Source organism: Achromobacter sp. (assembly GCF_050285585.1).
Taxonomy (GTDB): Bacteria; Pseudomonadota; Gammaproteobacteria; order Burkholderiales; family Burkholderiaceae_B; genus Achromobacter.
Map to the genome: position 1 here is coordinate 1 of NZ_JBLZXF010000001.1, position 222433 is coordinate 222433.

216 protein-coding genes (1 of these 216 cut by a window edge) are annotated in these 222433 nt (G+C 67.3%); 105 read left to right on the plus strand and 111 right to left on the minus strand.

Going from position 1 to position 222433, the window contains the following annotated elements:
- Positions 1 to 81: 81 nt before the first annotated feature.
- The 9 genes from ACN6PJ_RS00005 to ACN6PJ_RS00045 form a co-directional block, all read right to left on the minus strand.
- Positions 82 to 1251: a CMD domain protein gene (locus ACN6PJ_RS00005; RefSeq protein ID WP_427993839.1), complete on the minus strand. Its 1170-nt coding sequence runs from the start codon at positions 1249 to 1251 to the stop codon at positions 82 to 84.
- Positions 1252 to 1271: 20 nt separating this feature from the next.
- Positions 1272 to 2570: an acyl-CoA thioesterase/bile acid-CoA:amino acid N-acyltransferase family protein gene (locus tag ACN6PJ_RS00010; RefSeq protein WP_427993840.1), complete on the minus strand. Its 1299-nt coding sequence runs from the start codon at positions 2568 to 2570 to the stop codon at positions 1272 to 1274.
- Positions 2571 to 2573: 3 nt separating this feature from the next.
- Positions 2574 to 4145: an ABC transporter substrate-binding protein gene (locus ACN6PJ_RS00015; protein WP_427993841.1), complete on the minus strand. Its 1572-nt coding sequence runs from the start codon at positions 4143 to 4145 to the stop codon at positions 2574 to 2576.
- Between the two features lie 77 nt (positions 4146 to 4222).
- A complete protein-coding gene (locus ACN6PJ_RS00020; protein ID WP_427993842.1) occupies positions 4223 to 5242 on the minus strand; it encodes an ABC transporter ATP-binding protein in 1020 nt (339 codons plus the stop codon).
- Positions 5239 to 6249: an ABC transporter ATP-binding protein gene (locus ACN6PJ_RS00025; RefSeq protein ID WP_427993843.1), complete on the minus strand. Its 1011-nt coding sequence runs from the start codon at positions 6247 to 6249 to the stop codon at positions 5239 to 5241. Before ACN6PJ_RS00025 ends, ACN6PJ_RS00020 begins: the two co-directional genes overlap by 4 nt.
- The gene (locus tag ACN6PJ_RS00030; protein ID WP_427993844.1) at positions 6246 to 7163 is read right to left on the minus strand and encodes an ABC transporter permease; all 918 of its coding nucleotides are present in this window, start codon (positions 7161 to 7163) and stop codon (positions 6246 to 6248) included. The genes ACN6PJ_RS00025 and ACN6PJ_RS00030 overlap by 4 nt, the downstream gene beginning before the upstream one ends.
- Positions 7160 to 8134 (minus strand): ABC transporter permease, encoded by a 975-nt coding sequence (locus ACN6PJ_RS00035; RefSeq protein ID WP_427993845.1) that lies wholly within the window; start codon positions 8132 to 8134, stop codon positions 7160 to 7162. The genes ACN6PJ_RS00030 and ACN6PJ_RS00035 overlap by 4 nt, the downstream gene beginning before the upstream one ends.
- Positions 8131 to 9606, minus strand: coding sequence for a SidA/IucD/PvdA family monooxygenase (locus ACN6PJ_RS00040; protein WP_427993846.1), 1476 nt, complete (start codon positions 9604 to 9606; stop codon positions 8131 to 8133). The genes ACN6PJ_RS00035 and ACN6PJ_RS00040 overlap by 4 nt, the downstream gene beginning before the upstream one ends.
- Positions 9603 to 10580, minus strand: coding sequence for a LysR family transcriptional regulator (locus ACN6PJ_RS00045; protein ID WP_427993847.1), 978 nt, complete (start codon positions 10578 to 10580; stop codon positions 9603 to 9605). The genes ACN6PJ_RS00040 and ACN6PJ_RS00045 overlap by 4 nt, the downstream gene beginning before the upstream one ends.
- Before the next feature lie 221 nt (positions 10581 to 10801).
- Between ACN6PJ_RS00045 and ACN6PJ_RS00050 the strand changes: the two genes are divergently transcribed.
- Positions 10802 to 11152 carry a hypothetical protein gene (locus ACN6PJ_RS00050; RefSeq protein ID WP_427993848.1) on the plus strand — a complete coding sequence of 117 codons (351 nt, stop codon included), beginning with the start codon at positions 10802 to 10804 and terminating at the stop codon, positions 11150 to 11152.
- 89 nt (positions 11153 to 11241) lie between these two features.
- Here the strand turns inward: ACN6PJ_RS00050 and ACN6PJ_RS00055 are convergent, their stop codons facing one another.
- The 6 genes from ACN6PJ_RS00055 to ACN6PJ_RS00080 all read right to left on the minus strand — a co-directional run bounded on the left by ACN6PJ_RS00055 (position 11242) and on the right by ACN6PJ_RS00080 (position 14072).
- Positions 11242 to 11472, minus strand: a complete 231-nt coding sequence (locus ACN6PJ_RS00055; protein WP_427993849.1) for a hypothetical protein — start codon at positions 11470 to 11472, stop codon at positions 11242 to 11244.
- 294 nt (positions 11473 to 11766) lie between these two features.
- A complete protein-coding gene (locus tag ACN6PJ_RS00060) occupies positions 11767 to 12126 on the minus strand; it encodes a hypothetical protein (RefSeq protein WP_427993850.1) in 360 nt (119 codons plus the stop codon).
- A 15-nt stretch (positions 12127 to 12141) separates the two neighbouring features.
- Positions 12142 to 12600 carry a hypothetical protein gene (locus tag ACN6PJ_RS00065; RefSeq protein ID WP_427993851.1) on the minus strand — a complete coding sequence of 153 codons (459 nt, stop codon included), beginning with the start codon at positions 12598 to 12600 and terminating at the stop codon, positions 12142 to 12144.
- Positions 12601 to 12703: 103 nt separating this feature from the next.
- Positions 12704 to 12913 (minus strand): DUF7661 family protein, encoded by a 210-nt coding sequence (locus ACN6PJ_RS00070; RefSeq protein ID WP_427993852.1) that lies wholly within the window; start codon positions 12911 to 12913, stop codon positions 12704 to 12706.
- Between the two features lie 68 nt (positions 12914 to 12981).
- Positions 12982 to 13584: an OmpA family protein gene (locus tag ACN6PJ_RS00075; RefSeq protein WP_427993853.1), complete on the minus strand. Its 603-nt coding sequence runs from the start codon at positions 13582 to 13584 to the stop codon at positions 12982 to 12984.
- A gap of 2 nt (positions 13585 to 13586) precedes the next feature.
- Positions 13587 to 14072 (minus strand): hypothetical protein, encoded by a 486-nt coding sequence (locus ACN6PJ_RS00080; protein WP_427993854.1) that lies wholly within the window; start codon positions 14070 to 14072, stop codon positions 13587 to 13589.
- Between the two features lie 234 nt (positions 14073 to 14306).
- Between ACN6PJ_RS00080 and ACN6PJ_RS00085 the strand changes: the two genes are divergently transcribed.
- Positions 14307 to 14558, plus strand: a complete 252-nt coding sequence (locus tag ACN6PJ_RS00085) for a hypothetical protein (RefSeq protein ID WP_427993855.1) — start codon at positions 14307 to 14309, stop codon at positions 14556 to 14558.
- A gap of 21 nt (positions 14559 to 14579) precedes the next feature.
- Here the strand turns inward: ACN6PJ_RS00085 and ACN6PJ_RS00090 are convergent, their stop codons facing one another.
- Together ACN6PJ_RS00090 and ACN6PJ_RS00095 are read right to left on the minus strand one after the other, a co-directional pair.
- A complete protein-coding gene (locus ACN6PJ_RS00090) occupies positions 14580 to 14960 on the minus strand; it encodes a DCC1-like thiol-disulfide oxidoreductase family protein (protein ID WP_427993856.1) in 381 nt (126 codons plus the stop codon).
- Between the two features lie 105 nt (positions 14961 to 15065).
- Positions 15066 to 15692, minus strand: coding sequence for a DUF2239 family protein (locus tag ACN6PJ_RS00095; RefSeq protein WP_427993857.1), 627 nt, complete (start codon positions 15690 to 15692; stop codon positions 15066 to 15068).
- A gap of 192 nt (positions 15693 to 15884) precedes the next feature.
- On the opposite strand from ACN6PJ_RS00095, the gene guaB reads away from it, so the two are divergent.
- The 3 genes from guaB to ACN6PJ_RS00110 all read left to right on the plus strand — a co-directional run bounded on the left by guaB (position 15885) and on the right by ACN6PJ_RS00110 (position 20572).
- Complete coding sequence (guaB, locus tag ACN6PJ_RS00100; RefSeq protein WP_427993858.1) at positions 15885 to 17345, plus strand: IMP dehydrogenase; 1461 nt, start codon at positions 15885 to 15887, stop codon at positions 17343 to 17345.
- Positions 17346 to 17462: 117 nt separating this feature from the next.
- Positions 17463 to 19055 carry a glutamine-hydrolyzing GMP synthase gene (guaA, locus tag ACN6PJ_RS00105; protein ID WP_427993859.1) on the plus strand — a complete coding sequence of 531 codons (1593 nt, stop codon included), beginning with the start codon at positions 17463 to 17465 and terminating at the stop codon, positions 19053 to 19055.
- 308 nt (positions 19056 to 19363) lie between these two features.
- Positions 19364 to 20572, plus strand: a complete 1209-nt coding sequence (locus ACN6PJ_RS00110; protein WP_427993860.1) for a tyrosine-type recombinase/integrase — start codon at positions 19364 to 19366, stop codon at positions 20570 to 20572.
- A gap of 398 nt (positions 20573 to 20970) precedes the next feature.
- Here ACN6PJ_RS00110 and ACN6PJ_RS00115 read toward each other — a convergent pair whose 3' ends face one another.
- The gene (locus ACN6PJ_RS00115) at positions 20971 to 21972 is read right to left on the minus strand and encodes a LuxR family transcriptional regulator (protein WP_427993861.1); all 1002 of its coding nucleotides are present in this window, start codon (positions 21970 to 21972) and stop codon (positions 20971 to 20973) included.
- Between the two features lie 85 nt (positions 21973 to 22057).
- Here ACN6PJ_RS00115 and ACN6PJ_RS00120 point away from each other — a divergent pair, with 85 nt between their 5' ends.
- The 8 genes from ACN6PJ_RS00120 (at position 22058) to ACN6PJ_RS00155 (ending at position 28262) form a co-directional block, all read left to right on the plus strand.
- Positions 22058 to 22282: a helix-turn-helix transcriptional regulator gene (locus ACN6PJ_RS00120; protein WP_009363662.1), complete on the plus strand. Its 225-nt coding sequence runs from the start codon at positions 22058 to 22060 to the stop codon at positions 22280 to 22282.
- 2 nt (positions 22283 to 22284) lie between these two features.
- Positions 22285 to 23163: a helicase RepA family protein gene (locus ACN6PJ_RS00125; protein ID WP_427993862.1), complete on the plus strand. Its 879-nt coding sequence runs from the start codon at positions 22285 to 22287 to the stop codon at positions 23161 to 23163.
- Between the two features lie 40 nt (positions 23164 to 23203).
- Positions 23204 to 23896, plus strand: a complete 693-nt coding sequence (locus ACN6PJ_RS00130) for a hypothetical protein (protein ID WP_427993863.1) — start codon at positions 23204 to 23206, stop codon at positions 23894 to 23896.
- A gap of 1173 nt (positions 23897 to 25069) precedes the next feature.
- Positions 25070 to 25882, plus strand: coding sequence for a P-type conjugative transfer protein TrbJ (gene trbJ, locus ACN6PJ_RS00135; RefSeq protein ID WP_427993864.1), 813 nt, complete (start codon positions 25070 to 25072; stop codon positions 25880 to 25882).
- Positions 25883 to 25914: 32 nt separating this feature from the next.
- On the plus strand, positions 25915 to 26127 hold the full coding sequence (gene trbK / locus ACN6PJ_RS00140; RefSeq protein WP_427994452.1) for an entry exclusion lipoprotein TrbK: 213 nt from the start codon (positions 25915 to 25917) through the stop codon (positions 26125 to 26127).
- A gap of 18 nt (positions 26128 to 26145) precedes the next feature.
- Entirely contained in the window at positions 26146 to 27717 is a 1572-nt protein-coding gene (gene trbL, locus ACN6PJ_RS00145; protein ID WP_427993865.1) for a P-type conjugative transfer protein TrbL, read from the plus strand.
- A gap of 65 nt (positions 27718 to 27782) precedes the next feature.
- Positions 27783 to 28028, plus strand: a complete 246-nt coding sequence (locus tag ACN6PJ_RS00150; protein ID WP_237173136.1) for a type I toxin-antitoxin system ptaRNA1 family toxin — start codon at positions 27783 to 27785, stop codon at positions 28026 to 28028.
- A 12-nt stretch (positions 28029 to 28040) separates the two neighbouring features.
- A complete protein-coding gene (locus ACN6PJ_RS00155; RefSeq protein ID WP_427993866.1) occupies positions 28041 to 28262 on the plus strand; it encodes a hypothetical protein in 222 nt (73 codons plus the stop codon).
- 109 nt (positions 28263 to 28371) lie between these two features.
- Here the strand turns inward: ACN6PJ_RS00155 and ACN6PJ_RS00160 are convergent, their stop codons facing one another.
- Genes ACN6PJ_RS00160 through ACN6PJ_RS00175 form a run of 4 tightly spaced genes read right to left on the minus strand, consistent with a single transcriptional unit; the run spans position 28372 to position 30084 of the window.
- Positions 28372 to 28704: a hypothetical protein gene (locus ACN6PJ_RS00160; protein WP_427993867.1), complete on the minus strand. Its 333-nt coding sequence runs from the start codon at positions 28702 to 28704 to the stop codon at positions 28372 to 28374.
- Between the two features lie 29 nt (positions 28705 to 28733).
- Positions 28734 to 28982, minus strand: coding sequence for a hypothetical protein (locus ACN6PJ_RS00165; RefSeq protein WP_427993868.1), 249 nt, complete (start codon positions 28980 to 28982; stop codon positions 28734 to 28736).
- Entirely contained in the window at positions 28979 to 29836 is an 858-nt protein-coding gene (locus tag ACN6PJ_RS00170) for a recombinase family protein (RefSeq protein WP_427993869.1), read from the minus strand. Before ACN6PJ_RS00170 ends, ACN6PJ_RS00165 begins: the two co-directional genes overlap by 4 nt.
- Positions 29833 to 30084 carry a hypothetical protein gene (locus tag ACN6PJ_RS00175; RefSeq protein WP_427993870.1) on the minus strand — a complete coding sequence of 84 codons (252 nt, stop codon included), beginning with the start codon at positions 30082 to 30084 and terminating at the stop codon, positions 29833 to 29835. The genes ACN6PJ_RS00170 and ACN6PJ_RS00175 overlap by 4 nt, the downstream gene beginning before the upstream one ends.
- Positions 30085 to 30289: 205 nt before the next feature.
- On the opposite strand from ACN6PJ_RS00175, the gene ACN6PJ_RS00180 reads away from it, so the two are divergent.
- From ACN6PJ_RS00180 to ACN6PJ_RS00210, 7 genes are all read left to right on the plus strand, one after another.
- Positions 30290 to 30568, plus strand: coding sequence for a CopG family ribbon-helix-helix protein (locus ACN6PJ_RS00180; RefSeq protein WP_350320750.1), 279 nt, complete (start codon positions 30290 to 30292; stop codon positions 30566 to 30568).
- On the plus strand, positions 30556 to 30846 hold the full coding sequence (locus ACN6PJ_RS00185) for a type II toxin-antitoxin system RelE/ParE family toxin (RefSeq protein ID WP_427993871.1): 291 nt from the start codon (positions 30556 to 30558) through the stop codon (positions 30844 to 30846). Before ACN6PJ_RS00180 ends, ACN6PJ_RS00185 begins: the two co-directional genes overlap by 13 nt.
- A complete protein-coding gene (locus ACN6PJ_RS00190) occupies positions 30847 to 31107 on the plus strand; it encodes a hypothetical protein (protein WP_350320749.1) in 261 nt (86 codons plus the stop codon).
- An 11-nt stretch (positions 31108 to 31118) separates the two neighbouring features.
- Positions 31119 to 31577: an XRE family transcriptional regulator gene (locus ACN6PJ_RS00195; RefSeq protein ID WP_427993872.1), complete on the plus strand. Its 459-nt coding sequence runs from the start codon at positions 31119 to 31121 to the stop codon at positions 31575 to 31577.
- 225 nt (positions 31578 to 31802) lie between these two features.
- Positions 31803 to 32585 carry a HamA C-terminal domain-containing protein gene (locus ACN6PJ_RS00200; protein WP_032957538.1) on the plus strand — a complete coding sequence of 261 codons (783 nt, stop codon included), beginning with the start codon at positions 31803 to 31805 and terminating at the stop codon, positions 32583 to 32585.
- The gene (locus ACN6PJ_RS00205) at positions 32572 to 36075 is read left to right on the plus strand and encodes a DEAD/DEAH box helicase (RefSeq protein WP_427993873.1); all 3504 of its coding nucleotides are present in this window, start codon (positions 32572 to 32574) and stop codon (positions 36073 to 36075) included. Before ACN6PJ_RS00200 ends, ACN6PJ_RS00205 begins: the two co-directional genes overlap by 14 nt.
- Positions 36076 to 36215: 140 nt before the next feature.
- Positions 36216 to 37964 (plus strand): ATP-dependent nuclease, encoded by a 1749-nt coding sequence (locus tag ACN6PJ_RS00210; RefSeq protein ID WP_427993874.1) that lies wholly within the window; start codon positions 36216 to 36218, stop codon positions 37962 to 37964.
- A 683-nt stretch (positions 37965 to 38647) separates the two neighbouring features.
- On the opposite strand, the gene ACN6PJ_RS00215 is transcribed toward ACN6PJ_RS00210, so the two are convergent.
- Positions 38648 to 39547 carry a LysR family transcriptional regulator gene (locus tag ACN6PJ_RS00215; RefSeq protein WP_427993875.1) on the minus strand — a complete coding sequence of 300 codons (900 nt, stop codon included), beginning with the start codon at positions 39545 to 39547 and terminating at the stop codon, positions 38648 to 38650.
- A gap of 306 nt (positions 39548 to 39853) precedes the next feature.
- Between ACN6PJ_RS00215 and ACN6PJ_RS00220 the strand changes: the two genes are divergently transcribed.
- The 7 genes from ACN6PJ_RS00220 to ACN6PJ_RS00250 all read left to right on the plus strand — a co-directional run bounded on the left by ACN6PJ_RS00220 (position 39854) and on the right by ACN6PJ_RS00250 (position 48918).
- Positions 39854 to 41494 carry a GMC family oxidoreductase gene (locus ACN6PJ_RS00220; protein ID WP_427993876.1) on the plus strand — a complete coding sequence of 547 codons (1641 nt, stop codon included), beginning with the start codon at positions 39854 to 39856 and terminating at the stop codon, positions 41492 to 41494.
- A 31-nt stretch (positions 41495 to 41525) separates the two neighbouring features.
- Positions 41526 to 42965: an aldehyde dehydrogenase family protein gene (locus ACN6PJ_RS00225; protein ID WP_427993877.1), complete on the plus strand. Its 1440-nt coding sequence runs from the start codon at positions 41526 to 41528 to the stop codon at positions 42963 to 42965.
- Positions 42966 to 42981: 16 nt separating this feature from the next.
- A complete protein-coding gene (locus tag ACN6PJ_RS00230) occupies positions 42982 to 44247 on the plus strand; it encodes a methylaspartate ammonia-lyase (RefSeq protein WP_427993878.1) in 1266 nt (421 codons plus the stop codon).
- 64 nt (positions 44248 to 44311) lie between these two features.
- Positions 44312 to 45115 carry an inositol monophosphatase family protein gene (locus ACN6PJ_RS00235; RefSeq protein ID WP_427993879.1) on the plus strand — a complete coding sequence of 268 codons (804 nt, stop codon included), beginning with the start codon at positions 44312 to 44314 and terminating at the stop codon, positions 45113 to 45115.
- A 29-nt stretch (positions 45116 to 45144) separates the two neighbouring features.
- Positions 45145 to 46197, plus strand: coding sequence for an ABC transporter ATP-binding protein (locus ACN6PJ_RS00240; protein ID WP_427993880.1), 1053 nt, complete (start codon positions 45145 to 45147; stop codon positions 46195 to 46197).
- A complete protein-coding gene (locus ACN6PJ_RS00245) occupies positions 46194 to 47843 on the plus strand; it encodes an ABC transporter permease (RefSeq protein ID WP_427993881.1) in 1650 nt (549 codons plus the stop codon). The genes ACN6PJ_RS00240 and ACN6PJ_RS00245 overlap by 4 nt, the downstream gene beginning before the upstream one ends.
- Positions 47844 to 47892: 49 nt before the next feature.
- On the plus strand, positions 47893 to 48918 hold the full coding sequence (locus ACN6PJ_RS00250) for an extracellular solute-binding protein (protein WP_427993882.1): 1026 nt from the start codon (positions 47893 to 47895) through the stop codon (positions 48916 to 48918).
- Between the two features lie 84 nt (positions 48919 to 49002).
- Here ACN6PJ_RS00250 and soxR read toward each other — a convergent pair whose 3' ends face one another.
- Complete coding sequence (gene soxR / locus ACN6PJ_RS00255; RefSeq protein WP_427993883.1) at positions 49003 to 49464, minus strand: redox-sensitive transcriptional activator SoxR; 462 nt, start codon at positions 49462 to 49464, stop codon at positions 49003 to 49005.
- A gap of 137 nt (positions 49465 to 49601) precedes the next feature.
- Between soxR and ACN6PJ_RS00260 the strand changes: the two genes are divergently transcribed.
- From ACN6PJ_RS00260 to ACN6PJ_RS00270, 3 genes are all read left to right on the plus strand, one after another.
- The gene (locus ACN6PJ_RS00260; protein WP_427993884.1) at positions 49602 to 50015 is read left to right on the plus strand and encodes a DoxX family protein; all 414 of its coding nucleotides are present in this window, start codon (positions 49602 to 49604) and stop codon (positions 50013 to 50015) included.
- Positions 50016 to 50427: 412 nt separating this feature from the next.
- On the plus strand, positions 50428 to 51633 hold the full coding sequence (locus tag ACN6PJ_RS00265) for a hypothetical protein (protein ID WP_427993885.1): 1206 nt from the start codon (positions 50428 to 50430) through the stop codon (positions 51631 to 51633).
- 116 nt (positions 51634 to 51749) lie between these two features.
- Entirely contained in the window at positions 51750 to 54467 is a 2718-nt protein-coding gene (locus ACN6PJ_RS00270; RefSeq protein ID WP_427993886.1) for a cation-transporting P-type ATPase, read from the plus strand.
- Here the strand turns inward: ACN6PJ_RS00270 and ACN6PJ_RS00275 are convergent.
- Positions 54454 to 55554, minus strand: coding sequence for an NAD(P)-dependent alcohol dehydrogenase (locus ACN6PJ_RS00275; RefSeq protein WP_427993887.1), 1101 nt, complete (start codon positions 55552 to 55554; stop codon positions 54454 to 54456). The genes ACN6PJ_RS00270 and ACN6PJ_RS00275 overlap by 14 nt on opposite strands.
- Before the next feature lie 249 nt (positions 55555 to 55803).
- Between ACN6PJ_RS00275 and ACN6PJ_RS00280 the strand changes: the two genes are divergently transcribed.
- Positions 55804 to 58551 (plus strand): AAA domain-containing protein, encoded by a 2748-nt coding sequence (locus tag ACN6PJ_RS00280; RefSeq protein ID WP_427993888.1) that lies wholly within the window; start codon positions 55804 to 55806, stop codon positions 58549 to 58551.
- A gap of 45 nt (positions 58552 to 58596) precedes the next feature.
- Here the strand turns inward: ACN6PJ_RS00280 and ACN6PJ_RS00285 are convergent, their stop codons facing one another.
- A complete protein-coding gene (locus ACN6PJ_RS00285; protein ID WP_427993889.1) occupies positions 58597 to 59412 on the minus strand; it encodes a hypothetical protein in 816 nt (271 codons plus the stop codon).
- A 187-nt stretch (positions 59413 to 59599) separates the two neighbouring features.
- Here ACN6PJ_RS00285 and ACN6PJ_RS00290 point away from each other — a divergent pair, with 187 nt between their 5' ends.
- A complete protein-coding gene (locus ACN6PJ_RS00290; protein ID WP_427993890.1) occupies positions 59600 to 60181 on the plus strand; it encodes a TetR/AcrR family transcriptional regulator in 582 nt (193 codons plus the stop codon).
- A gap of 42 nt (positions 60182 to 60223) precedes the next feature.
- Here ACN6PJ_RS00290 and ACN6PJ_RS00295 read toward each other — a convergent pair whose 3' ends face one another.
- The 3 genes from ACN6PJ_RS00295 to ACN6PJ_RS00305 are packed head-to-tail and all read right to left on the minus strand — an operon-like array spanning position 60224 to position 64367.
- On the minus strand, positions 60224 to 61987 hold the full coding sequence (locus tag ACN6PJ_RS00295; RefSeq protein WP_427993891.1) for a gamma-glutamyltransferase family protein: 1764 nt from the start codon (positions 61985 to 61987) through the stop codon (positions 60224 to 60226).
- A 49-nt stretch (positions 61988 to 62036) separates the two neighbouring features.
- Positions 62037 to 63053: a Bug family tripartite tricarboxylate transporter substrate binding protein gene (locus ACN6PJ_RS00300; RefSeq protein WP_427993892.1), complete on the minus strand. Its 1017-nt coding sequence runs from the start codon at positions 63051 to 63053 to the stop codon at positions 62037 to 62039.
- A gap of 12 nt (positions 63054 to 63065) precedes the next feature.
- On the minus strand, positions 63066 to 64367 hold the full coding sequence (locus ACN6PJ_RS00305; protein WP_427993893.1) for an NAD(P)/FAD-dependent oxidoreductase: 1302 nt from the start codon (positions 64365 to 64367) through the stop codon (positions 63066 to 63068).
- Positions 64368 to 64517: 150 nt separating this feature from the next.
- Here ACN6PJ_RS00305 and ACN6PJ_RS00310 point away from each other — a divergent pair, with 150 nt between their 5' ends.
- The 3 genes from ACN6PJ_RS00310 (at position 64518) to ACN6PJ_RS00320 (ending at position 66669) form a co-directional block, all read left to right on the plus strand.
- A complete protein-coding gene (locus ACN6PJ_RS00310) occupies positions 64518 to 65282 on the plus strand; it encodes an IclR family transcriptional regulator (RefSeq protein ID WP_427993894.1) in 765 nt (254 codons plus the stop codon).
- Between the two features lie 115 nt (positions 65283 to 65397).
- Positions 65398 to 66441 (plus strand): hypothetical protein, encoded by a 1044-nt coding sequence (locus tag ACN6PJ_RS00315; protein ID WP_427993895.1) that lies wholly within the window; start codon positions 65398 to 65400, stop codon positions 66439 to 66441.
- Between the two features lie 36 nt (positions 66442 to 66477).
- A complete protein-coding gene (locus ACN6PJ_RS00320; RefSeq protein WP_427993896.1) occupies positions 66478 to 66669 on the plus strand; it encodes a hypothetical protein in 192 nt (63 codons plus the stop codon).
- A 6-nt stretch (positions 66670 to 66675) separates the two neighbouring features.
- On the opposite strand, the gene ACN6PJ_RS00325 is transcribed toward ACN6PJ_RS00320, so the two are convergent.
- The 11 genes from ACN6PJ_RS00325 to ACN6PJ_RS00375 form a co-directional block, all read right to left on the minus strand.
- On the minus strand, positions 66676 to 67254 hold the full coding sequence (locus tag ACN6PJ_RS00325; RefSeq protein ID WP_427993897.1) for a hypothetical protein: 579 nt from the start codon (positions 67252 to 67254) through the stop codon (positions 66676 to 66678).
- Positions 67251 to 67832 carry a hypothetical protein gene (locus ACN6PJ_RS00330; RefSeq protein ID WP_427993898.1) on the minus strand — a complete coding sequence of 194 codons (582 nt, stop codon included), beginning with the start codon at positions 67830 to 67832 and terminating at the stop codon, positions 67251 to 67253. Before ACN6PJ_RS00330 ends, ACN6PJ_RS00325 begins: the two co-directional genes overlap by 4 nt.
- Positions 67829 to 68422, minus strand: coding sequence for a hypothetical protein (locus ACN6PJ_RS00335; protein WP_427993899.1), 594 nt, complete (start codon positions 68420 to 68422; stop codon positions 67829 to 67831). The genes ACN6PJ_RS00330 and ACN6PJ_RS00335 overlap by 4 nt, the downstream gene beginning before the upstream one ends.
- Positions 68423 to 68562: 140 nt before the next feature.
- On the minus strand, positions 68563 to 70113 hold the full coding sequence (locus ACN6PJ_RS00340) for an ABC transporter substrate-binding protein (RefSeq protein ID WP_427993900.1): 1551 nt from the start codon (positions 70111 to 70113) through the stop codon (positions 68563 to 68565).
- Between the two features lie 26 nt (positions 70114 to 70139).
- On the minus strand, positions 70140 to 71264 hold the full coding sequence (locus ACN6PJ_RS00345) for a C45 family autoproteolytic acyltransferase/hydolase (protein ID WP_427993901.1): 1125 nt from the start codon (positions 71262 to 71264) through the stop codon (positions 70140 to 70142).
- 26 nt (positions 71265 to 71290) lie between these two features.
- Positions 71291 to 72328, minus strand: a complete 1038-nt coding sequence (locus ACN6PJ_RS00350; protein WP_427993902.1) for a CapA family protein — start codon at positions 72326 to 72328, stop codon at positions 71291 to 71293.
- Positions 72329 to 72338: 10 nt separating this feature from the next.
- On the minus strand, positions 72339 to 73892 hold the full coding sequence (locus ACN6PJ_RS00355; RefSeq protein ID WP_427993903.1) for an ABC transporter substrate-binding protein: 1554 nt from the start codon (positions 73890 to 73892) through the stop codon (positions 72339 to 72341).
- A gap of 40 nt (positions 73893 to 73932) precedes the next feature.
- Positions 73933 to 75063: a C45 family autoproteolytic acyltransferase/hydolase gene (locus ACN6PJ_RS00360; protein ID WP_427993904.1), complete on the minus strand. Its 1131-nt coding sequence runs from the start codon at positions 75061 to 75063 to the stop codon at positions 73933 to 73935.
- Positions 75064 to 75094: 31 nt separating this feature from the next.
- Positions 75095 to 76750, minus strand: coding sequence for an ABC transporter ATP-binding protein (locus ACN6PJ_RS00365; RefSeq protein WP_427993905.1), 1656 nt, complete (start codon positions 76748 to 76750; stop codon positions 75095 to 75097).
- A 1-nt stretch (position 76751) separates the two neighbouring features.
- Positions 76752 to 77606 (minus strand): ABC transporter permease, encoded by an 855-nt coding sequence (locus ACN6PJ_RS00370; protein ID WP_427993906.1) that lies wholly within the window; start codon positions 77604 to 77606, stop codon positions 76752 to 76754.
- Positions 77607 to 77612: 6 nt separating this feature from the next.
- The gene (locus ACN6PJ_RS00375) at positions 77613 to 78557 is read right to left on the minus strand and encodes an ABC transporter permease (protein WP_427993907.1); all 945 of its coding nucleotides are present in this window, start codon (positions 78555 to 78557) and stop codon (positions 77613 to 77615) included.
- A 177-nt stretch (positions 78558 to 78734) separates the two neighbouring features.
- Between ACN6PJ_RS00375 and ACN6PJ_RS00380 the strand changes: the two genes are divergently transcribed.
- Positions 78735 to 79628, plus strand: a complete 894-nt coding sequence (locus tag ACN6PJ_RS00380) for a LysR family transcriptional regulator (protein ID WP_427993908.1) — start codon at positions 78735 to 78737, stop codon at positions 79626 to 79628.
- 12 nt (positions 79629 to 79640) lie between these two features.
- On the opposite strand, the gene ACN6PJ_RS00385 is transcribed toward ACN6PJ_RS00380, so the two are convergent.
- The 8 genes from ACN6PJ_RS00385 to ACN6PJ_RS00420 all read right to left on the minus strand — a co-directional run bounded on the left by ACN6PJ_RS00385 (position 79641) and on the right by ACN6PJ_RS00420 (position 86782).
- A complete protein-coding gene (locus ACN6PJ_RS00385; RefSeq protein ID WP_427993909.1) occupies positions 79641 to 80654 on the minus strand; it encodes a Bug family tripartite tricarboxylate transporter substrate binding protein in 1014 nt (337 codons plus the stop codon).
- Positions 80651 to 81862 carry an acetylornithine deacetylase gene (gene argE, locus ACN6PJ_RS00390; RefSeq protein ID WP_427993910.1) on the minus strand — a complete coding sequence of 404 codons (1212 nt, stop codon included), beginning with the start codon at positions 81860 to 81862 and terminating at the stop codon, positions 80651 to 80653. Before argE ends, ACN6PJ_RS00385 begins: the two co-directional genes overlap by 4 nt.
- Positions 81863 to 81954: 92 nt before the next feature.
- Entirely contained in the window at positions 81955 to 82791 is an 837-nt protein-coding gene (locus ACN6PJ_RS00395; RefSeq protein WP_427993911.1) for an HpcH/HpaI aldolase family protein, read from the minus strand.
- 20 nt (positions 82792 to 82811) lie between these two features.
- Positions 82812 to 83129 carry an NIPSNAP family protein gene (locus ACN6PJ_RS00400; RefSeq protein WP_427993912.1) on the minus strand — a complete coding sequence of 106 codons (318 nt, stop codon included), beginning with the start codon at positions 83127 to 83129 and terminating at the stop codon, positions 82812 to 82814.
- A 10-nt stretch (positions 83130 to 83139) separates the two neighbouring features.
- On the minus strand, positions 83140 to 84090 hold the full coding sequence (locus tag ACN6PJ_RS00405; protein WP_427993913.1) for a 2-hydroxyacid dehydrogenase: 951 nt from the start codon (positions 84088 to 84090) through the stop codon (positions 83140 to 83142).
- Positions 84091 to 84108: 18 nt separating this feature from the next.
- Entirely contained in the window at positions 84109 to 85053 is a 945-nt protein-coding gene (locus ACN6PJ_RS00410; protein ID WP_427993914.1) for a Bug family tripartite tricarboxylate transporter substrate binding protein, read from the minus strand.
- An 80-nt stretch (positions 85054 to 85133) separates the two neighbouring features.
- Positions 85134 to 86018: an SMP-30/gluconolactonase/LRE family protein gene (locus tag ACN6PJ_RS00415; protein ID WP_427993915.1), complete on the minus strand. Its 885-nt coding sequence runs from the start codon at positions 86016 to 86018 to the stop codon at positions 85134 to 85136.
- 32 nt (positions 86019 to 86050) lie between these two features.
- Positions 86051 to 86782: an RraA family protein gene (locus ACN6PJ_RS00420; RefSeq protein WP_427993916.1), complete on the minus strand. Its 732-nt coding sequence runs from the start codon at positions 86780 to 86782 to the stop codon at positions 86051 to 86053.
- 174 nt (positions 86783 to 86956) lie between these two features.
- Between ACN6PJ_RS00420 and ACN6PJ_RS00425 the strand changes: the two genes are divergently transcribed.
- The gene (locus tag ACN6PJ_RS00425) at positions 86957 to 87739 is read left to right on the plus strand and encodes an IclR family transcriptional regulator (protein WP_427993917.1); all 783 of its coding nucleotides are present in this window, start codon (positions 86957 to 86959) and stop codon (positions 87737 to 87739) included.
- Here ACN6PJ_RS00425 and ACN6PJ_RS00430 read toward each other — a convergent pair.
- Positions 87736 to 88296, minus strand: coding sequence for a hypothetical protein (locus ACN6PJ_RS00430; protein WP_427993918.1), 561 nt, complete (start codon positions 88294 to 88296; stop codon positions 87736 to 87738). The two genes, ACN6PJ_RS00425 and ACN6PJ_RS00430, sit on opposite strands and share 4 nt — an antisense overlap.
- Positions 88297 to 88586: 290 nt before the next feature.
- Between ACN6PJ_RS00430 and ACN6PJ_RS00435 the strand changes: the two genes are divergently transcribed.
- The 5 genes from ACN6PJ_RS00435 (at position 88587) to ACN6PJ_RS00455 (ending at position 96573) form a co-directional block, all read left to right on the plus strand.
- A complete protein-coding gene (locus ACN6PJ_RS00435; RefSeq protein WP_427993919.1) occupies positions 88587 to 89300 on the plus strand; it encodes a gluconate 2-dehydrogenase subunit 3 family protein in 714 nt (237 codons plus the stop codon).
- Positions 89301 to 89303: 3 nt separating this feature from the next.
- Positions 89304 to 91079, plus strand: coding sequence for a GMC family oxidoreductase (locus tag ACN6PJ_RS00440; protein WP_427993920.1), 1776 nt, complete (start codon positions 89304 to 89306; stop codon positions 91077 to 91079).
- A gap of 12 nt (positions 91080 to 91091) precedes the next feature.
- Positions 91092 to 92411, plus strand: coding sequence for a c-type cytochrome (locus tag ACN6PJ_RS00445; RefSeq protein WP_427993921.1), 1320 nt, complete (start codon positions 91092 to 91094; stop codon positions 92409 to 92411).
- Positions 92412 to 92641: 230 nt separating this feature from the next.
- Complete coding sequence (locus ACN6PJ_RS00450) at positions 92642 to 94285, plus strand: VRR-NUC domain-containing protein (RefSeq protein ID WP_427993922.1); 1644 nt, start codon at positions 92642 to 92644, stop codon at positions 94283 to 94285.
- A 20-nt stretch (positions 94286 to 94305) separates the two neighbouring features.
- On the plus strand, positions 94306 to 96573 hold the full coding sequence (locus ACN6PJ_RS00455; protein ID WP_427994453.1) for an ATP-dependent DNA helicase: 2268 nt from the start codon (positions 94306 to 94308) through the stop codon (positions 96571 to 96573).
- Here the strand turns inward: ACN6PJ_RS00455 and ACN6PJ_RS00460 are convergent, their stop codons facing one another.
- Positions 96574 to 96984: a group III truncated hemoglobin gene (locus ACN6PJ_RS00460; RefSeq protein ID WP_427993923.1), complete on the minus strand. Its 411-nt coding sequence runs from the start codon at positions 96982 to 96984 to the stop codon at positions 96574 to 96576.
- A 170-nt stretch (positions 96985 to 97154) separates the two neighbouring features.
- On the opposite strand from ACN6PJ_RS00460, the gene fes reads away from it, so the two are divergent.
- The 9 genes from fes to ACN6PJ_RS00505 all read left to right on the plus strand — a co-directional run bounded on the left by fes (position 97155) and on the right by ACN6PJ_RS00505 (position 108968).
- Positions 97155 to 98750, plus strand: a complete 1596-nt coding sequence (fes, locus tag ACN6PJ_RS00465) for an enterochelin esterase (protein WP_427993924.1) — start codon at positions 97155 to 97157, stop codon at positions 98748 to 98750.
- 123 nt (positions 98751 to 98873) lie between these two features.
- Positions 98874 to 100355, plus strand: coding sequence for an amidase (locus ACN6PJ_RS00470; RefSeq protein WP_427993925.1), 1482 nt, complete (start codon positions 98874 to 98876; stop codon positions 100353 to 100355).
- 237 nt (positions 100356 to 100592) lie between these two features.
- On the plus strand, positions 100593 to 102212 hold the full coding sequence (locus ACN6PJ_RS00475) for a methyl-accepting chemotaxis protein (RefSeq protein ID WP_427993926.1): 1620 nt from the start codon (positions 100593 to 100595) through the stop codon (positions 102210 to 102212).
- Positions 102213 to 102220: 8 nt separating this feature from the next.
- Entirely contained in the window at positions 102221 to 102742 is a 522-nt protein-coding gene (locus ACN6PJ_RS00480; protein WP_427993927.1) for a chemotaxis protein CheW, read from the plus strand.
- Positions 102739 to 103998, plus strand: a complete 1260-nt coding sequence (locus tag ACN6PJ_RS00485) for a CheR family methyltransferase (RefSeq protein WP_427993928.1) — start codon at positions 102739 to 102741, stop codon at positions 103996 to 103998. The genes ACN6PJ_RS00480 and ACN6PJ_RS00485 overlap by 4 nt, the downstream gene beginning before the upstream one ends.
- Before the next feature lie 4 nt (positions 103999 to 104002).
- On the plus strand, positions 104003 to 104653 hold the full coding sequence (locus tag ACN6PJ_RS00490; RefSeq protein WP_427994454.1) for a chemotaxis protein CheW: 651 nt from the start codon (positions 104003 to 104005) through the stop codon (positions 104651 to 104653).
- Complete coding sequence (locus tag ACN6PJ_RS00495; protein WP_427993929.1) at positions 104650 to 106914, plus strand: hybrid sensor histidine kinase/response regulator; 2265 nt, start codon at positions 104650 to 104652, stop codon at positions 106912 to 106914. The genes ACN6PJ_RS00490 and ACN6PJ_RS00495 overlap by 4 nt, the downstream gene beginning before the upstream one ends.
- The gene (locus ACN6PJ_RS00500; RefSeq protein ID WP_427993930.1) at positions 106911 to 107921 is read left to right on the plus strand and encodes a chemotaxis response regulator protein-glutamate methylesterase; all 1011 of its coding nucleotides are present in this window, start codon (positions 106911 to 106913) and stop codon (positions 107919 to 107921) included. Before ACN6PJ_RS00495 ends, ACN6PJ_RS00500 begins: the two co-directional genes overlap by 4 nt.
- 33 nt (positions 107922 to 107954) lie before the next feature.
- On the plus strand, positions 107955 to 108968 hold the full coding sequence (locus ACN6PJ_RS00505) for a diguanylate cyclase (protein WP_427993931.1): 1014 nt from the start codon (positions 107955 to 107957) through the stop codon (positions 108966 to 108968).
- Positions 108969 to 108981: 13 nt separating this feature from the next.
- On the opposite strand, the gene ACN6PJ_RS00510 is transcribed toward ACN6PJ_RS00505, so the two are convergent.
- Positions 108982 to 109461 carry an Lrp/AsnC family transcriptional regulator gene (locus ACN6PJ_RS00510; RefSeq protein ID WP_427993932.1) on the minus strand — a complete coding sequence of 160 codons (480 nt, stop codon included), beginning with the start codon at positions 109459 to 109461 and terminating at the stop codon, positions 108982 to 108984.
- 188 nt (positions 109462 to 109649) lie between these two features.
- On the opposite strand from ACN6PJ_RS00510, the gene ACN6PJ_RS00515 reads away from it, so the two are divergent.
- A complete protein-coding gene (locus tag ACN6PJ_RS00515; RefSeq protein WP_427993933.1) occupies positions 109650 to 110933 on the plus strand; it encodes a cystathionine gamma-synthase family protein in 1284 nt (427 codons plus the stop codon).
- 18 nt (positions 110934 to 110951) lie between these two features.
- Here ACN6PJ_RS00515 and ACN6PJ_RS00520 read toward each other — a convergent pair whose 3' ends face one another.
- Positions 110952 to 112463, minus strand: coding sequence for an MFS transporter (locus tag ACN6PJ_RS00520; RefSeq protein ID WP_427993934.1), 1512 nt, complete (start codon positions 112461 to 112463; stop codon positions 110952 to 110954).
- A 125-nt stretch (positions 112464 to 112588) separates the two neighbouring features.
- Here ACN6PJ_RS00520 and ACN6PJ_RS00525 point away from each other — a divergent pair, with 125 nt between their 5' ends.
- On the plus strand, positions 112589 to 113470 hold the full coding sequence (locus ACN6PJ_RS00525; protein ID WP_427993935.1) for a LysR family transcriptional regulator: 882 nt from the start codon (positions 112589 to 112591) through the stop codon (positions 113468 to 113470).
- 17 nt (positions 113471 to 113487) lie between these two features.
- On the opposite strand, the gene ACN6PJ_RS00530 is transcribed toward ACN6PJ_RS00525, so the two are convergent.
- Complete coding sequence (locus ACN6PJ_RS00530; protein ID WP_427993936.1) at positions 113488 to 114174, minus strand: GntR family transcriptional regulator; 687 nt, start codon at positions 114172 to 114174, stop codon at positions 113488 to 113490.
- 359 nt (positions 114175 to 114533) lie between these two features.
- Here ACN6PJ_RS00530 and ACN6PJ_RS00535 point away from each other — a divergent pair, with 359 nt between their 5' ends.
- Together ACN6PJ_RS00535 and ACN6PJ_RS00540 are read left to right on the plus strand one after the other, a co-directional pair.
- The gene (locus ACN6PJ_RS00535) at positions 114534 to 115169 is read left to right on the plus strand and encodes a hypothetical protein (RefSeq protein WP_427993937.1); all 636 of its coding nucleotides are present in this window, start codon (positions 114534 to 114536) and stop codon (positions 115167 to 115169) included.
- A gap of 92 nt (positions 115170 to 115261) precedes the next feature.
- Positions 115262 to 117589 (plus strand): autotransporter outer membrane beta-barrel domain-containing protein, encoded by a 2328-nt coding sequence (locus ACN6PJ_RS00540; protein ID WP_427993938.1) that lies wholly within the window; start codon positions 115262 to 115264, stop codon positions 117587 to 117589.
- Positions 117590 to 117645: 56 nt separating this feature from the next.
- Here ACN6PJ_RS00540 and ACN6PJ_RS00545 read toward each other — a convergent pair whose 3' ends face one another.
- The 8 genes from ACN6PJ_RS00545 to ACN6PJ_RS00580 are packed head-to-tail and all read right to left on the minus strand — an operon-like array spanning position 117646 to position 127703.
- Complete coding sequence (locus ACN6PJ_RS00545; RefSeq protein ID WP_427993939.1) at positions 117646 to 118632, minus strand: tripartite tricarboxylate transporter substrate binding protein; 987 nt, start codon at positions 118630 to 118632, stop codon at positions 117646 to 117648.
- Between the two features lie 49 nt (positions 118633 to 118681).
- Positions 118682 to 119683 carry a Bug family tripartite tricarboxylate transporter substrate binding protein gene (locus ACN6PJ_RS00550; protein WP_427993940.1) on the minus strand — a complete coding sequence of 334 codons (1002 nt, stop codon included), beginning with the start codon at positions 119681 to 119683 and terminating at the stop codon, positions 118682 to 118684.
- Positions 119684 to 119722: 39 nt separating this feature from the next.
- The gene (locus ACN6PJ_RS00555; RefSeq protein WP_427993941.1) at positions 119723 to 120730 is read right to left on the minus strand and encodes a Bug family tripartite tricarboxylate transporter substrate binding protein; all 1008 of its coding nucleotides are present in this window, start codon (positions 120728 to 120730) and stop codon (positions 119723 to 119725) included.
- Positions 120731 to 120766: 36 nt separating this feature from the next.
- Positions 120767 to 122008, minus strand: coding sequence for a CaiB/BaiF CoA transferase family protein (locus tag ACN6PJ_RS00560; protein WP_427993942.1), 1242 nt, complete (start codon positions 122006 to 122008; stop codon positions 120767 to 120769).
- A 4-nt stretch (positions 122009 to 122012) separates the two neighbouring features.
- On the minus strand, positions 122013 to 123149 hold the full coding sequence (locus tag ACN6PJ_RS00565; RefSeq protein ID WP_427993943.1) for an acyl-CoA dehydrogenase family protein: 1137 nt from the start codon (positions 123147 to 123149) through the stop codon (positions 122013 to 122015).
- A 12-nt stretch (positions 123150 to 123161) separates the two neighbouring features.
- Positions 123162 to 124358, minus strand: a complete 1197-nt coding sequence (locus ACN6PJ_RS00570) for an acyl-CoA dehydrogenase family protein (protein WP_427993944.1) — start codon at positions 124356 to 124358, stop codon at positions 123162 to 123164.
- Positions 124359 to 124372: 14 nt separating this feature from the next.
- Entirely contained in the window at positions 124373 to 125554 is a 1182-nt protein-coding gene (locus ACN6PJ_RS00575) for an acetyl-CoA C-acyltransferase (protein WP_427993945.1), read from the minus strand.
- 25 nt (positions 125555 to 125579) lie between these two features.
- Positions 125580 to 127703, minus strand: coding sequence for a 3-hydroxyacyl-CoA dehydrogenase NAD-binding domain-containing protein (locus ACN6PJ_RS00580; RefSeq protein ID WP_427993946.1), 2124 nt, complete (start codon positions 127701 to 127703; stop codon positions 125580 to 125582).
- Positions 127704 to 127903: 200 nt separating this feature from the next.
- Here ACN6PJ_RS00580 and ACN6PJ_RS00585 point away from each other — a divergent pair, with 200 nt between their 5' ends.
- The 4 genes from ACN6PJ_RS00585 to sodC all read left to right on the plus strand — a co-directional run bounded on the left by ACN6PJ_RS00585 (position 127904) and on the right by sodC (position 132421).
- Complete coding sequence (locus ACN6PJ_RS00585; protein WP_427993947.1) at positions 127904 to 128833, plus strand: LysR family transcriptional regulator; 930 nt, start codon at positions 127904 to 127906, stop codon at positions 128831 to 128833.
- A 120-nt stretch (positions 128834 to 128953) separates the two neighbouring features.
- Complete coding sequence (locus ACN6PJ_RS00590; RefSeq protein WP_427993948.1) at positions 128954 to 130342, plus strand: GntP family permease; 1389 nt, start codon at positions 128954 to 128956, stop codon at positions 130340 to 130342.
- A gap of 66 nt (positions 130343 to 130408) precedes the next feature.
- On the plus strand, positions 130409 to 131737 hold the full coding sequence (locus ACN6PJ_RS00595) for a DUF445 domain-containing protein (RefSeq protein ID WP_427993949.1): 1329 nt from the start codon (positions 130409 to 130411) through the stop codon (positions 131735 to 131737).
- A 159-nt stretch (positions 131738 to 131896) separates the two neighbouring features.
- A complete protein-coding gene (sodC, locus tag ACN6PJ_RS00600; protein ID WP_427993950.1) occupies positions 131897 to 132421 on the plus strand; it encodes a superoxide dismutase [Cu-Zn] SodC in 525 nt (174 codons plus the stop codon).
- 8 nt (positions 132422 to 132429) lie between these two features.
- On the opposite strand, the gene ACN6PJ_RS00605 is transcribed toward sodC, so the two are convergent.
- From ACN6PJ_RS00605 to ACN6PJ_RS00650, 10 genes are all read right to left on the minus strand, one after another.
- A complete protein-coding gene (locus ACN6PJ_RS00605; RefSeq protein WP_427993951.1) occupies positions 132430 to 133053 on the minus strand; it encodes a glutathione S-transferase family protein in 624 nt (207 codons plus the stop codon).
- A gap of 85 nt (positions 133054 to 133138) precedes the next feature.
- Positions 133139 to 134374 carry an MFS transporter gene (locus tag ACN6PJ_RS00610; RefSeq protein WP_427993952.1) on the minus strand — a complete coding sequence of 412 codons (1236 nt, stop codon included), beginning with the start codon at positions 134372 to 134374 and terminating at the stop codon, positions 133139 to 133141.
- Between the two features lie 108 nt (positions 134375 to 134482).
- A complete protein-coding gene (map, locus tag ACN6PJ_RS00615) occupies positions 134483 to 135274 on the minus strand; it encodes a type I methionyl aminopeptidase (RefSeq protein ID WP_427993953.1) in 792 nt (263 codons plus the stop codon).
- On the minus strand, positions 135275 to 135520 hold the full coding sequence (locus tag ACN6PJ_RS00620; protein WP_043547892.1) for a ParD-like family protein: 246 nt from the start codon (positions 135518 to 135520) through the stop codon (positions 135275 to 135277).
- A 115-nt stretch (positions 135521 to 135635) separates the two neighbouring features.
- Entirely contained in the window at positions 135636 to 136295 is a 660-nt protein-coding gene (locus ACN6PJ_RS00625; RefSeq protein ID WP_427993954.1) for a DUF2894 domain-containing protein, read from the minus strand.
- Entirely contained in the window at positions 136285 to 136935 is a 651-nt protein-coding gene (locus tag ACN6PJ_RS00630; RefSeq protein WP_427993955.1) for an OmpA family protein, read from the minus strand. The genes ACN6PJ_RS00625 and ACN6PJ_RS00630 overlap by 11 nt, the downstream gene beginning before the upstream one ends.
- Positions 136932 to 140228: a DUF802 domain-containing protein gene (locus tag ACN6PJ_RS00635; RefSeq protein ID WP_427993956.1), complete on the minus strand. Its 3297-nt coding sequence runs from the start codon at positions 140226 to 140228 to the stop codon at positions 136932 to 136934. The genes ACN6PJ_RS00630 and ACN6PJ_RS00635 overlap by 4 nt, the downstream gene beginning before the upstream one ends.
- A 22-nt stretch (positions 140229 to 140250) precedes the next feature.
- Positions 140251 to 141030, minus strand: a complete 780-nt coding sequence (locus tag ACN6PJ_RS00640; protein ID WP_427993957.1) for a DUF3348 domain-containing protein — start codon at positions 141028 to 141030, stop codon at positions 140251 to 140253.
- A 133-nt stretch (positions 141031 to 141163) separates the two neighbouring features.
- On the minus strand, positions 141164 to 142060 hold the full coding sequence (locus ACN6PJ_RS00645; protein WP_427993958.1) for a LysR substrate-binding domain-containing protein: 897 nt from the start codon (positions 142058 to 142060) through the stop codon (positions 141164 to 141166).
- A gap of 33 nt (positions 142061 to 142093) precedes the next feature.
- Positions 142094 to 142870 carry a MipA/OmpV family protein gene (locus ACN6PJ_RS00650; protein WP_427993959.1) on the minus strand — a complete coding sequence of 259 codons (777 nt, stop codon included), beginning with the start codon at positions 142868 to 142870 and terminating at the stop codon, positions 142094 to 142096.
- Positions 142871 to 143007: 137 nt separating this feature from the next.
- Between ACN6PJ_RS00650 and ACN6PJ_RS00655 the strand changes: the two genes are divergently transcribed.
- From ACN6PJ_RS00655 to ACN6PJ_RS00690, 8 genes are all read left to right on the plus strand, one after another.
- Positions 143008 to 143670: a response regulator transcription factor gene (locus ACN6PJ_RS00655; protein WP_427993960.1), complete on the plus strand. Its 663-nt coding sequence runs from the start codon at positions 143008 to 143010 to the stop codon at positions 143668 to 143670.
- Positions 143667 to 145025, plus strand: a complete 1359-nt coding sequence (locus tag ACN6PJ_RS00660) for an ATP-binding protein (RefSeq protein ID WP_427993961.1) — start codon at positions 143667 to 143669, stop codon at positions 145023 to 145025. Before ACN6PJ_RS00655 ends, ACN6PJ_RS00660 begins: the two co-directional genes overlap by 4 nt.
- Before the next feature lie 76 nt (positions 145026 to 145101).
- Positions 145102 to 146331, plus strand: a complete 1230-nt coding sequence (locus tag ACN6PJ_RS00665) for a helix-turn-helix domain-containing protein (protein ID WP_427993962.1) — start codon at positions 145102 to 145104, stop codon at positions 146329 to 146331.
- 29 nt (positions 146332 to 146360) lie between these two features.
- Entirely contained in the window at positions 146361 to 147047 is a 687-nt protein-coding gene (locus ACN6PJ_RS00670; protein ID WP_427993963.1) for a glutamine cyclotransferase, read from the plus strand.
- 159 nt (positions 147048 to 147206) lie between these two features.
- On the plus strand, positions 147207 to 147608 hold the full coding sequence (locus ACN6PJ_RS00675) for a hypothetical protein (RefSeq protein ID WP_427993964.1): 402 nt from the start codon (positions 147207 to 147209) through the stop codon (positions 147606 to 147608).
- A 191-nt stretch (positions 147609 to 147799) separates the two neighbouring features.
- A complete protein-coding gene (locus tag ACN6PJ_RS00680; RefSeq protein ID WP_427993965.1) occupies positions 147800 to 148921 on the plus strand; it encodes a TRAP transporter substrate-binding protein in 1122 nt (373 codons plus the stop codon).
- A 232-nt stretch (positions 148922 to 149153) separates the two neighbouring features.
- Complete coding sequence (locus ACN6PJ_RS00685) at positions 149154 to 149777, plus strand: TRAP transporter small permease subunit (RefSeq protein WP_427993966.1); 624 nt, start codon at positions 149154 to 149156, stop codon at positions 149775 to 149777.
- Positions 149774 to 151738, plus strand: coding sequence for a TRAP transporter large permease (locus ACN6PJ_RS00690; RefSeq protein WP_427993967.1), 1965 nt, complete (start codon positions 149774 to 149776; stop codon positions 151736 to 151738). Before ACN6PJ_RS00685 ends, ACN6PJ_RS00690 begins: the two co-directional genes overlap by 4 nt.
- Before the next feature lie 57 nt (positions 151739 to 151795).
- On the opposite strand, the gene ACN6PJ_RS00695 is transcribed toward ACN6PJ_RS00690, so the two are convergent.
- On the minus strand, positions 151796 to 152290 hold the full coding sequence (locus tag ACN6PJ_RS00695; protein WP_427993968.1) for a GNAT family N-acetyltransferase: 495 nt from the start codon (positions 152288 to 152290) through the stop codon (positions 151796 to 151798).
- Between the two features lie 123 nt (positions 152291 to 152413).
- Between ACN6PJ_RS00695 and ACN6PJ_RS00700 the strand changes: the two genes are divergently transcribed.
- The 3 genes from ACN6PJ_RS00700 to ACN6PJ_RS00710 all read left to right on the plus strand — a co-directional run bounded on the left by ACN6PJ_RS00700 (position 152414) and on the right by ACN6PJ_RS00710 (position 154635).
- Complete coding sequence (locus ACN6PJ_RS00700) at positions 152414 to 152944, plus strand: MarR family winged helix-turn-helix transcriptional regulator (RefSeq protein ID WP_427993969.1); 531 nt, start codon at positions 152414 to 152416, stop codon at positions 152942 to 152944.
- The gene (locus ACN6PJ_RS00705; RefSeq protein ID WP_427993970.1) at positions 152941 to 153726 is read left to right on the plus strand and encodes a DNA alkylation repair protein; all 786 of its coding nucleotides are present in this window, start codon (positions 152941 to 152943) and stop codon (positions 153724 to 153726) included. The genes ACN6PJ_RS00700 and ACN6PJ_RS00705 overlap by 4 nt, the downstream gene beginning before the upstream one ends.
- A 123-nt stretch (positions 153727 to 153849) precedes the next feature.
- Complete coding sequence (locus ACN6PJ_RS00710; RefSeq protein ID WP_427993971.1) at positions 153850 to 154635, plus strand: DUF169 domain-containing protein; 786 nt, start codon at positions 153850 to 153852, stop codon at positions 154633 to 154635.
- Here the strand turns inward: ACN6PJ_RS00710 and ACN6PJ_RS00715 are convergent.
- On the minus strand, positions 154608 to 155540 hold the full coding sequence (locus ACN6PJ_RS00715; RefSeq protein ID WP_427993972.1) for a LysR family transcriptional regulator: 933 nt from the start codon (positions 155538 to 155540) through the stop codon (positions 154608 to 154610). The two genes, ACN6PJ_RS00710 and ACN6PJ_RS00715, sit on opposite strands and share 28 nt — an antisense overlap.
- Before the next feature lie 107 nt (positions 155541 to 155647).
- On the opposite strand from ACN6PJ_RS00715, the gene ACN6PJ_RS00720 reads away from it, so the two are divergent.
- Positions 155648 to 156826 (plus strand): CynX/NimT family MFS transporter, encoded by a 1179-nt coding sequence (locus ACN6PJ_RS00720; RefSeq protein ID WP_427993973.1) that lies wholly within the window; start codon positions 155648 to 155650, stop codon positions 156824 to 156826.
- A gap of 69 nt (positions 156827 to 156895) precedes the next feature.
- Positions 156896 to 157564: an HAD family hydrolase gene (locus tag ACN6PJ_RS00725; protein WP_427993974.1), complete on the plus strand. Its 669-nt coding sequence runs from the start codon at positions 156896 to 156898 to the stop codon at positions 157562 to 157564.
- Between the two features lie 12 nt (positions 157565 to 157576).
- On the opposite strand, the gene ACN6PJ_RS00730 is transcribed toward ACN6PJ_RS00725, so the two are convergent.
- From ACN6PJ_RS00730 to ACN6PJ_RS00755, 6 genes are all read right to left on the minus strand, one after another.
- Positions 157577 to 158536 carry a DMT family transporter gene (locus ACN6PJ_RS00730; protein ID WP_427993975.1) on the minus strand — a complete coding sequence of 320 codons (960 nt, stop codon included), beginning with the start codon at positions 158534 to 158536 and terminating at the stop codon, positions 157577 to 157579.
- An 80-nt stretch (positions 158537 to 158616) separates the two neighbouring features.
- On the minus strand, positions 158617 to 159441 hold the full coding sequence (locus ACN6PJ_RS00735) for an AraC family ligand binding domain-containing protein (protein ID WP_427994455.1): 825 nt from the start codon (positions 159439 to 159441) through the stop codon (positions 158617 to 158619).
- A gap of 100 nt (positions 159442 to 159541) precedes the next feature.
- Positions 159542 to 160825 carry an RNA polymerase sigma factor gene (locus tag ACN6PJ_RS00740; RefSeq protein ID WP_427993976.1) on the minus strand — a complete coding sequence of 428 codons (1284 nt, stop codon included), beginning with the start codon at positions 160823 to 160825 and terminating at the stop codon, positions 159542 to 159544.
- Positions 160822 to 161229, minus strand: a complete 408-nt coding sequence (locus tag ACN6PJ_RS00745; RefSeq protein WP_427993977.1) for a VOC family protein — start codon at positions 161227 to 161229, stop codon at positions 160822 to 160824. Before ACN6PJ_RS00745 ends, ACN6PJ_RS00740 begins: the two co-directional genes overlap by 4 nt.
- 44 nt (positions 161230 to 161273) lie before the next feature.
- Complete coding sequence (locus ACN6PJ_RS00750) at positions 161274 to 161684, minus strand: YciI family protein (RefSeq protein ID WP_427993978.1); 411 nt, start codon at positions 161682 to 161684, stop codon at positions 161274 to 161276.
- Positions 161685 to 162115: 431 nt separating this feature from the next.
- Positions 162116 to 162469 carry a YciI family protein gene (locus ACN6PJ_RS00755; RefSeq protein ID WP_427993979.1) on the minus strand — a complete coding sequence of 118 codons (354 nt, stop codon included), beginning with the start codon at positions 162467 to 162469 and terminating at the stop codon, positions 162116 to 162118.
- Positions 162470 to 162596: 127 nt separating this feature from the next.
- On the opposite strand from ACN6PJ_RS00755, the gene ACN6PJ_RS00760 reads away from it, so the two are divergent.
- Positions 162597 to 163520: a bifunctional helix-turn-helix transcriptional regulator/GNAT family N-acetyltransferase gene (locus tag ACN6PJ_RS00760; protein WP_427993980.1), complete on the plus strand. Its 924-nt coding sequence runs from the start codon at positions 162597 to 162599 to the stop codon at positions 163518 to 163520.
- Positions 163521 to 163555: 35 nt separating this feature from the next.
- A complete protein-coding gene (locus ACN6PJ_RS00765) occupies positions 163556 to 164461 on the plus strand; it encodes a DMT family transporter (RefSeq protein WP_427993981.1) in 906 nt (301 codons plus the stop codon).
- A gap of 17 nt (positions 164462 to 164478) precedes the next feature.
- On the opposite strand, the gene ACN6PJ_RS00770 is transcribed toward ACN6PJ_RS00765, so the two are convergent.
- Both ACN6PJ_RS00770 and ACN6PJ_RS00775 read right to left on the minus strand, forming a co-directional pair.
- Positions 164479 to 164895: a VOC family protein gene (locus ACN6PJ_RS00770; RefSeq protein WP_427993982.1), complete on the minus strand. Its 417-nt coding sequence runs from the start codon at positions 164893 to 164895 to the stop codon at positions 164479 to 164481.
- Positions 164892 to 165410, minus strand: a complete 519-nt coding sequence (locus ACN6PJ_RS00775; RefSeq protein WP_427993983.1) for a helix-turn-helix domain-containing protein — start codon at positions 165408 to 165410, stop codon at positions 164892 to 164894. The genes ACN6PJ_RS00770 and ACN6PJ_RS00775 overlap by 4 nt, the downstream gene beginning before the upstream one ends.
- A 189-nt stretch (positions 165411 to 165599) precedes the next feature.
- Between ACN6PJ_RS00775 and ACN6PJ_RS00780 the strand changes: the two genes are divergently transcribed.
- Together ACN6PJ_RS00780 and ACN6PJ_RS00785 are read left to right on the plus strand one after the other, a co-directional pair.
- On the plus strand, positions 165600 to 165944 hold the full coding sequence (locus ACN6PJ_RS00780; RefSeq protein ID WP_427993984.1) for a glycine zipper 2TM domain-containing protein: 345 nt from the start codon (positions 165600 to 165602) through the stop codon (positions 165942 to 165944).
- A gap of 66 nt (positions 165945 to 166010) precedes the next feature.
- A complete protein-coding gene (locus tag ACN6PJ_RS00785) occupies positions 166011 to 166544 on the plus strand; it encodes a DUF1697 domain-containing protein (RefSeq protein ID WP_427993985.1) in 534 nt (177 codons plus the stop codon).
- An 18-nt stretch (positions 166545 to 166562) separates the two neighbouring features.
- Here the strand turns inward: ACN6PJ_RS00785 and ACN6PJ_RS00790 are convergent, their stop codons facing one another.
- The 3 genes from ACN6PJ_RS00790 to ACN6PJ_RS00800 form a co-directional block, all read right to left on the minus strand.
- Positions 166563 to 167516 carry an OmpA/MotB family protein gene (locus ACN6PJ_RS00790; RefSeq protein WP_427993986.1) on the minus strand — a complete coding sequence of 318 codons (954 nt, stop codon included), beginning with the start codon at positions 167514 to 167516 and terminating at the stop codon, positions 166563 to 166565.
- The gene (locus tag ACN6PJ_RS00795) at positions 167513 to 168388 is read right to left on the minus strand and encodes a motility protein A (protein WP_427993987.1); all 876 of its coding nucleotides are present in this window, start codon (positions 168386 to 168388) and stop codon (positions 167513 to 167515) included. Before ACN6PJ_RS00795 ends, ACN6PJ_RS00790 begins: the two co-directional genes overlap by 4 nt.
- Positions 168389 to 168558: 170 nt before the next feature.
- Entirely contained in the window at positions 168559 to 169137 is a 579-nt protein-coding gene (locus ACN6PJ_RS00800) for a GNAT family N-acetyltransferase (RefSeq protein ID WP_427993988.1), read from the minus strand.
- Between the two features lie 103 nt (positions 169138 to 169240).
- On the opposite strand from ACN6PJ_RS00800, the gene ACN6PJ_RS00805 reads away from it, so the two are divergent.
- Complete coding sequence (locus tag ACN6PJ_RS00805) at positions 169241 to 170887, plus strand: NYN domain-containing protein (protein WP_427993989.1); 1647 nt, start codon at positions 169241 to 169243, stop codon at positions 170885 to 170887.
- A gap of 36 nt (positions 170888 to 170923) precedes the next feature.
- On the opposite strand, the gene ACN6PJ_RS00810 is transcribed toward ACN6PJ_RS00805, so the two are convergent.
- Positions 170924 to 171748 carry an AraC family transcriptional regulator gene (locus ACN6PJ_RS00810; protein WP_427993990.1) on the minus strand — a complete coding sequence of 275 codons (825 nt, stop codon included), beginning with the start codon at positions 171746 to 171748 and terminating at the stop codon, positions 170924 to 170926.
- A gap of 94 nt (positions 171749 to 171842) precedes the next feature.
- Between ACN6PJ_RS00810 and ACN6PJ_RS00815 the strand changes: the two genes are divergently transcribed.
- From ACN6PJ_RS00815 to ACN6PJ_RS00825, 3 genes are read left to right on the plus strand one after another with little or no spacing between them, the layout of a single operon-like run.
- A complete protein-coding gene (locus ACN6PJ_RS00815) occupies positions 171843 to 172109 on the plus strand; it encodes a hypothetical protein (protein ID WP_427993991.1) in 267 nt (88 codons plus the stop codon).
- A gap of 42 nt (positions 172110 to 172151) precedes the next feature.
- On the plus strand, positions 172152 to 172658 hold the full coding sequence (locus ACN6PJ_RS00820) for a DUF523 domain-containing protein (RefSeq protein WP_427993992.1): 507 nt from the start codon (positions 172152 to 172154) through the stop codon (positions 172656 to 172658).
- Positions 172648 to 172962, plus strand: a complete 315-nt coding sequence (locus ACN6PJ_RS00825) for a hypothetical protein (RefSeq protein WP_427993993.1) — start codon at positions 172648 to 172650, stop codon at positions 172960 to 172962. The genes ACN6PJ_RS00820 and ACN6PJ_RS00825 overlap by 11 nt, the downstream gene beginning before the upstream one ends.
- A gap of 24 nt (positions 172963 to 172986) precedes the next feature.
- Here the strand turns inward: ACN6PJ_RS00825 and ACN6PJ_RS00830 are convergent, their stop codons facing one another.
- From ACN6PJ_RS00830 to ACN6PJ_RS00840, 3 genes are all read right to left on the minus strand, one after another.
- Complete coding sequence (locus ACN6PJ_RS00830) at positions 172987 to 173958, minus strand: Bug family tripartite tricarboxylate transporter substrate binding protein (RefSeq protein ID WP_427993994.1); 972 nt, start codon at positions 173956 to 173958, stop codon at positions 172987 to 172989.
- A 182-nt stretch (positions 173959 to 174140) separates the two neighbouring features.
- Positions 174141 to 174677: a hypothetical protein gene (locus tag ACN6PJ_RS00835; protein WP_427993995.1), complete on the minus strand. Its 537-nt coding sequence runs from the start codon at positions 174675 to 174677 to the stop codon at positions 174141 to 174143.
- 107 nt (positions 174678 to 174784) lie between these two features.
- Entirely contained in the window at positions 174785 to 175186 is a 402-nt protein-coding gene (locus ACN6PJ_RS00840) for a carboxypeptidase regulatory-like domain-containing protein (RefSeq protein ID WP_427993996.1), read from the minus strand.
- 197 nt (positions 175187 to 175383) lie between these two features.
- Between ACN6PJ_RS00840 and ACN6PJ_RS00845 the strand changes: the two genes are divergently transcribed.
- The 3 genes from ACN6PJ_RS00845 to ACN6PJ_RS00855 all read left to right on the plus strand — a co-directional run bounded on the left by ACN6PJ_RS00845 (position 175384) and on the right by ACN6PJ_RS00855 (position 176893).
- Positions 175384 to 175944, plus strand: a complete 561-nt coding sequence (locus ACN6PJ_RS00845) for a TetR/AcrR family transcriptional regulator (protein WP_427993997.1) — start codon at positions 175384 to 175386, stop codon at positions 175942 to 175944.
- A gap of 146 nt (positions 175945 to 176090) precedes the next feature.
- On the plus strand, positions 176091 to 176642 hold the full coding sequence (locus ACN6PJ_RS00850) for a DUF2975 domain-containing protein (RefSeq protein WP_427993998.1): 552 nt from the start codon (positions 176091 to 176093) through the stop codon (positions 176640 to 176642).
- 5 nt (positions 176643 to 176647) lie between these two features.
- The gene (locus ACN6PJ_RS00855) at positions 176648 to 176893 is read left to right on the plus strand and encodes a helix-turn-helix domain-containing protein (RefSeq protein ID WP_427993999.1); all 246 of its coding nucleotides are present in this window, start codon (positions 176648 to 176650) and stop codon (positions 176891 to 176893) included.
- A gap of 52 nt (positions 176894 to 176945) precedes the next feature.
- On the opposite strand, the gene ACN6PJ_RS00860 is transcribed toward ACN6PJ_RS00855, so the two are convergent.
- From ACN6PJ_RS00860 to ACN6PJ_RS00890, 7 genes are all read right to left on the minus strand, one after another.
- Positions 176946 to 178340: a M20 family metallopeptidase gene (locus tag ACN6PJ_RS00860; RefSeq protein WP_427994000.1), complete on the minus strand. Its 1395-nt coding sequence runs from the start codon at positions 178338 to 178340 to the stop codon at positions 176946 to 176948.
- Positions 178337 to 179326: an ABC transporter ATP-binding protein gene (locus ACN6PJ_RS00865; protein WP_427994001.1), complete on the minus strand. Its 990-nt coding sequence runs from the start codon at positions 179324 to 179326 to the stop codon at positions 178337 to 178339. Before ACN6PJ_RS00865 ends, ACN6PJ_RS00860 begins: the two co-directional genes overlap by 4 nt.
- On the minus strand, positions 179323 to 180312 hold the full coding sequence (locus ACN6PJ_RS00870) for an ABC transporter ATP-binding protein (RefSeq protein ID WP_427994002.1): 990 nt from the start codon (positions 180310 to 180312) through the stop codon (positions 179323 to 179325). Before ACN6PJ_RS00870 ends, ACN6PJ_RS00865 begins: the two co-directional genes overlap by 4 nt.
- Positions 180313 to 180314: 2 nt before the next feature.
- Positions 180315 to 181232, minus strand: a complete 918-nt coding sequence (locus ACN6PJ_RS00875; protein WP_427994003.1) for an ABC transporter permease — start codon at positions 181230 to 181232, stop codon at positions 180315 to 180317.
- Between the two features lies 1 nt (position 181233).
- Positions 181234 to 182151: an ABC transporter permease gene (locus ACN6PJ_RS00880; protein ID WP_427994004.1), complete on the minus strand. Its 918-nt coding sequence runs from the start codon at positions 182149 to 182151 to the stop codon at positions 181234 to 181236.
- Positions 182152 to 182214: 63 nt separating this feature from the next.
- Positions 182215 to 183786 (minus strand): ABC transporter substrate-binding protein, encoded by a 1572-nt coding sequence (locus ACN6PJ_RS00885; protein WP_427994005.1) that lies wholly within the window; start codon positions 183784 to 183786, stop codon positions 182215 to 182217.
- A gap of 71 nt (positions 183787 to 183857) precedes the next feature.
- A complete protein-coding gene (locus ACN6PJ_RS00890) occupies positions 183858 to 184592 on the minus strand; it encodes a GntR family transcriptional regulator (protein WP_427994006.1) in 735 nt (244 codons plus the stop codon).
- A 199-nt stretch (positions 184593 to 184791) separates the two neighbouring features.
- Between ACN6PJ_RS00890 and ACN6PJ_RS00895 the strand changes: the two genes are divergently transcribed.
- The 3 genes from ACN6PJ_RS00895 (at position 184792) to ACN6PJ_RS00905 (ending at position 188359) form a co-directional block, all read left to right on the plus strand.
- A complete protein-coding gene (locus tag ACN6PJ_RS00895; RefSeq protein WP_427994007.1) occupies positions 184792 to 185967 on the plus strand; it encodes a pyridoxal-phosphate-dependent aminotransferase family protein in 1176 nt (391 codons plus the stop codon).
- Positions 185968 to 186012: 45 nt separating this feature from the next.
- A complete protein-coding gene (locus tag ACN6PJ_RS00900) occupies positions 186013 to 187062 on the plus strand; it encodes a serine hydrolase domain-containing protein (RefSeq protein WP_427994008.1) in 1050 nt (349 codons plus the stop codon).
- 286 nt (positions 187063 to 187348) lie between these two features.
- Positions 187349 to 188359 carry an aldo/keto reductase gene (locus tag ACN6PJ_RS00905; RefSeq protein WP_427994009.1) on the plus strand — a complete coding sequence of 337 codons (1011 nt, stop codon included), beginning with the start codon at positions 187349 to 187351 and terminating at the stop codon, positions 188357 to 188359.
- A 57-nt stretch (positions 188360 to 188416) separates the two neighbouring features.
- On the opposite strand, the gene ACN6PJ_RS00910 is transcribed toward ACN6PJ_RS00905, so the two are convergent.
- Both ACN6PJ_RS00910 and ACN6PJ_RS00915 read right to left on the minus strand, forming a co-directional pair.
- Entirely contained in the window at positions 188417 to 189751 is a 1335-nt protein-coding gene (locus ACN6PJ_RS00910) for an MFS transporter (protein ID WP_427994010.1), read from the minus strand.
- 57 nt (positions 189752 to 189808) lie between these two features.
- The gene (locus tag ACN6PJ_RS00915; protein WP_427994011.1) at positions 189809 to 191446 is read right to left on the minus strand and encodes a GMC family oxidoreductase; all 1638 of its coding nucleotides are present in this window, start codon (positions 191444 to 191446) and stop codon (positions 189809 to 189811) included.
- 201 nt (positions 191447 to 191647) lie between these two features.
- Between ACN6PJ_RS00915 and ACN6PJ_RS00920 the strand changes: the two genes are divergently transcribed.
- The gene (locus tag ACN6PJ_RS00920; RefSeq protein ID WP_427994012.1) at positions 191648 to 192496 is read left to right on the plus strand and encodes an IclR family transcriptional regulator; all 849 of its coding nucleotides are present in this window, start codon (positions 191648 to 191650) and stop codon (positions 192494 to 192496) included.
- A gap of 13 nt (positions 192497 to 192509) precedes the next feature.
- Here the strand turns inward: ACN6PJ_RS00920 and ACN6PJ_RS00925 are convergent, their stop codons facing one another.
- The gene (locus tag ACN6PJ_RS00925) at positions 192510 to 193226 is read right to left on the minus strand and encodes a GntR family transcriptional regulator (protein ID WP_427994013.1); all 717 of its coding nucleotides are present in this window, start codon (positions 193224 to 193226) and stop codon (positions 192510 to 192512) included.
- A gap of 134 nt (positions 193227 to 193360) precedes the next feature.
- Between ACN6PJ_RS00925 and ACN6PJ_RS00930 the strand changes: the two genes are divergently transcribed.
- Both ACN6PJ_RS00930 and ACN6PJ_RS00935 read left to right on the plus strand, forming a co-directional pair.
- Complete coding sequence (locus tag ACN6PJ_RS00930) at positions 193361 to 194347, plus strand: Bug family tripartite tricarboxylate transporter substrate binding protein (RefSeq protein ID WP_427994014.1); 987 nt, start codon at positions 193361 to 193363, stop codon at positions 194345 to 194347.
- Between the two features lie 58 nt (positions 194348 to 194405).
- Entirely contained in the window at positions 194406 to 195599 is a 1194-nt protein-coding gene (locus ACN6PJ_RS00935) for a M20 aminoacylase family protein (RefSeq protein ID WP_427994015.1), read from the plus strand.
- A 39-nt stretch (positions 195600 to 195638) separates the two neighbouring features.
- On the opposite strand, the gene ACN6PJ_RS00940 is transcribed toward ACN6PJ_RS00935, so the two are convergent.
- Both ACN6PJ_RS00940 and ACN6PJ_RS00945 read right to left on the minus strand, forming a co-directional pair.
- Positions 195639 to 197078, minus strand: a complete 1440-nt coding sequence (locus ACN6PJ_RS00940) for an MFS transporter (protein ID WP_427994016.1) — start codon at positions 197076 to 197078, stop codon at positions 195639 to 195641.
- Positions 197079 to 197121: 43 nt separating this feature from the next.
- Positions 197122 to 197550 carry a VOC family protein gene (locus ACN6PJ_RS00945; protein ID WP_043547967.1) on the minus strand — a complete coding sequence of 143 codons (429 nt, stop codon included), beginning with the start codon at positions 197548 to 197550 and terminating at the stop codon, positions 197122 to 197124.
- Between the two features lie 93 nt (positions 197551 to 197643).
- Here ACN6PJ_RS00945 and ACN6PJ_RS00950 point away from each other — a divergent pair, with 93 nt between their 5' ends.
- The 11 genes from ACN6PJ_RS00950 to ACN6PJ_RS01000 all read left to right on the plus strand — a co-directional run bounded on the left by ACN6PJ_RS00950 (position 197644) and on the right by ACN6PJ_RS01000 (position 207587).
- Positions 197644 to 197988: a GFA family protein gene (locus tag ACN6PJ_RS00950; RefSeq protein ID WP_427994017.1), complete on the plus strand. Its 345-nt coding sequence runs from the start codon at positions 197644 to 197646 to the stop codon at positions 197986 to 197988.
- Between the two features lie 251 nt (positions 197989 to 198239).
- Entirely contained in the window at positions 198240 to 199124 is an 885-nt protein-coding gene (locus ACN6PJ_RS00955) for a nitrilase family protein (RefSeq protein WP_427994018.1), read from the plus strand.
- A 35-nt stretch (positions 199125 to 199159) separates the two neighbouring features.
- Positions 199160 to 200326 carry a substrate-binding protein gene (locus ACN6PJ_RS00960; RefSeq protein ID WP_427994019.1) on the plus strand — a complete coding sequence of 389 codons (1167 nt, stop codon included), beginning with the start codon at positions 199160 to 199162 and terminating at the stop codon, positions 200324 to 200326.
- Positions 200327 to 200365: 39 nt separating this feature from the next.
- On the plus strand, positions 200366 to 201199 hold the full coding sequence (locus ACN6PJ_RS00965) for a branched-chain amino acid ABC transporter permease (RefSeq protein WP_427994020.1): 834 nt from the start codon (positions 200366 to 200368) through the stop codon (positions 201197 to 201199).
- Positions 201192 to 203009 (plus strand): ABC transporter permease subunit, encoded by a 1818-nt coding sequence (locus ACN6PJ_RS00970; protein ID WP_427994021.1) that lies wholly within the window; start codon positions 201192 to 201194, stop codon positions 203007 to 203009. The genes ACN6PJ_RS00965 and ACN6PJ_RS00970 overlap by 8 nt, the downstream gene beginning before the upstream one ends.
- Positions 203006 to 203719, plus strand: coding sequence for an ABC transporter ATP-binding protein (locus tag ACN6PJ_RS00975; RefSeq protein WP_427994022.1), 714 nt, complete (start codon positions 203006 to 203008; stop codon positions 203717 to 203719). The genes ACN6PJ_RS00970 and ACN6PJ_RS00975 overlap by 4 nt, the downstream gene beginning before the upstream one ends.
- A 44-nt stretch (positions 203720 to 203763) precedes the next feature.
- Positions 203764 to 204927, plus strand: coding sequence for a transporter substrate-binding domain-containing protein (locus tag ACN6PJ_RS00980; RefSeq protein WP_427994023.1), 1164 nt, complete (start codon positions 203764 to 203766; stop codon positions 204925 to 204927).
- Positions 204928 to 204929: 2 nt separating this feature from the next.
- Complete coding sequence (locus tag ACN6PJ_RS00985; protein ID WP_427994024.1) at positions 204930 to 205565, plus strand: ANTAR domain-containing response regulator; 636 nt, start codon at positions 204930 to 204932, stop codon at positions 205563 to 205565.
- 93 nt (positions 205566 to 205658) lie between these two features.
- On the plus strand, positions 205659 to 206066 hold the full coding sequence (locus ACN6PJ_RS00990; protein WP_427994025.1) for a carboxymuconolactone decarboxylase family protein: 408 nt from the start codon (positions 205659 to 205661) through the stop codon (positions 206064 to 206066).
- A 9-nt stretch (positions 206067 to 206075) separates the two neighbouring features.
- Positions 206076 to 206687 (plus strand): LON peptidase substrate-binding domain-containing protein, encoded by a 612-nt coding sequence (locus ACN6PJ_RS00995; RefSeq protein WP_427994026.1) that lies wholly within the window; start codon positions 206076 to 206078, stop codon positions 206685 to 206687.
- Positions 206688 to 206747: 60 nt separating this feature from the next.
- The gene (locus ACN6PJ_RS01000; protein ID WP_427994027.1) at positions 206748 to 207587 is read left to right on the plus strand and encodes a hypothetical protein; all 840 of its coding nucleotides are present in this window, start codon (positions 206748 to 206750) and stop codon (positions 207585 to 207587) included.
- Between the two features lie 225 nt (positions 207588 to 207812).
- Here ACN6PJ_RS01000 and ACN6PJ_RS01005 read toward each other — a convergent pair whose 3' ends face one another.
- The 6 genes from ACN6PJ_RS01005 to ACN6PJ_RS01030 all read right to left on the minus strand — a co-directional run bounded on the left by ACN6PJ_RS01005 (position 207813) and on the right by ACN6PJ_RS01030 (position 213114).
- Positions 207813 to 208739 (minus strand): SphA family protein, encoded by a 927-nt coding sequence (locus ACN6PJ_RS01005; protein WP_427994028.1) that lies wholly within the window; start codon positions 208737 to 208739, stop codon positions 207813 to 207815.
- 103 nt (positions 208740 to 208842) lie between these two features.
- Positions 208843 to 209667, minus strand: a complete 825-nt coding sequence (locus tag ACN6PJ_RS01010) for a polysaccharide deacetylase family protein (RefSeq protein WP_427994029.1) — start codon at positions 209665 to 209667, stop codon at positions 208843 to 208845.
- A gap of 38 nt (positions 209668 to 209705) precedes the next feature.
- Positions 209706 to 210584, minus strand: a complete 879-nt coding sequence (locus ACN6PJ_RS01015) for a fumarylacetoacetate hydrolase family protein (protein ID WP_427994030.1) — start codon at positions 210582 to 210584, stop codon at positions 209706 to 209708.
- Positions 210585 to 210671: 87 nt separating this feature from the next.
- A complete protein-coding gene (locus ACN6PJ_RS01020; protein WP_427994031.1) occupies positions 210672 to 211616 on the minus strand; it encodes a PDR/VanB family oxidoreductase in 945 nt (314 codons plus the stop codon).
- 37 nt (positions 211617 to 211653) lie between these two features.
- A complete protein-coding gene (locus tag ACN6PJ_RS01025; protein WP_427994032.1) occupies positions 211654 to 211887 on the minus strand; it encodes a ferredoxin in 234 nt (77 codons plus the stop codon).
- Positions 211888 to 211899: 12 nt separating this feature from the next.
- Positions 211900 to 213114, minus strand: a complete 1215-nt coding sequence (locus ACN6PJ_RS01030) for a cytochrome P450 (RefSeq protein ID WP_427994033.1) — start codon at positions 213112 to 213114, stop codon at positions 211900 to 211902.
- A gap of 291 nt (positions 213115 to 213405) precedes the next feature.
- Between ACN6PJ_RS01030 and ACN6PJ_RS01035 the strand changes: the two genes are divergently transcribed.
- A complete protein-coding gene (locus tag ACN6PJ_RS01035; protein ID WP_427994034.1) occupies positions 213406 to 214350 on the plus strand; it encodes an AraC family transcriptional regulator in 945 nt (314 codons plus the stop codon).
- 496 nt (positions 214351 to 214846) lie between these two features.
- Positions 214847 to 215485, plus strand: a complete 639-nt coding sequence (locus tag ACN6PJ_RS01040) for an arylsulfatase (RefSeq protein ID WP_427994035.1) — start codon at positions 214847 to 214849, stop codon at positions 215483 to 215485.
- 84 nt (positions 215486 to 215569) lie between these two features.
- Here ACN6PJ_RS01040 and ACN6PJ_RS01045 read toward each other — a convergent pair whose 3' ends face one another.
- On the minus strand, positions 215570 to 216568 hold the full coding sequence (locus ACN6PJ_RS01045; RefSeq protein WP_427994036.1) for an alpha/beta fold hydrolase: 999 nt from the start codon (positions 216566 to 216568) through the stop codon (positions 215570 to 215572).
- A 73-nt stretch (positions 216569 to 216641) separates the two neighbouring features.
- Between ACN6PJ_RS01045 and ACN6PJ_RS01050 the strand changes: the two genes are divergently transcribed.
- Positions 216642 to 217058 carry an RrF2 family transcriptional regulator gene (locus ACN6PJ_RS01050; protein ID WP_427994037.1) on the plus strand — a complete coding sequence of 139 codons (417 nt, stop codon included), beginning with the start codon at positions 216642 to 216644 and terminating at the stop codon, positions 217056 to 217058.
- 83 nt (positions 217059 to 217141) lie between these two features.
- On the opposite strand, the gene ACN6PJ_RS01055 is transcribed toward ACN6PJ_RS01050, so the two are convergent.
- Together ACN6PJ_RS01055 and ACN6PJ_RS01060 are read right to left on the minus strand one after the other, a co-directional pair.
- Complete coding sequence (locus tag ACN6PJ_RS01055; protein WP_427994038.1) at positions 217142 to 217453, minus strand: hypothetical protein; 312 nt, start codon at positions 217451 to 217453, stop codon at positions 217142 to 217144.
- A 56-nt stretch (positions 217454 to 217509) separates the two neighbouring features.
- Positions 217510 to 218565 (minus strand): RNA methyltransferase, encoded by a 1056-nt coding sequence (locus tag ACN6PJ_RS01060; RefSeq protein WP_427994039.1) that lies wholly within the window; start codon positions 218563 to 218565, stop codon positions 217510 to 217512.
- Positions 218566 to 218933: 368 nt separating this feature from the next.
- Here ACN6PJ_RS01060 and ACN6PJ_RS01065 point away from each other — a divergent pair, with 368 nt between their 5' ends.
- Positions 218934 to 219437: a CreA family protein gene (locus ACN6PJ_RS01065; RefSeq protein WP_427994040.1), complete on the plus strand. Its 504-nt coding sequence runs from the start codon at positions 218934 to 218936 to the stop codon at positions 219435 to 219437.
- 187 nt (positions 219438 to 219624) lie between these two features.
- Here ACN6PJ_RS01065 and ACN6PJ_RS01070 read toward each other — a convergent pair whose 3' ends face one another.
- On the minus strand, positions 219625 to 220485 hold the full coding sequence (locus ACN6PJ_RS01070) for a DMT family transporter (RefSeq protein WP_427994041.1): 861 nt from the start codon (positions 220483 to 220485) through the stop codon (positions 219625 to 219627).
- Between the two features lie 117 nt (positions 220486 to 220602).
- Between ACN6PJ_RS01070 and ACN6PJ_RS01075 the strand changes: the two genes are divergently transcribed.
- Complete coding sequence (locus ACN6PJ_RS01075) at positions 220603 to 221988, plus strand: PLP-dependent aminotransferase family protein (protein WP_427994042.1); 1386 nt, start codon at positions 220603 to 220605, stop codon at positions 221986 to 221988.
- Between the two features lie 192 nt (positions 221989 to 222180).
- Here the strand turns inward: ACN6PJ_RS01075 and ACN6PJ_RS01080 are convergent, their stop codons facing one another.
- Positions 222181 to 222433, minus strand: partial view of an SDR family oxidoreductase gene (locus ACN6PJ_RS01080; protein ID WP_427994043.1) — the final stretch only. The gene runs 491 nt beyond the window's last position; 253 of the gene's 744 nt are visible here — the last part of the coding sequence; its start codon lies off the right edge, out of view; it ends in the stop codon at positions 222181 to 222183.

Below are 222433 nucleotides of genomic sequence, written 5' to 3' on the forward strand. Positions count from 1 at the left end.
GGCTTGTCATCGCCGGCCAGTGTCGGCGATGACAAGCTTCCGGCAAAGCGTCCGGCACGCAAGCGGCCGGACGCCGCCGAATCAGGCCTCCGGGAAGACCGGCTCGCCCAGGTTCAGCATCAGGCGGTTGGCCCAAGCGAAGATGGCATCCGAATGCAGTAGGTCCAGGACCTCGCCTTCATTCAAGCCCACGTCCTTCAACGCCTGGATGCTGTCGGCGTTCACCGTCGCGGGGGCGTCGGTGATCTGGATGGAGAACTTGCCGATGGCCAATTCGCGGGCGGTGGTGCCGGCGGTGGCGGGGTCCTCGAAGACCTGCGCGATGACGTCGTTGCGCTTGGCCAGCTGCTCGAAGCGCTGGGCGTGGACCGAGGCGCAGTAGACGCAGCCGTTCACGCGGGACACGACGGTGGCGCCCAGTTCGCGTTCGGCGCGAGACAGGCCGCCGGGCGCGTACATGATGGCGTTGAAGGCCGTGGAGCGCTGGCGCAGGATTTCGGGCTGGTGGACCAGGAACAGGTAGTAGTCCGAGACCTTGGCCTTGGGGTGGCTTTCTTCCAGGACGGCAACCTGCTCGGGCGTGGCGGTGTCGACGTTGACGACGTCGAGCCAGGCCTTCCATTCCAGGCTTTCGTTGGTGAAGCCGTGGGCCTTGATGACGGCGCCGGGCGCGGTGGCGGCGGTGTTGGGCGGGAAGGGCGCGGGCGGGGTGCCGGCGGCGCGGCCGGCTTGGCCCTCCAGGGCCTTCATGGCTTCCAGGCCGGCGACGAGGCGGACCTGGTAGGACAGGAAGGCGATGAGCTGCGACAGGGTGACGACGGCGGGCGTGGACACGCCGGCGGCGGGCAGGGTCTTGAGCGCGGCTTCGTCGCCTTCGACGGGTTTCTCGATCAGCTTGCGCGTGTATTCGAGGATGGCGGCCAGGCGGGGGCTGGAGGCGTCGGCGGGCTTGCCGGATTCGGCGACGGCGATGTCGGCGGGCGTGGCGCCGGCGTCGGTCAGGCGGGCGCGGTAGTGCGCGGCCAGGACGGGCGACGGGGTGATGCGGGTGGCGTACAGCGCGACCAGCAGGCGCTCGGCCAGCGACAGGCCGGGCAGGGCGGGGTCGAACAGGGCGTCGTAGCTGCCTTGGGTAGCCGCGGCGACTTTCTCGCGCTGGTGGCGCGCTTCGTAGGTCTTGCTGCCGGGCGCCAGGGCGATCAGGCGATCGACCAGGTCATCCGTCACGTTGTAGACGATGGGTTCAGCCATGCGGGATCTCCTTGTTTCTCTCAGGCGGCGCGGGCGCGGACGGCGGCATCCAGGAACTTCAGCACGCCCTCCCAGGATTCCTGGTCGGCGCGCGCGTTGTCCTTGGGGGTGCCGCCGCTGGTGCTGACCTTGCCGGACACGGGGTGGGCGTAGACGTGCTGGGTGGTGGGCACGTACGGGAACAGAATGGAGTGCCCGCCGTTCTCGTAGTCCAGCCATTGGACCGGGTAGGGGTGCTTCACCTCGGCCAGCTTGTCCTTGACCATCTTGGAGTACAGGCTGGACGGCCAGGAGCCGTCGTCGGTGCCGGACAGCAGGATGACGGGGCCCTGGATGTCCTCGACCTTGATGCGGGCGCGGGCCACGGCGTCGGGGTCCTGCAGCGCGGTGAGGATGGCTTTCTCGTGGCGATGCGGCGCGGGGCCTTCGTCGAACGGGGCCCAGGTGGCCGTGCGGTTGTTCTCCCAGACGTGGGGGATGGGCTTGCCGCCCAAGAGCCACGTGGGGCCTTCGCGGCCGATCTTGGGGTCGCAGGCGTTCTGGCCGCTGTGGACCACGGCGCCGGGCACGTAGGCGACCACGGCGGACACTTCCTCGGGGAAGGTGGCGCCCAGCAGCAGAACCAGTTCGCCGCCGCGCGACTGGCCGCTGACCGCGACGAAATCGTGCTTGGGCTGGACCTTCTTGCGCAGCCAGCGCAGGCCGGTCTGGAAGTACTCCAGCGGGGTGTTGGAGATGTAGTCCGACAGACCGGGCGCCTTGAAGTAGGCCAGCGCGAAGGCGGCGTAGCCGCGCGAGGCGTAGAGCGCCGCGCGCGGTTCGTTGATGCCGCCGCCCGAGCCGTTCAGGATCATGACGGCGGGATGCGTTCCCGGGCCGGCGCCGGGCGGCAGGTACAGCGTGCCGACCAGGCCTTCCTCGCGCACGTCCTGGCGGGTGACGCCCTCGGACGCCAGGCGCTGCGTGAAGCTGGCCTGCGCCTGGGCGCCGCCGGCGCGCGCCACCACGTCGGTGACCAGGGCCTCGGTCACGGGCTGGTTGAACTGCTCGCGGCTGGGCGAGTCCACGGGGCGCTGCGACCAGATCAGGCCCATGGGGGCCACGCCGGCATAGTCGCCGGACACCGAGGCGTCCCGGGTCAGGTCGACGGTGCCATGCTCGTCCGCCACGAAGGCGGCCTGGCTTTGCCAGAGCACGCCGTTGCGGCGGGTCAGCGCGGTGATCTCCACGGTCTGCCCGGGCTCGGCGTGGTCCACCCGGATGTGGCGCGGCACGTCGATCAGCGCGTCCGCGGGGGAGATGGAAAGAGTAAGGGCCATGGCTTACTTGCCCGCGTCCTTGGTCACCATCATGGCGGCCGTGCGGTCGCTGGTCATGGGGGTGACCTTCAGGCCCTTCTTGGCGGCCCAGATATTCTTGTAGTGGAAGAGCGGGATGATGCCCACGTCGTCCGACACGATCTTGACGGAGTCGCGCAGGATGGCTTCACGCTTGGCCACGTCGAATTCCGAGGTGGATTGTTCCAGGGCGGCGTCCACCTTGGGGTTGCTGTAGCGGCCCCAGTTGGAGGCGCCCAGGCCCTTCTTGGCGTCGGCGGTGGCCAGGATGTTGACCAGCGCGTAGCTGCCTTCGCCGGTGCCGTTGCCCCAGGCCAGCATGCTGACGGCGAATTCGTTCTTGTTGGCGCGGCCCGAGTACACGGCCCATGGCACCACTTCCACCTGGGTCTTCACGCCGATGCGGGTCCAGAACTGCGCCACGGCCTGGGCGGTTTCCGGGCCCTGCGGGTAGCGGTCGTTCGGCACGTGCATCGTCAGCTTGAAGCCGTCGGGGAAGCCGGCTTCGGCCAGCAGCTTCTTGGCCTGGGCGGCGTCGTTGGGGATGTCCTTGACCTCGGGGTTGTAGCCGAAGGTGCCCTTGGGCATCCACTGGTTGGCTTCGGTGGCGGCGCCCTGCAGGATGCGGTCGGCGATGGCCTTGCGGTTGATGGCCAGGTTCAGCGCCTGGCGCACGCGCACGTCCAGCAGCGGGTTCTTGTCCAGCGGCTTGCCGTTGTTGTCGGTGATGTACTGGTTGGGCGCGGGGTTGAAGCTGGGCTGCAGGATCATGACGCGCAGGCCGTCGTAGGGGTAGACGGAGATGTTGGACGCCTTTTGCAGCTTGGCCAGGTCCGACACCGAGACCTTGTCGATCACGTCCACGTCGCCGGCCAGGAGCGCGGCGGTGCGGGCGGCGGCGTTGTTGATGTAGCGGTAGTTGACCTTGTCCCAGATCTGCTTGTCGCCCCAGTAGGCGTCGTTGCGTTCCATGATGACGCGGTCGCCGGGGGTGTAGGACACGAACTTGTAGGGGCCGGTGCCGACCATGGCCTTGCCCGAGTTGTAGTCCTCGGTGGTGGATTTCTCGCCGACGTGCTTGCTGACCACGTGCACCGAGGCCAGGTTCAGCGGCAGGTCGGGGTTGGGGGCCTTGGTCTTGACGATGAGGGTCAGCGGGTCCTTGGCGCTCATCGTGTCGATGGTGCGCAGGTAGCCGGCGTAGGTGGCCACGCTGCCGGGCACGGCGCGCGCGCGGGTGTAGGAATAGATCAGGTCATCGGCGGTGAACGGCGTGCCGTCCTGCCACTTCACGCCTTCGCGCAGCTTGAATTCCCAGGTCTTGTCGTCCAGCGGCTTCCAGCTCACGGCCAGCCCCGGCTGCAGCTTGTTCCACTTGTTCTCGATCAGCAGGTCCCAGAAGTGCAGGGCCACCGAGCGGTCGCCGGCGTGGTTGTTCAACTGCGGGTCCAGGGACGACAGCGGATCGGCGAAGCCGATGGACAGGTCGTCGGCCATGGCCGCGGCCGAGGCGCCGAGGATGGCGGCGGTGAGGGTGGTGAGAATCAGGCGTTTCATGTTCGGGGTCCTTGGTAAAGGGGAGAACTAGAGGTTGATCCCGGAGGCCGCGGCGTGTGGCGCCGCGGCCGGCGTGTTCAGGCCATGTCGTTCAGGTGACAGGCGCTCAGGTGGTTGATGGCGATTCCCTTCAGCGTGGGAACCTCGGTCTTGCAGCGCGGCATCGCATGCGGACATCGCGGATGGAAATGGCAGCCGCCGGGCGGGTTCAGCGGGCTGGGGATCTCGCCCTTGATCGCGGTAAAGGTCTTGTGGCGCGATTTCAGGCTGGGGATCTCGGCCAGCAGGGCCTGCGTGTAGGGGTGGTTGGGGCGGCGGAACACTTCCTCCACCGCGGCCGTTTCCACGACGCGGCCCAGGTACATGATCACGACGCGGTCGGACAGGTGTTCGACCACGCCCAGGTCATGGCTGATGAAGAGATAGGTCAGCCCCAGGTCTTCGCGCAGGTCCATGAACAGGTTGAGGATCTGCGCCTGGATGGACACGTCCAGCGCGGCGACGGCTTCGTCGCATACCAGCATGGACGGCTGCACGGCCAGCGCGCGGGCGATGCCGATGCGCTGGCGCTGGCCGCCGCTGAACTGGTGCGGATAGCGCTGGCGCAGCGCCGGGTCCAAACCGGCGCGTTCCATCTGGGCGCTGACGTAGTCGTCGAAGTCGCCGTTGCCGACCAGGCCATGGATGCGGGCCGCTTCGCCCACGATCTCGTCCACGCGCAAACGCGGGTTGAGGCTGGCGTAGGGGTCCTGGAAAATCATCTGCACCTTCAGGCGCGCGGCGTGGGCCTGGGCGGCGTCCATGTCGGCCGGGCGCACGCCGTTGATGCGGATCTCGCCGCCGGAGGGCGTCAGGAGGCCGGCCGCGATGCGGCCCAGCGTGGACTTGCCGCAGCCGGATTCGCCGACCAGGCCGACCACTTCGCCGGGCCGGACCAGCAGGTCCACGTTGTCGACGGCGCGGGTGACGGCGGGCGGCTTGGACAGGCCCAGGCGTTGCAGGGCACGGCCGGCGGGGCCGACGGCGCGCTCGCCAAAACGCTTGCTGACGCCGCTCAGGTCGATGAGCGGCACGGGGGCGGAGGCGGGCGCCGTCATGCCATCACCTCGCTGGCCTGGATGGTGGGATGGAAGCAGCGCACGCGGTGTCCGGGCAGGGCGTCGGTAATCGAAGGCTGCTGGCCGCAGGCGGCCGTGGCGCGCGGGCAGCGCGCCGCGAAGGCACAGCCGGCGGGCAGGTTGAGCAGGTTGGGCGTCATGCCGGGAATCTGGCGCAGGCGCTGGCCGCGCCGGTTGTTGCTGGGCAGGCTGTCGATCAGGCCCACGGTATAGGGATGCTGCGGGCGGTCCAGCACGTCGTCGACGGTGCCGTGCTCGACGATGCGGCCGGCGTACATGACGGCCACGTCGTCGGCCAGCCCGGCCACGACCGACAGATCGTGCGTGATCCAGATCAGGCTGGTGCCGTGCTGCTGCGCGAGTTTCTGCACTTCGGACAGGATCTGCGCCTGGATGGTGACGTCCAGCGCGGTGGTGGGTTCGTCGGCGATGATCAGGTCGGGGCGGTGCAGCATGGCGATCGCGATCGCCACGCGCTGCCGCATGCCGCCGGACAATTGGTGCGGGTAGGCGAGCAGGCGTTCCTCGGGGCTGGGGATGCCCATCATGCCCAGCGTGTCGCGAGACAGTTCGCGAGCCTGGGCCACGCTCATCTTGGTGTGCGCGCGCACGGTCTCGATCATCTGCGCGTCCACCCGCAGCACGGGGTTCAGCGTCATCATCGGATCCTGGAAGATCATGGCGATGCGGTTGCCCTGCAGCTTGCGCAAGTCACGCGGCGCCAGCTTGGTCAGGTCGCGGCCCTGGAACAGCACTTCGCCGCCCACGACGCGGCCCGGCGCGTCCACCAGGCCCATGATGGAGAAGCCCGTGACGGACTTGCCCGAGCCGGACTCGCCGACCAGGCCCAGGATCTTGCCGCGTTCCAGCGTGAAGGAAACGCCATCGACGGCGGGCAGCACGCCCGCGCGGGTAAAGAAGTGGGTGCGCAGGTCGCGCACTTCCAGCGTGGCCGGCGCGCCGGAAGGGGAGCGGGCGGCGGTCATTTGTGATTCCTCGGGTTCAGCACGTCGCGCAGGCGGTCGCCCACCAGATTGATCGCCACGATGGTGACGAGCAGCGCGATGCCGGGATAGAAACTGATCCAGTATTCGCCGGACAGCATGGTCTGGAAGCCGTTGGAGATCAGCAGCCCCAGCGACGGTTCGGTCACGGGCACGCCCAGGCCCAGGAAGCTCAGCGTGGCTTCCAGCGTGATGGCGCGCGCGATCTGCAGCGTGCCGATGACGATGAGCGGCGGCAGGCAGTTGGGCAGGATGTGCTTCAGCATGATCCGCCAGTTGGGGATGTCCAGGCAGCGGGCCGCTTCCACGTACTCGCGGCGGCGCTCCACCAGGGCCTGGCCGCGCGCCGTGCGGGCGTAGTAGGCCCATTCCAGGATCACCAGCGTCAGCACCACGTTGCCCACGCCCTTGCCCAGGTAGGCCAGGATCATCATGGCCACCAGGATGGACGGGAACGACAGGATCAGGTCCACCAGGCGCATGATCAGCGCGTCGACCTTGCCGCCGGCGTAGGCGGCCAGCAGCCCCAGCAAGGTGCCGACGACGCCCGCGATGAGGGCCGAGCCCACGCCCACCACCAGGCTGATGCGCAGGCCGTACAGAATGCCCGAGAGCAGGTCGCGGCCCTGGCCGTCGGTGCCCAGCCAGTAGTGGAAGGTCTCCAGCCCGTTCATGGTGCCGGGCGGCAGGCGCGCGTCCAGCACGTCGATCTGCAACAGGTCATACGGGTTCTGCGGCGCGATCCAGGGAGCCAGCGCGGCGGCCAGGATCAGCAGCACGGATACGGCCAGGCCCAGCACTGCCGTCTTGGACGACATGAATTCGGCCAGGTTGCGGCGCCAGGGCGATTCGCGGCGCAGCGCGGGCGCGGGGGTCGGTGTGGAAACAGCGCTCATGCCGAGGCCTCCAGCCGCACCCGCGGGTCCAGCACTTTATAAAGAATGTCCACGATCAGGTTCAGGGTAACGAACAGGAAGACCACCACGATCAGGTAGGCCACGATCACGGGGCGGTCCAGCGCGTTCAGGCTGTCCAGGATCAGCTTGCCGGCGCCGGGCCAGGCGAAGATGCTCTCGGTGACCACGGCGAAGGCAATGGTGGAGCCCAGTTCCAGGCCCAGCACCGTCACCAGCGGGATCATGGTGTTGCGCAGCACGTGCACGCCGACCACGCGCAAGGGCGACAGGCCCTTGGCCCGCGCGAACTTCACGAAGTCCTGCGGCAGCACGTCGCGCACGCCGGCGCGCGTCAGGCGGATGACCAGCGAAATCTTGAAGAGCGACAGGTTGAACGCCGGCAGGATCAGGTGGCGCCAGCCGTCGGCCGTCAGCCATGACCACTGGAAGCCCAGGAACTCCACCGTCTGCCCGCGGCCGCTGGCCGGCAGCCAGCCCAGCGACACGCTGAACGTCATGATCAGCATCAGGGCGATCCAGAACGTGGGCAGCGAGAAGCCCACGATGCTGCCCGCCATGATCATCTTGGACCAGCGGCTTTCCGGGTACAGGCCGGCAAGCAGGCCCAGCGGCAGGCCCACGATCACCGCCAGCAGCATGGCGGCGATGGCCAGTTCGAAGGTGGCGGGCAGGCGCTGGATCACCAGTTCCACGGCCGGGATGTTGTAGACGAAGCTATTGCCCAGATTGCCGTGCAGGGCCCCGTTCAGGAACGCCAGGTATTGTTCCCACAGCGGCTTGTCCAGGCCCAGTTCTGCGATGATGCGGGCGCGGTCCACCTGGTCCACGTCCTGGCCGATCAGGATGTCCACCGGGTTGCCGATGGCGTGCAGGCCCACGAAGACGATCAGCGTCATCAGGAAAACGACCACCGCGGCTTGCGCCACGCGGCGCAGCAACCAGCCCGTCATTGCGCGGTCTCCGATTGCGCAGCGGACGCGGGCGCCGGAGCCGGGACCCATTCGTCGCCGAATACCTCGGGTTCGGAGAAAGCCACCATATTGGCGTAGTGCGTGGCCACGTCTTCGCGGTAGAACAGGCCGGCGATGCCCTGGGCCAGGCGCTTGGCGCCCTCGCTGATGGCGGGAATGTCGCCCGAGATCGTGCCCTGGGTCAGCGCGGCCGGGTACGAGAAGCAATGCACCCGGTCCAGGCCGGGACAGGCGCCCGGCGTCTTTTCCTGCAGTTCGAAGACGGCGCCCAGGTCGGGCGAGTCGTGCAGTTCCTGGTCTTCTTCGCCGGGGGGCGGCACGTAGCGGTCGCCCCAGGCGCGCACGTGGGGCGCCAGCGCGGCGAATTCCGGACGCACGGTCCAGTCGATGCGAAAGCCGGTGGAGAAGATCAGGAAGTCCAGCGCGAACACGCCCTTGGGCGTGGTGACGCGGATCTCGTCGTCCACCAGGGCCAGGTCCTGCACGCCTGCTCCCAGGTTGAAGCGGGCGTTGGGGTGGCGCGACACGCGCAGCGTGCTGCCGCGCGGCGGCGGCACCTGGGCCGCGTTGATGTAGTGGCGGATCTTCCACTTCCACTCGTCGGGAAGCGTCAGGTGGCCGTGGGTCAGGCCGGGGTTGCCCGCGCCCTTGCCCTTGTTGATGCGGGGAATGTCGTTGCGGCGGATCAGCAGGTCCACGCTGGCGGCGCCCGCTTCCAGCGCGGTGGCCGCGCTGTCCATGGCGGAAGCGCCGGCGCCCACCACGCCCACGCGCTTGCCCGCGAGCGTGTTGTAGTCCATGACGTCGGACGAATGCGCCCAGCGGCCGCGCGGCAGTTTCTTCGCGAAATCAGGCACATAGGCGCCGCCCAGGCCGTCGCGGCCGGTGGCCAGCACCACGCGGCGCGCCAGCACCGTGCTGCGCCCGGCCGGGGATTCGATGTCGAGCTGCACCAGGTTGTCGGCGCGCGGCAGCACGGCGCGGATGCGGTGCTCGTTCCTCACGTCCAGGTCCAGCACGCGGCGGTACCAGCGCAGATAGTCCATCCATTGCAGGCGCGGGATCTTGTCCAGCGCTTCCCAGGCCTCGGATCCGAACTGGGCCTCGAACCAGGCGCGGAAGGTCAGGGCGGGCAGGCCCAGCGCAGGGCCCGTCAGCTGCTTGGGCGAACGCAGCGTTTCCATGCGGGCCGTGGTGGCCCACGGGCCTTCATAGCCTTCGGGCGCCTGGTCGAATATGGGCGCGTTGATGCCCAGGTGCGTCAGCGACGCCGCTGCCGCCAGGCCGGCCATGCCACCGCCGACGATGGCCACGTCCAGCACCTGGTGGCCGTCGACATACCGCGGCGTTACCCAGTTCTTGGCGGGGATTTCCAGCCACGACAGGTCTTGCCGCAGGCGCGCTTCCAGCGCTGCGAGACCTTGCGGCGGGGTGGCGAGGGGCAGATTCATAGTGCGGGGGATTCCGTAAGAGGGGCGTCGTCACCGTAGATCGACTGCAATAGCGCCGAGTGTTCGCAGGCGTCGTGAAGCGCGAAGCCGGGCAGCAGGTCCGCCGCGGCTTGCGCCAGCGCGTCCGCCATGGCCTGGCAGGCCGGCGTCAGCGTTTGCGACTGCGGGGTGATGACCCCGAAGAAAAAAGGGATGTCCAGGTCGATGGGACGGATCGCCACGCCCGCCATGGGGGCGCCGTAGGCGGTGATCGGTTCCAGCACCGACACGCCCAGTCCGGCGCGCACGGCAGCCAGGGCGTTGACGGACGAATTGGTTTCAAGCGTGCCGGGCATCTGGCCGTTGGGCGCCAGCGCGGCGTCCAGCCGGCGCCGCAGCCGGTAAGGGTTCGCCATGGTGATCAGGCGGCGTCCGGCCAGGGCCGACACCGGCACCACCGCCTGCTGCGCCACCGGATCGTCTGCCGGCAGCGCGGCCACACAGGGCGCCTGCCCGATCCAGTGCACGGTCAGGCCGCGGTGTTCCAGCGGCAGGCTGGTGGCGCCCAACTGGGCGGCACCCGAGAGCACTGCGTGCACCACTTGTTCGGGCGATGCGCTGCGCAACTGGATGCGGGCGGCGCCCAGCCGGGATTCGATGCGCTTGAGCGCGCCCGGCACCAGGCCGGCCGCCAGCGCGGAGGTGGCCGCCATCAGCAGGGGCTGGGCCTGGCCGCGGGCGATTTCCTCGGCCCGGCCGCGGATCTGCTGCAGGCTGTTCAGCGCGCGCGCGACGTCGTCGTACAGCAGGAAGCCTTGTTCGGTAGGCGTCACCCGCGGGCCGCTGCGCGCGAACAAGGGATAGCCGATCTCCGCCTCCAGCTCTTGCAGCAACCGGCTGATCGCCGGTTGCGAGCGTCCAAGCAGCCGTCCGGCAGCCGTGACGCTGCCCGTGGACATGACGGCCGCGAAGGCCTCGAGTTGACGAAGTTCCATCTGTATTGATCTATGCCAAGGACGAATTCTTGCCCGCCAAGTATGCGCTTTGCAAATAATTAAAGCGCATAAGCAAATTCCCTAATGGGGTTTTCCTTAGGGAATTTCATAACCGTCAGTTATTTCAAGGGCTTGCGGTGGGCCGTTGGAGACGCTTCCGGAAGCGTTACGGCGAATTCGATTAAAGTGGGGGCGGAACAACACAGTCTTGAGGAGTACGCATGCCTACGCGTTTCAAGAAATTGGGTCTTGTCCTGGCGACGGTTGGGGCGCTGAGTCTGCCTCTGGTGCAGGGGTGCGCGTCCAGCCAGCCGGAGGACCCCCGAGTTGTCGCTGCCGAAGTGGACAAGCCGTTCACTGACTGGACCAATCGCCTGTTGGAGCAGGTGCAGGCAAATCCGAACTACCGGCGCCTGCCGATCGACACCAAGGCCCAGCAGGACCAGTTCCTGGTGTGGCTGCACGACGCCTATCGCCACCGGATTACCAAGCAGGAATTCGCGAACCGCGTCAATGGCGAGTACCCGGGCCATCAGAACGAAACCGCGTTCATCGTTTCCAACCTGCCCTGACCGCGGCCGCGAGCCGCTGCCGATGCAATAAAAAGCCCGCTGCTGCCAGCGGGCGTTTTTGCGTGGGCGCCGGCATCGCCTGGCGGCGCTCATGAAGGGCTGCGGCCCTCGCGGCGGTAATACAGATAGCGTTCGATCTCCGCCTGCTCCACCGCGGGATCGAGCGGGCGCCATCTGACGACGTACCCCCGGTGCGCGGGCGGCATCCAGCCCAGTACGGAATACATCGTGACTTCGGTTTCACCCGTATTGAATTCGGTTTCGAAGAACCCCTGACGATGCGGTGGCTTGCTGCCACATATCCAGTTCGAACCTGGCATGACGCTCTCCCCATGCGGCGCTCTGTTTCCATGCTACGCGCCGCTACCGGAATGCGCATGCGTTCTAGCCCCGATGCGGGCCGCCGTCACCTTGTGTTAGAAACACGGATGGGGCGGCGTTTGCGATCTTTGCGAACCTTTGCAGTTCGATTGCAGGGATGGCGGTAGCATGCGGGCATTGACATCGAGGAATCCGCCATGAAGCACACACAACCCGCGCCCGAACCGAACAAGCGCCGCTGGCCTTTCGGCTACGGAGAGGAAGAGTAGGCCGGCGCCGCGGGAAGGCGCGCATCAGGCCTTCAGTTGCGGCAACAGTTGCACGTCGAGGTTTCCCGCGCCTGCGTCGATGATGTCGGGTGTGCTGCCCGAGCCGAAGGTGACCCAGTACGTGGGCTTGGGGGTGAAACTGAACGAGAAGTTGTTCTGGAACGGCTGCGGCGCAAGCCCCCCCGGCCCGCTGGCGCCGCCGAGCGTGGGCGCTCCCGTGAACGCGCCTGCGCCGGGCGTGCCGCGCAGCGACGGAAAGGGCGACATCAAGGTATTCACCCACGGGGCCGCCAGCGTGACCTGCACGGGGCTATCCAGGACACTTACGTGGAGTCCCGGCGCGGACAAGGGGTTCGAGCCGGTAACGTGCGCGACCATGTTCATGTTCTTTCCTGAGTGTCAGACAGCGTGCCGGGCCGCCATCATGGGCCTGCGGGCCGCGGCGGGCGCGGAGAAGGCAAGCTTGCGGTATTCCGTGAGGGCGCGTTCGGCCAGGGCGCAAAAATTGGCGACGGTGTTGCGGAAGCAGAGGAAGTCCATGCCTGCCATTTCGCCGAAGTACCGGTACGTCAAGGTGCCGTCCTCGCCGTTCACGCCGAACGCGCCCGGCGCCAACGCCGGCTGGTTGTTCATGGCAAGCAGCTGCGCCAGCACTTCGCGCGGGCAGTCGCGCGGCAGCGTGTCGATCTGCACGGCCAGGATGAAGACGTCGCCGGCCCCGCCCGGATACAGCACGTACAGCGGCAGGGAGGATGCATCGCGGATCACCGCCGCGACGTTGTGGGGGTCCAGGCCGACCGCGCCGTCCGTCAATTGGCGCAGCCAGGCGTCCAGGGTCGTTCTGGTGTCATTGCTCATGGGAGTTTCGGGGCCGCCCAGGTAGGTTGTCTCGGGCGCCGATGGCGCCGCCTTCCCATGCTGAGTAACCGCGGCCCCGTTCCGGTTCCATGGACCGGCGTTGCTAGCCGATGCGCGAAACCCGGTCGCCTGCGCGGGCCAGTTCGTGGTAGACGTCGTCCAGGTACCCGGCCAGTTCGTCCGCGGACAGCGCCGGCGGGATTGCGAGCTCCGCGATCCGGACGCGTTTGCCCGCATCCGTCCTGTACGCGGCCCAGGCGGCGCCTTCGCGATGGATATCGAGTTGGAATCTGCCGTAGATGTCGAATTTCATGGATGTCGGAAAACCGCCAGGGCCGGGCCGGCCGATTCGGCTGCCGCGACCCGTGAGGGCCGCCGCGCCTACGGCTTCTTGGGCAGCACGAATTCCACGCGCCGGTTCTGGGCGCGGCCTTGGGGATTGTCGGCGCCGCTGGCCAGCTTGTTCGGCTGGACCGGCCTGGTATCGCCCAGCCCCTTGGTGCTGAGCCGCGCCGGGTCCACGCCGTGGCTCGCCAACCACTGCGCCACGGCTTTGGCGCGCCGCAGCGAAAGATCCTTATTGTAGGCTGCCGATCCCTTGGAATCGGTGTGCCCTTCGATCGAGACGGTGCCCGCGGAGCCGGACTTGATGAGGGCGGCGATGTCCTGCAGTGTCGGCTCCGCGGCGGGCCGGATGGCGGCCTTGTCGAAGTCGAACAGCACGTCGCCCAGCATCGATACCGTCACGGCGTTCTTGTCCTGCCGCACCGACAGCCCCGAATGGCGGGCGGTCAGCCCATCGACCCGCGCGGTCAGGTCGGATACGCCGCCGCCGGTGTCGGAGGGGAACCCCTTCAGGTCCAGGATCGTGGCCTTGAGATCGAGGATCTCGGCCTTGTAGGGAGGCTCTTGCGCAAAAGAGCCGCCAGCGGCGGCCAGCAGCGCCGCGGCCAGCAGAGTCGACGCGCCCGGATGGCCGGCCATGGCTAGCGGTCGGCGATCTTGATGGCGTCCAGGGTCTCGACGCCCGGGATCGTCAGCGAGACTTCGGTGATCTCCTTGGGCGGAGCCGGGAACTTCCCTTGCCAGGTTCCGGCGATGGGGGAGTCTTTCGAGGTCCGGATGAGCAGCTTGGGGTTGGTCAGCGGCTTGTCGTTGCTGTCTTTCAGCAGCAGGTACTTCTTATTGCCCGCGATGACGTAGAAGCTGTTCTCGTAGTCGTTCTGCGTGATCGCCGAATAGACCATCTCGGTCTTGCCCGCCACGATGGGCTTGAACCGCATCTTGATGGACAGGATGTCGCCATTGCGCACCGCTTCGATCACCTGGCCCTCGGCCGTGCCGGAGTCGACCATGCCGGTCGCCAGGGGCGCGGGGGCATCGCCCTGGGCAAAGGCCGTCTGCCCGAGGGCGGCGAGGGTCATACAGGCGCCAAGCGCGCAGGCGGCGGCCGTCTTTCTGATCGAAGTCACGATAAGCATCCTTTATTGTTCAAGATTCGAGGCGATGTATCGGAGGGCAGGACTCATGCTTTGGGCGTAATCCGGAGCCCAGCGCAAGATGGTCCGACTTTCGGGGACTTATTGCAGTTCGATATTTTTCCAAGACGTTACGGAATCTAGCCGGCGCCGCGGTGAGAATTGCTGAACTTTCACGGGTTGCGCTTTCGTACGATCCCCTTAAAGCATAGAAAAAGGGGATGGGCCATGGAGACCTGCGAAAAATGCGAGGCGATCGTGCAGAACCGGCGCGACGCGCCCGGGCACGAGCATTTGATCAGCCTGGGAGACGTGCGTTCCCTGGAGGAAGGGCGGCGCGGCGTGACGCGGGAAGCGTTCACCTGCGCGCAGTGCGGCGCCGAGTGGGACTACCGGCACGACAAGCGCGACCCGTCTTCCGGCTGGAGCCGCTGCGAGGCGGCGCCCCAGGCCGCGGAACGCGCCGCGAACGCCGCCTAGCGGCATCCGGCGAGCCGCGCCCTATACCTGCATCTTCTTCTTGCCCAGCAGGGTCAGCGCCAGGCTCCTGCCTGTGCGCATGAACGGGTACAGGGCGGTCGACAGGCAGGGATTGCGGAATATGGCGGCGTTGAAGCTGTTGAACAGATCGTTGCCGGTGCTGATGAGCGCCAGCCGGTTGATGCAGTCCGCGCCGAAATAGTCCTTGCCGTCCAGGTGCAGCAGCATGCCCTGGTTCAGGTCGTATCCCTGCGCCTTGTAGGCCACCGCCAGGTCGGGATGGTCGCGCATGTTCAGCAGCTCGACCGGGCCCATGGCCTTTTGCAGTTGCAGCATCCGCACATAGTTAGCGCAGAAGGGGCAGTCGCCGTCGTAGAGCAGGAAGTTCTTCGCAATGGCCATGATGCACCGTGTGGAATGCGCGGCCGCGAAAAGCGCGCCCGCCAGCCCTGATTAAAGCGCATATCAGTGCAGTTCGCGCGCCCCCTCCTGGTCCAGGCGCTGCCGTCAGCCCGCCGTTGCGTCGCGGGGCGACGGCCACGCCAGGTTCATGGCGTAGCCGCGCACGTCCCGCGGCCAGTCCGCGATCTGGCGGGCAAAGCGCTCCTGATCGTCCGCATAGAGCGCCCGCGTCGCTTCTTCGAAGCCGGGCAGGTTGCCCGCCATGCTGGACATGAAGCGGTAGGCGGCTTCCTGGCGCTGGCGCAGCCGGTCCCTATCCTCGTTGTCGCGGCGAGCCTGTTCCACCAGCTTGCGCAGCGCCACGGACGCGCCGCCCGGCTGCGCGCCCAGCCAGTCCCAATGGCGGGGCAGCAGCGTTACCTCGCGCGCCACCACGCCCAGCCTGGGCCGGCCGCGGCCGCGCGGCTGCGCCTCGTCGGGGGGCGTTTGGGACTGCGGAGCCGCCAGCGCGGCGCGAGGGCGGTGGCGTTCGGCGACGGCGGCATCGTCGCCGCTCAGGTCCAGGTCCACCTGCTTGCCGGACAGGTCGTCGAAGATCAGGACGGGGGCGTCGCCGCCGGCAGGCAAGGCGCGCTTTACGGCCAGCGCCACCTCGGCGAGAGGGCCCGCTGCAAGAATGCGATGGCCGGCGAAGGCGGTATGCGGATCGGCGGGAGGGATGGATTGCGGCATGATTTAATCCGGGTAAAATTTACCGGCAAATTATGTTCCGGGTAAAATTGCAAGTCAATACACCCGGGTAAAAATATTCAAACCGGGCCGCCAGTCCCGGAAGAAGGGAGAAATATCCCTGTGGACCTAGGGTCAACACCTAGGCAAAACACACAGGCGGCGTATAATCTTGCTTTGCGCCCGGAGTTACCCATGCGTCTCGTACAAAAAGCGCTCACCTTCGACGATGTGTTGTTGGTGCCTGCGTATTCCGAGGTGTTGCCGCGCGACACCTCCCTGGCCACGCGCCTGACTCGCAACATCAGCCTGAATATCCCGCTCGTGTCCGCCGCCATGGACACCGTCACCGAATCGCGTCTGGCCATCGCCATGGCGCAAGAAGGCGGCATCGGGATCATCCACAAGAATCTCTCCGCCGACGCCCAAGCGCGTGAAGTGGCTCGCGTCAAGCGCCACGAATTCGGCATCGTGATCGATCCGGTCACCGTCACCCCCCAGATGAAAGTGCGCGACGCCATTGCGTTGCAGCGCCAGCATGGCATCTCGGGCCTGCCGGTCGTCGAAGGCCGCAAGCTGGTTGGCATCGTGACCAATCGCGATCTGCGCTTCGAGGAAAACCTGGACCAGCCCCTGCGCAACATCATGACGCCGCAGGAACGCCTGGTCACCATGAAGGAAGGCGCCACGCTGGACGAGGCGCAGGCCCTGATGCACAAGCACCGCCTGGAGCGCGTGCTGATCGTGAACGACGGCTTCGAACTGCGCGGCCTGGCCACGGTCAAGGACATCGTCAAGAACACCGAGCACCCGATGGCCAGCAAGGACGCCCAAGGCCAGCTGCGCGTGGGCGCGGCGGTGGGCGTGGGCGCCGGCACCGAGGAACGCGTGGAAAAGCTGGTTGCCGCCGGCGTGGACGTGCTGATCGTCGATACCGCTCACGGCCATTCCAAGGGCGTGCTGGAAGGCGTGCGCTGGGTCAAGCAGAACTACCCCAAGGTTGAAGTCATCGGCGGCAACATCGCCACCGCCGCGGCCGCGCGCGCGTTGGTCGAGTACGGCGCCGACGGCGTCAAGGTCGGCATCGGCCCCGGCTCCATCTGCACCACCCGTATCGTGGCAGGCGTGGGCGTGCCGCAGATCCACGCGATCTCCGAAGTCGCCAAAGCGCTGGAAGGCACGGGCGTTCCGCTGATCGCCGACGGCGGCATCCGCTACTCGGGCGACATCGCCAAGGCCCTGGCCGCCGGCGCGTTCGCCTGCATGATGGGCGGCATGTTCGCCGGCACGGAAGAAGCGCCGGGCGAAGTGGTGCTGTTCCAGGGCCGTTCGTACAAGTCGTACCGCGGCATGGGCAGCCTGGGCGCCATGACGGACGGCTCGGCCGACCGCTACTTCCAGGATCCCTCCAACAACGCCGACAAGCTCGTGCCGGAAGGCATCGAAGGCCGCGTCCCCTACAAGGGCAGCGTGCTCGCCATCATTTACCAACTGGTCGGCGGCATCCGCGCCTCCATGGGCTACTGCGGCGCCGCCACCATCGACGACATGCGCACCAAGGCCGAATTCGTGGAGATCACCTCCGCGGGCGTTCGCGAGTCCCACGTGCACGACGTACAGATCACCAAGGAAGCGCCCAACTACCGCGCCGACTGATCCGTACAGTCAACTACAATGTCATGCATCACGCACCGGCAGAACCGCAAATGAACCAGCGGTTCTGCCGGTGCGGTTTTATTTACTGCGATTTCATTCATTACCGGTAGAGTCTCCATGCACCAGCGCATCCTCATTCTCGACTACGGTTCGCAAGTCACCCAACTGATCGCCCGCCGCGTCCGCGAAGCCGGCGTGTATTCCGAAGTGCACCCGGGCGACGTCGACGACGCCTTCGTGCGCGAACAGATGGCGCAAGGCCTGAAGGGCATCATCCTGTCGGGCAGCCATGCCTCGGCCTACGAAGAAGGCTCCATGCGCGTCCCGCACGCCGTGTTCGAGCTGGGCGTGCCCGTGCTGGGCATCTGCTATGGCATGCAGTCCATGGCGCAGCAGCTGGGCGGCGTGGTCAGCTTCTCCGACCACCGCGAATTCGGCTATGCCGAGGTCCGCGCGCACGGCCACACCAAGCTGCTGGACGGCCTGGCCGACTTCACCACGGACGAAGGCCACGGCATGCTCAAGGTCTGGATGAGCCACGGCGACAAGGTCACCGAGCTGCCTCCCGGCTTCAAGCTCATGGCCTCCACGCCGTCCTGCCCGATCGCCGGCATGGCCGACGAAGACCGCAAGTTCTACGCCGTGCAGTTCCACCCCGAAGTCACGCACACCGTTCAGGGCAAGGCCATGCTGGCCCGTTTCGTGAACGAGATCTGCGGCTGCGAGGGCGACTGGAACATGCCCGACTACGTGGCCGAGGCCGTCACGCGCATCCGCGAGCAGGTCGGCGACGACGAAGTCATCCTGGGCCTGTCGGGCGGCGTGGACTCCTCCGTCGCCGCGGCCCTGATCCACAAGGCCATCGGCGACCAGCTCACCTGCGTGTTCGTCGACCACGGCCTGCTGCGCCTGGACGAAGGCAAGCAGGTCATGCAGACCTTCGCCGAAAACATGGGCGTGAAGATCATCCACATCGACGCCACCCAGCAGTTCATGGGCAAGCTCGCCGGCGTGGCCGATCCCGAAGCCAAGCGCAAGATCATCGGCCGCGAATTCGTCGAAGTGTTCCAGGAACAGGCCGGCAAGCAGAAGAGCGCCAAGTGGCTGGCCCAGGGCACCATCTACCCCGACGTCATCGAATCGGCCGGCGCCAAGACCGGCAAGGCCACCTCCATCAAGTCGCACCACAACGTGGGCGGCCTGCCCGACACGCTGAACCTGCAATTGCTGGAGCCGCTGCGCGAACTGTTCAAGGACGAAGTCCGCGAGCTCGGCGTAGCCCTGGGCCTGCCGCCGCAGATGGTCTACCGCCACCCGTTCCCCGGCCCCGGCCTGGGCGTGCGCATCCTGGGCGAAGTCAAGCACGAATACGCCGAACTGCTGCGCCGCGCCGACGCGATCTTCATCGAAGAACTGCGCAACACCAAGGACGAGGCCAGCGGCCTGACCTGGTACGAGCTGACCTCGCAAGCCTTCGCCGTATTCCTGCCCGTGAAGTCGGTGGGCGTGATGGGCGACGGCCGCACCTACGAATACGTCGTGGCCCTGCGCGCCGTGCAGACCTTCGACTTCATGACCGCGGATTGGGCGCCGCTGCCGCATCCGCTGCTGGCCCGGGTGTCTTCGCGCATCATCAATGAAGTGCGTGGCATCAATCGCGTCGTGTACGACGTGTCGAGCAAGCCGCCTGCGACGATCGAGTGGGAATGATCCCACGTCCGGCATAGACCGGCACCAAATAGCACGAAAGCACCTCTAAGCCCGCGTAACTACGGGCTTTTTCTATTCTGGGTCCGGTACTGTCTGGCAAATTTTCGCATCGCCAAGCACGGCGTTTGTATGGCATGGTAGGTGGTACTATCTGAACCTGATGCCATGTTTGGTGCTCGATACCATGTTGCCTCCGACAGGACTGGCATGGTATTGAATTTAGATAACGCGTTGATCTATAAGGAAATTTAAGGTGAAATGCGAGCGTTTCTGAGCATGGTATTTTCACCTGGAGAATCGCACACACCATGCTGACTGATACCAAGCTGCGCAACCTCAAGCCGAAGGACAAACTCTACAAAGTGAATGACCGTGACGGCCTCTATGTGGCCGTCACCTCTGCGGGTTCAATCTCGTTCCGCTACAACTACTCAATCCACGGCAGGCAAGAGACCATCACCTTCGGTCGCTACGGTGTCGGCGGCATTACCCTCGCGGAAGCGCGCGAGCGGTTGGGTGAGGCCAAGAAGATGATCGCCGCTGGGAAGTCGCCGGCCAAGGAGAAGGCGCGAGAAAAGGCCCGTGTCAAGGACGCTGAAACGTTCGGGGCCTGGGCAGAAAAGTGGCTGCGGGGCTACCAGATGGCGGACTCCACCCGCGATATGCGCCGTTCGGTCTTCGAGCGTGAGTTGAAGCCGAAATTCGGCAATCAGAAGCTGATCGAGATCACCCACGAGGACTTGAGGGCACTGACCGATGCCATTGTCGAGCGAGGTGCACCAGCAACCGCGGTGCATTCCCGTGAGATCGTGTTGCAGGTCTATCGTTGGGCCATTGAGCGTGGCCAGAAGGTAGAGAACCCGGCAGAACTGGTTCGACCGACGACCATCGCCAAATTTGAGCCGCGTGACCGTGCGCTGACACCTGATGAAATCGGCTTGATGTACCAGTACATAGAGCGGATCGGCACGACACCATCCATCCGGGCAGCCGCCAAGCTGTTGCTTCTAACGATGGTGCGCAAAAGCGAGTTGACCAACGCGACCTGGAGCGAGATCAATTTCAGCGAGGCGCTTTGGACAATCCCGAAGGAGCGGATGAAGCGACGCAATCCGCACTTGGTTTTCCTGTCACGGCAGGCGCTGGACATCTTCATTGCCCTCAAGACTTTCGCCGGCGGATCGGACTATGTGCTTCCGTCGCGATATGACTCGGACCTACCCATGAGCAGCGCCACACTTAACCAAGTGCTGACGTTGACATACCGGCTGGCGCAGAAGGAGGGGAAATCGCTAGCCAAGTTTGGGCCGCATGACTTGCGTCGTACGGCCAGCACGCTGCTGCATGAGGCCGGCTACAACACGGACTGGATCGAAAAGTGCCTGGCGCACGAGCAGAGAGGCGTCAGGGCCGTCTACAACAAAGCCGAATACCGCGAGCAGCGGACGGCGATGCTACAGGATTGGGCGGACATGATTGACGAATGGACGCTCAGGAAGCTAGGTCGGAACGAATGAGAGCCTGGAGCACTTTCCTGCCTCATGCGATTTTAGCCGCTAAAAAACGGCATGGCCTTCGGCGGACAGCCTCGGCATGACGGCCAAGTTCCACCCGCCTCGCAGAGCAGGATTCCCGTTGAGCACCGCCAGGTGCGAATAAGGGACAGTGAAGGGAGATTACCGGCTGGCCGGTTAGCTAACTTCACCTATCCTGCCCGGCTGACGCCGTTGGATACACCAAGGAAAATCCACATCGATCCCTGTGTAAAGCTCTGCAATTGGCTCTGCGTACGGCGCGCATTGACGATCCTTGTGTTTTCATTGGATTTCACCGGATTTCCCTCGAATTTTCCGTGAGAAATACAGAGATTTCCTGCGCTTTCACCAATGCGAACCCAAGGGCTACCGAGCGGTGTTCACCGCCCAGAGCGCGTCGGCTGTTTCAGGTGAAAGCTATTGGGGATAGAAGCGATTGCCTTGGACACTGCTTGGCGCGTCAGTGACCGTTGGCCCTTGCCTAGAAGCTGTTCTGCGATTTCCGACTGATTGAGGCCCGAACGCCGGAGCATCAGTATTCTCTTCTTGGTGTCTGACAGCTTGGAGTCCACCATCAGCCGCGCCAGGTTGCGCAGCTCAGCTATGTCGGCAGGCTGTAAGGTCTGACCTAGCATGTAGTGAAAAAAGTAGTCGTCAACCAGCGGGTCACCGGATGCTGCCGCATGGGGCGTGGACCGCTTTGCGCATTGCCGGTTAAGCCTGGCCAATTCGAGATCGAACTGCGCCACTGATCGCTTCGCTTGCCGGTAGGCTGGGTTCCAAGCGCCAGTCGGCAATCTGGGTCGATGATCCAGGCAGTATTGGCTGCTCAGCCGAAGCTCTTCCTCTAGATCGTTGGCCTTCGGAGTGTCGCTCCCGTCAGCGTACAAAGTGAGCTCGGTAAGTGATCCGCAGAACCGGCAAAAACCCTGGCGACGCTCGCCATTCAGACGTGTGGTGCGCACTCGGGACTTTGCTGGCCGTTTGCATGCGCAGTCCTCCACCAGCTCAATCAGCGTTTCCAGCGTCGCCACAAACTGCTGATCCCTAGCGGATTGTCTGTCCGCAGTTTTGACGAACTGGCGCAGCAACTGCCGCTGTACACGAACCATCGCGTCAAGCCCCACCAACCGAATGATTCCGCTGAGGCTCACCCCTGTTCCTGCGCCAGGGACGTGACTCAAGTAGCGTTGTGGCAGCGTCGTCGTGTACGCGGCCACGGCGGGATCGATCAGCTCCTGTATCAGCCGAACGATGGGATAGCGCTTCGAATACTTGGAGTACGGGTGCCAGCGATCCTGAAGCTGGCCGATGGCTTCCGAGACAGTGGGATCGCATCCGTCCCAAATTGTTATGGTCGACTTATTTTTCATGTCAACCATTTTAGCCAATCATTAGGTCGATGCAATCCCGCATTGCGAGGCATGATCAGGCACATATTCGAAAGTGCCTGATGGAGGTCAATGCATGCAAGCAACGACAAACAGAACGCTCATCAATAAGAAAAAGCTACTCGCCATGATCCCGCTGTGCGAGCGCACGATTTACAACTTGGAGCAGCGGGGAGAATTCCCGCGCCGCATTGCGCTAACCAGCCGAAATGTCGTGTGGGACTTGGCTGACGTTGAGGAGTGGATCGAGGCCCGCAAGTTGTCGGGTATCCAAGCTCGCCGCCCTGGATTGGGGGCTTAATCGTGGCCATTGATTTAAGGGCCGCGTTCGACAACGAGCCACCTTTACTGGACTTTGTATGGCCAGGTTTTCTCGCGGGAACCGTGGGAGCGCTAGTAGCCCCAGGAGCTACGGGCAAGAGCTTCTGGGCTTTGGAAGCTGCAATGTCCATCGCGTGCGCCGTCGCCGGTGGGGATCTGGTAGGGATCGCCCCTGAGCGCGCTGGACGCGTGGTCTATTTCGCAGGGGAAGACCCGGAAGTCGCGTTGGTACGGCGAATTCATGCGATAGGCCTGCACCTGAATCAGCAGGCACGCGAAGCTATCGCGCAGAACCTCACCCTTGAGCCAATCATGGGCAAGCGCCTGAACGTGATGGACGATCGGCACCTTGCCCGTGTCATTGAATTTTGCGCGGGTGCTCGGTTGATCGTACTGGATACCCTGAGCCGAATTCACGACAAGGACGAGAACAGCAACGGTGACATGGCGAGGCTTGTCGCCACGCTTGAGCACGTCGCGGCCAGCACCGGCGCATCGGTTCTGTACTTACACCATGTGAGCAAGGGCAGCGCCCGCGAAGGGCAAACCGATCAGCAGCAGGCTGCGCGAGGCGCATCCGCTCTAATCGACAATGCCCGCTGGTGTGGCTTCGTTGCCAAGATGAGTGAAGACGAGGCGAAGCGTTTGAGCGACCGCGACTATGACCGACGCCCCATCGGCAACGACCGGCGCAGTTTCTTTGTCCGATTTGGTGTCAACAAGCAGAACTACGACGCAACTGCCCTGGACCGATGGTATCAACGCCAGGATGGCGGCGTGCTTGTGCCGGTGGAGCTACTGGAGGCGAAGAAAGAGAAGGGCCTACATGTCGTCAGTGGGAGTGACGATGAGCGGTGGTAATGCCGTGACCCCTACCAGTACGAGCGCGCAGGCACGGGTGATGCTCTATCAACCCAGCCTACGCCCGCACATGCGCGAAGGCGACTGGATGGAAACCTCTTTCGGCCGCTGCCGCGTGACCGGCAGGCTAGGCCAGCGGCACGCCGATATCGTAGAAGCGATTTTGTATTGTGCCGAACGTCGGCGCGATGTCTCTGATGGTGGTGTTGAGCTTCTCGTAGACCCGGCTCGGGTGCGAAAAACGCTTTCCGACGACCAGTACAGCTTTTCACAGATGGAGAAGCTTCTGGCCGAACTGCGTGCCGCGACAATCACTATTGAGATGCCTAAGTTCGATTTCCCAATAATCGGCGGATTAATCGACCACGTTATTCCTTCGCCTATGACCCGTCCCAATCCGTTGACGGGAGGAGAGCGGAACTTGTGGCGGGTGCGGCTGGGCGTTGCACTGGTGAGGTTGCTTGAGAACGACTTGCGTCTGTACTACGACCCAGCCCCCATTGCTCGTCTAATTCATGGCATAAGCCAAGCCGTTGCGCGACATATCCTCAGTCATAAGACTGAACCAGTAGGTGGTTGGTATCTCGACACCGTAATAGTGGCCGTCAGCGGAAAAGGGGGAAATATGCGAAAAGCACGGCACAGGCTGAAAGAGGACGCGCCCGGATTGCGGGCTATTGGGTTGCTTCTCGACGGTAGCCGGATCAGGAAAAAAGGTGCTGGCGGCGCCTAAAACGTTCCACAGCCGCCCGATGGCGTTCCACAGCCGCCCGATGGCGTTCCGCACGCGCCCGGAACGTTCCGCACCCGCCCGGAAGTAGCAGGATATTCAGGATATTCAGCTCCTGCGCGGCGCAGCCCGCGCTTTAGGCGCGACCTGGCCTTGCCAGTCGGCCGTGGGCCGACGGTTGAACACCAAGGAGAGTGCAGGTGGTCGTCAGACCGCCTACAACGACCGCTATAGCCGGCTAGGCCTTCCCCTGACCCTGGGGCGCCGAATCGCTCTTAAAACGCCGCTAAGGCCGCTTCAGGCCCTCTGGGGCCACTCCGCCGCAGCCGCTCCTCCATTCCTGGCGTCCAACTAGGCCGCAGGCCGATACTTGCTTTTGCAATCGCCAGAGAAAGAATGCAGGCGAATTGGGGCAACAGCCCTTTAGTCGGTAAGAATAATATTCTTATTATCACAGCATAGCCCTTTCTGCCAAACGTCTGCAGCTTCGTGAACATGAGCGCGGTTCGACCAGTGTGGAACCGCTCGCGGCCGCGATCAGAATTTCAGCGGCTAAATTTGCCGCCCCTCAAGTGTCAAAGAACGCAATACAAACCAGGAACATGTGACCGATAAAACCCGGGAAACCGGGCGCTCTGCGTTCGGGTCTGATCGTTCTTTGACAGATGCGGCGGCCCCGCTGCGCGGTCGCCGCTCGCGACAGTCAAATGTTTGCCATTTCCTGTATTTGCCTGTTTTTAATCGGTACAACGTTGGTAAATGGCGGTCTATCGCTACGAAAACGCGGCCTTTCGCTGTATTCGGTCGATTGCGGTCATTTCCATGCAATACACCGCCTTATACAGAAGGGACTGCATGATTTTCCTCAGAGTTTGCAGGTGCGTGAGCGGGGCAGGATAGGTGAAGTGGGCCCACCCGCGAGCGGGTGTTCCTTCTTCACTGTCCCTTATTCGCACCTGGCGGTGCTCAACGGGAATCCTGCTCTGCGAGGCTAGCGGGCTACCGCCGGCTAACCAAGTTGAGCGATGGAACGAGACGAGACAGACACGACCCGCTTGCCCAACAGGTGATTTTTGTGATGTCAACCGTTTTGTACAATCATTAGGTCGATCATATTCCGCATTGCAAGGCATGATCAGGCACACATTCGAAACGTGACTGATGGAGGTAGATGCAATGCAAGCAAAGACGTACGGCGCCCTAATCAACAATCGAAAGCTGACCGCGAAGCCGAAAAATTTAGCGGCTAAAATCGCTCTTTCCATCGCCGCGACCTTTGGCGTCGCCACAATGCCAGCGCAAGCGGGCATTCCGGTCATCGACGGCACCAACCTGACGCAAACCACTGTCACCGCGATTCAGCAGGTCGCGCAGGTCCAGAAGCAAATCGAGCAATACCGGACGCAGTTGCAGCAGTACGAAAACATGCTGCAAAACACGATGGCCCCGGCCGCCTACATTTGGGATCAGGCGCAGTCCACCATCAACGGGCTGGTGCAGTCCATTGACACCCTGAACAACCTCACCAATCAGGCCGGTAGCCTGGATGCCTACCTGGGCAAGTTCCAGGACGTTTCCTATTACAAGTCGTCGCCGTGCTTCACCTCGGCCGGCTGCTCTGACACCGAACGCGCAACGTTGGAGAAAACGCGCGCCCTGGCATCGCAGTCGCAAAAGGCGGCGAACGATGCGCTGTTCAAGGGCATCAAGGATCAACAGGAAAACCTCAAGTCGGACGCGCGCCAGCTCGAACGGCTGCAATCGAAGGCGCAGGGCGCACAAGGGCAGATGGAAGCCCTCGGCTACGCCAACCAGCTCGCCAGCCAGCAGGCTAACCAGCTCCTGCAAATCCGGGGGCTGTTGATTGCGCAACAAAACGCGATAGCGGCGCAATCAGCCGCCGAGTTGGATGAGAAAGCGCGCGGCCAAGCTCGGGCTACACAGTTGCGTACCTGGCAATACAAGGCCAGCTCGGCCGACGACTTCTAAGAGGGGCGTATATGCGGATTTTCCCTTTGATTGTGGTGGTCACTGTCGCGGCCGGCCTTGCCGGCTGCGACGATGTACCGGAGCCGACCGCAGCTACGTGCGCCCCTGACCTGCTCGAAAAATCGCTGTCGGAGATTCATAGCGAGACGAAGCGCCAAGCCTTCATGGATGGCTGCAAGTCGTTCCAGAAAGCGAAGGCAATGCGGCAGTGGCAATACAAGCCCAGCCCGGCCGACGACTTCTAATCCCGAGAGGGCAAGAACATGAAAATCACCTACTGGAAAGGGGCGGCAATCGTTGCAGTGTTGACGCTCTTGCTAGTCGAGCCAGTGCTAGCCCAAAGCACCGGCGGTCAACTGAGTAGTGGCGGCATCATGAACGATGTGCTGCGCCGATTCAATGAAGCTGCGAGCACCTGGGGAACGATCATCGAGGCCGCCGCCTCGCGGCTATTTTGGGCGCTCACGACCATTAGCATGGTTTGGACCTTCGGCATGATGGTGGTCCGCAAAGCGGATATTGGTGAGTTCTTCGCCGAGCTTTCGCGCTTCATCATCGTCACAGGCTTTTTCTGGTGGCTGCTGACAAACGCCGTCACCGGCATGAACATTGCCGGCACGATCATTACCTCAATGCAGAAGCTGGGCGCAGAGGCGGGCGGCCTTAGCACGTCCAATCTTGGACCTTCGAGCATCGTCGATCTTGGGTTCGATCTCTATAACCGAACAATCCAGGCCACCTCGGAATTGAGCTGGCGCGAAATGGGCACGGCAATAGTTATGGAGCTACAAGCTCTGGCTGTTCTGTTGGTCCTGGCGCTTGTGTCGATCAACATGCTTCTGACGCTCGCATCGGCCTGGATCGTGCTTTACTCCGGCGTTATTGTCCTGGGGTTCGGTGGCTCCCGGTGGACAACGGATATAGCCATCAACTACTACAAGACGATCCTCGGAATTGCCTTGCAGCTCTTGGCGATGGTTCTCATCGTCTCCATCGGCAAATCGTTCCTGACACACTATTTCGCCCAGCTAAGCAACAACCTGGCTACCCAGGAACTCGCCGTCATGCTGGTTGTTGCCATCATTTTGCTTGTCCTGGTCAACAAGGTGCCACCCCTCATCGCCGGCATCATCACCGGCGCAAGTGCAGGCGGCGGTGGAATCGGAAGTTTCGGCGCGGGAACCCTGTTCGGCGCTGGCATGACGGCGGCAGGACTTGCTACTCAAGCGGGCGCGGCCATTGCATCCGGCGGTGCCTCCTTGGCCGCATCTGCCGCCGGTGGCGCTGCGGCCGTAGCAGCGGCCGCGTCGAAGGCCAACGATAACGTCTCTGCGGGGACTGACATTCTGTCGACCATGATGGGCGGCGGTGGTGGTGGCGGTGGCAGCGCCGGTACCAGCAGCAGCGGCGACGCCGGCGGTGGTAGTGGTGGCGTCTCTGGCAGTGGTGAAACGCCGTTGGCAGCGGCAGCAGGCCACAACAGCACCGGCGCACGCGGCGGCAGTTCGGGCGGTGGCTTGGGTGGTGGCCGCTCGTCCGGCGGTATCGGGGCCACTGCGGCCAAGGGCGGCCGGATCGCGGCCGATACCGTCGCTAACCTCGCCAAAGGCATCGGCTCGATGGCATCCACGAAGGCCGGCAGCATGGCCGACGCGGCAAAGAGCCGGATTGCAGAGACGACCGGCGGCAAACTCGCCGCGACGATCAAGGCGACCCATGGAAACAAAAGCGCTGGCACATTCGACGGAAATAACCTGGCCGGCACGAACGACAGCACGGCGGCCGGGGCAAATGACGAGGTGGCCGCGTTCGTGAACCGACCGCAGCCGACCTAAGCGCGCCGGCCGGCGCATCAACGCCGGCCGACACTTCCACTAACCACCTGTGAGAGAGGTGAAAAATGGCAACTCTACATCCTAACGAATTTTCCCAGGCAGTTCAGCACGCGGCAGCGGAATTGAACGCTATCGACTGGCTGGACCAGGACGCCGCGCACGAGCTGGGGCCGCTGGCCGAGGCAACGGCTAACCTGTTCATGGTGCTGTTCTACCAGGCTGAAACGGGCCTCGCGACGCGCGAGGACTTTTCGCAGGCCAGGGCGCAGCTTCAGCATGCCCTGGCCACCCGACACGTTCGCTTTCAATAAATCGGAGGCTTTATGGACTTCTTTCCCCCTCAATCGTTTTCCGACTTCCTGCTTGTCATGGGGGTGTTGTTCCTGGTGTTCGTGCCGGGGTTCTATCTGCTCGGCCAGCTCATTTGGGCGTTAGGTTTCGGCCCCCAGGCATCGGCGATCGCGGACAAGATGGAACGCATACGGCGGACCGTCATGCGGCTGACCGGGCAACGGCTGATCGGAACGGCTGATCGGAACGGCTGATCAGCTCTCAAAACTGCGGGTCCGGCCATTTAGCGGCCGCCAGCGCTGACCCTTCTGCCCCGCGCTACGCGGGGCAGCTTCGTTTAATCGTCGCCTTTAGTGGCTCATGCTAGCCGTTTATGATGAATTGCTCCGCGTCTTCCAGTGACGGAAAGACCTTACCCCCGTCTCGAAACTCCGGGCCATAGCGGTACGCTTTCCAGGCTCCGCAGTCCAATGGATGAGCCTCACCTAAAAACTGGCCGCTATCGGACTGGATGAGGCGGGCCTTGAGCGGCTTTTCACGGACCGCCTTGACCTGGTTGACGAACTTGGTCGCGTTCTTCGCCTGGCGTTCCGTGATCTCCCCGGCCGCGAGCGCCTCTGCCACCGCTCCTAAATCCAGCCCTAGTTTGAGTTCATCCATACGACGCCGATTGGCGGGCTTTCTTGTTTCGCTCATACACACTCCACGTAGCTGCTAAATAGCTGTTACTGATTTCGCCGGCGCGCCAGCTCGGCGCGCGCCCATTCGATGGCCTGGCTCATGTCCTGGCGTAGCGCCTCGATCTCCGCCGGCGTGAGCGGGCGAGGGGAGGCCGCCATTGCCAGTTGCCGGCGAACGATTGCCAGCTCGGCCGGATCGCCGTCCGCCTCGACGGCGGCCAGCACGGCGGCCGCCAGCTCCGGGTCGTTGCGGTAGACCTCGGCCATTGCGTCGTCGTGGTGCCGGTCCTTCATGCCTGTTCCTCCTGGTGTCCATCGTCGGCGGCCGCCAGGGCGTCGGCTTCGCTCAAGGCGTCCTCCTGGAAGGCTCCCATATGTTCCGCCTCGGCCTGGCTGACCTCTGCCCATATCCGTTTGACCTGGGCCGGGCTGTAGCCGGCCAGCTCGGCCGTCCTGGTGATGCTATGACCGGATCGGCGCAAGGCGATGACCTGGGCGCGGCGCTTCGGATCGGCCCGCCGGCCCCGGTACTTGCCCGCATCCTTCGCCAGCTCGATGCCTTGGCGCTGCCGCTCGCGGCGGCCCTCGTAGTCGTCGTGGGCCATCTGTAGGGCCAGTTTCAAAAGCATGTCCTGGACCGATTCCAGCACGATCCTGGCGACGCCCTGCGCCTCGGCCGCCAGCTCGGACAGGTCTACAACGCCAGGGACGGCCAGGCGTGCGCCCTTGGCCCGGATCGCGGCAACCAGGCGCTCGGCTTCGGCCAGCGGCAAGCGGCTGATGCGGTCGATCTTTTCCGCAATGACCACCTCGCCGGGCTGTAGGTCCGCGACCATGCGCAGCAGCTCGGGCCGGTCGGGCCGTGCGCCGGATGCCTTCTCGCGGTAGACGCCGGCGACGTAGTAGCCGGCCGCCCGCGCGCCCTCGATGATGCTTTCCTGGCGTTCCAGGTCCTGCGCGTCGGTGCTGACGCGCAAATAGACCCGGGCGACCTTGAGGGCTGGGGCGTCGTCAAACCTCATCGGCTCGGCCGGCGTCTTGTCGCGGAGCTGGCCGATGGCCTCGGCTTCGGCTTCGGTCAGGCCGCCTGCCTCGCGTGCGATCCCGGCCAGCATCGAACCGACGCGCCGGTCCTTCCTTGTGCTCATGCTGCCTCCTTCACCTGGTCCCACTGGTTGCCGTCCTCGATGCTCACGTCCGCCGGCAGCAAAGCCCTAGCAGCCGCCAGCGCGGCATCCCGGCTATCGTGGCGGCTGCGTTCCTCTGGCACACCATCACGCCAGGCCAAGACAACCCAACTCGTCGGCGGGTATTCAGCGTCGAAAAGGGCCATTTCCACCGCGTCCGCAGCGGATTCAGGTTGTCGGCCGATGCGGCCCTGGGAGATTGAGTTCATGCGTCCGGCTCCTTTGAGTATAGGCTAATGCGCCTATCGTAGCCGACACGGCTCAATTCTGAAATGCCGATTTATATGCGCCTAGCGCATTTCTCCGGCCCTAATGAGCTTTCAAGACAGTTTCAGCACGCCTCCTCGGGGGTGGACGGCAGGGCAGGAGCGAGCTATAGTACTAAGAGGTATTACCTTTTGCTACGGAGGCCACATGGCAACGGCAACATCCATCAAGCTCGACGACGAGCTGAAAGGGCGCGTCCAGCACCTGGCCGAAGCCCGCCGGCGCACATCGCACTGGATCATGCGAGAAGCCATCGCGCAGTACGTCGAGCGCGAGGAAAAGCGGGAGGCGTTCAAACAGGATGCGCTCCGCGCCTGGGAAGAGTATCAGCGCACCGGCCTGCATCTGACACTTGAGGAAGCCGACGCTTGGCTGGCGAAGCTGGAAGCCGGCGAGGATGCGGAGCTGCCTAAGTGCCACGTCTGATCTGGACGCCGCCGGCGCTGGCTGATGTGCAGCAGCTCTATCGCTTCCTCGCGCCCAAGGATGCCGACGCCGCGCAACGCGCGGTGAAGGCGATCCGGGCCGGAGTCAAGATTCTGGCCCATCAGCCGCGCATCGGCCGCCCGGTCGAGGACATGGAACCGGAGTTTCGGGAATGGCTGATCGACTTCGGCAACAGCGGCTATGTCGCCCTCTATCGCTTAGACGGGGAGAACATCGCCATTCTTGCCGTTCGGCACCAGAAAGAAGCGGGGTATTGAATGGCACGCCTTTCGGTGACGGTTGATGCGGACTTGAAGCGGGATTTTCTCGCGGCCGCGAGTGAGTATGGGTCCAGCGGCGCGGCCTTGGTGCGCGCGTTCATGCGATCGGTCGTAGACGGCGGCCGCGATTTGGATGGCCTGCGCGACCAGGTGCGCGCGGACCTGGAACACCCTGCACCGGCGCGAACGCCGGCGGCCGCGTTGCAGCTCGTGCGCCGGATCACCCTCGACATACTGACCGCGCCGGCGAGCCACTGAAGGACCAAGCGATGAGCAATGAACCCTTTGCCAGTGTGTGGGATGCCATCGAGGACACCCCCGCAGGAGCTGAAAACATGAAGGTGCGTTCGGCGCTGATGATGGCCCTGGAAAAGCAAATCCGCGATCACGGATGGACGCAGGCAGAAGCCGCGCGCCGTCTTGGCGTGATGCAACCTCGCGTGTCTGACCTGATGCGCGGGAAGATCAACGAATTCGGGCTTGATGCGCTTGTGAGCATGGCCGTCGCTGCGGGTCTGCTCAAGGACGATGTGGCATGGGCACAGCTCAAGGCTTTGCTGGCCAAACGGATCGACGCCGGCCTGGCGGGGCAGGTGTCCGCCAAAGGCGTCGATGAAATTCTTGATGATGAGCTTGCCCAGATCGTCGCCGGCATCACCCCCGACAACCTGCACTCCGAAATCGACGCTGGCCCCGACGTCGGCCGCGAACTGGGACGGTGGAAATAACAAGGGCGGCACACTGGCCACCTTTCTGTATTAGCGATTTCACGTGCCGCTAGCTTCTGGGATGAATGGATATTTCTAAATCGCAATAATAGTTTCAAATAGAATACTATTCGCTAACGGATAGTGCCCTGACTGCGCTCGATTGGATCACGTAATCCAAGTCGGGCTGGAAGCATGCGTGGAATCACACTACGAACGAGGCAGGGATGGTCGATTGGGGGCAGCGTGGGACTGTACGAACGGTGGTGCGAAGCCACGAAAAAGAAGGATAAGCGCAAGTACTACTGGACCTATGTTGAGAGGGAAGGCGGTCGAGACGAGATTCGCGCAGACTTCGCCGCGACTATTCGGTCGCACTACGACCGGCTCGAACGCATAGCCGAAGACGTGAAGCGCCTCGGATATAAGGCCGCAGCGCAGATTCTTAGTGAAGCGTTGCCGCAAACCGCTAAAGGCCGGTCCGGCGATCTCGGCGAAATTCTTGCCACGGAACTGGTCGAGGAAGAGGTTGGCTTACGTGTGCCGGTGCGACGTCTCCGTTATAAGGACGGCCGCAATATGGCCATGCGCGGCGATGACTTCATCGGCGCTGGATACAATGGGGTGGACGAGAAGCTCTGGCTTCTAAAGGGCGAGGCTAAGAGCAACAAGGTGCTTGGCAAGGCCACGGTTACAAGCGCTCGGAAGGTGCTGAACCGCGACAACGGCCGTTGCACGCCCGATTCCCTTCTGTTTGTCGCAAACCGTCTCCTCGAGAGTAATGATCCGGACGACAACGTGCTGGGTCGTAGCCTTCGTGACGAGGTGGGTGTGAAGTCCCTCCGTGCCGACCGCATCGACCATATGCTTTTTACCGTGTCGGGTAACGGTCCTCATGCATCTTTGAAAGAGGACCTCGACGCCGCAGGGACGAATCGTGACCACTACGTAGTAAACGTCCACGTCGCAGATCACCAGGATTTCATCGCAGCCATGTACCAGGAGGCGGAAGATCTTGGAGACGATTGACGAACTAACCACGTTCTTAGCTACCGCGACCGTCGATGGCATCCTTGGACGCTTGCTCTATCGTGGCGCTGCCTGGTCGCTGATGCGCGAGGAAGGCGTGTTACCGGCGAACGCGCCGCCGCTAGGTGCGACGATCGAAACCGATCTTGCCGAACACGGCTTTGCCCTGCTTCGCGGAGCGATGGCCCTGCGCGCTCAGGCCGGTGCGTCGGATCTGACGAGCAAGGCGTTCGAGCGCGCAGCCAACTCCTTCGAAGCCCTGGTGCGCAACGGCGATTCCGAGTCCCCTGATCGCGGTTTCCGCCTCACGATCGCCGCAGCAGCCTATCATCTGGCTGGTTTCTCCGCCGTTGCCTATTCGCTCTTCAACGAGGCCATGGATGATCTCAATGCGTCGCCGGGCGAAACGGCGATTCGGCATTTGATCCTGCGCGATCTTGGCCAGCTGCGCGGATTCGTTCGCGACTGGTTGGACGATCACGCTCACGGAGATGAGGAGATCGCCAAGGCGTTGATGGGCGAAGAGACCGACATCGACGAGGCTCTATCGACAATCCTCAACACGACAATATGCCGGGCGCTGGCGCATTTCGACTTCGCACTGGAGACGGGCGAACCCGAGCCGATCGAGACCGCGCGGGCGCTGCTCGCCACCGCAGTCAGCTTGGCGGACAACGGCGGGAATGTTCCGTTGTGGTGGATATGCAACCTCTGCCGTCACTTGATCGATGACCTCTGGCAGCATTCTCTGCACGAAAACTTGCCCACTGAACCGCCGGAGGGAACGGAGGAAAAATACCCGGATTTGCGCCGGCTATTCATCTCGTCGCTCTTCGCCCGCAAGACGTCCGAGGTGGAGCTATGGCCATCTCAGCGCGAAGCGGCTCGGCGCTCCACGGATGTCACCGACGATCTAGTCGTCGCCCTGCCGACCAGTGCCGGTAAGACTCGCGTGGCGGAGATCGCCGCGCTGATGACCCTGTCGTCGGCGCGCCGGGTGTTGATCGTGACGCCGCTGCGCGCACTGTCCGCCCAGACTGAGCGATCGTTCAGAAAAACATTCGCGCCGCTCGGCTTCAGCGTTTCCTCCCTTTACGGCGCTAGCGGCCTTTCGGCTGGCGATGAAGACGCGCTGCGCATGCGCGAGATCATCATCGCGACGCCCGAGAAACTTGATTTCGCGCTGAGAAGTGACCCCTCGCTGATCGACAATGTCGGCCTTATCGTTCTCGACGAAGGCCACATGATTGGCCCCAGCGAACGCGAGATCCGCTATGAAACCCTCGTGCAGCGTCTGCTTCGGCGCGCTGACGCAGGCGAACGCCGTATCGTTTGTCTATCCGCGATCCTGCCCAGCGGCGATGAGCTGGAAGACCTTACAGCGTGGATACGCTCTGACGAACCGGGCGAGCCTGTGCGTTCCGACTGGCGCCCCACGCGGCAGCGGTTCGGCGCGCTCACCTGGCGGGGCAAGGACGCGCTGCTCCGGCTGGACCTCGACGACGATGGTCCGTTTCTCGACAAATTCGTCGTGGAGAAAGCCGCGCGGGGGAAAGAGAAGAAGCCCTATCCGCGCAAGAACTCGCATCTCGCTCTGTTCGCGGCATGGGAATTCGCGGGTCAAGGCAAGCGGACACTGATCTTCTCCACTCAGGCGAATTGGGTCGAGAGCTACGGTAAACAAGTGGTGGACCTATGCAAACGCGGTTATCTGGACTCACTGTTGGAGGATGAAGCCTCGATTGCCCGCGCTCTAGAGGTCGGCAAGGAGTGGTTGGGCGAAGACCACCCCGCCGTCGCCTGCCTAAAGAGCGGCGTTGCCATCCACCACGGCCGGCTGCCGAGCCCATTCCTTCGCGAACTGGAAGCCCTTCTCTCCGAGGGTGTTCTGAAGGTCATCGTCGCGTCGCCGACATTGTCTCAGGGTCTCAACCTCAACGCCGCCGTCCTGCTGGTGCCAGCGTTGTATCGGGCATCCGAGAAGATCACAGGCGAGGAATTCGCGAACGTCGCCGGCCGCGCTGGACGCGCCTTCGTAGATGTCGAAGGCCTCATCGTGCATGTCATGTTCGATAAGGTCGACTGGCGAAAGAAGGAATGGAGGAAGTTAGTGGCCTCCGCAAAGGCCCGGACACTGAAGAGCGGTCTCATCCAGATCGTCGCCGAGATCCTTGAGAGGCTAGCCCGCGAAGGCGTCCTGGATCGCGACGATGCCTGGGAATATTTGGCCAACGCACGTGAAGCTTGGAGATCGCCCAAGGAAGAGGCCGAAGTCGCCGAGCGACTGGCGACCGGCGCGGAGTATGACGCTGATGGCGACGATGATGAAGGCGGTGGCGATGACAAAGAGGAAACCATCGACGAGGAGCCGCTATCACAGATCGTCGAGCGCCTCGACGCAACGGTATTTGGCCTGATCGAAGCACTCGATTCCGATCGCGCCGACCTGCCGAAGCTCTTGGACGAGGCGCTCAAGGGATCGCTCTGGGCACGCCAGATCGCGCGTGAGGACAAGGACGTCGCCCCGCTGCATAAGAAGGTCTTCGAGGCCCGCGCCGATCTCATCTGGAAAACCACCACGGCGCAGGCGCGACGCGGGCATTTCGCCATGGGCGTTGGACTTGAGGCGGGTCTAAAAATCGACGCCATGGCTGACGAGTTGGCCGAACTCCTTGACCGGGCTGACGATGCGGCACTGAGCGGCGACGTTGAGGCACTTGTCGATGCGCTCGGCGGTCTCGGCGAACGTCTGCTGTTCATGCGACCTTTCATCCCCGATAAGGCGAACGCGCTACCGACGAATTGGAAGGCTATCCTGCGTAGTTGGGTGTCTGGCGAGAATGTGGCCAAGATCGGACCGCAGAACATGCGAGTCGTTGAAGAGGCCTTCACCTATCGTTTGGTCTGGGCCTTGGAAGCTGTTCGTACCCGCCGCATGTCACTCGGTTGGTCGCCGGAGACGGTGGCGGGCGGCGCAGCAGCAGCGGTCGAAACTGGCGTCCCGCAATTCATGATGTCGATGCTGATCCGCGCGGGCCTTCCTTCGCGTCGCGCGGCGATGGCAGCGATCGAGGATGATATGCCGGTCTTCGTCACGCCAGCTGAGATGCGGGCCTGGCTCGAGTCCGACGAGATCACCGCCTACACCGACGCCGGTGACTGGCCCACGCCTGATACGGCCGCGCTATGGGCGCGGTTCCGGACCGACGCCCTCAGCGGAGGCATTCAGAAATGGTCAGTCGAACATTACAAGCGTCTGCTTGACACCGCGATAGCCCCGCCGGCTGGCCTCTATCGCATAGTCACCGACGAGGGTGATGGGCGAACTTGGCTGACAACACCCGACTATCAACGTGTCGGTGCGTTCAAGAAACCGGCGGTTGATCCCAAGCCCAGCCTCTTTTCCGGCCGGTTGCCCGGCGGCACTAGGCTGGTAGAGGCGTTACGTGTGGGGCGCGGCAAGCTGAGATGGCCTCCAGCCGATGCATAGGGATGGAACTCATAACGAAATATTCGCTGGGGCGAGCGCCTCGCTCTCAAAGTCAAAAACGCCGTCATCGGCCAAAGCAGTGCCGCGCCGGTGCCGGTGGCATTGGTGTAGGTGTCAACTAATAGCACCCGAGGGAAACCATGAAACTTCGCCGCCTGCGCATCCACAATTTCCGGTCTATTGTCGATGCTGACATCGAGGTTCACGACTACACAATGATCGTGGGTGCCAATAACGCGGGCAAGAGCAACATTGTTGCCGCGCTCCGGGCGTTCTATGAGGACTTCAAGCATTCAGGCGACGATCTTCCCAAGATGAAGGGCGTACAGACTGACGAATCCTGGGTTGAACTGACTTTCGATTTGTCCGAAATTGAATGGGAGGGGTTGGCGGACAAATACAAGGCAGGTGTGGCTGGTTACAGCCTCACCGTCCGTCGCTACTTCGCGTCCCCCGAAAAGGAAAGATTTAAGCCAAGCCAAAGCAACATTTACGCCATCATCAATGGTGAGCCCGAGAAAGAATTGTTCTATGGAGCGAAGAACGTCGGTACCGCTAAGGTCGGCAGCGTCATATACATTCCGGCACTCACTACCGCTGCGGAGCAGATGAAAACCAGCGGCCCGTCGCCCTTGCGGGATATGCTTAATCTGATGCTAAAGCGTGTGATCGCGGACAGCCCAGCATTCAAGGAAATGGAAGGCGCATTCGGAAAGTTGAACGACGAGGCATGTGGAGAACAGGGCTTCTTGACTCAGATTTCTAAGCCTATCAACCAATCCATCGAGCAATGGGGCATTCGATTCGACATGGGAGTGAACCCTGTCGCACCGGAGGACATCACTAAGAACCTAATCCGGCATGGCTTCGTGGATGCCATGCTTGGAGAAACATCGTTTGCACTCGATCGTTATGGGCATGGGTTCCAGCGATCATTCCTGTATGAACTTATCAAGCTCGCACCCAGCTTTACCGAAAGCAAGGTGGCGGGGAAAAAGGAATTCGACCCTGATTTTACCCTCATTCTGTTTGAGGAACCGGAAGCATTTTTGCATCCAGCTCAACAAGAGAATATGGCTTACCACCTGCGCAGGTTGGGAGCGGGAGATGCTCAGCAGGTCATTGTGACCAGCCATTCGCCAATCTTCGTAGGCAAGGTGGCGGACGATCTGTGCCAGATTGTTCGTGTCCGCCGCAATAATGGTGTGAGTAGCATTGGCCAGGTCAAGAAGACCGACCTTGGTAAGGTACTTGGTCAAGGATACGAGTTCAAGAATTGGTTGGAAAATTATGTTAACGACGCAGCGGTGGCGGAGAGTGCAAAGGGAAACGCCAGGAAACTGCTAAAAGGCGCAACCGAAGACGCGGTGATTGCGGAACAGGAGGAGAGATTCCGCTATCAGCTCTGGTTAGATTCCGAGCGGGCCTCCATGTTCTTCGCCGACCGCGTGCTGCTTGTGGAGGGGGCCACCGAAAAAGCCTTGTTCGCGTGGCTGTTCGCACGGGACTGGCATGACTTGAGCCGCCATCGTGTGGCGATTGTCGATGCGATGGGGAAATACAATCTTCATCGCTATATTGCTCTACTTGAAGGATTCGGCATCCCGTATGGTTTGATGCTTGATGACGATCAGGATAAGGACCACCACAAGGTGGTGAATGAAATGCTGAGGAATAAGGCTGGCCCAAGTCGCCTTGCGGAGCCTTGTTTCGTCGATAGCTGTATGGAAAAGTTCCTCGGATTGAACCTACCTGTTCGGGACGACCAGAAGCCAGTTCACACTCTGAAGGCTATTGAGGATGGGGGCATAGCTAAAGAAAAGCTCGACGAGCTCCGCAAATTGTTCCTTAAGTCTTTGGCGCTCGAAGCGGAGCCGCTCGTCGCTTAGTAAATGACCATGCCGCTAATCATCATCGAAACCCAAGGCTACTGTGAGCGGTGCATGAACGATCGCATTCGTAGATGAGGCAGATTCTCTAGATTGCTCTTGGTATTTTTCATGGTATCAGAACCATTTTTCGAGTTAAGTTGCTGAATTTCCTACAGAAAACTTGGTTGTTGAGTATGGAGTGGGAGTGATCCCGCGCTTGTCCTGTGGCAAGTAGAAAAGGCGCTTCGGCGCCTTTTTATTTTTCACATTCCGGCGCGGTCGAGGCCCATGGCATCGGCGTGCTCAGGAGGGCGAAATCCCACATTGATGGCTTCGCTTGTATCGATCGTCGCGCTGTCGGCCCCCCGGGGATGGCGCAGGCTCGGGATCTCGCGGTGCCTGCCATTCCCGAAGCGACGGATGCGATCGCCGATATGCGCTCGGGTACCGGCATGCTCCGTCCCGCCAAGGTGAGGCTGAGGACCTGCATCGCCTCGGACGACGCCAAGCGCCCGGGCCAGGTGGCATGCCCCGTTTCGATGAGGCTGGGAGCCGCGTTCAGTGAGAACCGGTTTGATTTCCACGAACAGGGAAGCAAGTGGACGGCGCGGCCCAGCACATCGCGGGACAAGCTGCCGTTTCCCGATCCCAAGTTGGATTGCTGGCGCAAGCGGGGCTTCGCGGCCCGGAGGAATCCGGTGTCAGCCGTGGTGCCCGTTCTCTTGTTTCGACCAAGACGCGACGGATTCGACTATGTGCTTGTGCATGGCTTTTGCCGCCGGCGCCAAGCCGGCATGGCTCAAAGACGACAGCACGATGGCCCGGCTTTCCGCGGGGTAGAACGGGAATACCTGTACCGAACTGCGGTAGTTGAGCAAAGCGAGTTGCGGCACGATGCTGATGCCCAGGCCGCTTTCGACGATGGCGATGATGGCCGCGTCATCGGTCGCCCGCGCGCTCGATCTGATGGCGACTTTGTGCGTCGCCAGCAGCTGCTGGGTTTCCTTGCCGCAGCCTTCTCCCTGGAGCACCAGGTTGTGCTCGGCCAGTTCCGCGACCGTCATGTAGGCCTTGTTTCTTGGCTGGAAGCCGGGGGGCGCGATGCACACGAGCGGATCGGCATAAAGCGGCGTGGCATCGAGCCCAGGGGCGGCGGGCAGGGTGACGAAGCCCAGGTCGACCCGGCTCTTGATGATCCATTCGCTGACGTCGTCATAGCCGCCTTGCTCGATAAGCACCTCGATGTTGGGGTAGAGGTCGGAGAAGGCGCGGATGATTTTCGGCATCCAGGCGACGCTCACGCTGCTGAACGCGCCGATGCGCACCGTGCCGGCTTCGAGGCCGAGCAGCTTGGATGCCTCTTGTTCCAGCTTGGCGTTGGCTTGCAGTACTTCTCTGACGGTGGGCAGCAACGCTTCGCCGCCCGAGGTCAGGCGCACCCCGCTGCGGTTTCTTACGAATAGCGCGAATCCCAGTTCCTGTTCGAAGGAGGCCAAGGCATGGCTTACCGCCGATGGCGACAGGTTCAACTGGTGCGCGGCCGCCGCAAAGCTGCCGCGTTCCGCGATGGCGACGAAAACCTTGTACGCGTTGAGGGGCATGGTCCTATTTTGAGTGAAAAAACTGCATCAATAGTTCTTTCAAGCGCCATTATGTCATTGTTCATGCAAGACTGGCGCCACACCATATTTTTCGTCGAAAGCCGCTGAGCGTATTGTTTTTTCTGGGTTTATAGCTGCTTTATCGCAACCTAGGGTTTCCATCTAGTTTTTTAATAGATGAAAGACGTGCATCTATTGAAGAAAACAAATCGCTTTTTTGATTTCATAGGGATTCCTATGATCTCGTCGCAATCGCTACGCAATCGCGGCGATGCCCTCACCGAAGAACCGGGCGAAAGAGACGAGATGAGCACAAATACGGAAAGCGCAAAAACCTACGACTACGTGGTCGTCGGCGCGGGTTCGGCAGGATCCATCTTGGCGAACCGCTTGTCCGAGGACGCCGGCGTCACCGTGTGCGTACTGGAAGCCGGCCCCAGTGACCTGCGTCCCTATGTGCGCGTCCCGGCGGGTTTCGTGAAGACCTTGAACCAGGATCAGATTACCTGGCAATTCAAGACCGAGCCGTCCGAGGGAAGCGGGGGGAGAAGAATCTCGACTACCCAGGGGCGGGTCATTGGCGGCTCCAGTTCCATCAACGGCATGATGATCGTCCGCGGTCAGCCCGGTGACTTCGACTATTGGGCAACGCTTGGCAACAGAGGGTGGGGCTACCAGGACGTGCTGCCGTACTTCGCGCGCTCGGAACGCTATACCGGGCAGGGCAACGACAGCATCCGAGGGCGTTCGGGGGCAATTCCGGTGACGCCGATGGATTGGTTTCACCCCATTTCCGAAACCTTTATCGAAGCGGCGGTTGCTGCGGGACACAAGCGCAATCCCGACTACAACTCCGGCGATCAAGAGGGCGTGGGCTATTTCCAGCGCACGATCGAGCGCGGCCTGCGCGTGAGCGCCGCGGCGGCGTTCCTGGCGCCGGCCCTCAAGCGCCGCAATGTGGAGTTGCTGTCCTGCGTGCGGGCGCAGCGCATTCTGTTCGACGGCAAGCGCGCCGCGGGGGTGGCGTTCATCCGCCGCCCGGGCGGCCCGGAAACCGTCGTCAAGGCCCGCCGCGAAGTAATCGTTTCGGCGGGCACGATCAACACGGCGCGGCTGCTGCAGGTTTCCGGCCTTGGTCCCGCAAGCCTCCTCGCCCAGCTGGGCGTCAAGGTGGTCCACGAGCTGCCGGGCATCGGCGAGAACCTCAGCGACCACTATTCGGCGCGCCTGGTGATGCGGGCCAGGCGCGGCGTCACGACGTTGAATGAAATGGCGCGCGGTCCGCGGCTGCTGTGGCAGATCATGCGCTGGCTGGCGAAGAAGCCCGGCGTGCTGACGCTTACGCCTTCGCAGGCGCATCTGTTCTGCAAGTCGAATCCCGATGTGTCTCGGCCGGACCTGCAATGCGTCTTCGTGCCTGGCAGCTACAAGGAAGGCAAGCACTATGTGCTGGACGACTATCCGGGCGTGACCGGCGGATGGTGGCAGCATCGGCCGCTGAGCCGTGGCTACGTGCGCGCCCGCTCGACCAATGTGTTCGAGGACCCGGTCATCCAGCCCAATTATCTGGCGCACAGCCTGGACCAGGAGGTCATGGTCGCGGGGATGAAGATCATCCGGGGGCTGCTGCACTCGCCGACGCTGGCCAGGTATCTGGTTGAGGAAACCGTGCCGGGTATCGAGGTCAGCACCGACGAGCAACTGCTGGACTTCTGCAAGCACAACGGGTCGACGGGCTACCACCTGGTGGGGACGGCCCGCATGGGTCCGGAATCCGATCCGATGTCGGTGGTGGACGATACGCTGCGCGTGCGCGGGGTGGAGAGGCTGCGGGTAATCGATGCCTCGGTCATGCCCGCGATCACTTCTGGCAATACCTACGCCGCGACGCTCATGATCGCCGAGAAAGGCGCGGACCTCGTTCGCGGCAGACGCAGCGCCGGCTGATCCGGCCTCGCTATTAATCAAGGAGACGGCCATGGCCGAACACAATCTGGACGCGCATCTCTTCATCAATGGCCGGTGGGAGGAAGGCAAGGCGGGGTCCCAACCCAATATCGACCCGGCCACCGGCGAAGCCGTCGGCATCGTGACGCTGGCGGACGCCGATCAGGTCCAGGCGGCGTTGCTTGCGGCAAGCCGGGCATTCCCCGCGTGGAGCGCGCTGACGGGGATGGCGCGCGGAGCGATTCTGAAAAGGGCGTCGGCATTGTTGGCCGAGCGCATCGATGAGGTTGCCGGCGGCCTGCTCATGGAATCCGGAAAAACACGGGCCGACGCGCTCGGCGAGTTGCGGCGCACCATCGAAACGCTTGCCTGGAACGGCGAAGAGGCCGGCCGCGTCAGCGGCAAGGTACACCAGGGCATCGTGGCCGGCAGCACGCGCCTATCGCTGCCTATGCCGCTGGGGGTCGTCGTGACGATCACGCCCTGGAATTTTCCGGCCGTGCTGGTTGGTCGCAAGCTCGGCGCCGCGCTGGCGGCGGGTTGTACGGTGGTCCTGAAGGCGTCCGAGTTCACGCCATACAGCGCGCGCGCCATCGTCCAGACGCTGGCCGACGCCGGCGTGCCGGAAGGCGTCGTCAACCTTGTCTTTGGCGAGCCGGCAGCGCTCAGCCGGCAGTTGCTGGCGTCGCCTGTAGTCAAGGCTGTGTCTTTCACGGGTTCCACGCAGGTGGGAAAGCAGCTCGCGGCGTTGGCGGCGCCGAATCTGATTCGCCCCATTTTCGAACTGGGCGGACATGCGCCGGTGATCGTGTGGAGCGATGCGGATATCGAAAAAGTGGTGCAGGTGACCGCGCCGGCGAAGTTCGGATCGGCGGGGCAGTCGTGCGTCGCGCCCACGCGCTATCTGGCGCATTCTTCCGTGCACGATGCGCTGGTCAAGGCGCTGGTGGCGAAGGCCAACACCTATACGCTCGGACATGGGCGGGAAGAGGGCGTCACGCTGGGCGCCGTCGCCCATGGTGGCCGGGTGGCGGCGTTCCTACAACTGGTCGGGGATGCCGTGGCCAAGGGGGCGGTCGTTGAAACCGGGGGCAGGAGGGTGGAGCGTCCCGGTTTCTTCGTCGAGCCCACCGTGCTGTCGTCCGTCTCCCGCGATGCGGAAATCCTGTTCGAGGAACCGTTCGGCCCGGTGGCGACCGTCCAGGCCATCAACACGGTGGACGAGGCAGTGGAGCTGGCGAACGCAACGCCCTATTCATTTGCGGCCTACGTTTTCACCGACTCGCTGCGGGTGCGGGACGAACTGGTCCGCCGCCTGAACGCGTCGAACATCGGCATCAACCAGACCGCTCCTTCGTTGCCCGACGTGGCCCTGGGCGGCCTGGGCAACAGCGGCTACGGCTACGAAGGCGGCACCGAAGGCGTGCTGGCCTATATGCAGCTGCGGCTCGTCAGCCAGTCGGCCATCTAATACTCAAGAGAGAGCAATGAGCAAATCGATCAAGATCGTCAAGGTTCTTGCCGCCAGCGGCGTCGGCTCGTTCTTCTTTGATGACCAGGCCGCCATCAAGGCCGGCGCCGCGCGCGATGGCGCCGCCTATCTGGGCGAGGCCGTCACGCCGGGCTACGCCCATGTGCGCGAGCCGTCCGAGTCCGTGTCCGTCATGCTGGTCCTCAGCGACGGCTACGTTGCCGTGGGCGACTGCGCAAGCGTTCAGTACTCCGGCGTGGGCGGGCGCGAACCGCGTTTCCATGCCCGGCAGTTGGCGCAGCAGATCGAGCAGGATCTGGGCCCCCGTCTGCTGGACCTGGATATCCGCCGCTTCCGGGATGCCGCGGCGCAGGCCGAAGCCTGGATATCGGAATCGATAGCGTCCAGGCGCGCGGCGGCCTATGGCGTTTCCCAGGCCCTGTTGAACGCAACCGCCCATGCGGCGGGCCATCACGTCATGGCCAGGGTCATCAAGGACGAATGGGCGCTTTCCGATCCGCTGGCGGCCGTGCCGATCTATGCCCAATCAGGAGACGACCGCCATGCCAACGTCGACAAGATGATCCTGAAAGGCGTGCCGATCCTGCCGCACGGGCTCATCAACACTTTGGAATTGGTCGGGCCCGAGGGGGCGGAACTGGAACGCTATGTTCGCTGGATCGTGGCCCGCATCAAACAGCTCAGGACTCAGCCCGATTACCGCCCGCGTATCCATCTGGATGTCTACGGCATGGTCGGAGCGCTGGTGCAGGGCTCGCCGGATCGCACGGCCGACATTCTTCAGCGGGTGGAGGCCGCGGCAGGACCGTTCCCGCTGACCATCGAGCATCCTCTGGACGCCGGCAGCCGTGACGCGCAGATCAAGGACCTGGCGCGCCTGCGCCAGGTCCTTCGGGCGCGCCGCAGCCAGGTAAAGATCGTTGCCGACGAATGGGCCAACACGGCAGAGGACATCAACCTGTTCGCCGTCAATCAGTCTGCGGACCTGATCCAGGTGAAGACGCCGGATCTCGGCTCCATCCACAACACCATCGACGCCATTCTCGACTGCCATCGCCATGGCGTGGGTCCCGTGCTGGGCGGCACTTGTGCCGAAACCGAGCTATCGGCCCGCGCGACGGTCCACATCGGCATCGCGACGCGGGTCGCCCAGATGCTGGCCAAGCCGGGAATGGGGTTCGACGAGGGCTACACCATCGTGCTCAACGAGATGAATCGCGCGCTGCGCCTGGACGCCTATCTCGATTCGGCTGCCGCGTGAGCGGGCGGCGATGCAGGCCGCCTTGCGCGGTCCCCATACAAAAACAGAAGCACAGGAGAGAGACATGACAAGCACCATCGATTCCGCGACGCTCAATGGGCTGGCTGCATTTGCCGAGCGTCTTGCGGACGAAGCGCGCGTTCTTTTTGCCCCCAGTATCGGGCTGGCGCCACGCGTGGAGGTGAAAGCCGACCGCAGCCTCGTCACCGCCCTGGACAAGGCGATCGAGGCGCGCCTGCGCAACATCATCGAGCAGGCCTATCCCACGCATGGCATCTACGGCGAGGAAGGGGGGCATGCGAGGCTGGAGGCCGAATTCGTCTGGGTGCTGGATCCGATCGACGGCACCGCGCCGTTCATCGCGGGGGTGCCCGTGTTCGGGACGCTGATCGCCTTGATGCATCGCGGGGTTCCCGTGCTGGGCGTCATGGACCTTCCCGTGACGCGGGATCGCTGGGTGGGCGCCACAGGGCGGTCCACGACCTTCAAGGGGCAGTCCTGCGCCGTCCGGGCCTGCGCGAACCTGGGCGATGCAATGCTGAGCACCAGCAACCCCGATCTATACGGCCCGCAGGAGCGGCCGGCCTTCGAAGCGCTGCGCAGCCGCACGCGCTGGCGCATCTACGGGGGGTGCTGCATGTCCTACGGATTGCTGGCCAGCGGCCGTACCGACCTGGCGATCGACGCGGGCCTGAAACTCTGGGACTACGCCCCCTTCGTGCCCATCATCGAAGGCGCCGGCGGCGTCATTACCGACTGGAACGGCCATCCCCTGAGGCTCGACAACGCGAGTTCCCGGGTATTGGCGGCGGGCGATCCGGCCCGTCATGCGGAAGCGCTGGCGCTGGTGCGGCAGGCCATGCTCTGAAGGGCCCCAGGAAAGGCAAGGAGACAACAATGGGCATTTCCATCGCAGATCTATGCGTAACGTACGGCGGCAGTACGCGGGTCATCGACGGGCTGACGCTGGACATCGCGCCCGGCAGCTTTTTCACCCTGCTCGGCCCCAGCGGCTGCGGCAAGACCACCTTGCTGCGCACGATCGCCGGCTTCATTCCCATCGCTTCCGGCAGCATGAGCTTCAGCGGCAAGGATGTGACGAAGCTGGCCGCGCACGAGCGCAATATAGGCATGGTTTTTCAAGACTACGCCTTGTTTCCGAACCGCACGGTGTTCGAGAACGTGGCCTATGGCCTGCGCGCGCGGAAAATGGACGGCGCCTCGATCAAAAGAAAAGTGTCCCAGGCCCTGGAGCGCGTCGGGCTGGAGCCATTCGCCGGCAGGCTGCCCGCCGCCCTGTCGGGTGGGCAGCGCCAGCGGGTGGCCTTGGCGCGGGCCATGGTGATACAGCCGCAGGTGCTGCTGATGGACGAACCTCTCTCCAATCTGGATGCCAAGCTGCGCGTGCAGGTACGGGAGACCATTGCGGAGCTTCAACGCGAGGCGGGCATTACCACCGTGTTCGTGACCCATGACCAGGAGGAAGCGCTTGCATTGTCCGATCAGATCGCCGTCATGAACAAGGGGCGTATCGAGCAGCTCGGAACGCCCCGGCACATCTACCGGGAGCCTGCGACCGCTTATGTCGCGGATTTCATCGGAGCGGCCAACCTTATCCCCGTGCATAGCCCAAGCGTGGGGGCGGGGACCGTGGAAGTGTCGCTGGATCAGCACGCGATCCAGGCCCAGGCGCCGGCGGCGATCAGGGGCTCGGCCATTCTGGTGGCGCGCCCGGAGGACATCGGGCTGGACCGGGCCGGAGCGGCCGGTCTGCCTGGCCGGATCCGAAGTCAGCAGTACCTGGGCGTCAAGACGACATACCGTGTCGAATTCGGCGGCGGCCGCGCCGTGAACGTGGACGTGCACGGAGACAGGCGCGCGGAATTCGATGTCGGCATGGATGTCAGCCTGGCGTTCGATCCGGTCAAGACCCGGGTGCTGGCGTCATGACCCGGCTGCGCGCTTTCCTACGTTCTCCGTGGGCCTGGCTGTCGCTGATGTCCCTGGGCCTGCTTGTGGTGTTCCTGATCCTGCCCGTCGCCAACATTCTTGCGTCGAGCCTGACGGCGAAGTCCGCGGACGGTCAATCGGGCTGGAGCATCCTGCTGGCCGACTCCCGCTATGCGCGGGCCATCGGCAACACGGTCGTCCTCGGCCTGGGCGTTACCTTGCTGGCGGCCGCGATCGGGGTTCCCCTGGCCTATTTCACGGCGCGCCATGATTACCCGGGCAAGTGGCTGGTGTCCATCCTGCCCTTGATCACCCTGGTGATACCTGAGGTCATTTCGGTGCAGACCTGGCTGATGCTGCTCGGGAACAACGGCGTGATCACGCATGCGCTCTACGATCACCTCGGGATCGACATTCCATCGTTCTACGGCTGGCCCGGGCTGCTGGTCGTGATGACCTTCACCTATTACTCCTACATCTACATCGGGACGCTGGCGGCCATGCGCGGTTTCGACGTGCAGCTGGAGGAGGCCGCGCGCAGCCTGGGAACCACCCCGGCGAAATCGCGGCTGAAGATCATGGTGCCCGTGATCATGCCGGCCGTGCTGGCAAGTGCCTTGCTGGTGTTCACGCTTGTCGTCGGCAATTTCGCGACCTCCATGTTCCTGGGGCATCGCGTGGAGTTGTTATCGGTATTGACTTACCTGGCCGCGACCTCCGAAATCGGCGGACCGCCGGTGATGCAGAGCACTTTGGCGACGACTTCCATCCTGCTGGTGATGATTGCGCTCTTCGCCCAGCGCTGGGCCATCTCCCGTGGCCGCTACGAGATCGTGCAAGGGCGCAGTCCGGCGCAGACGCGGGTACGCGGCGCGCGCGAGTATGCCCTGGCGCTGCTTGCCGTCGGGGTGGTGCTTATGTCGATGCTGCCCCTGATGACGCTGGTGGCCGGAGCGTTCACCCGGGCGCGGGGGCCGGTAATGCGTTGGGGGGAGTGGACGCTGGCGAACATAGAGCGGGCGCTCATCAGCGCGCCGGATCCGGTGCTGAACTCCATCATGTATGCGGGCGCGGCCACGGCGCTGGGGATTGCCTTCAGCACACTGGTGAGCTACCTGATCGTCAAGAAGCGCAATAGCCTTACGCCCATGCTGGACTATGTCAGTTCGCTTCCGCTGGCGCTGTCCGGCACGGTGATCGGCATCGGCCTGTTGATGACCTTCAATACCGGTTGGCTGGTGCTGAGCGGGACGGGCACGGTCATCGTGCTCGCCTACATGGTGCGCCGCCTGTCTTTCGGCGTGCGCAATGCGTCGTCCACCCTGTTCAACATCCCCGATTCGATCGAAGAGGCGTCGATCAGCCTCGGCGTTGCGCCCGTGCGCTCATTTTTGAAAGTGGTGCTGCCTCTGATGGCGCCGGCCATCGCCGCCGCCGCAGTGCTGACCTGGACCACAACCGTGTCCGAACTGAGCGCCTCGATCGTCGTGTATTCACCGGGCAGGGAAACGGTGCCGATTCAGATGTTCCGCCTTATCGACAGCGGGTTGATGGCGCAGGCTTCGGCCTATGGCGTGATCTTGATCACGGTCATCCTGGTGCCCATCGTCGTCGCCATCAAGGGGTTCAAGATCCGGCTGTTCTGAGCGCAGCCGCGATTCACCCCGGTTTCTATCCATCCAAAGGAGGCATAACATGAAGAACCCGGCTTTTTCTCCGCGACGCAGAGCCCTGGTTCTGGGCGCGCCATGGCTTGTCGCGGGCTTGCCCTTTTCCGTTGCGCGGGCGCAGGAGACGGCGGGCGGCCAGGTTGTGGCGTATGTGTCCGCCAATGCCCAGTCCGCGGAAGCCGTGACGGACGTTGCGCGCAAGAAGCTGCCGAACGTCAAGCTGAGCATGGTTGCGGGAGGGACGGGGCAACTGCTCAAGCGCGTCGAGGCGGAAGCCGCCAATCCCCGCGCCGACATTTTCTGGACCGCGTTCGCCAGCTCATTGGAGCGCTATAAAGCGCATCTTGCGGAGTACCGGTCGCGGGAGCTTGCGGCGATTCCCGAGAAGTACGTGGAGAAAAGCGGCTTGTGGGCCGCCTCGAATATTCACGTGGCCGTCGCCATGCTCAATTCCCGGCAGTTCCAGGGCCAGGCGCCCACGTCGTGGCGCGACCTGACGGAATCCCGCTTCAAGGGCAAGATCATCGTTTCCAATCCCGAAGACAGTTCTACTGCGTTCACGATCCTGTGGTGGATCGATAAGAACTTCGGGGCTGAAGTCCTCGCGAAAATCGCCGCGAATTGCGTGGTGACCCCGTCCGGCTCGAACGTCGTGCGCAGCGTGGGGCAGGGCGAATACGCGGTCGGCATCACCTACGAATCTATTGCCTATCCCTACGTCGCGGGAGGCCAACGCGAGATTCGGCTGATGTACGCGGAAGACGGGACCTTCGAGATTCCCGACGACATCGCCCTCATCAAGAACGGCCCGAATCCCGCGGCGGCCAAGCGCGCCTACGATCTGATCATGTCGCGCGACGTGCAGGTCGCCTTGCTGGAGAACGCCTTCCGCAGGCCGAGCCGCAGCGACATCAAGGTCAGTGAGATCATCGATATGCCGGATCTGTCCAGCATCAAGCTGCTGCCGTTCGACGAAGGCGTTGCGACGGCGGATCGCGACGCCTTTCTGGCGCGGTGGAAGGCTTTGCCGAAGGCCGGTGCGGGGAAGTAGATAAAACGCGTCACGGTCATAGCGTCGCCCGCGCAGTCGGCTGGCCGCGGTATTGCGCGATGATGCGGGCGCGGCTTGCCCGCATCACGGCCGCTCCAGAATACGCGGACCCGAACCGCTTTCTCCCAATGCGTCCAGCGGGTTGCGCAAGGGGCAATCTTCCAGCGACAGGCAGCCGCAACCGATGCAGCGGTCCAGTTCGTCGCGCAGCCTTTCGAGTTTCGTGATGCGCTCGTTCAGGCGTTCCCGCCAGTTCGATGAAAGCTCGTGCCACTGCGCGGCGGTGAGCTTGCTGCCGGGCGGATAACGGCCCAGCGCTTCCTTGATTTCTTCCAGCGCAATCCCGGTCCGCTGCGCTACCTTGATGATGGCGATATAGCGCAGCACCACGGAGGGGAAGCGGCGCTGGTTGCCCGCGTTGCGCGTGCTGGCGATCAATCCCCTGGATTCGTAGAAATGGATGGTGGAAACCGCCACGCCGGCCCGGTGCGCGACTTCGCCCACGGTGAGCATGCGCGAGAAATCCATCGGTCTCTTCGCGTTCATGTGTTTGACCTCAACTTAACTTGAGCTTTTATAGTCCGGCAGGCCGATACGGGCAAATCCTCTGGATTGCCTGCTTCCCGCAAACCTGCCGGCCGCGTGGCGAAGCCGCGGGCCGCTTCTTGAAACTCTGGAGACCCATGCAAGACCTCGTTGACAAGGCGCTGGACAGCCGCTGGCTGTGGATCCTGGCCCGTATCCTGCTGGCAGTGGTATTTCTTTCCTCGGGCTTGGCGAAGCTGATCGATTTCCAGGGCGGGCTTGCCGAGATGCGCGCCGCTGGGCTGGAACCGGACTGGTTGTTCAATATCGCGACGGCGCTGGTGCTGCTCGGCGGTTCGGTTTTGCTGCTGCTCGATCGCGCGCTATGGCTGGGCGCGGGAGCGCTGTCGGTGTTCCTGCTGCTGACCATCGTGGTGGTGCATCGCTTCTGGGCGTTGCCGGAACCCCAGGCCAGGCTTGCGATGTTCTGGGCGCTGGAGCACGCCACGGTGATCGGCGGGTTGATCGCCGCGGCCATCGCCAGCCGCCTGCGCCGCAAGGGGCGGGCGTAAGGCTCGTGCCCCGGCGTACGACGCCCGGGGCCGCATGCCTGTCGTGCAAGAGCAAGGCGATGGCCTGCGGGGAGCGCCCGGCGTCGGGCGCGGTATGCGCGATCCGGCCGATTTTCCAGGGCTTTCTATGGAGCGCTATCATTGCTCGCTCGCTCCATGGTTCAAGAGGAGAATGTGGAGTTCCGGAACAGGCAAATTCAGATGACCCTTTCGCTATTCAGAGCCGCAGCCCCGGCCGCAGGTCTTCTGATTGCATTGACCGCGCGGGCGCTGTCATCCACGGAAGCGCCGTCCGTCGCGCCTGGCGCGAGGTGTCCGACGGCCAGTTCGATCGGCAGTTCCACTTCTCGATGCTGCCCGGCGTGGCGGCGATCGGCGGTAAATGGGGGGATTGGCTCAATGGGAGAGAAGCGTGTCCGAATCCATAGACGTGTCGGGCCGGCCCGCGGGCTCGGTGAGCGACGCGGGGCGTTACCTGCTGAACCTGACCGGGCCGGGCAGCCATGTGCTCGTCAAGGAAGCAGGGCGCGGCAATGTGATCATCGGCCCCGCCAGCCTGGGCACGAAGGCAGACCTGCACGTCGCCCCGGACGAGGCCATCAACTGGTCCGCGTTCGATCCGTTCGCGACGCCCGCCGGGCCCGCGTGGCCGCGCCACATCGATTATTACGGCAATGACAGCGGTTTTCTCGGCTGGTCGGAACAACGCGGGATCGAACAGTTCTGCTGGGCGCCGGCGTTTGCCGATGCGCGCAGCATCGACGCCGGCGCCGCGAACATCCGGACGCTGGAAGTTCGGCTGGACGGCGTGTCCGGCCATCTTGGAATGACGCTGCCCGAGGGGAGCACGCTCTCGCTCGTCGGAGATCTCTCGCGTATTGCGGTTGCGGGCGGGGTGCCGGCCGCGCTGTCGCTGCATCCCGCGCTTGGGCGCAGGCCGGGCCAGCCCGCCTATGCCCTGCCTGGACTGGGTCCGCTGCAGAACGTGCCGTCGCTGTGGCTGTACGGCGGCCCCTTGGGGCAAACGATCTCGCTGCGGGGCATCGACCGCTTCCCGGCGCTGGAGAATCTCGCGCTTTGGGGCGGCTTTTCCGATTGGGAAGCGCTGGCGGGGGCCAATCTGAAAGGGCTGGAAATCCGGTTCTGCGCCGACCTGCAAGGGCTTCCCGCGCTCGACAGCTGGCCCAGGCTCGACCGGTTCATCGCCTACAACGTGGATGACGCGGCGGGGAAGCAACTGAAGGCGCAGTTGAAGGCGCGGGGAAAGGTCCGGGCCTGGAGCGATTACGCCGCGGTCACCAAGCTGCGCGCGCCGGCGTGGTGGCAAAGCGAGTACGGGCGGCCCTTTGCCGGCTGGAACAGCCGTATGGCGAAGGCGGCCAACACGGCCTATGACGCCGCCCGGAACGCGCTCGAAAGCGCGGGCAGCGCCGAGGCCGCCAAGGCGGCTATCACGGCGTTCGCCCGTCGTTTCAACGGGATGAAGGGGATTGAAACCACGGCGCGCGAAGACATCGCCGAGGCCGTATGGCAGTTCAGCCAGCTAGCGCGGGTCGTCCGGCTTGGCGTGACCGAGGCGCAGGCACAGCAGTGGCTGGACGAGGTGCGGGAGTTTTAACGGCCGGGGATGGCGGGCGGGCAAACGGACCGACCGGCGAGTCGGTTCATTTAGGAGAGAATGTAGCCAGACAGGCAAATCCGTGGTCCGGCACGCTACGAAGGCATATCCCACCGATGACTTCCTCCGATCGCTCGACAAACGAACCTCAAGACTGGCATGCCCGGCCCGCCGCGGCCGTGGAGGAAGCATTACAGTCCCGTCCGGCGGGCTTGACGGAAGACGAGGCGCGGGACCGGCTGGCCCGGCACGGGCCGAACCGCCTGGTAGAGGCGCGGCGCCAGGGCGCGCTGATGCGCTTTCTGCGCCAGTTCCACAATATCCTGCTCTACGTGATGATGGGCTCGGCCGTGATCACGGCGCTGCTGGGCCATTGGATCGATACGGCCGTGCTGCTGGCGGCGGTGATCGTCAACGCCATTATCGGCTTCATCCAGGAAGGCAAGGCGGAAAGCGCCATGGATGCGATCCGGGGCATGCTTTCGCCGCACGCGGTGGCGCTGCGCGACGGCGTCCGCAGCGATATCGACGCGGCCGGCCTGGTGCCGGGGGACCAGGTGTTGCTGGCTTCCGGGGACCGCGTGCCCGCGGACCTGCGGCTGGCCGAGACCCGGGAATTGCGTGTCGAGGAAGCCGCGCTGACCGGAGAATCGCTGCCGGTGGAAAAGCAGGCCGAACCCGTGGCCGGGGATGCCCCGCTGGGCGACCGCCATTGCATGGCATATTCGGGCACCGTGGTGGTGCATGGGCAAGCCCGCGGCGTCGTGGTGGCCACGGGCGCGCAGACGGAGCTGGGCCGTATCAATCAGCTGCTCTCGGGCATCGACAGCATGACCACGCCGCTGTTGCGCCAGGTGGATCACTTCGGCCGGGTGCTGGCGGTAGTGATCCTGGCGCTTTCGGCGCTGCTGTTCGCCGTGGGCGCGTGGTGGCTGGCCCACCCGCCGGCGGAGATGTTCATGATGGTCGTGGCGCTTGCGGCGTCGGCGATCCCGGAGGGGCTGCCGGCCATCATGACCGTCACGCTGGCGCTGGGCGTGCAGCGGATGGCGCGGCGCCAGGCGGTCGTGCGGCGGCTTCCCGCGGTGGAAGCCCTGGGCTCGGTGACGGTGATCTGTTCCGACAAGACGGGCACGCTCACCCGCAATGAGATGACGGTGCAGCGCGTGGTGTGCGCCAGCGCGGCGGTGGATGTCAGCGGCGTGGGGTATGCGCCCTCGGGCCAATGCAGCATCGATGGCCGTCCCGCCGACCCCGCCAGCCATCCTTCGCTGGAGCTGGCGATCCGCGCCGGCGTGCTATGCAACGACGCCGTGCTGCGCGAGGAGGGCGGCGCGTGGCGTGTCGAAGGCGATCCCACCGAAGGCGCCCTGCTGGTCCTGGGCGGCAAGGCGGGCCTGACGCAGGCGGCGGGCCAGCGGGAATGGCCGCGCCGGGATTCGATTCCGTTCGAATCCGAGCATCGTTTCATGGCGACCTATCACGAGGCCGGGCCGGGCGCGCCATGGATTTTCGTGAAGGGGGCTCCCGAGCGGGTGCTGGACATGTGCGACGCGCAGGCCGACCGCGACGGCATGCCCCAGGCCCTGGACGTCGACTACTGGCGGCGCATGGCCACCGATACGGCGGCCAAGGGGCTGCGCGTGCTGGGCCTGGCCTGCAAGCGCGCCAGGCCGGCGAGCGGCGCGCTGGGCTTTGGCGATGTGGAGGGCGGCTTCATGCTGCTGGCGCTGGTGGGCATGATGGACCCGCCGCGCGCGGAGGCGATCGCGGCCGTTGCCGAGTGCCACCGGGCGGGCATCCAGGTCAAGATGATCACCGGCGATCACGCCGAGACGGCGCGCGCGATCGGCGCCCAGCTGGATATTGGCGTGGGCAGGCCGGCGGTCACGGGCGCGGAGGTGGCGCTGATGGACGACGCGGCGCTGCGGCAGATGGTGATGGGCGTGGATATCTACGCGCGCGCCAGCCCCGAGCACAAGCTGCGCCTGGTCCAGGCGATGCAGGCGCAGGGGCAGGTGGTGTCCATGACGGGCGACGGCGTGAACGATGCGCCCGCTCTCAAGCGCGCCGATGTCGGCGTGGCGATGGGCCTGAAGGGCACCGAGGCGGCCAAGGAGGCGGCCGACGTGGTCTTGGCCGACGATAACTTCGCGACGATCGCGGCGGCGGTGCGCGAGGGCCGCGCCGTGTACGACAACCTGAAGAAGTTCGTGCTGTTCATGTTGCCCACGAACGGCGGCGAAGGCCTGCTGGTGATCGCGGCCATCCTGTTCCAGATCACCTTGCCGCTCACGCCGGCGCAGGTGCTCTGGATCAACCTGGTCACGTCCAGCACCTTGGGGCTGGCGCTGGCTTTCGAGCCGGCGGAACCCGACATCATGCGGCATCGCCCAAGGCCGCCCGGCGAACCGTTGCTATCGCGGCTCTTCGTGCAGCGCGTGCTGGTGGTGTCGGTTTTGATGATGGCCGGCGCGCTGGGGCTGTTCCTGTGGGAGCTCTCCAACGGCATGTCGGTGGACCGCGCCAGGACCATGGCGGTCAACGCCGTGGTCGCGGCGGAAATGTTCTACCTGCTCAACAGCCGCCATATCTACGATTCCGTGCTCAGCCGCGAAGGCCTGTTCGGCAATCGATACGTGTGGATCGCCATCGCCGCCTGCGCGGTGCTGCAACTGGCCTACACCTACACGCCGTTCATGCATGCCGTGTTCGGTTCCGTGCCGCTGGGCTGGCGCGAGTGGCTGGACGTGCTCGGCGCCGGCCTCCTGGTGTTCGCCGGCGCCGAGATCGAGAAGTCCGCGATGCGCCGCTGGCGCGTCAGGCGGGCTTGACGGCCACCTTGAGCACGTTGTCGCGCTGGTGCGCGAACAGGTCGTAGGCCTCGACGATGTCGTCGAGCTTGTAGTGGTGGGTGACCATCACGCCGAGGTCCACGCGGCCGGACTGGATCACATTCATCAGGCGGCGCATGCGTTCCTTGCCGCCGGGGCAGAGCGCGGTGTTGATCTTATGGTCGCCCAGGCCCGCCGCGAACGCGCTGACGGGAATCTTGAGGTCTTCGGAATAGACCCCCAGGCTGGACAGGGTGCCGCCGGGCTTGAGCACGCGCAGGGCCGATTCGAAGGTGCTTTGCAGCCCCAGGGCCTCGATGGCCGAGTCGACGCCGCGCCCGCCGGTAAGGCGCAGGATCTCTTGCACGACATCGCAGTCGCGGAAGTTCAGCGTCACGTCGGCGCCCAGCGCCCGCGCGACGTCCAGCCGGTGGGCATTGCCGTCGACGGCGATGATGGTGGAGGCGCCCAGGAGCCGGGCGCCGGCCGTGGCGCACAGGCCGATCGGGCCCTGGGCGAAGACTGCGACTACGTCGCCGATACGGATATTGGCGTTTTCCGCGCCCTTGAACCCCGTGGACATGATGTCCGGGCACATCAGCACTTGTTCATCCGTCAGGCCGTCGGGCACCGGCGCCAGGTTGGCCTGCGCGTCCGGCACGAGCACGTATTCGGCCTGGGTGCCGTCGATCTTGTTGCCGAAGCGCCAGCCGGCGGTGGCCTGGTAGCCGTGGCAGCCGCAAAGCCCCATCGCCGCGAGGTAGCTGCCGTCTTGCGATGCGACGCCGTCCTGGGCCGCATATGAGTTGAAGTTGGGGCAGATCGCCCCTGCGATGACGCGCTGCCCTTCCTGGTAGCCGGTCACCGCGCTGCCGAGCTTTTCGATGATGCCGACGGGTTCATGGCCGATGGTCAGCCCGGGCGCCACCGGATATTCGCCCTTGAGGATATGGATGTCCGTGCCGCAGATCGTGGTGGTGGTGATGCGGATGAGGGCATCGTTGGGCCCCACGTCCGGAATCGGCTTGTCGACGATGTCGATGCGGCCGGGCTCGACAAAGACAGCGGCTTTCATCATGGCGGGCATGGCAATCTCCTGAAGTGCGTGTCGGGGGAACTGTCAGCGTAGCGCGTCTGACGGCATTTCTCTCGGGGGATTGTTTGCGTCAAGTCAATTCCGGTGAACGTGTAGCGGGAACCGAGATCCGGCCCCGATTGCGCATCTTGGGATACCGATATCCGATGCCGTGGGCCGGGACCCGGACGCGGGCCAGGGCTTGATGGGGCCGGCGCCTCGTGGTATCAGGCTGAGTACATTGCGGATTCAAGAGTTCTTATGGTGTCCATCCACGTAAAGGGTCAGGATAAGACCCGGCAGATCAGCGACTGGAAAGTATGGTGCCGTCCCCAGGACGGCGAGCTGATGCTGACTTGCCATTTCCCCTCGGGCAAGCAGTATTCGTCACCGCTGAGCGAGTGCGAAATCGTGCCGACCGAGACGGTCCAGGGCAAGCTCCTGGGGAAGAAAGGCGGGGTCGTGTCCAACGAGATCGATCGGGCCGTGCTGTACGGCGGCAAGTATGCCGCCGTGTATTACCCGGGCAGAGCCGCTCCTTACGTCATGAAGGCGGAGAACCTGGTGTTCGCGCAGGTCTCGCCGATCAAGGAGCAGGAAGTCTTCCGTTATCTGATGGCGGTGGCCAAGGCCAGGGTGGAGGGGGCCGAGTCGGACGACGACAGGGCCATCGCGGAGAACGTGCTGCGCCAACTGGAGGGCCTCGTCCCGCAAGCGGGCACGGCCTTGCATGCCTACTGCACCGCAAGCAACGCGCCGCGGGAGCCGGCGGAAAGCCTGGTCTACCCCTTTGGTCTGAACGCAAGCCAGCTTCAGGCGGTGGAACAGGCTTTCGCCTCGCAAGTCAGCCTGGTCGAGGGCCCGCCCGGCACCGGCAAGACGCAGACGATACTGAACATCGTCGCCAATATCCTGCTGCGCGGCAAGACCGTCGCCATCCTGTCCAACAACAATACGGCGGTCGAAAACGTCTGCGAAAAGCTCGACAGGGCGGGTTTGGGCCATCTGGTGGCGAGGCTGGGCAGCACGGAAAATCGCAAGGCGTTTTTCGCCGATGCGCCCGCGGCGCCCATCGAGGCGCCCGCATCCGCGCCGGACTTGCGGCATATCGAAGCCGTGCTGGGGCAGGTGAAGCAGCGCCTTCACGACCAGAATGCCGCCGCGGCGTTGCGCGCGGAAATCGACGAACTGGAAATAGAGCGCCAGCGCCTGCTGCAATGGCAGCGCGAGCATGTGGTAGAGCCGGCGCCTGTTCCGCTGGAGAAATACCGGCTTTCCGCGCGGAAGGCCACTGACCTGATCGCCTACCTGGACTACCTGTCCGACCAGCGCATCCGGCTCGGGGACAGGATACGCCTCTTCATGGATTTCCGGATTCTCCGCCTCAAGCCTTTCGCGGCCCGGGAGCGGCGCAAGTCCGCGATCCACGCCTTGCAGCTGCATTACTACGACAAGGCGCTGCAGGAGACGTCGGCGAAACTGGCGGCGTGCCAGGAGAGGCTCGCCGCGGGCCGTTTCGACGCGCTGCTCGACGACCTGACGGCTTCGTCGATGGCGCACCTGAAGGGGTATTTGCATCGGCGTCCGGTTCCGTCCGAGGAATTCGATGCGGACACCTACCGCAAGAAGTTCGACGCGTTCGTGAGGCGTTATCCGATCATCAGCAGCAGCACCCACTCCATCATCAATTCGATCGGGAAGGGCGCGGTTCTGGACTACGCCATCATCGACGAGGCCTCCCAGCAGGACATCGTCCCGGGCGTGCTGGCGTTGGCCTGCGTCCGGAACCTGATCGTCGTCGGCGACAGAAAGCAGCTGCCGCACATTCCCGCGAACCTGGGCCTTGCTCCGCCCGCGCAATACTACGACTGCGACAGGTACAGCATGCTGGATTCCTGCATCGGCGTGTTCGGCAGCGCGCTGCCCGCGACGCTATTGAAGGAGCACTATCGTTGCCACCCGAGGATCATCCAGTTCTGCAACCAGCAGTTCTACGGCGGCCAGCTCATTCCGATGACGCAGGACCGCGGCGAACAGGCGCTCCGGCTGCTTGTCACCGCCAAGGGCAACCACGCCCGGAGCAACGAGAACCAGAGGGAGATCGACTCCTTGCTCGCGGTGCTGGAGCGAGGCGGCGAGATCGATCCGGACGGCGCCGGCGGGAGCCGGGGATTCATTGCGCCCTACAACGCGCAGGTCTCGCTTTCCCGCAGGCGCCTGCCCAAGGATTTCGTCAAGGACACCGTGCACAAGTTCCAGGGGCGGGAATGCAGCGAGATCGTGTTCTCGACGGTGCTGGACAAGAGCCGGTACAGCCAGGATCGCCTGGATTTCGTCGACGATCCGCATTTGGTGAATGTGGCCGTATCGCGCGCCAAGGACAGGTTTACGCTGGTGACCGGCGACGAGGTTTTTTCCCGGAGGAACGGGCACGTCGCCGCGTTGGTGCGCTACATCGAATACTACGCAGATGAAGCGCAGATCATCCGCGCTCCGGTCATTTCGGCTTTCGACCTGCTTTACAAGGAATACGACCAGTCGCTCGAACGGCTGAACGCCAGGCTGCGGCCCGACGATACGCAATTCAAATCCGAGCAGATCGTGGCGCAGATATTGCGCCAGACCCTGGCGCTGGACGCCTATCAGGGCATCATGTTCCACACCCAGATCGCGCTCGGCAAACTGGCGTCGGCGTCGAACGAGGCGCTGACGGCGCGCGAGCGGGAGTTCATCGCGAACCAGGCCAGCTGCGACTTCGTGCTGTACTTCCGGGTCGGCAAGGCGCCCTTGGGAGTGATCGAGGTGGACGGCGAGTCGCACGCGGCGCCCCGGCAAGCCGAGCGAGACGCATTGAAGAATCGCATCCTGGAGGTCAGCGGCCTCCCGCTGCTGCGGCTCAGGACCGTCGACAGCCATGTCGAAGAGAAAATCGCGGCGTTTCTGGATTTGTGCATCGGCGGCGGCCAGGCCGCGCCGGCAGCCGCGCCGCGGACCCGCAGCTACGCGTAAAGGCCGCCTTCGGCGCCGTAGCCGCCGGCCAGCCATGCGCGGGCGCTACCGGAACCTGGGCGCGGCCAGGTGCCGCCGCCTGAGAACCAGGCCCAGCGTAAGCGTCATGGAAGCCGCCAGCGCGGCTGCCAGCGCCGCGTCGGCCGTCCAGCGCGGGGCCGCGAACGCCAGCGCCGCGCAGAAGGCCGCCAGGCTCGCCGTGCCGAGCAGCGCGGAATAGAGGGTGGCGATGAGGCTGGCGGTGCCGAGCTTCTGGTGGATCGTGACGGCAACGACGCTGTAGCCGATGGGAAAGGCCAGGAGCAGGCCGGCCCCGGTGGCGCCGAGCCATTGGCTTGCGCCGGTGACGACCGCGACCAGCGTGCCGGCAAGCAGGCCCCGCACGGCGAGGAGGCCGAACCCGGCCTTTCCTTTTGCCGGGCCGCGGGGCAGGACGAACCGCCGGCCCAGGCGCAGGCAGAGCGCGGTGACCGCAATGAACAGGAGGGCGCCCGCGGCGGGGTGCGCGGGCAGCAGCCGCAGCACGAGCGCGGCCGCCAGCCAGGCGGACACGGCGCATGCCAGGCACAGCCAGGGCGGCGTTTTTGCCGCTGCCGCGATATAGCACAGCAGGAAGCACTGCGTGGCGCAGAGCGAGAGCAGTGCATAGGAGGCGGTCTGCGCGACGAAGGCGGCGGGGGCTTGCGCGGCCAGGAAATAGAACCCGGGCCCCAGGATGATGGGGAGCCCGGCCAGCGCGCCGCCGATGAGGGGGCCGAAGGCGCCCACGGCCCACGACACGGCCATGACGACGAACGCCGTGGCCAGCATTCGTACGGCCAGCGCTTCCAGCGGTACGGCGGAAAGAAGGGTTTCCAACATCGTGATGCCCTGTGTCCAGCAAACCGCAGATTGGCGATGCGGTGTTTTTTCCTCTCGCGGTGCGAGGCGTGGGTGCGTCGGCGCGCCAGCGCTTTCTGGGCCGGACGATGAACGTCCCGGCTGTTCTTGACGCTTCAGAAGCCGGATCGTACAGTATCCGGAACGATCATTCCAGTATGCAACCATCATGCGCAGCAAAGCGTTTGAACCCGACGAGATTGCCGATGCCGCCATGCAGGTTTTCTGGCGGCGCGGCTATGCCGCAACCTCGATCCAGGACCTGGTCGAGGGCACGGGCCTGTCGCGCAGCAGCCTGTATGGCACGTTCGAGAACAAGCAGGGGCTTTATCAGGAGGCGCTGCGCCGCTATGAGGCGGTGACCGCGGCCAACGTCGCGTTGCTGGCCGGCCCCGGGGCTCCGAAGGATTTGATCCGGCGGTTGCTGATGCGCGTCGCCGAGGATGAGCTGGGCGATCCTCAGCGGCGCGGCTGTCTGGTGGCGAATGCCACGCTGGAACTGGCGGGCCAGGATGACGCGGTCGCCGGGTTGGTGGCGCGCAACTTCCAGCGTCTGCAGCAGGCGCTGGAAAAGCTGATCCTGCGTGGGCAGCAAACGGGCGCGGTCGCGGCGGATAAGCGTCCGCGGGCGCTGGCGAGGTTCTTTGTCGGCACCATGCAGGGAATGCGCGTGCTAGGCAAGGGCAGCCCAGCCCCGCTGCGCCGCCAGTGCCTGCTGGATGTCATCGACGTGGCGCTCCAGACGCTGTAGCCGCTTTCCTGCGCGTCTTGCCTGGCCCGGATCGGCGGCGGTTCACCATCCCGCCGCATACGCCGGCCGCCGGGGATCGGCGCCGCCGTAGCGGATGCCGGCCGCGAGGTCGTGTTTCACCGCGCACATGGCGCCGGCGCGCCAGTTGCGGTCCTGCCACCATTTGACGGTGTGTCCCATGGCGGCCAGCTGGTCGCCGACTTCGCGCGCGATCAGGCCTTCGATCATCAGCCGGCCGGGCATGGCGTTGTGCGGCTCGAACGAGGATGGGAAGCTGAAGGTGGCGAAGCGTGGCGCTTCGATGGCCTGCTGCACCTCCATGCCGAAGACTTCGATATTGAGGAAGGTTTGCAGCATGGCCTGGCACTGCACGTCGCCGCCGGGCGTGCCGAAAGGCATGACGTACTGTCCGGGGCGGATGGCCAGGGAGGGATTCGGCGTAAGCCGCGGCCGGCGGCCGGGGCCGATGGCGCAGGGATGGCCGGCCTCGGCCCAGGACTGGCTGCCGCGGCCCGACGCGCATATGCCGGTGCCCGGGATCACGGGCACGTTGTAGGAGCCGTCGCTGGGCGTCGCGGAGAATGCGTTGCCGTCTTTGTCTACGACCGCGACATAGGAAGTGTCCAGCCTGGGATCGGTGCGCGCCAAGTCGTCCGGGCCGGCCGGGCGCAGGTCGATGCCGCGGGCCTCGGGCAGGCGGCCGGCGGGCGGCATGTCGGGGCCGGCGCGATCGGCGGCGATCAGGGCCAGCCGGGCGCGCGCATAGTCCTTGGACAGCAGCTCCATCTGCGGCACTTGCGTGTGGCGGGGGTCGCCGTAATGGACTTCGCGGTCGGCGAAGGCCAGCTTGATGGTTTCGGTCAGCAGATGGATGTAGGGGGCGCTGTTGTGGCCCAGGGCGCGCAGGTCGCGCGGCTCAAGGATGTTCAGCATCTGCAGCAGCGATGGCCCCTGGCACCAGAAGCCGCAGCTATGCACCTGGGTGCCGCGGAAGTCGGTGGAGAGGGCCGGGTCGACCTCGACGGAGAAATCGCGCAGGTCGTCGCGGGTGACCAGGCCGCCTTCCTCCTTGTGGTACTTGACGATGGCTGCCGCGATGTCGCCCTCGTAGAAGGCGCGGCGCGCGGCGGCCAGGCCGGCCAGGCGGCCCTGGCCCTGGCTCCGGCGCTCTTCGTCGGCCATGTACTGGATGCTGGCGGCCAGATCGGCCTGACGGAAGATGGAACCGGCGGGCGGCGGTTTGCCTCCTGGCAGGTAGATGGCCGCGCTGGAGGCCCAGCGCGCGTAGTTTTTCTCGTTTTCGGCCAGCACTTCCGCCATCAGCGGGTACATGACGAAGCCTTCGCGCGCCAGGCGTATCGCCCCCGCGGCGACTTCGCCGAAGCCCAGGGTGCCGAAGCGTTCCAGCGCGGTGATCCAGGCGTCGGGCGCCGCGGGGATGACGGTGCGCAGCACGCCGGCCGGGATGGTGCCGCCGTGCTTTTCCAGGAAGATATCCAGCCGGGCCGCCTGGGGCCAGCCGCCCAGCCCGGATATGCTGGACACGCGTCCGGTGCTGGCCTGGTAGACGAGAATGGGCGCGACGCCGCCGAAGTTGACGATGTCGCTTTGCACCACGCCCAGGGCGATGCCGGCTGCGACGCCCGCGTCGACCGCGTTGCCGCCGGCCTGCAGGATGTCCATGCCGGCCTGGGTGGCCAGGTAGTGGCCGGCGGAGATCATGTGGTTCAGGCCCGCCAGCGTGGGCCGCATGGAGGTCGGGGCGCTGCCCGAGGTCAGGTCGGGCGCATAGGGCGTGGCGGGCATTGGGGTCTCCGGCGCGGGGCGGTTTGCGGGTGGGCGCGGGGCGGGCGGGTCACTGCGGCTTGATGCCCAGTTTCTCGGTCACGCCTTGCCAGCGCTTGAATTCGGCATGCAGATAGGCGCGGAACTGGTCCGGCGTGCTGCCTTCGATGATCACGTCGCGTTCCTCCATGGCGTGGCGCACCTCCTCGCCGGACAGCGCGACCTTGGTGGCCTTGTACAGCGCGTCCACGATCTCGGGCGGCGTGCCCTTGGGCAGCAGCAGGCCGTACCAGGAGCCGCCCACCATATTGGGGAATCCGCTTTCCTTGGCGGTGGGAATATCCGGCGCGCGGTCGAGGCGCTTCTCGCTGAAGATGGCCAGCGCCTTGAGCTTGCCGGACTTGATCAGCGGCAGGGTGGTGCCCGGGGTGTCCAGCGTGTATTGGACCTGCCCGGCCATGACGTCGTTCAGCAGGGCGGCGCTGCCCTTGTAGGGCACGTGCACGGTCTTGATGCCCGCGTCCATGTTCAGCTGCTCGGAGAAAAAATAGTTGGCGGTCATCACGCCCGGCGATGCGTAATTGACGACGCCCGGACGGGCGCGGGCATAGGCGACCAGCTCCGGCAGCGTGTTCGGCGGGAACGCCGGGTTGGCGACCAGGATGAAGGGGCCGCCGCCGATGCGGGAAACGGGGATCAGGTCGTTCATCGGATCGTAGGTCAGGCCCTTGACCGTCAGCGGCGCGCCCGTAAGCGGCGAGGCGGTGGCGAACAGCACCGTGTAGCCGTCGGGCTCGGAGCGGATGACCTGCTGGGTGGCGATGGTGCCGCTGGCGCCGGCGCGGTTCTCCACCACGACTGGCTGGTTCAGCTGTTTGCCCAACTGCTGGGCCAGCACGCGCGCCACGGTATCGGTGCCGCCGCCGGGCGGATAGCCCACGAGCATGCGGATGGGCTTGTCAGGCCAGGTGTCGGCGCGCGCGACGGACGGCTGGGCCAGGGCGGCCAGGGCGGCCAGGCCGGCCGCGAGGGCGGCGCGGCGGGCCAGTCGACGTGGGGCCGAGGGAGCCGGTGCGCGTGTGGGCATGGGGGATATCTCCTAGGAGCCGTAGCGGCCGTAGCGGAAGGGGTGCAGGTCGATGGCGGGAGTCCGGCCCTGGATCAAGTGCGCCATGGCTTCGCCGGCGGCCGGCCCTATGCCGAAACCATGCCCCGAGAAGCCCGAGGCGAGATACAGACCGGGCAGGTCGGGCACCGCGTCCATCACCGGCATCGCGTCCGGGGTCACGTCGATGTAGCCGGCCCAGGACTGCGCGATGCGCGCATCGCGGAACACGGGGAACGCATGCACCAGGCGGCTCCACGCCTGTTCGATGCCGCGCGCCGACGGGCTGGGATCCAGCACGCGATGCCGCTCGAAGGGCGAGACGCGGTCCGAGGGGAAACGGCGGGGCATTCCCAGCTCTTCGAAGAAGCGCCTGCCGAAGCGCAGCCGCACGAAGTCGCGGTTGGCCAGCCAGGACCGCAGGAAATGGCGCATGAGCCGGAAACTGTCCGGCACCACGTCGGCCATCGATGCGCCGAACTGGGATACGGTATAGCCGCCGTCGGCGCGCTTGCGGCAGGTGAAGTTCTTGCCGTTGACGGCCGCGGCGGGGCCGGCATCGACACGCGTGGTGCGCAGCACGGAGCCCCGGACCTTCAGTTGGGGAAAGTCGGCGCCCAGGTTGCCGCAGAACAGCCGCGACCAGGCGCCGGCGGCGACGAGCACGGACGAGGCGGCGATGCGGCCATGTTCGGTGACCACGGCGGAGACGCGGCCCGCCGAAAGCTCCACGCCGCGCACCGCGCAGCCCTCCAGGACCTGCGCGCCCGAGGCGCGCGCCAGCGCCGCGATGGCGGGCGCGGCCAACTGCGGTTCGGCTACGCCATCGGTGGCGCTGTACATGGCGCCCGTCCAGCCGCGCGCGGTTTGCGGCAACATGCCGCGGGACTCGCGGCTGTCCAGCAGCCGGGCATCGACGCCGTGGGCGCGCGCGCCGTCGATCCACGCCTGGTGCCCCGCGGCATCGGCGTCCGATTCCTGCAGATAAAGGATGCCGCTGCGGCGGAAACCCACGTCGGTCAGGGCCTGGATCTCGCCCCACAGCTGGTTTGCGCGCAGCGCCAGCGGAACTTCGGGCAGGTCCCGCCCCAGGGTGCGCACCCAGCCCCAATTGCGCGAGGACTGCTCGCACGCCACCTTGCCTTTTTCCAGCACCGCGACGCGCACGCCGGCGCGGGCCAGCGCGAGCGCGGTGCTTACGCCGATGATGCCGGCGCCGATGATTGCGACGTCGACCGCCGCGGGCAGGGCGGGCGCCTGGGAAGAAGAACGCGTCAAATCCGGCGTGGTGGACACTTGCGCTGCCAGTCCTTTGTGTGTTGTTATCGCTATTCGATAACAAAATACGGATAGAGATATCTCTGACCGTTTTTATACTGCGCGTCCCGCGGGCAGACCACCTAGGGTTTGCCTGGGGCCGCGGCTGCGTCTTTGCCCGGAGTCCAGATGCCCGAACCTTCCGCTTTGACGATCCAGTCCCTGGAGAAAGGCCTGGCCGTGCTGGAATCGTTTCGCGCCCATGCTTCGCTGACATTGCAGGAAATCGCGCGGGAAAACGGCATCACCATGGGTTCGGCGCAGCGCGTGGCGCATACGCTGGAGCACAGCGGCTATCTGTTCAAGGACCCGCGCAGCAAGCGCTACAGCGTGACGGTGAAGGCCGTCGGGCTGGGGTACAGCTATCTCTACCGGCAACCCACGTTCCAGCATGCCCATGCCGTGCTGCATCAGGTCAACCAGGAGTGCGGCGAAATCGTCAACCTGGGCGTGCCGGACGACCTCGACAACATGGTCTTCGTGATGCGCGTGGCGCCCGCCAGGCACATTCCGGAGTACATGCCGGTGGGCACGCGGATTCCGTGCGTGGCGTCCGCGTCGGGCCGCGCGCTGTGGGCGCTATTGCCGCCCGCGGAGCTGGACCGCAAGCTGCGCAGCGTCGCGCGTATCAAGCACACGCCGCGCAGCACGACCGATATCGGCAGGCTGCGCGCGTTCATCGAGGAGGCCCGGCGGGACCAGTACGCCTACGCGGACGAGGAGTTCTACGTGGGGGACCTGAACGTGGCCGCGGTGATCCATGACGACAAGGGCCTGCCCGTCGGCGCGGTGAACATTTCCGTGCCGAAACCGCGCTGGTCGCTGGAACGGGCGCGCAACGAACTGGGGCCGCTGGTGATACGGGCGGCCCGCGCCATCAGCAAGCATTCCTGAGGCGCGCAGGGGCCGCTGACACCCTGTGCGCAATCGTGGCAAGCGGTAACAGTCCGGCCCCGGGGGCCCGCATTAAGATCGATCGCTTCAATCCGCGCAACGACAGGGTGGCGAAATGCTCGAGCCCGTTCTCGCGCCATGGGCGCTCACAGGCAGGCTGTGGCTGCGGTTCTGGCCGCAATTGATGGCCTTGGTGGCGGGAGGCGCGCTGGCCCACGATGTGCTGTTGTGGGTGGCGGTGCACGTCGGTTTCGCCAACCACCTGTCCGGGTTGGCGGTGCTGACATTGGTTGCGCTGGCCCAGCTGGTGACGACGGTGGCCATGTTCCTGGTGCTGCTTCCGGGGCTGCCGGCGCTGCGCGGCGCGCAAGAAGCGGCGCGCGCGGGCGGCGCGGCGGAGGGCGGGAAGGGGCGTTTGGGGCAGGCCCTGACGGTGGCGCTGCTGCCATTTTTCGCTTACTACGCGGCCTGGGGCTTTCTGGGCGATACGGTGCGGCAGTATTCGCGGCTCGCCTATGGCCTGGACCCGCTGGGCGAGCACGGCCAGGTGCTGGACGCGTTGGATTCGCGCTGGCTGCTGGTATCGGTTGCGATCTCCTGGCTGGTGCGCAAGGCGGCGGTGGCGGCGCGCGACCGCACGCGGCGCGGCGGCTGGCAGTGGCTGGTGGTGCTGTGCGAGACCAATTGGATTCTCATCGGCCTCTACGTGATCAGCCGCTGGAAGGACCAGGCCTGGCAATGGCTGGTCGATAAGCGCGGGCTGGATGCGCTGCTGCAATCCCTGCTGAACGCGTTGACGCCCATTCAGGATGCCTGGGCGGCAGGCATGGTGCCGGCAGAGGCGCAGGGCCCGAGCTGGGGCGCCGCGCTGACGCGTCTGTTCTTCTATGCCTTGCTGCCCGTGATCTGGCTGGTGATGGCGGCGCTGGTCTATGGCTACGACGTGCGCGAGGATGCGGAACTGCGGCGCTATGACCGGCTGCAGCGCCTGGGCGAGCGCTACCGTTCGGTGCCGCGCTTCCTGCGCGATTTCGTCGAGCATTTCGTGGCGGGCTATCGCAAGCGTTATCTGCCGCTGGCCAATGGCGTGCGTCTGGCCTTTCACAGCGGCACGCTGCTGCTGGTGACGCTGATCGTGGGCTATCGCCTGATCGATTGAGGAGGCGCGTGGCTGTGGTACGGCGCGTCGCGCCTGATGGGGGCCCATGACCTGTATACCTGGCAGATGCTGGGCCAAGTGGTGTCGCTGCTGTTTGGCAGCCCGTTCCGGGATTCGTCCACGGGTCTGCTGATCGAGCCTTTGCGCATCTGCTTCCTGGCCGCCGTGCTGGAAAGCGCGTTCGCGCCGTGGCAGTCGCGCCGCGCGGTGGCCGCGCCGGCGGCTTGATTGCATTCAGCGCGGCTCGGGCCCGCCTGCCGCTTGCGGCGTGAAGCGCAGGTAGTCCGGCCGGTCGCTTTCCATGGAGACGGACAGCGACCACGGCGGGACCGCGTCGCGCGGCACCATGAAGACTTCGATGACATCGATGCTCGAGCCGGGCGCAAGGCCGCGATGGGCGGCGGCGACGCAGCCGCGCGCCGCCGTCGGCGGAATGCGCAGCACCGGGTCGACGGCGGGCAGCCAGGTGCGGCCGCGCGCGTCGTGCAGGGCGATCCGGCAGCCGCGCCAGCGCGTGGGCAGGTCGGGGGATTCCGCGTGGACCTTGAAGACGGCCAGGGCGGCGCGCGAGCCGGGCAGCCAACCCCTTTTCGCGGGCGGTTCCAGCGTGTTGAATTCATGCAGGCGCCACTGGGCGCCGCCCAGCGGCGCCTGCGCGCCGGCGGCGACATCCCGCGGGCGCAGCTCGCGTTCTTCCAGCCAGCGGGCCGCGTTTTCCCGGCCGTTCCAGAACAGGGTCAGCAGAAGCAGCGGCGGCAGCAGCCAGAGGCTGCGGCGGCGCCAGCGGCGTTCGTCGGGCGAAACGTCGTTCAAGGCGCGCTCTCCTCGTCCAGGTCGTATCGGGCGGCGGCTTGCGGCCGGCCGTCGGCATCGACCGGCACGTCGTCCAGCGCGATGCGGGCCTGCGAGTCCAGGCGCGGTCCGTAGCGCGAGGAGAGCAGCAGGGTGGCGCCACGGGCCTGGTCGGGACGGATCTCGAACACCAGCCGCACCGTGCGCGGCAGGCCCGGGTCCAGGAAGTAAGGCGGCACGCCGCGCGCGAGCGAGAGGCGGTCGGTATGGCGGTAGGCCAGGCCATCCGGGCCCAGCCAGGCGGCTTCGGCGACCGTGGCCGATGTGTCGGCGGCGGCCAGGCGCAGCCACACGATGGCCCAGACGCCGCCTGTCTCGCGGACCTGGACGTTGCCCAGGCGCCGGTATTGCAGCCGTTGCGCGAACTGCACGCGCTGCACCGTGGCTTCGAACGAGCGGGTGTCCACCGCCTTGCCCATGGTCCCGCGCTCGGCGATGGGGCCGGTCAGGTCCATATAGCGCGGCGTGCTGCGTTGCATGGCATACAGCGCCAGCGCCGCGACGAGAATCAGCAGCAGCGAGCCCAGCCGCGCGCTCACGAAGCCGGCTCCGGTTCGTTCCCCCTCGCCACCGGCAGCTCTACCCGGCCCAGGATGGCGGGGTTGAACCAGCCCGGCGCGCCGTAGAGGTTGTCGATGGGCTTGTAGGTCTTGCTTTCCACCGCGAACGCCGCTTGCGAAGGCGCCGCGGCGGCGGGCGGAAGCATCCAGATGTAGGCAACGCGCTCCGGCAGCCCGGGCTGCAGGTAGGGCATCTGCTGTGCATCGCGCAAGCCCACCACGACGGGCTTGCCGATGGCCAGGCCCGCCGGGGCCCGCCAATGGAACACCCCCAGGTAGTCGCTGCTGGATTCGGCGGTGCGGTTGGTCAGGTCCGCTTCGAGCACCAGGGCGGTGGCCCCCGGTTTCAGCGGCACGTCATAGGTCCGGGAGGCCGAGACCCAGGCGCGGCGCGGCACCACGTGCCATTGGCCGGTCTGGATGGCGGCGCCCGGGGTGAATACGGGCTCGGCGCTGCGGTTGATCTTGCCGTAGGCGCCATAGAGCGCCACGCTGCCCGCGGCGACCAGGGCGCCCACGCTGGCGAAGCGGGCCGCGACACGGGTTTTGAGCGAGTGCAGTACGCGCATCCGGACTCCTGGCGCGCGTCGGCGGCGCGCATCGAGCCCCACATCGTAGGCGCGCCTATCCGCGGTATCTTGTCCGGATGTTTCCAGCCGTGTCGCGCGCGCGGGCAGGCCGCGCGGTCATGCCAGGTTTTGACACAATTCTAGGGCTCGAAAGACACTCCCCAAAGGCGCGGCATGCCTTCCCAGGGCTGGAACCCCCGGACCTTGCGCGATACCGCCCAGGGCTCCATCGGATTGAACAGCATGATGAGAGGCACCTCGTCCAGCATCTGCAGGTGCAGGGCGTCGAACAGCCGCTGACGCTCCCGCGTGTCCGACACCACGGCCGCCTGCTCTAGCAGGGATTGCGCCTTGGGGCTGTCCCATACCTTGCGCGGCTGCGTGGCCTTGGGGCCGGTGAAATGCTCGAAGCTCAAGGCGGGATCGATGCGAGAAGAGTACGAGTGGACCATGACCTGGTAGTTCCCTTTCAGGAAACGGTCCATGTGCGTGCCCCATTCGACGATATCGATGTCGGATTCCACCCCGGCTTCGCGCAGCATCTGTTGCACCACGATCGCCACGTTAAGGCTCGGAATGTTCTCGCGGTTGTTGGTGGTGATGCGGATCCGCTCGCCCTTGTAGCCGGCCTCCTTGAGCAGGGCGCGGGCACGGGCGGGGTCGAAGGCCGCGCGCTTTTTCTGCGTGTCGCTGTAATAGTACGAACCGGTCTTGATCGTGGAGCCGTTGGGTATGCCTTTGCCGTCCGTGACCAGGGCGACGACTTGCTCGACGTCGATGGCCGCCGCCAGGGCCTGGCGCAACGTCGGGTTCGACATCAGCGGGTCGCGGGTCTGGAACAGGATGGCGTTGCGTCCGCCCGTCAGGTCTTCGGCGATGGCCAGCCGTCCGTTCTTGGTCACCTCGGGCACGTCGATGTTCTGGACCTTGGCGATATCCAGCGCGCCCGAGGCCAGGCCCGCCTTGATCGTGGAGGCGTCGGGAACGACCAGGAAGCGCACGTCGTCGACGAGGGCTTGCTTCTTGCCCGTGGCGCCATCGGGGGCATCGCCGGGCGGCGAGACGTACTCGGCGTAGCGGCGCAGGCTGATCTGCTGGCCTCGCGTCCAGCCGGCCAGTTTGTACGGGCCGGTGCCCACGGGCGATTTCCAGCTGCCGTCCGGGTTCAGCGAATCGGGGTGGATGATTCCGGCCATGGCGCAGTCGGTGCGCGCCAGCGAGTCCAGGAACAGGGCCTGGGGCTTGTCGATGCGCATCACGAACGTGCGCGGATCGGGCGCGCTGACGTCGGTCACCTTCAAGCCGTTGCGCCCGTCGAACTCGCTGCGGCAGCGCCAATCCGTCGCGGGCATCATGTAGCGTTCCCAGCTCCACAGCACTTCGGCGGAGGTGAGCGGAGCGCCGTTGTGGAAATGCACGCCGGGACGCAAGGTGAAGGTATAGGTCAGCCCGTCGTCCGATAGCGCGACGCGTTCCGCCAGCAAGGGCTTGACCAGCCCGTCGGCGCCGTAGCCGACCAGGCCTTCCACGATGTTGAGCATGACGCCATCGGTGTTGCCGTCGCGGTTCACGCCGGGATTGGTGCTGCGGATATCGGCGTTCAGGACGACGGTGAGCGGCCGGGCCGAGGCGGGGGCCGGACCGGCGGCGCACGCGGCGGCCAGCGCCAGCGCGATGAGGTGCTTTTTCACGGGAGCGGCTCCAGTGGACAGGGGGATCAATCGATGGGATGGGCGTCGCCCGCGAGGCCGTAACGCGTGAACGACTGGCCGAACGACGGCATGACGGCGATGTCCATGGTGCCGCCGGCCGTGTCCAGCACCAGGGTGGCGACGGTGGCGGAACGGCCGCCGGTCAGCGTGCCGCGGGGCGGCCGGCAGACGGAATAGGGCGTCGCCCAGTCGTCGCCGAGGGCGCGCCGCACGTCGGCGACGGCGATCCGCGGGCCGCAGGCCTCCAGCAGTTCGCGCACGCGCCAGGCCCGGTAGTAGGTATCCACGGCGTTCTTCAGCCCGTCCTCGCGCAGCTTGCCCAGCGCCACTTCGCTCATGAAATGGTTGGAGTGGGTCAGGATGCCGTCTTGCGGCAGCAGCGTGAAGCTTTCGTCCGGCGCGCACTCGAAGTCGATCACCCAGCCGGCCTGGCTGACGATCATGTTGCTGGAACATGCTTTCGGCGTGGCGGCGATCAGTTGCATGGCGATGGCCACGTGCTCCTGGCAGAGCACCGCGCGCCTGACGCTGCTCAAGGGCACGCCCGACTGCGTGTAGTCTCGGTCGCTGCTGAGGTAGTTGCCGGTAAGGCCGATGCCGGCCGAGTTGAAGCCGTGCCGCGCGAGGCCGCCGGCCTCGACCAGGGTCAGGAAGACCAGGCCGGTTTCCAGCGTGACGCGCAGCACGATGGTGCTGTCGCAGGCGTCCGGGTCCCAGTCCCAGTTGTGGGCGTGGATCAGCCGGCCCGTCGCGCTGCGCGCGGGCATGACCAGCGCGGCGGTGCATTCGCCCTCGGCGGGGTCCACATTGCCCATCCTGGCCAGCAGGCGCGCCTTGGCGATGACTTCCGTGCGCGCATTGATCAGGGCGACGTCGTCGAAGTCGCAGCCGGCGCCCTCGGCGATGCCGCGCATCTCTTCCGCGTGCCCGGGATCGAATCCCTGGATCTGATCGGCGAATTCCTTGATCAGCGCGGCCTGGGCCGCGGGGCTCATGCCGAGCTTGTCGAGCTCGCCGCGGTAATGGCGGGCGCTGTGGGCGATTCGCGCGGGCACGGCCTTGCCGTACTGCAGGCCGCGTTCATAGGGGCTGCCGGAGATCGAGACCAGGGGAAAAGGAGCGTATTTCATAGAGGGATGCAATAGGGAATCGGGGTTCAGGATCGGGGGCCATCGAGTTCCAGGCGCAGGCCGTCGCCATCGGCGGACAGCCTGGCGCCAAGCGCGGCGGAGGACTGGACGAGAAGATCGCGTTCCTGCGCCACGGCGGATGCGGGCACGTGCAAGGTCTGGTTGGCCGGGTTGCGCTGGACGAAACTGAAGTGCAGGGCGGCCGGCCGCGCGTCGCGGACCTCCACGCGGGCGATCATGCCGGTCCATTCGGTGTGCGCATCCGCCTGGTGCGCCACCTGGAACGAGAAATTGCCGCTGCCGTAGAGAATCGGCCTGCCCCGGTGCAGTTCGACGGGCAGGATCATGTGGGGACCGTGGCCCAGCACGATGTCGGCGCCGGCCTCGATGGCCGCGTGCGCGTATTCGCGCTGGTATTGCAGGACCTCGCGGCGGTAGCCCCAGTGCAGCGAGGCGATCGCCACGTCGGCCTGCGCGCGCAGCGCCGCCACGTCGGCGCGGAACTGCGCCAGCGATTCGGGGCAGGCCCAGGTCAGGACGTCGGGAGGAACGCCCGGGCGTGTGCGCGCCGCCTGTGTCTCCAGGCGCGGGCGGTAGGCCGTGTGCGCCTTGATGGTGGCCACCCCGGCCTGATGGGCGCCGGCTTCGTGGTTGTCCGGCCAGTACACCGCCGTGCGCTGCAGAAAGCCGTAGCGAACGCCATCGCGCACTTCGATCAAGGGCGCGCGCGCCGCGGCGGAATCCGCGCCGGCGCCGACGCTGGGCAGGGACGCGGCCCGGAGGACGGCCAGCGACGAGAGCACGGCCTCGTGGCCGATATTGACGTTATTGGCGTTGCCCACCGCCTGCAGGCCCGCGTCGCGCAGCGCCTGGGCATGGCGGGGCGACGTGTAGAAGCCCCGGCGCTCCCGCGCATGCTCGGGCAGGTCATACAGACAGCATTCCAGGTTGGCGAAGACCAGATCGGCCGCCAGCAGCGGCTGGCGGAACTGATCGAACAGGCCCGTGGCGTCGTCCACGCCCTTGAGATTGATGTCGCCCAGCAGATAAAGCGTGTGATTCATGGCGGCGTTCCTATTCGGTCTTCGACACTTCCCAGAGTTGCGGCGTGCCGAAAATCGACGATTCGAAGCCCTTGACGTTCTTGCGGTATGCGCCGGTGCTCAGGGTGTTGAACAGCGGGATGACGGGGACCTGTTCGAGCATCAGCCGGTGCAACTGGTCCAGCACGGCTTGGCGTTCGGCGGGAGCGGTGGCGTTGGTCGCCTTTTCGAGCAGCGCGCGGGCGCCGGGGTCATCCCACAATTTGCGCGGCTGGGTGGCCTTGTCGCCGGTGACGGCTTCATAGCTGAGGGCGGGATCCATGCGGCTCGAATAGGAGAAGGACATCATCTGGTAGTTGCCCTTTTGCCACTTGTCCTGCTGGGCGCCCCATTCCAGCACTTCGATGTCGGCATTGATGCCGGCCTGTTGCAGCATCGCCTGGGTAATGACCGCCGCGTCGTAGTTGGGCAGGTTGCGCTTGTTGGTCGAGATGACGATCCTCTCGCCCTGGTATCCGGCCTTCGCGAGCAAGGCCTTGGCCTTGGCGGGATCATAGGCATAGCCTTGCTTTTCGGCGTCGCCGTAGTAGGGAGACACGACGGGCACCAGCGAGTTGTTGGGTTCGGCCAGGCCGTAGGTGACGCCGGCGACCAGCTCTTTGTAGTTCAGCGCCGCCGCGATGGCCTGGCGCAGGTAGGGGTTGGAGAGCAGCTTGTCGCGGGTCTGGATCGTCAGGGTCGACGGGGCGAGCTGCGGCACGACGGTGGTGCCGATGGCCTGGTTCCGGCTCAGTTCCGCGACCTCGGAATAGGGCACTTTGGACATCAGGTCGATCGCGCCGCTCGCCAGCGCGGTCTTGGCCGTGGCCGGGTCCGAGATGACGACGAAGCGCACTTCGTCGACCAGCGGGCGCTTGGAGCCCACATAGCCGTCGCGCTGGCCGGGCCGGTTCGCATAATTCTCGAAGCGCGTCAGGCTGATGTATTCGCGCCGGCGCCATTCGGCGAAGCGGAAGGGGCCGGTGCCTATCGGCTTGTCCCAGGTGCCGTCGGGCTTGACCGAGTCCCGGTGCGTGATGGCGGTCATGCCGCAGTCGTTGCGGGCCAGCGAATCCAGGAACAGCGGCGCCGCCTTGTTCAGCTTGAACACGACGGTGGCCGGATCGATGGCGGCGGCGCTTTCGACCTTCAGACCGACGCGGCCGTCGAAATCGGTCAGGCAGCGCCAGCCGGTCTTGGGATTCATGTAGCGGTTCCAGCTCCAGACCACGTCATCGGCGGTCAAGGGGGCGCCGTTGTGGAAGGTCACGCCCTGGCGCAGATGGAAGGTATAGGTCTTGCCGTCGTCGGAGACATCGATCTTCTCGGCAAGCAGGGGCGAGGGCTGGCCTTTCGCGTTGTAGCCCACCAGGCCTTCCACGGTATGCAGCACGACCGTGTCGGTATTGGCGTCGCGGTTCACGCCGGGATCGCTGCTGCGGATGTCCGCGTCCTGATGGACGCGCAATACCGTGGCGCCCAGGGATGGCGCCGCGGCCGTCAGGAGGGTGGCCAGGGCGGTGAGCGCATACAGAGGTCGTTTCATGGTGGGTCCTTGATGAGATCGGTTTTCTGCCAGGAGACGTTCAGAAGGAAAGCGGGGAGCCCCGCTCCAGCGAATAGCGGGCGTAGGCGGTGTGGCGCCAGGGCATGCGCGCCACTTCCAGGATGCCGGCGGCGGGTTCCATGATCAGCGTGGCGGTGGTGCAGGAGGGATAGCCCTGGGCGCTGACCCGCCCCGGCCGGCAGACGGAGAAGGGCGTTGCGTGCGTGTCGGCGAAGGCCGCCTTGAGTTCCCGCGTGCCCAGGCTGCGGCCGGCGGCGGCCAGGTGCTGGCGGACGCGCTGATCGCGATAAAGACTCTCCGGCGAGCCGGCGATGCCGGTTTCCTTCAATTTGCCCAGCGCGACGGGGCTGACCCAATGGTTGGCGTGGACCAGCAGGCCGTCTTCGGGGTAGACGAGAAAGGTTTCGTCCGGCGCGCATTCCAGGCTCAGCGCGAAGCCCAGCTGCGTGCCCAGGATGAGATTGCACGAGCACGCCTTGGGCGTGGCGGTCACGGCCTGCAGCGCCAGGGCGTAATGTTCCTGCTCCAGCGCCTTGCGGCGCACCAGCGGCAGCGGTACGCCATCCTGCTGGTAGTCGCGGCTGGAGGACATGCCGTTGCCGTTCAGAGCGATGCCCGCGGAATTCATGCCGTAGCGCGCCAGGCCGCCTGCCTCCACGAAAGTCAGCACATCCGGCCCGTCCTCGCGCAGGATGCGCAGGATGATGATGGTGTCGGCGCAATCCTGGCGGTTATCCCAGTTCTGGCCCTGCAGGAAATTGCCGTTGGCGCTGCGGCCGGGAAGGATGGCGGCGCCCGTGCATTCATCGCTTCCGGGCTCCGCCCCGCCGGCCTTGCGGGCGCGGCGGGCCTGCGCCACGATCTCGGTGCGCGCGTTGATCATCAGCACGTCCTCGAACGAGACGCCCGCGCCGGCGGCAATGCCGCGCATCTCGTCCAGGTAGGCGGGCTCGAAATCCCCGATCGAGCGCGAGAAGGCGGCGATGAGGCGTTGCAGGTCCGCCGGGGAAAACTGGAGCTGCTGCAATGCCCGGGCATAGATGTCGGCGCTGCGCCTGACGCGCGCCGGCGCCAGGCGGCCGTGCTGCAATCCTCGCTCGTAAGGCGTGCCTGATACTTCCACCAGCGGGAAGAATGCTTCTGCTTCCATGTCTGTTCCTAGGGTCCCGGCTTGCCGGGTGTCATTGATCGAATCGCCACTTCAGGCGCACGCCGCCGTTCTCGTTGGGTTCGAGCGCTGGAATGGCCGAGAGCAGCTTGCGGGTGTAGGGGTGCTGGGGCGCGTCGAAGATCCGGTCGCGCGGACCCTGTTCGACGATCTTCCCGTCCTGCATCACGACCACGCGGTCCGCGACCTGTTCGACCACGCCCAGGTCGTGGCTGATGAACAGGCAGGAGAAGCCATGGCGCCGTTGCAGCTCGGCGAAGAGCTTGAGCACCTGGGCGCGCACCGTGACGTCTAGCGCCGAGACCGGCTCGTCGGCGATCACGAACGCGGGCCGGCGGACGATGGCGCGGGCGATCGCCACGCGCTGGCGCTGGCCTCCCGACAGCTCGTGGGGGTAGCGCCGGGCGTATTCGGGGCCCAATCCCACCTCGGCCAGCACGGCGTCGACGCGGGCCATCTTCTGCGCGCCCGACATGCCGCTCACCTGCCGCAGGCCTTCGACGGTGAGTTCGCCCACGGTCATGCGCGGGTTAAGCGACGAATAGGGGTCCTGGAACACCATCTGGCAATTGAGGCGATAGTCGTTCCAGGCGGCGCCCGCCTGCGCGATGGGCCTGCCCCGGAAGTAGATGCCGCCATCCGTGGGAACCAGCAGCCCCGCGATGGCGCGGCCCAGCGTGGTCTTGCCCGATCCCGACCCGCCGACCACCGCCACGACTTCACGCGGGCGGATCTGCAGGTCGATGCCATGCAGCGCGCGTTTGGCGGGCGTGCGGCCGAACAGGCGCTGGCGGCCCGCGTAGTCGACCAGCAGCCCCCGCACGTCCACAATGGGCGCCTGCGGCGGGATAGGCCGGGCGGGCTCCCGGTGAGGCATGGCCGCCAGCAACTGACGGGTGTAAGGGTGCGCCGGACGGTCCAGGATCTGCCGGGTGGCGCCGCTTTCGACGATCTCCCCGTGGCGCATCACGATCATGCGTTCCGTGTACTGCGCCACCATCGGCAGGTCGTGGCTGATCATCAGCACCGCCGTATTGCGGTCACGCGTCAGCTCGAGCATCAGTTCCAGCACGTCGCGCTGCACCACGGCGTCCAGCGCGGTGGTGGGCTCGTCGGCGACCAGCAGGGCGGGCTCGAGCAGCATCACGGCCGCAAGCATCATGCGCTGGCGCATGCCGCCCGAGAACTCGTGCGGCCAGGCCTCCAGGGCGGCGGCCGGATCGCGCAGGCCGACCCGCGCCAGCATGGCGAGGATCATCCGCTTGCGCAGGGCGGGGGGAAGTTCCCTGCGGTGCAGCGCCAATCCTTCATCGAGCTGGCGGCCGATCTTCATGGACGGGTTGAGCGAGGTCATGGGTTCCTGGAACACCATGCCGATGCGCGCGCCGCGCAGCTTGCGCAAGACGGCCGGGCGGGCGTCCGTCAGGGACACGCCTTCGAAGGTGATCGTGCCGGCCGAGCGCACCAGCGGCGGGGGCGTGAGGCCCAGCAGCGCGCGCGCCGCCTGGGTCTTGCCGCTGCCGGACTCGCCCACGATGCCCACGAGTTCCCCGGGCTTGATGGAGAAACTGACCCGCTTGACGATTTCCCTGCCGCCGGCGCCCACCGTCAGCGTCAGGCCGTTCACATCCACCAGCGTTGCGGCGGCATTCCGGTTCTCGATCGTCATGTCATTCACCCGTGCGCATGCGAGGGTCGAGGCGGTCGCGCACGGCGTCGCCCAGCAGGTTGATGCCCAGCAGCGTGAGCGAAATGCAGATGCCCGGGAAGATGCTGAGATAGGTCGCCTGCGCCATGAACGGACGGGCGGAGGCCAGCATGTTGCCCCAGGTCGGAGCGGGTGGCGGCACGCCCAGGCCCAGGAAGGACAAGGCGCTCTCCGCCAGGATCACCCAGCCGAACATCGAGGTCGCGAGCACCGTCAGCGGCGCGACGCAGTTCGGCAGCACGTGGCGCGCCATCGTGTACGCCTCCGAATTGCCCAGCACGCGCGAGGATTCGATGAACTCGCGCTCGCGCAGGGACAGCACGGTGCCGCGCACGATGCGGGTCACGGACGGGGTATACGCCAGTCCCAGCGCCAGGATGATGCCGTACTTGTTGGCCCCCACCACCGCAAGCAGGCCCAGCGCCAGCAGCAGGCCGGGAAAGGCGAGCAGGGCGTTGTTGAAGGCCATGATGATGCGGTCGGTCCAGCCTCGCACGAAACCGGTCAGCACGCCGATCGCCGTGCCCAGCACGATCGCGAACGACACCGTCAGCAGGCTGATCCATACGCTGGTCGACGCGCCTACCATCAGGCGGCTGAGCACGTCGCGGCCGAACTCGTCGGTGCCCAGCCAGAATTGCGCGCTGGGCGGCTTGAGCCGGGAAGCGAAGCTGATGCCCAGCGGATCGCGCGGGGTCCATACCGCGCCCAGCAGCGCCGCGGCCAGGACGATGGCGATGATGGCTCCGCCTACCGCCGCGTTGGCGGGAAGGCGGCGGCGCCGGGGTTTTGCGGGTTTGATAGCAGTCAGTTCCATGTCGGGTTACTCCGCGCCAACGCGGGGATCGAAAGCGGGATAGAGCAGGTCGACGAACAGGTTGACCAGCACGTAGATGACGGCGACGAACAGCAGGCAGCCCTGGATGACCGGGTAGTCGCGTGCGAAGATCGAATCGACCAGCAGACGGCCCAGGCCGGGGATGGTGAACACGGTTTCGACCACGGCGATGCCGCCCAGCAGGTTGCCCAGCACCAGGCCGATCAGCGTCCAGGTGGGGCCGAAGGAATTCTTGAAGACGTGGCGCGCCAGCACGGCGCTTTCGCTCAGGCCCTTGGCGCGGGCATGGGTGACGTAGTCCAGGCGCAGCACTTCCAGCGCGCTGGCCCGCGCCATGCGCATGAGCACCCCGATCTCGTGCAGGAACAGCGTCAGGACGGGCATGGCCAGGTACAGCAGCCCCGCGACCGCATTCTCGGAGACCGACACGTAGCCGACGACCGGCAGCCATTCCAGCTTCAGCCCCAGCAGCAACAGCAGCAGCAGGCCCAGCCAGAAGGTGGGAATGGACACGAGCAGCGTGGCCACGCCGACCAGCGCGATGTCGGCGGGCCGGTTCTGGCGCCAGGCGGCGATGATTCCCGCCGGCACGGCGACCAGCGCGGCAGCGGCCACGGCGGCCAGCACGATGGGGGCGCTGACCAGGAAGCGGTCCCAGACCAGCGCCAGAACGGCCTGGCCGGTGGTGATCGAATCACCAAGATCGCCATGCAGCAAGTTGCCGAACCACAGCATGAACTGGGTGGGCCAGGGCTGGTCCAGCCCCATGCGCTGGCGCAGGTCTTCCAGGCTGGCGGGGTCGGCAAGGTCGCCCAGCAGCAACTGGGCCGGGTCTCCCGGGATCAGGCGGATAAGCACGAAAACGGCGACCGACACGATCAGCAGTGTGGGTATGGCCATTCCTATGCGCGTTAGTGCGAAGCGAAGCATATGGGACTCATGGCTCGCGTCCCGGCGCCTGCCGCGGCGGGGACGATTCTGTTGACGGGGACCGCGTTCGCCGGCGCGTTGCGGAACGGCGTAACTTTGACGTCCTGTCATAAAGAAGTAAAACTAAAATTACTTTGGGGTATATAAAGGTTTGCTTTCCAATAAGGTGATCAGCCGATGAGTTCGATCCGTTTCTTCCGCACCTTTGTTGCCGTCGCGCGCAGCGGATCTTTCGCCGCGGCATCGGAGCGCGTGTCGCTCACGCCGGCGGCGGTCAGCCTGCAAATGCGCGCGCTGGAGGACGATCTGGGCCTGACCCTGTTCGACCGCAGCGGCAAGATCGTGTCATTGAGCGAGAGCGGGCACCGGCTGCTGCCGCGGGCGGAGCAGCTGCTGGCGCTGTACGACGATCTGCGCGATGGCCCCGATGGCGACCACGAAGTGGTGGGATCCATCAGCGTAGGCGCGGTGGCGACGTCCATGGCGTTCCTGGCGCGCGCCGTGCTGACATTGAGGCAAGCCCACCCGAAACTGAAAGTGCAGCCCGCGATCAATTTCTCCGGGGACTTGTCCCTGAGGGTCCGCGCGGGGGAGCTGGACGCGGCGCTCGCGGTGAAGAACGCCCACAAATTGCCGGCCGGCACGCAATGGACGCCGCTCTACACCGAGCCGTTCGTGTTCATCGCGAACCGCCAGTCGGCCGGCCGGGCGGACATCGGCAGCCTGATGAAGCGCCGCCTGTTCCTGCGCCCGTCGCGCAATACGCATACGGGGGCGCTGATCGACGCCTTCGTGCGCAGGAATCGCCTGCGGTTCGGCGAGTTCCTGGAAATCAATTCGCTGCGGACGATGGTGGAGCTGGTGCAGCAGGATGTCGGCGTCACCATCGTGCCGCTCACGCGGGCCGCTCGCTGGGAGGACGACCCGCGCCTGCGCGTGATCTATTTCGACGACCCCACGGCGCATCGGGCCGTGGGCCTGTTCGAGAGCGAGGCGCGCAGCCACCTCACCAGCGCGCTCAGGCGCGTCCTGCTCGAGACCATCGAGCAGGACGCGCAGGTGCGGCGGTGAGGCGAGGGGCGGTCAGTCGACCGCGAGCTTTGCGCTCTTGACGACGCCCGCCCAGTAGGTCGTTTCGTCGCGCAGCTTGCGCGAGAAGGCGTCGGGCTGGCTGGCCACCACTTCGGCGCCGTCCTGGCGGATTTTTTCGAGCACGGCGGGGGTGCGCGCGGCCTGGCTGATCGCGGACGCCAGATAGCCGATGCGTTCGGCGGGTGTGCCCGCAGGGGCGAAGACGCCGTACCAGCCTTCGATGGATACGCCCTCGATGCCTTGCCCGGCCAGGGTGGGCGCGGTTTCGAATGCGCCGATGCGGCTGTCGTGCGTGACGCCCAGCACGCGCAGCTTGCCGCCGGTGACCAGGGATTCGACGGAAGGCGGCGAGGTGATGAGCATGTCCACGGTGCCGCCCAGCAGGTCGTTGACCGCGGGACCGGCGCCGCGGTAAGGCACGTGCACCAGCGACAGGTGCTTTTGCCGCGCAAGCAGCACGCCCGTGAGATGGGACAGGGTGCCATTGCCCGGCGTGGCGTAGGTGACGGCGCCCGGCCGTGCCTTGGCGTCGTTCAGGTAGTCGGCCAACGTGCGGTAGGGGCTTTCCTTCCTGACGACCAGCGCCAGTGGCGCCGAGGTGATCTGGGATATCGGAGCGAAATCCTTCAGCGCGTCGAAGCCCGTGTTCTTGTAGATGGCGGGGTTCACCGCCATGACGCTGTTCTGCGAGAGCACCAGGGTATAGCCGTCGGGCTTGGCGCGCGCCACGGCGGCGGTGCCCATGTTGCCGCCGGCGCCGGAGCGGTTCTCGACCACCACGGACTGGCCGGTGATGCGCCCCAGCTCATTGGCCAGCAGCCGCGCGACGCCGTCGTTGCCGCCGCCGGGCGGAAAGGGCGAGACCAGCGTAATGGCTTGCCGCGGATAGTCCTTGAGCGGCGGGGGCGCTTCCGCGTGCGCGCCCGGCGCGCACAAGGGGAGCAGCAGCGCGGCGGCCATGGCGGCCGCCCTGCGGCGCGGGGCGCGGGGCGCGTGAGGGATCATCGGGCTTCTCCTGTCGTTTCCGTATCGGTCTGGAACTCAGCGGCGCGTTCGCCAAGCGCGGCAATCATGGATTCGCAGCGGGCAAGCTGGCCCAGTTCCACGTATTCGTCGGGCCGGTGGGCCTGCTCGATGCTGCCGGGCCCGCAGATGATGGATGCAACGCCGGCCTGCTGGTACAGCCCGCCTTCGGTCATGTAGCTGACGTGGGGGCCGGCGCAGCCCGCGCCGGACAGCCCCATGACGAAGCGGGCGATGGCGGCGTTGGGGCCCGGGCGCAGGGCAGGGTTGTCGGATTGCTTTTCGAACAGGATGTCGGCCGCGGCGAACCTGCGCCGCATGCGCGGCAGGACGTGGTCGCGGGCATAGTCCTGGACGCTGCCGACGATGCGGTCGGGGTCGCTGTCGGGCAGGTAGCGGTAGCCGAAGATGAATTCGCAGTCGCGCGGAACGATGTTGCGCGCCAGCCCGCCGTTGACGAGCGCGGTCTGCAGGGTGTCGTAGGGCGTATCGAACGCGCTGTTCCCGCGAGGCGCCTCGGCGTACTGGTCGGCGAGATCCTGGATGTGGCCGATGAGACGCGCGGCGTACTCGATCGCGTTGACGCCATCCTGGGTGCGAGAGGCGTGCGCCTCCTTGCCGCGGACGCAGCAGCGGTAGTTGCGGCTGCCTTTGTGCGCGGTCACGACCTGCATGTCGGTGGGTTCGCCCACGATACAGGCCGCGGGCGAGATGCTTGCGGCCTGCAGGTCGGCAAGCAGGGTCCTGACGCCCTTGCAGCCCACCTCTTCGTCGTAGGTAAAGGCGAGGTGGATCGGCTGCGGGGGTTCCGCCGCGGCAAGACTGTCGATGGAAGCAAGCACGGCCGCGAGAAAGCCCTTCATGTCGCAGGCGCCGCGGCCATAGAGACGGCCGTCCGCGATGCGGGCCTTGAAGGGATCGCTGGTCCAGTCCTGTCCGTCCACGGGCACGACGTCGGTGTGGCCGGACAGCACGATCCCGCCGGGCCTCTCGGGGCCGATGGTCGCGAACAGATTCGCCTTGGCGCCGCTAGCGTCGTAGCTGAGGCGGGCGCCGATTCCGCGCCGGCGCAGGTAGTCTCGCACCCACTCGATCAGGCCCAGGTTGGAATCCCGGCTGACGGTTGGAAAGGCGATCAAGGTTGCCAGGATATCCAGCGTCCGGCGTGTGGGTGCTTGGTGCTGCGACACGAGTCCCTCCCATGGATCGATGACACTGTAGTGTCCGGAAGAGGGCAGGACCAATTAAATAAACAGAGGGTCCTATTAGCATCGTTAATGCGTCAGGCCCGGGGCGGGCATGACGCCTCGTCCTGTCTCAGCGCATGCGCGAACGCGGCGCGCCGGGTGGCGGCGCCGAGCAGGCAGGCGAGGTCCGTGCCCATCGAGACGAAGCAGCCGCCCGGTCCGGCGGCCAGTTCGCGCAGCAGCTCGGGCTGGCCTGCCAGGCCGCCCAGGCCCAGCGCCTTGCCCGCGTCCTGGCAGGCTTGGCGAATGCGCGCCAGGGCGTCGCGCAGCAAGGGGCGCTCCCATTGGCCGGGCACGCCCAGCGCGGCGGCCAGGTCGTGCGCGCCGATGAACAGCATGTGCAGTCCTTCCACCGCAGCGATCGACTCGACCGCGTCCAGGGCGGCGGCGCTTTCTATCATGGCCGCCACCAGCACCCCGTCGTCCAGGGCCTGCTGCGCTTCGCCCTGCGGGTAGTCGCGATAGTGCAGGGCGGGCAGGCCGCCGGCCACCGAACGCGCGCCGCGCGGCGGATAGCGGCAGCAGGCCACGGCGCGCGCAGCGTCTTCCGCGCTTTCCACCTGGGGGACGATGATGCCCATCGCGCCGCCGTCCAGGACCCGCCCGATCAGCGCGGCGTCGATGGCGGGCACGCGCGCCAGCGGCGTGAGGCCGGCATCGCGCGCGGCGTTGCAGATGCGGCTGGCCGAGAGCAGGGGCAAGGGCGAATGCTCCAGATCGACGTAGAGCGCGTCGAAGCCTGCGGTGGCCGCGATGCGGCCGATCTCGGGGCCGTCGCACAGGCGCACGATGAGCGAGGCCGCCAGCCCGCCGTCGGCGAGCCGGCGCAGCAGCGGGTTGCGGGCCAGTTCCCGGGCGCTGGGCGTTTGCATGGAAGGCATCCTGGGTCGGTTCAGACTAGCCGCGGGCTGAAGGGCGCCGCTCGCCAGATGGAGACTTGCTGGGCCACGAAGGTGCCGCGGTTGCCGCGCTTGAATTCCTGCCAGTCGGGATCGGCGTCGAGCGCGGCGCGGCGCGCCTCGCGGTCGGCCATGCTGTCGTAGGCCCAGATGTGCAATACCTGGTTCAAGGTGCCGATGTCGCTGACGAAGAACCCCAGCAGGCGGCCCAGGTGCTTCATCTGCAGCGGCAGCGCGAGTTCGCGGTAGCGCGCCAGATAGGCGTCCATGCCGCCGTGCGGCAGCGTGTAGATGCGGTGTTCGATGATCATCGGATCGGCCTCAGGCGGGCGGCGTCAGCACGGCGCCGGTTTGGAAGTAGGCGTGCAGATTGTCCAGCACCAGGCGTTCCATGGCCTGGCGCGTTTCGCGCGTGGACGCGGCGATGTGCGGCAGTGTCACCACGTTGTCCCGCCCCAGCAGTCCGGCGGGCACGTTCGGTTCGTCGGCGTAGACGTCCAGCGCGGCGCCGGCGATGCGGCCTTGCTCGACGGCCTCTACCAGCGCCGTTTCATCCACGACGCTGCCGCGCGCGATGTTGACCAGGTAGCCGTCGGGGCCGAGCGCGTCCAGCACGCCCGCCGACACCAGGTGCCGGGTGGCGGCGCCGCCGGGGCAGGACAGCACCAGGAAGTCGGCCCAGCGCGCCAGCGCGGCCAGATCGGGCTCGAACTCCAGGCCGCTGCAGGGTTTGGGGGCGCGGCCGTGATAGCGCAGCGCCATGTCGAAGCCCGCCGCGCGGCGGGCGATCGCCTGGCCGATGCGGCCCAGGCCCACGATGCCCAGCCGCTTTCCGCTCACGCGCGTGGCCAGCGGGTAGGAGGAAGAAGGCCAGCGCCCGGCCTGCACATGGCGGTCGGCTGCCGGTATCCGGCGCGCCACCGCCAGCACCAGGGCGAAAGCCAGGTCCGCCACGCAATCGTTCAGCACATCGGGCGTGGTGCTGACCTGCACGCGATGGCGGCGGGCGGCGTCCAGGTCCACGCTTTCGTAGCCGACGCCGAAGCAGGCAAGCACGCCGTCGGGAAAGCAGGCGAACATGGCGTCGGCGCAGCCGTGGCGTGACATGGTGACGCCGCCGTCGAAGCGGCCGCGGTGCTCGCGCAGAAAGGCGCCGGGGTCCGGCTGTTCCCACAGCGCGACGAGCTCATGGCGTTCGCGCAGGCTGGCGTGCAGGCCCGGGGGCAGCGGGCCGATGGCCAGCAGGCGGCGGGGGCGGTCGGACGGATGCATCGCGGGCTTCTCCTTGCCTTACTCGGTGCGGATGCCGGCCTTGTGGATGAAGGGCACCCAGCGGTCCAGGTCGGCGTTGAGCTTGGCCTGGAAGGCGGCCGCGCCGAGCGGGCCGCTCAGGCCGGCGTCGGCCAGCCGCTGCGCCAGGGCGGGGGCGGCGACCACCTTGGCCAGCGCGGCCTCCAGCCGCTTGCGGGTGTCGGCGGGCGTGCCCGCGGGCGCCAGCACGCCATACCAGTTGCTCATCTGCAGTTCGGGCAGGCCGGCCTCGCGCGCGCTTTCCACGTCCGGCAGGTAGCGCGAGCGTTCCGTGTCGTAGATGACCACGGCCTTGACCCGGCCGTCCTTCACATAGGGCTGCAACACGGGCACATCGGCATTGAGCATGTCGACCCGTCCGGCCATGAGATCCACCAGCGCCGGCGCCGCGCCGCGGTACGGCACGTGCGTGGCGTGAGCGCCGGTCGCCAGGTTGAAGAGTTCGCCGCCGATATGCATGGTGGAGCCCACGCCGCTGGACGCATAGCTGAGCGGCTTGCCGGATTTGGCAAGCGCGACCAGTTCCGCGGGCGTGGAGGCGCCAAGCGAGTTGCGCACGACCAGCAGGCTCTGCACCTGCCCGAACAGGTAGACGGGCGTCAGGTCCTTGCGCGGGTCGTAGGGCAGCCCGGGCGTGGTGCCGGCGGTCATGACGTAGCCCAGCGTGGCGACCAGCAGGGTCTGGCCGTCGGGCTGGGATTTGGCCACGTAGTTGGCGCCGATGGTGCCGCCGGCCCCGCCCCGGTTCTCGACGACGACGGTTTCGCCCAGTTCGGCGGCCAGGTCGGGCGCGACCAGCCGCGCGATCTGGTCCACGGGACCGCCGGGAGCGAACGGGACGACGATCTTGAGCACGCCCGCCGCGTGGGCGGATCCGGCTGCGAGCGCGGCGGCGATGGCGGCCGCGATGATGAGTCTGGGCATGTCTGTCTCCTCTGCCGCGCCTGCGGCGGGTGGCGGGCGCGCGGTCTTTGCCGCGCCGTTGTCCGCCGGGCTTTTCGGGTTCAGCCGCGGTAGCGCGGCTCGGGCAGTCCTTGCGCGCCGACGTCCAGCGCGAACAGGCCGCCCGCGTAAGGTTCCGCGGCGAGTTGTTCGGGCGCCAGGCGCTGCGAGTGGCTGGTGACGTACAGCGTGTCCAGCCCGCCGCCGCCGAAGGCGGGGCAGGTGGGGTTGGTGACGGGCAGCTGGATGACGCGGTCCACCCGGCCGTCGGGCGTCAGGCGGACCAGTTGGCCGGTGGCGACCATGCAGTTCCAGACGCAGCCGTCCGTGTCCACCGCCGCGCCATCGGGACGGCCCGGCTGGTGGGTCCAATCCTTGAAGACCCGGCGGTTCGAGAGGGCGCCGTCGTCCAGGTCGAAGTCGAATACCCAGATCACCTGGTTGTGGGTATCGGCGAAGTACATGCTGCGGTCGTCGGGGCTCCAGGACAGCGCGTTCGGAAGCACGAAGCCGTCGAGCATGGCGCGGCATTGGCGGTCGGCGTCGAAGCGGTACAGGGTGCCTTTGGGTTCGCGCTTCTGGTCCTGCATGCTGCCCACCCAGAAGCGGCCGCGGCGGTCGCACTTGCCGTCGTTCAGGCGGTTCTCCGGCTTGTCGGCTTCCGGATTGACGATCAATTCGGGCGCCTGGCCGCTGGCCGGGTCATAGAAATGGATGCCGAGGTTCGTGGCCAGCACGAAGCCGCCCGCCTCGCGCAGGGCAATGGCGCCGACCAGCAGCTTTTCGGGCAGGCGCTGCGCCGTGTGCCGGCCGGTGGCGGGGTCGTAGGACTGCAGCGCGGGACGGCGCACGTCGATCCACCACAGGCGGCGGCTGCGATCGCACCACAGAGGCACTTCGCCCAGGATGTCGGCGCTTTGCACGACGCATTGGATGTCGGGATTCATAGGCTGGGCTCGGGTAGGGAAGGAAAGGGGGGCTACTTGTAGCGGGTGGCGGCCAGGGTGGCGAGGTCCACGCCGCGCGCGATGTCTGCCTTTTGCCGTGTGTCGCCGGCGTGTATGCGCTCGGCCTCTTCGAGCACCGCCGCGGCGTGCGCGTAGGGCACGAAGACCACGCCGGCCTCGTCGGCGACGACCAGATCGCCGGCCTGCACGCCGATGCCGGCGATGCGCACGGGGCCGTTGATTTCGACGGTGCGCAGCCGCCATTTGCCGGTGATGGGCGTGGGGCCGCGCGACCAGATGGGAAAGTCCAGTTCGCGCGATGCGGACGGGTCGCGATGGCCGCCGTCGACGATGGCGCCCGCGCAGCCCTTGCGGCTGGCGAGCGTGGCGGACTGGCCGCCGAGGTTGGATACGCCGGGCAGCCCCTGGATGACCGCCACGTCGCCGGGCTCGGCCAGGTTGTAGGCCTCGTGCTCGCCCATTTTTCCGACGCCGCCCCGCGCGGCGGCGGTGGGCGTGTCTTCGCGTTCGATATTGCGCACCGTCACGGCTTGGCCGATCACGCGCCGGCCGGGCAGGGTGGGCGCCAGTTCGCTCGCGGGGATGGCGCCGCGCAGCCCCAGCTTGTCCATGGCGTCGGAGACGGCGCCCGCCAGATCGTCCAGCGCCGCGTAGCGCCGCAGCACCTCGGGCGCGAGGCGCGGGATTTCCATCAGGCGGATGGCTTCGCGGGGAACGCGGCCGGTGAGGGTTTTGTCGGGCATGCGCGGGGCCTGCTAAGGGTAGCCGGGAAGCGGCGGAAGGCGGCAAAGCGTGTTTTCATGATATCCCGCATAATAAATTTTTGTCAAAATTTTAAATAGTGGGATTTAAATAAAATTCCATGGGATTCGGCTACACTCCAGGCGTCCGTCCCTGAAGCCCGATCCTTCCTGCCCATGTCTTCCAGCCTTGCCCGCGCCTTCGATGTTCTCGACCTGTTCACCCTGGAAAGCCCACGGCTGACGAGCGACGAGGTCAGCGCCCGGCTGGGCTACTCGCGCTCGATGGCGTATCGCTACTTGAAGGAACTATGCGATGCGGGGCTGCTGGCCTCGATGGCGGGCGGCATGTACGGGCTGGGGCCGCGCATCATCGAGCTGGAGCGCCTGCTGGCCCTCAGCGACCCGCTCTATCTCGCGGGCAGGGCGGTGTTGAAAGGCCGGCGGCGCGAAGACAGCGCCTATCTGCTGCAGAATCTCTACGACGACAAGGTGCTTTGCATCTACAAGGAAGGGCCCGACATGCTGGAGCATGCGGGCCGGCGCATTGTGATCCTGCGCGGCAGGGGCCAGCCGTTTCCCCTGTTCCAGGGGTCGGGTTCGCTGGCATTGCTGGCGTTCCTGCCGCATCACCGGATCCGCCAGGTCTATCTGCGCAGCGCCCACGAAATCGCGGCCGCCGGGCTGGGACAGGACTGGAGCGAATTCCGCCGCGCGCTCGCGGGCGTGCGCAAGGCCGGCTTCGCCACCAGCCACGAACAGATCGCGCCCGGGCTGGGCGGGGTCGCGGTGCCCATCCTGCTCGAGGACGGCGCGCTGGTGGGCAGCCTGGCCTGGACGTTTCCCATCGAGCTGATGCATCCCGACGCGGAAGCGGAGTGGGCGCGGGGGCTGGCCGAGGTGGCGGGGGAAATCGCCCGCGAATACGTGAAGCAGGCCGCGCCGGCCGCGCAGGCCTAGAACAGGGTCAGCGCCCGGGCTACCCACCAGCCCAGGCCGATCGCGACGCCGATGAGCAGCATGCGGCGCAGGCCGCCGCCGGCGGGCACCGCGCCGGGCGCCAGCGACGCATCCCCGGCGGCATCGGCGGCGCGGGGCGTCGCGGCGGGGGCGGCCGCGGGATCGGAATCTTCGGTTTCGATCGAGAACGCCGGCCTGGCCGCGCGCTCGCGCATTGCGGGCGCCAGTTCGTTCACATCGATTCCCGCCTGGCGCAACCGTTGCCAGACATCGCCGCCGATCTGCCCGGCGCGCAGCGCTTCGATGCGTTCGCGCTGCGCGCGCGGCACGGCGTCCAGGCTGTCGTATTTGCGTCCGTTGAGGGTGACGGCGCCGTTCCTGATGTCGACCTTCAGCGGCTCGCCGTCTTCGTTGCCGGAATAGCTCCAGCTTTCGCTCACCGTCGCGCCGTTCCGCGATGTTTCGACGTCCTCGCCATGCCCGGACCCCAGGCGCTTGGCGGTGCTCCAGCTGCGCGTCGTCGTGGTGCTGCGCCAGGTCTTGTTCTTGTCATTCATGGTGGGAACCGTTCATCGCCTTGTCAGAAAGGGCTGCTTTTTCAGGCTTCTTACGTAGTCCTTAAAGCAAAAGACATTTCCATGTCAAGAAAATCGGACTGATCTGGTCGATTGAGCGTATCAGATGCTCGAAAGAGCGCATAATGTCGGCACCTTTCTTGTGTCCCCTTTCACGAGATCGGTAGTTTTTCTGCAAGCGAAGAGCGTGTTGTCACTAGCTCGGCGGTTCGTGTTTCCAGGTTCATGTTCGCAAGCGCGCTAGGACAACTGGAGTAATCACGGAGATGTCTATGACAGAAGACGCAAAGCCGCGCAGGCGGTTCCTGCAGGCGTTGGCCATCGTGCCGGCGTCGACGTTGGCGGTGGGCGCAATGACCACCGGCTGTACCAGCGGATCGGAAAGCGATGGCGCGCGCGCGGCCAAGCCCTATGAACCCACCTATTTCACGAAGACCGAATGGGCCTTCATCGTCGCGGCGGTCGACCACCTGATTCCCGCCGACGAGTACGGCCCCGGCGCCATCGAAGCCGGCGTGCCGGAGTTCATCGACCGGCAGATGGAAACGCCGTTCGGCCACGGCAAGCTGTGGTACATGCAAGGGCCGTTCCATCCCGACGTGGTGCCGGAACTGGGCTACCAGATCAACCAGAATCCCCGCGAGGTCTACCGCAACGGCATCGAAGCCTGCGATGCCTGGTGCATGAAGACGCACGGCAAGGTCTACGCCGATCTCGACAAGCCCACGCAGGAGCAGATCCTGAAGGACCTGCAGGGCGGCAAGATCGAATTCCAGACCGTTCCATCCAAGACGTTCTTCAATTTCCTGCTTTCGAACACCAAGGAAGGGTTCTTCGCCGATCCGATGTACGGCGGCAACAAGAACATGGTGGGCTGGAAGATGGTGGGCTTTCCGGGCGCGCGCGCCGACTACATGGATTGGGCCGACCAGCCCAACGTGAAGTATCCCTACGGTCCCGTTTCGATTTCCGGGGAGAGGGGCTGAGCCATGGCGATCAAGAAAGAGAAAGTTGATGCGGTGCTGGTCGGTTTCGGCTGGACCGGCGCAATCCTGGGCCAGGAGCTGACCGAGGCCGGCCTGCACGTGCTCGCGCTGGAGCGCGGCGGCATGCAGGACACGCCCAAGGACGCCGAGTACCCGAAGGTGATCGACGAGCTTGCCTATTCCGTGCGCGGCAAGCTGTTCCAGGACCTGTCCAAGGAAACGGTGACCATCCGCCACGGCGTGGACGACGTGGCCGTGCCGTACCGCCAGAACGGCTCGTTCCTGCTGGGCACCGGCGTGGGCGGGGCGGGCTTCCACTGGAACGGCATGCATTACCGCGTGCTGCCCGAGGAACTGGAACTGCGCACGCGCTACGAGACGCGCTACGGCAAGGACTTCATCCCCGAAGGCATGACCATCCAGGACTTCGGCGTGACCTACGACGAACTGGAGCCATACTTCACCAAGTTCGAGTACGTGTGCGGCACGTCGGGCAAGGCCGGCAACCTGAACGGCAAGATCGTGGAAGGCGGCAACCCGCTGGAAGGCAAGCGCAGCAAGGAATTTCCGCTGCCGCCCCTGACCACCACCTATGGCGCGCAGCTGTTCGACAAGGCCGCGCGCGAAGTCGGCTTCCATCCGTATCCGGCGCCCGCGGCCAACGCGTCGGGCCCGTACACCAATCCCTACGGCGTGCGCCTGGGCCCCTGCAATTTCTGCGGCTTCTGCGAAAACTACGGCTGCTATATGTATTCGAAGGCCTCGCCGCAGACGACCATCCTGCCGGTGCTGCTGAAGAAGCCCAATTTCGAGCTGCGCACGCAATCGCACGTGATCAAGGTCAACCTGGACTCGACCGGCAAGAAGGCCGTGGGCGTGACCTACATCGATGCCCAGGGCCGCGAGGTGGACCAGCCCGCCGATCTGGTGATCCTGTCGGCCTACCAGATGCACAACGTGCGCCTGCTGCTGCTGTCCGGCATCGGCAAGCCCTATGATCCCAAGACCAACGAGGGCGTGGTTGGCAAGAACTACGCCTATCAGATGAACGGCGCCGTGAACGTGCTGCTGCCCAAGGGCACCCAGCTCAATCCCTTCGTGGGCACGGGCGCGGGCGGCGTGGGCATGGACGACCTGAACGGCGACCAGTTCGACCACGGTCCGCTGGGCTTTCTGGGCGGGGCCAGCATCCGCCACGTGCGCTATGGCGGCCGACCCATCAAGCAGACGCCCACCACGCCGGGCACGCCCAGCTGGGGCACGGCCTGGAAGGCGGGCGTGCAGGACGCCTACCAGCGCTACATGACCATCGGCATTTCCGGTTCCGTGATGTCCTACCGCGATGCCTATCTGTCGCTGGACCCGACCTACAAGGACAGCTTCGGCCAGCCGCTGCTGCGCATGACCTTCGACTGGCACGACAACGAGTTCGACATGCTGGGCTACATGGGCAAGCGCATGGAAGAGGTGGCCAAGGCCATGAAGCCCGAGAAGCACTTCGTGGCGGTGCGCAAGAAGGGCGCGCGCTACGACACGCGGGTCTACCAGAGCACGCACAACACGGGCGGCGCCATCATGGGGTCCAACCCGAAGGAAAGCGTGGTCAACAAGTACCTGCAGAGCTGGGACGTGCCCAACGTGTTCGTGATGGGGGCCTGCGTGTTCCCGCAGAACATGGGCTACAACCCGACGGGCCTCGTCGGGGCGCTGGCCTATTGGGCCGCGCAGGCGATACGCGACCAGTACCTGAAGAACCCCGGCCCGCTGGTCCAGGCGTAAGGAGACGGAACAATGATTAAGCAGACCATTGTTGCGGCGCTCTCCGCCCTGGTTGCGGGCTCGGCGTGGGCGGCGGACGGCACGCCCGCCGCGGCCGCTGCCGACGCGCAGTTGATCAAACAGGGCGAGTACCTGTCGCGCGCCGGCGACTGCATCGCCTGCCATACCGCCAAGGACGGCAAGCCGTTCGCGGGCGGCCTGGGCATCGAGTCGCCGCTGGGCACGATCTACTCCACCAACATCACGCCGGACAAGGAAACCGGTATCGGCGAATACACGTACGAGGACTTCGACCGGGCCGTGCGCCACGGTGTCGCCAAGGACGGGCATTCGCTGTATCCGGCCATGCCGTACACGGCTTACGCCAAGGTCACGCCCGATGACGTAAAGGCCCTGTACGCCTATTTCATGCACGGCGTGCAGCCGGTGAAGCAGGCCAACAAGGACACCGACATCACCTGGCCTCTGTCCATGCGCTGGCCCCTGGGCGTGTGGCGCTGGATGTTCGCGCCGGACGCCGTGAGCGGCCCCGCCGCGAGCGACCTCAAGGGCGCCGACCGCGAAGCGCTGCTGCGCGGCCAGTACCTGGTGGAAGGCCTGGGCCATTGCAGCACCTGCCATACGCCGCGCGGTTTCGCCTTGCAGGAAAAGGCGCTGACCGAGGCGGACGGCTCGGCCTTCCTGTCGGGCGGCGTGGTCGAAGGCTGGCTCGCCAAGAACCTGCGGGGCGACATGGCCGACGGCCTGGGCAGCTGGAGCAAGGAGGACATCGCGGCCTTCCTGAAGTCCGGCCGCAATGGGCATTCGGCGGCCTTCGGCGGCATGGCGCAAGTGGTGGGGGACAGCACGCAGCACCTGTCCGATGCCGACGTGAATGCCATCGCCGTGTACTTGAAGAGCCTGCCTCCGGTGAACAAGGATGCGACCAAGCCGCTGGCCTACGACGACTCCGTGGCGCAGGCGCTGCGCACCGGCAAGGACAAGAGCGACGGCGCGATGGCCTTCCTCAACAACTGCGCGGCCTGCCACCGCAGCACGGGCAAGGGCTATTCGGAAACTTTCCCGCAGCTCGCGCTCAGCTCCACGGTGAACTCGGCGGATCCGGCCTCCCTGATCCACATCGTGCTCAAGGGCGCGCAGATGCCGGGAACCGCGGCGGCGCCGACCGCGTATGCCATGCCGGGCTTCGACTGGCGCATGACCGACAAGGAAGTCGCCGACGTGGTGACCTTCGTGCGGTCCAGCTGGGGCAACAAGGGGGCGGCCGTCACCGCCGCCGACGTGGCCAAGGTGCGCAAGGACGTGGGAGCGGCTGCGCAGCCGGCCCGCTGAGGCCGGCAGGGCCGGGGCCGCGCCGGAAGGGCCTTCGGGTTTTCCGGCGCGGCCCCGGGCCGCGCGCTGCCTGCGCGCATCCGTTCACGACCAGCGAAGCCCAATTCGACGCGATCACCGCGTATTTCGTGGAGCCGGGCGAGGACGAGGGCTTCGAGATCGTCCGCCACGTTCCGGCCGGCGGGCCTGCTATGATTACTGGATAAATACCCAGCTATCCGGCCGCGCCGATGTTTCCTCCGCACCGCTACTACTACCTGCACAATTTCGAGCGCGCGCTGGCGTGGATCGCCGAGCGCTACGCCGACCTGCTGGACGACGCCGAGCGGCGTTTCCTGGCGGATTTCCAGGCCTTGCCCCAGGCGTCGCGGGCGCTGCTGGTGCGCATGCTGATGCGGCGCGGGCCCTGGTTCCGCGCCACCCGGCTGGCCTACGAGGAAATCCCCGGCACGCGCGAGGCCGCCGCGCCGCTCATGGCGCTGGGCTGGCTGGACGCCGACGCGCCCATGACGCTGGACGAACTGTTCGGCCTGCATACCAAGGCCGAGCTCGCCGCGCTGTTTCCCGGCGCGCAGGCCAAACCTGGCGCCCGCAAGGCGGAACTGCTGGAGGCGCTGCGCCCCGAGCACCCGCAGGCTCAGCCTTACGCGGCGTGGCATCCGCGGGCCGGCGAACCCGTCTGGCGCGTCATGGCGGCGGACCGGTGCGAACGCTTCCGCCTGATGTTCTTCGGCAATCTGCACCAGGATTGGTCGGAATTCGTGCTGGCGGACCTGGGCGTGTTCCAGTACGAACCCGTGCCGTTCGATGCCGCCTCGCGCGCATTCCAGGCGCGCGGCGACATCGACCGCTATCTTGCGCTGCACGCCTGCCGCCAGGCCCTGGAGGAAGGGGAGCGGGTCGATGTGCTGCTGCCGGCGGTGGACGCCTGCGCCAGCGATAACGCCTGGCTGGAGAAGCGGCGCGGCAAGATGCTGCTGCGCATCGGCCAGGCCTGCGAGCGGGCCCAGGACTGGGAGGCCGCGCAGCGGGTGTACGCGCTGTGCGCCTATCCCGGCGCGCGCCACCGGCGCATCCGCGTGTACGAACGCATGGAGCGCTTCGGCGACGCGCTGGCGCTGGCGGCGCAGGCGCAGGCCGAGCCCGAAAGCGAAGAGGAAAGCCAGCGGCTGGCGCGGATGATGCCGCGCCTGTTGCGCGGCGCGGGCCAGGCGGCGCCGACGCGCCGGCGGCTGCCCGCCGTGGCGCGCACCGACCTGTCCCTGCCGCGGCCCGGGCAGCCGGCGCCGGTGGAGCACGTGGCGCGGGACCACCTGCACCGGGACGACGCCCCCGTGCATTACGTGGAAAACGCGCTCATCAATTCGCTGTTCGGCCTGCTGTGCTGGCCCGCGGTGTTCGCGCCCGTGCCCGGCGCGTTTTTCCACCCTTTCCAGCGTGGGCCCGCGGACCTGGACTCACCCGATTTCCATTTGCGGCGCGAGGCGCATTTCGCCGAATGCCTGGCGCAGCTCGATACGCCCGGCTACCGCGACACGATCCTGGCGCGCTACGCGGACAAACGCGGCGTGCAGTCGCCGTTCGTGTTCTGGGGCGCGCTCTCCGAGCCGCTGCTGGCCCAGGCGCTGGACTGCCTGCCCGCGGCGCACCTGAAGCTGTTCTTCACGCGGCTGCTGCGCGACGTCAAGGCGAACCGTTCGGGTTTGCCGGACCTGATCCGTTTCTGGCCCGGCGAGCGGCGCTATGAACTGATCGAAGTGAAGGGACCGGGAGACAAGCTGCAGGACAACCAGATCCGCTGGCTGGAGTATTGCGTGGCGCACGGCATGCCCGTGAGCGTCTGCCACGTAAGCTGGCGGGAGGACCCGGCATGAGCAATCCTCCCGCGACGGCGATGCAGTACACCGTGGCCGTGCGGGCGCTGTGCGAGTTCACGGCCCGCGCGGGCGACCTGGATTCGCGCTTCACGCCCGCGCCCAGCGGCCTGGAAGGCATGGCGGGCCACGCGGCGGTGACGGGCCGGCGCGGTCCGGACTACGAGACCGAGGTGCCGCTGTCGGGCGAGCACCGGAACCTGCTGGTGCGCGGCCGGGCGGACGGCTACGACCCCGTGGCGAACCAACTCGAAGAGATCAAGACCTATCGCGGCCGGCTCGACGGCGTGCGCGAGAACCATCGCGCCGCGCATTGGGCGCAGGCCCGGGTCTACGGGCATCTGCTGTGCCAGGCGCGGGGGCTGGCGCAATTGCGCGTGGCGCTGGTGTACTACAACGTGGCCACAGAGGAAGAAACCGTGCTGGCGGAAACGCACGACGCGGCGTCGCTGGCGGCCTTCTTCCAGGAGCAGTGCGGCCGCTTCCTGGCCTGGGCCGCGAACGAACTGGCGCACCGGCGGGCGCGCGACGCGGCGCTGGAGGCGCTGGCATTTCCGTACGGCGCGTTCCGCAGCGGGCAGCGTGAACTGGCCGTCGCCGCGTACCGCGCCGCGCGCGATGGCGGCTGCCTGATGGCGCAGGCGCCCACTGGCATCGGCAAGACGCTGGGCACGATCTTTCCCTTGCTGAAAGCCAGCCCCGGAGCGGGCCTGGACAAGATCTTCTTCCTGGCGGCCAAAGGGCCGGGCCGCGCCCTGGCGCTGGAGGCGCTCGACACCGTGAACGCGCAGCCGGCGGCTCCGCGGCTGCGGGTGCTGGATCTGCAGGCGCGCGAGAAGGTCTGCGTGCACCCGGACAAGGACTGCCACGGCGAATCCTGCCCGCTGGCCCAGGGCTTCTACGACCGTCTGCCGGGCGCCCGCGAGGCCGCGCTGGAGCACGTCCGCCTGGACGCCGCCGCGCTGCGCCGCACGGCCGACGAGCACCAGGTGTGCCCCTATTACCTGTCGCAGGAGATGGCGCGCTGGAGCGACGTGGTGGTGGGCGACTACAACTACTACTACGACGCCACCGCCATGCTGCACGGGCTGACGCAGGCCCATCAATGGAAGGTCGCCGTGCTGGTGGACGAGGCGCACAACCTGGTGGATCGCGCGCGCCGCATGTACACGGGCGAGCTGGACCAGGCCGCGCTGTCGGCCGCGCGCTATGCCGCGCCCAAGCCATTGAAGAAGGCGCTGGACGGCCTGAACCGTTCCTGGAACGCCTTGAACAGAAAGCAGGCGGACGCCTACCAGGCCTACGACGAGGCCCCGGCGGGCGTGCTGGCGGCGGTGCAGAAGGCGGTGGCGGCGATCACCGACCACATGGGCGAGTCGCCCTTGCCGCAGGACGATCCCGTGCTGGCCTTCTATTTCGAGGCGCTGCATTTCATGCGCCTGGCCGAACAGTTCGGTCCGCACGCGCTGTTCGACGTGACCCTGAATCCTGCGGGCGCAGGCGCCAAGACGCCGCCGTCGACCCTGTGCGTGCGCAACGTGATTCCGGCGGCGTACCTGGCGGGGCGCTACGCGGGCGCGCATGCCACGGTGCTGTTCTCGGGCACCTTCAGCCCGCAGCAGCTCTACCGCGACACGCTGGGCCTGCCGGCGTCCGCCGCCTGGATCGACGTGGCCGCGCCGTTCCAGGCGGAGCAGCTGGCAGTGCGGGTGGTGGGCAATGTGTCCACGCGTTTTCGCGACCGCGAGCGCTCGCTCGCGCCCATCGCCGACCTGATCGCGCGGCAGTATGCCGAGCGTCCGGGCAACTACCTGGGTTTTCTCAGCAGTTTCGATTACCTGCGCCGCGTGTCCGACCTGATGCGCGAGCGCCATCCCGAGGTGCCGATCTGGACGCAGACGCCGGGCATGGACGAGGCCGGCCGCGCCGCTTTCCTGGCGCGTTTTTCCGAGACGGGGCAGGGCGTGGGGTTTGCCGTGCTGGGCGGCGCGTTTTCGGAAGGCGTGGACCTGCCGGGCAAGCGGCTGATCGGCGCCTTCATCGCCACGCTGGGCCTGCCGCAGGTGAACGCGGTGAACGAGAACATCAAGCGCGCCATGGACCGGCGCTATGGCGAAGAGAACGGCTACGACTACACCTATCTGTATCCCGGCATGCAGAAGGTGGTGCAGGCCGCGGGCCGGGTGATACGCACCGAACAGGACGTGGGCACCGTGCACCTCATCGACGACCGCTACCGGCGCGCCAAGGTGCGCGGCCTTCTGCCGGGCTGGTGGCGCGTGGAATGATCAGGCGGGGCGCAGTTCGGTCAGGGGCCGGTTCGGGTCGCGGCTGAGCTGGTAGCCGTACCAGAGGCTGCGCGCCATGCGCCGGGCCATTTCCTGGGCGGCGTCCGCCAGGGCGCGGTTGGGCAGGGCGTCGGTGGTTTCGCGCCACAGCGCCAGCCAGCGCTCGAACAGTTCGGCGCTCAGGTTGGGCATGGCGGCGTGCTTGGGCATGGGCATGCCGGAAAAGCGGCGGGTGCCCAGCAATACGGCGGACCAGAAATCGGAAAGGGTTTGCAGGTGCTCGTCCCAGTCATGCACCTGGCTCTCGAAAACGGGCCCGAGCGCGGCGTCGGCGCGCGCCTTGCCGTAGAAGGCGTGCACGAGCTCCCGGATTTCGGCTTCGGTGCAGATGTCGATGTCGTCCGCGGGCACGGGCGTCTCCTGGCAAGAGGTGGGGGCGATGCGCGCATGATAGGGCGGGCCGGGGGCGGCGCGGTTTGATCTGGCGCAAACGCGGCGGCGGGGACTGCGCTCCTGCGCGGGAACGGGTTTCAGTAGATAATGATACTTATTCCCATTAATGTGAGCAGGAGAACGAGCAAGTGACGCAGCAACGCAATACGCATCGGTGGCGCGCGGGATGGCTGGCGCTGGTCCTGGCCGGCGCGGCGTCGGGGCCGGCCGCGGCGCAAAGCGCGCAGGGCCGGGTGTCGCCGCAGACGCCGGCCGATACCGCGCTGACCCTGCAGAAGGGCGAGTTCCTCGCGGGCGAGTGGGCCGCCGACAGCGGCGTGACGCTGGACCTGCTCGATGCCGCCGGCAGGCACGTGCGCCGCCTGAGCGACGCCGAGCGGCCCGCCGGAGGCCTGATGCTGGTGGCGCCGGAGGACGGCCGCTACACCTTGCGGGCGCAGGGGCAAGGCGCCTACCGTTGGGCGGTGGCCGAGCGCGTGCCGCTGTCCGCGCAGCGCGCGCCGGCGCCCGTCATCGAGAGCGCGCGGCTGGCCGCGCTGGCGCGCGCGCTGGCGCAGGGCGGCGGCACCGAAGATTTCTGGCGCGAGATAGCGGCTTCAGGCACGCCGCTGATCGAGCCGGTCGACGCCACGCATGACCGGGTGACCTTCCTGTGGCGCGGCGCGCAGCGCAACGTCCGGCTGTTTGGCAGCCCCTCGTCGGACCACGCCCAGTTGGCGCGGCTGGCGGGGTCGGACGTCTGGTACCGGAGTTTCGTCCTGCCGCGCTCGGCGCGCCTGTCGTACCGGCTGGCGCCGGACGTGCCGGAGCTGCCCGCGTCCGACACCGCCCGGCGCCGCGCGATCCTGGCTACCGCCCAGGCCGATCCCTACAACCCCAAGGCCTATCCCGCGCGCGGCGTGGACGCATTCCAGCATTCCTCGATACTGGAGCTGGCCGATGCGCCGCCGCAGCCGTGGGTCGCGCCGCGGCCCGGCGTCGCGGCCGGCACGGTGGAGGTCAAGGCCCTGGCCAGCAAGATCCTGGGCAACACACGGGACATCCATCTGTACCGTCCGGCGGGCTGGCGCGCCGACGCGCCCGGCAACCACGTGCTGGTGCTGTTCGACGCCGGCCCCTATCTCAGCCGGGTGCCCACGCCGACGATCCTGGACAACATGATCGCCGAGGGCGTCATCCCGCCCACGGCGGCGTTGCTGATTTCGAACCCCACCGCCGATTCGCGTTCCGCCGAGCTGCCTCCCAACCCGGATTTCGCCGACTTCCTGGCGCGCGAGCTCATGCCGTGGGCCCGCGCGCAAGGCATCGCGGCGCCGGCGGCGCGCACGGTCATCGGCGGTTCCAGCTACGGCGGCCTGGCCTCGGCCTACGCCGCTTTCCGCCATCCGGAGGTGTTCGGCAACGTCCTGAGCCAGTCGGGCTCGTACTGGTGGGGGCAGCCCGGCGAAGAGGACCAGTGGCTGTCCCGCCAGTACGCGGCGGCGGGCAAGCTGCCCGTGCGCTTCTATCTGGTGGCGGGGCGCTTCGAAATGGGCCGGGGCGGCCAGCCCGGTATCGTCGAGAGCAACCGCCGGCTGCGCGACGTGCTGACGGCCAAGGGGTATCGGGTCTCGCACCAGGAAGTGAACGGCGGCCACGATTACCTGAGCTGGCGCGGCACGCTGTCCGACGGCCTGATCGACCTGATCGGCACGGAGCCGGCGGCCCGCCGGCCGGCGCCCTAGGACGCGGGCACGCTGCGGCGGGGCGGCGTGTCGCGTAGTATTGTGCGCGCGGCCGGATTTCCGCCGGCGCGCCCAACACAATACCCGCGCCGCCGGATTCCGCGGCGCGACAAGGAGACCTGCATGAATCCTGCCACCGAGGCCGCGGCCCCAGGCCTGGACGATATCGTGGCGATGCCGGCGCACGCGCTGTCGGAAGCGATCCGCCTGCGCAAAGTGTCTTGCCGCGAAGTGATGGCCGCCTATCTGGCGCACATCGACCGGGTCAACCCCAAGCTCAACGCCCTCGTCGCCCGGCGCGACGGCGACGCGCTGATGCGCGAGGCCGCCGAGCGCGACGCCCAGCTGGACGCGGGCCAGTGGCTCGGCTGGCTTCACGGCATGCCGCAGGCCCCCAAGGACCTGACCGCGGTCAAGGACATGGTCACCTCCATGGGGTCGCTCGTCTACAAGGACCTGGTGACGCCGCACGATTCGATCATGATCGAGCGCATGCGGGCGTCCGGCGCCATCTTCATCGGCCGCAGCAATGTGCCGGAGTTCGGCCTGGGTTCGCATACCTACAACCAGGTCTACGGCACCACCGGCAACCCCTACGATCCCTCCCGGACGGCCGGCGGCAGCAGCGGCGGCGCGGCCGCGGCGCTGGCGGCCCGCATGCTGCCCGTGGCGGACGGCAGCGATTTCGGCGGGTCGCTGCGCAATCCGGCCGCCTTCTGCAACGTCTACGGCATGCGGCCGTCGGCCGGGCGCGTGCCGTTCGGCCCGGCGCCCGAGGTTTTCCTGAAGCAGCTGTCCTACGAGGGCCCGATGGGGCGCACGCCCCGCGACGTCGCCTTGCTGCTGTCCGTGATGGCCGGCCATGATCCGCGCGTTCCGCTGTCGCTCTCGGACGACCCGTCCCTGTTCGCCCAGCCGCTGGATGCCGACCTGCGCGGCAAGCGCGTGGGCTGGCTGGGCGACTGGAACGGCTACCTGCCCATGGAGCCCGGCATCCTGGACCTGTGCGAGCGGGCGCTGGGGGACCTGGCGGCGGTGGGCTGCGAGGCGGTGGACTACCGGGTGCCGTTCGCCGGCGACCGGCTCTGGCGCATCTGGCTGGCGCACCGCCACCTGATGGTGGGCGGACAGTTCCATGCCCTGGTCCAGGATCCCGAGACGCGCAAGCTGGTCAAGCCTGCGCTGATCTGGGAGGTCGAGGGGCTGGATGGCATGACGGCGCGGCAGGTCTACCAGGCCACCGAAGAGCGCAGCGCCTGGTACCAGACGGTGCTGCGCATGTTCGAGGAAGTGGACTACCTGGCGGTGCCGTCGGCGCAGGTGTTCCCGTTCGACGCCAAGCTCGACTGGCCCAAGCAGATCGCAGGGCGGCCCATGGATACCTACCACCGCTGGATGGAGACGGTCACGCCCTGGACGCTGGCCGGCTGCCCGGTGATCAGCGTGCCCGTGGGGTTCAACGCCGCCGGGCTGCCCATGGGCATGCAACTGATCGGCCGGCCCCGCGGCGACCTGGACGTGCTGCGGCTGGCGCACGCCTACGGGCAGGTGCGCGACTGGGTGCACGACCGTCCGCCCGCGGCCCTCTGGCGGCAGACTGCCTGATTCCGCAGGCATCGCCGCCCAAAACACAAGCCCTTGTAATAGGGCTTTGCTTTTTCCCGACGAAACGGCCCCGGCAAGGGGCCGTTTTGGCGTTTTTCGTGGCTGGCGGGGCCCGCCTTTGCAATAATTGCCGACGAACTCCACATTCCGTAATACACGGACGGCCGGCGCGCCCTATCTTGTTCCAGGATATGTCGGCCGGATCGGCGAGTCGACACTGCATAAAGGTTTCCCGGCATGAAGAATCTGACACTCCGCCAGCGCATCCTGGCCAGCTTTCTGGCCATTCTGGCCATCATGGCCTTGATGGTGGTTGTCGATTACCGGCGCCTGCTGGTCATCGAATCGCAAGCCGAGCTGATCAACAGCGACGCCGTGCCCGGCATCTACTACAGCACCTCGATCCGCGCGTCCTGGTTCGCCGGCTTCGTGGCGCTGCAGGATGCCTTCGGCGCGGACTCGGAACAGAAGCGCCGCGACGCGCTGGAGGCGCTGCCCAGGAACGACCAGCTGCTCGAGGAACACATTGCGCAGTATCGCCGCACCGTCGGCCGCGAGGACGACCGCCAGATGTTCGAGGAGTTCGAACGGGAACTCCAGGAGTACAAGCGCATCCGCGCCGAGATCCTGGCTCCCGCCACGCTGGCGGATCCCGCGCGGGCGGAGGCGCGCATCAATGCGGAATTGCGGCCCGCGTTCTACAAGGGCCGCGACATCCTGGCGCGGATGGTGGTCGAGAACAAGAAGCAGGCCGACGAGGCCGCCGTCTCGATCCGCAAATCCGTGGAAAGCGCGGAGCTCGGCATGCTGGTGTCGCTCGCGCTGGCCATCGCGGCGGCGGTCATCTGCGGCTTCATGCTGCTGCGCGCGATCGCCAACCCCATGCGCGACATCGTCAAGACGCTGGAATCCACCGGCGGCGGGGACCTTACCCGCCGCCTGAGGCTGGCGCGCAAGGACGAGTTCAACGCGATCGAGACCGGCTTCAACGGCATGGTCGACGAGCTCACGGGCCTGGTGGGCAAGACGCAGCGTTCGGCGGTACAGGTGGCGACGTCGGTCACCGAGATCGCGGCCACGTCCAAGCAGCAGCAGGCCACCGCTTCGGAAGTGGCCGCCACCACCACCGAGATCGGCGTCACGTCGCGGGAAATCTCCGCCACCTCGCGCGAACTCGTCCGCACGATGACGGAAGTCTCCAGCGCCGCCGAGCAGACCGCGGCGCTGGCCGGCAGCGGCCAGGTGGGATTGGCGCGCATGGAAGACACCATGCGCAACGTGGTGGGAGCCGCCGGATCGGTCAACGCCAAGCTGGCCATCCTCAATGAGAAGGCGGGCAACATCACTCAGGTCGTGACCACGATCACGAAAGTGGCCGACCAGACCAATCTGCTGTCGCTTAACGCGGCCATCGAAGCCGAGAAGGCGGGCGAGTACGGCCGCGGCTTCGTCGTCGTGGCCACCGAGATCCGCCGCCTGGCCGACCAGACCGCCGTGGCGACCTACGACATCGAGCAGATGGTCCGCGAGATCCAGTCCTCGGTGTCCGCCGGCGTCATGGGCATGGACAAGTTTTCCGAGGAAGTGCGCCGGGGCATGGCCGACATGCAGCAGGTGGGCGACCAGTTGTCCCAAATCATCCAGCAGGTGCAGACGCTGGCGCCGCGCGTGCAGATGGTCAACGAAGGCATGCAGGCGCAGGCCACGGGCGCCGAGCAGATCAATCAGGCCCTGCAGCAATTGAGCGACGCGGCGCAGCAGACCGTGGAATCCCTGCGCCAGTCCACGCTGGCCATCGAAGAGCTGACGCTGGTCGCCAACGACCTGCGCAGCGGCGTGTCGCGCTTCAAGGTGTGACGACGGCCATGGCGGACCCCGTTTCCCGCGCCGCGGCAGGACGCCGGCTGTATCTGCTTTTTCGCATCGGCGAAGACCGTTATGCGCTGGACGCCGCGGACGTCTCCGAGGTGCTGGGCCTGCGTATCCTGAAGCAGGTGCCTGGCGCGCCCGCCTGGGTGGCGGGCATGCTGGACCGCGGGGGCGCGGCGGTGCCCGTCCTCGACATGAGCGCATTGGCGGGGCGGGGCGCGGCGGCCGCCGTGACCAGCACGCGGCTGGCCCTGGTCCGGTACCGGGCCGGGGGCCTGGCCCGGGACCGCCTGCTAGGCCTGATCCTGGAGCAGGCGACCGAAACCGCGCATTTCGATCCGGCCGCGTTCCGGCCCAGCGGCCTGGACCATCCTGGCGCCCGCTACCTGGGCCCTGTGCTGAGCGACGGCCGGGGCATGGTGCAGGCCGTCACCGTGGATGCGCTGCTGCCCGCGCCGGTTCGCGCGCTGCTGTTTCCCGCCGATTCCGAAGGCGCGGGCCCCGAGGCGCGGCCATGATGCTCGTCGACGACTTCAGCGCGCTGCTCAAGCGGCGGATGGGGCTGGACAGCGGCTCGATCGGCAAGGCGGCCGTGGAGCGCGCGGTGCGGCGCAGGATGGGCGCGGCCGGCATCGACGACGAACGCGACTACCTGCTGCAGGCGCAGGCCTCGCCCGACGAAATGCAGCAGCTGATCGAGGCCATCATCGTGCCGGAGACCTGGTTCTTCCGGTATCCCGAATCGCAGGCGGCGATGGCCGGGCTGGCCCGCGAGCGCCTGTACGCGGCGGGCGCCGAGAACCGCGTGCTGCGCGTGCTGAGCCTGCCGTGCTCCAGCGGCGAAGAGCCTTACTCCATCGTCATGGCCCTGCTGGACGCGGGCGTGCCGGCCGAGCGTTTCCTGGTGGACGCCGTGGACATCAGCGTCCGCATGGTCGAGTTCGCGCAGCGCGCCGTGTATGGACGAAATTCGTTCCGCGGCGACGGGCTGGCGTATCGCGACCGCTACTTCTCCGAAACGGCCGACGGCCACCGGCTGGCCGCGCACGTGGCGGGCAGGGTCCGGTTCCGGCCGGGCAATCTGTTCGACCCGGACCTGCTGGCCGGCGCCCCGCCTTACGATTTCGTTTTCTGCCGCAACCTGCTCATCTACTTCGACGCGGCCACGCAGGAGCGCGCCGTGCGGGTGCTGCTGCGGTTCACGCGGGACGACGGGGCGCTTTTCGTCGGGCCCGCCGAGACCAGCCTGCTGACCGCGCGCCGCCTGCCGGCGGTGCCGTTCGCGCGCGCCTTCGCTTTTCATGCGCAGGCGTTGCCGCCGCCGGCGGCGGCGCCAGCGCCGCGCTTGCGGCCCCTGGCGCATAGCTGGACGCCGCCCAGGCGGCCCGTTGCCCAGGCGCCGGCGCCCGGATTGCCGCTGCCTCAGGCCGCCTCGCCGCCGGAGCCGGCGGCCCAGCAGGACGCGCAGGCGTCGTTGCGCCGCATCGCGGCCCTGGCGGACCAGGGGCGGGTGCGCGACGCGATGGCGCAGTGCCGGGCCCATATCGATAGGCATGGCGCAAGCGCCGAGGCCTTGTACCTGCAAGGGCTGCTGCAGGATGCCGCGGGCGATGCGCGCCAGGCGCAGGCCGCGTACCGCAAGGCGCTCTATCTGGATCCGGCCCACCGCGAGGCATTGCTGCACCTGGCCGCCCTGGTCGCGTCGGACGGCGACCACGAAGGCGCGCGCCGCCTGCAAGCGCGCGCGGCGCGCGAGGAGGCCAGACGTGAGTGAACCGATGGACATGCTGTCCGAAGTGGACGATTGCTGGAACCGCATCGGCATCCGCGGCGACAAGCGTTGCGCGCAGTTGGCGGGCCACGTGCATTGCCGCAACTGTCCCGTGTATGCCGAGGCGGCCAAGCGCATCCTGGACCGCCTGCCGCCGCAGATGGACGAAGGCGGCGCAGGCGCGCCCGTCGAGGAGCGGGGCAGGCTGTCTTCGCTGCTGGTGTTCCGCGTGCAGCGCGAATGGCTGGGGCTGCCGGCGCGGGCGCTGGACGAGGTGGCGGGGATGCGCCGCATTCTGAGCCTGCCGCACCGCCGCGATCCCGCGATGCTGGGCGTGGCGAACGTGCGCGGGACGCTGACCGTCTGCGTCTCGCTGTCCCGGCTGCTGGGCCTGGAGGCCGCGGCGGCGGATGCGCGCGAACGCCCGGCTTCGGCGCAGATGCTGATCCTGGGAGGCGCGGGCCGGGCGGTGGTGCTGCCGGTGGACGAGGTGGACGGCATCCACGCCGTCGACCTGGACCGGCTGGGCGCGCTGCCCGCCACGGTCGAGGGCGCCAGCCTGAAGTATTCGCGCGGCGTGGCCCGCTGCGGCAGCCGCGCCGTGGGCGCGCTGGACGAGGCTTTGCTGATGCAAGCCCTGGAAAGGAGCCTGGCGTGAATCCTGAACAGATGCGCGACGCGTCGCTGCTGGAACTGTTCCAGCTGGAAACCCGCAACCAGGTGCAGGTGCTGAACGACGGCCTGCTGGCGCTGGAGCACGATCCGAACTCGGCGCCACAGCTGGAAGCCTGCATGCGGGCGGCGCATTCGCTCAAGGGCGCCGCCCGTATCGTGGACCTGGATCCGGCGGTGCGCATCGCGCACGCCATGGAAGACTGCCTGGTCGGGGCGAAGGAAGGGCGGCTGCGCCTGCAGGCCGCGGATATCGACGCGCTGCTGCTCGGGGCCGACCTGTTGCAGCGAGTGGCCGCGCCGGGCGCGGCACTGGGCGGGGAGATCGACGATCTGGTGGCCCGGCTGAGCGGCGCGGCGCATCCGCAGGGCGCATCCGCAGGCGCGCCGGGAGCCGCGGGCTTTCCGCCGCCGATTCCGCCGCAAGATGAAACCCCGCCCGCCGCGCCCAGCGCCGCGCTGCCGGCCAGGCGCAGCTCGGACCTGGGCCAGAGCGACGGCGAACGGGTGCTGCGCGTTACGGCGGACACGCTCAACAAGCTGCTGGGTCTGTCCAGCGAGACGCTGGTGGAATCGCACTGGATCGCCCCGTTCGGCGCGTCCATGCTGCGCCTGCGGCGCGCGCAGGCGGGGGCGGTGCAGGCTTTGGAAGGACTGCGGGGGGCGCTGGCCGGCCAGGCGCTGGATGCGCGCGCCCAGGCCGCGCTGGATGACGCGCAGCGCATCGTCGAACAATGCCAGCGGGAGCTGTCGCAGCGCACCAGCGAGGTCGACGAGTTCGGCTGGCGCATGGGCCACCTGGCCCAGCGCCTGTACGACACCGCGCTGGCATGCCGCATGCGGCCGTTCGGCGATGGCGTGGGCGGCCTGGCGCGCATGGTGCGCGACCTGGGCCGTTCCCTGGGCAAGCAGGTGCGGCTGGAAATCGAGGGCGAGTCCACGCAGGTGGACCGCGACATCCTGGACAAGCTGGACGCGCCGCTGACGCACTTGCTGCGCAACGCCGTGGACCACGGGATCGAAATGCCGGCGATCCGGGTGGCGGCGGGCAAGCCGCCCGAAGGACTGATCCGGTTGTCGGCGCGCCACGCGGCAGGCATGCTGCTGATCGAACTGAGCGACGACGGGGCCGGCATTTCGCAGGAGCGGCTGCGCGGCGAAGTCGTGCGGCGCAAGCTGGCCGCCCCGGAGACCGCCGCGCGGCTCACCGAGGCCGAACTGCTGGAATTCCTGTTCCTGTCCGGCTTCAGCACGCGCGGCGAGGTCACGGAGATCTCCGGCCGCGGGGTCGGTCTGGACGTGGTGCAGACCATGGCGCGCCAGCTGCGGGGCGCGGTGCGCGTCCACCAGCAAACAGGGCAGGGCACGCGCTTCATGCTGGAGATGCCGCTGTCGCTGTCCGTGGTGCGCAGCCTGCTGGTCGAGGTGCAGGGCGAGATCTACGCCTTCCCGCTGGCCTACGTCAACCATGCCCTGCAGATACGCGCGCAAGACATCGAACAATTGGAAGGCCACCAGCATTTCCGCTTCATGGAGCGGCAGGTGGGGCTCGTGTCGGCGCGGCAGATCCTGCGCGCCGGCGAGCCCGCGCCGTACTCGGAGTCGGTCTGCGTGGTGCTGGTGGGCGGCCACGACCCGCTCTACGGGATCGCCGTGGACCGCTATGTGGGCGAGCGCACGCTGGTGGTGCAGCCGCTGGACCCGCGGCTGGGCAAGGTGCAGGACGTGATGGCGGGCTCGCTGATGGACGATGGCACGCCGCTGCTGATCCTCGACGTGGAGGACATGCTGGTCTCGGTCCGGAAGCTGGTGGAAGGCGGCCGGCTCGCCCGGGTGGACGGGCCGGGGGCTTCGGCCCAGGCGCGCCGCCGCAAGCGCGTGCTGGTGGTGGACGATTCGCTGACCGTGCGCGAACTCGAACGCAAGCTGCTCCTGAACCGCGGCTTCGAGGTCGCCGTGGCGGTGGACGGCATGGACGGCTGGAACATGCTGCGCAACGAGGACTTCGACCTGGTCGTCACCGACGTGGACATGCCGCGCATGGACGGCATCGAGCTCGTGTCCTGCATCAAGGCGGACCCCAGGCTGCAATCGCTGCCGGTCATGGTGGTGTCCTACAAAGACCGCGAAGAGGACCGGCGGCGCGGGCTGGATGCCGGCGCCGACTATTATCTGGCCAAGGGCAGCTTCCACGATGATGCGCTGCTCGATGCCGTGGAAGACCTCATCGGGAAGGCGAACGCGTGAGAATCGGGATCGTCAACGATATGCCGATGGCGGTGGAGATGCTGCGGCGCGCGATCGCGCTGGAGCCGGAGCTCTCCGTGGCCTGGGTGGCGGGCAATGGCCAGGAGGCCGTGGACCTGTGCGTCCGCGACCGGCCGGACCTGGTGCTGATGGACCTGATCATGCCGGTCATGGACGGCGTGGAGGCCACGCGCCGCATCATGGCGGAAACGCCTTGCGCCATCGTCGTGGTCACGGCGGACGTGGCGCGCCACACGTCGCGCGTATTCGACGCGATGGGCCACGGCGCGCTGGATGCCGCCGATACGCCGGTGGTGGGCTGCGCCGACATGCGCGCGGCGGCCGCTCCGCTGCTGCGCAAGATCCGCAATATCGGCTGGCTGATCGGCCGCTACGGCAAGCGCCCCGCCTTGAGCCCGGTGGCCGGACCCGGCCCGCAGGCCGACGCCCGGCGCCTGCTGGTCATCGGCGCTTCCGCCGGCGGCCCCGCGGCGCTGTCGCAGCTGCTGGCCGACATCCCGGCGGGCTTTCCGGCGGGCATCGTGCTGGTGCAGCACGTGGACGCCTCGTTCGCCGCGGGCATGGCCGACTGGCTCAACGATCAGGTGGACCTGCCGGTCCGGCTGGTGCGCGAAGGCGAATCGCCCGGGCCCGGCCAGATACTGCTGGCGGGCACCGGCGATCATCTGCGCCTGCTTCCCGATGGTACGCTGCGGTATGCCGCGGAACCCCGGGAAAGCCTGTACCGGCCTTCCATCGATGTTTTTTTCCATAGCGTGGCGCAGCATTGGCGCGGCCAGGCGGTCGGCGTGCTGCTGACCGGCATGGGCCAGGACGGCGCGCGCGGACTGCGGGCGCTGCGCGAGCGCGGATGCCTGACCATCGCCCAGGACCAGGCCTCCAGCGCCGTCTACGGCATGCCCAAGGCCGCGGCGGCCATGCAGGCGGCCGTAGAGATCTGCCCATTGGACCAAATCGCTCCCCGCTTGGTGAAGGCGTTTGCCTGAGCGGCCGGACATTGCCAGAAACGAAGGATGACTATGTACCCTCCCATTGACAGCTCGGCCACGGCGACCCTGCATTCGCATGCGGCCATGGTGTTGCTCGTCGACGACCAGGTGATGGTCGGCGAGGCCATCAGGCGGGCGCTGGTCACAGAGGGCAACATCGATTTCCACTACTGCTCGGACCCGGACAAGGCGCTGGCCGTGGCGATCCAGACGCGGCCCACGGTCATCCTCCAGGACCTGGTGCTGCCGGGCGTGGACGGGCTGAGCCTGGTCCAGGAGTACCGCAACCATCCCGTGACGCGCGATATTCCCATCATCGTGCTGTCCACCAAGGAAGACCCGGCGATCAAGAGCGCCGCCTTTTCGGCCGGGGCCAACGACTACCTGGTCAAGCTGCCCGATTCGATCGAGCTGGTGGCCCGCATCCGCTACCACTCCCGCTCGTACCTGGCGCTGGTGCAGCGCGACGAGGCCTACCAGGCCTTGCGCCAGAGCCAGCAGCAACTGCTGGAAAGCAATATGGAGCTGCGCCGGCTGACGAATTCCGACGGCCTGACCGGCCTGGGCAACCGCCGCTACTTCGATGAGTACCTCAATGCCGAGTGGCTGCGCGCGCGCCGCAACAGCCGCGAGATCAGCATGCTGATGATCGACGTGGACCACTTCAAGTCCTACAACGATACCTACGGGCACATCGCGGGCGACGAGGCCCTCAAGCGCGTGGCCAATACCATTTTCGCCAGCTGCGACCGCTCCACCGATCTGGCGGCGCGCTTCGGCGGAGAGGAGTTCGCGCTGGTGCTGCCGGGCACGCCGGCCGGCAGCGCGCGGCTGGCCGCCGAAAAACTGCGGCGCGCGGTGGAGGCCATGCAGATCCCGCAGAAAGACGCGGGTTCGGGGCCCTGGCTGACGGTCAGCATCGGCGCCGCCACCGCGGTGCCCCAGGACGGGCAGCCGTACACCGACCTGATCCAGGCGGCCGACCGCGGCCTCTACCAGGCCAAGCGGCAGGGCCGCAACCGCGTCGTCCCAGGCTCGATGTAGCTTTCCGGCCGCCTCACAGATGCAGCCTGGACGAGGACTTGACCTCGTGCATGGATAAGGTGCTGAGCAATTCCTTCACGCCCGGAAGCGGGCGCAGCCGATTGCGCACGAAGTCGGAATAGGCGTCGAAATCGCGCGCCACGATATGCAGCAGATAGTCGTGCTGGCCGGTGGTGTTGTGGCAGGCCAGGACCTCCGGCATGGCGAGCACGCCGGCCTCGAAGGCGCCGCAGGTTTTCTCCGTGTGGTTCTCCAGCGAGATGCTGACGAAGGCGACCACCCCCATGCCCAGCGCCCGGCGGTCCAGGATGGCCTGGTAGCCGCGGATCATGCCCGACGTTTCCAGGCGCTTCAGACGCTTCCAGCAAGGCGAGGCCGACAGCGACACGCGCTCGGCCAGTTCGGCGTTGCTGAGCCGCCCGTCTTCTTGAAGGATTTTCATGATTTTCCAATCGATCGCATCAAGTTGATGTAACGAGGCAGTGTCTTTCATGGAAACCTTCGTATGGGAAACATTGTTTCCCATTATCGCCATTTGGCGATCGGAATGGAAAGAATATTGGCGGCGCTCAAGACCATACTGCCATGCATCCCCGAGCCGCCGGCGCTATTGTTTTCGCATGCGCGACGCGCCTGCGCCGGCAGCCCCGCCGGCGGCCCGCAAACCGAGAGAGGCAGACCATGAGTTACTCCAGCTATCACAAGAAAGACATCTTCGGCCGTCCCCTGCACGCGGAAACGCAGATGATGTCCTACGGGTTCGACCCCTTTCTGTCGGAGGGCGCCGTCAAGCCGCCGGTATTCCTGACCTCTACCTTCGCGTTCCGCTCGGCGGAGGACGGCGCGGCCTTCTTCGACCTGGTATCGGGCCGCAAGCCCCTGCCGCAGGGCGAATCCGCGGGGCTGGTGTACAGCCGCTTCAATCATCCGAACCTGGAGATCGTGGAGGACCGGCTGGCGCTGCTGGATGGCTCGCAGGACGCGGCGGTGACCTCCAGCGGCATGTCGGCGATCGGCGCGGTGTTCCTGGCGTTCCTGCGCCCGGGCGATCAGCTGGTCCAGTCGGTGCCGCTGTATGGCGGCACCGAGACGCTGATTTCCAGGATCTTTCCGGAATGGGGCATCGGGTCGCACCCGATCCGGGACGGCCTGTCGGCCCGCAGCATGCGCGAGGCGCTGGAGGCCGCGGCGGCGCAGGGGCCGGTCCGCCTTTTCTATGTGGAGACGCCGGCCAATCCGACCAACGCGCTGATCGACTTCGAGGCCATGAAGAACGAGCTGGACGCGTTCGAGGGACGGCACGGCTACCGGCCCATCTCGGTGTGCGACAACACGCTGCTGGGCCCCATCTTCCAGAAGCCGGCCGAGCACGGCGTGGACCTGTGCGTGTATTCGCTCACGAAGTACGTGGGCGGCCACAGCGACCTGGTGGCCGGGGCCGTCACGGGCGGCAAGGACCTGATCAAGAAGGTGCGCGCGATCCGCAGCGCGTTCGGCTCGCAGCTGGACCCGCATTCATGCTGGATGATCACGCGCTCGATGGAGACCGTGGTGCTGCGCATGAAGCAGGCGGCGCGCACCGCCACCAAGGTGGCGCAATGGCTCTCGGGCAATCCGCACGAGAAGGTGCGCATATACCATCCTGAGCTGATCGCCGATCACGCTTACCAGGAAGTCTACAAGCGCCAGTGCACGGGGCCGGGCTCGACGTTCGCGTTCGTGCTGGACGGCGGGCGGGCCAAGGCCTTCCGCTTCATCAATGCGCTGCACCTGTTCCGTTCGGCGGTAAGCCTGGGGGGCACCGAGTCGCTGATCTGCCATCCGGCGTCGACCACGCATTCCGGCGTGCCGGCGGCCGAGCGCGATGCCGCCGGGGTGTCCGAGGGGCTGATCCGGATTTCGATCGGGCTGGAGCACGAGGAAGACCTGATCGCCGATATGGACCACGCCTTTCGCAGCGCCTGAACGGCGGGCCGCGCGGCCCTATGCGCGCAGGCGCCGGCGGTTGAACAGCACGAATGCCGCGGTGGCCAGCAGCAGCGCGGTGGCCGTGGCGAGCACCGCAGCGTAGCCGGCGTCGAACGCCGTCCTGGCCAGGCGCACGAGCGCGGCTCCCAGGTCCGTCGGCACGCCTTCGGCGACGATGAGGGCCTGGTCCAGGCTGTCGCGCGCGGCCGCCGATCCGGACAGTCCGGCGGGCACGGCCAGGGAATGCGCATACACGCCCGACAGGATGGATCCCATCAGCGTGACGCCCAGGGCGCCGCCCAATTCATAGGACACCTCTTCGATCGAGGCGGCCATGCCCGCGCGTTCGGGCGTGGCGCTTTGCATGATGGTGCTGGAGGCTGCCGTCATGGTGGCGCCGATGCCCGCGCCCAGCACGCACAGGCTGGCCATCTGCGGCAGGAGCGCCGCGTCGTAGCTCAGCAGGTAGCCGGCCATTCCGGCGCCCGAAACCAGCAGCGACAGGAACAGGATCCGGGCGCTGTCCGCGCGTCCCAGCAGCCAGCCCGTCAGCGGGCCGGCGACGAAGGCGGCCAGCGACAGCGGCAGGATGAAGAGCGCGGCTTCCAGGGGCGATTTGCCCATGACCAGCTGCAGGCGCTGGCTGAACACCAGTTCCATGCCCAGGAGCGCCGCCGCCGCGAAGAGCGCGGCCGCCACGGCCGAACTGAAGGTGCGGTTGCGGAAGAGGGAGAAGTCGATCAGCGGATACGGCCGCGAGCGCTGGCGGCGCGTGAAGACCGCGAGCAGCGCCGCGCCCGCGGCGCAGGCGAGGCCGGCGTGCAGCCAGGACGGCGCGGGCTTGCCCAGTTCCTTCAGCGCGTAGGCGCCGAGGATCAGGCCGGCCATTACCTGCAGGGAACCGACGAGGTCCCAGGGGCGCGAGGCATCCGGCCGGCTGGCGGGAATGTGGCGCCACGCGAGCGGCAGGGCGGCCAGCACGATGGGCACGTTGATGAGAAACACCGAGCCCCACCAGAAATGCTCCAGCAGCACGCCGCCCACGACCGGGCCGATGGCCGCTCCGCCCGAGGCCACCGAGGCCCACACGCCGATGGCGACGGCGCGTTCGCGTTCGTCGGCGAAGGCGAGCCGCAGGATGGAAAGGGTGGCGGGCATCATCATGGCCGCGCCCACCGCCAGCAGCGCGCGCGCGGCGATAAGCGCGGCCGCGCCGGGCGAATAGGCGGCAGCCAGCGAGGCGGCGCCGAACACCGCCAGGCCCGCCATGAAGAGGCACTTGTGGCCCAGGCGGTCGCCCAGCGTGCCCATGCCCAGCAGCAGGCCCGACACGACGAGCGCGTAGATGTTCACGATCCACAGCTTGGCCGGCGCGGTCACGTTGAGTTCGTGCGTGAGGCGCGGCAAGGCGGTGTAAAGCACGGTCATGTCGACCACGATCAACAGCAAGGCGCTGGACACGATGGCCAGCACCAGCCAGCGGCCGGACGCGGCCGTGGCGACAGCGTTCGGTTCGGTCCGCTGCATGGTTCTACTCCTGGGTGACTGAAAGCGCCGGGACGGCGGGTTCCAGGGGCGTTATTATCCATCTTGCAATTTGCATGAAAAAGTTGGATTCCATCTATTAAATAGATGAATCGAGGGAGATTCCGATGCAATGGACGCTGGACCAGCTACGGCAGTTCGCCGCCGCGGCGGAGGCGGGATCCTTTTCGGCCGCGGCGCGGCGCCTGGGCCGCGCGCAATCCGCGGTCAGCACGTCGGTGGGCCTGCTGGAAGCGGACCTCGGCGTGGCGTTGTTCGACCGGTCGCGGCGCAATGCGACGCTGACTCCGGCCGGCGAAGTGATGCTGCAGGAAGCCCGCGAACTGCTGCGCCAGGCGGGCGGGCTGGCGCAGCGCGCCTTGTCGTTTGCCGGCGGGCAGGACGCGCGGCTGTCCATCGCCCTGGACGAGGCCTTGCCGCATCTGGTGCTGGGCGCGCTGTGCAAGGAGCTGGCCGCGCGCTTCCCGGCGCTGGAGCTGACCCAGTTGAACGGCACCGCGACCGAAGTGGCGGATTATGTGGAGCAGGGCCGCGCCAGCCTGGCTTTCCACTTCGACCGGGGAGATCCGGGCCCCGCCTTCGCGCACCGTCATCTGGGCAGCGTGGCGCAAGGCATCTTCGTGGCCTTGGAGCATCCCCTGGCCGCGCTGTCCGAGGTCGGGCGCAGCGACCTGGCCCGCCACCGGCAACTGGTGATGCAGATGGACGGCGTGGACGAGTTGGTGCTCAGCCCCTCGGTGTGGCGGGCCGACAGCTGCTACAGCATCGCGGCCATGGCGGCCGACGGCGTGGGCTGGGCCATTCTTCCCCTGAACATCGCCGAATACGAGGGCAACCGCAATGCGCTGGTCCGCGTGCCGTGCGAAGACCTGTCGCTGCCGATGCTGCCGGTGCGCACCCTGTGGCTGCAGGGCGCAAGGCTGAGCGAAACGGAACGCTGGATCCAGCAGCGCATGGGCCAGTTGCTGCGGGCCGGCGCGCAAGCCTGAGTCAGGGCCTGTCCACCCTAACGCAGCAGCGCGCGGACCAGGTCGCTGTCGGCGCGGCCGCCTTCGGTGAAGTCCAGCGAGGTCTGGACGTGGTCCAGGTGCGCGTCCATCAGGGCGCAGGCGCGGTCGGCGTCGCCGGCGCGGGCCGCCTCGATGAAGGCATGGTGTTCCTGGGACGAACAGCTGGCGTCGCGGGAACTCTGGTACAGCATGGTGATCACGGCGCTGCGGGCGGAGAGTTCGCGCAGCATGCCGGTCAGCACGGAGTTGCCCACGGTCTCGGCCAGCAGGATATGGAAATGGCCGAGCAACTGGTTGCGCGCCTGCACGTCGCCGCCTTCGAGCGCGCGGCGCTCCGCGGCCAGATGGGCGTCGATGCGGCGATAGTCGGCCGCCCTGGCGCGCGCCACGAACTCGCGCGCCAGGGCCGCTTCCAGGATGCGGCGCACGGCATAGACTTCGCGGGCCTCGTTGGCGTCCGGCTTGCTGACGAAGGCGCCCTTGTCGGGGACGGTCTGGATCAGCTTGTCCTTGGACAGCATGAGCAGGGCGGCGCGGATCTTGGTCCGGCTGACCTGGTACACCCCCGCCAGCGCCTCTTCGCGCAGCCGCGTGCCTGGCGGCAGTTTGTGCGCGACGATGGCTGCCGCGATTTCCTTGGCGATATCGTCGGCGCTGGGGTCGGGGCGGGCTTCCTGGGGCATGGGGAAATCGGGACGAAGGGAAAAATCGAGCCGGTCAGTCTAGCAAAAGGGCCGTTCGGACAGCAGCACGACGCCGAATCCCGTCAGCGTCGCCTGCTTCCGCATTCAGAAGCCCAGCTGGCTCCGCGGGGCGGAAGTCGATGCTTGGCGCGTTGTCAAAATGGCACACCGGCGACATAGTGTGCAAAAAAAGTGATTGTCCGAAAATTTGATGAGAACATTTACATCCATCACACGCTCGGATTAGGGCGTTTGGCGTAGGTACCGAAGTCTATCGTCGTTACCCCCGGGGTGGCCCCGGGGTCTGGTTTGAGTGCATCCCGGCCTGTTGCCCGGATGTCTTCACGGAGACGAATCAGATGGCACACCACGCAAGTCCCCTCAAGCCCCTGTTCTCCCGCTCGATGGGCGCGGCCATGTCGCTGGCCGCCACCACCGCCTGGGGCGCCAATTACGCGCCGTTCACCGTTCCCGCGGGCACCACGTTCACGCTGAACGGCGGTGACAGCGTGACAGGCACGGGTTCGAGCGCCGCCATCCGCGTCGGCAATGCCACGCTGAACTTCGGCCCCGGCAACATCGCCATCGGCAATGTAGACCTGGGCGTCTTCGCGACGAACGGGCCGGCGGCCAGCATCAATTTCGAAACCGGCAGCAATGTCACCATCACGACGGTGACGACAACGGGCCTGGGACTCCAGTCGACCGTGAACTCGCAGGCGAGTTTCACGCTGGCGCCGAGCTCCACGGTGACGATCCGCGGCTACCAGGGCGTGAACCTGGGTCACACGCCGTTCGGCACCGCGAGCCAGCTGCGGATCGGCGATGGCGCGACCCTCAAGATCGAGGCCGCGCCCGCCGGCGGCAATCCCTGGTCCAAGGGGGTCATGACCAGCAACAACACCGCCATTACGCTGGATGCGGGGGGCGTGTTGGACGTGCAGACGACCGGCGGATCGTATGCGCGCGCGGCGTCGAACTGGGCTACAGCCTGACCTACCCGGACTCGTTCCTGCGGCGATTCACCTCGGGGCCGGGTTCGACGCTGCGGATCAGCACCACCGGACAGAGCTCTGACGGTTTCTACATGCTGGGCGTGGGCGAAGCGGTGATAGCGGGTTCGACCGATATCCACACCACGGGCCGGGACAGCAGCGGCATTCTGCTGCATCGTTACGTCAGCCCGACCAATCATCTCGTCGTGGCGCCCCAGGGCGGGTCTACCGCGCGCATCCTGACCGAGGGCGCGGACGCCTACGGCGTTTGGGGCATCAATGGGGCCCGCGCCGAGCTGTCCGATCTGCGGGTCGAGACTCGCGGCACGGATGCGGCTGGCCTGTATGCCTATACGGGCAGCGGCGAACCGGCCACCGTCGTTCAGGCCTTGCGCAACACCGTCGTCACCAGCGGGCAGGGCGGGTTCGGGATCCTCGCGGAAGGCGTGGCCAGCAACGTGGTGTTCGACGCAGGCACGGTGCAGACGTCCGGCGCCGCGGCCCATGGCGTCGTCGTGGCCGGCGCCTCAAGCTACGCGGCCACGGACAGCGCCGTCGGGGTGAGCGGGGCGGGGTCCATCGGCCTGCTGCTGACGAGCGACACGGGCACGCAGAGCGCTGTCATCAACGGCGGCAGCATCGCCAGCACGGCCGGCACGGCCGTCGGCGTCGACGGGGGCGTGGCGAACATCCAGTTGAACGGCGCGACGGTGCAGGGCGCGACCAACTGGCTGCAGGTGGGCAGTTCCGGCACCCTGCTGAGCAGCAGGACCCGCACGCTGCGCGGCCTGGACCCCAGCCTGGCGCCCGATGCGGGCAACCCCGGCGGCATCACCGCCTCCGGCGCGCTCGCCGGCTCTCCCGCCACGGCCAATGTGACGGCGCGCAACGCTGTCTTGACAGGCGCGGCGGTCACCGAGGCGGGCAGCACTTCGAACGTGACCCTGGTGGATTCCACGTGGACGATGACCGGCAACTCCAACATCACCAACCTGGTCAACGATCCGAGCCTGATCGACTTCGCGCCGCCCCAGGCGGGGGCATACAAGACGCTGACCGTGCGCAACTACAGCGGGGATGGCGTCATCGCGCTCAACACCTACCTGGGCGACGACAGTTCGCCATCGGACAAGCTGGTCGTTGACGGCGGCAGCGCCAGCGGTGCCTCGCAACTGCGCATCAAGAACACGGGCGGGCCGGGCGCGTTGACGACCGCCAGCGGGATACCGGTGGTCGAGGTCGTCAACGGCGGCGTGTCGGGATCCGGCGCGTTCGCGCTCGCCGGTCGCGCGGTGGCGGGGCCGTATGAGTACCGTCTGTACCAGGGCTCGGCGGCTGCGCCCGCCGACCAGAGCTGGTACCTGCGTTCCCTGAAACAGCCGGATCCGCCTCCGGTGCCGCCGGATCCTCCCGTCCCGCCGAATCCCCCCGTGCCGCCGGCGCCAGGACCCGCTCCGGAGCCGTTGTACCGTCCCGAAGTCGCGGCCTATCTCGCGAACCAGCGCCTGATCGGGCAGATGTTCGTGCACAGCATGCACGACCGCCTGGGCGAGCCGCAATTCATCGAAGGCCAGCAGTTTCAATCGGAGGACAGCAAGCGCCGGGCGCTCTGGCTGCGGGCCGTGGGCAAGTGGGAAGGGTCGCACAGCCGCGACGGCAACTTCGACGTCAGCACCGACATGTTCCTGCTGCAAGGCGGCGGCGACGTGGCGCAATGGAAGCTGTTCTCGGAGACCGACCGCCTGCATCTGGGCGCGATGCTGGGTTATGGCAGCGCCGACAGCACGGCGCGCGCCGACGGCAACCCGTACAAGGCCAAGGGCAAGGTGCAAGGCTACAGCGCGGGTGTCTATGGCACTTGGTTCCAGAACGACGAGAGCAAGCTTGGCGCCTATGTGGACACCTGGTTCCAGTATGGCTGGTACAACAACCGGGTAATGGGCACCGATCTACCGCGGGTGGACTACGATTCCCGCGCTTGGGCGGTGTCCGCCGAAACGGGCTACGCCTTCAAGCTGCGCGGCGATTGGAGACTCGAACCTCAGGCTCAGCTGATCTACGTGAGTTCAGACACCGACAGCCTGACCGAAGCCAACGGCACCCGGGTAGACAGCGCGGATTCGCACGGCACCATCTTGCGGCTGGGCGTGCGCGCCCATACCACCTACGACCTGGGGAATGGCCGCAAGGCGCAACCGTTCGCGACGCTGAACTGGTGGCACAGCAACGTTGGCAGCTCGGTGTCGTTCAATCAGCTGCCGGTGGGCGACCTCTATCCGGAAGACCGCTATGAGTTGAAGCTGGGCGTGCACGCCGATTTCACCAAGGGCTGGACGGGCTGGGTCAATGTGGCCGGATCCTGGGGCGCGCAGAGCTATCACCAATATGCCGGCAGGATAGGCGCCAAATACACATGGTGAGGCACACATGGTGAGCCCGCGCCGCGCGGTCCCCGGGCGGCGCGGAGGCTGGGCGCTCAATCCTTCGCCATCAGTCCCAGGTATTCGATCAGCCCCTTTTCCTTGATGTAGGTGGCCTGGGCCCATTCCTTGTAGTCCTGGCTGCTGCGGTAGGCGGGCTCCTGGTTCAGCTGCTTCATGACGTCCATGCTGGCGGGGTCGAACAGCGCCTTCTTGAAGGCGTCGTGCAGGGTCTTGACCACGGCCGGGTCCATGCCCTTGGGGCCGGCCAGTCCGTAGGGCGAGGTGGACACGACTTTGTAGCCGAGTTCCTGCGCGGTGGGCACGTCGGGCCAGCGGGTCGTGCGCTTTTCGCCGAAGGTCACCAGCAGGCGCATCTTGCCGGCGTCCACGAACTGGTCCCAGCCGGTGGCGTCGCTCTGCGCCATGACGTGGCCGCCCAGGAGCGCCTGCTGCATGTCGGCGTTGCCCTTGAACGGCACGTGGTTCAGCTTGACCTTGGCGTTGATCGCGACTTCCTCGATCAGCAGGTGGGGCGACGAGCCCACGCCGGTGGAGCCGTAGTCGATCGTGCCCGGCGCCTTGCGCGCGGCTTCGATGTATTCGTTGAAGGTCTTGTAGGGGGAGTCCGCGCGCACGGTAAAGCCGAAGGTGTAGCCGGACAGTCCCAGGATGAACGTGAAGTCATTGACGGGGTCCCAGCTGCTTTTCTGCATGTAGGGCATGCGCAGCATCGCCAGCGTGTAGAGGCTGATGGTGTAGCCGTCGGGCTTGGCGGTCTTGGCCATGGTGGCCGGACCCAGCGTGCCGCCGGCGCCCGGCCGGTTTTCCACGATGACGGGCTGTCCCAGGTATTTGGATGCGTCCTGCGCCACGATGCGCAGGTGGCGGTCGGTCGAACCGCCGGCCGGGAAGGGCACGATGAGCGTGATGGGCTTGGAAGGGAAGGCGGTCTGCGCGCCGGCCTGCAGGGGCAGCGCGGCGGACAGCGCAGCGGTCAGCGCCAGCGCTAGGCAGACGCGGCGGTTGATGGATCGTTGCATGTTGTCAGTCTCCTCTTGTGGCAGCCGTTGGCCCGGCTGGAAGCGGCCGTTATTCGGCCGTCATTCCCTTGTCGCGCGCGAGTTCGCCCCATTTCCGATAGTCGTCGGAAATGCGCTGGCCCATTGCGGCAGCGGGTTCGAAGTGCGCGATGGTGCCCGCGCTGATCAATTTTTCCTGGATCGCGGGGTCCGCCAGGATGGCTTCGAGCTCGCGGTTCAGCCGGTCGACGACGACGGCGGGCGTGCCCGGCGGCGCCAGCAGGCCGCCCCAGGACACCGCGTCGAAACCCGCGAAGCCCTGTTCGCTGATGGTGGGCACCTCGGGCAGCACGGCGACGCGGCTGGGCGAACCCACCGCCAGCGCGCGCAGCTTGCCCGCCTGGATGTGGGGCAGGGCCGCCACCAGATCGGCGTACATCATGGGCACCTGTCCGCCTATCGTGTCGGTGATCGCCGGCACGCCGCCCTTATAGGCGACGTGCTGCATCCGGAAGTCGCCCACGTCCTGGAGCCGTTCCATGCTCATGTGGCCGAAGCTGCCGGCGCCGGAGCTGGCGTAGTTGAGTTCGCCGGGGCGGGCGCGCGCATAGTCGACCAACTGCGCCAGGTTGGCGACATCGGGCAGTTTCCGCGGATTGGTCACCACCACGATGGGCAGGTCGTACACGGTGGCGATGGGCGTGAAGTCCTTCGGGGTTTCGTAGCCGACATTCTTGTAGAAGAACGGCGCGAACAGGGTGGGCGTGGCCAGCATCATCAGCGTGTAGCCGTCGGGTGGCGAACGCTTGAGCAGGTTGGCCGCGATCGACCCCGAGGCTCCGGCGCGGTTCTCGACGATGACCGGCTGCCGCAGGCGCGCTTCGAGCTGCTGGCCGACCAGGCGCGAGGCCACATCGGTGGGGCCGCCGGGCGGGAAGGGCACGATGAGCCTGATCGGCTGGCTGGGGTAGGCCTGCGCCGCGGCGGCGCCCGCAACGAGCAGGTTGGCGGCCAGGGCCAGAACGGCGCGCCGGGTGAACTTGGAGCAAACCGCAAGCGTCAGATCACGCATATGACAGTTCCATAGGGAGAAGGTGGGCCGGGTGAGCAATTAGTCGATGCGCGCGTCGGCGATCTTGATCAATTCCTGCCAGATGGGCACATCGCGCGCGTAGGCCCGGGAGAATTCCGCCGGTGTGCTGAACACCGGCATAAAGCCCGCGCTGGTGATCGTTTCTTGCACGGCGGCGTCCTGGGAGGCTTTCATCAAGGCGGCATGGACCTGCCGGACGACATCCTCGGGGGTGCCGGCAGGCGCGGCCATTCCGGCCCAACCGAAGATCGAGTAGGCGTTATCGGTGACGCCCTGCTCGTGGATGGTGGGCACGTCGGGCAGTATGGTCATACGCTGCGTGCCCGTGACGCCGATCGCCTTCAGGCGGCCGTTTTCGATGAACGGCTTGGTGTTCTGCGCGCTGGAAAAGCAAACCTGCAGCTGGCCGCCGATGAGATCCTGGATCATCGGCGATTCGCCCTTGTAGGCTACGTGGGCCATGTCGGAGCGCGTCGTCTTGCTCATGTAGGCGCCGGCCAGGTGGGCGTATGAGCCTACCCCCCAGCTACCGTAGGACACCTTGCCCTTGTTGGCCGCGACCCAGGCGAGCAGTTCCCGGATATCGTTGGCGGGCACGCCAGGGTGCACCACCAGCGTCACCGGCGCCGCGGCGATCTGCGACAGCATCAGCAGGTCTTTCCGCGGGTTGTAAGCCATCTTGGCGTACAGGAACTGATTGATCAGCAAGGAGGTGCTGAGCGATATGGCGAAGGTATAGCCATCGGGCGCGGCTTTGGCTACCTGGTCTGTGCCCAGCATGCCGGAGGCGCCGCTCTTGTTCTCGACCACAATGGGCTGCCCCAGCGTAGCGGCCATGGACCTGGCCAGCACGCGGGCCAGCGTGTCGGTGGCGCCGCCGGGGTTGAAGGGCACGATGAAACGGATGGGCTTGTTCGGGTAGTTCGGCTTTTGTGCCCAGGCCACCCGCCCCGGCAGCAGGCAGGCGGCTCCCGCGCCGGCGATGCGCTGCAAGGCCTTGCGGCGGTCAAAGTTCCGATGTTTCATGGCTGGCGCTCCTCCTGTGATGCGATGTCAGCGCAATCAATCCGTGGCGGGCAATGTCAGGATGCCTTGCGCCTGCAATGCCTCGAGTTGTGTATCGGTCATCTGCAGCAGGCCCCGCAGCACGTCGCGCGTGCCTTCGCCCAGGGTGGGCGGGGCATGGCGGACCGGCAGGCGTTCGCCGTCCAGGCGGTAGGGCGGCGCATAGACGTGCGTGCTGCCCGCGACGGGATGCGGCATTTCCTGCACCAGCCCGCTCTGGCGGGTGCGCTGGCTGGTCAGGGCTTCGTGCAGGCCCAGCACCTTGCCGCAAGGGATGCCGCAGTCGGCCAGGCGCTGCAGCAGCAGGTCGCGGGGGAATTCGCGGATCAGCCCGATCATCATGGGCAGCAGCTCCAGGCGGTTCTTCGCGCGCTCGACGTTGGTGGCGTAGCGGGGGTCTTCGACGATGTCGGGCCGCATCAGCACCTGGCGACAGAACTTGTCGAACTGCGCGTTGGTGCCCACCGAGATGATCAGCGGGCCATCGGCGGCCTCGAACATGCCGTAGGGCACGATGGACGGATGGGCATTGCCGTAGCGCCGGGGATCATGGCCCAGCAGCAGGGCGTCCAGGCCGTAATAGCTCGTGACCATGATGCCGCAGTCGTACAGCGCCATTTCGATCAGGCGGCCGCGGCCGGTGCGTTCGCGCCGGAACAGCGCCGCCAGCACCGCCTGCGCGGCATACATGCCGGTCATCATGTCGACGGCCGCGACGCCGAACTTCAGCGGAGGCTGCTGCGGTTCGCCGTTGATCGCCATGAGGCCGGTCTCGCCCTGGATGACCAGGTCGTAGCCGGGCCGCGCCGCTTCGGGCCCGGCGCTGTTGTAGCCGCCGATGGCGCAATAGATCAGGTCCGGCTTCAAGGCCTTGAGCTGCGCATAGCCCAGGCCCAGCTTTTCGGCGCCGCCGCTCTTGAAGTTGTGGATCACCACGTCGAACTGCGGCAGCAGTCGGTAGACGATCTCCACGCCTTCCCTGGACTGGAGGTCCAGGGTGATGGACCGCTTGTTGCGGTTCATGCTGTTGTAGTAGGTGGTTTCGGTCTTGCCGATGCGCATGCCCCAGTCGCGCGTGTCGTCGCCGCGCACAGGGTGTTCGACCTTTACGACCTCGGCGCCGAAGTCGGCCAGCACCTGGCCGCACAGCGGGCCGGCGAACACGCGGGAAAGGTCCAGGACGCGCACGCCTTCCAGGGGCAGGTCCAGGCCATCGGGGGGCGGAGCACCGATATCCATGGCATTACTCCTGCGGGGCCAGCGCGATGAATCGGGCCAGGTGATGATCCTCGTCGCCCAGTTGATGATCGATCATGACCAGGCGCTTGGCATAGTGGGCCAGCGGCAGTTCCCAGGTCATGCCGATGCCGCCATGCAGCTGGATGCATTCTTCGGCCACCCGCGTGCCCACGCGTCCGATGGTGTGCTTGGCGGCCGACAGCGCGCGTTCGCGCGTGGCGCGGTCGGCATGGCCGAGCTGCGCGGCGGCGTTGATGACGGCCGAGCGCGCCTGCTCGATTTCGAGGAGCACGTCGGCCATGCGGTGCTGCAAGGCCTGGAAGCGGCCGATCGGCACGCCGAACTGCTTGCGGGTCTGCAGGTATTCGAGGGTGGCGTCGCGGGCGGCGTCCATGGCGCCGACGGCCTCGGCGCACAGCGCCAGCAGGCCTTTGCCGACGCTGCGCTCCAGCACGGCATGGCCCGCGCCGGGGCGGCCCAGCAGGGCCTCGGCGCCGACCCGCACGCCCGACAGCGCCAGGTCGCCTGCGCGGCCGCCGTCGATCAGGGGGTAGCCCTGCACCCGCAGGCCCGGGGTGCGGGCGGGCACCAGGAACAGCGAAATGCCGTCGGGGTCGGCGTCGCCGCCCGCGGTGCGCGCCGACACCACGAACAGGCCCGCATGCTCCGCGTTCGCCACCACGGCCTTGGAGCCGTCCAGCCGCCAGCCGTCGCCGTCGGGCCGCGCGCGCGTTTCCACGTGCGCCAGCTCGTCGCCGGCCTGGGCCTCGGCATGGGCCAGCGAAACGATGGCCGCGCCGGCCTGCAGCTCGGCCAGCACGGCCTTCTGCGCCGGCGTGCCGGCGGCGGCGATGGCGTCGCCCGCGATCAGCGCATCGAGAAAGGGCTCGACGACCAGCGCGCGGCCCAGGGCCTCGAAGACGACGGCGATGTCGAAGCCCGACCCGCCCAGTCCGCCGTCCTCTTCGCCGAACAGCGCGGCGACGGCGCCGAGTTCTGCATAGCGTTGCCAGAACTCCGGGCTGTAGCCTTGCGGCGAGCGCGCGATGCGGTCGCGCACCGCGAAGCCGTATTGTTCGGCCCCGAAGCGTTTCAACATGTCCGACAGCATGCGCCGGTCTTCGGTATGGTCGAAATTCATGGGCGTTCTTCCTTACAGTCCCAGGATCATCTTCGAGATGATGTTCTTCTGGATTTCGTTCGAGCCGCCGAAGATCGACAGCTTGCGGTTGTTGAAGTACTGTGCGGCGGCGCTGTCGGCGCCATCCGGGCCGATGCGCGGGCCGGCGTAGCCGTCTTCCAGCGCCTCCGCCACGTAAGGCCGCGCATAGATGCCCATGGCGCGCCGGTTCAGCGCCGATATCTCCTGGCGGATCTGGGTGCCGCGGATCTTCAGCATCGAACTCTCGGCGCCGGGCGCGCCGCCGTGGGCGGCGGCCGCCAGCACCCGCAGGTTGGTGACGCGCATGTTGTCGAGCTCGATTTCGACGCGCGCCAGCCTGGCCGCGAACGCCGGGTCCTGGGCCAGCGGCTTGCCGTTCCTGCGCTGGCGCGCCGCCACGGCCTTGAGCTGCTGCAGCGCGGCGGTGGACTGGCCCACGCCGGCGATGTTGGTGCGTTCGTAGGTCAGCAGGTACTTGGCGCAGGACCAGCCGCGGTTCTCTTCGCCGACCAGGTTGTCCGCGGGCACGCGCACGTCGGAGAAGAACACCTCGTTGACCTCGTGGGCGCCGTCCAGCGTGATGATGGGGCGCACTTCGATGCCCGGCGTGCGCATGTCGATGAGCAGGAAGCTGATGCCTTCCTGCGGCTTGCCCTCGCTGCGGGTGCGCACCAGGCAGAAGATCATGTTGGCATGCTGTCCCAGTGTGGTCCAGGTCTTCTGGCCGTTGACGATGTAGGCGTCGCCGTCGCGCACCGCGGTGGTCTTGAGCGACGCCAGGTCCGAACCCGCGCCGGGCTCGGAATAGCCCTGGCACCACCAGTCGGACCCGTCCAGGATGCGCGGCAGCCAATAGCGCTTCTGCGCCTCGGTGCCGTACTTGATCAGGACCGGCCCCAGCATGCTCAGCCCGAAGGGCACGATGCGCGGCGCATGGGCGAGGGCGCATTCGTTTTCGAAAATGAACTTCTGGACCGCCGTCCAGCCGGTGCCGCCGTATTCGGCGGGCCAGTGGCTCGCGAGCCAGCCGCGCGCGTTCAGGATGGCGTGCCAGGCTTCCATGTCGGCCTTGGCGAGATGCCGGTGCTCGCGCACCTTGCGCGCCAGCGCCTCGGGCAGTTCGGCGGCCAGGAAAGCGCGCACCTCGGCGCGGAACGCCTCTTCTTCGGGAGTGAAATTCAGATCCATGGGTGTTCTCGTACTCAGTAGATTTCAAACAGTCCGGCCGCGCCCATGCCGCCGCCCACGCACATCGTCACGACGGCGTAGCGCGCGCCGCGGCGGCGGCCTTCGATCAGCACGTGGCCGGCCAGCCGGGCGCCGGTGACGCCGAAGGGATGGCCCAGCGCGATGGCGCCGCCGTCCACGTTCAGGCGGTCCATCGGGATGTCCAGCTTTTGCTGGCAGTACAGGGCCTGCGAGGCGAAGGCTTCGTTTAGTTCCCAAAGGTCGATGTCCTGCACGGAAAGGCCGTGGCGGGCCAGCAGCCTGGGCACGGCGTAGACCGGCCCGATGCCCATCTCGTCGGGCTCGCAGCCCGCGATGGCCAGGCCGCGGAACGCGCCCAGCGGCTGGATGCCGGCGCGCCGCGCTTGCGCGGCTTCCATCAGCACGCAGGCCGCGGCGCCGTCGGACAGCTGCGACGCGTTGCCCGCGGTGATGAACTGGCCCGCGCCGCGCACCGGCGCCAGCGCGGCCAGCGCCTCGTAGGTCGTGCCGGGGCGGTTGCAGGTGTCGCGGTCCACCGTGACTTCGCGCTCGCTGACCGCGCCGGTCGCGCGGTCGGTGACGGACATGGCGGTGGTGACGGGAATGATCTCCTCGCGGTAGCGGCCCGCGGCCTGCGCGGCCTCGGCGCGCGCCTGGCTTTGCGCCGCGAAACGGTCCTGGGCCTCGCGGCTGATGCCGTAGCGGGCCGCGACGATGTCGGCGGTCTCGATCATGGGCAGATAGAGTTCGGGCTTGTTGGCCACGATCCACGGATCCATGCCGCTGACGCCGTCGTCGCGCGTGCGGATCTGCGATACGCATTCCACGCCGCCCGCGATCATGGCGGGCGCGCCGTCCATCACGATGCGGCTGGCGGCGGTGGCGATGGCCTGCAGCCCCGACGCGCAGTAGCGGTTGACGGTCGCGCCGCCGACGCTTGGCGGCAGGCCGGCGCGGACCACGGCCTGGCGCCCGATATTGCGGCCGGTGGCGCCCTCAGGGTAGCCGCAGCCGATGATGGCGTCCTCGATCAGCGCCGGGTCCACGCCGGCGCGTTCGACCGCGGCGCGCACGGCGTGGGCGGCCAGCGTGGGGCCGGCGATCAGGTTGAATTCGCCGCGCCCCGCCTTGGTGATGGGGGTGCGGGCGGTGGAAACGATAACGGCTTCGCGCATGAGTGGCCTGTGAGAAGGTTGGGGATCAGGCAGCCCGGTTCAGGCTGGCGAAATCGCGGCCGGAGCCGGCCAGGTCGACGAGCAGGGAAGACGGCGTCCAGAAAGCCGGGTCTTCCTTCGCGTACTCGCGCAGGTCGGCCAGGATGGCGGGCAGGCCCACGCTGTCGGCATGGTGCAGCGGCCCGCCCCGGTGGCGCGGAAAGCCGTAGCCCGCGACCGCCACCACATCGATGTCGGACGGGCGCAGGGCGATGCCTTCGCGCAGCACGTTGGCCGCTTCATTGATCATCGCCGCCAGATAGCGGCGCTGGATGTCTTCCTGCGTGAACGGGCGCGGACGGACGCCGGCCCGCGCGCGCTCGGCGTCGATAATGGCGAGCACCTCGGGATCCGGCTGGCCCTGGCGCGCGCCGTCGGGGTAAAGGTAGTAGCCGCGGCCCGTCTTCTGGCCGAACCAGCCGCGCTCGCACAGGCGGTCGGCGATCTGCACGTAGCGCAGCGCGGGATTGCGGGTGGGCGCGCGGCGCTTGCGCGTCGCCCAGCCGATATCGCCGCCCGCGAGGTCCATCATCTGGTACGGACCCATCGGATAGCCGAAGGCGCGCACCGCGGCGTCGATGTCGTAGGGCGAAGCCCCGTCCTCCATCATCATGTCGGCGGCTTGCCGGTAGGCGGCGAGGATGCGGTTGCCGATGAAGCCGTCGCACACCCCGGCGCGCACCGGGATCTTGCGCAGCCTGCGCGCGAAATCGAAGCCGGTGGCGACGGTGTCCGGGGCGGTCTGCCTGCCCACGACCACTTCCAGCAGCTTCATGATGTTGGCGGGCGAGAAGAAGTGCAGGCCCAGCACGTCGGCGGGGCCGCGCGTGGCGGCGGCGATGCGGTCCACGTCCAGGTACGAGGTGTTGGTGGCCAGCACGGCGCCGGGCTTGGCCACGCGGTCCAGCTGCGCGAACACGGCGAGCTTGGCGTCCATGTCTTCGAACACGGCCTCGACGATCAGGTCTGCGTCGGCCAGCGCGTCGTAGGCCGTCGCGCCGGTGAAGCGCGCCAGGCGCGCGGTGCGCTCGTCGGCGCTCATCCGGCCCTTGGCGACCAGCAGGTCGTACACCTTGGCGACGCGGGCCCGGCCCCGTTCCAGGGCGGCGTCGTCCTGTTCTACCATCACCACCGGCAGCCCGGCGTCCAGCACGGATACGGCGATGCCGGCTCCCATGGTGCCGCCGCCCACGATGCCCACGCGTTCCACGCCGCGAGCCCGCGCCTGTTTCAGTTCAGGCACTTTGGCTGTCTCGCGTTCCGCGAAGAAGGCATGGACCAGGCCGGCCCGCTGCGGGCTGTCCAGGCATTGCAGGAACAGGGCGCGTTCGGCGCGCAGGCCTTCGTCGAAGGGCAATTCGATGGCGGCGCGCACGGCTTCGACGATCCGCGCGGGCGAGTACAGGCCGCGCGCGGCGCTGGCGGCGCGTTCGGCGGCGGCGTCTGCCTCGGCCAGCGCGGCCGGCTTGTCCGCCAGCGCGGCGGCCGCGTCCCGGGTGCGGCGCGGGCCGGCGCGCAGGGCCAGCAACTGCCGGGCGTATGCCAGGCCGGCGTCCAGCGCATCGTTCTCGCCGGCCAGCGCATCCACCAGGCCGGCGTCCAGCGCCTCCTGGGCCGACAGATGCCTGCCGGACAGCATCAGGTCCAGCGCGGCGCGCGCGCCCATGAGGCGCGGGGCGCGCTGCGTGCCGCCCGCGCCCGGCAACAGGCCCAGCGTCACTTCGGGCAATCCCAGCCTGGCCCCGGCCAGCGCGACGCGGTAGTGGGCGGCCATCGCCACTTCCAGCCCGCCGCCCAGCGCGGCGCCATGCAGCACCGCCACCACGGGCTTGGCGCTGGCCTCGATCTGGTTGCAGACGTCCGGCAGGATGGGGGGCTGGGGCGGCTTGCCGAATTCGCGGATGTCGGCGCCCGCGATGAAGTTCCTGCCCGCGCCCACGAGGACGATGGCGCGCACCTGCGGGTCCGTCTGGGCATTCTGGATGGCGGCGCCCAGGTCGGCGCGCACGGCGGCGCTCAGGGCGTTGACCGGTGGGTGGTCGATCGTGACGACGAGTATGTCTTCATAGCGGCGCGCGTGCGCGGCGCCGGTGCCTGCGCTGTCAGTCATGAACAGTGTCTCCGTCGGAGGCCGTCCCCGCCGCGCCGGAAGCGGCGGCAAAGGACTGGCCTGGCGGCCCAGGGCGGTCCGCCTTTTTTTGTGGCTTTATTCTTCCGCAGTCAATATGTCTTGACAATGGCATCTATAATTGACACTACGTATAAGAAAATTTGACAGTGCCTCGCGATAGGCGCGTTGGGAGACGCCGCATGGACACCAAATCCCTGACCCTGCTGGTGGAGATACTGGATGCGGGCAACCTGAGCGAGGCCGCCCGCCGGCTGAAGATGACGCGCGCCAACGTCAGCTATCACCTGAGCCAGCTCGAGCGTTCGGTGGGCATGCAGCTGGTGCGGCGCACGACGCGGCGCGTCGAGCCCACCGAAATCGGATTGAAGCTCTATCGCCATGGCCGCAGCATCCAGGACGAACTCGCCGCCGCCCGCGAATCGATCGAGACGCTGGGCAAGACACCCCAGGGAAAAGTCCGCTTGAGCGTACCCAGCGGCTACGGCCAGTTCGTGATGACGCCGTGGCTGCTGGAATTCAAGCGGGCCTATCCGGACATCGTGCTGGACGTGCTGTTCGAGAACAGCGTCGACGACCTGCTGCGCGACGAGGTCGACATCGCGGTCCGCATCATGTCCGAGCCGCCGCAGAACCTGGTGGCGCGCGAGCTGGGCCAGGTGCGTTACGTGGCATGCGCATCGCAGGCCTATGCCGCCGCCCGGGGCTTGCCGCAAAGCCCCGAAGACCTGGCGGGCAGCCCCATCATCAGCGCCGCCGTCATCGGCCGGCCGCTGCGCCTGTCCGCCTATTACGGCGGCCAGCCCCGCCAGCACGTGGTGCTGGAGCCCACCGTGATCTCGCGCAATTACGCCTTCCTGCGCGATGCGATCCGGGCCGGGCTGGGCGTGGGGATCGTGCCGGACTACGTGATCCACGAGGACCTGGCCCGAGGCGAACTGGTGGCCGCCCTGACGCCTTGGCGGCTCAGCATCTTCGGGCGCGCCATGTACATGCTGTACATGCCGAACCGGCACCACCCGCGCGCGATCGCGATGATCATCGAGTTCATCCTCGAACGCGCGCAGGCCCGACACGAGGGCAGGCCGGGGCTGATGGCGGCGGCCGGATAAGGCGTGGCGCGGGTTTCCTGACTGGGCGTTCAGCTTGGCGGGAATAAAATCCGTTTGCATCATGGCACGGCGGCCGGCCGCGGGCCGGCGGCGCTTCGCCCGTTTTCTCCAGGTCCGACTATGTCTTCGTTCGACATCCAATTGCTGCTCACCGCCCTGGCGAGCGTTCTCGTGCTGGTGGCGCTCATTGTCTCCCGCATCCGCATGCACCCGCTGCTGGCGCTGCTGATCGTGTCCATCGGGGTCGGTTTCGCCACCGGCATGGAGCCGTCGGCCATCGTCAAGAACCTGACAAACGGCGCGGGCAAGACCCTGGGCGCCGTGGGCGTGGTGATCGCGCTGGGCGCCATGCTGGGCAAGATTCTGGCGGATTCGGGCACCACCGAGCGCCTGGCCAACGCCATCCTGCGCCATACGTCGGCCCGCCTGATTCCCTGGGCCATGACGCTGGTGGCTTTCGTCATCGGCATCCCCATGTTCTTCGAGGTGGGCCTGGTGGTGATGCTGCCGCTGATCTTCAGCGTGGCGCGCAAGCTGGAGAGCCAGGAGCGCTTCAAGGGATCGGCGTACGTGTACGTGGGCGTGCCGGTGATTTCGGCGCTGGCGGCCATGCATGGCATGGTGCCGCCGCATCCCGGCCCGCTGACGGCCATCGCCACGCTCAAGACCACCGTGGGCCCGACCATGATCTACGGGTTCATCGCCGCGCTGCCGGCCATGATCTTCGGCGGCCCGCTGTACGGCGCCTTTATCGCGCCGCGCATGACGACCCGGCCGGACGAGGCCTTGCTGGACCAGTTCACCGCGGCCAGGCCGCAGGCAGCGGGGCGCGGCGCGCCCGGCGTGGGCCTGGGCGTCCTGGCGGCGCTGCTGCCCGCGTTGCTGATGCTGGTGCACGCGCTGGCCGAGATGCTGCTGCCCAAGGATTCCGCCGCGATGCACGCCGCCGCTTTCCTGGGCGACCCGTTGGTGGCCATGCTGCTGGGCGTGTTGTTCGCGGCCGTCACCCTCGTGTACCTGCGCGGCGGCGACGCCGAGAAGCTGCGCGACGCGCTGGGCAAGAGCCTCAAGCCGATTGCCGGCATCATGCTCATCATCGCGGGCGGCGGCGCGTTCCAGCAGGTGCTCACGAGCGCCAAGGTGGGCGACGCCATCGTGCACCTGACCCACCAGTTCGCCCTGCCGCCATTGGTGCTGGGCTGGCTGATCGCCATGCTGCTGTCGGTCTCCACCGGTTCGGCCACCGTCGGCATCGTGGGCGCGGCAGGCCTGCTGGCGCCGCTGGCGGGCGCGGATCCCAGCCTGAACCTGCCGCTGCTGGCGCTATCCATCGGCTGCGGTTCGCTGTTCTTCAATTACGCCAACCACGCGGGCTTCTGGATGGTGAAGGAATCCTTCGGCATGACCATGGGCGAAGCCACCAAGACCATCTCGGTGGTGCAGTCCATCGTGTCGCTGGCGGGGCTGGCGATGGTCCTGCTGTTCAACATGCTGCCTCCGCTGGGCTGAGGCCCGCGCCGCCGGCCGCATGGCGGCCGGTATTGTTATGCTGGGTCCACCCGAGCCGGAGACCCCATGACAGACACGCCCCGTCCCGCCGCCGCGCACGCGACCCGTTCCGCCCTGGCGTCCGACGCGCGCCGCGCGCAGCTGCGGCGCATGAAGATCGCCGCGCTGGCTTTGCTGGCGGCCATGATCAGCGGCTTCGTCGCCAGCCACGCGATGGGCGGGCAGGGCGCCTGGGCATGGGTGCGGGCGTTCTGCGAGGCGGCCACGGTGGGCGCGCTGGCGGACTGGTTCGCCGTGGTCGCCCTCTTTCGCCGCCCGATGGGCCTGCCCATTCCCCACACCGCCATCATCCCCAGCAACAAGGATCGCATCGGCGACAACCTGGCGGTGTTCGTGCGCGACCACTTCCTGGACCCGGACACCCTGATGGAAAAGCTGCGCGTGTTCGACCCCGCCGCGCGCCTGAGCCGCTGGCTGGCTCGTCCCCGGCAGGCGCATGCCTTGAGCGATGGAGCCCGCAACGTGGCCCTGCAGACGCTGGACCTGCTGGATGACCGGGCGGTGCGCGGCGTGATCCAGGAGTTCGTGGTCAAGAATCTGCGCCGCTGGGACGCCGCCGATACGGCGGGCGAAGTGCTGGGCCTGCTGACCCGCGACGGACGGCACCAGGAACTGCTGGACGCCGCGCTGGAAAGGCTGGGCGGCTATCTGGGCGAGGAAGACGTGAAGGCGCGCGCCTCGGGCCTGCTGGTGAAGTTCGCCAAGAAAGAGTGGCCGCGCATCATCGCCGCCGTGGACGTGGTGAAGTCGGTGGACGGCATCGCCGACAACCTGGCGGACCGGCTGGCCCGCGCCCTGGTGGAGGAGTTGCGCGACGTGCTGTCCGAACCGGACCATCCTGTGCGGCGCGACTACGAGGCCTGGGTGTTGAACTACATCCGGCGCCTGCGGGACGATCCCGCCCTGGCGGAGCAGGTCGAGGCGCTGAAGCAGCGCGCCATCGATCATCCCAAGGTGCAGGAATACGTGCAGGGGCTGTGGGACGATATCCATGCCGCGCTGCGGCGCGATCTGTCCGACGAGGATTCGGCGTTGGCGCGTCATCTGGAAAGCGCATTGCTGGCGTTGGGCCGCAAGCTGGGCGAGGATCCCGGCCTGCGCGAGGCGATCAACAACCACGTGCTCGGCGGCGCGCGGCGGCTGACGGGCAGGCTGCGCAGCGGCGTCACCGAGCATATTTCGCGCACCGTCAAGAACTGGGACGAGCGCCACCTGGTCGACGAGCTGGAGCTCAGCGTGGGCCGGGACCTGCAATACATCCGCTTCAACGGCACCCTGGTGGGCGGCCTGATCGGGGTGGCGCTGCATGCGGCGGTAGTGATGCTGCGGGGCTGAGGCCGCGCAACCCATCGCCACGGTTTGTATCAGGAACGAAGATTGCTGGCGGACGGTCCGAGGCGAATGCTATTGTTTTCGACGGCATGGACGGCGGCTGAGCCGTCCTTGTCCTACCGGCCGCCCGCGGTCCGCGGGCACGAATCCTGGAGGCACTCCATGAAGAAAATATCGTTGCTGGTTACGGCGCTTGCGCTGGCGGGCGCATCCGGCGCCGCATCGGCGGAAAACGTTTCGATGTCGTTCCTGTCCGCGGATGGCGTGGGCAAGAGCGCCGGCACTATCTCCGTCAAGGACACCAAGGGAGGGCTGCAATTCACGCCGAACCTGAAGGGCCTGCCTCCCGGCGAGCACGGGTTCCATGTGCACGAGAAGGGCTCTTGCGGCCCCGGCATGGTGAACGATCAGATGGCGCCGGGCGGCGCGGCGGGCGGGCACCTGGATCCCAAGGGCACCAAGGCCCACAAGGGCCCGATGGCGACCGACGGCCATCAGGGCGACTTGCCCTTCATCGTGGTGGGCGCCGACGGCGCCGCCAAGAAAGCCGTCGTGGCGCCGCACCTGAAGCTGGCCGACATAAAGGGGCGCGCGCTGATGGTGCACGTGGGCGGCGACAACTACAGCGACACGCCGAAGCCCCTGGGCGGCGGAGGCGGGCGCCTGGTCTGCGGCGTGGTGAAGTAGCCGCGGCTTCAGACCGTGCCGTTGCGGCCGTGCCGCCGGTAGCCCTCGCGTCCGGCCAGCCGGTCGTAGTAGGCCGCGACGGCCGGCAGCGGGGGCTTGGCGAAGGGGGTGAGGAACCACCGGTTCACCGAGAGCCCGACGGGGATGTCCGCGAGCGAGAACGCCGCTCCCGCCACATAGGCGCCGGTCTGCGCCAGGCGCTGGTCCAGTATGCCCATGCAGTGCGCCCAGGCCTGGCACGACGCCTCGATGGCGGCCGCGTCCTGGTGGGCGGGCGACTGCCGCGCCAGCCCCATGAAGGCGTAGGACCATGAGCGGTTCAGGTCGGTCGCCTGCCAGTCCATCCACTGGTCCACGCGCGCCCGCAGCCTGGGTTCGGCCGGATACAGGCTTTGGCCGCCATACTGCGAGGCCAGGTAGCGGATGATGCTGTTGGACTCCCACAGCACGAAATCGCCATCCTGGACGACCGGCACCATGGCGTTGGGGTTCAAGGCCAGGAAGGCGGGGTCGGAAGTGGGCCTGAAGCCCGTTCCCCAGTCTTCCCGCTCGAACGGCAGGTTCAGTTCGGCGCAGGTCCACAGCACCTTGCGGACATTGATGGATGAGGCCTTGCCCAATATTTTCAGCATGTTGCGCGCGCCGGGCGCTCCGATGGGATGACTGGCGCAGTCTAGCCGCGCCGCGAGGGCGCCGCCAGATACAGATTCCCGCCGCTCAGCCCGCAACAGATCCGGCGGCCGCGCCTTCGGGCTGGCTGCGCAGGCGCAGCACGGGCGAGGTGAACAGCACCGCGAATTGCACGGCGAAGCCGGCGGTGGACACCCACAGGCAGGCCTCGACCCCGGCCCGGGCGGCCAGCGCGGCGCCGATCAGCGCGCCGATGGGGCGGGCGCCGAAGGTGGCGGTGAGAATCACGGCGGAAACCCTGCCCAGCAAGGCATTGGGCGTCACCGCCTGGCGCAGCGTGGTGGTCGTGATCGTCCATAGGATCGGCCCGGCGCCGAAAAGGAAGAATCCGGCCGCGGCCCAGGCCCCCGAAGGATGCGCGAGGGTGGACAGCAGGATGAAGCTGGCCGCCAGCGCGGCCAGCGGACCCGCTCCGATCATGGCGCCGAAGGACAGCCGCCGGGCCAGCCAGGGCGCCAGCAAGGCGCCCGCGACCATGCCCCCGCCGTAGACGCCGAGCGTGGCGCCGACGCCGGCGGCGGACAGGTCCAGCCTGTCGATGGCATAGGCCACGTAGACGGCCTGCAGCACGAACCAGGCGGTGTTGAAGAATACGGCGGTGACCAGCACGGGGCGCAGCAGCGGATGCGCAAGGACGAAGGCCGCGCCTTCGCGCAGTTCGCCCAGCATGTGCCGCCGGGGCCTGGGGCCGGGCACGTCCTGAGGCAGCCTCGCAAGCAGTTGCGCCGCCAGCAGCGATAGCGCGGCGGCCAGCGCATACGCCGCCGGCGCTCCCATCCAGCCGACCAGCGCCCCGCCCGCCGCGGGGCCGGCGGAGAAAGCCGCGCTGCGCGCCAGTTCCAGCCAGCGATTGGCGCTGGCCAGTTCGTTGGGCGCGACCAGCCGGGGCACGAGGGCGGGCGCCGCGACGTTGTAGGCGACCGTGCCGACCGCGCCCAGGAAACCCAGCGCGGCCAGCCAGCCCAGGCCCAGGCCGTCCGTCCAGAGCAGCGCGAGCAGGCCCAGCAGGCTGGCCGCGCGCACGGATTCGGCGGCGGTCATCAGCGTCCGGCGCGACACCCGGTCGGCCAGCACGCCCGCGGGCAGCGATAGCAGCAGGAACGGCAGGGTCTGGGCGGTCTGCAGATAGCCCGTCTGCGCGGCGCTGGCGCCCAGGGCCAGCACCGCCACCAGGGGCGCGGCGGCCAGCGCCATCTGTTCGGAGAACTGGGCGGACAGGTTGGAGGCGGCCAGGCGGCGGAACGCGGAGGGCAGGGCAGGCATGGAGGCGAGGGGCGCGTGGACCGCGCCGCGGAAACGGCAAGGGCACGATCATGATCGTGCCCTCGTTCGCCCGCACTCCGTTCCTTGCCGTGGGTAGGGAAGCGCCCGTCAGGGGATGGGAGGATAGCTGCCGAAGCCGTCCGGCCAGGACGTCAACACCTCGTAGCCGGTGTCGGTCACGACCACCATGTGCTCCCATTGCGCCGACAGCGAGCGGTCCTTGGTGACCACGGTCCAGCCGTCGGGCAGCTGCTTGGTCTGGGGCTTGCCCGCGTTGATCATGGGTTCGATCGTGAACATCATGCCCGGCTGCAGCACCAGGCCCTCGCCCGGGCGGCCGTAGTGCAGCACTTGCGGTTCGTCATGGTAGATCTGGCCGATGCCGTGGCCGCAGTACTCGCGCACGATGCTGAAGTGCTCGCGGTGCGCCACGGTCTGGATCGCATGCCCCACGTCGCCCAGCGTCGCGCCCGGCTTCACGGCCATGATGCCGGCGCGCATGGCTTCGTAGGTCGTCTCGACCAGGCGGCGCGCCAGCGGGCTGGGCTGGCCCACGTAGTACATCCGGCTGGTGTCGCCGAACCAGCCGTCCTTGATGACGGCGACGTCGATGTTGAGGATGTCGCCGTTCTTCAGCACCTTGGCCGACGGGATGCCGTGGCAGATGACGTGGTTGGCCGACGCGCAGATCGTCTTGGGAAAGCCGTGGTAGCCCACGTTGGCCGGGATCGCCTTCTGCACGTTCACGATGTAGTCGTGGCAGATGCGGTCCAGTTCGTCGGTGGTGACGCCGGGGCGCACGTGTTCGGCGATCATGTGCAGCACTTCGGCCGCCATGGCGCCGGCCTTGCGGGCCATGTCGATGTCGGCGGCGGACTTGATGGAGACTTTGCGCGCCATTTATGCGGCCTCCTGCTGGGCGGCTTGCGGCAGCCCCTGGGACAGGGAGGCGATGGCGAAGCCCTCGGCCTGCTCGATGCGGATCAGCATCTGGCAGATGTCCGCGTGGCGCAGTTCCGGATAGAGCTCGGACAGCATGCCGATGCGCATCCAGTGTTCGGCCTGGGAGTTGATGGAGCGGCTGAGCGCGCCGCTGGCGACGCGGAGGTTCTCATGCATCTGCTCGGAGATCTTGACGATGCCCATAAGTAATCCGTATATGGTTTGTATATGGATCGTATCTTACTGCCGAGCGGGGCCACGCGCAAATCCGCCGGGCGCCGGCGCCTCGCCCGGCCCCGGACGGCGAGCCGCGCCGGTCCTAGCGGGCCTTGCCGCGCGCGGTCTTCTTGGCGCTGGCGCGCGGCGCGTCCTTCGGGGGAGGGGCGACGGCCGCGGCCATCTGCTCCATCCACATCAACGCATCCGTGTACGACAGGAATTGCTGCAGATAGCCGGGCGACAGTTCGCGCATCAGCGAGAGCGTCCGGTGCACGATCTGGTTGGAATTGAGCGGGCCGGCGTTCTTGTGCACCTGTTCCTGCGATTGCCGGACCTGGCGGTCGGCGCTGACGCGCGACCACACGCCGCGGAAATATTCCAGCGCGGGAAGGTCAGGATAGGCGGCCCGCAGCTCGGCCGCGAAGGATCCATCGCCGCCGTCGCCTGCCGGCGCGGGGGCGGCCAGGGCGTCGGCCAACTGCCCGAGCGGCCCGCGCAGGGAGGCCGCGGGCGCATCGGGCGCGGCGCAGGCGGAAGTCGGGGCGGCGCGCTCCAGATCGGCCTCGTAGGCCTGGATCAGCGTCGCCAGCCGGGCGTCCAGGCGCCGCCGGGCCTCGCCGTCCTGGGCGGCCGCGCGGCGCGCCATCGCGTCGAGGAACCGGAAGCGCGCCGGGGCCAGGCGGTCGGCGCCGCTTTCGCGCCAGGCGTCCAGCATGGCGCGGGCGTCGAGGATTTCCCCGCGGGTCCCGTCACTGCTCACTGGGCTGTCCCGGGTTGCTGGAGGGCCGGGGGATGGGCGTGATCTCGACCCGGCGGTTCTTGGCGCGGCCTTCCTCGTCGGCGTTCGAGGCCACGGGCTGCTCGGAGCCGAAGGCGGCGGCGAACACGGAGGAAGAGGGCACGCCCTCGTCGATCAGCGCGCGCGTCACCGTCAGGGCGCGCTGGGCCGAAAGATCCCAGTTGTCCGCGAAGCGGCGGTTGCCTTCGCGCACCTGCTGGTCGTCGGTGTAGCCGCTGACCATCAGGATCTCGTTGTGCGTCTTCAGGTAGGCGGCCAGCGGTTCGATCAGGGTCTTCAGGACCTCGCGGCCCTCGGGCTGCAATTGGTCGGAGTTCAGGGCGAACAGCACGCTGCCGCTGATGCCGATGCGGCCGTCGATCAGCGTCACGCGGCCGGCCGCCAGCGGGCCGGCCAGCGCCTGTTCGAGCGTCTCGCGGCGCTGCGTTTCGGCCTGGCGCTGCCTGACCTCTTCCTCGAGCTGATTCGACAGCTGAAGCTGCACGGCGACGACGCTGACCAGGATCAGGACGAAAGCGCCCAGCAGCACCGACATCAGGTCGCCGAAGACGGCCCAGGCCGGGACTGTCGGCTCCACGCCGCCGTCGATGTCCTCGCTCATGCGGCTTCCGCTCCGGCCGTTGCGCGCTGGCTGGCCAGCTGCTGCAGGTTTTCGACGATCTGCTTCTGCGACATCACGCTCAGGTCCACGACTTCACGCGCCTGCGCGACGTAGTAGGCCAGTTGCTCGTCGCCGCGCGCGATGGACTTGTCCAGCGCGGCTTCGATGCGCTGCAGGTGCGCCACCAGCTTGTCGTTGGACTCGCCGAAGAGCTGTACCGCGGCGCCGAACGATTCGCCCAGGCTGGCGACCTCGACCGCGCCGCTGGCGACCTGCGCGGCCACCTCGGCCAGCTTGCCGGTCTCGCTTTCGACCAGGCCGGTGAACTGGGCGCCCACGCGATCCAGCAGGCCGGCCGACGACGAGACCAGCGCGTCCACGGCCGAGCGCTGCTCGGCGGCCGTGTGGTTGACGGCGTCCAGCAAGGTGCCCAGCGTTTCGAGCAGGCGGCCGCGCTCTTCCAGCATGTCGTTGTCGCGCGCCATGCTGTCGGACAGCTTCTGGCGCAGTTCCCCGATGACTTCGGCGGCCGCGCGCGGCGCTTCGGAGGCGGCCTGCACCAGGCGGCCGATTTCGGCGATGGTCTCGCTGGCGTGCGCCTGCGTCTGGGACGCGATGTCCTGCGCGGTCAGCGCCAGCGCGTCGCAGATCTGCTGCTGCTGGCTGGCGGTGCTGGCGCCCGCCTGTTCCCATTTGGCGCGCAGGGCGTCGGCCATTTCGCCGAGCTTGCCGGTCCAGGCGGCCAGGCGGGCCTCGTCGCCGGCGGCCAGGGCCGCCCGCAGGTCGGAATGCGATTGCTCCAGCGTGCGCAGCAGCGCGGCGGAATGCTCTCCGAAAGCGGCTGCGGCGGTTTCCAGCGCCTGCCGGTTGCCGTCGGCCAATTGTTCGCCGACCCGCTCCTGGCGCGACTGCGCTTCGGTCCAGGCCTGCGTGACCCTGTCGGCCGCGGCTTCCAGTCGGCTGGAAACGCTTTCCAGCACGCTGGCCTGGGCCTGCGACTGCGCGGTGAGGTCGCGCGCGGTCTGGGACAGCGTGTCGCTGATTTCCAGTTGGCGGATGGCGGCCTGCGTGCCCGCCTGTTCCCATTCCTGGCCGAGCCGGGCCGCCATCGTGGCGAGCGTGCCGGTCCAGGCGGCGAGACGTTCCTCGTCGCGCGAAGCCAGCGCCTGCTGCAGCTGCGCGTGCGATTGGTCCAGCGTGCCCAGCAGGGCCGCCGCGTGCTGCTCGAAAGCCGACGCGGCGGCTTCCAGCGCCTGCTGGTTGTCGCCGGCCAGCTTGGCGCTGACCTGTTCCTGGCGGGATTGGGCCTCGGTCCAGGCCTGCGTGACGCCGGCGGCGGCCGTTTCCATGCGCGCGGCCACGCCTTCCAGCAACGCGGCCTGGGACTCCGTCCGGGAGGTGACGTCGCGCACCGCCTGGGCCAGCGACTCGGTGATTTGGTGCTGGCGGGCAACGGTGTGTTCGCCGGCCTGTTCCCATTGCTGGCCCAGCGCGGCGGTCATCGCGGCGAGCGTGCCGCTCCATGCGGCCAGGCGTTCCTGGTCGCGCGAGGCGAGCGTGGCCTGCAGGTCCGCGTGCGATTCGTCCAGCGCGCGCAGCAACGAGGCGGAATGCTGTTCGAAGGTGGCGGCGGCGGCGGCCAGGGCCTGCTGGTTGTCGCCGGCGAGCTTGGCGCTTGCGGCTTCCTGGCGGGAGAGGGCGTCGGCCCATTGCTGCGAAACGCCGTTGGCCGCGGCTTCCATGCGGGCCGACACGCCTTCCAGCAGGCTGGCCTGCACGGCCGCCTGCGAGGTGATGTCGCGCACCGTCTGGGCCAGGGTCTCGGCGATGGCTTGCTGGCGGTCGGCGGCCTGGGCGCCGGCCTGTTGCCATTCCTGGCGCAGCGTTGCGCCCATGGCGCCCAGCGTCTCGGTCCACGCCGCCAGGCGTTGCTGGTCGCGCGAAGCCAATTCGGATTGCAGGGCGGCATGCGATTGGTTCAGGGTGCGCAGCAGGGAGGCCGAGTGCTGCTCGAAACTCGCGGCCGCGGCCGTCAACGCCTGCAGGTTGTCGCCGGCCAGCTTTTCGCTGGCCTGCTCCTGACGCGACAGGGCATGGGTCCACGCCTCGGACATCGAGCCCGAGGAGGCCTCCAGGCGGGCGGAGACGTGGTCCAGCAGGGCGGCCGAGCGCTGCTCGAAGGTCTGGGCGAAATGATCCAGCGACGCGCGCAGGTCCTGGGCCAGCGCTTCGCTGGCGCGTTGCTGCCCGGCCAGGGCCTGGTTCCAGATGTCGGCCACGTTGGCGGTCGAGGCCTGGAGGCCGGCGGTCAGGCCGTCCAATTGCCGCTGCACGGCCTGCGTCACGGTGTCCTGCAGGGAGGCCGTCTCGCGCGACAGGCTTGCCATCGTTGCTTCCACCACGGGCTGCAACGCCTCGCCGGCGGAGCGCGCGCTTTGCGCCACCCCGTCCTTCATGGACTGCTCCATGACGGACGCCAGGCGGGCATACGCGGCCTCGGCCTTGCCCTGGAACGCGTCCTGGCTGGCCAGCTGCCGGTCGCTCAGCGACTGGTTCTGGCGGGCCATGCCGTCCATCATCGTTTGCAGTTTGTCGACCAGGGCGGGCATGGCGTCGGCCTGGCGCTGCATGACTTCGGCCTGCCGCTGGAGCAGCTTGAAGGATTCCTCGCGCTGGTAGCCCTGCGAATACACGCGCAGGGTGGTGGCGGCCTTGGTGTCGAGCCATTGGGCCGCCCGCACGCGGTCGCGGCGGCACAGCGCGGCCAGCAGCCCCAGCATCGCGGAGGTGGCGACGCCCGCGATCGAGGTGCCGAACGCGAAGCCCAGGCCCTTGACGGGCGCGGCCAGAGACGCCCGGATGGCGGCCAGGTCGGTGGCGCTTTCCAGCGCCAGGCCGGTGCCGCGCAGCGTGACCACCATGCCCAGGAAGGTGCCCAGCATGCCCAGTAGCACCAGCAGGCCCACGAGATACGGAGTAAGCGCCGGACCGGGCAGTCCCGCCCGCTCGCCTTCGATGCGCAGGCGGGCCGCGTTGCGCAGGCTGGGGGCAAGCTGGTCCAGCCAGGTGCCCAGATTGCCCGGCGGCTCGGACAGCCCGGACAGGGCGCGGGTCAGCGAGGACGTCGCCTGCTGATAGCGCCACAGTTCGAACGCGCCCGTGAGGTAGCAGACGCCGATCAGCAGGGTCACGGCCAGCGCCAGCGGATTGGTGCCGGCATAGCCCAGGCCGATCCAGCCCGCGACGGCCAGGCCAGCCATGAAAACAACGAAATTGATCAGGTATCGGGACATAGTGTCCTTAATGTGAACAGACCTAGCTGGAGCGAAGGGCGGCAAGCAGCCCTTCGACCGGTTGTAAACGAACGTCCAATTCGGCAAGCAGGACGCTCCGCATATCCTTGCGGAACGTATCCAGCCATGCGCCGGACGCGATCGGCGGGGGCGCGGCGGCGCCTTCGGCCTCGTCGGCCGCGGCGTGCTCGCCGGCCTCCGCCAAGACTGCCGCCTCCGCCTGGCGCAGGCGCTCGAAATGGCCCTGCAGCAGCTTCGGGATAGCGCCCAGCAGGGCGCGCTCCTTGGGCAGCAGGGCGCGGTCCATGATGGCGTCCACGACCGCGAGCCGCGTCCACTCGCCGTTGCGGGCCGCGACCATGCCGCGCAGCCGGCTGCGCAGATTGCCCACGCTGGTTTCCATCGTGTGCTGCAACGATAGATAGCGTTGGCGGAAATTCGCGTAGTCGGCTTCGGCCTCGGCCAGGGCCGCCAGCTTTTTCGCCGGCGGCGCCTGTCCCGGCACGGGCCGCCTGGCGGCCGTGGCGGCGGTATCGCTGGCGATGGCGTCGGCCAGGGTGGTCCGGACCCGCTCGCACTCGCGTTCCTCGGCGCTGCTGAACATGCGCGCGCCCGGCGCGATTACCGGCGGCTTGGTATTGAGCGCCGCGGATAAGGCGATCGCGTCCGTCCAGCCGAGCCATTGGCTCAGATGGTCCGAGAGCGATTGCCTGGATTCCGGAACATCGACATCCGTCAGGCGAGTCAGCAAGCGAATGAGCGTCGGGCCGCTTAAACCTGTGCGCTGTGGGGCTTGCAACATACCACCAGAGTCAAAAAGGGGGGAGTTTACACGGTGGAAGGCAGGCGAAGGGCCCCCAGGCGGGCCGCAAAGAACGTCCGGCGGGTAAAAGGGGGCGTATCACCCCCTCGGGATGCAATATTGTGACGCCCGGCTATGCCTGCGCCGTGTCCCAGGCAGGCGAGAGGGGATCCAGGCGCTGCGCCAGGAAATCGATGAAGCGACGGGTCTTGGCCGGCAGCAGACGGGTCTCGGTGACGGCATACACGGCGACCGGTTCGAGGCTCCATTCCGGCAGCACGCGTTCCAGTCCGCCGGCTCCGACGCCCAGCGCCGCGATGCCAGCGCCCAGCGCGGCCAACTGCCTGGCCATGCAGGCGTCGTTGGCGCCGTAGCGTTGGGCGGCGGCCACCCGGCACCGTTCGTCCCCGCGCCGCAGCAGCCAGGGCGCCGCCTGGCCCGCGCCGAGGCGCAGGCCGATGCCGTCGTGGCGTTCCAGGTCGGCGGGCCCCCGCGGCGTTCCGCGCGCGGCCAGGTAGGCGGGGGAGGCGTACAGCCCCGCCTGCACCGCGCCGAGGCGGCGCGCCACCAGCGAGGAATCCGGCAGTTCGCCCAGCCGGATCGACACGTCGCTCGTGCCGGGCTGGCGGTCGGCGGATTCGGGGCCCGCCACGCCCAGCTGGAGACGGATTTCCGGATACCGGCTCCCGAAGGCCGCCAGGGCGGGCATCAAGGCGTCCAGCGCGTGGGCCGGCGGCAACTGGACGCGCAGCGGGCCGCTGGGGGTTTCCAGCTGTGCGCGCAGTTCTTCGTGGGCGATCTCGGCTTGCGCCACGATGCGGCGGCAGCGCTCGAAGTACACGCGGCCGGCGTCGGTCAATTCCACGCGCCGCGTGCTGCGGTTGAGCAGCCGCAGCCCCACCGCCCGTTCCAGTTCCGCCACGTGGCGCGATACGGTGGACGTCGGCACGCCGAGCGCGGCGGCGGCGCGGCTGAAACTGTGCGCTTTCGCCACTTCGGCGAACAATTCCATTCCATGCAGGCGTTTCATAGGTGGATCTCCCACGCGCGGCCGGGCCCGCGGTCAGAATGCGTAGATCACGCCCACGTTGGCGAAGACGTTCGTCTTGCGCTCCGTCAGCGGGCTGTCGCGGGCGTCGCCCACCAGGGTATTGACGCCCAGCGTGGTTACCGCGCTCCAGCGCGTATCGATGCGATGGGCCCAGGTGCCGAAGAGCGCCACGGACTTGAAGCCGGACGAGGGCGAGTACGTTTCCAGTCCGGCGCGGCTGCGCGCCGCCTGCGACGGCGTCACGCCGAACCAGGTCTGCATGGCGTCGTCGTTGGCCCATTGCGTGCTGGCGCCCAGCGTGAGGCGGTTGCGGGTGTCGCGCCATGCTTCATAGGTGGCGCGCAGCTCCAGCGTGCCGCCGTAGCCGCTGCGCGCGGCCTGCCGGTAGGCCGCCATCACCGAATAAGGCCCCGGGGACCATTCGATGAAGGCGCCGTAGGTGCCGTGGAAGTCGATGTCGTCCAGGCCTTCCGTGCGGTCGGAATCATCCGCCTTGCGCCCCAGCGCCATGCCGACGAAGGCGCCCGCGGTCCAGTCCGGGCCGAGATCCGTCTTCAGGCCCATGGCCGGCAACCCGGCGCGCGGGGAAATGAAGAAATGGCCCGCGTCGTAGTTGATCAGGGGCACGGGCAGGGCGCGGTACTCGCGCGAGCCTTCATACACCGGCACGGCCCCCACGCCCAACCCGATGAAGTTGGCGCCGCCGCCTTCGGCGCGGGCATTGCCCGCCAGGGCGGCCAGCAGGGCCGAAGCCACCGCCGGTCCGCTTGCTAAAATCTTTCGCTTCATTCCATTGCTTCCTGTGCGTGTTTCCGGCGGGCTGCCTGCCTCGCCGTCCGAGGTCCGCATTGTCGGCATGGGGTTTTAATAATTTTTTAAAGCGGTGCCGGCATTCTCTGGCCTCGTTCGATTGCCTTGGAGTGCGCTTGCGTGTCCTGCTAGTGGAAGATGACGCCATGCTGGGCGATGCGCTGCATACCAGCCTGGTCCAGTCGGGCGCGGACGTGCATTGGGTGCGCGGCGTCGCGCAGGCGAAGCTGGCCCTGGTCGAGCACGGTTTCAACGCCGTGCTGCTGGACCTGGGGCTGCCCGACGGCAGCGGCCTGGCGGTCCTGAAGCAGCTGCGCGCGCGCTACGACGCCACGCCCGTGCTCATCCTTACGGCGCGCGACCGGCTGAGCGAGCGCGTGCAGGGCCTGGACCTGGGCGCCGACGATTACATCGTCAAGCCGTTCCAGCTCGATGAACTGCTGGCCCGCCTGCGCGCGGTCGTGCGGCGCAGCAGCAATGCGGTCGTGTCGGCGCTGCGCTGCGGCGACGTGGTGGTGGAGCCCGCCAGGCGGGCAGTCACCCGCGGCGGCGTGGAGATCAACCTGAGCGCGCACGAGTACCGCACGCTGCTGGCGCTGATGGAACGCATCGGCCATACCGTCAACCGCGAGCAGCTGGAGGCCGCGGTCTATGGCGATAGCGGCGCCATCGAAAGCAATACCGTGGCCGTGTACATCCATCAACTGCGCCGCAAGCTGGGCGACAAGCTCATCACGACCGTGCACGGCCTGGGCTACCGTATCGAGGCGGCGCCATGAAGACACTGCGCAGGCAGCTGACGGTCACGCTGCTGCTGACCCTGCTGCTGGCCTGGGTGGCCGTGTTCGCGTTCCAGCAGTACGAAACCTCGCGCTCGCAGACTGGCGTGCGCGATCAATGGCTGCATGATGCGGCCAACCAGATGCTGGCCTCGCTGCCGGTCAGCCTGCTGGGCAACGTGGCGCCCACCGAGCGCTTCTCTCCGCCCGTGTCCGGCCATGTGGATGGAGACCGGATCAGGTTCCACGTGTGGTCCCTGGCCGACCGCCGGCTGTTGATGCGTTCGCCGGAGTCGCCCGCCCAGCCCTTGAGCGGCGGTTTCCGGGACGGCTACGCCGACGTGTCTGCCGACGGCGCCGGTTGGCGCGTGTTCGCGCTGACCGACGCCAGCGGGCGCGTGCAGGTGCAGGTGGCCAAGCCGCTGAGCGTGTGGCGCGCGGAATCCTTGTACAGCTTCAAGCGCGGGCTGATCATCGTCTCCATCCTCTTCGTGCTGTTGGCGGCGGTGAGCTGCGCGGTGGTGGGCCGGGCCTTCCGCAAGGTGGATCGCGCGGGGGACGCCATTTCGCGCCGCGGTCCTTTCGACCTGGCGCCGCTGCCCTCGGCCGGCATGCCGGGCGAACTGCGGCCGTTCATCCAGTCGATCAATCAGTTGCTGTTGCGGGTGAAGGGCGGCATGGACCGCGAGCGCCGCTTTCTGGAGGACGCGGCGCATGAGCTCCGGACGCCCCTGGCCGCGCTGAGCGCGCACGCCGAACTGGTGGCGCGCAGCGCGGGCGGCGGCGAGGCCGCCGCAGCTATCGAGAAACTGCGCATGGTGGCCCAGCGCACGTCGCGCCTGTCGGAGCAACTGCTGGACCAGGCCCGCATGGACGCCTTGAACGCAAGCGCGGACGCTCCGGTGGCGATCGAACTGGACTCGCTGCTGGTGATGCTGGCGCGGGACCGGGAGACGGACGCCGTCCGCAAGCGGCAGCGCATCCAGCTCGACGTCCAGGCCTGCGCGCTCCAGGGGCGGCTCGACGCGATGGGCGTGCTGCTGCGCAACCTGCTGGACAATGCGGTCCGCTATACGCCGGAGGGCGGCCAGATCTCGGTGTCCTGCGGGCCGCTGCCCGGCGGCGGCGCGTTCGTGCGCGTGGCCGACGACGGCCCGGGCATCGCGCTCGCAGAGCGCGAGCGCGTGTTCGACCGCTTCTACCGCGCCCCGGGCAGCGCCGGCGGCGGCAGCGGCATCGGCCTGTCGCTGGTGGCGCAGATCGCCCGGCAGCATGGCGCCGACGTGACCCTGGGGCCGGGTCTGCGCGGCGCGGGCGTCGCGCTGACCGTGGCTTTTCCTCCGGCGGGCGCCTGAAGGCGGTCCGGCGCGCCGCTTGGTGGTAGATTAGTCCGGATCATCCAAGAGGAGCGGCGAAAGTGGCGGGACGCCCATGGACTTCCTGATCGCCTCGGCGGCGCGCGCGCTGGCGGCCGGCGATCCCCTGGGCGCGCTGAACCTCATCGCCTTGCGTGGCGATGCGGCCGCGCTGGCCCTGGGCGGCATAGCCATGGCGCAGCTGGGCGACTTCAGGCGCGCGAAAACGCTGTTGCGCTGCGCCGCTCGCGGCTTCGATCCGAAAGACGCGCTGTCGCGCGCCCGCTGCGTCGTGGCGGAGGCCGAGATCGCGCTCGTGTCGCGCGAGCTGGCCTGGCCGGAGAAGGCGCTGGAGGCCGCGCGCGCCGCGTTGCAGGCGCACGGGGATCCGGCCAACGCCGCCCACGCGCGGCATCTGCAGGCTCGCCGCCAGCTTCTCATCGGCCGCCTCGACGAGGCCGAGCGCGCGCTGGCCGGACTGGATCCTGCAGGCCTTGCGCCCGCGTCCCGGGCGGTCCACGAACTGATCGCGGCGGGCATCGCGCTGCGGCGCCTGCGCATGCAGCCCGCGCGCGCCGCGTTGGCCCGGGCCGAGCTGGCCGCCGGCCACGCGGGCATTCCCGCGCTGACGGCCGAGGTGGAAAGCGCGTCCCGGGTCCTGTCGACGCCGGCCGCGCGCCTGGTGGCGCGCGACGAGCAACGCCTCTTGCTGCTGGATGACGTGGAAGCGCTGCTGGCATCGGACACGCTGGTCGTGGACGCATGCCGCCATGCCGTCCGCGAGGCGGGCGTCATGGTGCCGCTGGCGAGCCGTCCGGTGCTGTTCGCGCTGGCCCGCGCGCTGGCGCAGGCATGGCCGCGCCCGGCCCCCCGCGAGACGCTGATCGCGCAGGCCTTCCGCACGGCGTACTTCGACGAAACGCACCGCGCCCGCCTGCGGGTCGAGATAGGGCGGCTGCGCGCCGCCCTGCGGCCGGTGGCCGGCATCGTCGCCGCGCGCAACGGCTTTGCGCTGAAACCGCGGGAGGGACGGCGGGCCGTGGTGCTGGCCCGCCCCGTGGACGACGCCGGCCGCGAGCACGGTGCGATCCTGGCTTTCCTGGCCGACGGCGAGGCATGGTCGAGTTCGGCGCTGGCGCTTGCGCTGAACACAAGCCAGCGCACGGTGCAGCGAGCGCTCGACGAGCTGGCGGCAACGGACAAGGTGCAATCCCGCGGGCAAGGGCGCGCGCGGCGCTGGATGACGCCGCCCGTGCCCGGATTCACGACAACCTTGTTACTCCCGGCCGGGCTGGCGGGCCGCTAGCATGGTGATACCCAAACGAGGACACCGACATGAAACGCTCTCAAGCTCAAATCATCCGTGAATATGGTCCCTTTCCCGGCGTGCAGGCCGTGCACGGCCTGACCTACGATGGACGCCAGGTGTGGTTCGCCGTGGGAGAGAAACTGCTGGCCATGGACCCCGACAGCGGCGCCACGCCGCGCGAGATCGCGGTGGCCGCAAGCGCCGGCACGGCCTTCGACGGCAAGCATCTCTACCAGATCGCCGACGGGCGCATCCAGAAGATCGATCCCGCCAGCGGCCGGGTGCTGTCCACCATTGCCGCGCCGGGCGCCGGCGAGGACTCGGGCCTGGCCTGGGCGGAGGGCAGCCTGTGGGTCGGCGTGTACCCGCAGCGCAAGATCCACCAGGTGGATCCCGAAAGCGGCCGCGTGCTGCGCACCATCGCGTCGGACCGCTATGTCACCGGCGTGACGTGGGTGGACGGGGAGTTGTGGCACGGCACCTGGGAAAACGGCGCAAGCGAGCTGCGCCAGGTGGACGCCAGCTCGGGTGAGGTGCTGCAAAGCGTGGAGATGCCCGCGGGTACGGGCGTGTCCGGCCTGGAGTCGGACGGCGCCGGTTGCTTTTTCTGCGGCGGCGGCGAAAGCGGCAAGCTCAGGGTAGTGCGGCGTCCGGCTCAAGAGGCCGGCGACGCGCCCGCGGGCAAGATGCCGGCGGAATCGTCGGCGGGGTAGGCCCGATGCGCCGGCGCCTTCGCGGCGCCGGCATGCGTACCAGCGGGTCGTATGGGGCCAGTCTCCCAGGCCCCACACGCCGTTTTTCCGTTCCAGCACGGTGTGCCGGGTCTGCCACTCGTCCGGCCGGTGCTCGAAGGGAACCCCGGATATCCAGGGATGAAAAACGGGATCCGCCGCCCAGTCCGCGGTGGCGCGCTCCTGCCGCCATTCGAACTTCACCGCCGAGACCGCATCGGGATTGTCGTCGAACGGATTCTTGAGCGGCTTGGAGTGGGTGAGGTGTTTGCCGGCCTGCAGGCCGGGAGCGCAGAACTTCGCCGTATAGACCACATCGGAACCGATGCGGGCCGCGCCGTGCATGTAATAGGCGCGGCCTTTTTTTTGGTGAGCGCCTTGCGGCTGCAGGCGCCCTCGGGCTTCTCGTCCGGCTGGCGGCGAGCCGTCGCCGCTGGCGCTGACGCGCCTGACCGTGATGAGCCGGTGCTTGGCCAAGCCTTGCACGATCTTGTCCCGCTCTTCAAGGCTTCCCGGGCACGGCGCCTACTACTAAAGCGCTAATCCCGTGTCTAGGGTAAGTCCTGACATAAAGCTGATTGTCAGCGATTAGTCAGAAAGGTTTAATCAGCACACAGTTTCGCATCATCCGCAGCCCGGTACCGGGAACGCGCAGCAGGCGTCGCCATCCCGCGTCCACGCAGGAGAAGTAACTACAAGCTGGTCCATGTAGTCCTTTCAGGAGACAACAAGCCATGCAACACGTTACGAAGCCCCGTCGCAAGTTCATCTCTGGCGCCGCCGTCGCAGGCGCCGCCGCGCTGGGATTCCCGGCGGTCACCCGCGCGCAGAATGCCCCGATTTCCCTGCGTTTCCAGAGTACCTGGCCCGCCAACGACATCTTCCACGAGTTCGCCCGCGACTACGCCCAGAAGGTCAACGACATGGCGGGCGGCCAGTTGAAGATCGAGGTGCTGCCCGCCGGCGCCGTGGTCAAGGCGTTCGATTTGCTGGATGCCGTGTCCGCGGGCACGCTGGATGGCGGGCACGGCGTGGTGGCCTACTGGTACGGGAAGAACACGGCGGTGGCCTTGTGGGGGTCCGGCCCGTCCTTCGGCATGGACGCCAACATGCTGCTCGCCTGGCACGAGTACGGCGGCGGCAAGGAACTGCTGGTCGAGATCCAGAAAGCCATGGGCGTGAACGTGGTGTCGCTGATGTACGGGCCGATGCCGACCCAGCCCTTCGGCTGGTTCAAGCGCCCGGTCACGAAAATGGAAGAGGTCAAGGGCCTCAAGTTCCGCACCGTGGGCCTGGCCATCGACATGTACACGGCCATGGGCGCGGCGGTCAACGCGCTGCCGGGCGGTGAAATCGTGCCCGCGCTGGACCGCGGCCTGCTGGACGGGGCCGAATTCAACAATGCGTCCTCGGACCTGGCGCTGGGCTTTCAGGACGTGTCCAAGATCTGCATGCTGCAGAGCTTCCACCAGAGCGCGGAGCAATTCGAGATCCTGTTCAACAAGGCGAAGTACGACGCCTTGCCCGAGCATCTGAAGCACATCCTGAGCTATGCCGCGCAGGCCTCCAGCGCGGACATGTCCTGGAAGGCCGCGAACCGCTATTCGCAGGACTACATCAAGCTCCAGAAGGAGCACAACGTGAAGTTCTACAAGACGCCCGACGCGATTCTTCAGCAGCAGCTGAAGATCTGGGACGAGATGATCGCCAAACGCTCGGCCGAGAACCCCCTGTTCAAGAAGGTGCTGGAGTCGCAACGCGCCTTCGCCGAACGGGTGGGGCGTTGGCACGGGGATACCTCGGTCAACTTCCGCATGGCCTACAACCATTACTTCTCGCGCAGCAACAAGGCCTGAGTCCCGCTCCGTACCCGCTCGCGGGGGCGGCACCGACGGACCGGCAGAGCCGGGTCCGCGGTGCCCCGGATTGGGCAGAGCATGATTGGGCAGAGCAATCTTGTCGCGCAGAGAACGTCTGCTTGATGGGCTTCGGGTGTCACGTGCCTCGAAAGACCGACGCACCCGTATCCCACGCAGCGCGCCGTCCAGCGGCGCGCTGTGGCGCCATGCGCCTTGACCAGGACGTCAGATGATCCGAATCATACGTTTCATAGACCGTATCTCCACTTTTGTCGGGCAGGCCTTTGCCTGGTTGATCGTCATCCTGACCTTGCACGTATGCTGGGAGGTGGCCGCGCGCTACCTGTTGAACCAGCCCAGCGCATGGGCGTTCGACCTGCAGATGATGTACTACGGCATCCTCTTCATGATGGCCGGCGCGTACACCCTGGCCAAGAACGGCCACGTGCGCGGGGACATCCTGTACGGCTTCCTGCCGCCGCGCGTGCAGGCGGGCCTGGACCTCACCCTGTACATCGTATTTTTCTTTCCCGGTGTGATAGCGCTGGTATGGGCGGGCTGGTACTACGCCGGCTATTCCATCGCCATCCGCGAGCATTCCTCGCTGATGGCCGACGGACCGCCCATCTATCCCTTCAAGGCATTCATCCCGATCGCGGGCGCGGTCCTGCTGGTGCAGGGCGTGGCGGAAGCGATGCGCTGCCTGTTGTGCCTGCGGCGCGGCGCCTGGCCTTCGCGTGAAGAGGACGTCGAGGAAGTGGACGTCGACAAGCTGAAGGAAATGGTGCACGTGAAGGACGAGGACATCGCCCGTCTGGACCGCTATGTCACAACCGGGGAGCCTCGCAAATGAAGATCCACAAGGCATTGTGGTTCGGCCTGTCGTGCATCGGACTGGTCATCCTGATGATCGTGTTCCTGACGCCCTGGGACCATCTCACCACCGGGCACATAGGCCTGCTGATGCTGGCCCTCATCGTGGTGGCGATCATGCTGGGCTTTCCGACGGCGTTCACGCTGATGGGGATGGGCGTGCTGTTCACGTTCCTGGCGTACTACATGCAGAGTTCCGATCCGGGCCGCTCGATCGGGCAGACGCTGGACCTGATGGTGCAGCGCACGTACGCCACGATGACGAACGATTCGCTGATCTCTATCCCGCTGTTCGTGTTCATGGGCTATCTGGTCGAGCGCGCCAACCTGATCGAAAAGCTCTTCCGGTCCATGCACCTGGCGCTGGCGCGCGTGCCCGGGGCGCTGGCGGTGGCCACGCTGGCGACATGCGCGATCTTCGCCACCGCCACGGGCATCGTCGGCGCGGTGGTGACGCTGATGGGCCTGCTGGCCATGCCCGCCATGCTGAAGGCGGGCTACAGCGTCCGGTTGACCGCGGGCGCCATCACGGCGGGCGGCTGCCTGGGCATCCTGCTGCCGCCGTCGGTGATGCTGATCGTGTACGGCGCGACGACCGGCGTGTCCGTCGTGCAGCTGTACGCGGGGGCGCTGTTCCCCGGCATCATGCTGGCGGCGCTGTACATGCTCTACGTGGTCCTCGTGGCCAAGATCCGTCCCGACATGGCGCCGCCGCTGCCCATGGAGGAACGCGGCGTGCCCTTGTCCCCCGAATCCGCCGCGCTGGCCTCGGGCGGGCACGTGCGCGCGCTGTCGGGCATGGTGGCGGCCCTGTTCAAGGGGCGCCGCAACCGCGACGTGCCGTTCGGCGCGCTGTTGCGCTACATGGCGATGGCGCTGGCGCCGCTGGCGGTCACGGTGCTGCTGGTGGCGGTGGTCTACCAAGCCACGACGCGGCCGGAGGTGGTGTACGACATTCCCGCGGAATTGCAGCTGGGCTCGGGGGATTTCGACTCGGGCCTGAGCGAGCCGCCGTCCGGGGGGCTGGCCGAGCCGCCATCGGGCGAGCTGGCCGAACCGCCTTCGAACGAGGCGCCGGCGGGCGGGGGCCTGTCCGAGCCGCCCGGCACGCCCGCTGCGCCGGCCGCCGCCGCAGGCGCAGCCGCGCCCGAAGCGCCCGGCGCGCCGGCCGAGGCTGGCGGCGGCGTCGCCGCGCCCATGGGGTTCTGGATATTCGCGGGCATATGCGCGGTGGCCATGCTGGTTTTCTATGCGATGCTGACGTGGGCGCGCCTTGAAATCTTCAAGATGCTGATGTCCTCGTTCTTCCCGCTGGCCGTGATGATCGCGGCGGTGCTGGGCTCGATCGCCTTCGGCCTGGCCACGCCCAGCGAGGCCGCGGCAATGGGCGCCATGGGCGGCGCGCTGCTGGCGCTGGCGTACCGGCGCCTGAACCTGCCGGTGCTGCGCGAGTCGGTCTTCCTCACCGCCAAGACCAGCGCCATGGTGTGCTGGCTGTTCGTCGGCTCGTCGATCTTCTCCGCCGCCTTCGCGTTGCTGGGGGGGCAGCGCATCATCGAGGAATGGGTGCTTTCGCTGGGACTGTCCCAGCTGCAATTCCTGCTGCTGGCCCAGATCATCATTTTCCTCCTCGGCTGGCCGCTGGAGTGGACCGAGATCATCGTGATCTTCATGCCGATCTTCGTGCCGCTGCTCAATACCTTCGGCATCGATCCGCTGTTTTTCGGGCTGCTGGTGGCGCTGAACCTGCAGACGGCGTTCCTGTCGCCGCCGGTCGCGATGTCCGCCTTCTATCTCAAGGGCGTCTCGCCGCCGCACGTCACCCTGAACCAGATTTTCATGGGCATGATGCCGTTCATGGGCATCCAGGTGATCGCGATCTTCCTGCTATACGTGTTCCCGGAGATCGGCCTGTGGCTGCCGACGGTGCTGTACCGGTAAGGCCGGGGAGGGGCTCGCGGCGCGAGGCCTTGCCCCGGCGCCAGGAGCCTCGCGAGGTCAAGCTTCCGAGCGGGCGAGCGAATAGACGGCGGTCTCGCGCTGATAGTGCTGCTCCATGCCCCTGAACGCGAATCCCAGCTTCTCCAGCACCCGGATCGAGCCGAGGTTGCGTGGCCACGCGACGGCGACCAGCTCGTCGACGGGCAGCGAGCGCCAGGCATAGGCGCAGAGCTGGCGGCCCGCGTCGCTGGCATAGCCGTGGCCCCAGGCTGCGCGGCATAGGCGGTAGGCAAGCTGGATGCCGCCGGTGCCTTCCAGCGGCGTGAGGCTGATCCAGCCGACCGAGCGGTCCTGCGTGACCACGGCCCAATGCCCGATATCCGTAGGCGGTTCGCGCAGCCAGTCCAACAATTCCTGGCGCCGCGCCTCGGTGGCGGGCTTGACGCCGGTGCTGTAGCGCATGACTTCAGGGTCGGACTCCATGGCGAGAATCATGGGCACGTCGTCCGCGCGCAGGCGGCGCAGGGTCACGCTGGCGGAGGGGGCAGGCATGGGCGGATACCGAGGGGCTTGGGCCAGTCGCCATGATAGCGGCTGCAGCCCTGGTTCGAGGCTTGCGTGAATATGGTTAGGCGCCTTACTATATATTTCCGTTCACTTCCAAGGCGCCTTCCCATGCACGACGCGCAGCACATGCTGGAGCCCAAACACCGCGCGCTACTGGGCGTGGCGGCGGAGCGGGGCCTGTCTTCGGCCGACGGCATCGGCCTGTGTTTCCAGCTGCTGTCGCTGGCCGCGGCCATCGACCGCGACTGCGCCGCCCGGCTGGCGCCGCGCGGCTTGTCCGAAGGCAAATTCGTGTTGCTGTTCCTGCTGCACGAGCAGGCGGACGGGCTGGCGCCGCATGAACTGGCCGACGGCGCCGGCGTTACGCGCGCCACGGTCACCGGGCTGCTGGACGGGCTGGAGCGCGACGGCTTCCTGTCGCGGCAGCCCGGCCAGGAGGATCGCCGCAAGACCAGGGTGACGCTCACCGCCAAGGGCAGGACGGCGGCGGCCCGCCTGTTCAAGGAGCACACGGACTGGATCGGCTCGTTATTCGCGGAGCTCGACGATCCGGACCGGGCGCGCCTGCGCGAACTGCTGGCGCGGATCTGGCGGTCCACGGACGCGGGCCGCGCCGCCGCTCGGGAGGGGCAGTCATGAGCAAGGCCAAGCCGCTTGCCGCCCGGCCCGCGGGCCGGGGCGTCAAGGACATCGCCCGGGAACGCCTGGCGCAACTCAACGCCGGGGAACCGGCCGCCACCCTGACCGAATGCCTGGCGGTGGATTTCGCCGCGCTGATGCAGGCCGTGGCGCCGCAGGCCGGCGCCGACGCGGTCGGCACGATGCGCGCGCAGGCCGGGCTGGGAATCTCGCGGCGCATGGCGCTGGCGGCGCATATCCTGGCCGAACGGCTGGGCGCGGCGGGCTTCGAGGAATTGAAGTCGCATCGCTCGGATACCGTGCGCGGCTGGGCCTGCTTCATGGCGGGCGCCATGCCGGATATGACCTTGGGCGAGCGCCTGGACCGGATCCGTCCGCTGGCCGACGACGGGCACTTCGGCGTGCGGGAATGGGCCTGGCTGGCGGTCCGTCCGCACCTGGCGGCCGAACTGGACGAGGCGCTGCGGCTATTGCGGCCCTGGACCGGAGACGCTTCCGAGCGGGTCCGGCGCTTTGCGAGCGAATCCTTGCGCCCGCGCGGCGTCTGGTGCGCGCACATCGCGGCGCTGAAGGCCGATCCGGGCATGGCGCTGCCCATTCTGGAGCCTTTGCGCGCGGACCCGGCCTTGTACGTGCAGGATTCGGTCGCGAACTGGCTGAACGACGCCAGCAAGGACCGTCCGGACTGGGTGCGCGACGTGTGCGCGCGCTGGTCCGCGGGCAAGCCTTGCGCCGCGACCGAGCGCATCTGCAAACGCGCCCTGCGCTCGATCGGCGCGTAAGCCGGGCCGGCGCTTCGGCGCCCGCGTCCATGGCCGGCCCTCCGATTCGGTATAGTCGTTGCAGCCAGCGGATCGCCCGCGGCATCGCGGCCGTAGCCGCGCACAACAGTCCAAAGGACGGGCATGGAAGAGACGACACTGAACTGGGCATTGCTGGTCGATGAACTGAACAGGCTGCTGCGCCTGAAGACCACGGTCATCGGTATGAAGCTCTATGAGCGTGTAGAGGACATGGCGGCGGTGAAGGGCCTGCGGCGCCCGCAGGCCACGCACACCACCGACCAGATCGTGGGCATGGCGGCACGCCTGGGATGGACGGTGGGCATTACCGGCGACGATCTGGTCGGCGCACAATGCCGCGCCGTCATCGGCCTGGGTCCGCAGGACGAGGCCTGGAAGAGCGGCAAGGACTATGTGGGCGTGTGGCACGCCACGCCTGAGGACGCCCGCGCCCGCCAGGCGGCGCTGTCCTGCGTGCCCGCCGGCAAGTACCGCGGCATGGTGGTCTCGCCCCTGGCTTCGGGCCGGCTGGATCCTCCCGATATCTGCCTGGTCTACGCCACCCCGGGCCAAATGATCATCCTGATCAACGGTCTGCAATGGAAGGACTACCGCCGCTTCGACTGGAGCGTGGTGGGGGAGACGGCCTGCGCGGATTCCTGGGGCCGGGCGCTGGCCACCGGCGAACCCAGCCTGTCCTTGCCCTGTTTCGCCGAGCGCCGCTATGGCGGCGTGCCCGATGAGGAAATGCTGATGGCCCTGCCGCCGCGCTACCTGCCGATCGCGATCGAAGGCATGAAGGCCTTGTCGGCCAATGGCTTGCGCTATCCGATACCGCCCTACGGCATCCAGAACGACGTGCGCGCCGGGATGGGCGTGAGCTACGCCCGGCCGTCGGCCGAGTCCTGATGGGCTCCGGCGCGCAGCGCGGCCGCCAGCACGCGGGCCGCCGGCCCCAGGGGCTGGTCGATGCGGTGCGCCAGATAGGTTTCGGTGGCCACCTGGCTGCCCCGGCCCAGGCTGTCGGTCGGCAGGCGCAGCAGCCGGCCCTCGGCCAGGTCGCGTTCCACCTGCCACAGCGGCAGGCGGCCCCAGCCCACGCCTGCCACGATCAGCGCGTGCTTGACGTCCTGGCCGCTGACGCGGCAGGTCTGCGGCGACAGCACGGCGAAGTCGCGGCCTTCCGTCAGCGAGGACGGATCCGTTTGCACGATCTGCACGTGGTCCGCGAGTTCAGGCGGGCTCAACGGCGTGTCCGCGGCCACGTGCCGCGCCAGGGCATGCCCCGCGCCCACGACCGCCACCATCTGCACGGACGACAGCGCCTGCATGGCGATGCGCGGGTGGCGGAAATGCTCGCCGGCGATGACGCCCAGCGTGTGGCTGCGCGTCAGCAGCGCCTCCACCGGGCCGCCCAGCGGCAGCACGGAGACCCGGGCGGCGACCGAAGGGTAGGCCGCGCGCACGGCGTTCAGGGCCGCGCCGACTGCCGCTATCGGAAACAGGGTGTCCACCGCCAGGGACAGCTCCAGTTCCACGCCTTCGCCCAGCCCTTGGGCGCGCGCGCGCATGGCGTCCACCCGCAACAGGATGTCGCGGGCGTTGACCAGCAGCGCCGCGCCCTGCGGCGTCATCACGGGGCGGTGGCCGCTCCTGTCGAACAACGCCACGCCCAGCTGCGATTCCATATTGGCGATGGCGTGGCTGACGGCCGACTGCACGCGGGACAGGCGGCGCGCGGCCGCGCGGAAACTGCCGGCATCGGCCACGGCCGCGAACACGCGGAGCTGGTCCAGGGTGAGGGCGTCTATCATCGTGCCGCCTGATCCATTTAATCGATCATTTTCATCAGAAGATTATCACTTACAGGAATCGATCCGCGCTGGCATGCTGGCAAGGTTTCGAACGAGGGGAGACAGGGATGGGCAAGGAAGGAACGCGCTGGCCGGCGGTGCTGGCCGTCGTGGGGGCGGGCGTGGTGGCCGCGCTGCAGGTGGGCAAGCTGATCATCGCCGCGCCGCTGCTGCGCAAGGATCTGGGGCTGGACCTGGCATCGATCGGGGCGCTGGCGGCCGTGTTTTCCATTCTGGGGATGTTCGGCGGGATCGCGGCGGGCGGCGTCATCACCCGCTACGGCGCCCGGCGCATGCTGCTGGCCGGGCTGGCGGCGACGGCGGCGGGCGCGGCCATCGGCGCCATGGCGCCGGCCTACGGCGTGCTGCTGGCCTCGCGCGTGGTCGAGGGCCTGGGTTTCCTGATGATCACGGTGGCGGGACCGGCGGCCCTGCAGCGCATGGTGTCGGCGTCCACCCGCGATTTCGCGTTCGCGCTGTGGAGCTGCTACATGCCCGCGGGCATGGCGATCGCGATGCTGGCGTCGCAGGCCTTCGGCGACTGGCGGGCCTATTGGTGGTGCGCGGGCGCGGCGGTGATCGTGGCGCTCGCCTGCGTGGCGCTACTGGCGCCGGCCACGCAGGCCGGGCCGCGCCTGTCGTGGCGGGGCCTGCGGCAGGACACGGTGGATACGGTGGGCGCGGCGGGGCCCAGCCTGCTGGCGTTGTCGTTCATGCTCTATAGCCTGATGTTCTTCGCGCTGTTCACGTTCCTGCCCATTCTGCTGACCGAACAACTGGGCCTTTCGCTGGCCACGGCCGGCCTGTACAGCGCGATCGCAAGCGCCGCCAACGTGATCGGCAACCTGGGGGCGGGCGTGCTGCTGGCGCGAGGCTGGCGGCGGTCCACGCTCATCGCCTGCGCCAGCGTGGCGATGGGCCTGGTGGCGTTGCTGATTTTCCGTTCGGTGCTGCCCGCGATGCCGACTTTCCTGCTTTGCGTGGTGTTCTCGGCGGTGGGCGGCCTGATCCCGGCGACGCTGCTGGGCACCGCGCCTTTGCTGGCGCCGCGCGCCGGCTTGACGGCGGCGTCCGTGGGGCTGGTGATGCAAGGCAGCAACCTGGGGCAGGTGATCGGGCCGCTCGCCGTGGGCGGCGCGATCGACCGCTACGGCTGGACCGCGGCCTCTTTCATCGTGGCGGCGGCCGGGCTGGGCGGCGTGGCGCTGGCGTGGCGATTGCGGCGATTGAAGGGCAACGGGCTGTAGGGCGCGCGGCCCATAGCCCGGCTGTCACGCGGCGGGCATATCATGGAGGTCCCTTTCCCTGGAGCCATCATGCATACGCCTGCCCCCCGCCTGGTCATCTTCGATTGCGACGGCGTCCTGATCGATAGCGAGATCATCGCGGCGCGCGCCCAGTCGCGGGCCCTGGCCGCCCACGGCATCGCCATCACGCCCGAGGAAGCGGCGCGCCGCTTCGCCGGCATCCCGGACGCGGACATGTGGCGGACGCTGCAGCAGGAAAACGAGCGCAGCCTGCCGGACGGATTCGCGCGGCAGTACGCCGACGGGCTGGAAGCCACGTTCCGCCAGGAACTGCGCGCGCTGCCTGGCGCGGCCGAAACGGTGGCGGCGCTGCGCGAACGCGGCGTGCAGGTCTGCGTGGCTTCCAGCAGCATGCCCGCGAAGCTGGAGACGGCATTGAAGATGGTGGGCCTGTGGGACGCCTTCGCTCCCAACGTCTTCAGCACGGCGCAGGTGGCGCGCGGCAAGCCGGCGCCGGACGTGTTCCTGTTCGCGGCGCGGCAGATGCGGGCGGCGATCCTGGACTGCGTGGTGGTGGAGGACAGCGTGCCCGGCGTGCGCGCGGCGCGCGCCGCGCGGATGCGCGCCATCGGTTTCGTGGGCGCATCGCACAACGGGCCGGACCAGCGCCAGCGGCTGCTGGACGAAGGCGCGTCGGAGGTCATCGACGATCTGCGCCGCTTGCCGGAGATCGTCTAGGGTGAACCGGCCCTAGGCCGTGGCGGACAGCGGTTCGGGCTTGACGCGCACGGCGCGCAGCACGCCGATCATCAGGCAGGCGATGCCGGCCAGGGTCAAGGGCTGCGGCATCTGCCCGCGCAGGATGAAGGCATAGGCCAGGGCCGCCAGCGTTTCGAACACGATGAGCTGCCCGGCCAGCGCCGTCGGCAGGCGCTGGCTGGCTTCGTTCCAGCACAGGGTGCCCAGCCACGACGCGAACAGGCCGATGGTGGCCATCAGGCCCAGGAACACCTCGGGCCGCGGGCCCGCCGGCATGGGAAAGGCGCTGCCGGCCGCCGCCATGCCGCCCCACAGCGCGGCATAGCCCGCCAAGGCCAGGGGCAGGGTGGCCACGCCCTGGGCGGTGGCCCAGGTGCGCGGACTGCGGTCGGGGTGCGCGCGCAGCCAGTCCGCATTGCGCAGCGGATACCAGGTCCAGCAGGCCACCGCGCCCAGCGCCAGCAAACCGCCGACTGCATAGCGCCGCAAGTCGGCGTCGGCCTCCTGACGCAAGGCCTGGAGTTCCACCTGGTTGACGAAGGCGATGCCCAGCGCGATCAGCGCCAGCGAGGGCGCCAGCCGCTTCCAGGGCAGTTTCCCGTCGCGCCGCGCGTTGCGCAGGTTGGCGCTGATGGCGATCACCACGGGCAAGGTGCCGATGAGCATCGTGGGCAGGGGGCCGCCTGCGCGCTGGATGGCGCTGGCCAGGCACAGGTAATACAACAGGTTGCCGATGGCGGCGAGCTTCAGCGCCTCGACCCAGTCGGCGCGGCTCAGTTGGCGCAGAGCGTGGCGGTCCAGCCAGGCGAGCGGCAGCGCGATCACGCCGAACGCCAGGTAGCGCGCCACCGATTGCAGCGCCGCCGGATACTCCGGCAACAGCAAGGGGCCCACGAACACCAGCCCCCACATCAGGCCGGCGGCCAGGGCGTAAAGGGTTCCTGCCCACATACGAGTCGCTCCAGTTCGGTCAGGCCCCAATCTAGCCGGCGCGGAGCCGGCGCGTCTTGTACCAGCTTGCTGTCCGGGGATCAGGATCGGACTTGTTTCTGGTAGCGGGCGGGCGTGACGCCGTAGCGGCGCGAAAAGGCGCGGGTCAGGTGGGCCTGGTCGGTCAGGCCGGCGGCCAGCGCCACCTGGGCGGGCGGCTCGCCCGCGGCCAGCCGGCGCTTGGCGTCGAACAGCCGCAGCGCCATCAGCATCTGCTGCGGCGTGGCGTGATAGTGCGCCTGGAACCGGCGTAGAAAATGAAAGGGGCTGAGCCCGGCCACCGCCGCCAGTTCATCCAGCGTCAGCCGCCGCGACAGATGGGCGCGCAGGTAGTCGATGACCTGCGCGAAACGCGGCGCGCCCTCGGCCCGGGCGGGCCGGTCCATGCGGGCGTGGGGGCGGAACTCCGACAGCAGGGCGTACAGCGCGCTGTCGAAGGCCAGCGGTTCGCGCGCCCGCCACAAGACATCGAGCAGGGCGGTGATGCGCTGCGCGCGAGCGGCGTCGGCGCCCACCGCGGCGTCGAACCACCAGCCGCTGTCGCCGGTCACGCGTTCCACCACGCCGGGATCCAGGTAGGCCATGCGGTAGCGCCAGCCGCCTTCGGTTTCGGCGCGCCCGGTGTGCAGCTCGTCGGGATTCATCAGGACCACCGACCCCGGCGGGGCGAGATGGTCCGAGCCGCGGTAGCGGAAGCGTTCGACGCCGGCTTCGATAGCGCCCAGCCCATAGGCCTCGTGGGTGTGCGGCTCGAAGGCGTGCCGGATGATGTGGGCGCGGTACAGCTCCACCCCGGGCAGGTGCGCCGGCTGCCTGAATTCGGCGCGGTCGCCGGGATGGTCGAACGCCGCCGGCACGCCCGGCATGGCGGGCGCGGCGAGGTCCGGCGGAACGGCGTGGGCGGGATGCATGGATGGAATTTAAGCACGCCGGGGCGCGGGCGGGGCGGCGGGATTCGCCGGCGCCTCAGCCGGCCGCGCGCATGGCCTCGGCGCGCTCCAGCAGCAATTCCCGTTCGCGCGCGTTGCGCGTCATGCCGGCGGCGCGCTCGAACTCGACGCGGGCCTCGGCCTGGCGGCCCAGCTTGGCCAGCAGGTCGCCGCGCACGCTGGGCAGCCAATGGTAGTTGGCCAGCGCCGGATCCCGCGCCAGCTGGTCGGCCAGGTCCAGCCCGGCCTGTGGGCCGAACGCCATGCCGACCGCCACGGCGCGGTTCAGCTCCACCACGGGCGAAGGCTGGGCCTGGGCAAGAGCGTCGTACAGCGCCACGATGCGCGGCCAATCCGTGTCTTCGGGCGCGCGGGCCCGGGCGTGGCAGGCGGCCAGCGCGGCTTGCAGCGCGTAGGGGCCGCGGGCCCCGCCCAGCGCGTCCGAGCGTTCCAGCGCCGCCAGGCCCCGCCGTATCAGCAGCGGATCCCAGCGCCCGCGATCCTGCTCCATCAGCAGCACCGGCCGGCCCTGCGAGTCGGCGCGCGCATGCAGCCGCGAAGCCTGCAATTCCATCAGCGCGACCAGACCATGCACTTCGCCTTCCCCGGACGCGAGCTGCGCCAGGATGCGGCCCAGCCGCAGGGCCTCGTCGCACAGGGCGGGGCGCGTCCAGTCGGCGCCGGACGTGGCCGAATAGCCTTCGTTGAAGATCAGGTAGATGACTTCGAGCACGGAGGCCAGGCGCGCCGTCCGTTCCTCCGCCCGCGGCACCTCGAACGGCACGCGCGCGGCGGAGAGGCTGCGCTTGGCCCGCACGATGCGCTGCGCGATGGTGGATTCCGAGGCCAGGAAGGCGCGCGCGATCTCGGCCGTGGACAGCCCGCCCAGGAGCCGCAGCGTCAGCGCGACCCGCGCCTCGGTGGACAGCAGCGGATGGCAGGCGGTGAACATGAGGCGCAGCAGATCGTCGCCGATGTCGTCCTGCCTTGCGGCGTCCAGCGCATCGACGAAATCGGGCTCCACGTCGGCCTGCAGGGCTTCCAGCTCATGGCCGATCTGCTCATGCTTGCGCGTATGCAGCGCGTCCAGCCGCAAGCGGTCTCGGGCGCGGTTCTTCGCGGTGGTCATCAGCCACGCTCCCGGGTTGTCCGGCACGCCGGTTTCGGGCCAGCGTTCCAGGGCGGCGACCAGGGCATCCTGCGCCAGTTCTTCTGCCAGCCCGACGTCGCGCACCAGGCGCGCGACGCCGGCGATGACGCTGGCGGCTTCGATCCGCCAGACCGCCTCGATGGCGCGATGCGTGGCCGCCTGCGTCGTCATACGGCGGGCGTTTCGCCGGGAACCATGTACACGAGTTCCCAGACGTGGCCGTCCAGGTCCTCGAAGCCATGCGCATACATGAAGCCATGGTCCTGCGGCTCGCGCGGCGCCGTGCCGCCCGCCGCGAGCGCGCGGGCCACCAGCTCGTCCACTTCGGCGCGGCTGTCGCAGGACAGCGCGATCAGGACTTCGGTGGTCTGGGTGGCGTCGGCCACCGGCTTGCCGGTAAAGGTCTGGAAGAAATCCTTCACCAGCAGCATGACGTAGATGTCGTCGCTGACGACCATGCAAGCGCCCTGGTCATTGGTGAATTGGGGGTTGAACGTGAATCCCAGGCTCTTGAAGAAGGCCTGCGATTTCTGCATGTCGGCGATGGCGAGATTGACGAAGATTTGCTTGGGCATGGCGCGTGGCTTCCGTAGGGTTGTTGTGTGGTGAGGGCGGCCGCTCAGCGGCCGTTGCCCGTAAGCTGCCGAAACCGTTCGACCGCTACGCTGGGGCCGAGATCGTCCAGTTCATACATCTGGCGCACTTCGATCGAGCAGGGCTGGCCGATGAAGGGTTCGGGAAAGCGCAGCGCCCATTGCATCGCTTCTTCGCGCGAGCGTACCTGGATCATGGTGTAGCCGGCTATCAATTCCTTGGTCTCCGCGAACGGCCCGTCCACCACCGAACGCTGGCCGTTTTCGTAATGCACGCGCCAGCCCTTGGACGAGGGCTGCAGCCCATTGGCGTCCAGCAGCACGCCTGCCTTGGCCAGGGCTTCGTGATAGGTCGTCATTGAGGCGAGCATGCCTTCTTCCGGCATCACGCCGGCTTCGCTGTCGGGCGTGGCCCGCACGAGGATCATGAATCGCATTGCTGAATCTCCTTGGTTCGGACTACAGAACCCCGCTGTTCCGGGGCTTGTACAGGCACGACGAATCGCAACTCGCCGAATCGACAGGAAAATGGAAAACCTAGGGTAAGCACTAGGCTCCGGGGTGTCGCGGCGGGCCATGCCCGAGCAGATTGTTACGAAGGCTCAGGCCTGGTTTCAGCGGGCCTCCTTACACTCCCAGCGTCCGTAACTTTGAATAGCGATATGAAAATCCTCTGTAGCCTTGCCTTGGTGGCGTCCTTGCTTTCGGGCTGCGCCGTATATACCCCCAGCGGGGCGGTCATCGTCGATCCGCACGACGGAGGCGGCCGCGGCGGCTTCTGCCCGCCCGGGCAGGCCAAGAAAGGAAACTGTTGAACCGCTGACGGCGGGTCCGCCGTTATGGCGGGCCCGCCGCTTGGGGGCGGCGGCTACATGAAGCACGGCCCCAGCTCCCGGACCTCCACCGTGGCCCATTGCGCGGCAGGGCATTCGGCCGCGAGGGCCAGCGCTTCTTCGCGCGTCTCGCAGGTCAGCAGAAAGAATCCCCCGATCATCTCCTTGGCCTCGGCATAGGGGCCGTCCATCAGCGAACGCTCGCCGTCGCGGATGCGCAGCCGCACGGCTTCCGACTCCGACTTCAGCGATTCCGCGCGTACCAGCAGCCCGCGGGATTTCAGGTCCTCGGCGTAGCCGACCATCTGCGCGTAGGCCTCGCGGCCCTCCTCGGGCGTGCGTTGGGCGCGCTGGCCTACCGGTTCGACGATGAAAAGCAGATAGGACATGGAAACATTCCTGTGCGGACGAGGGATCGAGTTCGCCAGATTAGCGCCGTTTCCCCGGTTTTCGTATCTCTTGAATAGTTGCTTTAGGCAAGTAATAATGTGCTTAAGGCAAATATCAGGAGCGGCCATGCCCGACCAGACACTGTACGAGCGCGCCGAGGCGGTGCGGAGGTTCAACCGCTTCTACACGCGGCACATCGGCGTGCTGCACGAGCACTTGCTGGCCAGCGAGTTTTCGCTCACCGAAGTGCGCATTCTCTACGAGCTTGCGCACCGGCCCGCCCTCAGCACGTCGGACCTCTGCCGCGAGCTGAACCTCGACGCGGGCTACGTCAGCCGGGTGATCTCCGGATTCGAAAAAAAAGGCCTGATCGTCAAAACGCGGTCCGTCGCGGACGCCCGGGTGGCCGAACTGGAGCTGACCGGGGAAGGGCGCGCCGCGTTCGCCCCGCTGAACGACGCGTCGCGCAATGAAGTCATCGCAGTCCTCAAGCAACTTCCGGAACCGGCGCAGGCGCAGCTGGTCGATGCCATGAACGATATCCAGAATCTCCTCGGCGACCAGCCCCCCGCGGGTTACGTGCTGCGCGATCCGCTGCCCGGCGACATGGGCCTGGTGGTGGCCAACCAGGCGATGGTGTATGCCCGAGAATACGGCTGGAACGCCGAGTACGAAGCCCTGGTCGCGGAAATCGTGGCCAAGTTCATCCGCGATTTCGACCGCAGTTGCGAGCGCTGCTGGATCGCCGAGAAAGACGGAAAGATGGTCGGGTCGGTTTTCGTCGTGCGCCAGGACGAGACGACGGCCAAGCTGCGCTTGCTGTACGTCGACGCCGGCGCGCGCGGGCTGGGCATCGGGCGCCGGCTGGTGGAGGAATGCCTGCGCTTCGCGAAGCAGGCGGGCTATTCCCGCATGGTGCTGTGGACGAACAGCGTGCTGGCGGACGCCCGCCGGATCTACGAGAAGGCGGGGTTCCAGCTGATCGAGGAAGCGCCGCATCACAGTTTCGGCCAGGACCTGATCGGCCAGGTCTGGGCGCGCGATCTGTGAGCTCCGGCGCGGCCGGGGCAGGGGCCGGGCCGACCATGAACGATCTCGCCAAGGCGACCTGCGCGGCCGCGCTGACCGGAATGCTGGTGGGCGCGGCCATGGTGTCCACGCGGACGGTTTCGGCCGACACCACGGCCGAAACCCTGGCCTTTCTGCGTTACGCGATCGGGCTGGTGCTGCTGGCGCCGCCGGCGCTGCGCCGCTGGTCCGCGCGCTTTGCTGCCCGGGACCTGCTTGCCGTGGCGGGCCTGGGGATTCTCCAGTTCGCCCTGCTGATGCTGCTGTTGAACCATGCGCTCGCCAAACTGCCAGCCGCCACCTGCGCCCTGGTGTTCTCCACGGTGCCGCTGCTTACCATGTGCCTGGCGATCGGCGCCGGGCGCGAGCGCTTCAGCTGGCCGCGGATGGCTGGGGCGAGCGTCGCGGTCCTCGGCATTTCCGTCCTGCTGGCGCCGTCCGCCGCGCCCATGCAAGGGGGGCAGGACCTCCCGGCCTGGGCGTCGCTGTTCGGCGCGACATTCCTCGGCGCGGCATGCAGTCTGTTGTACCGCCCTTATCTCAAGAAGTATCCGGCGCTGTGCGTCAGCGCGTTCGCGATGTTCGTCTCGGTCCTGTTCCTTGCCGCGGTCTGCCTCCTGAGGCGAGCGCCGCTGGTGCCCGAACTGTCGGCCGTGCAATGGGCCAACGTCACGTTCATCGGGCTGTCCAGCGGCCTGGGCTATTTCTGCCTGCTGTGGGCGCTGGGCCGCCTGGATGCCAGCCGCGTGATGGCGTTCCAGGCGCTGGCCCCCATCACCGCGGTGGCCATCGAACTGCTGGGCGCCTCCTATTCCCTCAGCTGGCGCCTCGTCGGCGCCTTCGTGCTCGTGCTGTCGGGAGTCTGGTTCGGCACGCGCGACCGCCGCGGCGCGGCGCCGGGCCCGAGCCCGAGTTCGGGGTGACGGCGCCGGGCGGGCGCCTATGCCGCGTCCCGCGGCGCCTGGATCATTTTCCAGCCGTTGCCGGCGGGATCGCGGAACCCCGCGTCGACGCTGCCGTAGCGCTCGATCGGCTCCTGGGTGAATTCGACGCCGCTGGCTTTCAGCCGGGCATGGCTGGCCCGGCAGTCCGCCACGTGCAGGACGAGAGGCGGCATGGCGCCCTTTGCGACCATGGCGAGCAGGGTCTGCGCCGTGGCGTCGTCGTGGATGGGGGGGCCCGGCCTGAACAGGCCGAGCTGGAAGGCGGCTTGCTCCGGGTGTTGGACCGTCAGCCACCGGTACGGTCCGTTGCGCACGTCCGTGTGGACCTTGAATCCGAGTTTCCCGACATAGAACGCGAGCGCTTCGTCCTGGTCGTCCACATACAAGCCCACCACGCTGATTCCTTGGTTCATGAGACCTCCTGGGTTGATGGCGGCAATGTACCGTCGGCCGTGCGGCGGCGCTTCTCCAAAACTGCGATGTTGAGGTCGGGACGCTGCGCGGCCTTCAGGACGCAGGCGGGAATGTGGCCGAGCGCATGCGCCTCGGCCCGGGCCTGGCGGCGCATGGCGCCGGGGCTCAGGCCCGTGATGTCGCGGAAGACGCGGCCGAAGGAGCCCAGGCTTTCCCAACCGGTGGCGTACGCGACGTCGGTGATGCTGAGCGAGGTGTCCCGCAGCAGGGCCGTCGCCTGCTCGATGCGGCGCGTGAGCAGATAGCGGTGCGGCGGGACGCCGAAAGCCTGCTTGAACGAGCGGGCGAAATGGGCTTGCGTGACGCCGACGACCGCGGCCAGGCGTTCGACGGGCCAGGCCTCGTGCGAGGCGGCATCCATGCGGTCCCTGGCGCGCAGCAGCCGGCGCAGCAGGGCGGGGTCCTGCAGTGGCGGGGCGGGTGCCTGGGTGCCGCGGGGTGCGCGAGGAGCCATGGGGTTCGGCGGTCGGGACGGTTGGACGGTTGGCCCAGTGTAGACAGAAAGCGACTGAAACAGCTTATACACCCGGTATCCCAGGCAGCAGGACTGACACACAGCTGAAGTGATACCTTGCCTCCGTGATAGTGATTTGCGGGCCAATCCCCATGCAAGGCGGGAGCGGCCCGCCACAGGAGAATAAATATGCCCATCACGAAACGACTGATCCAAGCCCTGCTCGCGGGCGTGCTGGCGCTGGGCGTCAGCACTGCGGCCATGGCGGACAAGCAGACCCGCAACACCATCATCGGCGCGGGGCTGGGCGGCGTGGCCGGCGCCCTGCTGTCCGATGGCGACCCCTGGCTGACCCTGGGCGGCGCGGCCGCGGGCGGGGTGCTGGGCAATGTCATCACGGACGACGACGACCGCCGGGGCCGCCGCCACTGGGACCGCGACCGCGGGCGCGGCCATTCCTACCGCCGCACCGACTATCGCGGCCATGACAGCTACCGGGGCCACGGCCGTTCGAACTGGCGCCATCGGCATTGATCCCCGGGCCGCGGCAGGTAAGATTCCGGGCTTGTTCCCCACGCGGCCGCCCGGCGGCCCGGTTCCATGCAAACAACGATCATCCTGCTGCGCGGCGTGATGCCCACGGGCAAGAACAAGGTGCTCATGGCGCCGCTGCGGGCTGCGCTGGAACGGGCGGGCCTGGACAACGTCCGGGCCTATATCCAGAGCGGCAACGTCCTCGCCTCCACCAGACTGGGCGGGTCCGCCGTCGAAACCCTGGTCCATGGCGTCATCAAGGATACTTTCGGCGGCGACATCAAGGTGCTGGCCCGTCCGGTCCGCTACTTCGAGCGGGCGCTGGAGCGCAACCCCTACCAGGGCGCCGATCCCGCCAGGCTCTACTTCACGCTGCTGGCCGACCGGCCCCAGGACGAGCTGGTCGCGTCGTTCCTCGCGCTTGGGCACGAGCCCGACCAGGTAAGCGTGATCGAAGACATGGCGTATGTGCTGTGCGCGACCAAGTACAGCGATCTCAGGGCGAACAACAATTTCATCGAGCGCAGGCTCAAGGTGCCTGCCACGACGCGCAATTTCAATACGATCTCGAAGCTCATCGAGTTGGGCAGGGCCGCCTGAGAGGCGGCGCGCGGCCGGCTAGGACCGGGCGGCGTCCGCTTTGGCGGCGGGCGCGGCCGCCTGGGCGGCCTTCTGCGGGGCGGTGATATCCATGATCAGCTCCACGCGCCGGTTGGCGGCGCGGCCCGCGGCGGTATCGTTGGATTCGATCGGGCGCGTCTCGGCATAGCCGACGGCGCGCAGGCGCTGCGGGGCGACCCCATCGCGCACGAGCTCGCGCAGGACGCTGGTTGCGCGGCTGCTGGACAGTTCCCAGTTGGACGCGAACTGGCGCGTCTGGATGGGCACCGGGTCGCTGTGGCCTTCCACCGAAACCTGGTACTCGTTCTTGTTCAGGATGCCGGCCAGGCGTTTGATCACGTCCAGCCCCGCGGGGCTGAGCGTGGCCTGGCCCGAGGGGAACAGGAGCTCGTTGCTGATGCGGAAACTGACGGATTGTTCGTTGATGATGACGTCCACCGAGTTGCCGAGATCGGCCAGGCCCAGCGATTCCTTGGAGGGCGCGCGCAGCGCAGGAGCGGCTTGCGCGACCACCTCGCCCTCCTGGCTGGCGGGCGCGCTGGCGACGGCCGCGGGCGCGGGCGGGGCGGGAGGCTCGGCCCAGCTGGCCGGGATGGCGACCGCGTCGAATTCCGAGTACTCGCCATCATAGGTAGGCAGGCCGCTGGCGGCCACGGTGCCGACCAGATCCACGGGCTGCCCGTTCTTGCCCAGGTCCTGTCCATGCAGGCGGGTCAGCGCCAGCAGGACGACCAGCAGGGCGAGCAGCAGGGTGATGAGATCCAGGTAGCTGAGCAGCCAGTTCTCGGAATCCTGTTCGACGGTTTCCTCGACATGCCAGCGGGCGTAGCGGTCCTGGCGGCCGCTCTTGCCCTGGCGCCAACCGGTGTCGGCGGCCGCCTTCCGGGCCCGCAGCTGGGCCTGGCGGGCCTGTTCGATCCGCTCTGCCAGGGTGGGGGAAATCAGGCTCATTGGCGCACGGCGGCCGGACGGGCGATGGAGACGGGTTTGGCGGCGGGCTTGGCCGCGCCCTCGGCCTTGGCCGGCGCGGGCTTCGGCCTGGCGGCGACCCCGCCGTCGTAGATTTCGTCTTCGACGTGCATTACGAAGGAGTTCAGGGTTTCGCGCACGACGGCCGGGCCCCGCTTCTCGCACATCATGGCGATGCCTTGCAGCACCATGTTCATGGACTCGACCCGCCTTGCGGTGCGGCGTTCCAGCTTCAGGGCGATGGGCTTGCAGACCAGGTTGGCGAGCAGGATGCCGTAGAAGGTGGTCATCAGGCCGATCGCCAGCTGCTGCCCGATGGTCTGCATGCTGCCGTCGCCCAGGACCGACATCAGGTTGATCAGGCCGACCAGGGTGCCCAGCATGCCGAAGGCGGGCGCGAAGGTGGCCATCACGCGGAACATCTGGGCCTCGGCCTGCTCGCGGGCGCGCAGGCGCGCGACCCGCCATTGCAGCAATTCGATGATCTGGTCTTCCGGGGTGTTGTCGATGATCAGCTGCACGCCCGTGCGCAGGAAGGGGTTGGAGACCTTCTTGAGTTCCTCTTCGACCTTGCGGACGTCGGTGTTCATCCATAGCTGGGCCATGGCGGCCAGTTCGTCGATGTCGCGCTGCTGGTCGTGCTGGTCGTTGCGGAAGACGGTGCGCACCAGCTTGAAGACGCGCACCACCTCGGACAGCGGATAGGCGATGAACAGGGCGGCGCAGGTGCCGCCCAGCACGATGGCCAGGCCGGGGAGGTTGACGTAAAGGCCGGGGTCGGTGGCGGCCAGCGCCACGACGATGACCACGGTAAGGAGGCCGACGGCGGCGCCGATGACGGTAGACGGATTCATGGATCTTGCCCGATAACGAAGGCATCCCATGCGCGGAATGCCGGATTTTCGGGAATTCTAGCCAGGACGGCGTCCGCTCAATCGGCCGGAAAGCGGGGCGAAAAGGGCGGTAAGCGCCGGCTTGACCCGGGCGCCGGGCGGGGACCCGCCGGGGCAAAAATGGGGGCGGGTCAGGCCGGGAGGGACCGGCGCGGGTGGAGGGCGATCCATTCCTCGCGGGTGATCTCCCAGATCTCGGTGGGCAGGCGGCCGCTGACGTAGCCGCGTTCTTCCGTTCCGACCAGGCGCATGCCGCCGCGGCGCGATAGGTTGCGCGAGGCGGTGTTGGCCACGGCCTTGGGCGCGCGCAGCACGGGCTTGCCCAGCACCTCGAACCAGTAGGCGGTAGCGGCTTCGCTGGCTTCGGTCATGTAGCCCTTGCCGTGGTGGACGGGGTCCAGCCAGAAGCCGCGGTTGTTGCCGGCGCCGTCGTCCATCAGGCTGACGATGCCGATCAGGACCCCGGGCTCCGCCCGGGTGCGGATGGACCAATGCCACTGCGTGCCCTGGCGCATGGCGGGAACCGCGATCTGTTCTATGTAGACGCGCGCGCCGTCCGGGGGATAGGGCCAGGGCACCTGATCGGCCAGGAAACGCACTACCTCCCACTGAGGGAAGATGCGCTGGACGGCGTCGGCGTCGCCGATCTCCAGGGGGCGCAGCACCAGGCGTGCGGTGGCAAGCGGGGGCGGAAAATGGTCGTCGGGCATGGCGGGCGGGGCGGCGTCGGCGCAGGGGATCGACGGATATGTATATCATGAGCGGCATACGGCGGCGTCTCGCCCGGCGGCCGCCCCTGAACCGGAGCAAAGCATGAACAACACCAACGAAAGCGTCAGCATGGCGCTTTTCTGCGATTTCGAGAACGTGGCGCTGGGCGTGCGCGACACGAAATTCAATAAATTCGATATCCGGCCCGTGCTGGAGCGCCTGCTGCTCAAGGGCAGCATCGTCGTCAAGAAGGCCTATTGCGACTGGGAACGCTACAAGGAATTCAAGGCCCCCATGCACGAGGCCAATTTCGAGCTGATCGAGATCCCGCACGTGCGCCAATCGGGCAAGAATTCGGCGGACATCCGCCTGGTCGTGGACGCGCTGGACTTCTGCTACACCAAGTCCCATGTCAACACGTTCGTGATCATCAGCGGCGATTCCGATTTTTCGCCGCTGGTGTCCAAACTGCGCGAGAACAACAAGAAAGTGATCGGGGTGGGGGTGAAGCAATCCACCTCGGACCTGCTGATCGCCAATTGCGACGAATTCATTTTCTACGACGACCTTGCGCGCGAAGGCCAGCGCAACGCCGATGCCCGCCGCGATAACCGCGGCGCCAGCGGCGCTAGCGGCGGCCAGCGCCGCACTCCCGAAGAGGAGCGCCGGCGCAAGGAAGAGCAGGAGGCCCGCAAGACCCAGGCGGTCGAGATGGTGGTCGAGACCTTCGAAGCGCTGGTGGCCGAACGCGGCGACAGCGGCAAGATCTGGGCATCGGCGCTGAAGGATGCGCTCAAGCGCCGGCGGCCGGATTTCAACGAGTCCTACTACGGCTTTCGCGCCTTCGGAAACCTGCTGGACGAAGCGCAATCGCGCGGCCTGCTGGAAGTGGGGCGCGAAGAGAACGCGGGCACCTATGTGTATCGGGACGGCGCCCCCGCCGTGAACCGGCCCGCCGCCAATGGCGGCTCCCGTCCGGCGCCAGCCCGCTCGCACGCGGCCGAGCCCGAAGACGCGCAGGACGCGGGCGCGGTCCAGGAGGAATCCCGTTCCCGCTCCGCCCGCAAATCGCGCGGCGGCCGTAAGCAGGGCGGCGCGGACAGGGCAGCCGGCCAGTCCACCGAGCACGCCGCGGCCAAGGAAGCCGCCGCCGCGCTGCCGGACGCGCCGTCCGAAGCGCCGGTTCCCGAGCAGGCAACCGCCGCCATTGCCTCGCAGGACGAACGGGACGCGGAAGCGGCCCGCGAGGCAGCCAGGGAAGCCGCCGCGCTGGAGGCCATGCGGGCGGACGCCCTGGCGCGGGCCCAGGAGCCGAAGCCCGCGCAGGTGTCCCGGCTTCCGCCCATGCCCAAGCCCTTGCCGCAGGCTCGCCAGCCCTTGCCCGCGGTGAACCTCGCCGAATGGACCTTTGCCGAGCCGGTCGCGGAAACGCGCCGCGAGCCTGCGGGCAAGGCCAAGGCGACAGACCCGTTCGAGGGCGGCGCGGCAAGCGCCGCCGACAAGCCCGAGGCCAGCCAGCCTGTCGCGGACAAGCCTGCCGCGAAACGCAGCACGGCCCGCGGCCGCACCGCCGCCAAGGCGGCGGCAAGCAAGACGGCCGCCTCCAAGACTGCCCGGACCAAGGCCGCGGCGCCCGCCGAGCCCGCGGCCACCCCCGAGCCGCAAGCCAAGGCCGCCGAGGAGGCTCCCGCCAAGCCCGCCCGCAAGACCGCGGCCCGTCGTCCGAAGAAGGCGGCCGCCGAATCCTGAGCGCGGCCGCAGCGCCGGGGAGGGCCGACGACCGGCTCAGGGGCGTGCCGGACCTTCCCGGTCCGCCAGGGCGCCGTAGCGGCCCGGCGTGGCGCCCAGCTCGCGCTTGAACATGGCGATAAAGGCGCTGACGTTGTCATAGCCCAGTTCCAGCGCCACGGTGGTCACGGCGGCGCCGCCCGCCAGCATTTCCTGCGCCCGCATCAGGCGGGCGCGCTGCCGCCAGGCGCCCACGGTCAATCCGGTTTCCGCCTGGTAGCGGCGCGCCAGCGTGCGCGGCGCCATGCCAATGGCGCTTGCCCAGTCTTCTAGGGACCGGGTGTCCGAAGGCTGGTCGGACAGCGCGATCGCCAGGCGCTGCAGCCGGGGCTCCCGGGGCAGCAGCAGGGCCGCGCCGGCGCGGGGCAGGGTGCGGATCTCGTCCCGGATCAGTTCCACGATGCGCCGGCCCGCGGGGTCGGACGAGTCGGCCCCGTCTTCCCGCCAGCCCGCGGCGCGCTCCACGGCCGCCAGCAGCAGGGCCGAAGCCTGCAGTACGCAAGGCGCGTCCGGCAGGCCGGCGCAGGCGGAGGGGCTGAGGTACGCGCTGTAGCCCGCATACGGGCCGTGAGAGCGCAGCCCATGAGGCTGGCCGGGAGGGATCCATACCGCCTGCTGCGCGGGCACCACCCATTGCCTTTCACCAGCGTAGACGGTCAGCAGGCCGCGATAGGCGCCCAGCAACTGGCCGCGCGCATGCTGGTGCGTGGCGGTGTGCCGCAGCGCGCCGTCGTGGCGGCTGACGGCGATCAGCCGGGGGCCGCCGCGCGACCGGGCGCGTTCGGGATCCAGCAGCGGGCGCGAAAGGGCGGAAGAAGGCATTGGCAGAAATACCGTATTGATTGACCTTAATAACGCAGACTCGCCAAGGCGGCGGGTCTATCGTAACGCCTGTATCGGAACAGCGGGAGCGATCATGCGGGCACAGGACGTTCTGCCGGATGGCAGGGACGAAGGCGATTTCAATGGCGTGAAGGTGCGCAAGGGCACGGTGGGGGCGTTCCTGGCGAACGCGCGCGTCTGCGCCGATCCGGCGGCCCCGGCAAGCGCCGTGGCCGCCGCCAGGCGCGATATTCAAGAGGCCTTGCCCGCGCTGCGCGCGCTGGGCCTGTTCGAGGTGCTGGAACCGCGCGATCCGGCGTTGCGGGCCTGGCTGGACGCGCTGGACGCCGGCGGCGCCTGAGGCCATGTTCTATCATCCCGGCTTTGGATCCGGGATTCGGGCATGCAATACGTTCTGATCAGCTCCTGTCTGTTGGGCAAGCCCGTGCGCTACGACGGGCGTGGCGTTTCCCACGACAACACGGTCCTGGCGCGCTGGCTGGAGGAAGGCCGGGTGGTGTCCGTCTGCCCGGAAATGGCGGGCGGCCTGCCGGTGCCCCGTCCGCCCGCCGAGATCGAGCCCGGCGCCGATGCGGCCGCCGTGCTGGCCGGCCGCGCCCGCGTCGTGGCAGTGTCGGGAGAGGACGTGACGGCCCCGTTCCTGAGCGGCGCCCAGGAGGCGCTGGCCGCCGCGCGCCGGCATGGCATCCGCGTCGCGGTGCTGAAAGAGGGCAGCCCGTCCTGCGGCAGCGGCTATGTCTACGATGGCCATTTCGCCGGCCGCAAGCGGCCCGGCATGGGCGTGACGGCCGAGTTGCTGGGCCGGGCCGGCGTGCGCGTGTTCAGCGAAAAACAGTGGCGGGAGGCCCAGGCCTGGCTGGCCGGCCTGGAGGCGGACGATGGCGGCTAGCGTGGCGGCGTGGCTGGCGTTGCTGGCCGTGGGCGGCGGCGCGGCCCTGGCTTGGACGATGGCGGGCCGCGCCGGACGCCGCGGGCTGCTGCGGGCGGCCGGCGCGGTCTGCATGAGTCTGTCCGCGCTCTGCTTCTACGCCTGGTACGCGCAATACCTGAAATGGGATTTCAATGAATTGGGCCGGTACTACGATCCGGTCGGCCAGGTGGTGTACACCGACTCGGGGTTCGTCTGGATTCTGCCGGCCGGCGCCTTGCTGCTCGCGGGCCTGCTGTGCTTCTGGCGGGCCGGGCGGCGCTGAGCCGCGAGCCCGCCCCGGCGTCGCCTATTCGCCGCGGATGTTGGCTTCCTTCACGATCTTGCCGTTGTCCGCGTATTCCTTCTGCACCTGGGCCGTGAATTGCTCCACGGTGCCCGGCGACATGATGTTCAGTGCATCGGTCAGCGGCTTGCTGATGTCCGGCATCGCGGCGATCTTGTTGATCAGGCCATTCATGCGCGCGCGGAATTCCTGGCTGGTGCCGGCCGGCGCGAAGAACCCGAACGTGGACGTCATATTGGCCATGGGATAGCCCAGCTCGGCCAGGGTGGGGGTGTCCGGCCGGGCCGGCAGGCGGATGGGCGAGCCCACCGCCAGCAGCTTCAGCTTGCCTTCGTCGATCAGCGCGTTGATTGGGCCGGAGGCGTTGACGAGCATCAGCGTGAACTGGCCGCCCAGCGCGTCGGGCACCATCTGGGCCATGCCCTTGTATGGCACGTGGGCGATGCGCACGCCGGCCTGGCCATTGATCTGTTCGAGCATCAGGTGGCCCAGCGAGCCGACGCCGGCCGTCGCCAGCGACAGGCCGTCGGGATCGGCCTTGGCCTGGGACAGCATGTCCTTGAAGTTCTTGCCCGTGAATTTCGGGCCGCCTACCAGGTAGACCGGCGAATACATGACGGCGGCCACGGGCGCCAGGTCCTTCAGCGGGTCGTACAGGGTCTTCATGACATGCGGCGACAAGGTCACCGGGCTGACGGCGGTGAAAGCCAGCGTGTTTTCGTCATGGGCGCGGGCCACGGCGTTCATGCCTATCATGCCGCCCGCGCCGCCGCGGTTCTCCACCACGACCGGCCTGTCCAGCTCCGCCGCCAGCTTCTGGGCGAAGGCGCGCGCCGTATTGTCGACGATGCCGCCGGCGCCGTAGGGCACCACGATGGTCATGGCCTTCGAGTCGGCCTGGGCGTATGCGCCGCCGGAGAGCGCGCAGGCCGCGCCAAGCACGCAAAGCCCGGCGATCCGCTTCAAATTCAACATGCTTTCTTTTTCCCCTTGATGCCCGGCGGCGTCCGCCCGGGCGCGATGACGGCCGTCCAACGCGACGCGCCGGCATGCAGTGTGTGCACGCCGGCGCGCGGAGACAACCGGGTATACCCGCAGAGAAGGACACCGGGGATGCCGCGATAGGGGGCTTCGCATTAACGCGGCCCCTGGGGGGCCTACCTCTTCATGCAGGAATCCAGCATGCGGTTGTAGGTGTCCACCATGACCTGGGTGGTCCATTGCGTCGGGGTGGCCGGATCGTAGCCGCTCTCGTTCATGGCCCAGCGCCGGCAGTCCGTGCTGGCGCCGGCCTGCGACGCGTCGACGGGCGACGCGGCTTCGTATTGCTGCGCCGGCGCGTACTGCGGCTGTGCGGACGCGTAGGCCGGCGGCGGCTCATAGAGCGGCGCGTCGTAGACGGGCGGTGCATACACGGGCGGACTGGTGTAGCCCACGCCGGGCGCGTAGACGCCCGCCTGTGCGTAGGACGGGCCGGAGTCCGCCGCCAGCATCAGGCCGACCGCGGCCAGCGCGAACGCGCCGCCCACCCACCACCCGCTGGAACTGCTGCCGCCGCCATGGTGGTGATGGTGATACCCGCCGCCATGGCCGCCGCCCCAGTAACCGCCGTGTCTGCCGCCCGCCATCGCCGGCGCGCTGGCCACCGTCAGAGCCAGCGCCGCGAGGGCCGCCCGGCTCGAAAACCGCTTCATGATTCCACTCCTTGTGCGCCCGGCGGGCGCGTTGCGCTGCTCCGGGGCGATATTGCTACTTTACTGCCGCCCTGGCGCGACAACCTGTCTCAAGCGCTACCGGGATTTCAACCCGTTTCAGGGCTGCGGCGCGGCGCCCGCGGCGGTTGCTCGCTGTTGCACGAGCGGGACTCGCCGGCGCGCAACTGGATCCGCGCCTTGTCGTCGAAATCCGCAGCTTCGCGGTTGCGGGTTTCGTACGTTTCGTAACCCTCTTTCTCCACGCACCAGTTCCAGAAATAGACCTGGGATCCGTGCAGCATCATCGATTCCACGCGCCATTCGCGGATCGCCTGGAAGGTGGCGACGCCATCGGAACCGCTTCGCGTTTCGTGGCGGAAGCGCTCGCGGCCGTAGGGATAGGAACTGCTGATCAGGACGACACGGGTGTCCGCCACGGGCTGGGAGTCCGGGCCCAGCACGGTGATGCGGGCATCGGGCTGCATCGTCTTGTAGACGGGGTAGGGCACACAACCGGAACTGAGGATGGCAAGGGGGATAGCAAGGGCAGTGGAGCAAACGCGCAGCATCAATGTCATCGACGGGAAGAATCGCTTCTGAAGGAGTGGCTAAAAGTGTTGAACGGTAGTATTTTCTCGCGATGATTACGGCACCGCCCCCCACTTCATCGCAAGACAAGCGTCTCACGAAAGGCGAACGCACCCGCTTGCAGCTCCTGGAGGTCGCCGCCGCGGAGTTCGCCGAACGCGGATTCCAGCATACCCGGATCAGCGACATCGTTGCCCGGGCCGGCGTGACCCAACCCGTCTTTTATCAGTATTTCACCAGCAAGCAAGCCGCCTACGACGAACTCGTGGGCATGTTCGCCCAGCGTCTGCGCCAGGCCGTCGGTCAGGCGCGCCTGCCGGCCGGCCTGGCCGAGGCAGAGCTGGCCGGCCGCATCCGCCAGGGCGTGAACGGCCTCTTGAGCATCCTGCAGGAAGATCCCAACCTTACCCGCATCGGTTTCTTCCAGGTCGCCGCCGCGGAGTCCCTGAAGGACGAACTGGTGGCGATGATCGCCGACAACGTGCGGGCCGAGCAGCAGGCGGGCCTGTTCAGGTCGGAAGTCCGGGCCGATTGGTTCGCGCAATCGCTGATGGGCGCCATCGAGCGCTTCACCCGCCAGGCCACCGACGCCGAGCGGCGCGAGGCCCAGGCGGACTTCATTACGGATCTTTTTCTCGATGGCATGCGAATACGGCAGCCGCCCCGATCAGCCTCCTAGCCGGAGGCTTTTTTTTTGCCTGCTTGCGGTCGGCCCGCAACGATGCTTATCTCTATTATTTCTGCTTTATTTAAAAAAATTATCGTTTATCAATAAATGATGTTAAGCTCTCGCCAACTTCAACTCACCCAGCGAGGCCGTAAGCCATGAACGCGACATGCCAGGAAGCCAATCAACAACGCATCGGCAGGATCAGCCGGCGGTTTGCCGGCGTGTGCAGCGCCCTGATGGCGGGCGCGGTGACGCTTGTCGTGATCTATTGGGCAACGCTGGACCTTGCCACGCTGAATGCCAAGTGGATGGACGGGGAGGCGACGGTGCAGTCGTTCCCGCCGTTGCTGCGCGGCGCGTGCCTGGCGCTGTCGCTGGGGCTGGCATGGCCCGTCGTGCTGGGGCTGGTCCATCTGCGCCGGTTGTTCCGGCTGTACGCGGCAGGCGTCATGTTCGGCGAGCGGAACGTGGCGGCGCTGCGCGGGTTCGGTCTGTCGCTGGCGTTGTTCGCCGTCGCGCAACTGCTCTATACGCCGATCATGGCGCTGACGATTTCGTCCGGAAATCCCCCGGGGCAGCGGCTGATCAGCGTGGGGATAGACGCCGGCGTGGTGGTCACGGCGGTGGCGGGCGGCGTGCTGATGGTGATCGCATGGGTCATGGACGAGGCGCGCAAGCTCGACGAAGACCAGCAGTTGACGGTCTGACGCGCATGCCTATCGTCGTCAATCTGGATGTCATGCTTGCCAAGCGCAAGATCCGGTCCAATGAACTGGCCCGGGCAGTGGGTATCACCGAGGCCAACGTGTCGTTGCTGAAGTCGGGCAAGGTGCGCGCGGTCCGGTTTTCGACGCTGGAAGCCATTTGCCGTTACCTGGATTGCCAGCCCGGCGATCTGTTGGAGTACGTGCCCGGCGACGAGCCTGACGCGGCCGATTCCTCGCCCGGCGGCATATGAGGCCTGCGCGGGCGCCTCGCGGCGCCCGCGCGCTTCAGGGCTGCGGCCGGGCTCAGCGCGCCAGCGCGGGCGTGCCGCCGGCGCCCAGGTCCCAGTACAGCCCCGTCATCAGGCTCAGCGCCTGGCGCAGCAGGCCCGGAGGCAGGTGTTCGTTGGGCGCGTGCTGGGAGCAGCCGGGGTAGGAATGGGGCACCCAGATCGTGCGCAGGCCCAGCACGTCCGTGAAGATGTCGTTGGGCAGCGACCCGCCCAGGTTCGGCAGCACGGCGGCCTTGGCGCCCGAAGTGCGTTCCAGCGAGTCCACCGCCCAGCGCACCCACGCGTCTTCCGGATCGATGCGCGTGGCGCGGAACATGCTTTCCCGAGTGAGGGCGATCTTCACCATCGGAAAGCCCTGGCGGTCCAGGTGGCGGCGCAGGGCGGGAATGAGTTCGTCGGGGTCCACGCCTACCACGAAGCGCAGCTGGCAGCGCGCCCAGGCCTTGGGCGGAATGGCGTTGACGGGAGTGTCGGGGTTGCCGGTCTTGTAGGCCAGGACCTCGAACGAACACCAGCCGAATACGCGTTCGGCGGGCGAAAGGCCGGGCTCGCCCCAGTCCGGCTCGATCTCGGGGCCGTCGGCGCCGCCGTCCACCTGGCAATCGGCCAGGGCCCGCCGCACGCCGGCCGGCAGTTCCGGCGGCACCCATTCCGGCACCCGGATCTGGCCGGCGGGCGACACCAGCGTGGCGATCGCGTGGGCCAGCTGGATGCCCGGATTGGAGATCAGGCCGCCCCAGTTGCCGGAATGATGGCCCCCCGCGCGCGCGTCAATGCTCAGGTCGAAGTTCAGGCTGCCGCGCGCGCCCAGGAAGACAGTGGGCCGTTCCGCGCTCAGCCGCGGCCCATCGGACGCGATGAGCAGGTCGGCCGCGAGCAGGTCGCGGTGCTCGTCGCACAATTCGCGCAGCCCCATCGAGCCGGTCTCTTCGCCCATCTCGATCAGGTATTTGGCGTTGAAGCCCAGCTTGCCGCGCGTTTCCAACACCAGCCGCAGGGCTTCCATATTGATGGTGTGCTGGCCCTTGTTGTCGGCGATGCCGCGGCCGTACCAGCGGCCTTCGGACTCGGTCAGCCCCCAAGGCGACAGGCCTTCCTTCCATTCCCGCTCCAGCCCGCGGATGACGTCGCCGTGGCCGTAGCCCAGCACGGTCGGCAGGGCCGGGTCCTCGATGCGTTCGGCATAGAGGAAGGGCGCCAGCGCTTTCGGGTGGGTCAGCGTCCGGCACTTGAAGCCCAGGGCTTCGAAGGCCGGGCGGATTTCGGATTCCAGGTAGTCGGCCAGCACGGCGGCGCGTTCGGGATTCTGGCTCTCGGTGGGCATCGCCAGGCGGCGCGCCAGCAGGGATCGGAAGGCGCCGGAGTCGAAACACTGTTCCGCCTGGGCGATGGCATGTGCGCGGGTCATGATGGGTTGGCTCCGTTCGGGGAAGAGGGGACGGGGGGATAGAGGTGGCAGGCCACCAGCGCGTGTTCGCGCTGCGTCAGCGCCGGGCGTTCCGTCTTGCACTGGGCCATGGCGTGCTGGCAGCGCGGATGGAAAGGGCAGCCCGAGGGCGGGTGCAGCGGGTCGGGGAACGACAGGCCCAGCCCCATGTCCGGAATGCCCAGGCCGGGCTCGGGCGTGAGCACCGACGCCAGCAGCGCCTGCGTATAGGGGTGGCGGGGGGCATGGAACAGCTGCGCGGTGGACGCGGACTCCACGACCCTGCCCAGGTACATCACCGCCACGTGGGTGGCGATGTGCTCCACCACCGCCAGGTTGTGGCTGATGAAGACGTAGGTCAGGTTGAACTCGCGCCGCAGGTCCATCAGCAGGTTCATGATCTGCGCCTGCACCGATACGTCCAGCGCGGAGGTGGGCTCGTCGCAGATGACGATCTCGGGGTGCATCACCAGCGCCCGCGCGATCGCCACGCGCTGGCGCTGCCCGCCGGACAGCTGGCCCGGCGTGTTGTGGGCCAGCCGCGGCGGCAGCCCCACGCGTTCGAGCATTTCGATGGCCTTGTGCTGCCTGGGGTTGTCGATGCCATGCACCTCCAGCGGCAGGGACACGATGGAGGCGATGGAGCGCCTTGGGTTCAGCGAGGAGTACGGGTCCTGGAAGACCGGCTGCACGCGCCGGGCCAGCGCGCGCCGGCCCAGGCTGCGGATGTCCTGTCCTTCCAGCCTGACCGCGCCTTCGGTCGGGGGCGTGAGGCCCAGCAGCATGCGGGCCAGCGTCGATTTTCCGCAGCCCGATTCGCCGACGATGCCGAGCACCGCGCCGCGCTCCACCGCCAGGTCCACGCCGTTGACGGCATGCAGGGTGCTGCGCGGCCGGAACATGCCCGAGCGGATCGAGAACTGCCGGCTGACGGCGTCGGCTTGCAGCAGGGGGGGCGGCGGGCTCATGCCAGGGCTCCTTCCGGGTGGAGGATGCAGCGCCAGCGCTGCCCGGTGTCGGCGCTGTGCACGGGCACGGTCTCGCGGCAGCGGGCCTGCGCGTGCGGGCAGCGGTCATGGAAGGCGCAGCCCCGCAGGTCGCCGATCAGGGCCGGCACGACGCCGGGTATGGTGCCCAGCGCCGCGCCCGGCGGCGTCCGGCCGGGCACCGGGATACAGCCCAGCAGCCCTTGCGTGTAGGGATGGCGGGGCGCGGCGAAGAGGTCGGCCACCGGCCCTTCCTCCACGATCTGGCCCGCGTACATGACCGCGACCTGCCGCGCGATGCGCGCGACCACGCCCAGGTCATGGGTGATCAGCACCATGGCGATGCCGAGCTCGGCCTGGAGATCGGCCAGCAGCCGCAGGATCTGCGCCTGGATCGTGACGTCCAGCGCGGTGCTGGGTTCGTCGGCGATCAGCAGTTCGGGCCCGCACATGAGCGCCATGGCGATCATCACGCGCTGGCGCAGCCCGCCCGACAGCTGGTGCGGGTATTGGGAAAGCCGTTGGCCGGCCGAGGCGATGCCGACCTTCTCCAGCAGCTCCACCGCCCGGTCGCGCGCCTGCTGCGCGCTGGCCTTGCAGTGGTGGATGTAGTGTTCGGTGAGCTGTTCGCCGATGGCGTAGGCGGGATTCAGCGCCGTCATCGGTTCCTGGAAGATCATGGCCATCTTGCTGCCGCGCAGGGCGTTGACGCGCCGCCCGCGGGCGGCGGACAGGTCTTCGCCCAACACCGACAGCCGGCGAGTGCGGCGCTGCGCGGCCTTGGGCAGCAGGCCCATGATGGCCAGCGAGGTCATGGACTTGCCGCAGCCCGATTCACCGACCAGGCACAGCGTTTCGCCGCGCCTGACCTGGAAGGACACGTCGCGCACCGCGTGCAGGGCGCCGCGCGGCGTGGCGATGTCGACGGTGAGGCCCTGCACGTCCAGGACGATGTCGTTGACGGCCATGGTCAGGCCCTCTCTTCGGGCGTCAGGAGTTGATGGAGCCCGTCGCCCGCCAGGTTGATGGCGAAAATCAGCAGGGCCAGGGCGGAACCGGGAATGGCGATCAGCCAGAACGAGAAGAACATGTATGCCTTGGCCTCCGAGATCATCAGGCCCCAGGACGGCAGCGGCGGCTGCACGCCCAGGCCCAGGAAGGACAGCGAGGCCTCCAGCAGGATGGCGCTGGCGGCTTCCAGCGTGGCGATCACGATCAGTTGCGGCACCACGTTGGGCAGCACCTCGCCCCAGACGATGCGCCAGGTGGACGCGCCCGCCGCCTGCGCCGCGGCCACGTATTCCAGCGAACGCACCTGCTGGGTGGCGCTGCGCATGACGACCGCGTAGCGGTCCCACTTGAGCAGCCCCAGCACCAGGATCACGACCCAGAGCGAACCGCCCACGATGGCCACCGTGGCCAGCGCGACCAGGATCACGGGCATGGACAGGCGGGTGGTGATCAGGAAGGACACCGCCATGTCGACCTTGCCGCCGAAGTAGCCGGCGGCCATGCCCATGGCCGTGCCGATCAGGCCCGAGATCAGCGCCACGCTGATGCCGATCAAGAGCGAGATGCGGGCGCCGTAGAACAGGCGCGACAGGTAGTCGCGGCCCAGCTGGTCGGTGCCCAGCGGGTGCAGCCAGGTGCCCTTGGCGTACCAGACGGGCGGCGCGGTGCGGTACGCCAGGTCCTGGTAGTACGGATCGTGCGGGGAAATCCAGGGCGCGAACAGCGCGACCAGCACGATGGCGAGCAGGATGCCGCCGCCGGCCAGCAGCGCCTTGTTGCGCCTCAGGCGCCGCCAGCGCAGGGCCGAGGCGGAGCGTTCCAGCGGCGCCTGCGGGGGCGCGCCGGGCACGGGCGGGGTAAGGAGGGGCGTGGTCATGTCAGGACACCCGGATGCGAGGATCGAGCCACGCGTTGGCGATATCGGAGGCGAGGGTCAGCAGCACGTAGAGCACCGACAGCAGCAGCACGATCAGCTGCATCACGGGATAGTCCTTGTAGGTGATGCTCTGGTAGGCCAGGTAGCCCAGGCCGTCCAGCGCGAAGATGGTTTCGATGACGACGGAGCCGCCCAGCAGGTAGCCCAGCTGAACCGCCGCCAGCGCCACCACCGGCACGATGGCGTTGCGCAGCGCGTGCTTGAAGACGATCTTGCGCGCCGGCAGGCCCTTGGCCCGGGCGGTGCGGATGTAGTCGGCGGCCAGCACCTCGATCATGCCCGCCCGGATCAGCCGCATGAAGGCGGGGGCCACGTAATAGCCCAGCGCGATGGCCGGCATCACGAAATGCTGCCAGGTGCCGCTGCCCGACACCGGCAGCAGGCGCAGCGAGATCGAGAACAGCATGATCAGGATCAGCGCGAAGAAGAAGTTGGGCAGGGCCTGCCCCAGCACCGCGACCGCCAGGCAGAGCCGGTCGATCAGGCTGTCCTTGTAGAGCGCGGCCAGCACGCCCAGCGGAATGGAGATCAGCAGGGCGAAGCCCAGCGCGCTCAGGCCCAGCAGCAGGGTGGTCGCGAGCTTGGAGAGAATCAGCGGCCCGGCCTCGGTCTTGAAGTACACCGAGGTACCGAAATCGCCCTGCAGGATGTGCCAGAGCCAGTCGGCGTACTGCACCGCCAGGGGCCGGTCCAGCCCGTAGGTCTTGCGGATCATCTCGATATCGGCCTGTCGCGCGCCTTCGCCGGCCAGCGCCAACGCCGGGTCGCCCGACAGGTGCAGCAGCAGGAACGCCAGGATCGAGACGGTCAGCGCCACCAGGACCGCGAGGCCCAGGCGCCTGAGCGTGAAGTAAAGCATAGGACTTCCTCTCCGTTTCGCGTCGTCCGGCCGGCGCGGGGCCGGCCGGGCGCAGCCCGAGCCTTACTTCCAGCTCATGTCCCAGAAGCGCACCAGCTCGTCCGAGTAGGGCTTGAAGTTCACGTCCTTGGTGGCCACGTAGTAGGCCGGCAGCGTCCACAGCGGCACCGCGTAGGCCTTCTGCGCGATAAGGTCCAGCGCCTGCTTGTAGGCGGCGTTGCGCGCCGCGCTATCGATCGTGTGGTCGCCCTTGTTGAGAAGGTCCCGCACCTGCGGGTCGCGGGTGATGTCGTCGTTGCCGAAGGCGAAGTACACCGGCGTCGAGGCGGACACGTCGTTGACCAGGTTGGAGCCCCAGGTCTGGTGGGTGAGCGAGGCCTTGTTGGCGCGGATCATGTCGCGCATGGCGGCGTATTGCAGGAAATTGAGCTTGGCCCGGATGCCCACCGCCTGCAGGTAGTTGATGATGGCTTCGGTCTGGTTGCGTTCCCGGTACGCCACGATGTCGATGTCGAAGCCGTTCGGATAGCCCGCCTCGGCCAGCAGCTTCTTCGACAGGGCGGGGTCGTACTTGTAGACGGGCGCGCCCTCCTGGGTGCAGCCTACCTGCGACGGCGTGCATATGGTGTTGATGAGGCCGCCGCCTTCCCCCACGATGTTCTTCAGCATGGATTCGCGGTCGATCGCGTGGATGATGGCGCGGCGCACCCGTTCGTCCTTGAGTTGCGGCGCGGGCGTGCCTTCCAGGATGTTCATCTGCATGAAGACGATGCGCATGGTGTTGCCCGTGACCATCTGCAGCGCGGGCATCGACCCCAGCTGTTCGGCCTGGTCCTTGGGCACGCTCATGATCAGGTCCTCGCCGCCCGAGATGACTTCGGCCATCTGGGTCTGGCGGTCGGGGATGAAGCGGATGACGACCTTGCCGATCTTGGGCTGCGCCTTGGGCGAATCCTTGAAGTAGTCGGCGTTGCGCTCCAGCGTGATGGACTTGCCGGGCTGGTAATCCACGACCTTGTACGGGCCCGAGCCCACGGGCTTGGCGTTCATGCCCTTGGGGCCGACCTCCTGGTAGTACTTGGCGGGATGGATGGCGGCGGTGGTGGACAGGTACTCCTTGGCGCCGGGGAAGGGCTCCTTGGTGGTCAGGCGCACCTTGTATTTGTCGATCTTCTCGACCTTGTCGATCCAGGCCACGTTCTGCTGCGTCACGGCCTTGTTCTTCGGATCCGCGACGTAGTTCAGCGTGTACACCACCGAGTCCGCGTCGAATTCCTCGCCGTTGTGGAATTTGACGCCCTGGCGCAGTTCGAACTCCATGGTCTTGTCGTCGACCTGCTTCCAGCTCTTGGCGAGCTGCCCCTTGTACTCGTTGGTGACCGGGTCGCGGTAGAGCAGGGTGTCCCAGACGTTGGCGGCGATGATGACGCCGATCCGCACGTTGTTGTAGTACGGGTCCACGCTTTCGGGCGCCTGGTCGTAGGCCATGCGCAGCGTGTCGTCCTTCTTGCCGGCCAGGGCCGGCTGGGCGGCCGCGGCGGCGCAGGCCAGCACGGCGGCGGCCAGGATCTTCAGCGAGGGAAAGCAACGGAGGGCGGGCGGGGATGAGACGGGGGTGACGCGGCAATCGGCCATGGCGAGGCTCCTGTGGAAGTCACTGCACGTACTGCGTATCTACTGCGTATCCGTCGGGCGGGTAAGGGACGTCAGTCTGAATCCGGGGGCGGGGCGAGCGCATGGCCCAGTGTCTTGAGCGCGGCGTCGCACTTGCGCTGCAAATGCTGGCGCATGATGCCGGCCAGCCTGTCGGCGTCGCGCGCCTCCAGGGCCTCGGCCATCTCGATGTGCTCGCGCATCGCCAGATCCCATTTCTGGCGGTTCTCGTTCGACACGAACCGCAGGTTCTGGATCCGCGCGTTCTGGGCGTCGTACAGCTGCTTGAGCAGGCTGTTGTGCGAGGCCAGGCTGATGCGCTCGTGGATCTCGCGGTTGGTCTGGAAATAGGTGGGCAGGTCGCGGCGCGCGTGGCTGGCCATCATTTCGTAGGTGAGCGCCCGGATTTCGGCGATTTCCAGGTCCGTGGCCCGTTCGCAGGCCAGCCGGCACGACATGGCCTCCAGGCCGCCGATGACCTCGAAAGCCTCGCGGATATTGGCTTCGGACAGCGCCACCACCTGCGCGCCCCGGTTGGGCTCGATCTGCACCAGGCCCTCGGCGGCCAGCAGGCGGAACGCTTCGCGCAGGGGCGTGCGCGATACGCCCAGCAGGTCGCACAGCGCGCGTTCGTTCAGGCGCGAGCCGGGCGGGAATTCCCCCTGGATGATGTGTTCGCGCAATTGCCCGGCCACCGTCGCCGGCAGCGTGCGGCTGCCGCCGGCGCGGGCCTCGGCCGTGCCGCCAGCGGGCGCGGCCTCGGGCATCAGGCTAGGAACGCTGCTCATTGGTATACAAATATTCCCCGTGTTTTGCGGAACTATAAACCTGGATGGCGCATGGTCTGATGGGTGTATACCCTAGGTTATTCGCGTAAAAACAATGGGATAGAGTGACGTATGCTGCAAGTCCGAATGCTGGGTAAACGCTGTTCGTCTACCGGCACCTCCCATTGGTATACAAAAAAATTCCACTTTGGGGCTACGCATGCTTACCCTGAACAACCATCCGTCCGGCCGGCACTTCCTGCAGATTCCGGGGCCCACCAACGTGCCCGACCGCGTGCTGCGCGCCATCGACCAGCCCACCATCGACCATCGCGGGCCGGCATTCGGCGCGCTGGGGCTGGCGGTGCTGGGCGGCATCAAGCAGGTGTTCCAGACGCAATCGCCCGTGGTGATCTTTCCCTCGTCCGGCACGGGCGCCTGGGAGGCCGCGCTGGTCAATACGCTGTCGCCCGGCGACCGGGTGCTCATGGTGGAGACCGGCCATTTCGCCAGTCTCTGGCGCAAGCTGGCCGGGCGGCTGGGGCTGGAAGTGGACTTCCTGGAAGGCGACTGGCGCCATCCGGTGGACGCGGCGGCGATCGGCGCGCGGCTGGCGGAAGACGCCGGGCGCGCGATCAAGGCCGTGTGCGTGGTGCATAACGAAACTTCCACCGGGGTAACCAGCGATATCGCGGCCGTGCGCAAGGCGATCGATGGCGCCGGGCATCCCGCGCTGCTGATGGTGGACACCATCTCGTCCCTGGGATCCATCGATTACCGCCACGACGAATGGGGCGTGGACGTGACGGTGGCCGGCTCGCAGAAAGGCCTGATGCTGCCGCCCGGCCTGGCCTTCAACGCCGTCAGCGCAAAGGCGCTGGCCGCGGCCGACAGCGCGCGCCTGCCGCGTTCGTACTGGGACTGGCGCGAAATGCTGGTGGCCAACGAGCGCGGCTATTTCCCGTACACCCCCGCGACCAATCTGCTCTACGGCCTGCACGAGGCCCTGGCCATGCTGCGGGAGGAAGGCCTGCCGCAGGTATACGCGCGCCATTGCCGCCATGGGCAGGCCACGCGGCTGGCGGTGCAGGCCTGGGGCCTGGAGCTGCTGAGCCTGGATCCGGCCGCGCACAGCCCGGCCCTGACCGCGGTGATGATGCCGGCCGGCCAGGGCGCCGACGCCTTCCGCAAGGTGGTGCTGGACCGCTTCGACATGTCGCTGGGGCAGGGCCTGGGCAAGCTGGCCGACCGGGTGTTCCGCATCGGCCACCTGGGCCACTTCAACGACCTGACGCTGTGCGGCACCCTGGCGGGCGTGGAAATGGGGCTGGCCGCGGCAGGCGTGCCCCACCGCCCGGGCGGCGTGCGCGCGGCCATGGAATTCCTGGCCGGATAGCCTTCCCCGATCGAAAACCCTGTGCGATGACGATGAGGACAACGAATGAACACGCTTATGCAGCAGGCGATCCAGTTCGCCAACGACCATGAATCCGCCTGGGACCGCAGCGTCAAAGGCGTTTTTGGCGTGCACCTGAACGATCCTCCCCCCTGGAACCGGCTGCTGGGCCCCCTCCATGACCGTGGCCCGGTGTCGGGCGTGGTGGTGGTGGACGGCAAGACCATTGCATCCTGGGGCGAGCCCGACCGCGCCGACCTGACCTTCAGCGTGGCCAAACTGTACCTGGCGATCCTGGCAGGCGTGGCGCACGACCGCGGGCTGCTGCCGGACGTGGACGAGCCGGTGGGCAGGCGCGTGCCCGGCATCGGCTTCGATAGCGGGCAGAATGCCGACATCACCTGGCGCCACCTGCTGCAGCAGACCAGCGAATGGGAGGGCGAGCGCTTCGGCGTGTCCGACCAGGCCGACCGCTACCGCGCCGTCACCTTCGGCGTGCCGCCGGACGGCAAGAAGGGCGATGCGCGGCCCCTGCAGCGCCCGGGCACGTACTGGGAATACAACGACGTGCGCATCAACCAGCTGTCGTATGCGCTGCTGCATCTGTTCCGCAAACCGCTCCCCGAGGTCTTCCGGGAGGCCGTCACGCGTCCGATCGGCGCCAGCGAGAACTGGCAGTGGGTGGGCTACGACAACGCCTGGGTCGAGATCGACGGCCAGCGCATGCCCTCCGTGCCTGGCGGTTCGCACTGGGGCGGCGGTATGTCCATCAGCGCCCGCGACCAGGCGCTGATCGGCCAGATGCTGTTGAACGGCGGCCAGGCCAACGGCCGCCAGGTGCTGTCCGCCGAATGGATCCAGGCCATGCGCACGCCCTGCGACATCGCGCCGTACTACGGCTACCTGATCTGGCTGAACCACGAAGGCAGGGTGTTCCCCAGCGTGCCGGCGTCCAGCTTCTTCGGCGTGGGCGCGGGCAGCTCGTTCACCTGGGTCGAACCCGAACGCAAAATGGTCGTGATTGTCCGCTGGCTGGACTCGGCGCATGCCGATGCGCTGTTCGGCAAGATCCTGGCGGCAGTGGATGCGCCGTAGGATGGGTGGAGCGCGAGAGTTCTTAAGGAAGAACCCAAATATCCAGCGCGCGAAACCCATGCGGTCGTGTGCAGACTGTTTTCCGGCCGACACAGGGGCACTGTCTGACCGCGGCCGCATGGGTTTCGCGCGTTGAGCGCCTGGGTTCTTGCCTGGGAACTGCCGCGCTTCACCCATCCTACGGCCGGCCCAGCGTCGGTGGAGCGCGCTAAGATCATGCGAAGGCCCGCCGCTGAAGGCGCGCCGCCCATCGCACCCCCAAGCAACCCGCCACAAAGGACCACTCATGAACTACCGCCGACTCGGCCGCAGCAATCTCCGGGTATCGCCCCTCTGCCTGGGCACCATGATGTTCGGGGAGCAGACGCCCGACGACGAGGCCGCGCGCATCGTCGCGTCGGCGCGCGACCATGGCCTGAACTTCATCGACACCGCCGACGTGTACAACGGCGGACGTTCCGAGGAAGTGGTGGGCAAGCTGCTGAAGGGCCAGCGCCACGACTGGGTGCTCGCCAGCAAGATCGGCAACCCGGTGGGCAAGGGCCCGAACCTGTCGCACTATTCACGCCAATGGCTGATCCGCGGGGTGGAGGCCAGTCTGGCGCGGCTGGACACCGACTTCATGGACATTCTCTACCTGCACCGCGACTTCCACGAGGAGAACCTGGAAGAGGCGCTGTGGGCGCTGGGCGACCTGATCCGCGCAGGCAAGCTGCGCAGCTTCGGCCTGTCGAATTTCCGCGGCTGGCGCATCGCCGAAGTGATGCGCCTGTGCGAGAAGATGGGCGTGCCGCAGCCGGTGGTGTGCCAGCCTTACTACAACATGCTCAACCGCGGCCCCGAAGTGGAAATCCTGCCGGCCTGCCGCCACTACGGCCTGGGCGTGGTGCCCTACAGCCCCATTGCGCGCGGCGTACTTACCGGCAAGTATCTGCCGGGCCAGGCGCCGGCGGCCGACTCGCGCGCCGGGCGCGGCGACGCCCGCATCCTGGCGACCGAGTTCCGCGAGGAATCCCTGCAGATCGCGCAGAAGCTGGTGGCGCACAGCGCGGCGCGCGGCGTGCAGGCCGGGCATTTCGCCACCGCCTGGGTACTGGCCAACCCCATCGTCACGGCCGTCATCGCCGGGCCGCGCACCCTGGCGCAGATGGACGATTACTACGCCGCGCTGGACGTTTCCATCACGGCCGAGGACGAAGCCGTGGTGAACGGCTGGGTGACTCCGGGCCATGCCTCCTCGCACGGTTACAACGATCCCAACTATCCGTTCTACGGCCGGCCCGTCGCGGCCGCCTGAGGCGCCGCGCGCCGCCGCGAAACCCGGTCGCGGGCGGCGCAGTCCGCGCCGCCTGCGTCATGCCTTGCGCAGGCCCGCTGGCGGCAGGGGCGCGGCGGCCTCCGACTCGGCGGGCTGCCCCCCGCGTCCGATCAGCCAGGCGCACGCCGCCGACACCACGCCCGAGAACAGCACGTACAGGCAGATCAGCCAGGGCTCGCCTCCGCCCGTCTTGAGCAGCGCGGTGGCGATGATGGGCGTGATGCCCGAGGCGAAGATTCCCGAGAACTGGTAGACGAAGGAAATGCCGGTGTAGCGCACCTTGGCGTCGAACAGCTCGCAGAAGAGCGCGGCTTCCGGCCCGTACACGGCCGCGTACAGAATGCCGAAGGGCACGATGATGGCCAGCCAGATCAGCATGACGCTGCCCTGGCTGTTGAGCATCAGCCAGAAGCCGGGGAAGGATGCCGCGGCGGTAATGAGCGAGCCCCAGAAATAGACCCGCGTGCGCCCGATGCGATCGGACAGGCGTCCGAAGAAGGGAATGAAGAAGCACATGACCAGGGCCGCCGCCATGACGCCGATGAGCGCCTCGGTGCGCGTGATCTGCACCGTCTGCGTGAGGTACGAGATCGAGAACACGCCGAACACGTTGAAGAACACCCCGTCGATGTAGCGCGCGCCCATGCCCTTGAAGACGTTGCCCGGATAGCGCCTGAACATGTCGGCAAACGGGATGCGGCTTTCGGCGTTGTTCTTCTTGACCGCCGCGAATTCGGGCGTTTCCTTGATGTTCAGCCGGATGTACATGCCGACGGCCACCATGGCCGCCGACACGAGGAAGGCGATCCGCCACCCCCAGGCCATGAACTGCGCGTCGGTCAGCAGGGTGGACAGCAGCGCCACCGTGCCGGAGGCCAGGCACAGGCCGATCGCCAGCCCGATCTGCGGCAGCGAGGCGTAGAACCCCTTCTTGCCGGGCGGCGCGTACTCGTAGGCCATCAGCACCGCGCCGCCCCATTCTCCGCCCAGCCCGATGCCCTGGAACACGCGCAGGAGCAGCAGCAGGATGGGCGCCCAGATGCCGATGCTGTCATAGGTGGGAACCAGGCCGATCAGGAAGGTGGCCACGCCCATGATCATCAGGGTCATCACCAGCATGCTCTTTCTGCCGATGCGGTCGCCGAAGTGGCCGAAGATCAGCCCGCCCAGCGGCCGCGTGACGAACCCCACCGCGAAGGTGGTGTAGGCCAGCATGGTGGAGATCACCGGATCGCCGGCGGGGAAATACAGCTTGTTGAACACAATGCCCGCGACGACGCCATACAAGAAAAAGTCGTACCACTCGATGGTGGCGCCGATCAGCGACGCGGCGACGACCCTGCGCACCGCGGCTTCGTTCTGCTTGGCCATGTCTAGTCTCCTTTGGTGTGGCGGCCGGACGCTCTGCGTCGTCCTGGCCGTGGGGGCTCAGGCGGCGGCCTGCAGCGCCTGCGGCTGCGCCTGCCTGAGGTCCTGCAAAATGAAGTCGGCCGCGCGCTCGGCCAGCATCACCACGGGCACATTGGTGTTGCCGGACACGAGCGTCGGCATGATCGAGCAATCCACCACGCGCAGCCCCGCCACGCCGTGCACGCGCAGGCGTTCGTCCACGACCGCCATCGGGTCGCTCTGCGGCCCCATTCTCGCGGTGCCCGACGGGTGGAAGATCGTGGCCCCGTGTTCGCGGCAGAAGTGCAGGATCTCGTCGTCCGTGCGCACGTCCGGCCCGGGGCGGAATTCGCGCTTCATCATTCCGGCCAGGGGCGCGGTCGCCGCGACCTTGCGCGCGTACTTCACGGCGGCCACCACCATGCGGCGGTCCAGTTCCGTGGACAGGTAGTTCGGCTGCATCGAAGGCGCCTCGAACGGGTCCGCGCTGCGCAGGCGCACGTAGCCGCGCGAAGAGGGCCGCAGCTGGCACACCGAATAGGTGCAGCCCGAGAACGGATGCACCTTGCCGCCGGCCATGTCGGCCGAGAGCGTGGCGAAATGAAACTGCGTGTCCGGCGTGCGGCTGGCAGGATCCACGCGGCAGAACAGTCCGCCCTGGTTGATGCCCACGGCCAGCGGGCCGCTGCGGAACATCAGCCATTCCAGCCCCATGCGGGCGCGACCGGCCAGCGTCCGCAGCTGGTCGTTGGTGGTGATGGGGCGGGCGGTTTCGTAGATCAGGCGGATCTGCAGATGGTCCTGCAGGTTCTCGCCTACGCCGGGCAGGTCGCGCACCACTGCGATGCCGAAGCGGCGCAGCAGCGCGGCAGGGCCCACGCCCGACAGCTGCAGCAGCTGGGGGGATTGCAGCGCGCCCGCGCACAGCACCACCTCGCGGCGGGCGCGCACCGTGCGCACCTGCCCGTGCTGCCGGTAGCGCACGCCGCAGGCCCGGGTGCCTTCGAACAGGATGGCCATGGCGTGCGCGTCCGTCTCCACGCGCAGATTCGGGCGACCCTGCGCGGGCCGCAGATAGGCGACGGCGGTAGAGCAGCGGCGGCCGTTGCGGGTGGTGAGCTGGTAGTAGCCCACGCCTTCCTGATCGCCGGTGTTGAAATCGTCCACATGGGGAATGCCCAGGTTTTCGGCGGCCGCGATCAACCCCTGCACCAGCGGATGCGGCGTCTTGATGGACGTGGCGTTGAGCGGGCCTTCGGTGCCGCGCGTGGGCCCGGGGCCCAGGTCATTGTTTTCCAGCTTGCGGAAGTAGGGCAGGCAGTCGTCCCAGCTCCAGCCCGGGTTGCCGGCGGCGGCCCAGGCGTCGTAGTCGCGCCGCTGGCCGCGGATGTAGATGAGGCCGTTGATGGAGCTGGACCCGCCCAGCGTGCGGCCGCGCGGCCAATAGATGCGCCGGTCCAGCATGTGCGGATCGGGGTCCGTGTAGTAGCCCCAGTTCACCACCTTGTGGAACATCGTCTTGCCGTAGCCGATGGGGATGTGGATCCACGGATAGCTGTCCCTGGGCCCGGCCTCCAGCAGGCAGACGGCGTGCTTGCCGCTGGCGCTCAGCCGGTTGGCCATCACGCATCCGGCCGAGCCGGCGCCAACCACGATGTAATCCACGGTATCGGACATGTCCGCAAGCTCTCCCTTGCAGCAGGGCGCCGCGCGCCTGGCCGGAGTCCGACGGCGCGTTTTCCCTGCTTGTCGTTGTGGGGCGCACTTATATACTGGATCGATGACGAAGGTCCGGCATCGCGCGGGCCTTCGTGCATTTGTGGCGATTCTAGGAAGCGGGCGCGCAGCGCAAAGCACTATGCGCGCCCAGGCGGAAAAGTGGAACAGAATATGCAGATTCGGTTTCAAAATCGCAGTGCAGCATCGGCGGCGGGCGCCGCGGAAACCGCGTCCGGCGAAACGCAGGACGCGTCCCGCTCGCTGCGCGCGCTGCTGGTGCTGGAGCATCTGGCGCGGGCCCAGCACCCGCCCACGCTGGCGCAGCTGGCGCAACGCCTGGACATGCCCAAGACGACCTTGATGCGGCTGCTGGCGGCCATGCAGCGCGCGGGCTTCGTCGCCGCCACGCCCACCGAGAACGGCTACGTGCCGGGCCCGCAAGCCTCCGTGCTCGCCCTGGCCACGCTGCGCGCATCCGCCTTCACGCGCGCGTGTCGGGCCGTGCTCGCGCAACTGGTCGGCACCTTGGGCGAAACCTGCAATCTCACCGCGCCCGACGGCGATCGCGTGGTCTACATGGAACGCGTGGAAACCACCGAGCCGCTGCGGCTGTTCTTCGCCGTGGGCAGCCACGTGCCCATGCACTGCACCGCCAGCGGCAAGCTGTTCCTGGCCTCCATGAACCGCCTCGAGCGCGGCCGCGTGCTGGCGCGATTGCCGCTCACGCGCAACACGCCGCGCACCTTGACGGATCCGGCCAGGCTGGACGAGGAACTGGAGCGCCTGGCCGCAAGAGGCATAGGCATAGACAACGAAGAGTTCGTGCGAGGCATGAGCGCGGTGGCGGTGCCGGTGCGCGACGCGGAAGACCGCGTCGTGGCGGCCGTGGCCTGCCATGCGCCCACGGCCCGGGTGATGCTGGACGAACTGCTGCGCGCGGTGCCCGTCCTGGAACGCGCGGCGCAATCCATGCGCGAGGTGCTGGCGCAGCACCGCGCGGGCGTGTGACTGCGCGCCCGGCTCAGGCCGAAGGCGTGAAGAGCTCGGGCGGCAACTTGGCGACGGCGTCGTAGGTCAGGCGGATATGGCTGGCGAGCAGGGTACAGGCGCGGTCGGCGTCGCGGGCGAGCGTGGCGTCGAGAATGCCCTGGTGCTCGTCGTGCAGGTCGCGCGCGATGGGCCGGCGCGTGACGGTCAGGCGCCGGTAGCGCTCGGCCTGCTGGTAGAGAATGCCCAGGAAATGATGCATCCAGCGCGAAGGGCAGGCGCGGATGAGCTCGCGGTGGAAATCGCGGTTGCGCTGCTCCCACTCGTCGAAGCGCGCGTCGGGATCCGAGGCCAGGCGCTGCTCGGCCTTGCCCAGCCGGTGGAACGCGGCGAGCACGGCGCTTTCCCAGTCGTCGTCGCCGACGGCGATGGATTGGCGCAGGGCCTCGGTTTCGAGCAGCACGCGGTTTTCGGTGATGTCGCGGAAGTCGTCGAGCGAGATGGGGGTGACGTGGAAGCCGCGCTGCCCCTGCGCGATGACGAGGGCGTCGGACACCAGCAGCGCCAGCGCTTCGCGCAGCGTGCCGGCGCCCACGCCGTAGTCGTCTTTCAGGTGTTCGACACGCAGGCGCGAACCGGGCGGCAGCTTGCCCTGGATGATGTCGCGGCGCAGGTTGACGTAGGCCGCGCCGACCAGGGTGTTGGCCGAGGCGGCGTGGGCAAGCGGAGGGAGCAGGGTGCCTTCAGACATGGCGCTACTTTATCATGCCCTCCAAAAATCTCGATAAAAATTGTTGACGCCGAGATTTATGCTGCTTATCGTAAATAAGACGCCGCCCAGTATGACCGGCACAAAGCCGGCGGCAGGCGCACAGGAGACAAGCAGTGATACGGCTACATGACATCCGGCGCGCCGCCGGCTGCCTGGCGGCGCTGGCCGTGCTGGCGGCCAGCCCCTCGGCCCGCGCCGAGGCCTGGCCCGCGCGGCCGGTGACCATCCTGGTCAACGGCGGGCCCGGCAGCCTGCCCGACCTGTTCGCGAGGCCGCTGGCGGAGCGGCTGCACCGGGCCCTCGGCCAGCCCGTCGTCGTGGAGAACAAGCCGGGCGCCGGCGGCATGCTGGCCATGCAGCAGCTGAAGTCCGCGCCCGCGGACGGGCACACGCTGGCGCTCGTCACGAATGCGCACCTGGTGTGGAACCCGTACATTTTCCCGGCGCTGACCTACGACCCCGCGCGCGACCTGCTGCCGGTCAGTCCCCTGGCGATCATCCCGATGGCGCTGACCGTCAACGACAAAATGCCCGCGCAGTCGCTGGACCAGCTGCTGGCCATGGCGCGCCAGCAGCCGGGCAAGCTGAACTATGCGTCCTCGGGCAACGGCAGCCCGCCGCACGTGCTGTTCGAAATGCTGCGCGAGCAGGCCGGCGTCGACATCATGCACGTGCCGTTCAAGACGGGCACCGGCGCGCTGAACTCCGTGCTGGCCGGAGACACGCAGATGTACTTCGCGGGGACCGCCCTGGTCGAGCCCATGGTCAGGGACGGCCGGCTGCGCGCGCTGGCGATCAGCGAAACGGTGCCGGACGCGGCCTTCGGCAAGGCGCCCACGCTGGCCGCGCGCAACTTCCGCGGCTTCGAAGGCGCCGTATGGCTGGGCGTGGCGGCCCGGTCCGGCACGCCCGACGCGATCGTGCAGCGGCTGAACGCGGAGATCGGCCGCGCCCAGCAGGACGGCGCGCTCAAGCAGATGTACGCCAGCCACGGCTCGCTGCCGTATCACCTGGCAGCGCCCGCCTTCGCTCAGCGGGTTTCCGAGGAACGCGACGCCTCGGGTCCCGTTTTGCGCAAGCTGGGCATCAAGCCCGATTGACTACCATTCATTCTTCCACCCAACTTTCCGGCCCCGCTCGCGAGGCCGGCACCGCCTTATGAACCTGATCGAAGACATCGTTGAACTCTCGCCATCCATCCGCGCCGTCCGCCGCGACATCCACGCGCACCCCGAGCTGGCCTTCGAGGAGAACCGCACGTCGGATCTGGTGGCCGGGCTGCTGGAAAGCTGGGGCATCGCCGTGCATCGCGGTTTCGGCAAGACCGGGCTGGTCGGCGTGATCCGCAACGGCAGCTCGCCCCGCACGGTGGGGCTGCGGGCCGACATGGACGCGCTGCCCATGCACGAGGCGAACCAGTTCGGCCACGCCAGCAAGCACCCGGGCGTCATGCACGCCTGCGGCCATGACGGCCACACCGCCATGCTGCTGGGCGCGGCGCAGCACCTGGCCCGCCACCGGAACTTCGACGGCACCGTGTACCTCATCTTCCAGCCCGCCGAAGAGCGCGGCGGCGGCGCGCGAGAAATGATGCGCGACGGCCTCTTCGAGAAGTTCCCGATGGAAGCCGTGTTCGGCATGCACAACATGCCCGGCATCCCGGTGGGCTGCTTCGCCTCGTCGCCCGGCCCGGTGCTGGCGTCCAACAGCGAATTCCACGTGACCATACGCGGCAAGGGCGGCCACGCCGCCATGCCGCACCTGGCCATCGACCCGATCCCCGCGGCAGGCCAGATGATCGAGGCCTTTCAGACCATCATCAGCCGCAACAAGAAGCCGCTGGAGACGGCGGTGATTTCGGTCACCATGCTGCACGCGGGCGAGGCGGTCAACGTCATCGCCGACACCTGCGAGCTGCGCGGCACGGTGCGGGCGTACACGCGCGAAACGCTGGACCTGATCGAACGCCGCATGGGCGAAATCGCCGCGCACGTGGCGGGCATGTTCGGCGCGGAGTGCGACTTCGTCTTCACCCGCCACTATCCGTCCACCATCAACCACGAAGCGGAGACCGCCTTCATGCGAGGCGCGCTGGCCACGGTGGTGGGCCAGGAACGCGTGCTGGCCCAGGCTCCCATCATGGCGGCCGAGGACTTCTCGTTCATGCTGGAGGAAGTGCCGGGCAGCTACTGCTTCATCGGCAACGGCGACGGCGAGCACCGCGAGTCCGGCCACGGCATGGGCCCCTGCCTGGTCCACAACACCAGCTACGACTTCAACGACGAACTGCTGCCCATCGGGTCCAGCGCCTTCGTGAAGCTGGCCGAGCAGTGGCTGGCGCGCAGCGCGTAGCGCCGGGCCGCCGGGCTGGGCATGCCCGGCCTTGGCCGTTCAATGCGGCGTCTCCGCCCGGACCGGCAAATCACGGTTGCGCGAACGCAGCAGCACCGCGCTCAATGCCGCCGCCAGCGCCGCGATCAGCGCGCCCGCCAGAAACGTCATCTGGTATCCGCCGTTGAGCGCCGCCGTGGGCGCGGCGCCCGCCTGCGCGAGGGCGCCGCTGCGGGCCGCGGCCAGGCTGGCCAGCACGGCCAGCCCCAGCGAACCGCCCATCATGAAGGCGGTGTTCACCACGCCCGAGGCCAGGCCCGACTGGCTGGGCTCCACGTCGCTCATCGCCGCCAGCAGCATGGGGTTGAAGGCCACGCCCGCGCCCAGGCCCAGCAGCAGCATGCCCGGCAGCACGTCCGCGGCGAAGCCGCCGTCCACGGGCGCGCGCGAGAACAGCGCCAGCCCCAGCGCGGCCATGAACAGGCCCGTGGCCAGCGGCGCGCGTATGCCGAAACGCATCACCAGCTTGGCCGACAGGCCCAGCGAGAACGCCGCCATGATCAGGTTGGCCGGCAGGAAAGCCAGGCCCACCTCCATGGGGCTGTAGCCCAGCACCAGCTGCATGTACAGCGCCGACACGAAGAACCACGCGAACATGGCGGCGGCCCACAGCACGCCGACGATGTTGGCGGTGGCCACGTTGCGCAGGCGGAACAGTCCCAGCGGCATCAGCGGGGATTGCACCCGCGCTTCGATGGCGAGAAACAGCGCCATCAGCGCGGCGGCCGCGCCCAGCAGCGTCAGCGATTGCGCCGAGGTCCAGCCCGCCTCATTGCCATTGACCACGGCATACACCGCCAGCATGAGCGAGGCGGTCACCGCGAAAGCGCCGGCCACGTCCAGCCGCCCGCTGCCCGCGGCGGCGGGGGCGGGCGGGATCAGGCGCAGGCACAGCGCGTAGACCAGCACGCCAATGGGCAGGTTGACCAGGAAGATCCAGTGCCAGGACAGGGCGCTGGTCAGCAGGCCGCCCAGCAGCACGCCGATGCTGCCGCCGCCCGCGCAGACGAAACCGTACACGCCCATGGCGCGCGCCCGTTCGCCGGTCTCGGTGAAGAGGTTCATGATGAGCGACAGCGACACCGCCGACACCACCGCGCCGCCCAGCCCCTGGGCCGCCCGCGCGCCGATCAGCAGGGCCTGCCCCTGCGCCAGCCCGCAGGCCAGCGAGGCCAGCGTGAATAGCGTCAGCCCCGCCAGGAACACCCGGCGGTGTCCCAGCAGGTCGCCCAGCCGCCCGCCCAGCAGCAGGAAGCCGCCGAAGGTCAGCATATAGGCGTTGACCACCCAGACGAGCGAAGTCTCGGAGAAATGCAGGTCCTGCCGGATCGAGGGGAGGGCGACGTTCACGATCGTGGTGTCCAGCACGATCATCAGCACGCCCAGACAGAGCACCAGCAGCGCCCACCATCGTTGCTTGCCGTGGATTCCATGCGTCATCGGCTATCGATTCCTTGAATGTTTCGTTGAGGACGGCTGGCGGTCAGTGGGTCAGGCGCCCGCCGCTGACCATCCAGCGCGTGCCGTAGCGGTCGATCAGCGAGCCGTAGGCCTCGGCCCAGAATGTCTTCTGCAGCGGCATCGTGATGCTGCCACCCTCGGCCAGCATGTCGAAAACGCGCTGGGCGTCCGACACCGTGGGGTAGGCCAGCGACAGCGCCACGCCCTGCTTGCCGGGGTAGGGATGCCCGGCGGTGGCGTCGCTGCCCATCAGCATCTGTTCGTCCAGGCCCAGCCGGGCATGCATGATGCGCTCGGAGTCCTCGGCGGACAGGGACGGCATGGCGGCGTCGGGCGGGGCATCCGCGTAGCGGACCAGCGCCTCCAGCCGCCCGCCCAGCACGCGTTCGTAGAAGCGCATGGCCTCGGCGCAGTTGCCATCGAAGCTGAGGTAGGCGGATAGTTGGGGCATGATGTCTCCAGAAGGTTGGACGAAAGCGGCGCCAAGACCTCGGCCGCCGCTTTATGATGGAAGCCCGACCCACGATACCCAAGGAGCCCGGCCATGCAAAAAGGAAGTTGCCACTGCGGACGCATCGCATTCGAAGTCGACGGCGACGTGTCCCAGGTCCTGGAATGCAATTGCTCGCACTGCAGCCGCAAGGGCTATCTGCTGTGGTTCGTGCCGCGTCCGAACCTGCGCATCACCTCGTCCACGGACAGCCTGTCGACCTACAAATTCAACAAGCATGTGATTTCGCATCACTTCTGCGCTCACTGCGGCTGCGCGCCTTTCGGCTTCGGCGCCAGCCCCACGGGCGAGGAAACGGCGGCGGTGAACGTGCGCTGCCTGGAAACGGTGGACCTGAACGCGCTGACCCGCATCCCGTACGACGGCCGCAGCGTCTAGGGCCCGTCGACGCCTGGCGCTATTCTCGCATCCGGGCGCCGTCCGGGAAACCTCTTATTGTTCGGGGCGCCGCCGCATCCCTATTATTCCTCCACGATCAGCATTGATCCTTGCGCGGCGCGTTCCGCGCTCCTGCCGCACCCCGCAGCAATGATTGCTGCCTGAACACTCCGTCTGGCTATAACAGCCCCCGACTTGCACGCACTGCGTGGTCGGGGGCTTTTTCGTTTGTTTTCCGCGAAGGAGACCGCATGCAACCGTTCGATCCGCAACCCGCGCCCGCGACCTACGTGGCCAGCGTCCAGATGGCCCCGGCGATAGGCGAGGTCGCCGCCAACGTGGCGCGTTCCCTCGCGCTGGCGGAAGAGGCCGCCGCGCGGGGCGCGCGTCTGGTGGTGCTGCCAGAGCTGGCCAACACCGGCTACATGTTCGAAAGCCGCGAGGAAGCCTACGCCCTGGCCGAGCCCGTGCCGGAGGGGCCGTCCTCGCGGGCCTGGATCGAGCTGGCCGCGCGCCTGGGCATCTACCTGGTGGCGGGGATCGCGGAGCGCAGCGGCGACCGTCTCTACAACTCGGCGCTGGTCGCCGGCCCGCAGGGCTATATCGGCACCTACCGCAAGCTGCATCTGTGGGGCGACGAGAACCTGTATTTCGAGGCGGGCGACCTGGGCCTGCCCGTGTTCCATACCGAACTCGGCCGGCTGGGGGTGGCGATCTGCTACGACGGCTGGTTTCCCGAGGTCTATCGCCTGCTGGCGTTGCGCGGCGCGGACCTGGTCGCGGTGCCGACAAACTGGGTGCCCATGCCCGGCCAGACGCCGGACGGTCCGGCCATGGCGCATGCGCTGGCGATCGCGGGCGCGCACAGCAACGGGCTGACGGTGGTGTGCGCCGACCGGGTCGGCGTCGAGCGCGGACAGTCTTTCGTGGGCCGCAGCCTGATCGTGGGGTCGCAGGGCTGGACCGCGGCCGGCCCGGCCAGCGCCGACCGCGAGGAGATCCTGCTTGCCGCCGTCGACCTCAAGGCCGCGCGCCGCGGGCGGCAGTTGAACGCGTTCAACCACGTGCTGCGCGACCGGCGCTGCGATGTCTACGACGAGCGGCTGGGCGCGGCGGACGCGCCGGCCCAGCGGTGAACAACGGCGGATAGCCGACCCCCAAGGAGAAACCCATGAAATTCCCGTTTTGCAGGATTCTTGCCCGATTGTCCTTCGCAGCGCTGTTGTGCGGCGCCGCCGGCGCCCATGCCGCGGAGCCGCTGCGGATCGGCGTGCCGGTCGGCCTGTCGGGCGCCAACAGCGTAGTGGCGCCCGGCGTGGTGCAGGCCTCGCAGCTGGCCGCCGACGAGATCAACGCTGCCGGCGGCATCCTGGGCCGCCGGATCGAGCTGGAGATCGCCGACGACGCCTCCGGCGCGGTCGGCGCGCAGAAGGCCTACGACACCCTGGTGTTCCAGAAAAAGGTCGACGCCGTCATCGCCATGGAGACCAGCGCGGCGCGCAACGCGGCGCTGCCCATCATCGCCCGCGGCAAGGTGCCGTATATCTACACCTCTTTCTATGAAGGCCGCTCGTGCAACCGCTGGATGCACGTGAGCGGCTGGGTGCCCGAGCAGCAGGTCGCGCCGGTGGTGGACCACTTCATGAAAACGCGCCACGCCAAGACTTTCTTCCTGATCGGCAGCGACTACGCGTTCGGCCGCGGCATGCTGAAGTTCACGCGGGAATACATCGAGAAGCAGGGCGGCAAGGTGGTGGGCGAGGAATACCTGCCCATCGACGGCTCGGACTGGACGGCCATCGTGTCCAAGGTACGCTCGGCGCAGCCCGACGCGCTGATCAGTTCGACCGCGGGCGGCAGCCCCAACGTCAGCCTGGCCAAGCAGATCCAGGCCGCCGGCCTCGCCATGCCCTACGGCAATCTGGCCATCGACGAAGGCACGGCCAAGACCATGGGCGACACCGCGGCCGGCATGTACATGTCCTCCTCCTACCTGACCAGCATCGATACGCCGCAGAACCGCAAGTTCCTGGACGGACTGAAGGCGAAGTTCGGCGGCCAGGCCAAGACGGCCAACGAATTCTCGGCCGCCCAGTACGAAGGCTTTTTCCTGTACAAGGCCGCGGTCGAGAAGGCCGGCGGCACCGACCCCGCCAAGGTCGTGCAGGCGCTGAGCGAGGTACAGGTGGACGGTCCGCGCGGCCCGGTGCGGATGGACCGCCAGCGGCACGCGGCGCTCACCATGCGCCTGGGCCAGGTGCAGCAGGACGGGTCCATCCGCATCCTGCAGTCTTTCGACAAGGTGGACCCGGGCGCCCAGTGCCCCGACCTGAAGTAGCGTTTGCGCGCCGCCCGCCGGGCGGCAAAGGAGACCCCGATGGGATTGCTGCTGGACATCCTGAGCACCGCGGCCATGCTGTTCATCGTGACGGCGGGGCTGATGATCATCTTCGGCGTCATGAAGATCGTCAATTTCGCGCACGGCGCCATCATTACGCTGGGCAGCTACGCCAGCCTGGTCGTGACGCAGCTGGGCCTGAACCCTTGGCTGGCGCTGCCCCTGGCGCTGGCCGTCGGCGCGGCGGTGGGCGTGGGCGTGGAACGGCTGATCGTGCGGCCGCTGTACAAGCGGCCGCTGGACGCCATCCTGGCCACCTGGGGCCTGGGCATCGTGATCGGGCAACTGATCACCATGGCTTTCGGGCGCGAAGTGCAGTTCGCCGACGCGCCGGTCAAGGGCGCGGTGGCGCTGCTGGGCACCGACTACTCGGCCTACCGGCTGCTGCTGATCCCGGCGGCGCTGCTGGTGTACGGGGCCATGCTGCTGCTGCTCAACGGCACGCGCTTCGGCGTGCGCACGCGGGCGGTGATCATGAACGAGAACCTGGCGCGCGGCCTGGGCATCAACGCCGAGCGTATCCGCTTCATCACGTTCGGCCTGGGCGCCGGCCTGGGGGCGCTGGCCGGCGCGCTGATCACGCCGCTGTCCAGCGTGGACCCGAACATGGGGCTGGCCTGGCTGATCAGCGCCTTCATGCTGGTCATGGTGTCGGGCCATTCGATCACCGCGCTGCTGCTGACCTGCCTGGTCTACGGGGCCTGCCAGGTGCTGGTCAGCGTGCTCGTCAGCCCCATCCTGGGCGGCGTCACGATCGCCGTGCTGGCGGCGCTGACGCTGCGCCTGCGTCCCCAAGGATTCGCTCATGACTGATACGCTGCTTGCCCGGCCAGCGCCGGAAACCGCCGTCGCTGCGCGCCGGGCCTCGCGCTCCCGCGACCTGCTGTGGCTGTCCGGCCTGTGCCTGGCCTTGACCGTCGCCGGCCCCTGGCTGTTCGACACCTACCTGCTCAACGTGCTGATCAAGGCGCTGTTCTTCGCGGCGGCCGCCGTGACGGTGGATATCCTGTGGGGCTATACCGGCTACCTGACCTTCGGGCAGTCGGCGTTCTTCGGCGTGGGCGCATACGCGGCGGGCCTGGCGTTCACGCACTACGGCTTCTCCCCGGCGACGGCGGGGCTGGCCGCGCTGGCGGCGGTCGCGGTGGCGGCGGCGCTGGCCCTGGTCACGGGCTGGCTGTCGTTCTACCGGGGCGCCTCGCCGTTCTTCGCCACGGTGATCTCGCTGGTGCTGCCCATCGTGCTGACCCAGCTCGTGCTGTCGGGCGGCACCTGGACGGGATCGTCCTCGGGCCTGACCGGCTACGAAACCTTCGACCTGTCGCTGGAGGCCTGGTACGTGATCGCGGCGGGCGGGCTGTCGGCCGTGGCGCTGCTGGCCTGGGTGGCGGCGCGCAGCGACGGCGGCCGCATCCTGGTGGCGCTGCGCGACAACGAGGCGCGCTGCAGCTACCTGGGCCTGAACACCGCCCGCTGGCGCATCCTGCTGCTGGCGGTCTGCGGCGTCATCGCCAGCCTGGCGGGCTTCGGCTACGGGGCCTTCAGCGGCGTCGTGGCCCCGGAGCTGACGGGATTCGTGTTCGGCACGGAACTCATCATCTGGGTGGCGCTGGGCGGGCGCGGCACCATCTGGGGGCCGGTGCTGGGCGCCATCCTCATCAATGTGGCGGGGTCGTACCTTAGCGGCAACCTGCCCTTCGTGTGGCAGTTGCTGCTGGGCGTGACCTTCATCGTGGTGATCCTGCTGCTGCCGCGCGGGCTGCTGCCGCTGCTGCTGGCGCCATGGCGGCGGCACCAGGCCGCGGCGCCCGCGCCGGCGCTGACGGAGCGGGCAGGGCAGGCCGCCGCGCCTGGCGCCGGGCAGGCGGCGCTGCAACTGGCGGGCGTGGCCAAGCGCTTCGGCAGCCTGAAAGTGCTGGAAGGCATAGACCTGCAGGCCCGCGGCGGCGAACTGGTGGGACTGATCGGGCCGAACGGCGCGGGCAAGACCACGCTGATGCGCTGCATCGCCGACGGCGCCGAACGCTCCGACGGGCAGGTGGAACTGTGCGGCCACGCCGTGCGCCGCGACGATCCGGCGCGCTGCGTGCGCTACGGGCTGGGGCGCAAGTTCCAGAACGCCAACGTGTTCGACACGATGACCGTGGCGGAAAGCCTGCGCATCGCCACCACGCTGCGCGAACGGCCGTCCTGGCGCCGCCGCGCGCCCGCCCTGGCGCTGCCCTCCTATGCGCTGGAGGTGCTGCGCATGACCGGGCTGGACCAGCGGCTGGACAGCGTGGCCCGCGACCTGTCCCACGGCCAGCAGCAGGCCCTGGAGCTGGCCATGGTGCTGGCGCTGGAGCCGCGCGTCATCCTGCTGGACGAGCCCACGGCCGGCCTGAGCAAGGCCGAGCGCATGCAGATCGGCGCGGTGCTCTCGTCGCTGGCCCAGCGCCACGGCCTGTGCTGCCTGCTCGTGGAGCACGACCTGGATTTCGTGGCCGAGGTCGCCACCCGCATCGTCGTGCTGCACCAGGGGCGCATCGTCATGGACGGCAGCTTCCGCGAGGTGACGGAATCGGAACTGGTGCGGACCATCTACGCGGGCGGCGCGCCGTCCGCGCAAGGAGCGGAACAATGACGAATGTTGCGCCGGCCTTGCGGCTGGAAGGCGTGTCCAGCGGCTACAAGGGCTCGATGGTGCTCAACGACGTGTCGCTGTCCGTGCCCAAAGGCGCCTGCGCGGCGCTGCTGGGCAAGAACGGCATGGGCAAGAGCACGCTGCTCAAGACCGTCATGGGATACCTGCCCAAGCAGCGCGGCCGGGTCCGGCTGGGTGAGGTGGACGCCACCCGCCTGCGGCCGCATGAGGTAGCGCGCTGCGCAGTGGCGTACGCGGCCCAGGAACAGCCGCTGTTTCCCGACCTGAGCATCCGCGACAATCTGCGACTGGGCCTGGCGCGCGACGGCCTGTTCGACGAGCGCTTCGAAGAGATCGCCGAACTGTTCCCGGTGTTCGCGTCGCGCCTGCGCCAGCATGCGGGCACCCTGTCGGGGGGCGAGCAGAAGATGCTGCTGGTCGCGCGGGGCCTCATGCAGCGGCCCGCCTTGCTGCTGCTCGACGAAATCACGGAAGGGCTGCAGCCCTCGGTGACCGAGCGGCTGGCAGGCGTCCTCAACTGGGAGCGCGAGCGGCGCGGGACCAGCATGTTCATCGTGGAGCAGAACGTGGCGTTCGCGCTGCGCGTGGCCGACAGATACCTGGTGCTCAAGCAGGGCGCCATCGTCGACGAAGGCGACGCTGGCGCGCCGGAGGCCGCTGGCCATATCATTGATCATCTCAAGGTATGAGCCAGAACCCGCATGCTTCCGACCCGCCGTCCAGGATTCTTCCCATGGCCTCGCCCTTGACCCCGCCCGGCGGCCCGGGCGCCACCGGCCCCGGGTGGCGCATCGGCGTGCTGTATTCGCGCAGCGGCGTCAGCGGCACGACCGAATCGCAGCACTTCTTCGGCACCGTTCTAGCCGTGGAGGAGATCAACGCCCTGGGCGGCGTGCTGGGCCGCCCGCTGGAACCGGTCGCCTACGACCCCCGCAGCGACTGCGAGGAATACCGCCGCCTGGCCGCCCGGCTGCTGCTGGATGACGAAGTCAACGTGATCTTCGGCGGCTGCACCTCGCATTGCCGCAAGGCCATGCTGCCGGTGGTGGAGCGCAGCAACTCGCTGCTCTGGTACGCCTCGGTCTACGAAGGCTTCGAGTATTCGCCCAACGTCATCTACACCGGCGCCGCGCCCAACCAGGGCAGCATGCAACTGGCCGCCTACCTGATCCAGCACTGCGGCTCGCGCATCTTCCTGGTGGGCGCGGACTACATCTATCCGCGCGAAACCAACCGCATCATGCGCGAAACCGTGGAGGAGCACGGCGGCGAGATCCTGGACGAAACCTATCTGCCGCTGGACTGCGACGAGCGCGACATCCTGGAAGTGGTGAAGGACATCGCCCGCATCCGGCCCGACGTGGTGTTCTCCACGCTGATCGGGTCGGACGCCCAGCGCTTCTACCAGCGCTACCACGAGGCCGGCCTGGCGGCGGCCAGCATCCCCATCGCCAGCCTCACCATGACCGAAGCCGAGGTGGCCGAAGTGGGCCCGGCGCTGTGCGCCGGGCACATCACCGCCGCCACCTATTTCAACACCGTGGCCACGCCCGGCAACGCGCATTTCCTGGCGCGCTGGCGCGAACGCTTCGGCGACCGTCCCGCCAACGTCTACGCCGAAACCTCCTACAGCCAGATGCACCTGTTCGCGCGCGCCCTGCAGCGCGTGGGCGCGCTGGACACCCGCAAGCTGGTGCAGGCGGTGCACAAGGTGGAGTTCGACGCGCCGGACGGGCGCCTGTCCATCCTGGCCGAGAACAACCATTGCGTGCTGACCCCGCGCATCGGCGTGTGCCGGCCGGACGGCAGCTTCGACATCGTCTGGGAAAGCGGCGTGCCGGTGAAGCCCGACCCCTACCTGACGGCGTTCGGGCTGGACGAGTTCTGGTTGAAATGAGCATGGACCATAGCCTACGCCGCCTCTACGAGGACCTGCGCAGCGTGGCGGTCGCGGTGGTGTACCCGCCCGGCGAAGACCGCGACCTGCTGGTCGAGCAACTCAAGCGCATCGGCTGCCGCATCCACCTGCATTGGCCGTTCCCGGAGTGCCCGCCGTCGGGCGCCGATGTGGTGTTCTTCCAGGTCTCCCAATGCGGCCGCAACAGCGCCGCCTGGACCGCCAGCGAAGTCGAGGCCACCCTCATCGCGCTCTCCGAATACGAAACCCCCACCACCCTCAAGCAGCTCCTCAAGACCAACGCCCACGGCGTGCTGACCCGGCCGTTCCGCTCCGCCGGCATCCTCAGCACCCTGGTGCTGGCGCGCTCCGCCCGGCTATTCCAGCTGCGCCAGCAGAACAAGATCGACAAGCTGGAAAGCACCATCAAGTCGCGGCGCGTCATCGAAAAGGCCATCCGCGTCCTGATGGACCATCAGCGCCTGGACGAACGCGAAGCCTACGAACACATGCGCGGCCGCGCCACCCGGCTGCGCGTCAGCGTGGCGGAAGTGGCCGCCATGATCGTCGACGCCAGCGAAGCCATGGAAAAACTGGGTCTGGGCGGCGGCCGCCCCGGGCCCGCCAACACCGCTTGAACCCGCGGCCGGTTTCCAGTCCAATGACAGTCTGTGCGGACGGACCGTGCCGGTGCATCCGCGTCCACTGATACACGGATGGAGCGAGTTGCCATGACAACGGTGCGATTGCTGTCGGACGAGGAAGTCCGGCGGAACCCCCAGGCCTGGGCGGTGTTCGAGGACATCCGGGCCACGCGCAAGTCGGATTTCGTCAACAACTTCTGGCGCGCGCTCGCCAACGACCCGCCCCAGCTGGAGCGCGTCTGGGCGCAGCTCAAGCAGGTCATGATGGCCGAAGGCGAACTCTCGCCCCTGATGCGCGAACTGATCTACATCGCCGTATCCACCGCCAACGGCTGCACCTACTGCATCCACTCCCACACCGCCGCCGCCCGCGCCAAGGGCATGACCGACGGCCAGCACGCCGAACTGCTGGCCGTGATCGGCATGGCCGCGCAGACCAATGCCCTGGTCACCGCCATGCAGGTTCCCGTCGACGAGGCATTCATCGTGAAATAGGAGGCCGCCATGTCTCTGATCCCGTTGTTTCCCCTCTCCAACGCGCTGTTTCCCGCCGGCGTGCTGCACCTGCGCATCTTCGAAGTGCGCTACCTGGACATGATCCGCCGCTGCATCGCCGACGGCAGCGAATTCGGCGTGGTGGGCCTGCTCTCGGGCAACGAAGTCCGCACGCCCGAAGGCGTCGAAACCCTGGCCCCGGCCGGCACCATGGCCCGCATCGACGCCTGGGACGCGCCCATGCCCGCGCTGCTGGAACTGCGCTGCGTCGGCACCAGCCGTTTCCGGCTGCTGTCCAGCGAGGTGGCAAAATACGGCCTTTGGATGGGCCAGGCCGAACCCATCCCCGACGATCCGCCCATGCCCGTGCCGGAAACCATGCAACCCAGCGCCGATGCGCTGGGACGCCTGATCGCCCAGTGGCAGCAAGACGGCGTGCCCGCCGAAAGAATGCCCCTGGGCCCGCCGTTCCGGCTGGACGACTGCGGCTGGGTCGCCGACCGCTGGTGCGAACTGCTGCCGCTGCCGCCCGACGACAAGGCCACCTTGCTCGCGATGACCGATCCGGTGGCGCGGCTGGCGGCGGTCCAGGACGTGCTGCGGGGGCAGGGGCTGGCGTAGTGCCGGAGCAGGGGTCCGCGTAGCGGATACAGGGCCCGGGCGTAACCGTATTTGGACACCATGGAAATCAGGATAGACGAGGGCCTGCGCGCCTACATAGACCCCTTGACCGACGACGAGCGCGAGGCGCTGGAGCGCAGCCTGCTCGCCGAAGGCTGCCGCGACGCCCTGGTGCTATGGGGCGACCTGCTGGTCGACGGCCACAACCGCTACGCCCTGTGCCAAAAGCACGGCATCCCCTTCGAAACCCGCCAGAACACCACGTTCAAATCCATGGAGGACGTGCACCTCTGGATGATCGAAAACCACCTGGGCCGGCGCAGCGTGTCCGACTTCCAGCGCGGCGTCCTCGCATTGCGCAAGAAAGAAATCCTGCAAGCCCGCGCCGCGTCCGCGCCCGCGCCCGACGATCCCCCTTGGGACGAAGACTCCGGCGACCCGCCGCCGGTCGCGGCCGCGCCCGTGCCGCAGGCCCTGAGCCGCCAGGCCCTGGCCCGGGCGGCGCGCATCAGCAGCAATACGCTGGGGCAGATCGAGAAGATCCAGAAGGCGGCCGCGCCGGAACTGGTGCGGGCGGTCAAGGATGGGGCCATCTCCATCAACGCCGCGGCCGCGGTGGCGACGTTGCCGCCCGAGCGCCAGGCAGCGGCCGCGGCTGGCGGCAGAAAGGAACTACAGCAGGCGGCTCGTGAAGTCCGCCAGGCCAAGGCGCCTCCGCCACGCGAGGCGGTGCCGGATATTCCTATTGAGAATATTGCGGATTTGCCGGCGGAAGTTGCACGGTTACGGGAGTTGCTGACCCGGCTGACGGATGAGCGGGATCAGCTGAAGAAGAAGGTGATGCATTTGACGGTGGCGCTGGCTGAGGCTAGGAACGCGGCGGGGGGAGGGGATGACTAAGCGCCTCGGAGAACGGAGGGATCATCAAGCGCGAACTTTGCTTACCGCAAGCTAAAGGTCTGGATCCGTAGATCGGTGATGCATCTAGTCGAATTGTCTGCCGGTGTCCGACTTCGGCCATTAAGAGACCTTCGTCCGCTGCGTCCCTAAGACAACAGCACACCCGCCCCACACAGGAAGCGGTCGTTTGATTGCCGAAAGACCGCGCCATATTCATATTTCGCTCTAGTTGAATGCTTTGTTGAAGAATAAATAGGCGGCGTTAGGCGCCAGTGAATTTCGCGTGAACACGGAGAACTGTGCCTTGAACTTGACGCTGCATTTGCAGTCCGGCATGTTGTACGCGATGACCGGCCCGACCGCCGCGCTGGCGAAGCGATTACCCGACACACGTTGCCCGTTCAGCCTGTCGTCGGCGATCTGGCGCGCGTAGTACCCCGCCACGCCCAGCTGCCATCGACCGATGACCTCACTGATCGCCATGTCCACGTCCACCACCATCCCGTTCCGATAGCCGGTCGCAGAATTCTTGCGGGCAATGTCCAGGAAATAGCTCATGCTGAACTCGGTGCCATCGCCCAAGAAGTTCGGCCCGGTCAGATAGGTGAACGCGCCGTTCGGAATGTAATAGAGCGTATTGCGTCCCGTCGTGTACAGTTCTTTCGCGTCGTACTTGCCAGTGGGCAGCACCATCGAATACCCCAGCTTCATCGTCAAGCCGCGCGGTCGGCCCGCTTCGACAGTGCCAAGATGCTTGCTCCACATGAGTACGTCGGTGTAGATGTCGTTCATGCCCTCGAAGTTCTGATGCTTTCCGTTGACGGTGATACTGCCCCAGCCGTAGCCAGTGGAGACGGAACTGCCCAGCGTGCCGCCGAACAACTTATGCGGATAGACATAGAGAAGACCGAACTGCGCAATTCCGCCCGGCAGCCTTCCGGAAGTCGTGGAACTCTGCCCGGCGTTGTCATAGAACTTTTCCCCCAACGCGCCCACGGCGATGGCCGAACCATATACGCCCGGATACGGCGGCAGGTAGGCGCTCTGTATGTCGGTGCCCCCGACCGGACCACCATAGGTCACGCCTTGCGCCGCCAGCGCATTGCGCGAACAGGCCCAGAGCAGGATGCCGATGAAAACGAAATGCCTCATGACTTGTCTCCCTTATAGGTCTTTTGTGTGTGACTGCTGCTCGAATGGCGCGGGCCCGCGCGGCCTGCCGGCCCGCGCCGATGCACGGACGGACGGTCTGAAATCAATCCAGGGGCGCGCGGGCGCGCGTCGTTGAAGGCACCGCGTCCTTCGCCAGCGCAAAGCGTGCGGGCCCGAACGCCAAGGCCAGGCGCCGCATGAAATGCTCGAAGCCGAACCAGGCCCGGTTGCCGGAGGTGAACGGATGCACGACCAGCACCCAGGGTTCGTCGGGGCGCGCAGTCTCGTGGGCCAGCGCAGACAGATACAGCTGCTCATAGGCTGCCGTCGCGTCCAATGTTCCGAAAATGCCGCCGAATCGTGGATGGATGACGGCGCCGTCGATCAGCGCCGGATCGGTAGGCAGCACCGCCACCCGTGTCAGCATCGTCGCCGTGGCGCCGGGTGCTGGCGCGCGCGCCGCGTCGGACCCGCCAACCAGTGACAGCGATACGTAGCGGATGCCGTGCGTCGCCAGCAACTCGTCCGTCCAGGGATTGATGGCCAGCCCCGGCGGCCGGAAGCCCACCGGCGCCAGTCCTGTCAACCCGCGGATGCTCGACACGGCGAGCTGGATCAGACGGTCTTCTTCTTCGCGCGAGGCGATGCCCGTCCACATTTCATGTTTCCAGCCGTGCATGGCAATCTCATGCCCGGCCGCATGCCAGGCCAGCAGCTCATCCGGATGCCGCAGGGCCGCATAGCCCTCGGCGAAGTAGGTGCAGCGGATCTGTAATTCATCCAACAACTGGAGGATGCGCGGATGGCCCAGCTCCAGGCCGATTTGGTTGTAGGCAGCCCATTCGGCGGCGGGGATGCTGGCGGGGCAAGGCCAGGGCAGCGCGTCGCCGGCCGCGCTGCCGAAATTGTCAAACGTGATGCATAGCATGATCGGAAGTCCTGGTTGGAAGGTGCGGACGCCGCCGTTCAGGTGTGCGCGGGCGGCGCGGCCACGACGCGGTTCCTGATGTCGCCGATGCCTTGGATATGCATGCGCACGACGTCGCCGGGCGCGAGGAACACCGGTGGTTGGCGCGCGGCGCCGATGCCGGCCGGCGTGCCTGTGGCCAGCACATCACCGGGCTCCAGTGTCATGGCGCTGCTCAGCTCCTCGATCTGATCGAAGATGTTGAAGCGCATCTCCGCCGTGTTGCCGTCTTGCCGCAGTTCGTCATTGACCCAGGTGCGAACCTGGAGCGCGTGCGGGTCGGCGATCTCGTCGGCCGTGACCAGCCACGGCCCCAGCGGACCCAGCGAATCGAATGACTTGGCCAGCGTGATTGTCGGACTGCGGTGATGGCGCTCGCGGATGCTGGCATCGTTGCAGACGGTGTATCCGGCGATGTAATGGATGGCGTCGCGGGCTCGCACGTTGCGGCAACGTCGGCCAATAACCACAGCCAGTTCCACTTCGTAGTCCAACGTCGACATGCCCGGGGGAATGATCAGGTCATCGAACGGCCCGGTGATGCAGGAGGCCTGCTTGTTGAACCAGATCTGGTGCTCTCCCACGCCGACGTTCAGACGGGCGATCTCCCGCAGATGCGAGGCATAGTTGCCGCCAATGGCCAGGAATGCTGACGGCCGTCGCAGCGGCGGCAGCAGCCGCACGGCGGACAGCGGCAGGCGCGCCGTTGACTCGCGCGCCAGCAGCGCAAGCAGCCGCCACGATGTGTCCTGCCCTGGCAGCCAGTCGGCAAGATCGGGCGACAGCGCCGGCAGGTCCGCGGTCACGTCGATGATCGCGTCCGCCTCTACGACGCCCAGGCGGTCTCGGCCGCCCTCGTGGAACATGGCAAGTTTCATCTTATCTCCTAGGCATGTTGTCCCGCCCGACCGCCAGCGAACTGGATGACGGGTGCAAGTGATGTTCGATTGCCCCGGCGCGCCGCCTCAAAGGTCCAGCGTGAGCGACGCCGACTTTGCGCGCGAAACGCAGGGCAGGATGAGGTCGTTCGAGGCGCGCTCGGCCGCCGACAGCACGTCATCGCGATGGTCGGGGATGCCGTCGAGGACCCGCGTCATGCACATGCCGCACACGCCCTGCTCGCAGGACAGAGGTACCTCCACGCCGGCGCGGGCCAGCGCGGTGGCGATCGAGCAGTCCGGCGGCACGTCGACGCGCCGGCCACTGCGCGCCGCCACCACTGCGAACGTTCCCTCTGCCGCCGCCTGTGCCGCTGGCGGTCGGCTCGCGCTGAAGCGCTCATAATGCAGGTGGCCGGCCAGGCCATGCCGTTCGGCCGAAGCCACGGCGTCGGCCAACATCGCGTTCGGACCGCATAGATACACGTGCTGGTCCGCGTCCAGGCCGGCAAACAGCCTGTCCAGATCCAACTGCCCCTCCTTGAGGTCGTCATCGAAGTGGTATCGCACCTGGTGCCTGCAGGAGTCGGCATCGAGCCGATCCAGGAACGCGGCGGCGGCGCGGCTGCGCGCGCAGTAGTGCATGGCGAAGTCCAGGCCGCGCCGCGCCAGGAATTCCGCCATGGCGATGATGGGCGTGATGCCGATGCCTCCCGCGATCAGCACAACCCGCCGATGCCGGGGTGACAGCGCGAAATGATTGTGCGGCCCTCGCACCAGCAAGGGCGCGCCGATGGCGTGCGTCTCGCACAGATAATGCGCTACGCCGTGCGCGGACGCGCAATGGATGGCCAAGTGGTAGCCATCCCGTGCGTCGGGTGGATTGCACAGCGAGTAGGCGCGCGTACCGCCCGGCACCCGCACTTCTATGTGATCGCCCGGCGCGATGTCGGGCAGCGGCGCGCCCTGTTCGCAGGCCAGCGTCACCGCATAGATGTTGTCGGCGATCCGCTGGCGCCGCGCCAGCTGCATTGGCCGCCAATCCGCCGTCGCGCGGCTCGGAGCGTGCTCAACCATGCGAAGCCCGGGCTTGGTCGCCGGATGCGCTGAAGAAAATGGCCTGTGTCGGACACTCGCTGGCGGCCTTCGAGATCGCCGCCGCATAGTCGGCCAGCGGCGCGTCAGGCAGGATTCGCGTCCGGTTCGTGTCGTAGTCGAGCGCGAAGACCTGGGGGCACAGCGCCGCGCAGTTGCCGAAGCCGCAACACATGCCGTTCAGGATTTGGACAGTGATTTGACTCATGGTCGTTCAACCTTACTCGGGGCGGAGCGAGACAGTCATGCGCAGGAGCATCGGGAAGGTCAGGTCCGGCACGCGCTCGAAGCGCGTTTCCGTCAGCCGCATGGCGGGAAATCGCTGGAAGATCGTGCGCAGCAGCACGTCGCCTTCCAGCCGGGACAGCTGCGACCCCAAGCAGAAATGTCCGCCGCCCGCGAACGCCAGATGGCGGTTGTCGGGACGGTCGATGAGGTAGTGGTCGGCCTGCGCGAAGCGGTTCTCGTCCCGGCTCGCCGCATGCAGCCCCAGCAATAGCCGCTTGCCCTGCGCGACGGGCTGGCCGCCGATCGTGAGCGGCTCGGACGCGTAGCGGTGCACGAAATGCACCGGCGAGTCATAGCGCAGCGACTCTTCCCAGGCGGTGCGAGCCAGGTCGGGCTGAGCCACCAGCCGCGCCCGTTCGCCATCGTGGTTCAGCAGGGCCAGTACCGTGTTGGTCATTGCCACCTTGGTGGTGTGGTAGCTGGCCACCAGGAAACCGATCAGCGTGGTCACCAGCTCGGAGCGCGTCAGGCCGCTGTCCCTGACCTCGGCAGCCATCAGCGCACCGACGAAGTCGTCCTCGGGCAGTTTGCCCTTGAGCGTGTCCAGCACGTCATCCATGTACTCGTAGTAGAAGGCTGCCGAGGCATCAGCCTCGGCCAGCCGTTCCGGCGTGATGTCCGACACGCTCAATACCGCATTCAGGCCGTGCTGGCGCGCGAACAACTCTGGGGCGTCGGACACCGGCACATGCAGCAACCGACAGGCGATTTCCGCGGGCACCGGATCGGCGAAGGAAGACACGAAGTCGATTTCGTCCTGGCCCTCGAGCCTGTCCAAATGCTCGACGATTACCTTTTCCACCCAACCGCGCATGTTGGCGACGGTCTTGGGATTGAACGCAGGGGTGACGATGCGGCGGATGCGGGTATGGTCGGGCGCGTCAATGTTCGGCAGCGACTCGCGATAGAAGCGTGCCCCCGCGCCCTGGCCGATGCGCTCGGGAAACACGCCGGGCGCCTGCTGCACGGTCGCCAGCGGATTGCGCAGCGCTTCGTCCACATCGCTGTAACGCGTCAGGACGATGCACTCTTCGCCATTGATGTCCATCTCGAAATGAGGAAAGTCGCTTTGCAGGCGGCGATAGGTCGGATATCGGTCGGCGAGGAAAGCCGCGGACTTGAGATCGGGGAGGTCGGTAGAGCGCATCGCATTCTTCTTGAAATGGGTGAACGATCCGCCGCGCGTCTTGAGTCCAGCCTAGTGTCTCCTGTGCTCGGAACGTCTGCGCTTTGGTCTGGTGAGAGTATGGTTTCGCGCCGCCGTGCAAGGGACCCGTTTCCTTTTGCGAAAGCGCCACCGGCGGGGGTTGTTCGGATGCTCGGGGATTCACGGATTGCGCGCCCGTCCGACAGTGTTTACCTTCCGGCATGGCCCCTCGAGTAAAAATTGGTGCCACATGTCCCCTCCCCGGAGGGTCGAAATGGATGGAAGACACAGATGGACCCGATAAGCGCCGCGCTTGACGCTTGCCACCTCGCCGAGATCGAGGCGGGCCAGGCGGAATCCAGCAGCCCATGGGCCGTGCACATGCCCGGCGGCGTCTGGCCGGTGTCGCTATATGTGTTCACCGGCGCGGGCTGCAACCTGCTCATGACCCGTTCGGGGCAAAAGAACGCGGTGCGCGACAAGACCGTGTGCCTGATCCTGCGCGCCCAGGAACATATCGTCCAGGATGCGTTGCACACCTCTCCCAACCAACCCGTTGATCTGCGCAATCCCGCCAATGCCGACCGCTTCCGTACGCTCACGTTCGGCGAGTCGCCTGATACGGGCGTCACGTCGACGTTCTACGCCGGCATGGCGCCAGCCAAGGGCACGAGCACGGCGCTGTTCGACGCGTTGCCCGACGTGCTGCAACTGGACTTCGACGAACTGCCGCTGTGGCTGTGCCGCGCGACCGAATCCATCCGCGACGAACTGACTTCGCAGCGCCCGGGTTTTCGCGCCGTGGCGTTGCGCCAGGCCGAGTTGGTCGTGATCCACTTGATCCGGCACTACGTCGCTGCGCACACGGCGCTACTGCCGGCATGGATAGCGCTGCCCGACGATTCAAGGGTGGCGCTTGCGCTGCGCGAGTTCCACCGCGACATTTCCCGACCTTGGACGTTGGAAATGCTGGCCAGCGCTGCCGGAACCTCGCGCTCGCGGCTGATCGCCGCGGCGCAACGGGAGCTGGGCGCGGGCATTTTCAATTACATGACTCGCATCCGAATGCAGGAAGCCGCGCGCCTGCTTGTGGACACTTCGATGTCGGTGGGCCGGATTGCCTGGCAGGTGGGCTACCAATCTGAAGCGGCGTTCTCGATCGCGTTCAAGCGCTACAGCGGCGAGCAGCCGAGGCAGTTCCGTGCAGGCGACCGGCGGCCGTTCGCGCTACGGTAGGCCGATGCTAACTGCACAAGATTTGTGCGCCAAGCTGACCTCTCAGCTCGCTCAGCTCCGCTTCATCTGCCCCGCCCTGAGCTTTCCATCAGCCAGGCTCAGAGCGGCGCACCAGTCGAGCTAGAAGTGGTGTTCAATTCCCTCGTACTCGCCTGCAGCAGCGTAATCTCAGTGACCGGCAGCTTGGTCGACCTGAACGGCCCTTGCCACGTCCGGCTGCTGAGACCGACGCAATCCTGCGCCGCCAACTTCCCTGCTACCGCTGGCGCCGTCGGCCCTGTGGATGGACGTACTGCCGCTTGTCGCGCGCAAGGTAAATGGCCGCTTAGGGTTGGAAGCGCTCCGCCAAGAACCGCCGCTTTCCTTGCCCACCCACAAGCGCTATGCGATCTGCATGGAGGGAGAACTGTCGATACCAGTATTGCCAATGGCCTTGTTGCGATATGGAGCCGATAGAACAATCTGTTTCGAACCTTGTTTCGAAAGGATTGGTCGTATGAAAATCGCTTTTTTGCACACGATGGAAGGGAATGACGCGGTCTTTGGACTCGCGGCGGTGAAAGCAGGTTGGTCATCAGATCAGATTCGTCATGCGACTCGCGAGGATCTGCGGCAGGCCATGGCGCAGCAGTCGGCGCCGGGCAGCGCGCATGGGCTGGTCCACGAAGCGTTGCGGGGCTTGATGATCGACGCTGACGCAGTAGTCGTGACATGCGCGACGCTTGGCCCCGCAGTCGACACCATGGGAACCGTCGACGTTCCCGTCATCCGGGCAGACACGGCCCTGGCTAAAGCGGCGTCGAGCGCCGGAGGAAAGCTTGCCGTCCTCTGCGCGGTCGAAGCAAGCATTGCACCGAACCGGGCGCTCTTCGAGCACTATGCGGCCGCCACCGGCGCGAGCGTGACGGTCCAATTGATCCCTAGCGCCTGGGCGCTTTACCAGGGAGGAAACCAAGCGGCAAGCATGGTGGCCTGTGCGCAGGCCGCGGATGAGGCGTACGCCCAGGGCTTTGATGTCGTGGCCTACGCCCATCCATGGATGGCGGGATCTGTGGGGTTAGTGGGAAACAAGCGTCGACCGATCCACGGGGTACAGGCAGCGCTGGACGCGGTCCGCGCCACGCGGGAGGTGTAGCGAGGTCCCGCTATATCAAGAATAGGTGTCAGACTGGACCAACCTGATTTTCGGACAGTTCGGTTAAGGCGCAGAGGCCTCGACCTAGGCAGCGGAAAAGCCGCTCGATCCGCTCTTAAGAAATTCGATTAGCGCTTTGTTGACCTCTTGCGGCGCCTCCTGCTGCAGCCAATGGCCGGCCCCAGGGATGATTTTGGTCGAGCGCAGGCGCGGCACGATTTCTGGCATGGCTTCAATGATGCGATCCATCCCGGGAATCGCCAGCCCGGTGTCCCGTTCTCCCACAAGATACAAAGCGGGGACTTCCACACTTTTGCCCTCCAGGGCCGCCTGCAAAGCCCAATTCCGGTCCAGGTTCCTGTAGTAGTTCAGCCCGCCACGAAAGCCGCTGGTTTTGAAGCCCAGGATAAAGGCATCTAGATCGCCCTGGGTAAGCCATGGCGGCAACTCATCAGGAATTGGGAGCGAGGCGAGGAGGCCTTCCCCTTTAGCCATCATGCCAAACGGATTTGGCGTTCTCGGGTCGTTGCGCGGGCCTGCCTGACCTGACGCCGCCCAGTAGATCGCGCGTAGCGTTGCGCCGACGTCCCGCTCGAATTCTTTTTCGGCAACGCCGGGCTCACCAAAATGGTGCGTGTAAAACACCGCCGAGTCTGTTTTTGGAAACAGTCTGCTCGGCATGATCGGAGCCCTGCGCATCATTGGAACTCCCAAGGCGACAACCGCGCGAAAGACATCGGGTCGCAGTTGCGCGGCCTGCCATGCGATGCTGGCGCCCCAGTCGCCGCCTACGATCACCGCATCTTCTGCTTGCTCGCTCTCGACCAACGCGACCAGATCGCCGATCACATCCATCGTCGTATAGGCCGCCACGTCCGACGGACTTTCGCTGCCGCCGTAACCTCGCAGGTCCGGGGCCACCGCCCGAAAGCCCGCCTGGGCAAGCGCCGGCAGCTGATGACGCCACGCATGAGAGGTTTCCGGAAAGCCGTGGCACAGTAGAACGAGGGGCCCCTTACCGAGCGCAGTCAGGTGGATCTTGATGCCGTTAACGTTTACATCGCGCGTTTCGAGCTCAGTCATGGTGCCATCTGATAGGGAAGCCTACGGAGCGTCTATAATATCGTAACTTTGACTGTTATGGAATAAGGTTTTCATGAGTTGCGACACTCGCTTTGTTCGTTTGTTGCACGTCCTGGTTCACATGGACTTGCGCGGTGGCACGACTACATCGGGTACGCTGGCCAAGATGCTGCACACGAATGAGGTCGTTGTACGGCGGACCATGGCGGCACTGCGCACAGCCGGCATGGTTAGCTCCATAGGAGGTCGCAATGGAGGGTGGACGCTCGCCAAATCGTTGAACACGATTACAGCGCAAGATGTCTTTGAAGCTATCTCCCACGGCGCTGTGTTTACCATGGGGCCTGCCAACGACAATCCCGCTTGCCCTGTCGAACTCGCCGCCAATCAACTGATTGTTGACGCCATGCGAGTAGGCGAAAAGGCGCTGCTGCAATACCTGGGTACGTGCTTGCTTTCCGATTTCGCTGCGCAGATTCGGGCAAGGTAGACGCGCTCAGGACTCGCTACGGTCGTTCGCTGGGTGAGGGCGCCCCGGTCGGCTACGACGGCCTCCGGCCAGAAAAGGATGGTTCATCCCGCCGCGCAGGAGCTACGCCAGGCCTGAATGGCTTCCATGACCGCGTCGGAGTGCAGACGGTCCACGTTCCGGTCCTTGTAGGGCGACGAGCTACCCTTCACCCCCGGCGCAGAGAAATCTATCGTTTCGGCCAGATCGCATAGATAGCCGCGACCTCCGGCTCTGTATGCTCGGAGCTCATCGTCATTTAGCTGGATCATGAAGCGATATCCGACCGCGTCATGTGAGCAATTGACGTCCAAAAGAAGGCCATCGGCGATTTGCAGAAGAAACCAGAACTGCGGCTCGTGATCAATGACTATCATGCATTCCCTTGTGACTGGGCGCTGGGTTCTACGAGGTGTCCGGGGATCGTCCAGCCCTAGGCGGCTTCCAGCTTCGCAGCGCGCCTGCGCCGCAGTTCGACCACCTGCTCCGCGCCGACAGCCCGAGCGCGCAACTGGCCACAGCCGCCGTCCACATCCTGCCCGGCGCTATTCCTCACCTTGGTCAGCACGCCACGGCGTTGCAGAGAACGGACAATCTCATGAATGCGTTCGGCATCGGGGCGCTGGTAGTCATCCCCTTCGAGGCTATTGAAGGGAATGACGTTGAGCACGCCGTATTTGCCCTTCAACAGACGCACGACGGCATCGAGTTCGTCGTCGCCGTCGTTGATGCCCTTGAGCAGCGTCCATTGATACTGGATCGGATAGTCGGTGTCGCGGGCGTACTTTTCGCCGAGTTCGACCAATTCTTGCGGCGCGATTCTCGGCGCGCGCGGCAGCAGGTGCGCGCGCAGTTCGGCCTTGGTCGTGTGCAGCGACAGCGCCAGCGCGGGCTTGACGCGTTGGCGGGGCAGGGCGTCGAACACGCGCGGGTCGCCCACGGTGGAGAACACGAGGTTCTTGTGGCCGATATTGCCTTCGGTGCCGAGCAGGTCGATGGCTTCGAGCACGTTGTCCAGGTTGTGCGCTGGTTCCCCCATGCCCATGAAGACGACTTTCTTCACCGCGCGCAGACGCCGCGCCAGCACGACCTGGGCGAGGATTTCCATGCTGGTGACCTGGCGGATCAGGCCGCTCTTGCCCGTCATGCAGAAGCGGCAGCCGACCGCGCAGCCGACCTGGGTGGAGACGCAGAGGCCGTCGCGCGGCAACAGCACGCTTTCCACCATCTGCCCGTCGGCCAGTTCGACGAGCAAGCGCGAGCCGTCGCTGCCGGCGTGCTCGGAGCGGACGCGGGCGAGGCCGTCCAGTTCCGCCGTCAAGGCGGGCACGGCACCGCGCAGCGCGAGAGGCAGAAAGTGCTCGGAACTCCGCCGTCGCGTGCCGGTGTCGAGCGCTTGCCCTTGCAGCCAGACGCGCGCGATCCGGCCGCGATGGACGGGCAGGGCGCCGAGAGCGGCGAGGCGTTGGTCGAAGTCGGAGTAGCGCATGGGGGGCGCATTTTACCCCGCGCCGGGAACGGCCATGCGGACAAGTGGCGACCGAGGGGGCGTCGGCTGAACGAGACCGATTTTTCGGGTGCCATCGCCAGCGGCGCAGACCCGATGGCCGCTCCCGTCCTGCGAACTACAATGCGAGCCTGACATAAGGAACGCGGGCTCACGCTGTGAGTTCCAATGATTGGCGAGCGCAATCGTCAAGCAGGGCGCTCGTCGACGGAGTCCCTGCACGGGCGCCCATGCAAGCGGGATTGGCTGTTGCGTACGAGGGGATTCAGGCTTCTTGCCAGTCGAGCTGGTGTCCTGTTCCGTTAGGTAATGACATTAATTTTTCATACTGGCAAACCGCGACAACTCCGATGCGTACCACCATGAAATTGCTCTCCATCGTCCTGGCCGCTGCAGCGGCAGCCGTGGGCACGCTAGCCGTTATAGACATTAGCCATGCTGAACAGATCGGCGCAGTGGATACTGTCTTCAAATTGATTGGCCCGGACCACAAAATCGTGGTCGACGCCTATGACGATCCCAAAGTGCAGGGCGTGACTTGCTACGTCTCGCGCGCCAAGACCGGCGGCATCAAGGGGGGCCTGGGCCTGGCCGAGGACCGCTCCGACGCCTCTATCGTCTGCCAGGTCACGGCAGCCATACAGATTACCGAGCCGCTCAAACAGCAGGAAGAAGTGTTTACCGAGCGCACCTCGCTGCTGTTCAAGCGTCTGCGCGTGGTGCGCATGGTGGACGCCAAGCGCAATACGCTGGTCTATATGACGTATTCCGACCGGGTCATCGAAGGCTCGCCCCAGAACAGCGTAACGGCCGTGGCCGTACCCCACGGCACGCCCATCCCGCTCAAGAAATGAAGGCAGGCCTCACTCTGGGGCTGCAGGCCATCGCGCTAAGCAGCGCATGGGTCCATCCAGCCCGCTGACCGCGCCCTCCCTGGCAATGCGTCGGAGCACGACATCAAGGTCAGTCTGGTGGGGACTGGCGCCTTTACTTTATTTACCCCGCCCCTGGGCGCGGACTGTCGCAGAGCAGAGGATCTCGCTACGCATACCTCTTGGCGCCCGCCACGCAGACCACCGCAGCCAGCGTCACGATCAGCATCGTCCAGCTGACATTCTCATGCAGCAATACCGCCGCCAGCCCCAGCCCCATGAAAGGCTGGAACAACTGCAATTGCCCCACCGCCGCAATCCCGCCCTGCGCAAGCCCGCGATACCAGAATACGAATCCAATAAGCATGCTGAAGAGCGACACGTAGGCGAATCCAAACCAGGCGGCCGCGCTGACATGTTCGAACGTGGCCGGCATGGTCAGTAGCGCGATCGGCAGCATGACGGGCAGCGATAACACCAAGGCCCAGCTGATGACCTGCCATCCGCCCAGTCCGCGGGAGAGCTTGGCGCCCTCGGCGTAGCCCAGCCCGCAGACGACGATGGCGGCGAGCATGAGCAGGTCGCCGGCGGGCGAGGCCTCCAGGCCGCCCCATGCGGCATAGCCCGCGACGCAGGCGGCGCCGACGATGGAGAACATCCAGAATGGCGGACGAGGGCGTTCGCCGCCGCGCAGGACGGCGAAGATGGCGGTGCTTAGCGGCAGCAAGCCCAGGAAGACGATGGAATGGGCGGAGGTGACATGCTGCAAGGCCAGGGCCGTCAGCAGGGGGAAGCCGACGACGACGCCCAGGGCGGTCAGCGCCAGGGACGGAATATCGGACAGGGAAGGCCGGGGCTGGCGTAGCAGCATCAGGAGCGCGAGGCCCAGCAGGCCCGCGATGGCGGCTCGCGCGCAGGTGAGGAAGATGGGATCCAGATCCGCGACCGCGACCCGGGTCGCGGGCAGGGAGCCCGCGAAGATGACGACGCCGATAAAACCGTTCACCCAGCCGCTGGTGGCCTTTTCCATCTGGAGCTCCTTGATACGGCCCTCAGTACATCACGGCGGTTGTTCCGAGTCCACGCACAATCCAGTACAATTTTAAGAAACTGTTATGTACTGAAAGCCAGTACGGCGGAGAACTCCATGGCGCGTGGCGGCACCCTCATCAAGAAAGTCATGGGCGAGATCCAGGGAAGGATCGCTGCGCGCACCGCCTTGCCTGGCGCCCGGCTGCCCTCCGTGAGAGTGCAGGCCAAGGCGCTGGCAGTGTCGGTATCCACGGTGGTGGAGGCCTATGAGCGGCTGGCGGCCGAGGGGGTGCTGGTGTCGCGTCCGGGCTCGGGGTTTTACGTGGCCGGTCAGGTCGCGCCGCTGGCGCTTACCGAGATGGGGCCGAAGCTGGACCGCGAAGTCGATCCGCTATGGGTGTCGCGCCAGTCCCTGGCCGCGGATGCCGACACCTTGCGGCCGGGCTGCGGGTGGCTGCCGGTCAGCTGGATGTATGAGGACGGCTTGCGGCGCGCCATGCGCGGCATGGCGCGGGCCGAGGCCGCGGAACTGACCGAGTATGGGACGCCGCTGGGCCATGCGCCGCTGAGGCAGTTGCTTGCGCGGCGGATGAGCGGCATGGGGATAGAGGCCGGGCCCGAACAGATCATGCTCACCGACTCGGGGACGCAATCCATCGATCTGATCCTGCGCTTTCTGCTGGAGCCGGGAGACACGGTGCTGGTGGACGATCCCTGCTACTTCAATTTCCACGCCTTGCTGAAGGCGCATCGCGTCAAGGCGGTGGGGGTGCCGTACACGGCGAACGGCCCGGACGTGCGGGCGTTTGAAATCGCGTTGCGCGAACATGCTCCGCGGCTCTACATCACGAACTCCGGCATACACAATCCGACGGGGGCCACGCTCTCGCCCCTGGTCGCGCATCGTTTGCTGAAGCTGGCGGACGACTCCGAGATGGTGATCGTCGAGGACGATATCTTCGCGGACTTCGAAAACACGCCTGCGCCGCGCCTGGCGGCGTTCGATGGATTGTCCCGGGTGATCCACATCGGCAGTTTCTCGAAGACGGTGTCGGCGTCGGTGCGCTGCGGGTACATCGCGGTGCGGTCCGACTGGATGGAAAGCCTGACCGATCTGAAGGTGGCCACGACCTTTGGCAGCAGCCGGCTGGCGGCCGACCTCATCTTCAGGACGCTGACTGGCAGCGGCTACCGCAGGCATATGGAATCGACCCGGCTGCGCCTGGCGCAGCAGATGGACAAGACGGCCGCGAAGCTGCAGAAGCTGGGCATCAAGCCGTGGCTGATGCCCAGGGCGGGGATGTTCCTGTGGTGTCGTCTGCCCGAAGGCAAGGACGCCGCCACTGTCGCGCGCTTGTGCCTCAAGGACGGCGTGATCGTGGCTCCGGGCAATGCGTTCAGCCAGTCGTTGGCCGCGGGGGATTTTCTGCGGTTCAACGTTGCGCAGTCCACGGATGAACGGATGTTCACGGTGCTGGCGAAGGCGTTGGATGCGGCTTGAGGGGCGGGGTGGCGGCCGGCGGGTAATAGCCGGCCCGCCTCCCGCGGTGGGCCAGGAGCCGACATTCCGCAGTCGCTCAACGACGTTGACCACGTCCGCTCTAGGTTGATGACGAAAATCCCCAGAAGCGCCGCAATCAGCGTGGCCTGCGCGCGGTGCCGCCCCTCTGGTGCCAGGGCATCCCCATCGCACTTACCAAGGCTGTTTGGTGGGACCGACCGTGAACTCGTTGATTGTGGTGTCGTCGGGCTGATCGAGCGCGAAGGCGACGACGTTGGCGATCCGGTCCGGGGAAATGCCGTAGGTGTCGTACAGACCCTGCATCTGGTCGAGCGACGGCTTGTCGCTGATGGTCCCCAGCAGTTCGGTATTGATGGCGGCCGGGTAGATCGTCGCCGTGCGGATGTTAGTGCCTTCCATGGCCGACTCGATGCGCAGCACTTCC

Coding starts and splice junctions, on each gene's coding strand:
- ACN6PJ_RS00005 (WP_427993839.1), bottom strand. CDS start 1,251: ATGGCTGAACCCATCGTCTACAACGTGACGGATGACCTGGTCGATCGC.
- ACN6PJ_RS00010 (WP_427993840.1), bottom strand. CDS start 2,570: ATGGCCCTTACTCTTTCCATCTCCCCCGCGGACGCGCTGATCGACGTG.
- ACN6PJ_RS00015 (WP_427993841.1), bottom strand. CDS start 4,145: ATGAAACGCCTGATTCTCACCACCCTCACCGCCGCCATCCTCGGCGCC.
- ACN6PJ_RS00020 (WP_427993842.1), bottom strand. CDS start 5,242: ATGACGGCGCCCGCCTCCGCCCCCGTGCCGCTCATCGACCTGAGCGGC.
- ACN6PJ_RS00025 (WP_427993843.1), bottom strand. CDS start 6,249: ATGACCGCCGCCCGCTCCCCTTCCGGCGCGCCGGCCACGCTGGAAGTG.
- ACN6PJ_RS00030 (WP_427993844.1), bottom strand. CDS start 7,163: ATGAGCGCTGTTTCCACACCGACCCCCGCGCCCGCGCTGCGCCGCGAA.
- ACN6PJ_RS00035 (WP_427993845.1), bottom strand. CDS start 8,134: ATGACGGGCTGGTTGCTGCGCCGCGTGGCGCAAGCCGCGGTGGTCGTT.
- ACN6PJ_RS00040 (WP_427993846.1), bottom strand. CDS start 9,606: ATGAATCTGCCCCTCGCCACCCCGCCGCAAGGTCTCGCAGCGCTGGAA.
- ACN6PJ_RS00045 (WP_427993847.1), bottom strand. CDS start 10,580: ATGGAACTTCGTCAACTCGAGGCCTTCGCGGCCGTCATGTCCACGGGC.
- ACN6PJ_RS00050 (WP_427993848.1), top strand. CDS start 10,802: ATGCCTACGCGTTTCAAGAAATTGGGTCTTGTCCTGGCGACGGTTGGG.
- ACN6PJ_RS00055 (WP_427993849.1), bottom strand. CDS start 11,472: ATGCCAGGTTCGAACTGGATATGTGGCAGCAAGCCACCGCATCGTCAG.
- ACN6PJ_RS00060 (WP_427993850.1), bottom strand. CDS start 12,126: ATGAACATGGTCGCGCACGTTACCGGCTCGAACCCCTTGTCCGCGCCG.
- ACN6PJ_RS00065 (WP_427993851.1), bottom strand. CDS start 12,600: ATGAGCAATGACACCAGAACGACCCTGGACGCCTGGCTGCGCCAATTG.
- ACN6PJ_RS00070 (WP_427993852.1), bottom strand. CDS start 12,913: ATGAAATTCGACATCTACGGCAGATTCCAACTCGATATCCATCGCGAA.
- ACN6PJ_RS00075 (WP_427993853.1), bottom strand. CDS start 13,584: ATGGCCGGCCATCCGGGCGCGTCGACTCTGCTGGCCGCGGCGCTGCTG.
- ACN6PJ_RS00085 (WP_427993855.1), top strand. CDS start 14,307: ATGGAGACCTGCGAAAAATGCGAGGCGATCGTGCAGAACCGGCGCGAC.
- ACN6PJ_RS00090 (WP_427993856.1), bottom strand. CDS start 14,960: ATGGCCATTGCGAAGAACTTCCTGCTCTACGACGGCGACTGCCCCTTC.
- ACN6PJ_RS00095 (WP_427993857.1), bottom strand. CDS start 15,692: ATGCCGCAATCCATCCCTCCCGCCGATCCGCATACCGCCTTCGCCGGC.
- guaB (WP_427993858.1), top strand. CDS start 15,885: ATGCGTCTCGTACAAAAAGCGCTCACCTTCGACGATGTGTTGTTGGTG.
- guaA (WP_427993859.1), top strand. CDS start 17,463: ATGCACCAGCGCATCCTCATTCTCGACTACGGTTCGCAAGTCACCCAA.
- ACN6PJ_RS00110 (WP_427993860.1), top strand. CDS start 19,364: ATGCTGACTGATACCAAGCTGCGCAACCTCAAGCCGAAGGACAAACTC.
- ACN6PJ_RS00115 (WP_427993861.1), bottom strand. CDS start 21,972: ATGGTTGACATGAAAAATAAGTCGACCATAACAATTTGGGACGGATGC.
- ACN6PJ_RS00120 (WP_009363662.1), top strand. CDS start 22,058: ATGCAAGCAACGACAAACAGAACGCTCATCAATAAGAAAAAGCTACTC.
- ACN6PJ_RS00130 (WP_427993863.1), top strand. CDS start 23,204: ATGCTCTATCAACCCAGCCTACGCCCGCACATGCGCGAAGGCGACTGG.
- trbJ (WP_427993864.1), top strand. CDS start 25,070: ATGCAAGCAAAGACGTACGGCGCCCTAATCAACAATCGAAAGCTGACC.
- trbL (WP_427993865.1), top strand. CDS start 26,146: ATGAAAATCACCTACTGGAAAGGGGCGGCAATCGTTGCAGTGTTGACG.
- ACN6PJ_RS00150 (WP_237173136.1), top strand. CDS start 27,783: ATGGCAACTCTACATCCTAACGAATTTTCCCAGGCAGTTCAGCACGCG.
- ACN6PJ_RS00155 (WP_427993866.1), top strand. CDS start 28,041: ATGGACTTCTTTCCCCCTCAATCGTTTTCCGACTTCCTGCTTGTCATG.
- ACN6PJ_RS00160 (WP_427993867.1), bottom strand. CDS start 28,704: ATGAGCGAAACAAGAAAGCCCGCCAATCGGCGTCGTATGGATGAACTC.
- ACN6PJ_RS00165 (WP_427993868.1), bottom strand. CDS start 28,982: ATGAAGGACCGGCACCACGACGACGCAATGGCCGAGGTCTACCGCAAC.
- ACN6PJ_RS00170 (WP_427993869.1), bottom strand. CDS start 29,836: ATGAGCACAAGGAAGGACCGGCGCGTCGGTTCGATGCTGGCCGGGATC.
- ACN6PJ_RS00175 (WP_427993870.1), bottom strand. CDS start 30,084: ATGAACTCAATCTCCCAGGGCCGCATCGGCCGACAACCTGAATCCGCT.
- ACN6PJ_RS00180 (WP_350320750.1), top strand. CDS start 30,290: ATGGCAACGGCAACATCCATCAAGCTCGACGACGAGCTGAAAGGGCGC.
- ACN6PJ_RS00190 (WP_350320749.1), top strand. CDS start 30,847: ATGGCACGCCTTTCGGTGACGGTTGATGCGGACTTGAAGCGGGATTTT.
- ACN6PJ_RS00195 (WP_427993872.1), top strand. CDS start 31,119: ATGAGCAATGAACCCTTTGCCAGTGTGTGGGATGCCATCGAGGACACC.
- ACN6PJ_RS00210 (WP_427993874.1), top strand. CDS start 36,216: ATGAAACTTCGCCGCCTGCGCATCCACAATTTCCGGTCTATTGTCGAT.
- ACN6PJ_RS00215 (WP_427993875.1), bottom strand. CDS start 39,547: ATGCCCCTCAACGCGTACAAGGTTTTCGTCGCCATCGCGGAACGCGGC.
- ACN6PJ_RS00220 (WP_427993876.1), top strand. CDS start 39,854: ATGAGCACAAATACGGAAAGCGCAAAAACCTACGACTACGTGGTCGTC.
- ACN6PJ_RS00225 (WP_427993877.1), top strand. CDS start 41,526: ATGGCCGAACACAATCTGGACGCGCATCTCTTCATCAATGGCCGGTGG.
- ACN6PJ_RS00230 (WP_427993878.1), top strand. CDS start 42,982: ATGAGCAAATCGATCAAGATCGTCAAGGTTCTTGCCGCCAGCGGCGTC.
- ACN6PJ_RS00235 (WP_427993879.1), top strand. CDS start 44,312: ATGACAAGCACCATCGATTCCGCGACGCTCAATGGGCTGGCTGCATTT.
- ACN6PJ_RS00240 (WP_427993880.1), top strand. CDS start 45,145: ATGGGCATTTCCATCGCAGATCTATGCGTAACGTACGGCGGCAGTACG.
- ACN6PJ_RS00245 (WP_427993881.1), top strand. CDS start 46,194: ATGACCCGGCTGCGCGCTTTCCTACGTTCTCCGTGGGCCTGGCTGTCG.
- ACN6PJ_RS00250 (WP_427993882.1), top strand. CDS start 47,893: ATGAAGAACCCGGCTTTTTCTCCGCGACGCAGAGCCCTGGTTCTGGGC.
- soxR (WP_427993883.1), bottom strand. CDS start 49,464: ATGAACGCGAAGAGACCGATGGATTTCTCGCGCATGCTCACCGTGGGC.
- ACN6PJ_RS00260 (WP_427993884.1), top strand. CDS start 49,602: ATGCAAGACCTCGTTGACAAGGCGCTGGACAGCCGCTGGCTGTGGATC.
- ACN6PJ_RS00270 (WP_427993886.1), top strand. CDS start 51,750: ATGACTTCCTCCGATCGCTCGACAAACGAACCTCAAGACTGGCATGCC.
- ACN6PJ_RS00275 (WP_427993887.1), bottom strand. CDS start 55,554: ATGCCCGCCATGATGAAAGCCGCTGTCTTTGTCGAGCCCGGCCGCATC.
- ACN6PJ_RS00280 (WP_427993888.1), top strand. CDS start 55,804: ATGGTGTCCATCCACGTAAAGGGTCAGGATAAGACCCGGCAGATCAGC.
- ACN6PJ_RS00285 (WP_427993889.1), bottom strand. CDS start 59,412: ATGTTGGAAACCCTTCTTTCCGCCGTACCGCTGGAAGCGCTGGCCGTA.
- ACN6PJ_RS00290 (WP_427993890.1), top strand. CDS start 59,600: ATGCGCAGCAAAGCGTTTGAACCCGACGAGATTGCCGATGCCGCCATG.
- ACN6PJ_RS00295 (WP_427993891.1), bottom strand. CDS start 61,987: ATGCCCGCCACGCCCTATGCGCCCGACCTGACCTCGGGCAGCGCCCCG.
- ACN6PJ_RS00300 (WP_427993892.1), bottom strand. CDS start 63,053: ATGCCCACACGCGCACCGGCTCCCTCGGCCCCACGTCGACTGGCCCGC.
- ACN6PJ_RS00310 (WP_427993894.1), top strand. CDS start 64,518: ATGCCCGAACCTTCCGCTTTGACGATCCAGTCCCTGGAGAAAGGCCTG.
- ACN6PJ_RS00315 (WP_427993895.1), top strand. CDS start 65,398: ATGCTCGAGCCCGTTCTCGCGCCATGGGCGCTCACAGGCAGGCTGTGG.
- ACN6PJ_RS00320 (WP_427993896.1), top strand. CDS start 66,478: ATGGGGGCCCATGACCTGTATACCTGGCAGATGCTGGGCCAAGTGGTG.
- ACN6PJ_RS00335 (WP_427993899.1), bottom strand. CDS start 68,422: ATGCGCGTACTGCACTCGCTCAAAACCCGTGTCGCGGCCCGCTTCGCC.
- ACN6PJ_RS00345 (WP_427993901.1), bottom strand. CDS start 71,264: ATGAAATACGCTCCTTTTCCCCTGGTCTCGATCTCCGGCAGCCCCTAT.
- ACN6PJ_RS00350 (WP_427993902.1), bottom strand. CDS start 72,328: ATGAATCACACGCTTTATCTGCTGGGCGACATCAATCTCAAGGGCGTG.
- ACN6PJ_RS00355 (WP_427993903.1), bottom strand. CDS start 73,892: ATGAAACGACCTCTGTATGCGCTCACCGCCCTGGCCACCCTCCTGACG.
- ACN6PJ_RS00360 (WP_427993904.1), bottom strand. CDS start 75,063: ATGGAAGCAGAAGCATTCTTCCCGCTGGTGGAAGTATCAGGCACGCCT.
- ACN6PJ_RS00365 (WP_427993905.1), bottom strand. CDS start 76,750: ATGACGATCGAGAACCGGAATGCCGCCGCAACGCTGGTGGATGTGAAC.
- ACN6PJ_RS00370 (WP_427993906.1), bottom strand. CDS start 77,606: ATGGAACTGACTGCTATCAAACCCGCAAAACCCCGGCGCCGCCGCCTT.
- ACN6PJ_RS00375 (WP_427993907.1), bottom strand. CDS start 78,557: ATGCTTCGCTTCGCACTAACGCGCATAGGAATGGCCATACCCACACTG.
- ACN6PJ_RS00380 (WP_427993908.1), top strand. CDS start 78,735: ATGAGTTCGATCCGTTTCTTCCGCACCTTTGTTGCCGTCGCGCGCAGC.
- ACN6PJ_RS00385 (WP_427993909.1), bottom strand. CDS start 80,654: ATGATCCCTCACGCGCCCCGCGCCCCGCGCCGCAGGGCGGCCGCCATG.
- ACN6PJ_RS00395 (WP_427993911.1), bottom strand. CDS start 82,791: ATGCAAACGCCCAGCGCCCGGGAACTGGCCCGCAACCCGCTGCTGCGC.
- ACN6PJ_RS00400 (WP_427993912.1), bottom strand. CDS start 83,129: ATGATCATCGAACACCGCATCTACACGCTGCCGCACGGCGGCATGGAC.
- ACN6PJ_RS00405 (WP_427993913.1), bottom strand. CDS start 84,090: ATGCATCCGTCCGACCGCCCCCGCCGCCTGCTGGCCATCGGCCCGCTG.
- ACN6PJ_RS00410 (WP_427993914.1), bottom strand. CDS start 85,053: ATGCCCAGACTCATCATCGCGGCCGCCATCGCCGCCGCGCTCGCAGCC.
- ACN6PJ_RS00415 (WP_427993915.1), bottom strand. CDS start 86,018: ATGAATCCCGACATCCAATGCGTCGTGCAAAGCGCCGACATCCTGGGC.
- ACN6PJ_RS00420 (WP_427993916.1), bottom strand. CDS start 86,782: ATGCCCGACAAAACCCTCACCGGCCGCGTTCCCCGCGAAGCCATCCGC.
- ACN6PJ_RS00425 (WP_427993917.1), top strand. CDS start 86,957: ATGTCTTCCAGCCTTGCCCGCGCCTTCGATGTTCTCGACCTGTTCACC.
- ACN6PJ_RS00430 (WP_427993918.1), bottom strand. CDS start 88,296: ATGAATGACAAGAACAAGACCTGGCGCAGCACCACGACGACGCGCAGC.
- ACN6PJ_RS00435 (WP_427993919.1), top strand. CDS start 88,587: ATGACAGAAGACGCAAAGCCGCGCAGGCGGTTCCTGCAGGCGTTGGCC.
- ACN6PJ_RS00440 (WP_427993920.1), top strand. CDS start 89,304: ATGGCGATCAAGAAAGAGAAAGTTGATGCGGTGCTGGTCGGTTTCGGC.
- ACN6PJ_RS00445 (WP_427993921.1), top strand. CDS start 91,092: ATGATTAAGCAGACCATTGTTGCGGCGCTCTCCGCCCTGGTTGCGGGC.
- ACN6PJ_RS00450 (WP_427993922.1), top strand. CDS start 92,642: ATGTTTCCTCCGCACCGCTACTACTACCTGCACAATTTCGAGCGCGCG.
- ACN6PJ_RS00455 (WP_427994453.1), top strand. CDS start 94,306: ATGCAGTACACCGTGGCCGTGCGGGCGCTGTGCGAGTTCACGGCCCGC.
- ACN6PJ_RS00470 (WP_427993925.1), top strand. CDS start 98,874: ATGAATCCTGCCACCGAGGCCGCGGCCCCAGGCCTGGACGATATCGTG.
- ACN6PJ_RS00475 (WP_427993926.1), top strand. CDS start 100,593: ATGAAGAATCTGACACTCCGCCAGCGCATCCTGGCCAGCTTTCTGGCC.
- ACN6PJ_RS00480 (WP_427993927.1), top strand. CDS start 102,221: ATGGCGGACCCCGTTTCCCGCGCCGCGGCAGGACGCCGGCTGTATCTG.
- ACN6PJ_RS00485 (WP_427993928.1), top strand. CDS start 102,739: ATGATGCTCGTCGACGACTTCAGCGCGCTGCTCAAGCGGCGGATGGGG.
- ACN6PJ_RS00490 (WP_427994454.1), top strand. CDS start 104,003: ATGGACATGCTGTCCGAAGTGGACGATTGCTGGAACCGCATCGGCATC.
- ACN6PJ_RS00505 (WP_427993931.1), top strand. CDS start 107,955: ATGTACCCTCCCATTGACAGCTCGGCCACGGCGACCCTGCATTCGCAT.
- ACN6PJ_RS00510 (WP_427993932.1), bottom strand. CDS start 109,461: ATGAAAGACACTGCCTCGTTACATCAACTTGATGCGATCGATTGGAAA.
- ACN6PJ_RS00515 (WP_427993933.1), top strand. CDS start 109,650: ATGAGTTACTCCAGCTATCACAAGAAAGACATCTTCGGCCGTCCCCTG.
- ACN6PJ_RS00520 (WP_427993934.1), bottom strand. CDS start 112,463: ATGCAGCGGACCGAACCGAACGCTGTCGCCACGGCCGCGTCCGGCCGC.
- ACN6PJ_RS00525 (WP_427993935.1), top strand. CDS start 112,589: ATGCAATGGACGCTGGACCAGCTACGGCAGTTCGCCGCCGCGGCGGAG.
- ACN6PJ_RS00530 (WP_427993936.1), bottom strand. CDS start 114,174: ATGCCCCAGGAAGCCCGCCCCGACCCCAGCGCCGACGATATCGCCAAG.
- ACN6PJ_RS00535 (WP_427993937.1), top strand. CDS start 114,534: ATGGCACACCACGCAAGTCCCCTCAAGCCCCTGTTCTCCCGCTCGATG.
- ACN6PJ_RS00540 (WP_427993938.1), top strand. CDS start 115,262: ATGCTGGGCGTGGGCGAAGCGGTGATAGCGGGTTCGACCGATATCCAC.
- ACN6PJ_RS00545 (WP_427993939.1), bottom strand. CDS start 118,632: ATGCAACGATCCATCAACCGCCGCGTCTGCCTAGCGCTGGCGCTGACC.
- ACN6PJ_RS00550 (WP_427993940.1), bottom strand. CDS start 119,683: ATGCGTGATCTGACGCTTGCGGTTTGCTCCAAGTTCACCCGGCGCGCC.
- ACN6PJ_RS00555 (WP_427993941.1), bottom strand. CDS start 120,730: ATGAAACATCGGAACTTTGACCGCCGCAAGGCCTTGCAGCGCATCGCC.
- ACN6PJ_RS00560 (WP_427993942.1), bottom strand. CDS start 122,008: ATGGATATCGGTGCTCCGCCCCCCGATGGCCTGGACCTGCCCCTGGAA.
- ACN6PJ_RS00565 (WP_427993943.1), bottom strand. CDS start 123,149: ATGAATTTCGACCATACCGAAGACCGGCGCATGCTGTCGGACATGTTG.
- ACN6PJ_RS00570 (WP_427993944.1), bottom strand. CDS start 124,358: ATGGATCTGAATTTCACTCCCGAAGAAGAGGCGTTCCGCGCCGAGGTG.
- ACN6PJ_RS00575 (WP_427993945.1), bottom strand. CDS start 125,554: ATGCGCGAAGCCGTTATCGTTTCCACCGCCCGCACCCCCATCACCAAG.
- ACN6PJ_RS00580 (WP_427993946.1), bottom strand. CDS start 127,703: ATGACTGACAGCGCAGGCACCGGCGCCGCGCACGCGCGCCGCTATGAA.
- ACN6PJ_RS00585 (WP_427993947.1), top strand. CDS start 127,904: ATGGACACCAAATCCCTGACCCTGCTGGTGGAGATACTGGATGCGGGC.
- ACN6PJ_RS00590 (WP_427993948.1), top strand. CDS start 128,954: ATGTCTTCGTTCGACATCCAATTGCTGCTCACCGCCCTGGCGAGCGTT.
- ACN6PJ_RS00595 (WP_427993949.1), top strand. CDS start 130,409: ATGACAGACACGCCCCGTCCCGCCGCCGCGCACGCGACCCGTTCCGCC.
- sodC (WP_427993950.1), top strand. CDS start 131,897: ATGAAGAAAATATCGTTGCTGGTTACGGCGCTTGCGCTGGCGGGCGCA.
- ACN6PJ_RS00605 (WP_427993951.1), bottom strand. CDS start 133,053: ATGCTGAAAATATTGGGCAAGGCCTCATCCATCAATGTCCGCAAGGTG.
- ACN6PJ_RS00610 (WP_427993952.1), bottom strand. CDS start 134,374: ATGCCTGCCCTGCCCTCCGCGTTCCGCCGCCTGGCCGCCTCCAACCTG.
- map (WP_427993953.1), bottom strand. CDS start 135,274: ATGGCGCGCAAAGTCTCCATCAAGTCCGCCGCCGACATCGACATGGCC.
- ACN6PJ_RS00620 (WP_043547892.1), bottom strand. CDS start 135,520: ATGGGCATCGTCAAGATCTCCGAGCAGATGCATGAGAACCTCCGCGTC.
- ACN6PJ_RS00630 (WP_427993955.1), bottom strand. CDS start 136,935: ATGAGCGAGGACATCGACGGCGGCGTGGAGCCGACAGTCCCGGCCTGG.
- ACN6PJ_RS00635 (WP_427993956.1), bottom strand. CDS start 140,228: ATGTCCCGATACCTGATCAATTTCGTTGTTTTCATGGCTGGCCTGGCC.
- ACN6PJ_RS00640 (WP_427993957.1), bottom strand. CDS start 141,030: ATGTTGCAAGCCCCACAGCGCACAGGTTTAAGCGGCCCGACGCTCATT.
- ACN6PJ_RS00645 (WP_427993958.1), bottom strand. CDS start 142,060: ATGAAACGCCTGCATGGAATGGAATTGTTCGCCGAAGTGGCGAAAGCG.
- ACN6PJ_RS00650 (WP_427993959.1), bottom strand. CDS start 142,870: ATGAAGCGAAAGATTTTAGCAAGCGGACCGGCGGTGGCTTCGGCCCTG.
- ACN6PJ_RS00660 (WP_427993961.1), top strand. CDS start 143,667: ATGAAGACACTGCGCAGGCAGCTGACGGTCACGCTGCTGCTGACCCTG.
- ACN6PJ_RS00665 (WP_427993962.1), top strand. CDS start 145,102: ATGGACTTCCTGATCGCCTCGGCGGCGCGCGCGCTGGCGGCCGGCGAT.
- ACN6PJ_RS00670 (WP_427993963.1), top strand. CDS start 146,361: ATGAAACGCTCTCAAGCTCAAATCATCCGTGAATATGGTCCCTTTCCC.
- ACN6PJ_RS00675 (WP_427993964.1), top strand. CDS start 147,207: ATGAAAAACGGGATCCGCCGCCCAGTCCGCGGTGGCGCGCTCCTGCCG.
- ACN6PJ_RS00680 (WP_427993965.1), top strand. CDS start 147,800: ATGCAACACGTTACGAAGCCCCGTCGCAAGTTCATCTCTGGCGCCGCC.
- ACN6PJ_RS00685 (WP_427993966.1), top strand. CDS start 149,154: ATGATCCGAATCATACGTTTCATAGACCGTATCTCCACTTTTGTCGGG.
- ACN6PJ_RS00690 (WP_427993967.1), top strand. CDS start 149,774: ATGAAGATCCACAAGGCATTGTGGTTCGGCCTGTCGTGCATCGGACTG.
- ACN6PJ_RS00695 (WP_427993968.1), bottom strand. CDS start 152,290: ATGCCTGCCCCCTCCGCCAGCGTGACCCTGCGCCGCCTGCGCGCGGAC.
- ACN6PJ_RS00700 (WP_427993969.1), top strand. CDS start 152,414: ATGCACGACGCGCAGCACATGCTGGAGCCCAAACACCGCGCGCTACTG.
- ACN6PJ_RS00705 (WP_427993970.1), top strand. CDS start 152,941: ATGAGCAAGGCCAAGCCGCTTGCCGCCCGGCCCGCGGGCCGGGGCGTC.
- ACN6PJ_RS00710 (WP_427993971.1), top strand. CDS start 153,850: ATGGAAGAGACGACACTGAACTGGGCATTGCTGGTCGATGAACTGAAC.
- ACN6PJ_RS00715 (WP_427993972.1), bottom strand. CDS start 155,540: ATGATAGACGCCCTCACCCTGGACCAGCTCCGCGTGTTCGCGGCCGTG.
- ACN6PJ_RS00720 (WP_427993973.1), top strand. CDS start 155,648: ATGGGCAAGGAAGGAACGCGCTGGCCGGCGGTGCTGGCCGTCGTGGGG.
- ACN6PJ_RS00725 (WP_427993974.1), top strand. CDS start 156,896: ATGCATACGCCTGCCCCCCGCCTGGTCATCTTCGATTGCGACGGCGTC.
- ACN6PJ_RS00730 (WP_427993975.1), bottom strand. CDS start 158,536: ATGTGGGCAGGAACCCTTTACGCCCTGGCCGCCGGCCTGATGTGGGGG.
- ACN6PJ_RS00735 (WP_427994455.1), bottom strand. CDS start 159,441: ATGCCGGGCGTGCCGGCGGCGTTCGACCATCCCGGCGACCGCGCCGAA.
- ACN6PJ_RS00740 (WP_427993976.1), bottom strand. CDS start 160,825: ATGACGACGCAGGCGGCCACGCATCGCGCCATCGAGGCGGTCTGGCGG.
- ACN6PJ_RS00745 (WP_427993977.1), bottom strand. CDS start 161,229: ATGCCCAAGCAAATCTTCGTCAATCTCGCCATCGCCGACATGCAGAAA.
- ACN6PJ_RS00750 (WP_427993978.1), bottom strand. CDS start 161,684: ATGCGATTCATGATCCTCGTGCGGGCCACGCCCGACAGCGAAGCCGGC.
- ACN6PJ_RS00755 (WP_427993979.1), bottom strand. CDS start 162,469: ATGTCCTATCTGCTTTTCATCGTCGAACCGGTAGGCCAGCGCGCCCAA.
- ACN6PJ_RS00760 (WP_427993980.1), top strand. CDS start 162,597: ATGCCCGACCAGACACTGTACGAGCGCGCCGAGGCGGTGCGGAGGTTC.
- ACN6PJ_RS00765 (WP_427993981.1), top strand. CDS start 163,556: ATGAACGATCTCGCCAAGGCGACCTGCGCGGCCGCGCTGACCGGAATG.
- ACN6PJ_RS00770 (WP_427993982.1), bottom strand. CDS start 164,895: ATGAACCAAGGAATCAGCGTGGTGGGCTTGTATGTGGACGACCAGGAC.
- ACN6PJ_RS00775 (WP_427993983.1), bottom strand. CDS start 165,410: ATGGCTCCTCGCGCACCCCGCGGCACCCAGGCACCCGCCCCGCCACTG.
- ACN6PJ_RS00780 (WP_427993984.1), top strand. CDS start 165,600: ATGCCCATCACGAAACGACTGATCCAAGCCCTGCTCGCGGGCGTGCTG.
- ACN6PJ_RS00785 (WP_427993985.1), top strand. CDS start 166,011: ATGCAAACAACGATCATCCTGCTGCGCGGCGTGATGCCCACGGGCAAG.
- ACN6PJ_RS00790 (WP_427993986.1), bottom strand. CDS start 167,516: ATGAGCCTGATTTCCCCCACCCTGGCAGAGCGGATCGAACAGGCCCGC.
- ACN6PJ_RS00795 (WP_427993987.1), bottom strand. CDS start 168,388: ATGAATCCGTCTACCGTCATCGGCGCCGCCGTCGGCCTCCTTACCGTG.
- ACN6PJ_RS00800 (WP_427993988.1), bottom strand. CDS start 169,137: ATGCCCGACGACCATTTTCCGCCCCCGCTTGCCACCGCACGCCTGGTG.
- ACN6PJ_RS00805 (WP_427993989.1), top strand. CDS start 169,241: ATGAACAACACCAACGAAAGCGTCAGCATGGCGCTTTTCTGCGATTTC.
- ACN6PJ_RS00810 (WP_427993990.1), bottom strand. CDS start 171,748: ATGCCTTCTTCCGCCCTTTCGCGCCCGCTGCTGGATCCCGAACGCGCC.
- ACN6PJ_RS00815 (WP_427993991.1), top strand. CDS start 171,843: ATGCGGGCACAGGACGTTCTGCCGGATGGCAGGGACGAAGGCGATTTC.
- ACN6PJ_RS00820 (WP_427993992.1), top strand. CDS start 172,152: ATGCAATACGTTCTGATCAGCTCCTGTCTGTTGGGCAAGCCCGTGCGC.
- ACN6PJ_RS00825 (WP_427993993.1), top strand. CDS start 172,648: ATGGCGGCTAGCGTGGCGGCGTGGCTGGCGTTGCTGGCCGTGGGCGGC.
- ACN6PJ_RS00830 (WP_427993994.1), bottom strand. CDS start 173,958: ATGTTGAATTTGAAGCGGATCGCCGGGCTTTGCGTGCTTGGCGCGGCC.
- ACN6PJ_RS00835 (WP_427993995.1), bottom strand. CDS start 174,677: ATGAAGCGGTTTTCGAGCCGGGCGGCCCTCGCGGCGCTGGCTCTGACG.
- ACN6PJ_RS00850 (WP_427993998.1), top strand. CDS start 176,091: ATGAACGCGACATGCCAGGAAGCCAATCAACAACGCATCGGCAGGATC.
- ACN6PJ_RS00855 (WP_427993999.1), top strand. CDS start 176,648: ATGCCTATCGTCGTCAATCTGGATGTCATGCTTGCCAAGCGCAAGATC.
- ACN6PJ_RS00860 (WP_427994000.1), bottom strand. CDS start 178,340: ATGACCCGCGCACATGCCATCGCCCAGGCGGAACAGTGTTTCGACTCC.
- ACN6PJ_RS00865 (WP_427994001.1), bottom strand. CDS start 179,326: ATGAGCCCGCCGCCCCCCCTGCTGCAAGCCGACGCCGTCAGCCGGCAG.
- ACN6PJ_RS00870 (WP_427994002.1), bottom strand. CDS start 180,312: ATGGCCGTCAACGACATCGTCCTGGACGTGCAGGGCCTCACCGTCGAC.
- ACN6PJ_RS00875 (WP_427994003.1), bottom strand. CDS start 181,232: ATGACCACGCCCCTCCTTACCCCGCCCGTGCCCGGCGCGCCCCCGCAG.
- ACN6PJ_RS00880 (WP_427994004.1), bottom strand. CDS start 182,151: ATGCTTTACTTCACGCTCAGGCGCCTGGGCCTCGCGGTCCTGGTGGCG.
- ACN6PJ_RS00885 (WP_427994005.1), bottom strand. CDS start 183,786: ATGGCCGATTGCCGCGTCACCCCCGTCTCATCCCCGCCCGCCCTCCGT.
- ACN6PJ_RS00890 (WP_427994006.1), bottom strand. CDS start 184,592: ATGAGCAGCGTTCCTAGCCTGATGCCCGAGGCCGCGCCCGCTGGCGGC.
- ACN6PJ_RS00895 (WP_427994007.1), top strand. CDS start 184,792: ATGCTTACCCTGAACAACCATCCGTCCGGCCGGCACTTCCTGCAGATT.
- ACN6PJ_RS00900 (WP_427994008.1), top strand. CDS start 186,013: ATGAACACGCTTATGCAGCAGGCGATCCAGTTCGCCAACGACCATGAA.
- ACN6PJ_RS00905 (WP_427994009.1), top strand. CDS start 187,349: ATGAACTACCGCCGACTCGGCCGCAGCAATCTCCGGGTATCGCCCCTC.
- ACN6PJ_RS00910 (WP_427994010.1), bottom strand. CDS start 189,751: ATGGCCAAGCAGAACGAAGCCGCGGTGCGCAGGGTCGTCGCCGCGTCG.
- ACN6PJ_RS00915 (WP_427994011.1), bottom strand. CDS start 191,446: ATGTCCGATACCGTGGATTACATCGTGGTTGGCGCCGGCTCGGCCGGA.
- ACN6PJ_RS00925 (WP_427994013.1), bottom strand. CDS start 193,226: ATGTCTGAAGGCACCCTGCTCCCTCCGCTTGCCCACGCCGCCTCGGCC.
- ACN6PJ_RS00935 (WP_427994015.1), top strand. CDS start 194,406: ATGAACCTGATCGAAGACATCGTTGAACTCTCGCCATCCATCCGCGCC.
- ACN6PJ_RS00940 (WP_427994016.1), bottom strand. CDS start 197,078: ATGACGCATGGAATCCACGGCAAGCAACGATGGTGGGCGCTGCTGGTG.
- ACN6PJ_RS00945 (WP_043547967.1), bottom strand. CDS start 197,550: ATGCCCCAACTATCCGCCTACCTCAGCTTCGATGGCAACTGCGCCGAG.
- ACN6PJ_RS00950 (WP_427994017.1), top strand. CDS start 197,644: ATGCAAAAAGGAAGTTGCCACTGCGGACGCATCGCATTCGAAGTCGAC.
- ACN6PJ_RS00955 (WP_427994018.1), top strand. CDS start 198,240: ATGCAACCGTTCGATCCGCAACCCGCGCCCGCGACCTACGTGGCCAGC.
- ACN6PJ_RS00960 (WP_427994019.1), top strand. CDS start 199,160: ATGAAATTCCCGTTTTGCAGGATTCTTGCCCGATTGTCCTTCGCAGCG.
- ACN6PJ_RS00965 (WP_427994020.1), top strand. CDS start 200,366: ATGGGATTGCTGCTGGACATCCTGAGCACCGCGGCCATGCTGTTCATC.
- ACN6PJ_RS00970 (WP_427994021.1), top strand. CDS start 201,192: ATGACTGATACGCTGCTTGCCCGGCCAGCGCCGGAAACCGCCGTCGCT.
- ACN6PJ_RS00975 (WP_427994022.1), top strand. CDS start 203,006: ATGACGAATGTTGCGCCGGCCTTGCGGCTGGAAGGCGTGTCCAGCGGC.
- ACN6PJ_RS00980 (WP_427994023.1), top strand. CDS start 203,764: ATGGCCTCGCCCTTGACCCCGCCCGGCGGCCCGGGCGCCACCGGCCCC.
- ACN6PJ_RS00985 (WP_427994024.1), top strand. CDS start 204,930: ATGGACCATAGCCTACGCCGCCTCTACGAGGACCTGCGCAGCGTGGCG.
- ACN6PJ_RS00990 (WP_427994025.1), top strand. CDS start 205,659: ATGACAACGGTGCGATTGCTGTCGGACGAGGAAGTCCGGCGGAACCCC.
- ACN6PJ_RS00995 (WP_427994026.1), top strand. CDS start 206,076: ATGTCTCTGATCCCGTTGTTTCCCCTCTCCAACGCGCTGTTTCCCGCC.
- ACN6PJ_RS01000 (WP_427994027.1), top strand. CDS start 206,748: ATGGAAATCAGGATAGACGAGGGCCTGCGCGCCTACATAGACCCCTTG.
- ACN6PJ_RS01005 (WP_427994028.1), bottom strand. CDS start 208,739: ATGAGGCATTTCGTTTTCATCGGCATCCTGCTCTGGGCCTGTTCGCGC.
- ACN6PJ_RS01010 (WP_427994029.1), bottom strand. CDS start 209,667: ATGCTATGCATCACGTTTGACAATTTCGGCAGCGCGGCCGGCGACGCG.
- ACN6PJ_RS01015 (WP_427994030.1), bottom strand. CDS start 210,584: ATGAAACTTGCCATGTTCCACGAGGGCGGCCGAGACCGCCTGGGCGTC.
- ACN6PJ_RS01020 (WP_427994031.1), bottom strand. CDS start 211,616: ATGCAGCTGGCGCGGCGCCAGCGGATCGCCGACAACATCTATGCGGTG.
- ACN6PJ_RS01025 (WP_427994032.1), bottom strand. CDS start 211,887: ATGAGTCAAATCACTGTCCAAATCCTGAACGGCATGTGTTGCGGCTTC.
- ACN6PJ_RS01030 (WP_427994033.1), bottom strand. CDS start 213,114: ATGCGCTCTACCGACCTCCCCGATCTCAAGTCCGCGGCTTTCCTCGCC.
- ACN6PJ_RS01035 (WP_427994034.1), top strand. CDS start 213,406: ATGGACCCGATAAGCGCCGCGCTTGACGCTTGCCACCTCGCCGAGATC.
- ACN6PJ_RS01040 (WP_427994035.1), top strand. CDS start 214,847: ATGAAAATCGCTTTTTTGCACACGATGGAAGGGAATGACGCGGTCTTT.
- ACN6PJ_RS01045 (WP_427994036.1), bottom strand. CDS start 216,568: ATGACTGAGCTCGAAACGCGCGATGTAAACGTTAACGGCATCAAGATC.
- ACN6PJ_RS01050 (WP_427994037.1), top strand. CDS start 216,642: ATGAGTTGCGACACTCGCTTTGTTCGTTTGTTGCACGTCCTGGTTCAC.
- ACN6PJ_RS01055 (WP_427994038.1), bottom strand. CDS start 217,453: ATGATAGTCATTGATCACGAGCCGCAGTTCTGGTTTCTTCTGCAAATC.
- ACN6PJ_RS01060 (WP_427994039.1), bottom strand. CDS start 218,565: ATGCGCTACTCCGACTTCGACCAACGCCTCGCCGCTCTCGGCGCCCTG.
- ACN6PJ_RS01065 (WP_427994040.1), top strand. CDS start 218,934: ATGCGTACCACCATGAAATTGCTCTCCATCGTCCTGGCCGCTGCAGCG.
- ACN6PJ_RS01070 (WP_427994041.1), bottom strand. CDS start 220,485: ATGGAAAAGGCCACCAGCGGCTGGGTGAACGGTTTTATCGGCGTCGTC.
- ACN6PJ_RS01075 (WP_427994042.1), top strand. CDS start 220,603: ATGGCGCGTGGCGGCACCCTCATCAAGAAAGTCATGGGCGAGATCCAG.